At 53.2% G+C, this 230,686-nt stretch carries 232 protein-coding genes, 11 tRNA genes and 2 pseudogenes (1 of these 245 cut by a window edge); 120 read left to right on the forward strand and 125 right to left on the reverse strand.

All coding sequences use genetic code 11. The features are described 5' to 3' along the window. The first annotated feature begins 67 nt into the window (after window positions 1–67). On the forward strand, window positions 68–2,257 hold the full coding sequence (locus tag HBUT_RS01580; RefSeq protein ID WP_048061379.1) for a CDC48 family AAA ATPase: 2,190 nt from the start codon (window positions 68–70) through the stop codon (window positions 2,255–2,257). Window positions 2,258–2,287: 30 nt separating this feature from the next. Here HBUT_RS01580 and HBUT_RS01585 read toward each other — a convergent pair whose 3' ends face one another. The 7 genes from HBUT_RS01585 to HBUT_RS01610 form a co-directional block, all read right to left on the reverse strand. Then, entirely contained in the window at window positions 2,288–2,473 is a 186-nt protein-coding gene (locus HBUT_RS01585; RefSeq protein WP_048061380.1) for a hypothetical protein, read from the reverse strand. Between the two features lie 249 nt (window positions 2,474–2,722). Then, window positions 2,723–3,004 carry a hypothetical protein gene (locus HBUT_RS01590; RefSeq protein ID WP_011821491.1) on the reverse strand — a complete coding sequence of 94 codons (282 nt, stop codon included), beginning with the start codon at window positions 3,002–3,004 and terminating at the stop codon, window positions 2,723–2,725. A gap of 25 nt (window positions 3,005–3,029) precedes the next feature. Further along, complete coding sequence (locus tag HBUT_RS09430; protein ID WP_153801355.1) at window positions 3,030–3,215, reverse strand: hypothetical protein; 186 nt, start codon at window positions 3,213–3,215, stop codon at window positions 3,030–3,032. 85 nt (window positions 3,216–3,300) lie between these two features. Next, window positions 3,301–6,522 (reverse strand): carbamoyl-phosphate synthase (glutamine-hydrolyzing) large subunit, encoded by a 3,222-nt coding sequence (gene carB, locus HBUT_RS01595; RefSeq protein ID WP_011821492.1) that lies wholly within the window; start codon window positions 6,520–6,522, stop codon window positions 3,301–3,303. 33 nt (window positions 6,523–6,555) lie between these two features. Next, on the reverse strand, window positions 6,556–7,722 hold the full coding sequence (gene carA, locus HBUT_RS01600; protein ID WP_048061663.1) for a glutamine-hydrolyzing carbamoyl-phosphate synthase small subunit: 1,167 nt from the start codon (window positions 7,720–7,722) through the stop codon (window positions 6,556–6,558). Between the two features lie 20 nt (window positions 7,723–7,742). Continuing rightward, on the reverse strand, window positions 7,743–9,140 hold the full coding sequence (locus HBUT_RS01605) for a lyase family protein (protein WP_011821494.1): 1,398 nt from the start codon (window positions 9,138–9,140) through the stop codon (window positions 7,743–7,745). A gap of 80 nt (window positions 9,141–9,220) precedes the next feature. Next, on the reverse strand, window positions 9,221–10,411 hold the full coding sequence (locus HBUT_RS01610; protein ID WP_011821495.1) for an argininosuccinate synthase: 1,191 nt from the start codon (window positions 10,409–10,411) through the stop codon (window positions 9,221–9,223). Between the two features lie 143 nt (window positions 10,412–10,554). On the opposite strand from HBUT_RS01610, the gene HBUT_RS01615 reads away from it, so the two are divergent. Further along, window positions 10,555–11,271 carry an ACT domain-containing protein gene (locus HBUT_RS01615; RefSeq protein ID WP_011821496.1) on the forward strand — a complete coding sequence of 239 codons (717 nt, stop codon included), beginning with the start codon at window positions 10,555–10,557 and terminating at the stop codon, window positions 11,269–11,271. A gap of 226 nt (window positions 11,272–11,497) precedes the next feature. Here HBUT_RS01615 and HBUT_RS01620 read toward each other — a convergent pair whose 3' ends face one another. The 6 genes from HBUT_RS01620 to HBUT_RS01645 all read right to left on the reverse strand — a co-directional run bounded on the left by HBUT_RS01620 (window position 11,498) and on the right by HBUT_RS01645 (window position 20,470). After that, window positions 11,498–13,627, reverse strand: a complete 2,130-nt coding sequence (locus HBUT_RS01620) for an alpha-amylase family protein (protein WP_011821497.1) — start codon at window positions 13,625–13,627, stop codon at window positions 11,498–11,500. A gap of 925 nt (window positions 13,628–14,552) precedes the next feature. Beyond that, window positions 14,553–15,653: an ABC transporter ATP-binding protein gene (locus HBUT_RS01625; protein WP_011821498.1), complete on the reverse strand. Its 1,101-nt coding sequence runs from the start codon at window positions 15,651–15,653 to the stop codon at window positions 14,553–14,555. Window positions 15,654–15,659: 6 nt separating this feature from the next. Further along, window positions 15,660–16,481, reverse strand: coding sequence for a carbohydrate ABC transporter permease (locus tag HBUT_RS01630; RefSeq protein WP_011821499.1), 822 nt, complete (start codon window positions 16,479–16,481; stop codon window positions 15,660–15,662). Window positions 16,482–16,488: 7 nt separating this feature from the next. Continuing rightward, window positions 16,489–17,373 (reverse strand): carbohydrate ABC transporter permease, encoded by an 885-nt coding sequence (locus HBUT_RS01635; RefSeq protein ID WP_048061382.1) that lies wholly within the window; start codon window positions 17,371–17,373, stop codon window positions 16,489–16,491. Between the two features lie 68 nt (window positions 17,374–17,441). Beyond that, window positions 17,442–18,782, reverse strand: a complete 1,341-nt coding sequence (locus tag HBUT_RS01640) for an ABC transporter substrate-binding protein (protein ID WP_011821501.1) — start codon at window positions 18,780–18,782, stop codon at window positions 17,442–17,444. 536 nt (window positions 18,783–19,318) lie between these two features. Then, the gene (locus tag HBUT_RS01645) at window positions 19,319–20,470 is read right to left on the reverse strand and encodes an Ldh family oxidoreductase (protein ID WP_011821502.1); all 1,152 of its coding nucleotides are present in this window, start codon (window positions 20,468–20,470) and stop codon (window positions 19,319–19,321) included. 85 nt (window positions 20,471–20,555) lie between these two features. On the opposite strand from HBUT_RS01645, the gene HBUT_RS01650 reads away from it, so the two are divergent. From HBUT_RS01650 to HBUT_RS01685, 8 genes are all read left to right on the forward strand, one after another. Continuing rightward, window positions 20,556–20,978, forward strand: a complete 423-nt coding sequence (locus HBUT_RS01650; protein ID WP_011821503.1) for a hypothetical protein — start codon at window positions 20,556–20,558, stop codon at window positions 20,976–20,978. A 53-nt stretch (window positions 20,979–21,031) separates the two neighbouring features. After that, on the forward strand, window positions 21,032–21,712 hold the full coding sequence (gene hypB, locus HBUT_RS01655; protein ID WP_011821504.1) for a hydrogenase nickel incorporation protein HypB: 681 nt from the start codon (window positions 21,032–21,034) through the stop codon (window positions 21,710–21,712). Window positions 21,713–21,714: 2 nt separating this feature from the next. Then, window positions 21,715–22,149, forward strand: coding sequence for a hydrogenase maturation nickel metallochaperone HypA/HybF (locus tag HBUT_RS01660; protein ID WP_011821505.1), 435 nt, complete (start codon window positions 21,715–21,717; stop codon window positions 22,147–22,149). Between the two features lie 14 nt (window positions 22,150–22,163). Then, entirely contained in the window at window positions 22,164–22,580 is a 417-nt protein-coding gene (locus tag HBUT_RS01665) for a CopG family ribbon-helix-helix protein (RefSeq protein ID WP_228546775.1), read from the forward strand. Then, a complete protein-coding gene (locus HBUT_RS01670) occupies window positions 22,577–23,677 on the forward strand; it encodes an NAD(P)/FAD-dependent oxidoreductase (RefSeq protein WP_011821507.1) in 1,101 nt (366 codons plus the stop codon). The genes HBUT_RS01665 and HBUT_RS01670 overlap by 4 nt, the downstream gene beginning before the upstream one ends. Before the next feature lie 220 nt (window positions 23,678–23,897). Then, the gene (locus HBUT_RS01675) at window positions 23,898–24,077 is read left to right on the forward strand and encodes a hypothetical protein (protein ID WP_048061383.1); all 180 of its coding nucleotides are present in this window, start codon (window positions 23,898–23,900) and stop codon (window positions 24,075–24,077) included. A 657-nt stretch (window positions 24,078–24,734) separates the two neighbouring features. Continuing rightward, window positions 24,735–25,424 carry a helix-turn-helix domain-containing protein gene (locus tag HBUT_RS01680; RefSeq protein WP_011821508.1) on the forward strand — a complete coding sequence of 230 codons (690 nt, stop codon included), beginning with the start codon at window positions 24,735–24,737 and terminating at the stop codon, window positions 25,422–25,424. A gap of 35 nt (window positions 25,425–25,459) precedes the next feature. Next, complete coding sequence (locus tag HBUT_RS01685; protein WP_011821509.1) at window positions 25,460–26,152, forward strand: 16S rRNA methyltransferase; 693 nt, start codon at window positions 25,460–25,462, stop codon at window positions 26,150–26,152. A gap of 363 nt (window positions 26,153–26,515) precedes the next feature. On the opposite strand, the gene HBUT_RS01690 is transcribed toward HBUT_RS01685, so the two are convergent. The 7 genes from HBUT_RS01690 to HBUT_RS01720 all read right to left on the reverse strand — a co-directional run bounded on the left by HBUT_RS01690 (window position 26,516) and on the right by HBUT_RS01720 (window position 33,415). Further along, window positions 26,516–27,415, reverse strand: coding sequence for an MBL fold metallo-hydrolase (locus HBUT_RS01690; protein ID WP_011821510.1), 900 nt, complete (start codon window positions 27,413–27,415; stop codon window positions 26,516–26,518). 101 nt (window positions 27,416–27,516) lie between these two features. Continuing rightward, complete coding sequence (locus HBUT_RS01695; protein WP_011821511.1) at window positions 27,517–27,768, reverse strand: hypothetical protein; 252 nt, start codon at window positions 27,766–27,768, stop codon at window positions 27,517–27,519. A gap of 47 nt (window positions 27,769–27,815) precedes the next feature. Further along, entirely contained in the window at window positions 27,816–28,586 is a 771-nt protein-coding gene (locus tag HBUT_RS01700) for a glycerophosphodiester phosphodiesterase (RefSeq protein ID WP_011821512.1), read from the reverse strand. 208 nt (window positions 28,587–28,794) lie between these two features. Continuing rightward, window positions 28,795–29,310, reverse strand: a complete 516-nt coding sequence (locus HBUT_RS09760) for a hypothetical protein (protein WP_228546750.1) — start codon at window positions 29,308–29,310, stop codon at window positions 28,795–28,797. A gap of 659 nt (window positions 29,311–29,969) precedes the next feature. Continuing rightward, complete coding sequence (locus tag HBUT_RS01710) at window positions 29,970–30,527, reverse strand: PIN domain-containing protein (protein ID WP_011821514.1); 558 nt, start codon at window positions 30,525–30,527, stop codon at window positions 29,970–29,972. Window positions 30,528–30,611: 84 nt separating this feature from the next. Next, entirely contained in the window at window positions 30,612–32,195 is a 1,584-nt protein-coding gene (locus tag HBUT_RS01715) for an ABC transporter permease (protein ID WP_011821515.1), read from the reverse strand. After that, window positions 32,171–33,415, reverse strand: a complete 1,245-nt coding sequence (locus tag HBUT_RS01720; protein ID WP_011821516.1) for a thiamine ABC transporter substrate-binding protein — start codon at window positions 33,413–33,415, stop codon at window positions 32,171–32,173. The genes HBUT_RS01715 and HBUT_RS01720 overlap by 25 nt, the downstream gene beginning before the upstream one ends. 1,275 nt (window positions 33,416–34,690) lie before the next feature. On the opposite strand from HBUT_RS01720, the gene HBUT_RS01725 reads away from it, so the two are divergent. Continuing rightward, the gene (locus HBUT_RS01725; RefSeq protein WP_011821517.1) at window positions 34,691–35,848 is read left to right on the forward strand and encodes a radical SAM protein; all 1,158 of its coding nucleotides are present in this window, start codon (window positions 34,691–34,693) and stop codon (window positions 35,846–35,848) included. Here the strand turns inward: HBUT_RS01725 and proC are convergent. Beyond that, window positions 35,845–36,660: pseudogene (gene proC / locus HBUT_RS01730) on the reverse strand (pyrroline-5-carboxylate reductase); the annotation flags it as partial. The gene HBUT_RS01725 and the pseudogene proC sit on opposite strands and share 4 nt — an antisense overlap. A gap of 188 nt (window positions 36,661–36,848) precedes the next feature. Here proC and HBUT_RS09970 point away from each other — a divergent pair. Both HBUT_RS09970 and HBUT_RS08815 read left to right on the forward strand, forming a co-directional pair. Next, window positions 36,849–36,974, forward strand: coding sequence for a hypothetical protein (locus tag HBUT_RS09970; protein WP_267195210.1), 126 nt, complete (start codon window positions 36,849–36,851; stop codon window positions 36,972–36,974). A gap of 353 nt (window positions 36,975–37,327) precedes the next feature. After that, on the forward strand, window positions 37,328–37,798 hold the full coding sequence (locus HBUT_RS08815) for an archaellin/type IV pilin N-terminal domain-containing protein (protein WP_011821519.1): 471 nt from the start codon (window positions 37,328–37,330) through the stop codon (window positions 37,796–37,798). 85 nt (window positions 37,799–37,883) lie between these two features. Here the strand turns inward: HBUT_RS08815 and HBUT_RS01740 are convergent, their stop codons facing one another. From HBUT_RS01740 to HBUT_RS01770, 7 genes are all read right to left on the reverse strand, one after another. Next, the gene (locus HBUT_RS01740) at window positions 37,884–38,948 is read right to left on the reverse strand and encodes a TRM11 family SAM-dependent methyltransferase (RefSeq protein WP_011821520.1); all 1,065 of its coding nucleotides are present in this window, start codon (window positions 38,946–38,948) and stop codon (window positions 37,884–37,886) included. 27 nt (window positions 38,949–38,975) lie between these two features. Continuing rightward, entirely contained in the window at window positions 38,976–39,365 is a 390-nt protein-coding gene (locus HBUT_RS01745) for a type II toxin-antitoxin system VapC family toxin (protein WP_011821521.1), read from the reverse strand. Continuing rightward, window positions 39,356–39,580: an AbrB/MazE/SpoVT family DNA-binding domain-containing protein gene (locus HBUT_RS01750; RefSeq protein WP_011821522.1), complete on the reverse strand. Its 225-nt coding sequence runs from the start codon at window positions 39,578–39,580 to the stop codon at window positions 39,356–39,358. Before HBUT_RS01750 ends, HBUT_RS01745 begins: the two co-directional genes overlap by 10 nt. Window positions 39,581–39,797: 217 nt before the next feature. After that, on the reverse strand, window positions 39,798–40,472 hold the full coding sequence (locus HBUT_RS01755) for an energy-coupling factor ABC transporter ATP-binding protein (RefSeq protein WP_011821523.1): 675 nt from the start codon (window positions 40,470–40,472) through the stop codon (window positions 39,798–39,800). A gap of 6 nt (window positions 40,473–40,478) precedes the next feature. Then, window positions 40,479–41,111: an ABC transporter permease gene (locus tag HBUT_RS01760; protein ID WP_011821524.1), complete on the reverse strand. Its 633-nt coding sequence runs from the start codon at window positions 41,109–41,111 to the stop codon at window positions 40,479–40,481. Between the two features lie 19 nt (window positions 41,112–41,130). Beyond that, a complete protein-coding gene (locus HBUT_RS01765; RefSeq protein ID WP_011821525.1) occupies window positions 41,131–42,015 on the reverse strand; it encodes an ABC transporter substrate-binding protein in 885 nt (294 codons plus the stop codon). Between the two features lie 118 nt (window positions 42,016–42,133). Continuing rightward, window positions 42,134–43,198 (reverse strand): substrate-binding domain-containing protein, encoded by a 1,065-nt coding sequence (locus HBUT_RS01770; RefSeq protein WP_011821526.1) that lies wholly within the window; start codon window positions 43,196–43,198, stop codon window positions 42,134–42,136. A gap of 188 nt (window positions 43,199–43,386) precedes the next feature. Between HBUT_RS01770 and HBUT_RS01775 the strand changes: the two genes are divergently transcribed. The 3 genes from HBUT_RS01775 to HBUT_RS01780 all read left to right on the forward strand — a co-directional run bounded on the left by HBUT_RS01775 (window position 43,387) and on the right by HBUT_RS01780 (window position 44,452). Beyond that, window positions 43,387–43,677 (forward strand): RNA-binding domain-containing protein, encoded by a 291-nt coding sequence (locus tag HBUT_RS01775; RefSeq protein ID WP_011821527.1) that lies wholly within the window; start codon window positions 43,387–43,389, stop codon window positions 43,675–43,677. A gap of 2 nt (window positions 43,678–43,679) precedes the next feature. Continuing rightward, window positions 43,680–43,823 carry a hypothetical protein gene (locus tag HBUT_RS09765; protein WP_228546751.1) on the forward strand — a complete coding sequence of 48 codons (144 nt, stop codon included), beginning with the start codon at window positions 43,680–43,682 and terminating at the stop codon, window positions 43,821–43,823. A gap of 68 nt (window positions 43,824–43,891) precedes the next feature. After that, entirely contained in the window at window positions 43,892–44,452 is a 561-nt protein-coding gene (locus tag HBUT_RS01780; protein WP_011821528.1) for an AAA family ATPase, read from the forward strand. Here the strand turns inward: HBUT_RS01780 and HBUT_RS01785 are convergent. Further along, window positions 44,449–44,856 (reverse strand): hypothetical protein, encoded by a 408-nt coding sequence (locus HBUT_RS01785; protein WP_011821529.1) that lies wholly within the window; start codon window positions 44,854–44,856, stop codon window positions 44,449–44,451. The genes HBUT_RS01780 and HBUT_RS01785 overlap by 4 nt on opposite strands. 238 nt (window positions 44,857–45,094) lie before the next feature. Between HBUT_RS01785 and HBUT_RS01790 the strand changes: the two genes are divergently transcribed. From HBUT_RS01790 to HBUT_RS01815, 6 genes are all read left to right on the forward strand, one after another. Next, the gene (locus tag HBUT_RS01790) at window positions 45,095–45,838 is read left to right on the forward strand and encodes a hypothetical protein (RefSeq protein ID WP_011821530.1); all 744 of its coding nucleotides are present in this window, start codon (window positions 45,095–45,097) and stop codon (window positions 45,836–45,838) included. Then, on the forward strand, window positions 45,775–46,254 hold the full coding sequence (locus HBUT_RS09435; protein WP_153801356.1) for a hypothetical protein: 480 nt from the start codon (window positions 45,775–45,777) through the stop codon (window positions 46,252–46,254). Before HBUT_RS01790 ends, HBUT_RS09435 begins: the two co-directional genes overlap by 64 nt. Before the next feature lie 47 nt (window positions 46,255–46,301). Continuing rightward, a complete protein-coding gene (locus HBUT_RS01800) occupies window positions 46,302–46,844 on the forward strand; it encodes a hypothetical protein (RefSeq protein WP_048061389.1) in 543 nt (180 codons plus the stop codon). 264 nt (window positions 46,845–47,108) lie between these two features. After that, on the forward strand, window positions 47,109–47,903 hold the full coding sequence (locus HBUT_RS01805; protein WP_011821533.1) for a 4-phosphopantoate--beta-alanine ligase: 795 nt from the start codon (window positions 47,109–47,111) through the stop codon (window positions 47,901–47,903). A 304-nt stretch (window positions 47,904–48,207) separates the two neighbouring features. Next, window positions 48,208–49,089, forward strand: coding sequence for a carbon-nitrogen hydrolase family protein (locus HBUT_RS01810; protein ID WP_011821534.1), 882 nt, complete (start codon window positions 48,208–48,210; stop codon window positions 49,087–49,089). Continuing rightward, window positions 49,076–49,726 carry a class I SAM-dependent methyltransferase gene (locus tag HBUT_RS01815; protein WP_011821536.1) on the forward strand — a complete coding sequence of 217 codons (651 nt, stop codon included), beginning with the start codon at window positions 49,076–49,078 and terminating at the stop codon, window positions 49,724–49,726. The genes HBUT_RS01810 and HBUT_RS01815 overlap by 14 nt, the downstream gene beginning before the upstream one ends. Here the strand turns inward: HBUT_RS01815 and HBUT_RS01820 are convergent. Continuing rightward, entirely contained in the window at window positions 49,723–51,867 is a 2,145-nt protein-coding gene (locus HBUT_RS01820) for an ATP-binding protein (protein ID WP_011821537.1), read from the reverse strand. The genes HBUT_RS01815 and HBUT_RS01820 overlap by 4 nt on opposite strands. 159 nt (window positions 51,868–52,026) lie before the next feature. Here HBUT_RS01820 and HBUT_RS01825 point away from each other — a divergent pair, with 159 nt between their 5' ends. Continuing rightward, window positions 52,027–53,334, forward strand: coding sequence for a radical SAM protein (locus HBUT_RS01825; RefSeq protein WP_011821538.1), 1,308 nt, complete (start codon window positions 52,027–52,029; stop codon window positions 53,332–53,334). Here the strand turns inward: HBUT_RS01825 and HBUT_RS01830 are convergent. Together HBUT_RS01830 and HBUT_RS01835 are read right to left on the reverse strand one after the other, a co-directional pair. Next, window positions 53,331–54,161: a Rossmann-like domain-containing protein gene (locus tag HBUT_RS01830; protein WP_011821539.1), complete on the reverse strand. Its 831-nt coding sequence runs from the start codon at window positions 54,159–54,161 to the stop codon at window positions 53,331–53,333. The two genes, HBUT_RS01825 and HBUT_RS01830, sit on opposite strands and share 4 nt — an antisense overlap. Further along, window positions 54,118–55,011, reverse strand: a complete 894-nt coding sequence (locus HBUT_RS01835; RefSeq protein WP_011821540.1) for a mechanosensitive ion channel family protein — start codon at window positions 55,009–55,011, stop codon at window positions 54,118–54,120. Before HBUT_RS01835 ends, HBUT_RS01830 begins: the two co-directional genes overlap by 44 nt. 603 nt (window positions 55,012–55,614) lie before the next feature. Between HBUT_RS01835 and HBUT_RS01840 the strand changes: the two genes are divergently transcribed. Continuing rightward, complete coding sequence (locus HBUT_RS01840) at window positions 55,615–57,450, forward strand: aldehyde ferredoxin oxidoreductase family protein (RefSeq protein ID WP_011821541.1); 1,836 nt, start codon at window positions 55,615–55,617, stop codon at window positions 57,448–57,450. 69 nt (window positions 57,451–57,519) lie between these two features. On the opposite strand, the gene HBUT_RS01845 is transcribed toward HBUT_RS01840, so the two are convergent. Beyond that, complete coding sequence (locus HBUT_RS01845) at window positions 57,520–58,410, reverse strand: metallophosphoesterase (RefSeq protein WP_011821542.1); 891 nt, start codon at window positions 58,408–58,410, stop codon at window positions 57,520–57,522. Window positions 58,411–58,534: 124 nt separating this feature from the next. On the opposite strand from HBUT_RS01845, the gene HBUT_RS01850 reads away from it, so the two are divergent. Beyond that, the gene (locus HBUT_RS01850) at window positions 58,535–59,296 is read left to right on the forward strand and encodes a hypothetical protein (RefSeq protein WP_011821543.1); all 762 of its coding nucleotides are present in this window, start codon (window positions 58,535–58,537) and stop codon (window positions 59,294–59,296) included. Window positions 59,297–59,311: 15 nt separating this feature from the next. Then, the gene (locus HBUT_RS01855; protein ID WP_011821544.1) at window positions 59,312–60,799 is read left to right on the forward strand and encodes a hypothetical protein; all 1,488 of its coding nucleotides are present in this window, start codon (window positions 59,312–59,314) and stop codon (window positions 60,797–60,799) included. Here the strand turns inward: HBUT_RS01855 and HBUT_RS01860 are convergent. Continuing rightward, the gene (locus tag HBUT_RS01860; protein WP_011821545.1) at window positions 60,796–61,833 is read right to left on the reverse strand and encodes a single-stranded-DNA-specific exonuclease RecJ family protein; all 1,038 of its coding nucleotides are present in this window, start codon (window positions 61,831–61,833) and stop codon (window positions 60,796–60,798) included. The genes HBUT_RS01855 and HBUT_RS01860 overlap by 4 nt on opposite strands. 366 nt (window positions 61,834–62,199) lie before the next feature. On the opposite strand from HBUT_RS01860, the gene HBUT_RS01865 reads away from it, so the two are divergent. The 8 genes from HBUT_RS01865 to HBUT_RS01895 all read left to right on the forward strand — a co-directional run bounded on the left by HBUT_RS01865 (window position 62,200) and on the right by HBUT_RS01895 (window position 69,772). Beyond that, a complete protein-coding gene (locus HBUT_RS01865; protein WP_194840487.1) occupies window positions 62,200–62,895 on the forward strand; it encodes a DUF432 domain-containing protein in 696 nt (231 codons plus the stop codon). A gap of 6 nt (window positions 62,896–62,901) precedes the next feature. Beyond that, window positions 62,902–63,804, forward strand: a complete 903-nt coding sequence (locus tag HBUT_RS01870) for a mechanosensitive ion channel family protein (protein ID WP_011821547.1) — start codon at window positions 62,902–62,904, stop codon at window positions 63,802–63,804. A 240-nt stretch (window positions 63,805–64,044) separates the two neighbouring features. After that, window positions 64,045–64,392 carry a DUF5518 domain-containing protein gene (locus tag HBUT_RS01875; protein WP_011821548.1) on the forward strand — a complete coding sequence of 116 codons (348 nt, stop codon included), beginning with the start codon at window positions 64,045–64,047 and terminating at the stop codon, window positions 64,390–64,392. A 396-nt stretch (window positions 64,393–64,788) separates the two neighbouring features. Continuing rightward, complete coding sequence (locus HBUT_RS01880) at window positions 64,789–67,500, forward strand: P-loop NTPase family protein (protein WP_011821549.1); 2,712 nt, start codon at window positions 64,789–64,791, stop codon at window positions 67,498–67,500. 5 nt (window positions 67,501–67,505) lie between these two features. After that, window positions 67,506–67,637 carry a hypothetical protein gene (locus tag HBUT_RS09975; protein ID WP_267195211.1) on the forward strand — a complete coding sequence of 44 codons (132 nt, stop codon included), beginning with the start codon at window positions 67,506–67,508 and terminating at the stop codon, window positions 67,635–67,637. Between the two features lie 35 nt (window positions 67,638–67,672). Beyond that, window positions 67,673–68,629 carry a hypothetical protein gene (locus tag HBUT_RS01885; RefSeq protein ID WP_011821550.1) on the forward strand — a complete coding sequence of 319 codons (957 nt, stop codon included), beginning with the start codon at window positions 67,673–67,675 and terminating at the stop codon, window positions 68,627–68,629. A 66-nt stretch (window positions 68,630–68,695) separates the two neighbouring features. Further along, complete coding sequence (locus HBUT_RS01890; protein ID WP_011821551.1) at window positions 68,696–69,049, forward strand: hypothetical protein; 354 nt, start codon at window positions 68,696–68,698, stop codon at window positions 69,047–69,049. Window positions 69,050–69,070: 21 nt separating this feature from the next. After that, window positions 69,071–69,772 carry an RNA-binding protein gene (locus HBUT_RS01895; RefSeq protein ID WP_011821552.1) on the forward strand — a complete coding sequence of 234 codons (702 nt, stop codon included), beginning with the start codon at window positions 69,071–69,073 and terminating at the stop codon, window positions 69,770–69,772. A 117-nt stretch (window positions 69,773–69,889) separates the two neighbouring features. Here HBUT_RS01895 and HBUT_RS01900 read toward each other — a convergent pair whose 3' ends face one another. Then, window positions 69,890–70,678, reverse strand: coding sequence for a metal ABC transporter ATP-binding protein (locus tag HBUT_RS01900; protein ID WP_048061390.1), 789 nt, complete (start codon window positions 70,676–70,678; stop codon window positions 69,890–69,892). A 90-nt stretch (window positions 70,679–70,768) separates the two neighbouring features. On the opposite strand from HBUT_RS01900, the gene HBUT_RS01905 reads away from it, so the two are divergent. The 4 genes from HBUT_RS01905 to HBUT_RS08820 are packed head-to-tail and all read left to right on the forward strand — an operon-like array spanning window position 70,769 to window position 73,803. Continuing rightward, entirely contained in the window at window positions 70,769–71,674 is a 906-nt protein-coding gene (locus HBUT_RS01905; protein WP_011821554.1) for a metal ABC transporter substrate-binding protein, read from the forward strand. Between the two features lie 56 nt (window positions 71,675–71,730). Next, window positions 71,731–72,570, forward strand: a complete 840-nt coding sequence (locus HBUT_RS01910) for a metal ABC transporter permease (protein ID WP_228546776.1) — start codon at window positions 71,731–71,733, stop codon at window positions 72,568–72,570. Next, complete coding sequence (locus tag HBUT_RS01915) at window positions 72,570–72,983, forward strand: CopG family ribbon-helix-helix protein (protein ID WP_011821556.1); 414 nt, start codon at window positions 72,570–72,572, stop codon at window positions 72,981–72,983. The genes HBUT_RS01910 and HBUT_RS01915 overlap by 1 nt, the downstream gene beginning before the upstream one ends. Beyond that, on the forward strand, window positions 72,976–73,803 hold the full coding sequence (locus HBUT_RS08820) for a protein-tyrosine phosphatase family protein (RefSeq protein ID WP_011821557.1): 828 nt from the start codon (window positions 72,976–72,978) through the stop codon (window positions 73,801–73,803). Before HBUT_RS01915 ends, HBUT_RS08820 begins: the two co-directional genes overlap by 8 nt. On the opposite strand, the gene HBUT_RS01925 is transcribed toward HBUT_RS08820, so the two are convergent. Continuing rightward, window positions 73,800–75,881 (reverse strand): S16 family serine protease, encoded by a 2,082-nt coding sequence (locus tag HBUT_RS01925; protein ID WP_011821558.1) that lies wholly within the window; start codon window positions 75,879–75,881, stop codon window positions 73,800–73,802. The two genes, HBUT_RS08820 and HBUT_RS01925, sit on opposite strands and share 4 nt — an antisense overlap. A 233-nt stretch (window positions 75,882–76,114) precedes the next feature. Between HBUT_RS01925 and HBUT_RS01930 the strand changes: the two genes are divergently transcribed. Continuing rightward, window positions 76,115–76,192 (forward strand) — tRNA-Val (locus HBUT_RS01930). Window positions 76,193–76,476: 284 nt separating this feature from the next. Here HBUT_RS01930 and HBUT_RS09160 read toward each other — a convergent pair. The 5 genes from HBUT_RS09160 to HBUT_RS01955 form a co-directional block, all read right to left on the reverse strand. After that, window positions 76,477–76,872, reverse strand: coding sequence for a molybdopterin-guanine dinucleotide biosynthesis protein MobB (locus tag HBUT_RS09160; protein ID WP_083756262.1), 396 nt, complete (start codon window positions 76,870–76,872; stop codon window positions 76,477–76,479). Between the two features lie 101 nt (window positions 76,873–76,973). Next, complete coding sequence (gene nrfD, locus HBUT_RS01940) at window positions 76,974–78,203, reverse strand: NrfD/PsrC family molybdoenzyme membrane anchor subunit (RefSeq protein WP_011821560.1); 1,230 nt, start codon at window positions 78,201–78,203, stop codon at window positions 76,974–76,976. A gap of 7 nt (window positions 78,204–78,210) precedes the next feature. Beyond that, window positions 78,211–78,858 carry a 4Fe-4S dicluster domain-containing protein gene (locus tag HBUT_RS01945; protein ID WP_011821561.1) on the reverse strand — a complete coding sequence of 216 codons (648 nt, stop codon included), beginning with the start codon at window positions 78,856–78,858 and terminating at the stop codon, window positions 78,211–78,213. 25 nt (window positions 78,859–78,883) lie between these two features. Next, a complete protein-coding gene (locus HBUT_RS01950; RefSeq protein WP_011821562.1) occupies window positions 78,884–81,457 on the reverse strand; it encodes a molybdopterin-dependent oxidoreductase in 2,574 nt (857 codons plus the stop codon). A gap of 488 nt (window positions 81,458–81,945) precedes the next feature. Then, complete coding sequence (locus HBUT_RS01955; RefSeq protein ID WP_011821563.1) at window positions 81,946–82,401, reverse strand: Tfx family DNA-binding protein; 456 nt, start codon at window positions 82,399–82,401, stop codon at window positions 81,946–81,948. A gap of 83 nt (window positions 82,402–82,484) precedes the next feature. Here HBUT_RS01955 and modA point away from each other — a divergent pair, with 83 nt between their 5' ends. From modA to HBUT_RS01975, 4 genes are read left to right on the forward strand one after another with little or no spacing between them, the layout of a single operon-like run. Beyond that, window positions 82,485–83,339, forward strand: coding sequence for a molybdate ABC transporter substrate-binding protein (gene modA / locus HBUT_RS01960; protein ID WP_011821564.1), 855 nt, complete (start codon window positions 82,485–82,487; stop codon window positions 83,337–83,339). Next, window positions 83,315–84,088 (forward strand): molybdate ABC transporter permease subunit, encoded by a 774-nt coding sequence (locus HBUT_RS01965; protein ID WP_011821565.1) that lies wholly within the window; start codon window positions 83,315–83,317, stop codon window positions 84,086–84,088. Before modA ends, HBUT_RS01965 begins: the two co-directional genes overlap by 25 nt. Further along, on the forward strand, window positions 84,076–84,768 hold the full coding sequence (locus HBUT_RS01970) for an ABC transporter ATP-binding protein (RefSeq protein WP_011821566.1): 693 nt from the start codon (window positions 84,076–84,078) through the stop codon (window positions 84,766–84,768). Before HBUT_RS01965 ends, HBUT_RS01970 begins: the two co-directional genes overlap by 13 nt. Before the next feature lie 15 nt (window positions 84,769–84,783). Next, a complete protein-coding gene (locus HBUT_RS01975) occupies window positions 84,784–85,173 on the forward strand; it encodes an Mth938-like domain-containing protein (protein WP_011821567.1) in 390 nt (129 codons plus the stop codon). Window positions 85,174–85,638: 465 nt separating this feature from the next. On the opposite strand, the gene HBUT_RS01980 is transcribed toward HBUT_RS01975, so the two are convergent. The 3 genes from HBUT_RS01980 to HBUT_RS01990 form a co-directional block, all read right to left on the reverse strand. Further along, window positions 85,639–85,726: transfer RNA gene (locus HBUT_RS01980), tRNA-Leu, on the reverse strand. A gap of 79 nt (window positions 85,727–85,805) precedes the next feature. Then, a complete protein-coding gene (locus tag HBUT_RS01985; RefSeq protein ID WP_011821568.1) occupies window positions 85,806–86,102 on the reverse strand; it encodes an RNA polymerase in 297 nt (98 codons plus the stop codon). Window positions 86,103–86,197: 95 nt separating this feature from the next. After that, a complete protein-coding gene (locus HBUT_RS01990) occupies window positions 86,198–87,706 on the reverse strand; it encodes an AMP phosphorylase (protein ID WP_011821569.1) in 1,509 nt (502 codons plus the stop codon). Window positions 87,707–87,832: 126 nt separating this feature from the next. Here HBUT_RS01990 and HBUT_RS01995 point away from each other — a divergent pair, with 126 nt between their 5' ends. The 4 genes from HBUT_RS01995 (at window position 87,833) to HBUT_RS02010 (ending at window position 89,595) form a co-directional block, all read left to right on the forward strand. Beyond that, window positions 87,833–88,198, forward strand: coding sequence for a hypothetical protein (locus HBUT_RS01995; protein WP_011821570.1), 366 nt, complete (start codon window positions 87,833–87,835; stop codon window positions 88,196–88,198). Between the two features lie 128 nt (window positions 88,199–88,326). Next, window positions 88,327–89,253: a polyamine aminopropyltransferase gene (gene speE / locus HBUT_RS02000; RefSeq protein WP_420804941.1), complete on the forward strand. Its 927-nt coding sequence runs from the start codon at window positions 88,327–88,329 to the stop codon at window positions 89,251–89,253. Window positions 89,254–89,325: 72 nt separating this feature from the next. Beyond that, window positions 89,326–89,447: transfer RNA gene (locus HBUT_RS02005), tRNA-Ser, on the forward strand. A gap of 60 nt (window positions 89,448–89,507) precedes the next feature. Beyond that, window positions 89,508–89,595 (forward strand) — tRNA-Leu (locus tag HBUT_RS02010). 825 nt (window positions 89,596–90,420) lie between these two features. Here the strand turns inward: HBUT_RS02010 and HBUT_RS02015 are convergent. Together HBUT_RS02015 and HBUT_RS02020 are read right to left on the reverse strand one after the other, a co-directional pair. Beyond that, the gene (locus HBUT_RS02015) at window positions 90,421–91,830 is read right to left on the reverse strand and encodes an ATP-binding protein (RefSeq protein WP_194840489.1); all 1,410 of its coding nucleotides are present in this window, start codon (window positions 91,828–91,830) and stop codon (window positions 90,421–90,423) included. A gap of 162 nt (window positions 91,831–91,992) precedes the next feature. After that, window positions 91,993–92,070: transfer RNA gene (locus tag HBUT_RS02020), tRNA-Gly, on the reverse strand. 102 nt (window positions 92,071–92,172) lie between these two features. Between HBUT_RS02020 and thpR the strand changes: the two genes are divergently transcribed. Both thpR and HBUT_RS02030 read left to right on the forward strand, forming a co-directional pair. Further along, window positions 92,173–92,754: an RNA 2',3'-cyclic phosphodiesterase gene (thpR, locus tag HBUT_RS02025; RefSeq protein WP_011821573.1), complete on the forward strand. Its 582-nt coding sequence runs from the start codon at window positions 92,173–92,175 to the stop codon at window positions 92,752–92,754. Continuing rightward, window positions 92,744–93,037: a DUF504 domain-containing protein gene (locus tag HBUT_RS02030; RefSeq protein WP_011821574.1), complete on the forward strand. Its 294-nt coding sequence runs from the start codon at window positions 92,744–92,746 to the stop codon at window positions 93,035–93,037. The genes thpR and HBUT_RS02030 overlap by 11 nt, the downstream gene beginning before the upstream one ends. Here the strand turns inward: HBUT_RS02030 and HBUT_RS02035 are convergent. Further along, window positions 92,995–93,894: a hypothetical protein gene (locus HBUT_RS02035; RefSeq protein ID WP_011821575.1), complete on the reverse strand. Its 900-nt coding sequence runs from the start codon at window positions 93,892–93,894 to the stop codon at window positions 92,995–92,997. The genes HBUT_RS02030 and HBUT_RS02035 overlap by 43 nt on opposite strands. Before the next feature lie 67 nt (window positions 93,895–93,961). Between HBUT_RS02035 and HBUT_RS02040 the strand changes: the two genes are divergently transcribed. Continuing rightward, entirely contained in the window at window positions 93,962–94,630 is a 669-nt protein-coding gene (locus HBUT_RS02040) for an HAD-IB family phosphatase (RefSeq protein WP_011821576.1), read from the forward strand. Here the strand turns inward: HBUT_RS02040 and HBUT_RS02045 are convergent. Continuing rightward, window positions 94,627–95,112, reverse strand: a complete 486-nt coding sequence (locus HBUT_RS02045; protein ID WP_011821577.1) for a hypothetical protein — start codon at window positions 95,110–95,112, stop codon at window positions 94,627–94,629. The two genes, HBUT_RS02040 and HBUT_RS02045, sit on opposite strands and share 4 nt — an antisense overlap. 135 nt (window positions 95,113–95,247) lie before the next feature. On the opposite strand from HBUT_RS02045, the gene HBUT_RS02050 reads away from it, so the two are divergent. Next, a complete protein-coding gene (locus HBUT_RS02050; protein WP_011821578.1) occupies window positions 95,248–96,429 on the forward strand; it encodes an OBG GTPase family GTP-binding protein in 1,182 nt (393 codons plus the stop codon). 5 nt (window positions 96,430–96,434) lie between these two features. On the opposite strand, the gene HBUT_RS02055 is transcribed toward HBUT_RS02050, so the two are convergent. Further along, entirely contained in the window at window positions 96,435–96,950 is a 516-nt protein-coding gene (locus tag HBUT_RS02055) for an ASCH domain-containing protein (protein WP_420804942.1), read from the reverse strand. Beyond that, a complete protein-coding gene (gene amrA / locus HBUT_RS02060; protein WP_011821580.1) occupies window positions 96,947–97,633 on the reverse strand; it encodes an AmmeMemoRadiSam system protein A in 687 nt (228 codons plus the stop codon). Before amrA ends, HBUT_RS02055 begins: the two co-directional genes overlap by 4 nt. Before the next feature lie 125 nt (window positions 97,634–97,758). Between amrA and HBUT_RS02065 the strand changes: the two genes are divergently transcribed. Beyond that, window positions 97,759–99,030: an RsmB/NOP family class I SAM-dependent RNA methyltransferase gene (locus HBUT_RS02065; RefSeq protein WP_011821581.1), complete on the forward strand. Its 1,272-nt coding sequence runs from the start codon at window positions 97,759–97,761 to the stop codon at window positions 99,028–99,030. Here HBUT_RS02065 and tmk read toward each other — a convergent pair. Further along, window positions 99,013–99,684 carry a dTMP kinase gene (tmk, locus tag HBUT_RS02070; protein ID WP_011821582.1) on the reverse strand — a complete coding sequence of 224 codons (672 nt, stop codon included), beginning with the start codon at window positions 99,682–99,684 and terminating at the stop codon, window positions 99,013–99,015. The genes HBUT_RS02065 and tmk overlap by 18 nt on opposite strands. 64 nt (window positions 99,685–99,748) lie before the next feature. Here tmk and HBUT_RS02075 point away from each other — a divergent pair, with 64 nt between their 5' ends. The 3 genes from HBUT_RS02075 (at window position 99,749) to rpl12p (ending at window position 101,818) form a co-directional block, all read left to right on the forward strand. After that, complete coding sequence (locus tag HBUT_RS02075; RefSeq protein WP_011821583.1) at window positions 99,749–100,471, forward strand: flavodoxin family protein; 723 nt, start codon at window positions 99,749–99,751, stop codon at window positions 100,469–100,471. Further along, a complete protein-coding gene (locus HBUT_RS02080) occupies window positions 100,462–101,418 on the forward strand; it encodes an isoaspartyl peptidase/L-asparaginase (RefSeq protein ID WP_011821584.1) in 957 nt (318 codons plus the stop codon). The genes HBUT_RS02075 and HBUT_RS02080 overlap by 10 nt, the downstream gene beginning before the upstream one ends. A gap of 70 nt (window positions 101,419–101,488) precedes the next feature. After that, window positions 101,489–101,818: a 50S ribosomal protein P1 gene (rpl12p, locus tag HBUT_RS02085; RefSeq protein ID WP_048061685.1), complete on the forward strand. Its 330-nt coding sequence runs from the start codon at window positions 101,489–101,491 to the stop codon at window positions 101,816–101,818. Between the two features lie 49 nt (window positions 101,819–101,867). Here rpl12p and HBUT_RS02090 read toward each other — a convergent pair whose 3' ends face one another. The 4 genes and pseudogenes from HBUT_RS02090 to HBUT_RS02110 form a co-directional block, all read right to left on the reverse strand. Beyond that, window positions 101,868–102,686, reverse strand: a complete 819-nt coding sequence (locus HBUT_RS02090; RefSeq protein ID WP_011821586.1) for a hypothetical protein — start codon at window positions 102,684–102,686, stop codon at window positions 101,868–101,870. A 154-nt stretch (window positions 102,687–102,840) separates the two neighbouring features. Further along, window positions 102,841–104,199 carry a RuvB-like helicase gene (locus tag HBUT_RS02095; protein WP_011821587.1) on the reverse strand — a complete coding sequence of 453 codons (1,359 nt, stop codon included), beginning with the start codon at window positions 104,197–104,199 and terminating at the stop codon, window positions 102,841–102,843. 98 nt (window positions 104,200–104,297) lie between these two features. Then, window positions 104,298–105,740: pseudogene (locus HBUT_RS09770) on the reverse strand (SLC13 family permease). Window positions 105,741–106,127: 387 nt separating this feature from the next. Next, window positions 106,128–107,546: a phosphoadenosine phosphosulfate reductase domain-containing protein gene (locus tag HBUT_RS02110; RefSeq protein WP_011821588.1), complete on the reverse strand. Its 1,419-nt coding sequence runs from the start codon at window positions 107,544–107,546 to the stop codon at window positions 106,128–106,130. Between the two features lie 185 nt (window positions 107,547–107,731). Between HBUT_RS02110 and HBUT_RS02115 the strand changes: the two genes are divergently transcribed. Further along, complete coding sequence (locus tag HBUT_RS02115) at window positions 107,732–108,949, forward strand: phosphoadenosine phosphosulfate reductase family protein (RefSeq protein ID WP_011821589.1); 1,218 nt, start codon at window positions 107,732–107,734, stop codon at window positions 108,947–108,949. On the opposite strand, the gene HBUT_RS02120 is transcribed toward HBUT_RS02115, so the two are convergent. Then, window positions 108,914–110,677, reverse strand: coding sequence for an ABC transporter permease (locus tag HBUT_RS02120; protein WP_011821590.1), 1,764 nt, complete (start codon window positions 110,675–110,677; stop codon window positions 108,914–108,916). The genes HBUT_RS02115 and HBUT_RS02120 overlap by 36 nt on opposite strands. Window positions 110,678–110,685: 8 nt before the next feature. Further along, entirely contained in the window at window positions 110,686–112,062 is a 1,377-nt protein-coding gene (locus HBUT_RS02125) for an ABC transporter substrate-binding protein (protein WP_011821591.1), read from the reverse strand. A 91-nt stretch (window positions 112,063–112,153) separates the two neighbouring features. On the opposite strand from HBUT_RS02125, the gene HBUT_RS02130 reads away from it, so the two are divergent. Further along, window positions 112,154–112,924, forward strand: coding sequence for a hypothetical protein (locus HBUT_RS02130; protein WP_011821592.1), 771 nt, complete (start codon window positions 112,154–112,156; stop codon window positions 112,922–112,924). Here the strand turns inward: HBUT_RS02130 and HBUT_RS08825 are convergent. After that, complete coding sequence (locus HBUT_RS08825; RefSeq protein WP_011821593.1) at window positions 112,921–114,285, reverse strand: TldD/PmbA family protein; 1,365 nt, start codon at window positions 114,283–114,285, stop codon at window positions 112,921–112,923. The two genes, HBUT_RS02130 and HBUT_RS08825, sit on opposite strands and share 4 nt — an antisense overlap. A gap of 63 nt (window positions 114,286–114,348) precedes the next feature. Next, entirely contained in the window at window positions 114,349–115,767 is a 1,419-nt protein-coding gene (locus HBUT_RS02140; RefSeq protein ID WP_110138729.1) for a TldD/PmbA family protein, read from the reverse strand. A gap of 96 nt (window positions 115,768–115,863) precedes the next feature. On the opposite strand from HBUT_RS02140, the gene HBUT_RS08830 reads away from it, so the two are divergent. Then, window positions 115,864–117,297 carry a rhomboid family intramembrane serine protease gene (locus tag HBUT_RS08830; protein WP_011821595.1) on the forward strand — a complete coding sequence of 478 codons (1,434 nt, stop codon included), beginning with the start codon at window positions 115,864–115,866 and terminating at the stop codon, window positions 117,295–117,297. 74 nt (window positions 117,298–117,371) lie between these two features. On the opposite strand, the gene HBUT_RS02150 is transcribed toward HBUT_RS08830, so the two are convergent. Next, the gene (locus tag HBUT_RS02150; protein WP_011821596.1) at window positions 117,372–117,677 is read right to left on the reverse strand and encodes a transcriptional regulator; all 306 of its coding nucleotides are present in this window, start codon (window positions 117,675–117,677) and stop codon (window positions 117,372–117,374) included. 26 nt (window positions 117,678–117,703) lie between these two features. Next, window positions 117,704–118,531, reverse strand: coding sequence for a sugar phosphate isomerase/epimerase family protein (locus tag HBUT_RS02155; RefSeq protein ID WP_083756270.1), 828 nt, complete (start codon window positions 118,529–118,531; stop codon window positions 117,704–117,706). A gap of 88 nt (window positions 118,532–118,619) precedes the next feature. On the opposite strand from HBUT_RS02155, the gene HBUT_RS02160 reads away from it, so the two are divergent. Then, complete coding sequence (locus tag HBUT_RS02160) at window positions 118,620–119,525, forward strand: MDR/zinc-dependent alcohol dehydrogenase-like family protein (RefSeq protein WP_048061395.1); 906 nt, start codon at window positions 118,620–118,622, stop codon at window positions 119,523–119,525. On the opposite strand, the gene HBUT_RS02165 is transcribed toward HBUT_RS02160, so the two are convergent. Further along, window positions 119,522–120,727: an aminotransferase-like domain-containing protein gene (locus tag HBUT_RS02165; RefSeq protein ID WP_011821599.1), complete on the reverse strand. Its 1,206-nt coding sequence runs from the start codon at window positions 120,725–120,727 to the stop codon at window positions 119,522–119,524. The two genes, HBUT_RS02160 and HBUT_RS02165, sit on opposite strands and share 4 nt — an antisense overlap. A 123-nt stretch (window positions 120,728–120,850) precedes the next feature. Here HBUT_RS02165 and HBUT_RS02170 point away from each other — a divergent pair, with 123 nt between their 5' ends. Then, on the forward strand, window positions 120,851–121,597 hold the full coding sequence (locus tag HBUT_RS02170) for a PD-(D/E)XK nuclease family protein (RefSeq protein WP_011821600.1): 747 nt from the start codon (window positions 120,851–120,853) through the stop codon (window positions 121,595–121,597). On the opposite strand, the gene HBUT_RS02175 is transcribed toward HBUT_RS02170, so the two are convergent. Together HBUT_RS02175 and HBUT_RS02180 are read right to left on the reverse strand one after the other, a co-directional pair. Continuing rightward, the gene (locus HBUT_RS02175) at window positions 121,569–122,051 is read right to left on the reverse strand and encodes a hypothetical protein (RefSeq protein ID WP_011821601.1); all 483 of its coding nucleotides are present in this window, start codon (window positions 122,049–122,051) and stop codon (window positions 121,569–121,571) included. The two genes, HBUT_RS02170 and HBUT_RS02175, sit on opposite strands and share 29 nt — an antisense overlap. A 541-nt stretch (window positions 122,052–122,592) precedes the next feature. Continuing rightward, a complete protein-coding gene (locus tag HBUT_RS02180) occupies window positions 122,593–123,366 on the reverse strand; it encodes a KaiC domain-containing protein (RefSeq protein WP_011821602.1) in 774 nt (257 codons plus the stop codon). Window positions 123,367–123,484: 118 nt separating this feature from the next. On the opposite strand from HBUT_RS02180, the gene HBUT_RS02185 reads away from it, so the two are divergent. Both HBUT_RS02185 and HBUT_RS02190 read left to right on the forward strand, forming a co-directional pair. Continuing rightward, complete coding sequence (locus HBUT_RS02185) at window positions 123,485–124,000, forward strand: DUF2299 domain-containing protein (RefSeq protein ID WP_011821603.1); 516 nt, start codon at window positions 123,485–123,487, stop codon at window positions 123,998–124,000. Window positions 124,001–124,071: 71 nt separating this feature from the next. Continuing rightward, a complete protein-coding gene (locus HBUT_RS02190) occupies window positions 124,072–125,595 on the forward strand; it encodes a cation:proton antiporter domain-containing protein (RefSeq protein ID WP_228546778.1) in 1,524 nt (507 codons plus the stop codon). Window positions 125,596–125,901: 306 nt separating this feature from the next. Here HBUT_RS02190 and lig read toward each other — a convergent pair whose 3' ends face one another. The 6 genes from lig to HBUT_RS09440 all read right to left on the reverse strand — a co-directional run bounded on the left by lig (window position 125,902) and on the right by HBUT_RS09440 (window position 131,389). After that, window positions 125,902–127,728: a DNA ligase gene (lig, locus tag HBUT_RS02195; RefSeq protein WP_011821605.1), complete on the reverse strand. Its 1,827-nt coding sequence runs from the start codon at window positions 127,726–127,728 to the stop codon at window positions 125,902–125,904. 76 nt (window positions 127,729–127,804) lie between these two features. Continuing rightward, window positions 127,805–128,293 carry a hypothetical protein gene (locus HBUT_RS02200; RefSeq protein WP_011821606.1) on the reverse strand — a complete coding sequence of 163 codons (489 nt, stop codon included), beginning with the start codon at window positions 128,291–128,293 and terminating at the stop codon, window positions 127,805–127,807. A gap of 151 nt (window positions 128,294–128,444) precedes the next feature. Continuing rightward, on the reverse strand, window positions 128,445–128,699 hold the full coding sequence (locus tag HBUT_RS02205) for a hypothetical protein (protein WP_011821607.1): 255 nt from the start codon (window positions 128,697–128,699) through the stop codon (window positions 128,445–128,447). Between the two features lie 147 nt (window positions 128,700–128,846). Further along, window positions 128,847–129,515 (reverse strand): metallophosphoesterase, encoded by a 669-nt coding sequence (locus HBUT_RS02210; protein ID WP_011821608.1) that lies wholly within the window; start codon window positions 129,513–129,515, stop codon window positions 128,847–128,849. Between the two features lie 42 nt (window positions 129,516–129,557). Beyond that, window positions 129,558–131,249 carry a chloride channel protein gene (locus HBUT_RS02215; protein ID WP_011821609.1) on the reverse strand — a complete coding sequence of 564 codons (1,692 nt, stop codon included), beginning with the start codon at window positions 131,247–131,249 and terminating at the stop codon, window positions 129,558–129,560. Beyond that, window positions 131,246–131,389 (reverse strand): hypothetical protein, encoded by a 144-nt coding sequence (locus HBUT_RS09440; protein ID WP_153801360.1) that lies wholly within the window; start codon window positions 131,387–131,389, stop codon window positions 131,246–131,248. The genes HBUT_RS02215 and HBUT_RS09440 overlap by 4 nt, the downstream gene beginning before the upstream one ends. Window positions 131,390–131,447: 58 nt before the next feature. On the opposite strand from HBUT_RS09440, the gene HBUT_RS02220 reads away from it, so the two are divergent. Continuing rightward, window positions 131,448–132,017 carry a hypothetical protein gene (locus HBUT_RS02220; RefSeq protein ID WP_011821610.1) on the forward strand — a complete coding sequence of 190 codons (570 nt, stop codon included), beginning with the start codon at window positions 131,448–131,450 and terminating at the stop codon, window positions 132,015–132,017. On the opposite strand, the gene HBUT_RS02225 is transcribed toward HBUT_RS02220, so the two are convergent. The 16 genes from HBUT_RS02225 to HBUT_RS02300 all read right to left on the reverse strand — a co-directional run bounded on the left by HBUT_RS02225 (window position 132,014) and on the right by HBUT_RS02300 (window position 142,980). After that, entirely contained in the window at window positions 132,014–133,105 is a 1,092-nt protein-coding gene (locus tag HBUT_RS02225; protein ID WP_011821611.1) for an SPOUT family RNA methylase, read from the reverse strand. The genes HBUT_RS02220 and HBUT_RS02225 overlap by 4 nt on opposite strands. 116 nt (window positions 133,106–133,221) lie before the next feature. Further along, window positions 133,222–133,869 carry a 30S ribosomal protein S3ae gene (locus HBUT_RS02230; RefSeq protein WP_011821612.1) on the reverse strand — a complete coding sequence of 216 codons (648 nt, stop codon included), beginning with the start codon at window positions 133,867–133,869 and terminating at the stop codon, window positions 133,222–133,224. Continuing rightward, window positions 133,869–134,198 carry a KEOPS complex subunit Pcc1 gene (locus tag HBUT_RS02235; RefSeq protein ID WP_011821613.1) on the reverse strand — a complete coding sequence of 110 codons (330 nt, stop codon included), beginning with the start codon at window positions 134,196–134,198 and terminating at the stop codon, window positions 133,869–133,871. The genes HBUT_RS02230 and HBUT_RS02235 overlap by 1 nt, the downstream gene beginning before the upstream one ends. Next, complete coding sequence (locus HBUT_RS02240) at window positions 134,182–135,465, reverse strand: hypothetical protein (protein WP_011821614.1); 1,284 nt, start codon at window positions 135,463–135,465, stop codon at window positions 134,182–134,184. Before HBUT_RS02240 ends, HBUT_RS02235 begins: the two co-directional genes overlap by 17 nt. A gap of 73 nt (window positions 135,466–135,538) precedes the next feature. Continuing rightward, the gene (locus HBUT_RS02245) at window positions 135,539–136,024 is read right to left on the reverse strand and encodes a 30S ribosomal protein S15 (RefSeq protein ID WP_011821615.1); all 486 of its coding nucleotides are present in this window, start codon (window positions 136,022–136,024) and stop codon (window positions 135,539–135,541) included. 146 nt (window positions 136,025–136,170) lie between these two features. Beyond that, the gene (locus HBUT_RS02250) at window positions 136,171–136,743 is read right to left on the reverse strand and encodes an XTP/dITP diphosphatase (protein ID WP_011821616.1); all 573 of its coding nucleotides are present in this window, start codon (window positions 136,741–136,743) and stop codon (window positions 136,171–136,173) included. Beyond that, a complete protein-coding gene (locus HBUT_RS02255; protein ID WP_052287736.1) occupies window positions 136,728–137,408 on the reverse strand; it encodes a Kae1-associated kinase Bud32 in 681 nt (226 codons plus the stop codon). The genes HBUT_RS02250 and HBUT_RS02255 overlap by 16 nt, the downstream gene beginning before the upstream one ends. Next, the gene (kae1, locus tag HBUT_RS02260; RefSeq protein ID WP_011821618.1) at window positions 137,399–138,490 is read right to left on the reverse strand and encodes a KEOPS complex N(6)-L-threonylcarbamoyladenine synthase Kae1; all 1,092 of its coding nucleotides are present in this window, start codon (window positions 138,488–138,490) and stop codon (window positions 137,399–137,401) included. The genes HBUT_RS02255 and kae1 overlap by 10 nt, the downstream gene beginning before the upstream one ends. Beyond that, on the reverse strand, window positions 138,444–138,632 hold the full coding sequence (locus HBUT_RS02265; RefSeq protein ID WP_011821619.1) for a 30S ribosomal protein S27ae: 189 nt from the start codon (window positions 138,630–138,632) through the stop codon (window positions 138,444–138,446). The genes kae1 and HBUT_RS02265 overlap by 47 nt, the downstream gene beginning before the upstream one ends. Window positions 138,633–138,659: 27 nt before the next feature. Next, window positions 138,660–139,043: a 30S ribosomal protein S24e gene (locus tag HBUT_RS02270; protein ID WP_228546752.1), complete on the reverse strand. Its 384-nt coding sequence runs from the start codon at window positions 139,041–139,043 to the stop codon at window positions 138,660–138,662. Window positions 139,044–139,137: 94 nt separating this feature from the next. After that, entirely contained in the window at window positions 139,138–139,587 is a 450-nt protein-coding gene (locus tag HBUT_RS09165; RefSeq protein ID WP_228546779.1) for a GTP-dependent dephospho-CoA kinase family protein, read from the reverse strand. Window positions 139,588–139,663: 76 nt separating this feature from the next. Continuing rightward, complete coding sequence (gene spt4, locus HBUT_RS02280; protein WP_011821622.1) at window positions 139,664–139,876, reverse strand: transcription elongation factor subunit Spt4; 213 nt, start codon at window positions 139,874–139,876, stop codon at window positions 139,664–139,666. 21 nt (window positions 139,877–139,897) lie between these two features. Further along, window positions 139,898–140,464: a DNA-directed RNA polymerase gene (locus tag HBUT_RS02285; RefSeq protein WP_228546753.1), complete on the reverse strand. Its 567-nt coding sequence runs from the start codon at window positions 140,462–140,464 to the stop codon at window positions 139,898–139,900. 100 nt (window positions 140,465–140,564) lie between these two features. Continuing rightward, window positions 140,565–140,975, reverse strand: coding sequence for a type II toxin-antitoxin system VapC family toxin (locus HBUT_RS02290; protein ID WP_011821624.1), 411 nt, complete (start codon window positions 140,973–140,975; stop codon window positions 140,565–140,567). Then, entirely contained in the window at window positions 140,954–142,219 is a 1,266-nt protein-coding gene (locus HBUT_RS02295; protein ID WP_011821625.1) for a translation initiation factor IF-2 subunit gamma, read from the reverse strand. Before HBUT_RS02295 ends, HBUT_RS02290 begins: the two co-directional genes overlap by 22 nt. A gap of 107 nt (window positions 142,220–142,326) precedes the next feature. Beyond that, entirely contained in the window at window positions 142,327–142,980 is a 654-nt protein-coding gene (locus HBUT_RS02300; protein ID WP_011821626.1) for a 30S ribosomal protein S6e, read from the reverse strand. A gap of 209 nt (window positions 142,981–143,189) precedes the next feature. Here HBUT_RS02300 and infB point away from each other — a divergent pair, with 209 nt between their 5' ends. Then, a complete protein-coding gene (gene infB, locus HBUT_RS02305; protein ID WP_011821627.1) occupies window positions 143,190–145,028 on the forward strand; it encodes a translation initiation factor IF-2 in 1,839 nt (612 codons plus the stop codon). Continuing rightward, a complete protein-coding gene (locus HBUT_RS02310; protein ID WP_011821628.1) occupies window positions 145,025–146,365 on the forward strand; it encodes a hypothetical protein in 1,341 nt (446 codons plus the stop codon). Before infB ends, HBUT_RS02310 begins: the two co-directional genes overlap by 4 nt. On the opposite strand, the gene HBUT_RS08835 is transcribed toward HBUT_RS02310, so the two are convergent. Next, complete coding sequence (locus HBUT_RS08835) at window positions 146,335–147,201, reverse strand: N-glycosylase/DNA lyase (protein ID WP_011821629.1); 867 nt, start codon at window positions 147,199–147,201, stop codon at window positions 146,335–146,337. The two genes, HBUT_RS02310 and HBUT_RS08835, sit on opposite strands and share 31 nt — an antisense overlap. 220 nt (window positions 147,202–147,421) lie before the next feature. Here HBUT_RS08835 and HBUT_RS02320 point away from each other — a divergent pair, with 220 nt between their 5' ends. The 3 genes from HBUT_RS02320 (at window position 147,422) to HBUT_RS02330 (ending at window position 149,310) form a co-directional block, all read left to right on the forward strand. Further along, a complete protein-coding gene (locus tag HBUT_RS02320; protein WP_228546780.1) occupies window positions 147,422–148,411 on the forward strand; it encodes a DHH family phosphoesterase in 990 nt (329 codons plus the stop codon). Next, complete coding sequence (locus tag HBUT_RS02325; protein ID WP_011821631.1) at window positions 148,390–148,968, forward strand: DUF429 domain-containing protein; 579 nt, start codon at window positions 148,390–148,392, stop codon at window positions 148,966–148,968. The genes HBUT_RS02320 and HBUT_RS02325 overlap by 22 nt, the downstream gene beginning before the upstream one ends. Window positions 148,969–149,067: 99 nt before the next feature. Beyond that, window positions 149,068–149,310, forward strand: a complete 243-nt coding sequence (locus HBUT_RS02330; RefSeq protein ID WP_011821632.1) for a ferredoxin — start codon at window positions 149,068–149,070, stop codon at window positions 149,308–149,310. Between the two features lie 39 nt (window positions 149,311–149,349). Here HBUT_RS02330 and HBUT_RS02335 read toward each other — a convergent pair whose 3' ends face one another. Beyond that, a complete protein-coding gene (locus HBUT_RS02335; protein WP_011821633.1) occupies window positions 149,350–150,081 on the reverse strand; it encodes an ERCC4 domain-containing protein in 732 nt (243 codons plus the stop codon). A 76-nt stretch (window positions 150,082–150,157) separates the two neighbouring features. On the opposite strand from HBUT_RS02335, the gene HBUT_RS09320 reads away from it, so the two are divergent. The 3 genes from HBUT_RS09320 to HBUT_RS02350 all read left to right on the forward strand — a co-directional run bounded on the left by HBUT_RS09320 (window position 150,158) and on the right by HBUT_RS02350 (window position 153,222). Next, a complete protein-coding gene (locus HBUT_RS09320) occupies window positions 150,158–150,697 on the forward strand; it encodes an SLOG cluster 4 domain-containing protein (RefSeq protein ID WP_011821634.1) in 540 nt (179 codons plus the stop codon). A gap of 45 nt (window positions 150,698–150,742) precedes the next feature. Further along, complete coding sequence (locus HBUT_RS02345) at window positions 150,743–151,867, forward strand: M24 family metallopeptidase (protein ID WP_011821635.1); 1,125 nt, start codon at window positions 150,743–150,745, stop codon at window positions 151,865–151,867. Window positions 151,868–152,046: 179 nt separating this feature from the next. Further along, window positions 152,047–153,222 carry a DUF763 domain-containing protein gene (locus tag HBUT_RS02350; RefSeq protein WP_011821636.1) on the forward strand — a complete coding sequence of 392 codons (1,176 nt, stop codon included), beginning with the start codon at window positions 152,047–152,049 and terminating at the stop codon, window positions 153,220–153,222. Window positions 153,223–153,276: 54 nt separating this feature from the next. Here the strand turns inward: HBUT_RS02350 and HBUT_RS02355 are convergent, their stop codons facing one another. The 5 genes from HBUT_RS02355 to HBUT_RS02375 are packed head-to-tail and all read right to left on the reverse strand — an operon-like array spanning window position 153,277 to window position 156,609. Further along, entirely contained in the window at window positions 153,277–153,687 is a 411-nt protein-coding gene (locus HBUT_RS02355) for a 30S ribosomal protein S8e (protein WP_011821637.1), read from the reverse strand. A 45-nt stretch (window positions 153,688–153,732) separates the two neighbouring features. Continuing rightward, window positions 153,733–154,302 (reverse strand): inosine/xanthosine triphosphatase, encoded by a 570-nt coding sequence (yjjX, locus tag HBUT_RS02360; protein WP_011821638.1) that lies wholly within the window; start codon window positions 154,300–154,302, stop codon window positions 153,733–153,735. Window positions 154,303–154,355: 53 nt separating this feature from the next. Beyond that, window positions 154,356–155,693, reverse strand: a complete 1,338-nt coding sequence (locus HBUT_RS02365; RefSeq protein ID WP_011821639.1) for an RsmB/NOP family class I SAM-dependent RNA methyltransferase — start codon at window positions 155,691–155,693, stop codon at window positions 154,356–154,358. Window positions 155,694–155,699: 6 nt separating this feature from the next. Then, the gene (locus HBUT_RS02370; RefSeq protein WP_194840492.1) at window positions 155,700–155,969 is read right to left on the reverse strand and encodes a ketopantoate reductase family protein; all 270 of its coding nucleotides are present in this window, start codon (window positions 155,967–155,969) and stop codon (window positions 155,700–155,702) included. 22 nt (window positions 155,970–155,991) lie between these two features. After that, the gene (locus HBUT_RS02375) at window positions 155,992–156,609 is read right to left on the reverse strand and encodes a ketopantoate reductase family protein (RefSeq protein WP_011821640.1); all 618 of its coding nucleotides are present in this window, start codon (window positions 156,607–156,609) and stop codon (window positions 155,992–155,994) included. 127 nt (window positions 156,610–156,736) lie between these two features. Here HBUT_RS02375 and HBUT_RS02380 point away from each other — a divergent pair, with 127 nt between their 5' ends. From HBUT_RS02380 to HBUT_RS02390, 3 genes are all read left to right on the forward strand, one after another. Further along, complete coding sequence (locus tag HBUT_RS02380) at window positions 156,737–157,087, forward strand: H/ACA ribonucleoprotein complex subunit GAR1 (RefSeq protein WP_011821641.1); 351 nt, start codon at window positions 156,737–156,739, stop codon at window positions 157,085–157,087. A gap of 35 nt (window positions 157,088–157,122) precedes the next feature. Beyond that, a complete protein-coding gene (locus tag HBUT_RS02385) occupies window positions 157,123–157,977 on the forward strand; it encodes a transcription initiation factor IIB (protein ID WP_194840493.1) in 855 nt (284 codons plus the stop codon). A 239-nt stretch (window positions 157,978–158,216) separates the two neighbouring features. Beyond that, window positions 158,217–158,651, forward strand: a complete 435-nt coding sequence (locus HBUT_RS02390; RefSeq protein WP_011821643.1) for a helix-turn-helix transcriptional regulator — start codon at window positions 158,217–158,219, stop codon at window positions 158,649–158,651. On the opposite strand, the gene HBUT_RS02395 is transcribed toward HBUT_RS02390, so the two are convergent. Further along, complete coding sequence (locus HBUT_RS02395) at window positions 158,648–159,838, reverse strand: tRNA (guanine(10)-N(2))-dimethyltransferase (RefSeq protein WP_011821644.1); 1,191 nt, start codon at window positions 159,836–159,838, stop codon at window positions 158,648–158,650. The two genes, HBUT_RS02390 and HBUT_RS02395, sit on opposite strands and share 4 nt — an antisense overlap. Window positions 159,839–159,941: 103 nt before the next feature. Here HBUT_RS02395 and HBUT_RS02400 point away from each other — a divergent pair. Then, window positions 159,942–160,018, forward strand: a tRNA-Thr gene (locus HBUT_RS02400). A gap of 172 nt (window positions 160,019–160,190) precedes the next feature. Here the strand turns inward: HBUT_RS02400 and HBUT_RS08840 are convergent. The 3 genes from HBUT_RS08840 to HBUT_RS02415 all read right to left on the reverse strand — a co-directional run bounded on the left by HBUT_RS08840 (window position 160,191) and on the right by HBUT_RS02415 (window position 162,452). Next, window positions 160,191–161,207, reverse strand: a complete 1,017-nt coding sequence (locus HBUT_RS08840) for a molybdopterin-dependent oxidoreductase (protein ID WP_011821645.1) — start codon at window positions 161,205–161,207, stop codon at window positions 160,191–160,193. Between the two features lie 223 nt (window positions 161,208–161,430). Beyond that, window positions 161,431–161,724, reverse strand: a complete 294-nt coding sequence (locus HBUT_RS02410; protein ID WP_153801363.1) for a hypothetical protein — start codon at window positions 161,722–161,724, stop codon at window positions 161,431–161,433. Between the two features lie 38 nt (window positions 161,725–161,762). Continuing rightward, window positions 161,763–162,452 carry a glycosyltransferase family 2 protein gene (locus tag HBUT_RS02415; protein WP_011821646.1) on the reverse strand — a complete coding sequence of 230 codons (690 nt, stop codon included), beginning with the start codon at window positions 162,450–162,452 and terminating at the stop codon, window positions 161,763–161,765. A gap of 231 nt (window positions 162,453–162,683) precedes the next feature. On the opposite strand from HBUT_RS02415, the gene HBUT_RS02420 reads away from it, so the two are divergent. Continuing rightward, entirely contained in the window at window positions 162,684–162,953 is a 270-nt protein-coding gene (locus tag HBUT_RS02420; protein ID WP_011821647.1) for a 50S ribosomal protein L38e, read from the forward strand. A gap of 241 nt (window positions 162,954–163,194) precedes the next feature. On the opposite strand, the gene HBUT_RS09445 is transcribed toward HBUT_RS02420, so the two are convergent. From HBUT_RS09445 to HBUT_RS02435, 3 genes are all read right to left on the reverse strand, one after another. Then, window positions 163,195–163,360: transfer RNA gene (locus tag HBUT_RS09445), tRNA-Tyr, on the reverse strand. 68 nt (window positions 163,361–163,428) lie between these two features. Further along, a complete protein-coding gene (locus tag HBUT_RS02430; protein ID WP_153801364.1) occupies window positions 163,429–164,079 on the reverse strand; it encodes a hypothetical protein in 651 nt (216 codons plus the stop codon). Window positions 164,080–164,298: 219 nt separating this feature from the next. After that, window positions 164,299–164,670 (reverse strand): DNA-directed RNA polymerase subunit G, encoded by a 372-nt coding sequence (locus HBUT_RS02435; protein ID WP_011821649.1) that lies wholly within the window; start codon window positions 164,668–164,670, stop codon window positions 164,299–164,301. Window positions 164,671–164,777: 107 nt separating this feature from the next. On the opposite strand from HBUT_RS02435, the gene HBUT_RS02440 reads away from it, so the two are divergent. Both HBUT_RS02440 and tgtA read left to right on the forward strand, forming a co-directional pair. After that, window positions 164,778–165,236, forward strand: coding sequence for an Lsm family RNA-binding protein (locus HBUT_RS02440; RefSeq protein ID WP_011821650.1), 459 nt, complete (start codon window positions 164,778–164,780; stop codon window positions 165,234–165,236). Then, on the forward strand, window positions 165,233–166,816 hold the full coding sequence (gene tgtA / locus HBUT_RS02445; protein ID WP_011821651.1) for a tRNA guanosine(15) transglycosylase TgtA: 1,584 nt from the start codon (window positions 165,233–165,235) through the stop codon (window positions 166,814–166,816). Before HBUT_RS02440 ends, tgtA begins: the two co-directional genes overlap by 4 nt. Window positions 166,817–166,821: 5 nt before the next feature. On the opposite strand, the gene HBUT_RS02450 is transcribed toward tgtA, so the two are convergent. The 3 genes from HBUT_RS02450 to HBUT_RS02460 form a co-directional block, all read right to left on the reverse strand. Beyond that, complete coding sequence (locus HBUT_RS02450) at window positions 166,822–167,574, reverse strand: proteasome assembly chaperone family protein (RefSeq protein ID WP_011821652.1); 753 nt, start codon at window positions 167,572–167,574, stop codon at window positions 166,822–166,824. 22 nt (window positions 167,575–167,596) lie between these two features. Further along, on the reverse strand, window positions 167,597–168,076 hold the full coding sequence (locus HBUT_RS02455; RefSeq protein ID WP_011821653.1) for a PUA domain-containing protein: 480 nt from the start codon (window positions 168,074–168,076) through the stop codon (window positions 167,597–167,599). Between the two features lie 83 nt (window positions 168,077–168,159). Continuing rightward, window positions 168,160–168,510 carry a hypothetical protein gene (locus tag HBUT_RS02460; RefSeq protein WP_011821654.1) on the reverse strand — a complete coding sequence of 117 codons (351 nt, stop codon included), beginning with the start codon at window positions 168,508–168,510 and terminating at the stop codon, window positions 168,160–168,162. A 127-nt stretch (window positions 168,511–168,637) separates the two neighbouring features. Here HBUT_RS02460 and HBUT_RS02465 point away from each other — a divergent pair. Further along, a tRNA-Pro gene (locus HBUT_RS02465) sits at window positions 168,638–168,750 on the forward strand. A gap of 39 nt (window positions 168,751–168,789) precedes the next feature. On the opposite strand, the gene HBUT_RS02470 is transcribed toward HBUT_RS02465, so the two are convergent. Further along, window positions 168,790–170,073 carry an MBL fold metallo-hydrolase gene (locus HBUT_RS02470; protein WP_011821655.1) on the reverse strand — a complete coding sequence of 428 codons (1,284 nt, stop codon included), beginning with the start codon at window positions 170,071–170,073 and terminating at the stop codon, window positions 168,790–168,792. A 141-nt stretch (window positions 170,074–170,214) separates the two neighbouring features. On the opposite strand from HBUT_RS02470, the gene HBUT_RS02475 reads away from it, so the two are divergent. Continuing rightward, window positions 170,215–170,595 carry a nascent polypeptide-associated complex protein gene (locus tag HBUT_RS02475; protein ID WP_011821656.1) on the forward strand — a complete coding sequence of 127 codons (381 nt, stop codon included), beginning with the start codon at window positions 170,215–170,217 and terminating at the stop codon, window positions 170,593–170,595. Here the strand turns inward: HBUT_RS02475 and HBUT_RS02480 are convergent. Then, window positions 170,549–171,301: a helix-turn-helix domain-containing protein gene (locus HBUT_RS02480; protein ID WP_228546754.1), complete on the reverse strand. Its 753-nt coding sequence runs from the start codon at window positions 171,299–171,301 to the stop codon at window positions 170,549–170,551. The genes HBUT_RS02475 and HBUT_RS02480 overlap by 47 nt on opposite strands. 65 nt (window positions 171,302–171,366) lie before the next feature. Here HBUT_RS02480 and HBUT_RS02485 point away from each other — a divergent pair. Continuing rightward, a tRNA-Ser gene (locus HBUT_RS02485) sits at window positions 171,367–171,454 on the forward strand. Between the two features lie 407 nt (window positions 171,455–171,861). On the opposite strand, the gene HBUT_RS02490 is transcribed toward HBUT_RS02485, so the two are convergent. The 4 genes from HBUT_RS02490 to thsB form a co-directional block, all read right to left on the reverse strand. Then, on the reverse strand, window positions 171,862–172,212 hold the full coding sequence (locus HBUT_RS02490; RefSeq protein ID WP_048061400.1) for a hypothetical protein: 351 nt from the start codon (window positions 172,210–172,212) through the stop codon (window positions 171,862–171,864). Then, window positions 172,212–172,856 carry a translin family protein gene (locus tag HBUT_RS02495; RefSeq protein ID WP_228546755.1) on the reverse strand — a complete coding sequence of 215 codons (645 nt, stop codon included), beginning with the start codon at window positions 172,854–172,856 and terminating at the stop codon, window positions 172,212–172,214. The genes HBUT_RS02490 and HBUT_RS02495 overlap by 1 nt, the downstream gene beginning before the upstream one ends. Next, complete coding sequence (locus HBUT_RS02500) at window positions 172,853–173,455, reverse strand: adenylate kinase family protein (protein ID WP_011821660.1); 603 nt, start codon at window positions 173,453–173,455, stop codon at window positions 172,853–172,855. The genes HBUT_RS02495 and HBUT_RS02500 overlap by 4 nt, the downstream gene beginning before the upstream one ends. Window positions 173,456–173,606: 151 nt before the next feature. Next, window positions 173,607–175,313 carry a thermosome subunit beta gene (gene thsB, locus HBUT_RS02505; protein ID WP_011821661.1) on the reverse strand — a complete coding sequence of 569 codons (1,707 nt, stop codon included), beginning with the start codon at window positions 175,311–175,313 and terminating at the stop codon, window positions 173,607–173,609. 149 nt (window positions 175,314–175,462) lie between these two features. Here thsB and HBUT_RS09980 point away from each other — a divergent pair, with 149 nt between their 5' ends. From HBUT_RS09980 to HBUT_RS09780, 7 genes are all read left to right on the forward strand, one after another. Further along, entirely contained in the window at window positions 175,463–175,774 is a 312-nt protein-coding gene (locus tag HBUT_RS09980) for a 30S ribosomal protein S17e (protein ID WP_011821662.1), read from the forward strand. A gap of 146 nt (window positions 175,775–175,920) precedes the next feature. Continuing rightward, a complete protein-coding gene (locus HBUT_RS02515) occupies window positions 175,921–176,550 on the forward strand; it encodes a phosphoribosyltransferase (RefSeq protein WP_048061401.1) in 630 nt (209 codons plus the stop codon). Then, window positions 176,498–176,992, forward strand: coding sequence for a KEOPS complex subunit Cgi121 (gene cgi121, locus HBUT_RS02520; protein ID WP_048061402.1), 495 nt, complete (start codon window positions 176,498–176,500; stop codon window positions 176,990–176,992). The genes HBUT_RS02515 and cgi121 overlap by 53 nt, the downstream gene beginning before the upstream one ends. Before the next feature lie 390 nt (window positions 176,993–177,382). Next, complete coding sequence (locus HBUT_RS02525) at window positions 177,383–179,224, forward strand: ribosome biogenesis/translation initiation ATPase RLI (RefSeq protein WP_011821665.1); 1,842 nt, start codon at window positions 177,383–177,385, stop codon at window positions 179,222–179,224. 156 nt (window positions 179,225–179,380) lie between these two features. Continuing rightward, on the forward strand, window positions 179,381–180,010 hold the full coding sequence (locus HBUT_RS02530) for a hypothetical protein (RefSeq protein WP_011821666.1): 630 nt from the start codon (window positions 179,381–179,383) through the stop codon (window positions 180,008–180,010). Between the two features lie 759 nt (window positions 180,011–180,769). Next, complete coding sequence (gene fbp, locus HBUT_RS02535; RefSeq protein WP_011821667.1) at window positions 180,770–181,948, forward strand: fructose-1,6-bisphosphate aldolase/phosphatase; 1,179 nt, start codon at window positions 180,770–180,772, stop codon at window positions 181,946–181,948. A gap of 279 nt (window positions 181,949–182,227) precedes the next feature. Beyond that, window positions 182,228–182,380 (forward strand): carboxymuconolactone decarboxylase family protein, encoded by a 153-nt coding sequence (locus HBUT_RS09780; RefSeq protein WP_267195215.1) that lies wholly within the window; start codon window positions 182,228–182,230, stop codon window positions 182,378–182,380. A gap of 249 nt (window positions 182,381–182,629) precedes the next feature. On the opposite strand, the gene HBUT_RS02540 is transcribed toward HBUT_RS09780, so the two are convergent. Then, a complete protein-coding gene (locus tag HBUT_RS02540; RefSeq protein ID WP_048061403.1) occupies window positions 182,630–182,908 on the reverse strand; it encodes a hypothetical protein in 279 nt (92 codons plus the stop codon). A gap of 287 nt (window positions 182,909–183,195) precedes the next feature. Here HBUT_RS02540 and hisC point away from each other — a divergent pair, with 287 nt between their 5' ends. From hisC to HBUT_RS02555, 3 genes are all read left to right on the forward strand, one after another. Next, on the forward strand, window positions 183,196–184,293 hold the full coding sequence (hisC, locus tag HBUT_RS02545) for a histidinol-phosphate transaminase (protein ID WP_011821668.1): 1,098 nt from the start codon (window positions 183,196–183,198) through the stop codon (window positions 184,291–184,293). Between the two features lie 249 nt (window positions 184,294–184,542). After that, window positions 184,543–185,001, forward strand: coding sequence for a hypothetical protein (locus HBUT_RS02550; RefSeq protein ID WP_011821669.1), 459 nt, complete (start codon window positions 184,543–184,545; stop codon window positions 184,999–185,001). Between the two features lie 73 nt (window positions 185,002–185,074). Beyond that, complete coding sequence (locus HBUT_RS02555) at window positions 185,075–185,590, forward strand: YbhB/YbcL family Raf kinase inhibitor-like protein (RefSeq protein ID WP_011821670.1); 516 nt, start codon at window positions 185,075–185,077, stop codon at window positions 185,588–185,590. A gap of 348 nt (window positions 185,591–185,938) precedes the next feature. Here the strand turns inward: HBUT_RS02555 and HBUT_RS02560 are convergent, their stop codons facing one another. Beyond that, complete coding sequence (locus tag HBUT_RS02560) at window positions 185,939–186,682, reverse strand: phosphoribosyltransferase (RefSeq protein WP_011821671.1); 744 nt, start codon at window positions 186,680–186,682, stop codon at window positions 185,939–185,941. Window positions 186,683–187,026: 344 nt separating this feature from the next. On the opposite strand from HBUT_RS02560, the gene amrS reads away from it, so the two are divergent. Next, window positions 187,027–188,154 (forward strand): AmmeMemoRadiSam system radical SAM enzyme, encoded by a 1,128-nt coding sequence (gene amrS / locus HBUT_RS02565; RefSeq protein WP_011821672.1) that lies wholly within the window; start codon window positions 187,027–187,029, stop codon window positions 188,152–188,154. A 437-nt stretch (window positions 188,155–188,591) separates the two neighbouring features. Continuing rightward, window positions 188,592–189,170, forward strand: a complete 579-nt coding sequence (locus tag HBUT_RS02570; RefSeq protein WP_011821673.1) for a helix-turn-helix domain-containing protein — start codon at window positions 188,592–188,594, stop codon at window positions 189,168–189,170. Between the two features lie 828 nt (window positions 189,171–189,998). Here HBUT_RS02570 and HBUT_RS02575 read toward each other — a convergent pair. From HBUT_RS02575 to HBUT_RS02585, 3 genes are all read right to left on the reverse strand, one after another. Further along, window positions 189,999–191,471 (reverse strand): leucyl aminopeptidase, encoded by a 1,473-nt coding sequence (locus HBUT_RS02575; RefSeq protein WP_011821674.1) that lies wholly within the window; start codon window positions 191,469–191,471, stop codon window positions 189,999–190,001. Window positions 191,472–191,563: 92 nt separating this feature from the next. Further along, window positions 191,564–192,583 carry an FAD-dependent oxidoreductase gene (locus HBUT_RS02580; protein ID WP_011821675.1) on the reverse strand — a complete coding sequence of 340 codons (1,020 nt, stop codon included), beginning with the start codon at window positions 192,581–192,583 and terminating at the stop codon, window positions 191,564–191,566. A 219-nt stretch (window positions 192,584–192,802) separates the two neighbouring features. Next, on the reverse strand, window positions 192,803–193,975 hold the full coding sequence (locus HBUT_RS02585) for an inositol-3-phosphate synthase (RefSeq protein WP_011821676.1): 1,173 nt from the start codon (window positions 193,973–193,975) through the stop codon (window positions 192,803–192,805). 753 nt (window positions 193,976–194,728) lie between these two features. On the opposite strand from HBUT_RS02585, the gene HBUT_RS02590 reads away from it, so the two are divergent. Continuing rightward, the gene (locus HBUT_RS02590; protein ID WP_011821677.1) at window positions 194,729–195,190 is read left to right on the forward strand and encodes a hypothetical protein; all 462 of its coding nucleotides are present in this window, start codon (window positions 194,729–194,731) and stop codon (window positions 195,188–195,190) included. Here HBUT_RS02590 and HBUT_RS02595 read toward each other — a convergent pair. From HBUT_RS02595 to HBUT_RS02605, 3 genes are read right to left on the reverse strand one after another with little or no spacing between them, the layout of a single operon-like run. After that, the gene (locus tag HBUT_RS02595) at window positions 195,187–196,155 is read right to left on the reverse strand and encodes a ribose 1,5-bisphosphate isomerase (RefSeq protein WP_011821678.1); all 969 of its coding nucleotides are present in this window, start codon (window positions 196,153–196,155) and stop codon (window positions 195,187–195,189) included. The two genes, HBUT_RS02590 and HBUT_RS02595, sit on opposite strands and share 4 nt — an antisense overlap. A gap of 15 nt (window positions 196,156–196,170) precedes the next feature. Further along, window positions 196,171–197,145 carry an eIF2B alpha/beta/delta subunit family protein gene (locus HBUT_RS02600; protein WP_011821679.1) on the reverse strand — a complete coding sequence of 325 codons (975 nt, stop codon included), beginning with the start codon at window positions 197,143–197,145 and terminating at the stop codon, window positions 196,171–196,173. Between the two features lie 41 nt (window positions 197,146–197,186). Then, complete coding sequence (locus HBUT_RS02605; protein WP_011821680.1) at window positions 197,187–198,389, reverse strand: amidohydrolase family protein; 1,203 nt, start codon at window positions 198,387–198,389, stop codon at window positions 197,187–197,189. Window positions 198,390–198,487: 98 nt separating this feature from the next. On the opposite strand from HBUT_RS02605, the gene HBUT_RS02610 reads away from it, so the two are divergent. The 3 genes from HBUT_RS02610 (at window position 198,488) to HBUT_RS09450 (ending at window position 200,093) form a co-directional block, all read left to right on the forward strand. Further along, window positions 198,488–198,967 carry a MogA/MoaB family molybdenum cofactor biosynthesis protein gene (locus HBUT_RS02610; protein ID WP_011821681.1) on the forward strand — a complete coding sequence of 160 codons (480 nt, stop codon included), beginning with the start codon at window positions 198,488–198,490 and terminating at the stop codon, window positions 198,965–198,967. Between the two features lie 19 nt (window positions 198,968–198,986). Further along, complete coding sequence (locus tag HBUT_RS02615; RefSeq protein WP_011821682.1) at window positions 198,987–199,814, forward strand: SagB/ThcOx family dehydrogenase; 828 nt, start codon at window positions 198,987–198,989, stop codon at window positions 199,812–199,814. A gap of 111 nt (window positions 199,815–199,925) precedes the next feature. Continuing rightward, entirely contained in the window at window positions 199,926–200,093 is a 168-nt protein-coding gene (locus HBUT_RS09450; protein WP_153801365.1) for a hypothetical protein, read from the forward strand. Between the two features lie 21 nt (window positions 200,094–200,114). Here HBUT_RS09450 and rbcL read toward each other — a convergent pair whose 3' ends face one another. Beyond that, on the reverse strand, window positions 200,115–201,440 hold the full coding sequence (gene rbcL, locus HBUT_RS02620; protein WP_011821683.1) for a type III ribulose-bisphosphate carboxylase: 1,326 nt from the start codon (window positions 201,438–201,440) through the stop codon (window positions 200,115–200,117). An 83-nt stretch (window positions 201,441–201,523) separates the two neighbouring features. On the opposite strand from rbcL, the gene HBUT_RS02625 reads away from it, so the two are divergent. The 5 genes from HBUT_RS02625 to HBUT_RS02645 are packed head-to-tail and all read left to right on the forward strand — an operon-like array spanning window position 201,524 to window position 207,132. Then, entirely contained in the window at window positions 201,524–204,034 is a 2,511-nt protein-coding gene (locus HBUT_RS02625) for a C25 family cysteine peptidase (RefSeq protein WP_011821684.1), read from the forward strand. 38 nt (window positions 204,035–204,072) lie between these two features. Next, entirely contained in the window at window positions 204,073–204,816 is a 744-nt protein-coding gene (locus tag HBUT_RS02630; RefSeq protein ID WP_011821685.1) for a phosphoglycolate phosphatase, read from the forward strand. Window positions 204,817–204,821: 5 nt separating this feature from the next. Then, the gene (locus tag HBUT_RS02635; protein WP_011821686.1) at window positions 204,822–205,271 is read left to right on the forward strand and encodes a DUF120 domain-containing protein; all 450 of its coding nucleotides are present in this window, start codon (window positions 204,822–204,824) and stop codon (window positions 205,269–205,271) included. Continuing rightward, window positions 205,256–206,257: a LipS2 family lipoyl synthase gene (locus HBUT_RS02640; protein WP_011821687.1), complete on the forward strand. Its 1,002-nt coding sequence runs from the start codon at window positions 205,256–205,258 to the stop codon at window positions 206,255–206,257. Before HBUT_RS02635 ends, HBUT_RS02640 begins: the two co-directional genes overlap by 16 nt. Continuing rightward, a complete protein-coding gene (locus HBUT_RS02645) occupies window positions 206,230–207,132 on the forward strand; it encodes a LipS1 family lipoyl synthase (RefSeq protein WP_011821688.1) in 903 nt (300 codons plus the stop codon). Before HBUT_RS02640 ends, HBUT_RS02645 begins: the two co-directional genes overlap by 28 nt. Here the strand turns inward: HBUT_RS02645 and HBUT_RS02650 are convergent. Continuing rightward, entirely contained in the window at window positions 207,080–207,820 is a 741-nt protein-coding gene (locus HBUT_RS02650; protein ID WP_011821689.1) for a hypothetical protein, read from the reverse strand. The two genes, HBUT_RS02645 and HBUT_RS02650, sit on opposite strands and share 53 nt — an antisense overlap. Before the next feature lie 218 nt (window positions 207,821–208,038). On the opposite strand from HBUT_RS02650, the gene HBUT_RS02655 reads away from it, so the two are divergent. The 4 genes from HBUT_RS02655 (at window position 208,039) to HBUT_RS02670 (ending at window position 211,639) form a co-directional block, all read left to right on the forward strand. Beyond that, the gene (locus HBUT_RS02655) at window positions 208,039–208,758 is read left to right on the forward strand and encodes a precorrin-2 dehydrogenase/sirohydrochlorin ferrochelatase family protein (RefSeq protein ID WP_048061709.1); all 720 of its coding nucleotides are present in this window, start codon (window positions 208,039–208,041) and stop codon (window positions 208,756–208,758) included. A 228-nt stretch (window positions 208,759–208,986) separates the two neighbouring features. Next, entirely contained in the window at window positions 208,987–210,405 is a 1,419-nt protein-coding gene (locus HBUT_RS02660) for an RsmB/NOP family class I SAM-dependent RNA methyltransferase (protein ID WP_011821691.1), read from the forward strand. A 157-nt stretch (window positions 210,406–210,562) separates the two neighbouring features. Then, complete coding sequence (locus tag HBUT_RS02665; protein ID WP_011821692.1) at window positions 210,563–211,243, forward strand: hypothetical protein; 681 nt, start codon at window positions 210,563–210,565, stop codon at window positions 211,241–211,243. Window positions 211,244–211,315: 72 nt separating this feature from the next. After that, window positions 211,316–211,639: a hypothetical protein gene (locus HBUT_RS02670; protein ID WP_011821693.1), complete on the forward strand. Its 324-nt coding sequence runs from the start codon at window positions 211,316–211,318 to the stop codon at window positions 211,637–211,639. Here HBUT_RS02670 and HBUT_RS02675 read toward each other — a convergent pair. Further along, window positions 211,636–213,162 (reverse strand): TrkH family potassium uptake protein, encoded by a 1,527-nt coding sequence (locus HBUT_RS02675; RefSeq protein ID WP_011821694.1) that lies wholly within the window; start codon window positions 213,160–213,162, stop codon window positions 211,636–211,638. The genes HBUT_RS02670 and HBUT_RS02675 overlap by 4 nt on opposite strands. Window positions 213,163–213,263: 101 nt before the next feature. Here HBUT_RS02675 and HBUT_RS02680 point away from each other — a divergent pair, with 101 nt between their 5' ends. Then, window positions 213,264–215,261 carry a S9 family peptidase gene (locus tag HBUT_RS02680; RefSeq protein WP_011821695.1) on the forward strand — a complete coding sequence of 666 codons (1,998 nt, stop codon included), beginning with the start codon at window positions 213,264–213,266 and terminating at the stop codon, window positions 215,259–215,261. Between the two features lie 191 nt (window positions 215,262–215,452). Here HBUT_RS02680 and HBUT_RS02685 read toward each other — a convergent pair whose 3' ends face one another. Further along, window positions 215,453–215,950 carry an archease gene (locus tag HBUT_RS02685; protein WP_011821696.1) on the reverse strand — a complete coding sequence of 166 codons (498 nt, stop codon included), beginning with the start codon at window positions 215,948–215,950 and terminating at the stop codon, window positions 215,453–215,455. Window positions 215,951–216,393: 443 nt separating this feature from the next. Here HBUT_RS02685 and HBUT_RS02690 point away from each other — a divergent pair, with 443 nt between their 5' ends. The 4 genes from HBUT_RS02690 to HBUT_RS02705 all read left to right on the forward strand — a co-directional run bounded on the left by HBUT_RS02690 (window position 216,394) and on the right by HBUT_RS02705 (window position 220,482). Next, window positions 216,394–216,978: a flavin reductase family protein gene (locus tag HBUT_RS02690; protein WP_110138797.1), complete on the forward strand. Its 585-nt coding sequence runs from the start codon at window positions 216,394–216,396 to the stop codon at window positions 216,976–216,978. Window positions 216,979–217,080: 102 nt separating this feature from the next. Next, window positions 217,081–218,535 carry an RtcB family protein gene (locus tag HBUT_RS02695; protein ID WP_011821698.1) on the forward strand — a complete coding sequence of 485 codons (1,455 nt, stop codon included), beginning with the start codon at window positions 217,081–217,083 and terminating at the stop codon, window positions 218,533–218,535. A 311-nt stretch (window positions 218,536–218,846) separates the two neighbouring features. Next, entirely contained in the window at window positions 218,847–220,001 is a 1,155-nt protein-coding gene (locus tag HBUT_RS02700) for an NAD(P)/FAD-dependent oxidoreductase (protein ID WP_011821699.1), read from the forward strand. A 16-nt stretch (window positions 220,002–220,017) separates the two neighbouring features. Continuing rightward, window positions 220,018–220,482 (forward strand): helical membrane plugin domain-containing protein, encoded by a 465-nt coding sequence (locus tag HBUT_RS02705; protein WP_011821700.1) that lies wholly within the window; start codon window positions 220,018–220,020, stop codon window positions 220,480–220,482. Window positions 220,483–220,906: 424 nt separating this feature from the next. Here HBUT_RS02705 and HBUT_RS02710 read toward each other — a convergent pair whose 3' ends face one another. Genes HBUT_RS02710 through sufC form a run of 3 tightly spaced genes read right to left on the reverse strand, consistent with a single transcriptional unit; the run spans window position 220,907 to window position 224,321 of the window. Further along, window positions 220,907–222,088, reverse strand: a complete 1,182-nt coding sequence (locus HBUT_RS02710; protein ID WP_011821701.1) for a SufB/SufD family protein — start codon at window positions 222,086–222,088, stop codon at window positions 220,907–220,909. A 30-nt stretch (window positions 222,089–222,118) separates the two neighbouring features. Further along, window positions 222,119–223,549, reverse strand: coding sequence for a Fe-S cluster assembly protein SufB (gene sufB / locus HBUT_RS02715; protein ID WP_011821702.1), 1,431 nt, complete (start codon window positions 223,547–223,549; stop codon window positions 222,119–222,121). 16 nt (window positions 223,550–223,565) lie between these two features. Beyond that, the gene (gene sufC, locus HBUT_RS02720) at window positions 223,566–224,321 is read right to left on the reverse strand and encodes a Fe-S cluster assembly ATPase SufC (protein WP_011821703.1); all 756 of its coding nucleotides are present in this window, start codon (window positions 224,319–224,321) and stop codon (window positions 223,566–223,568) included. Window positions 224,322–224,764: 443 nt separating this feature from the next. Between sufC and HBUT_RS02725 the strand changes: the two genes are divergently transcribed. After that, window positions 224,765–226,057 carry a phosphoadenosine phosphosulfate reductase family protein gene (locus tag HBUT_RS02725; protein ID WP_011821704.1) on the forward strand — a complete coding sequence of 431 codons (1,293 nt, stop codon included), beginning with the start codon at window positions 224,765–224,767 and terminating at the stop codon, window positions 226,055–226,057. A 399-nt stretch (window positions 226,058–226,456) separates the two neighbouring features. Here the strand turns inward: HBUT_RS02725 and HBUT_RS02730 are convergent. Beyond that, window positions 226,457–226,535: transfer RNA gene (locus HBUT_RS02730), tRNA-Gly, on the reverse strand. A gap of 187 nt (window positions 226,536–226,722) precedes the next feature. On the opposite strand from HBUT_RS02730, the gene HBUT_RS02735 reads away from it, so the two are divergent. The 8 genes from HBUT_RS02735 to HBUT_RS02770 form a co-directional block, all read left to right on the forward strand. Beyond that, window positions 226,723–226,797 (forward strand) — tRNA-Phe (locus tag HBUT_RS02735). A gap of 228 nt (window positions 226,798–227,025) precedes the next feature. After that, complete coding sequence (locus tag HBUT_RS02740) at window positions 227,026–227,481, forward strand: 30S ribosomal protein S13 (protein WP_011821705.1); 456 nt, start codon at window positions 227,026–227,028, stop codon at window positions 227,479–227,481. Window positions 227,482–227,497: 16 nt separating this feature from the next. Continuing rightward, window positions 227,498–228,028 (forward strand): 30S ribosomal protein S4, encoded by a 531-nt coding sequence (locus HBUT_RS02745; RefSeq protein ID WP_011821706.1) that lies wholly within the window; start codon window positions 227,498–227,500, stop codon window positions 228,026–228,028. 16 nt (window positions 228,029–228,044) lie between these two features. Further along, window positions 228,045–228,446, forward strand: coding sequence for a 30S ribosomal protein S11 (locus HBUT_RS02750; protein WP_011821707.1), 402 nt, complete (start codon window positions 228,045–228,047; stop codon window positions 228,444–228,446). Window positions 228,447–228,596: 150 nt separating this feature from the next. Next, entirely contained in the window at window positions 228,597–229,442 is an 846-nt protein-coding gene (locus HBUT_RS02755; RefSeq protein ID WP_011821708.1) for a DNA-directed RNA polymerase subunit D, read from the forward strand. 11 nt (window positions 229,443–229,453) lie between these two features. Beyond that, window positions 229,454–229,825 carry a 50S ribosomal protein L18e gene (locus tag HBUT_RS02760; RefSeq protein ID WP_011821709.1) on the forward strand — a complete coding sequence of 124 codons (372 nt, stop codon included), beginning with the start codon at window positions 229,454–229,456 and terminating at the stop codon, window positions 229,823–229,825. A 34-nt stretch (window positions 229,826–229,859) separates the two neighbouring features. After that, entirely contained in the window at window positions 229,860–230,345 is a 486-nt protein-coding gene (locus tag HBUT_RS02765; RefSeq protein ID WP_011821710.1) for a 50S ribosomal protein L13, read from the forward strand. 53 nt (window positions 230,346–230,398) lie between these two features. Beyond that, window positions 230,399–230,686 carry the 5' portion of a 30S ribosomal protein S9 gene (locus HBUT_RS02770; protein WP_048061714.1) on the forward strand. 132 nt of this gene lie beyond the right edge of the window, so only the first 288 of its 420 coding nucleotides appear in the window; the start codon lies at window positions 230,399–230,401; its stop codon lies off the right edge, out of view.

Here is a 230,686-nt window from a genome sequence, read left to right on the forward strand (position 1 = left end):
GTGCTCACAAACTACCGGTCTGGCCTGTGGGAAAGGGGGAAGGGTGAGCCCGGAGGTAGGTTATACCGTGCCGGCGGAGGTTCGGTTGAGAGTTGCCGAGGCTCTTAGTAGGGATGTTGGCAGGAAGATTGCTCGCATCAGCCGCGAGGTCATGGCTAGGTTAGGTGTGGAGGTTGGTGACTATATTGAGATTGAAGGGCCTAGAGGTATTGCTGTTGCCCAGGTCTGGCCGCTGCACCCGGACGAGAGAGACCGGAACATTATTCGTATCGATGGCTACATGAGGGAGGCTATTGGCGCCAGTGTTGGCGACATGGTTACGGTGAGAAAGGCTGCAAATGTGCAGCCAGCCACGAGGGTAGTGTTGGCCCCTACGGAGCCGATACGCTTCGCAGCCGACTTCCCCGAATACGTGAAGGAGTACTTGCTGCGTAAGCCCCTGGCAAGGGGCGAGACTGTAGTCATCCCCGTATTTAGTACAGGCCTCAAGCTCGTAGTTGTCTCAACACAACCCAGCCAGTTCGTATACGTGACGAGGGATACTGAGATAGAGATAAGGGAGGAGCCGGTCAGGGAGGAGAGGATACACCGCGGCATCCCAAGGGTCACCTGGGAGGATATCGGCGACTTAGAGGAAGCCAAGGAGAAGATAAGGGAGATAGTAGAGCTACCAATGAAGCACCCAGAGCTATTCGAGCACCTTGGCATCGAGCCGCCGAAGGGTATACTGCTCTATGGCCCGCCGGGCGTGGGCAAGACCCTGCTGGCAAAGGCTCTGGCGAACGAAATAGGAGCATACTTCATCGCTATTAACGGTCCAGAGATCATGAGCAAGTACTATGGCGAGAGCGAGCAGAGGCTGAGAGAAATCTTCGAGGAGGCCGAGAAGAACGCTCCAAGCATCATCTTCATAGACGAGATAGACGCGATAGCCCCGAGACGTGAGGAGGTAACCGGCGAGGTAGAAAAGCGCGTTGTAGCCCAGCTGCTAACCCTCATGGACGGCCTAAAGGAGCGCGGCCGCGTAATAGTAATCGGCGCCACTAACAGACCCGACGCCATAGACCCAGCGCTACGCCGCCCAGGCCGCTTCGACAGGGAGATAGAGATACGGCCGCCGGACAAGAGGGCGCGTAAGGAGATACTCCAGGTACACGTACGTAACATGCCACTGGCAGACGACGTAGACCTAGACAAGATAGCTGAGATGACCCACGGCTACACCGGCGCCGACCTAGCAGCCCTAGCAAAGGAGGCTGCTATGAACGCGCTGAGGAGGTTCATCAAGAGCGGCAGGATAGACTTGAACAAGCCGATACCCGCCGAGGTGCTTAGGGAGTTAAAGGTAACCATGGCAGACTTCCTCGAGGCTATGAGGCACGTGCAGCCAAGCCTGATAAGGGAGATCTATATCGAGGTACCAGAGGTACACTGGGACGACATAGGCGGCCTAGACGATGTAAAGCAGCAGCTCCGTGAGGCTATTGAGTGGCCCTTGACACATCCCGAGCTGTTCGAACAGATGGGCGTAAGACCCCCGAAGGGTATACTGCTCTTTGGCCCACCTGGTACGGGTAAGACGCTCCTCGCTAAGGCTGCTGCGACGGAGAGTGGAGCCAACTTCATAGCGGTAAGAGGACCCGAAATACTCAGCAAATGGGTAGGCGAAAGCGAGAAGGCGATCAGACAGATATTCCGGCGGGCACGCCAGGTAGCTCCGGCAATAATCTTCTTCGACGAGATAGACGCTATCGCACCGGCACGCGGCATGAGGTACGACACGAGCGGCGTAACCGACCGCATCGTAAACCAGCTACTAACCGAGATGGATGGCATCGAGCCGCTCACAAACGTCGTCGTGATAGCTGCCACGAATAGGCCGGACATCCTCGATCCAGCACTGCTACGTCCAGGTAGGTTTGACAGACTAATCTACGTGCCACCGCCAGACAAGAAGTCAAGGCTCGAGATACTGAGGATACACACGAGGAGGATGCCGCTGGCAGAGGACGTAGACCTCGAGCTAATCGCCGAGAAGACCGAGGGCTATACTGGTGCCGACCTGGAGGCTGTATGCCGTGAGGCAGCAATGATAGCGCTCCGGGAGACATTCAAGAAGACTGGTAAGCCGCAAGCCGTGCTGGTCCGAATGGAGCACTTCGAGAAAGCACTGCAAGCAATACCTCCGAGTCTAACACCGGAGGATATAAGGCGCTATGAGAGGCTGGCAAAAGAGCTAAAGAGAATGGTTACCTAACCGTTGCATAGCAGTACCGGCATAATGTTGCTATGCTTGGAGGAGGCGTTCCGGCGAGAACCAGGCTAAGACCCTTTTCGGTTTTAGCGGTTTTATCGCCTCGACAACGTCTACCCACACCACCCCCGCTACGACTAGTTTGGTCCTCGCATCCACTATCTCCATAATGCTTTTCGTAGAACTGGTCTTCAACCCTTGTCGCCTAGGCTTGAACAACCTACCAGAACCACTACAGCTCACCCGGTAATACATCACCAAGACCGACTAAGACTGGGAGATTGGTTTCCATAACTCCAGGTCAACTCCCTATGACATAATCCCTCCAACTGCTCTCTTTGGGCCGGTTGAGACTAGGTGAGAGTTATGGAGGCTCTCTGATAGAGATTTGATAAGCCTGCTGCAGCCATCGTTCCCGCTTTAGTAGCTACTGTCTTCGTAGTCAACGTTTCTATGGATCCTTTCGGGCTAGGTTTCTTTTTGTGCAGCTTGGTCAAGGAGCTTTTTGAGCCACTCGTAGAGGTAGCCTGGGTCGCTTGGCAGTCCTTCTACTTGCCCGTATCCCTCAACGACTATGGTGGGCTCGGTTTCGGTGCTGCAGTCTCTTATCCTTACGACTATAATGTTTAGGCTGTACTCCTGCTCTATTATCTCCCTAAACTCCTCCAGCCAGCTTGCAGCTGTATAGCCTATGTGGTCATCGCAGTAGCGAACTGTTACAACGATGCAGTTGTCTCTGGCAGCCTCCATGAATGATGCCCCTCCCTTGTTGTAGCTATAACAGGGATGGTACTAAGATGCTGCGGCTTGCGTTACGGGGTAGACTAGCCTCGGCCCCACGCCTATCTCTCTGCCCATACCCTTGGCGTGAGCAGCTCGGGTCAAGTTCTACAGCACTGGCACCAGCCTCCTCAGCAGCTGCGAGCCTCGAGAACTCCTTGGTGCCTCCAGCGATGCTCACTACTACGGGGAGTCAGGCCCGGCTGCGGCCGGAGCACACCCATTCTCCTCTAAAATCATCAAGCCGGCAGCGCGTGTACTGGATGCTAGAATGGCTCCACGTTGGGGCCCCAGTACTCGCGTAGCTCGAGCGCCTCGAGATTCTCCAGGCCTACCCGGTTGATGGCCTCGGCGAGCATCCTGGCTAGCCGTGCGTCGAGCACCACGGGCACCCCAAGGTCTACCGCTAGGCGGCGCACCCTGTAGTCGCGCTGTGGCGCATAGTCCGTGGTCATTAGGAGGCCTACACCGCCCATCCTTACGAGGCGTAGTGCCTGCTCCAGCGGCAGCGGCTCAGCACCATCCACCTCCATGCCCTCTATGGTGTATACCGTGTAGCCCTTCTCCGTCATCAGCTTCGCTGCCTGGGATAGGTCGCTGCTGCCCCTGCCAGTCGGCGTGTATATGAGTACTATGCTGCCGGCCGGGGGTATCCTGTTGCCCTGGACGCTCAGCCAGCTCTTGAGCAGGGCTTCGTGGAGTGTGCGGCCGAGCGCTGCTACCTCGCCGGTGCTCCTCATCTCGGGGCCTAGGCCTGGATAGGCGCCCCGGAGCCTCTGCCAGCTCGGCTGGGGGCTCTTGACGCCCCACCACCCGGTGGGCCTCAGCAGCTTGAAGCCGTCGGCCCCGTTGAAGCCGTAGCTTATCCTTCCCCTGAGTGCTGCTTCGGCAGCTGCGCGCATGAGGTTGTAGCCGGTGACCTTGCTTGTGAAGGGCATTGATCGGCTTGCGCGGAGGTTTAGCTCGACCACGTAGACGCTACCATCCTTGACTAGGAACTGTATGTTGAATGGGCCCTTGATTTCTAGCACCTCGTTGAGGGTCTCTGCTATGCGTATCATCTCCCGCACAGCTGTCTCAGGCAGGCTGAACCAGGGGATAACCATTGTCGAGTCGCCGCTGTGCACACCGCCAGGCTCAACGTGCTCTATCACAGTGCCCACCGTGCGGCGGCTATCACCGACAGCGTCTATCTCCGCCTCTACAGCGTCCTCGAGGAACTTGGAGACAACCACTGGGTAGCGTGGCGACACCCTTGCGGCCTGCTCTATGTAGCTCTTCAGCTCCTCGGGGCTCCACGCGATCTTCATCGCTGAGCCACTTAGCACGTAGCTTGGACGCACCAGGACCGGGTAGCCCACGCTCTCCGCGAACTTTAGAACCTCCTCGATGCTCGAGGCTGCTGTCCAGCTCGGCTGCTTTATGCCCAGCTCCTCGAGGAGCTGGGAGAACCAAGCGCGGTTCTCGGCTCGGTCCACACTCCTGCCCGGTGTGCCGAGGAGTCTGACGCCGCGCTCCTCCAGCGGCTTGGCGAGATTGTTTGCTATCTGGCCGCCGAGGAAGGCTATCACGCCGACCGGCTTCTCGAACCAGTATATGTCGATGACCCTTTCGAGGGTTAGCTCCTCGAAGTACAGCTTGTCGCTTATATCCCAGTCTGTGGATACCGTCTCGGGGTTGTAGTTGACTATTACCACCTCGTAGCCGAGGCGGCGCGCCTCATCGGCGAAGCTTACTACGCCCCAGTCGAACTCGACCGAGACACCAATACGGAATACGCCAGCACCCAGCACAATGAGCCTGGGGCGGCCAGTTGTTATGGGCTCGTCATCCTCGTAGGCATTGTAGCTCATGTAGAGATAGTTTGTCGCTGCAGGCCACTCGGCTGCGAGCGTGTCGATCTGCCTGACGCGGGGCCTGTCGAGACCTATGCTTCTACGTGCCTTCTCTACCTTCTCAACAGTGGTGCCGGTGAGCAGTGCCACCTGCTCGTCGCTAAAGCCTAGCCGTTTAGCCTCAGCAAGCAGGTCGAGGAACTCGGAGCTCCAGGGCTTTGTGCGCCGCAGCTTCTCCGCGACCTCCACGATCTCGCGTATCTGGCTGAGGAAGTAGGGGTCTACACCGGTAGCCTCGTAGACCTGCTCGACGCTAGCTCCGAGCCTGAATGCTTTCGCAGCCCATATGGGCCAGTATGGCTCTCGGCGCCGCAGCTTGCCTAGAACCTCCTCTAGACTCTCAGGCTCCTCGTACCTCGGGCCTGCGACGACCCCCGGTTCTCCTATGTCGAGCATGCGTATAGCCTTCTGGAGCGCCTCGGCGAAGTTTCTACCTATCGCCATTACCTCGCCTATGCTCTTCATTTCGCTGCCAATACTCTTCTCCACGCCCTCGAACTTCTCCAGGTCCCATCGTGGCACCTTAACTACGACGTAGTCTAGGCTTGGCTCGAAGCAGGCGCACGTCCTCTCAGTGACACGGTTTAGTAGCTCGTCGAGCCGGTAGCCGAGTGCGAGCTTTGCAGCAATGTATGCTAGCGGGTAGCCCGTCGCCTTGCTCGCCAGGGCGCTGCTACGGCTCATACGCGGGTTAGTCTCTATCACATAGTACTCCCAGCTGTCACGGGGGTTGAGCGCCAGCTGCACGTTACCCTCTCCCACGAGGCCTATAGCTTCGGCAACACGCAGGCTTGCCTCGCGCAGCAGCTGGTACTCCTGGTCGGTGAGCGTCTGGCACGGAGCTATGACCACGGATTCTCCCGTGTGGACGCCCATTGGGTCGGCGTTCTCGAGGCATGCTACTGCAACCATGTTGCCATACTGGTCGCGTACAACCTCGTACTCTATCTCCTTCCAGTAGTGGAGGTACTTCTCGACGAGGACCTCGCCAGTGCCAGAGAACGCGAAGGCGCGAACAAGCCAGCGCTCCAGCTCCTCGCGGCTCCAGGCTACTAGGCTTCCGCCACCGCCGAGGTTGAAGCTGACGCGGACTATGACCGGGTATCCTATCTCGTTGGCAGCCCTAAGCGCCTCCTCGACGCTCGTGGCAGGGGTGCTGGGTGGAACCGGGAGGCCAGCCTTCATCATGGTTTCGCGGAACTTGCCGCGCGAGAGAGCCTTCTCAATACCCTCTATAGGGGTGCCCAGGACCCGGATCCCGTACCGGCTCAGGATACCACGGCGGTGCAGCTCCACGCCAAGGCTAAGCGCTGTCTGGCCACCGAAGCCTAGCAGTATCGCGTCCGGCCGCTCGCGCTCAATAACCTTCTCGACAAACCATGGCTGGAGAGGGCCAAGGTAGACATGGTCTGCGAGCTTGTAGCTCGTCTGAATGGTTGCAACGTTCGGGTTTACCAGTACCGTCTCTATACCCTCCTCGCGCAGGGCTTTCAGCGCCTGACTGCCACTATAGTCGAACTCTGCAGCCTCAGCTATCTTTATGGCGCCGCTGCCCAGCATCAGTACCTTCCTAACATCTATCCTCCTAGGCATTCCACAGCCACCCCTTGCCATGCACCATCAGGGCTAGACGGCTTGTCGAGACTTGGTCTCCTCGATGAGCTTGAGGAACAAGTCGAAAACCCATGTGGAGTCCCAGGGGCCCGGCCCGGCCTCAGGGTGGAACTGTGTAGCTACCACTAGCCCGTCACGCGAACGTACTCCTTCGAGTGTACCGTCATCGGGCTGGCGGAACCACGGTATGAGACCGGTTCCGTCAAGGCTATCCCAGTCAATAGCATAGCCGTGGTTGTGCGTGGTAACCATGCAGCGGCCAGTGCCAAGCTCGACGACCGGCTTGTTTACTCCGCGATGGCCGTAGGGGAGCTTGTAGGCGCGTGCACCGAGGCCTAGAGCTAGTAGCTGCATGCCGAGGCATATTGCTAGGACTGGCTTACCCGAGGTGGCAACCTCGGCTGCTGTCCTAGCCTGGCTTCGGAGGAGGGCGGGGTTCCCGGGCCCGTTACTCAGTACCACGGCGTCGTAGCCGTCTAGGAGCTGCCAGGCAGGAGTCGTACACGGGTAGCGGGTCACCTCGATGCCGCGCTCTAGGAGGCGCCGCAGTATGCCATACTTTACTCCACAGTCGAGCAATGCTACACGTGCTCTAACCCTACCCCTGGGCCTATGTACTATGGGCTTCCTAGGGCTGACCTCGAGAGCAAATATCCTCTCGTCGTAGGATTTCGATGATACCAGCTTCCGTGCAAGCTCATCCCAGCCCGGGGGCTCCTCGCCATCCCTGTAAACCGATATTATGCCCATTACAACGCCATACTCGCGTATCCGCTTCACAAGAAACCTTGTATCGACACGGTATATTCCTGGTACGCCCTCGCTCCTCAGCCACTCGTGGAGACTCATTACGGATGCGTAGTGGCTAGGCTGCGGCAGTTCTGCTACCACGAACCCTTCCACCTGTATGTGGTCCGACTCGTAGTCGACTGGGACGCCGTGGAGTTGCCTGTCTCTACTCGGAACACCATAGTTGCCTATCATCGGGTGTGTCTCCACGAGTATCTGACCACGGTAGCTTGGGTCGGTGAGGCTCTCAGGGTACCCGGTCATGGCCGTCGTAAATACAACTTCGCCGACACGGGTTGCCTCTGCGCCAAAGCCGCAGCCCTCAACAGCAACACCATCGGCTAGTAGCAGCCTTGCACGCAGACTCGTCTTACACCTAAGGAGGGGCATTCTATAGACTTTTATATCGCCTATTTGCACTCGTCAAGCACCTCTCTGGCTGTTTTTACGAGGTTTTCCCACGTGTTCACGAAGCTGGTTCTAATCGAGTGGAGGAGCTTCATGTCATGTTCTACTCGTTCACGCGGCTTAGCCATGTCTAGGTCAGCCCTGCACCCGGTGTGCCTCATGGAGGTTAGCTCTGATGGACTGGTTACGCCTAGCTTCTGGAAGAGCTCGCTGATCTTACCGTCTCGGAGCTTCATAGCGACTTCGCGGTAGGCTTCGCGGAGAGGCATGCCAGTCCTAAGCGCGAGGAGTTCGGCCAGCTCAGCGCCCCATGCAATGTAGCTTTCTGCAAGCTTGCTGAGTCTCTCCAGGTCGAACTCCATGCTGGAGAATAGGTCTGCGAGTATGCGGCTGGACTCCGCTGCGTCGCGCAGGATCGTGTAGAGGAGCGGGTTTGCCTCCTGCAGGTCGAGGTTATAGCCGTAGGGGAGCCCCTTCTGTATGGCTAGGAGGCCAGCTGCAAGGCCTGCTGCTCGGGCTGCACGCGCACGAAGCACTTCTAGGGTGACAGGGTTCCTCTTGTGCGGCATAATACTGCTGGTTGCAACGTGGCTCTCTGGTATGCGGACAGCTGATACGTACGGGGTGGAAAGTAGCACAAGGTTCTCCGCTATGCGTGAAGCCTCGACAAGCAGTGCTGTTGCTGCTAGCGCGGCGGCCGTAACGTCCAACCTGCTGCCAGTAGCGTAGAGGCTATTCCCGAGGACGCCACTAAACCCGGTGAGGCGGGCGAGCTCCTCGGGGTCTATTGGTGCTAGTGTCCCGGCTCCAGCGCTGGCGCCAAGGGGGCTTCTATCGACGAGACCGATGACGCTGTAGAGTAGTTTGTAGGCGGAGGCGAGCGCCTCCTCCCAGGCGAGAAGGAGACAGTCAAGGGTTGCAAGCTGGCTCGGCTGCTGATGCGTATGGAATAGAACGGGGGCACCGCGATGCTTCTCTGCTAGCTCGATGAGGCGGAGACGTGCCTGGAGAAGCCAGTATAGAGTGTCGATAATCTTATTGATCGTGTAGAGGCGGAGAGCGGCTGAGACGTGGTCGTTTCGGCTCCTGCCAATCCAAATGTAGGCTGATTCGCCCCCGGTTTTCTGTGCAAGCCAATCCTCAAGCGCTTCAAACACATCCTCGTATCCGGGCCCTAGCAGTTCACCAGGCTTCTTTTCGAGGGCCTCCAGGAGGACACGTAGTGTTAGGCATGCAGCCCTACGGGGGATTATCCCGCGGCGGTACAGGTGGAGCGTATGGGCGATAAGGATGTATACTACATAAGTGTATATTTCATTGTCGTGGCCTATGCTCGAGGTGTAGTCGTAGACTATTGCAGAGTCTCCGCTGAGGCCAACGGTCTCTCGGTACCTAAGCAATAACCCACCACCCTCGCGGCGTACCGTCCTATTATCAATCTTACTGAACCCGCAGACCACCAGCAGGCATTGCAGCCAGGTTAGCCCCAGAGGCTGCGCGCCTTGGCTGCAGCAAGACTGTGAAGGCTCCATATGGTTATGAAGCCGCGGGCCTCCTCGTCGCTCGGATACCAACCATGGTTGTAGTCTATGGCTTCGCGGCTGTAGCCACTGTATGGGCTCCAGCGGCCTACAACCATGAGGCTACCCTTGTACACCTTGACCCTGACTGTTCCTGTCACCCAGCGGTTTAGCTCGTCTATAGCCTTCTCAAGGGTGGCTCGCAGGGGCTCCACCCACAAGCCCTGGTATACGAGGTCGCTCCACTCCTGGTCTAGGATCCGCTTGAACCTTAGCTCCCTGGGCGTGTACACGGTCTTCTCGAGGTCCCTATGGGCCTCTATCAGTGTAAGCGCTGCCGGGGCCTCGTAGACCTCCCTGCTCTTGAGCCCGACTACGCGGTTCTCTATGTGGTCTATCCTGCCGTAGCCGTACGCGCCTACCAGCCTGTTGAGGAGCGATACTATCTTGGCTAGGTGCATCTTTTCCCCATTAATCGAGACCGGTATACCCTTCTCGAAGCCTATCTCGAGGTAGAGGGGCTGATCGGGAGCCTTCTCGGGCGCGACAGTCCACGCAAACGCGTCCTCCGGAGGCTCAGCCATGGGGTCGTCGAGTGGGCCTCCCTCGATGCTTCTACTCCACAAGTTCTCGTCGATGCTATAGGTCTTGTGGAGTCCTGGTGGCTGGAACCCGTTCCTCCTCAGTATCTCGGCCGCCTTGGCGCGGGTGAGTCTGAGCTCGCGAACCGGCGCAATAATCTTGATGTCATCGCCAAGATAGTATTTCAGCATAGTGTCAAACCTCACCTGGTCGTTACCCTTAGAGGTGCAGCCGTGGGCTACGGCATCAGCACTCTCCTTCCTAGCTATCTCCGCGACCTTCTCAGCTATGAGGGGGCGTGCAAGTGCCGTGCCGAGAGGATACTTGTCCTCGTAGAGGGCGTTAGCCTTTATAGCCATGGATATGTACTTCTCCGCGAACTCTTCCACAGCATTAACAGTGTAGTGCTTGGAGGCGCCAAGCTTGTAGGCTCTCTCCTCAACCTCCTCCAGGTCCTCCTCCTGGCCAACCGAGACAGTCACTGTGACAACTTCATGGCCTTGCTCGCGGAGAAGCACGAGTATAGCTGATGTGTCAAGGCCGCCCGAGTATGCGAGCACAACCTTCAATCCAGACGTACACCCTACAGCGCTGGAGGGCCCCGGTACCGGGAGTTAAGGGACATGCACCATTCATTGCGTATGAAGAAATATCTCTCTTGAATCTGTTTCACTCTGCACCAGGTGTTGCGGTTGAGAACGGTGGGCCATCCTTGACGGCTCAGAGCCTCTCGGAGATAGTGCGTAGGCTCGTAGACGCGGACCCCTGTGTCCGAGACTGCCTAGCTCGCGGGATAGTCAACTACTCCGAGCTGGCCCGCAGAATAAAGCCCCTGGTGGAAAGGGAGGCCAAGCGTGGTGCCAGCCTGGAAGCCGTGAAGGCGGCCCTTGTACGCTACGCGTCGAGGCTGCGGGAGCAGAACATTCAGACACCGCAGAGGCGGCTACTCGAGGTTCTAGCTAAGAGCGCTCTCGAGCTCCGTACAGGGGTAACAGTTGCAACAGTCAGGCTCCACGCGCTACCCCGGCTCGTCGAGGCCGCGGCAGCGCTCGTGGGACGTACAAGGCTGCTATTCCTCATGCAGAGCATCGCAAGTGTAACCATAACAGTGAGCAGCGAGTACTTCGACTACATAGAGCAGCGTGTTGGCCGCGAAAACTTCATCGAGGTCTACCCCGACCAGGCGGTACTAGTGATAGTCAGCCCGCCAGCAGTGGTCGAAACACCCGGGTTCACAGCATACATAACAAGTATCCTCGCACGGAACGGGATAAACATCAACCAGATAGAATCAGTCTACACCGACACTATACTAGTACTCAGCCTAGATGATGCACTAAGGGCTTTCCAGCTGCTACGCGAGGCAATAGAGGTTGCCAAGAGGAGTCTGAGAGAATACGAGAAAGGACAGGCAGCAAACACCGAATAACAATATTTATGTAAAAAACTACTTGCAATAGCATCATGCAGAACAGTCAAAAGCAGTGCCTTGGCAGTTTAGCTTGTCAGCGATACTATCTCCTCGCTCTCAGCCTTCCACAGTGCAATGTCGACGAACTTGCTGTAGTCCTGGAACATTAAGTTATTGTTCCCGTCTAGTGCCTTCCAGCTAGTGACGCCGTAGCAGTTCTCCGCTATTACTGGTAGAATCTTAGCTAGGCTTTGGGCTCTACGACTACTACCTCGTATTCTTCCAGCCTATCTATGCTGACTATTATCTTGCCGTTTTTCTCCTCTATGCTGTACTTTCTGTTTGCTAGTGGTGAGTAGGCCTTAACGCCTGCATGGTGGCTGACAAGGTCCTGGTCTACAATTATCCTGATACCAGTTACGGGTATTATCTCCCGGATGGGGTGTACGGCTTCGCTGCTACTATAGCCTGGGATGGGTTGCTTAGCGCCCCTAAGGCTTATCGCTTGTATCCTTTGGCCTGTAGTGTAGTTGAGTAAGTGTATGACTAGTCTCTCTCCTTGTTTCCACGGTTCCACGATAACGGTTTCGGGGGCTTCTGCCTCCAATGGCGGGTTGCCGCCGGCATAGCGGATGCTGTTGGCTATGAGTTTCTGGTAGTCGGGGTGCCCGGTGTGCCAATAGTGGGATCCGAGCCTCCAGGGATAGTATATGGCTTTACCGTTAACCACTATGCCGGGAAGGCTTGTGCTGTAGCCTAGTGGCGGCGTGGAACGGCCTAGGGTGTACTCGTGTCCATAGCGATATGCTGGTTCACCAATGTATGCTGGCACTTCTGCATCCCTAGCTGCTTCTACGGGTACTATGCTGCCGAGCTCCTTGCCTCTGGGAAGATCGTATCTTATGTCGCCAAGGGGTATTGGACCATCTATGCCCTCTAGGACTGGGTGCTTCCGGGCTGGTATGAGGTAGCTCCAGTCCCTGCTAACGGGCTCACCCGCCAGCCTGGCACCGAGAATGCTTTCTGCGAGAAGCCCGCCTGCTGGCAGGCAGTCGTCGTTGTAGAGACTTGTCTGGAATGTCGCGATCACCCCGCCCCCCGCCTCTACATGGTTCTCGAGCGCCCGGAGCAGCTCGTTACTCACGCATGCTGTGTCGGCAAGTACAACGACCTTGTACTTGCTTAGTGCTTCTCCTACCGCGTCCTGGTCGAGGAGGTATTCTACATGGATGTGGCTATGCTGTAGAGCATAGTAGAATCCGCGAACCTCATCCACGTAACGCTCAGGGCTCAGCCTTCCATAGTGGTCTCGGACTGTATTAGATACAATTATCGCTGCATACCTTACCGGCTCAGCACCGTCAAGGTACTCCTCGAGTAGTTCGTGTTCCCGAAAAACCTCCTCTATAGGCTTGAGGGACTCGGGCCTCTGGATGAGCTGGCTCGAGAAGACTAGCACCCAGGGATTGCCGCCAGCAATGAATGCTTCGCGGAGGCCTTGCCTCAGCAGTGGCGGTGGTGCTGGGTGTGGGGGGCGGAGGCTGTAGAAAGCGTTTCTCGACGCGAATATCGCTACACCCTCTCCTGCCATGGCCCTGGATAGCTTAACCATTTCAGCTATGAAGCCTGGGGGCTGGTGATCCGCCTCACTACACTCCGCGAAGACCGCGTCGAGGATGCCCCGTGCCATCTCTACTACGCGGTTAGCACGGCCAGCCCAGCCAGCAGGATGGCTATTATACATCACGACTGCATCCCTTCTCGCCGCCTTGGCCTCGGCTGCCAGCCTCGCGAGGGCACCGACTACGACACGGTACCTCCAGTCCCACAGCATCCTCCACCTATTATCGCTCCAGTCAGGCTCAACCGGCATATCGTAGCCATGTTCTCGGCGGAACCTCTTGCGGCACCAACGGCAGTAACAAGCCCTCTCCGGGTCGGGCTGGTAGCGGAAACTATCGAATAGGACGCCGTCAGCTCCCAGCTCCAGCGCCTCCCTTACCTCCAGCACTGCATGCTCCAGGAAGGGGCTGTTTGGACATAACTGCGGCCACTCGGGCTCCCAAACCCCGCTGGGGGCATGTTCGAGGAGCACTGGCTCGCCCCTAGCGTTTACCTGTGCCCAGTCTCTATGCCTAAGGTATAACAATTTGTTAGCGGTATGAGCAACCATTGCTACGACGCGTATGCCGCGACGGTGAGCCTCAGCAATGAGCTCTCTAAGGAAGTCGCCGGGCATGCCCGGCCGTGGGGGCCCCGCCCTACCGCCCCGGTAGTAGGTGTAGCCCCATGCATCCCTAGCAAAGACCACGATGAGGTTTGCATGCAGTTTCTCCGCAAGCACCGCAACGTCTCGGCCACGTATCCGTGACACATGGATACCCAGCCGATCCTCGAAATTGAACTGGAGAGCCCTGAGAGGTTTCATCCACCAAGTCTTATCCAAGGCTTTAGACCACGCGCCTCCAAGCAGGACAGGCCATTGCGGACCCCCATTTAGGTTGTGGGGCTACGGTGTTCCCAGTAACATGCAGCCTCTTTTCCGCTAGCAAGTGGACTCGCACCGGAGGAAGCACGGCTATGCCATGAAGTATAGTATTACTATCTTGCGCCTAGCAGCTTGGCAATCGTGTTTCTATCCAGCTTCGGCAAGCGCGTTTGCTAATTCGTGGGCAACGCTTGTCTTTAGAGCACCGAGGAGACGTAGGATGCACTTAGTTGCTGAGGCGTACTACCCGGTTATGGTTTTGTTGCGAGTGCTTACGAGCTAGCGAAGAGTCTCCGAGGAGCTATAGGCTTGTAGATGCGTTCCTGACGTTGCTGCTCGGTAGACACTCAGTTGCCTAGATTTACACGATACTGTTGAAGACGGTTTCCACGTATGAGTTTGACATGCTGGAGAACCCCTAGGAAGCTCATAGAACGCTTTTGTCGGAGAGACGCGTGGAGCTATCGTCTACGAGAGGGTCTGTGAGGGTCTAGATAAAGCCGCTGATGCCTACCAATATGGCGACCTTCATAGTGCATGGCTGGGATATGACAGGAGGCGCATACGATAATTGCTAGGCACCGTAGCGCCACTTGACATATACGTCTTGGTCAACCATGGAAGGGTTATCATATTGAGAGCAAGACTCTCCGAAGCATAGTGTCCCTCTACTCAGAACTTACCTAGGAGCTGGGAGAGCATTGAGCTGCTAAGCTGCTAGACCTACGGCGATAGCCCTCCAACGCGGTATGAGCTTGCCAGCACAAGCACCGGGGCGAATAGCATGAGAGAGTGAGCGAAGTGTAACAGCCTAGAATACAGCCTCGCCAGTCTCGCGGAATACGTGCAGCTTATTCAAGTCAAGGTATACGCGTAGCCTTTGACCGACGCGGTAGGGCCTGCTATCGCTAACCTTGACCACTAGTATGCGGCCCCTAACGTCTAGGTGTACTATGGTGTCTGAGCCGAGCAGCTCGACAAAGTCTACGCGACCCTCCACGGAGTGGAGCCCGGTCCTCACCGTGGACGCTATGTCCTCAGGATAGATGTGCTCCGGTCTAATACCAACAGTGACCCTTGACCCGCGGAGCTGCTTTACAAGCTCCACCGCCCAGCCCGGCACGGGTATTTCAAATCCATCAGCGTCGAGTACTAGGCCTTGCTCCTTCTCGACCACCCTAGCCTCTATGAAGTTCATCTGTGGACTACCAATGAAGCCTGCTACAAACATGTTTGCGGGCTTATTGTAGACCTCGTTGGGTGTACCAACCTGCATTATCTTCCCTTTATTCATGACGGCGATACGGTCACCCATTGTCATTGCTTCTACCTGGTCGTGCGTCACATAAATCGTGGTCACGCCTATCCGTCTCTGAAGCTTCTTTAGCTCACTCCTCATCTTAACTCTCAGCAACGCGTCAAGGTTGCTTAGCGGCTCATCCATGAGCAGCACCTCGGGCTCAACAACTATTGCTCGGGCAACTGCAACCCTCTGCCTCTGACCGCCGCTGAGCTGGGCTGGGTAGCGGTTCAGCAGCTCCTCTATCTGTAGCAGCTCCGCTGCCCACTTGACACGGCGCCTTATCTCCTCCTCTGGGTACTTCTTAATCCTCAACGGGAAGGCTATGTTGTCGAACACCTTCATATGGGGCCAGACGGCGTAGCTCTGAAACACCATGGATACGTTTCTCTCCCTCGGAGCCAGCGTCGTCACGTCGCGGCTCCCAAAGAGTATACGGCCCTCATCGGGTTTCTCGAGGCCAGCTATGAGGCGTAGCGTTGTTGTTTTTCCGCAGCCGCTGGGGCCGAGGAGTACCATAAACTCCCCGTCTTCCACGTCGAGATCCACGTGATCCACTGCTATCGTCCTGCCGAACCTCTTGGTTACACTGACTAGGTGTACATCCACCACAACACTTCACCTCAGCGTTATACCCCACATTGCGATTAGGTACCTCCTCGCGATGAATACAAACACCATTGCGGGGAGGACTATGAGGAAGCCCGCAGCGAACTTGATGAAATCAGGAGCTGCCATAGCTGATACGAGGATGAATGCTGGCAGCGTACGGTTCAGAGTGGTGAGTATGGAGGCTATGAACACCTCGTTCCAGGACATTATGAAGGTGAATATCGCTGCCGCAGCTAGGCCTGGGAGGGCTAGCGGTAATGTTATCCTTAGAAATACGCCGAGCCTATTTAGCCCAAAGACTAGCCCTGCCTCCTCAAGCTCTCGCGGCACCCCAGCGAATATGCTTGATGTCACTAGCACAACGAATGGTAGAGCCATGGCTGTGTGGGCTAGGGCTACGCCTAGCGGTGTATCGTATATGCCGAGTCTTATGTAGAGGGTTGCTAGCGGCACAGCTATCACTATTATCGGAAACATCCTCATACCGACTATTAGCAGTTTCAGCGCGTCCCGGCCGGGGAATACAAAGCGTGCAAATGCATAGCCCGCAGGGAGTCCCAGCAGGAAGCTGAGGACAATAGTTAGCACTGCTACCACTACACTGTTAAATGCCGCCTTGCTAGCGCCGAGAGCTAATAGATCCCGGACATGCTCTAATGTGAAGCGGATTGGTATAACCTTGTTAGGGTCGTAGTAGTCCTGGGGTGTACTAAACGCGTAAAGCACCGAGATAGCTATAGGTACTAGCACCCATGCAACCGCGAGGGCTGCAGCTGCCGCCACAAGTATGCCGTGAAGCGCATAGCGGACTGGGCTAGCCTCCTCCACCCCGGTGTCACCTCCCAGCCTCAAGATACCTTGCCTTGAAGAATCTGATGTAGAGGGCGCCAAGGCTGAGGGAGATAGCCGCTATTATTAATGCATAGAGTGCTGCCACACCAGTGTGATGCATTTGTGTATGTTCGTAGAAAGCTTCGCCTGCAAGGACTGGTATATCTCTGCCTGCCAATACCCACACGCTGCCAAACACTTGGAGTGCAAACAAAGTCCTAATGATGAGTGCTGCTTGTATGCTCGGCATCAGCATTGGGAGAACTATGTAGCGTAGCCTCTGCAGCGCATTAGCCCCGAAAACCTCGGCTGCCTCGAGGTACTCATGGCTTATCATCTGCAGTCCTGCTAGGAGTATCACGAAGACTATTGCGGTTGAGCGCCAAACCTCGGTTATAATTATCGCTAACAACTCCATGTCGCGGTTTTGCCAACCAAAGAACTGTATCGGCTCGCTTATAACGCCAAGGTTTAGCAGGAGCTTGTTCGCGAAACCATTGCCAGTGAGCATCGAGTACCAGATGAGACCTGCAGCTACATCGCTAATTGTGAGCGGAAGAATGGTAACATATATCGCTGCGTTCTTGCCACGAAACCGGAAGCTGTTGAAGAAGAATGCTAATAGCAGCGCGAGGACAAACTCGACCGGTATAACTATGCCAGTTATCAGGAGCGTGTAGAATAGCGCGTCGCGAAACTTCGAAAGCGGGCTGTTGAGGAGATAATCAACGTTCTCGGTGGTAAACCTGCCTTGCTCGTCAAAGAATGCTAGCTTAACACCTTGCACTAGGGGGTAGCCAACAAAGAACCCCATGTAGACTACAGTGGGTGCTATGAGTAGGTAGGGTAGGATGCGGTCCAGCTTCTCCGCGAGGAGCCGGTACCTCATGTAAAAAACCGAGTGGGACCGCTGCAAGACCCTCCCAGCCCCAGAGGATACTACTGGGCTCCCCCTTCTTAGCCGCTATCCGGTGGTGGCAGCGGCGCGCCGGTCTCCTCGAAGAGTTTGAGAAGCTCTGGCTTCAACTCCTTTGTTACTTCTGCCGGGTCCTTGCCCTGTAGTACTATCTGCTCGAAGGCTGTCAGGTAGATCTGCTTAAACTCGCCGCCCTTAGCACCTAGGCTCGGTATCATTGCTACTATCGCGTCCCGGGCGTTTAGCATTTTGTTAACACCCTCAGCTAGTATCTTTAGTGGGCCCTCTGGTACTGCGCCAGAAGCCTCCTGGACACTTGGGAAGAAGCCTACGTTCTCGAGTATCTCGACCTCCGTCTCTGGCCTCGTTAGATAGTCTATGAGCTTCCAGGCTGCATCCTGGTAAGGCGCACCCTTCGGTATTGCAAGACCGACTATCACCAGTATGAAGCCGCGGCCTTGCGGCCCACGAGGCACTGGCACTACAACGAACTGGTCTGGCTTAGTGGTAATGGCGTCCTTTATTCTTGCCGTGTGATCCCAGGCTATCCAAACCTCCTCTCTTAGCAGTGGGTCGGCCATGGCATCCCAGGTTGTGCTCGCTGGATTCACATACTGCCATAGCTGCTTGAGGTAATTCCACATCTCCACGGCCTCTGGGCTGTCAAAGTTCTCTACTTGTGCCCCGGTGAAGGCCGGGTAGAGGTAGCCATGGAGGAATCTTACGAATAGCCCGTTGGGGCCTGCTGGGAAGCCTAGCAGCTTCTTCCCAGTCTTCTCGTAGATATTCTTGGCCCAGGCGAGTAGGGCATCATAAGTCCACTTCTCGGTACCCTTGATCACGTCGTCAGGTGTTAGGCCCTCAGGCAGGTAGTCGAACGCCTTCTTGTTGACGACCATTACATAGGTTGCCGTGAGCCATGGCACGTAGGCCTTTATGCCATGGAGGTAGCTGTAGTCCTCAAGTATCTTGGGGAACGTCCTGCCCTCAAGCTGGGGGAACTTCCGGAGATCCTCTAGCCAGCCCTTGCTAGCAAACATGTCTAGGCCGCCGTGCAGATCCGCGATAACGCTTACTGTGACCTTGCCAGCCTTAATCTCGCTTTCAAGCTTCAGCACCAGGTCGCTATAGCTTATACCGACAAACTCCACGTCTATACCCGTCTCCTGCTTAAACTTTGGCAGCAACTGATCCTTCACGAAGGCCTGCTCCTTGGGCGGCACTAGCTGCGTCGAAGCCCACACTATCTTTTCAGGCTTTTCCGGTGGTGTTGGCTGTTCTGTGGTAGGCCTAGTAGCAAAGTAGACCGCAATACCTGCAAGGACAACTATGATTATTATGGCTGCTACTATGAGTGAGGTCTTAGCCTGGGCTCGTAACAAGACTATCCTCCACCATGTTAATTCCAATTAAACCAGTTATATTGCTTTCCCGTGAAACAAGCTAGAGATGCACACTATCTATACTGTGTAAACTAGGGACACAATGATAGAATGATGGTTAGGATGATAGTTAGGCTAGTAGCACTAGATACACGTTTTAGCCCGGATATTTTATCGAAGTAGTTATCGTTTGGTTATATCGCGCCTATGTTAGTCCCTGCATATGGTAGGCTATGACCAAATAGTCTCAGAGCCGGCGAGGTCTAGCCTGCAGCTGCCAGCTACCCCCGCCATAACGCTGTGCTGCAGCCAAAAACACGTTGCGGCTCTCCCGGTGCAAAAGCTCGAGCCTAGATCCCGGTCTTAGGCCTAGCTCCTCCTAGCCTCCGCCGGTATTGTTGCACAGCATCTCGTCAGTGAAAAACAACCGAGGGGCGAGATGCGCTACTCCTCACACAGCGGCTGTTGTGAAATGAGTTAGCCTTACTAGCTGCGTCCGCCACGTGCTGCAACCGGAAGGAGGTTGATTAACTTCTCTAGGCCGTCTCCTTTAGGACCTTTACTGTGAAGTCTAATCCAAGCTCCTCTGAGAGCTTCTTTAGGTCGTTGAAGACGTTGCGGTGTAGTGGTATCCCGATCTTCTTCCTAGTCTCCATTGTTAGCCAGGCTTTCTCGCCGGGTATCCATATTCTGTCCGCTTGTGGGTGCTTGGGCAGACTCTTGATCTCCTCTATCATCTTCTCGAACCTGTCGTAGAATTCTTCGAGTGACATGAATGCCTCGATGTTTATCGACATGAAGAAGTGGCCCACATTGGCTGGCTGCGGGTCGGTGGTGTTTCGGACATGTATTGCCCAGGCTGCGCCAGTTAGTACGCCCGCCAGCAGCTCTACTATTAGTGCCAGGCCGCTCCCCTTGTGGCCGCCCGTTTCCTCTGCTAGGCCTCCGAGGGGTAGTAGTGCTGCCCTACCTTTCCTTATCGCCTCAAGGATTGGTGCTGCGTCACCGGTCAGCTCCCTGCCGTCCTCCAGGCTGACAGCCCAGCCATGAGGCACGGACCTCCCGGTCTTAGCGTAGATCTCTACCTTCCCCACTGGCACTGTGCTCGTAGCGGCGTCAAAGAGGAATGGTGGCGGGTTCCTCCGGGGCGCAGCTACTGCTATCGGGTTTGTGCCCAGATACTTGGAGAGTGTGCCTACGTATGCTACGAGGGACCTAGCGTTTGTGAGTGACACCCCTATCATGCCATGTTCAACTGCCATGAGGGCATAGTAGCCGGCTATGCCGTAGTGGTGGCTCCTTCTGACACCCACAACACCAACACCATACCTTTTGGCCCTCTCGATAGCAATGTTCATGGCCTTGGTGCCTACCACCTGGCCTGGTCCATTGTCGCCATCGAGGAGGACTGCCGCACCCATATCCCGTACTATCCTTATGTCCGGGTTTACGTTTATTGAGCCAACCTTTATCCCGCCAACATACCTCCGGATCCTCTGTACGCCGTGGCTGCTGATGCCCATAAGGTCTGCTGCCACCAGGTTGTCAGCCACGATGTCGGCGTAGTCCCTGCGTAGCCCTAGGGCCTGGAAGACCTTTGAGACCCAGCTGCGGAGGCTCTCGTGGTCAACACGCACATACTCCTCTGGGGGTACAGGCTTCTCCTTCTCGTAGAACTTGGGGTGCAAAAAGCCCACCACACTAAGCCCAAATGTATCCGGGGTTAAAGCCTTGTGACACCAGTTGCTAGTGCCTCAGCCGGGAGCCAAACATATGACGGAGACTCTATCCTGCCCCGAGCTAGCTGAGGGCATTTACACCTACCAGCCTGGAGCTGGCTGGGTCCGAGGGCTTCGGGAAGGAGGAAAGGCTACCATTCTAGTCTTCGTCAACGTGTTCTGCCAGCATGCATGCAACGATATTGTTCAACGTATATTCTCCAAGCTAGCAGGCCTAGTTAACAGCGGGGCTGTCGGCCTAGTGCTGGTCGTATGTACAAGGTTTAGGAGGGTCTGCAGTGACTCCGATGCAAGGAGGCTATTCATGATTTACAACATTATTGCAAGTCCATCGGTGATAGCCTATGCATCAAACGGCATATTGCTAGGCTCTGCTAAAGGCTCGCTGCGTGTTGAGAGGGAGCTAGATTCTCTACTTGATAGGGTTGCTGCACACGCTGCTACCGGTGTTCTTTAGCATTTTTAACCTCGTTTATGAACACCGGTTCTCAGGGAGAGGTGCACCCGCATATGGTTAAAGCCGTCCGGTTCCTTGGAAAGGACATAATCAAGGAGAATGCACGGCTTGCAGAGAGGCTCCGGAAGCTCTACGACGAGGCTGGTGTAACTGTCTATGAGTTCCTCGGGGGTCCAGGCAGCGGAAAGACCAGTGTTATAGAGAGACTCGTGGAGAAGATGCTCGAGGAGTACCGGCCCGAGGAGATAGCCTACATAGGCGGCGATATAGCAACAACACTTGACACCGAGAGGATAGCCAGATACGGTGTAAGACACGTACAGATCAATACTGGTGGCACATGCCACCTAGAAGTCCCCCATGTTGAGGCGGCGATAAAGGCACTAGGGGGCTCCGAGGCTCTCCACAAGCTCCGCATAATGATAATAGAGAATGTTGGGAACCTCATATGCCCATTTAACTTCCCCCTCGGAGCCCATGCAAGAATAATGGTGGCCGATGTCACTGAGGGCGAGGACAAGTTTGTAAAGCATCCGCTCAGCACGAAGGTGAGCGATGTCATAGTAATAAACAAGGTTGACCTTGCACCCATAGTGGGTGTAAACCTCGAGAAGATGGTCAGCGATGCCCGCACCCTAAACCCCAAAGCGCCAATAGTGCTTGCCAGCGCGAAGACAGGGCAGGGCATTGACGAGCTATACCGTGTGCTCAAAAAGTTTATGGTGAGGAGCTAGCCTTGCACGAGACAAGTATTGCCCTCAGCATACTTGCAGCAGTGGAGGATGTTTTCCGTTCCACACCTGGCGCTCGTAGGGTCGAGAAGATACGGATACGCGTTGGGATGCTAAGCCTCGTGGATCCCGAGGCGCTAAGGTTTGCACTAAGCGTAGTATCCCGCGACACTCCTGCGGAGAACGCTGAGGTAGAGATTGAGACTGTGAGGCCCCGGTTTCGCTGTCCCCACTGCGGCTACGAGTGGGAGGTAGGTGACGAGGACGTCAAAAGGATAGCTGACGATCCTATGCTCGCCACGCTTGTCCACATACACCCCGACGTTGTAGTCAAGTACCTCCGGTGCCCGCGCTGTGGCAGCACCGATGTGGAGATAGTTGAGGGGAAGGGTGTAGTGCTGCACAGCGTAGTCATAGAGACAGACGAGGAAAAGGGGTAGGGGAGAACTCCTTGGTGGTCAAGACTGGTGTCTCGCTACCCGACGAACTCTACGAGAAGCTTGTCTCCCTAGCCCAGCGCGCGGGCTACCCGAGTATCTCAAAAGCTATACGGGACGCCGTAGAGTTATTCATAGCCTTCAACACCTGGTGGAGCAGCCAGGGCCCCGTAACCGGTGTCCTGCACCTCCTAGCCGAGGCCAAGCATGGCAGCGAAATCCAGGAGGCCCTGCAGGACGCCGAGGAGGTTGTCGAGGCTGTACTATATCGGAGGCTCGGAGCATCCTACATAGCCGTGATAGTGGTTGTTGAAGGGGAACCCGGCAGGATTAAAGACCTCTACAAGAAGCTCACACGGCTCCGTGGAGTACTAGCTGTCCAGCCCGCCCTCCTCCCTGCCCCAGCAGCTGCTACACGTGGTGTGCAAGGTTGACCCGCATCGTGGTAGTAGGTTCAGGATTTGCGGGGGTAGAAGCTGTTGCCAGCCTTTCGAGCCTCTGCGACCGCTACGAGTGCATCTGGGTTACTGCAAGGGCACAAATGGTATTCCTCCCGCTTCTCCCAGCACTGGCTGCTGGGCGGTATCGGGTCGAGGAGGTCTTCTGGAGCATAGAATCCTATGCCAGGCGGGCCGGGTTCGCCGTCATCGAGAAGCCCGTAGAGGTTCTCGGCGACGGTTGGCTCGTAGCAGGCGGCGAGAGGATAGACTACGACTACGCCATAGCCGGGCTCGGGGCTAGGCCTGCATTCTACGGCGTGCCCGGTGCCGCCGAGCACAGCATAACCCTCTACAGCGTCGAGGACGCAGAGACCATAAGAAAGCTCCTCGACAGGATAGATGGCCTAGTAATCGTTGGCGCTGGCCCCGTTGGTGTGGAACTCGCGGGAGAAGTCGCACTGTGGGCGAGGCGGGTAGGGAGCCCCCTAAAGATATGGCTCATAGACATGCTTAGCGAGCCCCTGGCACTACTAGGCAACCAGCGCGCTTCAGAACTTGCAAGAGAGCTACTTGAAAAGCTTGGCGTAGAGCTTGTACTAGGCCGCCGAGTCGTACGCGTAGCAGAAAACCACGTCGAACTCGAGGATGGCAGTAAGGTGGGCTGTCAAGGCTGTGCCATAGCCTGGACAGCAGGGATAGGGGGCCCAGATGTCAAGCTCGAAAAGGATACCGCCCTCGGGAAGGCAGGCTTCATACTTGTGGACGAGACACTGCGGGCAAAGGGGTATAGGAGGCTATACGTGGCAGGCGATGCTGCCAGCTACCAGGCCCAATGTCCTCCACTCAAGCTTGCACGTGAAGCAATCAGGATGGCACGCCATGCCGTATCAAACCTCAGAGCTGGGCTGAACGGAGGTAAACCCAAGCCCTACAAGCCGTTCATAACGACTTGCCGGCCACTTCTCGGAGTCTGCATTGGCAAGGCGGACTGCATACTCGCACTAGGCAAGAACATAGCGTTGAAGACTAGGTTGCCGGCATGGTACCACGAGAGGGTTAGGAGAGCCTACCAGTCAAGGCTAGTAGCATGAAACCAAGGCAAGAGGATAGACCAAACCATTGATTCATATTGGGAAGCCGCCTGAAACCTCCTCCGGAGCCAAATACAACTCAAGGTGTTGAGCTGGAACGTCTCATGCTTGATGAGAAGTCTCTGTATGTAACTGTACATGGAGGCCAAATCGAGTACAACGTGTTTAGCGACATTGTATGTGGTGCCAGTTTCCGGGTTGCTGCACCAGCGTTGCCTCGGTGCAAGGTAGCGAGACCGCTGGGGCGACTGAGGCTAGGGCTCTGAAGCTGATGAGGATTCTAGGCGACTGTGGCTGCGCGGGTGTCGAGGCTCGCCTCTACGTTGACACTAGCGTCTTCAGCGTTGAGACCAAGGTCAGCCCAGGGCCAAGGCCACAGCTCTCTCTGCTAGGCCTATAGGGCTCCATACAACGCTACCGGCTGAGCTCAGGAATCGGAACTAGACGCGGCTTCTATGTCGAGTCCGTTGAGGTGTACTTCTACATACAGAACGCTAAATAGTAGGGCATCGACACCAGCCGAGCCCTACCGTGCAAAGGGGCTGAGATCCTGTCCCCCGTGGGACTATAAGCTCTACGCATTCCTCATTCGGAGCCCCGACAATAGCTGCTGTGTGAAGACTAGGAGGCCACGGGTCTCCAGATAGCAGGGGAAGTGACTTGTTTCTGAGATTGCTCCAGAACTCCTTCTTGAGGCCTATGTGGAGTAGACACTGCTACGTGCTGTCGTGGTAATTCTTTTCGCGCGTGCACTGAGAGCATAGCTCTAGGTATATGCACATTCTACAAGTATTGGGTACAACTATTATATGGTGCACTAGCATTCATGTTATTCTGTGTATATGGGAGGTGTAAGGGGGTTAAATCATATAATTGTTTTCCGCCGCGTAGCTCTTTAATTAGCGGAAGAAGCATTTAATGCTCTGAATTAGACTCATCTAGTCAAGGGTGAAGCACGGCTTCAGGCCCGTAGCAGTATCGTGTAACTCTGCGATACCACGCAAAGATGCTTGCAACTGTGGGGTATGAGTGATGTGAGAATAGAGGAGGTGACACCTTGGATCTCCATGCCGAGCTAAACCCTTACATCTACGTGGCAGCGTTGGGTAATGATGAGAGTCACATTGTTAGGGGTGTATTAAGGCTACAGCCCATGGCTGTGCTTGTATTTGCTGAGTCTACGGGATCTAAGCCTCCACCTACTACGCTGAAGGCGCTGGAGACCATTAGGAAGCTGGCAGAGCTAGCTGGCGCAATCTTCATCTCAAGAAGCATAAGACTTTCCGTTCATGGTATTCCCAGCATGGTCTATGAGATACGTCGCTCTGTACTCGAGCTGGCTGACAGCTTATCCCTTCGTGGCGAGCATATAAAAGCAGTTTATGTTACTGCTTGCTGTGGCTCACCACACGTAAACACCGCGCTAGCCTATGCAGCGCTCATACTAGCCTATCACAATCCCTCACTGTCTGTCAGGATATACTTCTCAAAACCTGAAAACGAGGTTGTAGAAGATGCCGGCAACCTACTCCCTGCTGTACTCGACGCAACGGGACAGCATGTTCTCCGCGTACTAGTGGAGAAGACCCTTAAGGAGGGCTCGGCAGGCGTGAGCGAGATAGCCTACATACTCTCTATGTCTAAGTCTAAGGTGCACAAGAAGCTTCAACAACTCGTGGCTAGGGGGCTAGCTGAGAAGGTGGGTAATCGTTACCGGGCGACACGGTGGGGGATAGCTAACGGCTAGCCTGGAGCGTCTATAGCTATGAGGGTTGGTGATGTGTGGCTAGCCAGCGCTTGAAGCTTGTGCTCCTTGAGTCCCCTCTCGAGCTTGTACCCAGGGAGCTATGGAAGCATCCCGAGGTCGTGTCATCCTCTAGGAAGTATGGAGTTGAACCTAGCGAAATGCTTCTCGACAAGAGACTCCACTACCATGCTATGGCGGTGCTTCCCCAGAAGTGGAAGAGGGGCCGCCCAGACATAGTGTATATCACCCTCATGCTGCTTGTGGACTCGCTACTCAACCTTGAAGGCCGCCTAGAGCTATACATACACGTCTACGACGGCCGTGTCTTCGCAGTACACCCAGAGCTGCGGCCCCCAAGACACTTCGAAGGCTTTAAGAGGATTATGTCCCAGCTCCTCCGCTACAACCGTGTACCGCCAGGCTCAGACAAGCCACTCTTATGGCTCGAGGCTGGTAGTCTAAGAGAGTTCGTGGAGAAGCATGGCCGGATAATACTGTTATGGGAGCGGGGTACTCCAGCAACGCCGGCCCAGGTAGTGTCTGATGCTCTGGAGTCCGGGCTCCCCATCGGCATAGGCATGTTCCCCAGGGGCGACTTCAAGAGGAGCACACTGAGGAAGACGGTACGAGCCTATAGCCTCGCTTTTGGCCGGCCGCTCAAATCGTGGACCGTCGCCCACCTGGTGCTCTGTGCTGCTGAGAAGCTGCTAGGACTCATACACTCCTAGCCCCCTGGCGGGCAAAAGCTGCTACGTTTCTGCTGCATGTAGCTAGGACTTGAGGAAAAGACGGCTAGGCTTGAGGAGCACATAGTAGGGCTAGAGGAGCGGGCCGTTAAGCTAGAAAAACGGGATCAGCAGCATTGAGGGGGGCTTGACAAGTTAGAATGTAGGGTTGATAAGTTGGAGAATTGCATCGAGAAGCTGGAACGGCTGCGCTCTTGGTACTCGTCACTCGCCGACCCTATAGTTCAAGGGGAGAGCCCTTTACCCGGGCGGCCAACAATACCTCTACAATCCTGTCTGGGGATGTGGAGCCCTGGGGATGCACCTCCGCAGAGCCCCGTCTAGGGGCCGTGGTGACCGGACACCTCACCGAACCCCCTTCTCCCTCACAGCCTCCATTACGCCCTGTGCTGTGTGTAGCATGGCTTGTAGCGTGTAGGAGCTCTTGGATAGGTAGCTGTAGGCACGCCTGGCTAGCTGATCCCTGGCCAGCACTTTTTCCAGGAACTCCCGGAGTTCCGTGTCCTCGGCTACTGCCTCCTCGGCTAAAGCCAGCCAGAGCATTATCTGCTCGCGATGCGCCTCCAGAAGGGATGCCGGCCCAACACCAGTGTGGGTGAAGGCTAGTCTTGACGACTTGAGGGCGACCATCTTCTCGAGGCTCTCCATGTACTTGTCGGGGTGGAATGGCGGGGGGGTTGTCGGCACCAGCCCACCGGTTTCGGGCACGTAAATGCCTGCAGAGTCGCCGGTGAAGAGCACCCGGCTGCCACCTACCACTGCAAGTATGCTCTGGTGGTGGCTAGCGTGGCCCGGAGAATGCACAAAGACTAGCCTTGCGCCGTCCAACACTAGTTCCTCGCCATCACGTGTCTCGTGCACAGCCTCGCGGGGAACGGGAAGGAGTTCACCGTAGATCCTCGCAGTCTCCCCTAGAACTGCAAGGCTAGCCTCCCACAGTCTCGAAGGATCCCTTATGTGCCGGGCACCGCGCGGGTGAACCCAAACCCTCACCTCCACCCCTCGGGCCCGGAGACTGTGGACAAGATGACCCGTATTACCAGCATGGTCTATGTGTACGTGGGTGAGCACCACCTCAACACTTCTAGGGTGCAGCTCCAGTATCTTCCGAACAAGACACTCTACCGTTACGACAGGCCCTGGATCAACAACCACAAGCTTGTCGCCAATGCGCAGCACGTAGGTCGTTATAAACCTTAGCCCGAAGACGGAAGGAGTAGAGTCTACCATCAACAATTCAGTCATGCCCTGACACCCACCCATAGCTACTTCACGGAGGAACGCTAGTTAAGCACGGTGGAAGCCATCGGAAGCGATACGCTTGGTCGAGAGGCGGGAGGCTGAGGTTACTCTTCCTCGACGGGTACCGCGCCGAGTATGTCTTCGGCTATCTCGTCTACTTCGCTGCCAACTGCTTCCCGGAATCTTCTCGAGCGTAGAGCTACTATCTTGTTGTAGGCATCCTCAATACGCTCTGCAGGGATGTGTATTAGGTCTCCGTCGGCTGTCTCGAGGAAGACTGCAAACCTCTTCCTACGGTAGTCCACGACAACGTGGAGACATGGCGGCTTTTCGCACTCGTACGCCTCGCCGCTCACTGCAACTCGTCCCTCCGAGCCTCGCTCCGTGACGGGGCTAGCCCTAATTAGGCACCGCCTCGGGCTGCCTGACGTGCTCCATAGGTGGGGCCAAGTGGGTGACTAGCAGGCATTACCGCTTCAGCCATCGCTGGCCTCTGAACGAGAACTCTGGCACCCCATCGGGACGGCCAGTCCATTCTCTTCCTGCATCTTCCCGCAAGGGCTCGTAGCTCGCAGGGGTACTCCGTGACAATCACGTCTACCCCGTAGGCTTGGAGCCTCGCAGCTTCCCCTGACATGTTTACAGTCCAGGCCGTGACTAGGTAGCCGTGCGAGTGTAGCTCCTCCACAAACTCCTCATCAATGTACTCCGCCCTCACGGAAACCCCGTCAGCACCAGCTGCTTCTACGAGTTCTACAGGCCTAGCAGGCCTGCTATCGAGGCTTAGCAGCACACGTACCCCATCAGTTTTCAATAAGCCAACAAGACTATGCCATCTCGTGGCCACCATGACCAGGCTGGAACGGCTAAGGCCTTCTAGGAAGCCTGCAAGCTGGTGTGCAGCCCTAGCTGTCTTTAGGTCGAAGAGTATCGCCGACTCAGGGGGCACGAGAGAAACGAGATCCTCTAGCCCATAGGGGCCGCTCAAATGGATTGTTTCCAGGAGCCTTGCAAGCCTCTCCCTTAGAAGGCGGGGCCTAGTATCTGGTAGTATGTGGCTAGCTACGAGTCTTCCATTGTGGAGCGTAACATCAATCTCTACGCCATCCGCGCAGCGAAGATATGACCGGATCCAGCGCGGTGTATTGGCGCGATGCCCGAGCAGTAGGGGCATACATGCCAAGCCTGCCGCGCCTCCTCCTCGGGCAGAGGCTGTTCCGGCCCTGCGTAACCTCTAACTAGTTTTGAAGATTAATGCCTAGGCCTATCATTGCTATGATTACTGCACTGGCCGTGTGGCGGTCTACCCGTAGCCTCTTCCGCGACATGAGGTTCTCCTCCAAGCTACCTTGTCCCGCAGGCTGAAACACTAGTGAAGGTTTTTAGAGTTGTTTAAGTCCTTTTAGGGCTACCATATAGGCTGATGCAACGTGCTTATCCAGTCCATATTTCTTCGCTACTTCACCATGTTCCCTAGAGCTTGTCGTACCTTTTGGGTTTACGTGGATCACCTTTATACTGTAGAGTGGGGCTTTATAGGTTGTTACTTCTATAATCTTGTTCCTAAATATCGCCTTCCTGTAATTATAGTTTCTTGAGCCTCTATCGGTGTTGTTTCTTATCCAGTAGTATTTGAGGTGGCCGACTATCTTTGGGCTCTCTAAGGCTATGACCGAAACCCCGTGCTGGTACGCGTAATCTAAAAGCTTGTGTATGGCTTGGTGTACTTTTGTCCATGCTTGTTTTCTTCTATATCCACGGCTAGTTATTTCTCTAAACCAGAATGTCTTTACATCCCTTAGTCTACCATACTTATCAACTATGGCGAGGTTCAGCCTATCAACATTGACATCTACTCCACCAATGTGCTCTCCAATAGGATTTTCGTATCTCTTCATGACATCCAGGTATAGACTATATGGTGCCATGACTTGTAGACCGCAGTACAGATGCATACCATTAGTGTAGAAGTTGTATTCCCTTGATTACAATTCTAGCGGGATATCCTAGTTCACGTCTGTTTGCCCTTTTCTACGAGCGCCCCTAGTACCTTTGCAAATCCCTTAGGTGTTCTTAAAGCCAGAGTTATTCTTTCTGGCATCTTTTCATGGTTTAGCACTAGAATTTCAGCTTTGTCCGGTGATAGAAGCCTTATGTTTAGGTTTCCTCTCTTTTCTTTCTCGGCTTCGCTCTGGAATAGTAGCCACGGTTTTAAGCTCTATATCCTGTATATTTACTCCTAGCTTCCTTGCACTTTTGGGTGTCGAGTGCATTAGTGTCGCTATCCCGTCTATGTATCTACGGTTTGGCAGTATCTCATAGCATCTCTTGCGAGCATACCTGAGGAGACTAGCCTGCGGCAACTCAACCAGCACTTCGTTCTCCTTTACATCGTTTAGCAACCTATGTGCACATAGCTTAGAATACCAAGCAGTATACCAAACTAACCTGGCATTTTCTCCATTAACCGTAAATGGTATGTCTATGTGATATAGTCGGGTAGATTCATCAGCCCCTTCTAGGGGTATACACCCCCTGGAAAGCCCTATAAGTCTTCTCAAACATACGTGAATTTTGTGGGCTCCGATTCCCGAGAACCGCAAGGTACACCTGCGGTGAGGGGGTCAGAGCGTCGCCGTGATGAGCCTCGGGGCGGACACCCACCGCTCCGAGGTGAACGGTTTACCAGGGGGATACAATACCTCTTGGCTAATCTTATCATGTCACCATCAAGCGTTGCCAGGGGGAGACCTAGCCTCTTCGCAACAGACAGTACGAGGAGGTCGTAGTAGTACTTGAGGTCTGAGAGGGCAAACTCTATGTCTTCACGCTCTACCGGTACAACCTCGATAACCCCGGCTGCTAGCAGGCCCAGGACAAGCTGTGTAGCCCTTACTCTGTCATAGCGGCGCCGGAGACTCCAAACAAGCTCGTGTACAACTATGGCGGGCGCGACGAGCTTCTTTACAGCTGAGACTAGACTCTTAGCAGCAACGTGCAGCCTATCATCGGCTGCCAGGTAGGCATGCAACACACTTGTATCAACAACAGCAGACTCGACAATACCCAAGCCCCCAACACCTAGCACAGCAGAGCCGTGCCGTGCAAGCTCCATACACGTACGCTGCCCGCCGGGTACCCGTAACTAGCTTTTCCCAGAGCTTGTATCCGGTCTCCGGTCTAGCTGTATAGACTATGCCTATCTTGTGAGGCGCCTTGAGGCTGTATATGATGCTGCTATGGCTGTAAGGCTTAGCACCTCGAGCATGAGTGCTACCGCCGAGGCTTCGGGTAAGTAGCGGCCTGCACCGTAGAGCTTGTAGACTAGGACTGTGAGGCTCCACGTGCTCGGCACGGATACCACTATGCTTGCGCCAAACTCTCCGAGGCTCGCTGCCGCCGCTAGGCCCGCAGCCATCATGGCTGCTGGTAGTGCTGCTGCCAGCCAGTGACGGAGGAAGGCTAGGCCGCGGAGCCCCATGAGCAGCATCGTCTCTACAACCTCGCGGGGCATCCTTTCCCATGCAGTGGCGAGGCTCCGGCCTGCCAGGGGTAGTGCCGCCGCCGTGTGTGCAACAACTATGAGGACTCTCGAGGCTGCATCTACTCCCATGTGGGCTGCTAGCGGTTTAAAGTAGGCTATTGTCGCGGCGACACCATAGGCTACCGGTGCTACCGCGATCAGCGAGAGTGTGCCCACGGCTAGGGCACGGCTGGCCGAGGCAGCAACACCGAGCGCTAGGGAGATGAATATTGTAGCTGTGGCGTAGAGGAGGCTATTGCCTATTGCGCCGGCTAGGCCTGGCCCTCTACCAGCCAGCTCTGCCAGCAATGCCGAGTTGGCCCTAGAGGCCTCCAGGGCTAGGGCCGCCATGGGTGCGTATAGGTAGGCTATTACAGCTACAGGGTATGCCACGGCAAACACCTTGCCGGCGCCGCGAGGCTCTATGAGGCCAGCTCCGCGGGCTGCGAGGGGGAGAGCTGCAAGGCCCCTCGCCAGCCGGAGCACCGTGGCCGACAAGAGCGCGGCGAGGCCCAGCTCAGCGACCGCTAATAGTGCTGCTAGGCCGCGGAGGCTGGGAAACCCGTAGTAGAGCGTGTAGAGCCACGCCTCGAGCGTGTAGTAGCGGTAGGCTGCACCCTCAACGAGGAGGGGCCCGGCGCTCGCGAAGGAGTAGAGGAAGGCTACCGCCCAGGCATAGATTGCTGCACGGGCCGTCGCGGGTATGAGGAGCCGGAGCCAGAGCCGAGGGCCGTGGAGGCCTAGGAGGAGGCTTTGCTCCACCACGCTCTTCTCGACAGAGGCTGCAGCCGCAGCGGTGAGCGCCGCGGCGAGGCCTATGTTGAAGTAACTGTGCAGTGCTAGGACGCCCGTCCACCCCTGGGCCATGAAGTGTAGCTGTGGGAGGCTTCCGCCCAGCAGGCCGCCTGGCCCGTAGAGGCTCCTGAGTCCCAGAGCAACCACGACCACCGGGGACATGAACGGGGCCAAGCTAGCGACAACAGCAGCCCTCGCGGAGCGCGAGCGGTAGAACCCAGCGAGCACGCCTAGAGGCCATCCCGCGAGGATGGCTAGGCTGGCGCTGAGAGCTGCCTGGAGGAGGGTCCAGCCCAGCACCCAGGATAGCTTGAACGGTGGCTCCCAGCGTGGGGGCCAGGAGTAGGCTAGGGAGATGAAAATAGGGGCTGTATAGACGGCGACGGTTAGCCAGGCGGCTAGCGCTAGTAGCCACCATAGGCGGCCGAGGGGGTTCCAGGCTAGCCCCCAGCTATGCTGAGCCAATCCTTCAGCCACACCTCGAGGGACTCGTATATCTCGTCTGGCGGTAGAACACTGTTAGCCATGCCGTCCACGTCTTTGGCCGTAAGCGCGTACTTGTAGAAGCTCGGCAGGCTAACATCCACCGCTGGGAACATCCACTGGCTTGCCGGTATCTCGCGCTGCACCTCCTCGCTGAGCAGCCAGTCCACAAACTTCTTGGCAGCATCAAGCTCTGCACCACGTATAATCGCGACGCCCTCGACCTGCATCCAGCCGAGCCTCTTCCCACCCGCTGCTAGCACCGTGGCGTTAACCGAGGGCTCCTCAGCGCCACCCTCCTTGGCGCTGTACCAGGCGCTGTATGCAGGGTCGGTGCCATAGCTTACAACTATGGCTCTGGGACTGCCCTCCCTCAAGAACTCGTCGTACGCACTACCCCAGCTAGGCGCGATCATCATGCCATTCCCTACGAGCTGGCGCCATAGCTCCTTCCAGTCCCTCCCCTCAAGCCTCGATAGGGCCATAGTGTAGAGGAGGAAGTTAAGCCCCGTACTACTCTTGGTCGGGTCCTCGCCCACAATACGCGGTGCAAGCTTCACTAGCTCGTCGAGGGTTACACCGTCGCGGAGCATAGCTAGCTCCTCCTCGGTCAGCCGGGATGGGTCATAGACCAGTGCTATCAATCCATAGTCTATCGGCGTCGCACAATGATCCGGGTCAAGCGCATTGGCAACCTCCAGGGGAGCACTGGGCGACAGATAGCACACAACCGCGTTATGCTTCTTCAGCTCCTGCAGCAAGATGGGATCAATACCTATCACAACGTCTGCCGTCTCCACTCCCTGGTCCAGCTCGTTCAGCACCTGGGTAACCATCTGCCTAGCACCGTCAAACCGGTATATCACCACGTCTATCCCAGTCTCGTTCTCGAAGCGCTGGACAAGCTTGTCGAAAAGCTCCTCATCCTCACCCCACGCCATAAAATCATCATAAGTGTAGACAACAAGCTTAACCGGCTTAGGGGTTATAGCTTGTCGTATCGGGCGTGAGTTTACAGTGGTGCCCGGGGATGGCTCTTCCAGGGTGTTAGGGTAGCTGTTATTGGTGCTGGTAAGGTTGGTTTTGCTATTGCTCGTTCCCTCGCCAACGCCACTACGCTGATAGGACACGTAGACCGCGAGCGCAGCCACAAGGAGAATTGCCAGAACCCCCGCTAGGAAGTAGACCGCCCTACCCGTCACACCTAGCCACCCCAAGCTGGCAATAACAAAGTGATAGGGGGGTCAATAACCCTCTCCTAGGCAAGAAGTGGGCCAGAAGTACCTCCCTAACAACATCAACGAGTAACCAATACCACCTCCTTGACGCTGCACCTATGCCGCTCTTGCAGAGCAGTGTACGCATAAAACCAGTCTCATGATAATAAGGCCTACCAAGTCTAGCATCTAGCCTTCTCATTTGCCCCCATTGTAGGCATACTCTATGACCTCCTTCTGATTAGTGTAGTGAGCGTAGCGGCTAGACAGCAAGGCATGTACATACACTAACGTTATAGCGACACGATTATAATAGTTATTTCGTGATGGACAGCCCTGAAGGATAGAAGATGAACTACACTATGCTATGCTTCTCCAACACTCTGCAGCTGCCTTGCCTCTCCCGCCGAGATGGTGGAGGCGGGAGGCACTCGTCTACTTTAACGGAGCAGCAATGAATGTAGCTGCTAGCGTAACCCACATCACCGCCAAGAGGCTATGCCTCGTTCTATCAGCATGTCTATCCTTTCCTCAACCTCTGCTATCCGTCTCTCCAACTTTTCCTCAAGCCTCTCCATCCTCCCTGACCGCTATTTTTGCTATAGAGCACGTTTAGCACGGCTATCAGCAGCCCCCGACCACGATGCACTTCCGGTACTAGTGCTCTCGGATGAGCTTCTAGCGTTACTCCAGCTTCTCGCCTAGCTCCTAGCTCCCGGAGAAGCTGCCCGGTAAAACCCAACACCTAGAACCCTGCCCCGAAGAAGGGATCGCAATGCTACCGTATCTTGTTGAGGCTATCGTGGAGGCCGGTGGGATCCTGCAAGCCCTCCGAGGATGGTTTGACGCGTCTGCTGGCTGTGAGAATTAGCAATCAACCCTTCCTGGCTAGCTCACTTTGGGGTAGACCTCCTCTATGGTCATGGGCGGAAGACTGTATTAGTACTCCGTACGTGTGTCTACAGTTGGTGTCTACGGGTTTGCCTACGGTTGTTATTAGTGTGCGGGTAGGGAGGGAGGTTAGGGAGAAGCTTGAGAAGGCTGGGATCGGTATCGGCGAGGCTATTAGAGTGTACTTGGAGTAGCTGCCTGGAAAAATAGAGCCGAAAGAGCAATCAGTAAAGTGAGCCAGTTGCTTGCCTCTGTTAAGTCTACTGTGCTAGGGTTTGCTTCTAGGAGCATGAGGGAGGGCCATGAGGGTACTTCACAAGTCTTGCCTGGCTTCCAGGCTACTGGTTCGTGGCGAGGGCTGACCCGGTCTTGGGGCGCTGTCTGCTCTGCGGGCGCGAGGGGCTTGTAGCCTCCTCTATCGGCGTCTGCGCCGAGTGTCTGCGCCAGCATCCTGGGGAGGCCCTGGAGCTTGTTTGGAGCCGGAGGGCCCGGTGGAGGAGAGAGCTTGGGTTACCGCCCGAACCACCCAGGGACCCTAGTGGTGTTCCGTGCAGGCTATGCGTTAACGAGTGCAGGATACCACCTGGTGGCCGTGGCTACTGCGGCATCTGGGCCAACCGCGGCGGAAGGCTCGAGCCGATAACCGGCCGTGGCAGGTTGGCTGTCTACACTTACCTCGACCCCCACCCAACAAACTGTGTCGCTGAACCCGTCTGCCCAGCCAGCACGTCGAGGGGCTATCCACGGTACACGTTTACCCGGGGCGTTGAGAAGGGCTACTATAACCTAGCCGTGTTTATGGCTGGGTGCCCGCTCGACTGCATTTTCTGCCAGAACTGGGAGCACAAAACGATGATAGCCCACGGCAGGATAGCAGCTAGGTACGTGATGAGTGTGGAGAAGCTTGTAGAGGAGGCTCTCAACCCGAGGGTGACATGTGTCTGCTACTTCGGAGGGGACCCAACACCATACATGCCCATGCTGATAGAAGCCTCAAGGAGGATCCTTGAAGAGGCCAGAAAGAAGGGTCAATGGCCTAAAAGGATTTGCTGGGAGACCGACGGCCTGGCAAACCCCGCTGTCCTTCGGCAAGCCGCGAGGCTGAGCCTGGAGAGTGGCGGCATAGTGAAGATTGACTGGAAGGCCTGGACACCAAGCATATACGAGGCGCTAACCGGCGTGGACGGCGCCAAGGCTGTTGAGAGGTTGAAGGAGAATACTAGGATGCTAGCCGAGATGGCTGCTGAGAGGCCGGAACCACCGCTCCTCGTGGTCAGCATACTACTCGTACCGGGCTACGTTGATGCTAGGGAGGTCCGGGGTATAGCGGGCTACGTGGCAGGCCTCATGGAGGAGTATGGCGTGAACATACCCGTTGTCCTGCTAGCATTCCACCCCGACTACCTTGCCAGGGACCTGCCGCCAACCAGCCGCAGACACGCCGCCGAGGCGAGAAAAGCCGTGCTCGAGGCAGGCGTGAAAGAGGTCTACATCGGGAACATCTGGCTGCTGGGAGACTACTATTAGTCGCTGCCGCCCAGGCTATTATCCAGCATGGACGCTATCTCCCGCGCTATCTCGCCCGCCCTCAACGTAGCATCACGAACGGCATCGATCACAGCCGACTTGAACCCCCTGCTCTCGAGGGTCCGAATAGCAGCTATCGTAGTACCCGCCGGCGTTATAACCTCGTCCCTGAGAACGCCGGGGTGCACATCAGGGTTCTCGAGCAAGTACCTCGCGGTAGACTCGAGAAGCTCCGCCGCCACCCTCCGGGCAATACTCCTCGGAAGCCCAACAGCCAGCGCTGCCAGCACGAGCGCGTCGAGAAACTCTGCGACCAGCGCTGGCCCCGACCCGGCCACCGCCGTCCATGCATCAATGAACTCCTCCGGGACATCGTACACCGTGCCAAAGCAGGAAAGGGCCCTCCTCACGAGCCCGTAGTGCCTCGCGTTGGGCGGAGAGTAGAGGGCTGTGAGGCTCCTCCCAACCCGTATGTTCAAGTTGGGCATAGCGCGGTAGACCTCAGCACCCTTCAGCACCTTCTGTAGGAGCGAAACAGGCACACCAGCCATCACAGAGACGACCGGCTTGCCAGCAACAATACCCCCTATGTCACGGGCAACAATGGGGAAGTGGTAGGGCTTGACACTTATGAACACCAGGTCTGCACTCTCGACAGCACACCGGTTACAACTGGTAGCCTCCAACCCAGCCTCACGGAGCAACACAAGCCTCTCCTGGCTGCGAGCCGTCGCAACCACAGACGCGCCACAGCCACGCAGAGAACGAGCAATAGCAAAACCAACCTTACCAGCACCAATAACAGCTACCCTAACACCCTGGAAGACCCATCCCCGGGCACCACTGTAAACTCACGCCCGATACGACAAGCTATAACCCTAACGCTACCACACAATCAAAAATCATGAATTACGGAGGAGCCAGAAAGCAAGCCAACCAACAAAACACAACAACACATAGACGCACATGTCACACAAACCAATGGGGCTTCTAGGTTTTCGTGAGCCGCAGTGAGCGGTTTGCCAGGCCTGAGGAGAAGCACAAAGAGGCCAGGATGACCCCAGCAGTCATAGCTCACTGGTTCGGAGTGAACAGCAAGGCAGAGCAGAAAGCAGAGCTAAGCTAACACGGAGCCCCAGACCGGGCAGCCCCTACACCCAAATCCCATAGCCCCATACCGTGTGAGGCAGGCTAAGACACAAACCCCATACCCCTCCACGCATAAGCCCCAGGTTAACAGGGGGCTGTGACGAACCAGGGATTATGCCTACCCTTGTGGGGTGACGAGTCCAGCCGAGCCCTGAGCCCCAAACGATCCACTGTACAACTCAGAGCGTACAACTGTACCTAAGACACCGATTTTAGTTTAATACTTTATGAACAGCCAAAAGGTTTAAAACTATATTACAGCTAACATATCTTATCGGTACACGAGCAGATAAACCCAAGGTAAAATATGCATAGAGGGGTGCATCCTACATGAAAATACGCGCAATTAGCCCCGTAATAGCCACCGTAATCATCCTAGCAGTAACAGTAGCAATAGCAATAGCAGTCATCGGCTGGATTACCGGACTATTCGGCGCAACAACAAGCGGCACAGAGCAACTGATAATTTATCCGGATTCCAAGCTATATTGCTATACATCTAGTGCAACAGCTATTCTACATATAATGAACAAGGGTACAGCAGATTCAGTAATCGATAAGATTGAGATTGCAGGCCTTGGAACAACAGATAGCTTCACTGTGAATGGACAAACTGTGGACGAGTACACGCTAACACGCGGTTCAGATGCGACAATAGAAGCTACCATAAGTAGCACTTGTACTGCTGGAGCATCCTACCAAGTAATCGTCTATACGAAAAGCGGGTATATGGTAAGTACTGTGATAGTTGCAGAAACGGGTTCACAACCAAGTTCACAAGGTACATCAACGCAAGTATGAAGTACCGGAGTACATAGTACTGCACCCTTCCGCTGATTTTGCACAGAATCAACAATACATTTTTACTTCACATACAACACTATGATCAATGTTCCTTTCTTGCAAGTATTATTATTCTTGTTAGGCTTCCGTGTACTCTCATGTAGTGGTGTTCTAGTGGTTTTAGTCCTGCTTGTTCGGTGTATTGTAGGGCTTTTTGTTCGGCCCAGTGTGGTGCTGCGTATGCTAGGTAGGCTCCTGGTTTGAGTACTCTTGCTGCTTCGTGGAGGAATTGTTCTAGGAGTGTTTCTAGTTTTTTGCCTCTTGTGGATACGCTTCTTCCGTAGGGTGGGTCTGTTCCTATGCTCTGTATGCTGTTGTCGCGTAGGGGTAGCTGGGTTGCGTCCCATTGTGCTATGGTGATTATGTATTGACTGCCGGGGTATGCTTGGAGGTTTGTTTTGGCTCCGTTGGCTAGTTTGTCTGCTAGCTCGCCGCAGATGGCTGGTATTCCGAGGGTTTGGGCTTCTAGGGGGAAGCCTCCTGTTCCGCAGAAGGGGTCTAGGTAGGGGCCGGGTGGGGCTGCGCGGGAGAGGTTCAGGAAGAGCCTGGCTAGGCGTGGGTCTAGGCTGCCTGGATGGAAGAATGGTCTTTTCTGCGGCCTGTGGCTGTCTAGGAGCTTCCTGTCCTGTACTGCTTGCCGTAGGCCCGCGACTGCTGCGCCCTGGGTTGCTATGATGTGTAGTGTTTTCGTTGGGTTCCGGGGGTCCATGGCGACGCCGCAGCTTCTCACCGCGGCTGTTATCTTTTCGGCTATGAGCCTCGCGGTGTTGTCTGGTAGCGCTTTCTTGGCGTAGCCGCGTACCCGTGTAAACTCGACCCTTACACGGTCTCCTGGCTCTAGGCTGCTGCATAGGTCTGTTGCTAGCAGGGAGTCCACAATATCGTCCACCTTTGGCTCGGAGGCTGCCAGGACGAGCCCCGCTTCGTGTATGAGGCCTGCCCTCCACGGTACCCGTTCCACGCTGCTGCAGTTGCAGGTGAACACTGCGAGCTGGTCGAAGACCTCTACTATCCGGTACCGGTAGCCCTCAGCCTCCAGTATGCCCCGGAGCTCTGCGAGGGGGAGGGAGGCGTGGAGGCCGCTCAGCAGTGCATAGTAGAGCTTCACGGCTGCACCCTCGTCTCCCGGGAGCGCCTACTTGTACCAGAGTGTTTCGAGGCCCATCAGTTCGAAGTGTTTGTCGTTGCTTACAATCCTTGCATGTAGAGCCTTTGCGACTGCCGCTATTAGAGCGTCGGCCACGGGCACGTTGTAGCGTGCTAGGAGCTTACCCGCCTCCACGGCCTCTCTAGCGCCTATAGGATGAACCGTGAACAAGTCCTGGAACTGAGTAGCCCTAAGTAGTGCCGCGTCGATGCCGAGCCTCCTGCCGGCGACGCGCAGGTACTCCGCCAGGACTATTGATGGTATCACCGCCTTCTCGCGGAGTAGTCTGCGCAGGAAGACGCGTAGCGCGTCGCGGTCGCTGCTGCTTGGTGGGAATGTGTAGGCTATGAGGAACCTTGTGTCGAGCACTAGCGCCATTTCCGCCTCATCTCCTCGAGCTCCTCTATGAGCCTCTTATACTCCTCCTCTCCCACGGGCTCGCCTGGCTCCGGTATTTCGGGCTTCTCGATGACTATCCTGCCATCCTCGACGCGGAGCACTAGATAGTCATTCTCCCGTATCGCAAGCATGTCCCTAGCCTCCTTTGGCAGTGTAATCTGCCCCTTACGGCCAACTTTTACTAGGAAGTGCATGCCAATAGCCCAAGGTATGGTCGGACCCGCTTGCCAGCATATATATTTGATTTGGACACCATACCTCTAGGTTGAGCCTTCGAGCTTGCTCAACCACTACATGTTTATCCACGGCTATACGGCATACGGAAGGCTCGACCTGGACAGGGACGTGTAGATAGACGCGGCGAGACGAGAAGACCACGCTACCGCCTGGGGGTCCGGGAGTATGTATGTGCTAGCTGTTGTATGCCTCGTCTAGGCTCGCTGCTTCGCGCGTTACACCCTCTTCGACGTAGACTACTCGGCTTGCTATCTTTGAGAGCAGGTAGGTGTCGTGGGAGGCTATCGCTATGCCTGTCTCTTCCCCTGCTAGCTCCTCTAGGAGTTTCGCGAGTTTTCCACGCCGTGGGGGGTCTAGGTGTGCAAATGGCTCGTCGAGGAGCAGGTAGTGTGGCTTGACCGCTACCGCCCTGGCTAGCGCTACTAGCTGCGCCTGGCCCGCGGAGAGGCCCCTGGCTCTGCGGTGTAGGAGCCCAGCTATGCCGAGCAGTTCTGCTGCCCGGCGGGCCTCCCTCTCGGCTTCCTCGGGGCTTAGCCCACGGAGCCTCAGCCCGTAGGCAATGTTGTCTAGCACCGTGCCCCGGAGCATTATGGGCTTCTCATGCACGTAGACTACTACTCTCCGTGCATGCACAAGGCTGCCATCACGCCACGGGTCACGTCCTTCTACCAGTACTGTGCCACGCTGCGGCCTTAGTAGGAGGCCTGCCAGCTTGAGCAGGGTTGTCTTTCCCGCGCCGTTCGGCCCGACTACCGCGACTATTTCGCCCCTCTCAACGCGGATGCCTGCGCCGCGTAGAGCCCAGCGCCGCCCATCGTAGCTGTACCACGCGTTCTCAACGCGTATCAAGGCGTTTCACGCCCACAGCCTCTGCACAAGCCTGGCCACGAGTGAGACGAGGAGCGTTATTGCGAGGAGTACCGCGCCGAGCCTCATTGCGAACTCGTACTCTCCCATCGAGACGCCTAGCGCTATTGCTGTGGTCAGCGTCCTGGTGTATCCCTTAATGTTGCCGCCAACCATGAATGCCACGCCCAGCTCGCCTATAGCCCGGGAGAACCCCATTACCACCGATGCTACGAGACCCGGCAATGCTTCCCGTACAACCGTGATCATTGCCTGCCTACTTGTTGCGCCAAGGCTATATGCTAGCTCGCCGTATACCTCGAAGCCGTGCCTTAGCACGCGGTATGCAACACTTGTAACGAGGGGCGTTACGAGTACCGCCTCCCCGATTATTATTGCTTGGGGCGTATAGAGGAGGTCTAGAAATCCGAGGGGCCCGGAGCGGCTCAGCAGCATGTACAGTAGGAGGCCCACGAGAACAGTCGGAATACCCACAAGGGCCTCTAGGATGGGGGCGAGAGCCTGGAGTCTACGGCGGGACGCGATGAGATAAGCTAGTGGTATACTCCAAAGCGAGGCTAGGAGCGTCGCTGTTCCAGAGACGTATATGCTTCTAAAAACGATGTCTCCGAGCTCCCCCAACCCAGGGGAACCCCCCGGCTTAGCTCTCTGCGAGCTGCTGCCATATCCTGGCTAGCTCGTCCTCGTGGCCCTCTGCTGGGTAGAATAGTGGCTGGCCGTACTTCTCGACACCATAGCTTGCTATGAGGTCCTGGTGTGTAACTAGAAACTCTGCAAATTCTTCAGCAGCTTTCCTCTCCCCGCCCTGGCAGCTCTTGACCAGGTATACGCTGTAGATGTTTATGAGCTCCATGCTGTTACTGTAGAGTATTTCGAGGTTTGGTATACGTCCATCCTTCTTGAGCTTGAGGTAGGTGCCTATATCGCTTAGCGTGTAGGCTCCCAGCTCGTTAGCTCTCACGAGCGTGTCAGCCATACCAGCGCCAACCTCCAGGTACCATTTCTTCCCGTGAGGGTCTAGGCTAGCCATCCTCCAGATGCTCAGCTCCTTCACGTGTGTGCCCGAGTTGTCGCCTCGGCTCACAAACTTGGCCTTGCCTGCCTCTCCCGCCTCGTATATTCTCCGGAATGCATCTACAGCGTTAACTGCCCGCCTCACACCCGCAGGGTCATCAGCTGGGCCCACGATTATGAAGTAGTTGTAGGCGAATATCCTCCCATCCTCTATAACGCCCTTCTCTATGTACTCCTTTTCTAGGCTTGGCGCGTGGACAAACACTATACAAGCGTCGCCCTGCGCAGCTCTCCTTAGAGCTTCACCACTACCGACAGGTATGAAGTCTATTTCCACCTTCGGATGCGTCTTCCTGAACTCCTGCTCCAGGTACTCCAGCAGCCCCGTAGCATAGAGGCTCGTGGTTGTTGTCGCCCTAACCCTCACATTGCCCGTATCCTTGCCCGGGAGGAGCTGGTATGCCACAATAGCTGATGCGAGTAGGACAACTGCTAGCACTACAATAGCCATCGTGCGGCTGCGCACTACCACCATCCATTTTCTGCGGGCAGAGCCTGCAAATATTTATCCGTTACCTAGTACCGGATAACGACCTTTGCTAATAATAATTATTATGGCCCCGATGGGCTTAGAGCTCTAGGATGTCCCCGGTGTTGCTGGCTACGCGGTAGCCTGGAAGCGTGCTAAGGACTTCGTGAAACTCTTTGCTTGACAGGGCTTCAAGGAATTGTTCGACAGGCCTTGTTTTTAGCCTGGAACGGGGTATGAGGAAGTCGAACTGCTCCCAGCGTACCGGGGTAAAGCTTAGCCCGTGTAGTAGTGCTGCTGCCTGCAGCGCGAGACCCACGTCGGCCTCTCCACGCGCAACCACGCCGGCAACTTCCATGTGGGTGCGCGCCTCGACGCTGTAGCCTTTAACGATCTCTGGTATCTTCGCTGGGTCTATGCCGTGGCGTTTTGCTTCTCTTGCCAGGAGATCGTCGAGAACCAGCCTTGTTCCGGTGCCCTTCTGTCTGTTGACGAGCCTCAGCCTCCCCCTGATAATGCCTTCAAGTATTTCGTCTAGACTCATTTGCTCCCTAGAGACGAAGCCTAGAAGCCTCTCGTAGCCCTTGACTAGTACTGCTACACCCCTGGGCAAGGTATTCCGAAGATAGGGGATGTTGTAGCCCTCCCCCGTGTATATATGGATGCCAGCCACGTCGGCTTCTTCAAGGAGTACTGAGGCTACGCCACGGATTGATCCTAGCCAGTGCGCTTCGAATACAACACCTCTACCGCGGAGTATACCTAGAAGCCTCTCAACCGCAATGTCGTGACTGCCAGCGTAGACTCCCAGCTCTACCCTTTCACCAGCAGCTGCTAGTGACGGCTGAAACTCCTGGCCGGTAAGACTGCGGTAAGCCTCAACGAACCTTGCTATAAGCTCACGGCCAGCCTCGGTTAGTCTTGCACCACCACCACCGCGGCCCCCACGACGTGCCTCGACAAGTTTCACGCCAAGCGCATGCTCGGCCCTAGCTATGCACTCCCAGGCTCTAGAATAGGCTAGACCTACAGCCCTTGCAGCCCGCAGTATTGAGCCATACTTATCCACAGCTATCAGCAGAGAGACGAGCTGTTCATCGACAACAAACCCGTCACAGTACAGTTTAACCTCAAGCCTTGGAACGAGACTACAGCGCAAAGCCACGTCCACTAAGCCCTGAGGATAGTGTACATACCAGCACATAGTATTATTTCATGCTACTGGCCTAGCCTTGGGCATCCAGACACAGCGTCTTGTCTCCTCGCTCTCTAGTCTCCCGCCTAGCCTAGATTAAGGGGGATGTGCCCCGGTAAGCGTTAAGGGAGAGTGTAGAGCCGGAACAGGTGGTGTGCGTGGCTAAGGTTCGCGTGGAGGCTGAGGCTAGACCTACGGAGGACGTGGAGAAGGTTAAGCAAGCGATACTAAACGTGTTCATACCGGACCGTATATGGGTCGAGGATCTTGGCCGTGGCTACCGCCTCGTTGTTGCTGAGTCCTACTCGCTGCGTAGCCTTGTTAAGTTGTATGAGATGTTGAGGCAGGAGAGGATACTCGATGCTGCGAGGAGCTACATGATGCGGTGTGTTGAGCGCGGTGTGCTTGTGTTTAAGCTGAATAAGCAAGCACATATGTTGGCAGGGTAAGCATGGTCGACATGGACTCTGAAGCGCCACTGGGCCCAATAACATTCATCGTCGAGCATAGCAACCCGAGGGAGGTTGTTGACTGGCTAGCTCCCCCCACGCGTATGGGAAGGCCTATCTATGAGAAACCAATGCCCAGCGACTAGCAGCGTATTACGGGGCAAGCCTTCTAAGCCTCTCACCCAGCATAGCCGTAAACATGCCTGGGGGCACTGTGTCGGGGGCACATCGACTCATAATACTTGTCGCTGGCATGCCTGGCAGCGGCAAAAGCGTTCTCTCCTCGATCGCGAGGTCCATGGGGATACCCGTCTACGTTATGGGTGATATTGTACGGGAGGAGGCCCGCAGAAGGGGTATCGAGCCTACACCCGAAAACCTCAACCGGCTTGCTAGGCTCCTACGCGAAGAGCACGGCTCAACGGTTGTAGCTGAGAGGACGGCCTCAAAGATAGCCAGCGACGACCACTCCATAGTCCTCGTGGACGGTGTCCGCAGCCTCGACGAGGTGGCAGTCTTCGAGAAGCTCGGTAAAACCGTGATAGTCGCGGTGCACGCCTCTCCCCGGACTAGGTTTGAGAGGATCCGGAGGCGGGGACGGCCCGGGGATCCGACTACGTGGGAGGAGTTTCGCCAGCGCGACCTTACAGAGCTGGGGTTCGGACTCGGAAACGTGATAGCCCTCGCAGACTACATGCTCGTGAACGAGTTGAGCCTCGAGGAGTTCGAGGCGGAGGCTAAAAGGCTGCTCTCGAGGCTTACCGGGCAGGGCTAAGCGCTAGCCTCTACGCCGACACCAGCCTCGGCAATAGCTGGCTGCAGCTCAAAGCCTTCAGCCCTAATGCCGAGCAGACTAGCTATCCTTACAGCCTCACTGTAGACGAGTTCCTTCACAGCTGGCGAGAGCAACAGGTCGTCGAGGTACAGCCTACCATCGACACCCTCGTAGACGAGGCCCGCCCGGCGGTAGAACCCCAGCTCTGCTACTACGTCAGCTACGCGGAACCCTCTGGGCAGGTAACCCGTCTCCCTCAGCCGGTAGAGGTCGTCAAGCAGCCGCGGCAGGCTGGCAGGCTCCAGGGCTAGCCTCGCCAGCACCGCGACCCGGAGCACCTCAAGGGAGCGCAGGTATTCGCTGTACGTTACACTCCAGCTCCAAACATACTCTAGACAAGCCATACCCCTCGGCACCCAGATTATTACTCTAGCACCAGCCGCGTGTATCCGGGGGAGGGCGTAGTATCAACCAGGTATAACCAACGATAATACGATGCTACTGCACTAGGAGCGTGTACCCTCAGGATTAGCGCGTCCTCAGTGCTTGACACGGTTCACGTAGCGGCTCCAAAATACTCATCTTGTCTTGACCAAGCTATATAACTGAAATCATTTCAGTAATTGTTTTCCTGGTGATATAGTGACACGTTCCCTCCTAGTAGCTGCTGCAGCTGCCGTAGCTGTAGCAGCAATAATCCTGGCACCCGCATTATTCGATAAGGATAGCTATGGGGTAACGTTCGTCGTTGAGCCATCCGCATTAGAGCTTAATGGTAGACAACTCTTCGGCCACGTGCAGGTCGTGATATCAACCCCTAATGGTCCAATCACCAAGGACTACAATATCAGCGGGAGCAGGCAGCTAGTAATACACGTCTCTATCCCCGAGCGCGTCGTAGAGGAGTGGATGGAGTTCTACAAAGAGTTCGAGAACTACGCAGGAAAGACGGGGGTAAAGGCGCCGGGTAAGCCTCTGCCCACAGTCTCCCTAGTATTCTACCTCTATGACGACCAGGGGAACAGTTACACGGGAGCCTTCAGCTTCTCAACAGTAACATACCTAATGATGTTCAAGAAGACACCGCTAGATAAGGCAGTAGAGATGGCAAGTGAAAACCCGTTCCTAGCATTCACCAAGAAGCCAGTGGTTACACTGAGGAGCCCAGTCGAAATCGGCTTACGCAAGGTAGGAGATATGGCTCCACCCATTGTCAAGGAGATGTTGAAAGAGGCAGAGGAGAGGAGAGCCGACCTATCCAAGCCACTAGTAGCGACAGCTTATACCGCCTCGACGGGGCAGTGCACACCATACACACTGGTATGGTTCGAGGAGCTATACGACGCCGCGTACAATCCCCCGAAGGGTGGAGACAACGAATCATAAACGCCGACTCACAATGCCCCGAGGGACTCTGGTACTTCTTCGCCACAAGATTCTCCAAAGCCTACTACTATCCCGCAAGCACCTACACCGCCGAAGAAGCATTACAAGCAACAATAGCTCAGACCGGGATCCCAAGCAGAGTATACACCATGGACGACTTCCTCTACAGACTTGCACGGGCCGGTGCTCCTGCCTGCATCTCCGCAGAATGGAGAGATGCTATAACCCCAAGCTTCAAACTATACGATGTACCAGTCATAGGCGCGAGAGTAACATACTATGAAGATAAGCCAGTCCGAGTAGGACTTATATTTGCAGGCTTTGGTGGCACAACATACAGTAGTGGCACAACATACCGTGAAACTATAGTAAACCCGCAACAACACACATTGCAGAGCCCTATTAATGGAGAATAAAATCGCTCAGTATATATCCCGAGCAGAGGTACTGGCAAGGCTATATAATGGTTCCAACGATCTACTACCTTCAAGCGGATGGAGTTATAGTGGTATATGATGTTGACCGAGTCTATGACGGTGTTTGCTACTACTATCGTGTAGTGCCAGTAGTAACGTTTATCCCGCTCTACATGCAATATGTAATGGTAATTAACGATGTATATCCGCTGGGAATGCCATTGGATGAGCCTCCACCGGAAAGTTTCAATGATTTACTATGGAGTCCATATGCCGTTGAAGTACTAAGTAACTATTACACATCCGCTAATGTTGGCCAAATACTCTACGAGGATGTGACTGTTGGAGGTACAGTGTGGGGCGAGGTTGCTGGCGTTGGTACGAACCCACTGAAAACGTATGTTGATGTAGTGCTTAACGGCGTGTTTGGTGCTGTTGGTGAGGTTGGCACGCTTACATCCATATTCTACACCATTATCAGCAACTCGATATCGCATGCAGAGTTTAATGCCGGATTTGCAGCCATAGGAGTAGATATAGTTGTTGAAACAACAGCTTCAACATACAATCTTGCTTTATACAGTTTATAAGTCTACGCTGCTGGATGCTGCTACGTCGTCCTACATGCCGTTAATCGGCTACTATACTGTTGAGGTTGGCACGCCCTAAGCTCCTCCGCCGGGTGCGCAGTCGAAAAGAAGCTGTAGGAGCTCCCTGAACTCTTGTGAGGGCTTCTATACTGGGTTCACGTTTTTGAACCTTGAAAATCTTTCTTTATATCCCGGCTATATCTTTTGCACACGCTAGACTTTCTATGTGTGCTTCTGGTTTGCTATTCTTCTCGGGGCTGTGTGTTGGCTGGGGAGGACGGGTACGGGATTCCGCGTAGCCACCCGCGCTACTGGAGCCTCGTGATACGTGAGAAGCTTGTCGAGGCTTTCCGCGAGGGCATAGTTGTACCGCAGGGCCTCATAGCTCATGGTAGGGGTGAGTGCTTCGACTACCTGATAGGCGAGGAGACGCAGCCCTTCGCCCAGGAGGCTATAGAGGCTGCAGCTGCGGCGCTCCTCCTCGCGGAACACCCTGTGATATCTGTTAACGGGAACACGGCCGCCCTAGCGGCTGAGCACATGGTACGCCTCGCGGAGCTTCTCGGTGCGCCCCTGGAGGTGAACCTATTCTACCGCACCGAGGAGAGAGCGCGGAAGATAGCTGAGCTGCTAAGGAGGCATGGCGCGCGCCGCGTCCTAGGCGTCGAGGATGCCACTGCGAGGATTCCTGGGCTGCCGAGCCCGCGGGGGATGGTTAGCCCCAATGGCATCTACCGGGCCGACGTTGTCCTCGTAGCGCTCGAGGATGGCGACCGCACCGAGGCGCTCCGGAGGATGGGTAAAACCGTTATAGCAATCGACCTCAACCCGCTGAGCCGCACAGCGAGGACAGCAAACATAACCATTGTTGACAACATCGTCCGTGCCGCGCCGAGACTCGTAGAGGCCGTGGAGAAGCTAAGGAGCAGGCCGCGGAGCGAGCTTGAACAAATACTGGCAAGATACGACAACAACCGCGTACTCTCCAAGGCCCTCCAGCATATAGCCCAGAGGCTAATGAGGCTCGCGCAGATGGGCATAGCTATCGAAATAGGCTAATGGGGCTCTCAGCCTGGGAGGACTACATCACAGAGCCCCGGCTCCTCCATGCTGGGCTCTCAGGGGGCTGGAACTCAGCACCGATAGTGGCTGGACGCCACGTCTAATTTTGGGTATGTATGTTATTGTTTTGTTCTTAGCTATAACCGTGTTTCTGTGTAAAGTATTTCTCTTGTCGGTCGGAAACTATCAGAGGTGGAGCCCTAACCCATATCTCCAGGGCCCAATAGATTCCACGTTGAGGGGGTTCGGGGATTACCTTTAGTCCCTCTTAGCGAGGACGTAGAGTGGGGGTAGGGCCGGTGTGCCTATAACGGTCGCGCTTACCCATATGAAGCTCAGACCATTAGCCAAGAAGTCTAACCTGGAGAAGGCTAGGAAGCTCGTGAGAGAGGCTGCCCTTAAGGGTGCTAAGCTCGTCGTACTGCCATCGTTTGTGAATATCGGCCATTTCTTCCTCCACTATCCGAGGACGCGCAGCCGGGCTATCACCAGGAACCAGGCTGAGCGAATCCCGGGCAATACCTTCGAATACCTCTCCATGGTTGCACTAGAGAATGGAGTCTACATAATCGCCGGCCCCATCATTGAGAGGGCTGGGCCAAAGATATTTCTCACAACAATGGTTATATCGCCGAATGGGAGCTTGATAGCCAAGTACCGGAAGGTTGCAAGCAACGGTCTTGACGAGGAGCTAGGTATTAGCCCCGGCAAGCAGACAGTCGTGATAGACGATATTGGTAGGAGTATAGGGGTCATGGCTGAGGACGACATACTTTACCCTGAGATCGCGCGAAGCCTGCTCCTCGAGGGAGCCACAGCCCTCATCGTAACGCTCCGGCCGGGGGAGGACGTGAATAGGGTTAAGCTCGCCCTCATGGCCCGAAGTATAGAGAACAATGTGCCTATACTTGCTGTTGGCTCCGTGTTTGAGGCTGCTGAGAGAGTCGTAGAGATCCCGACTATGGTTGTTGATCCACAGAACGGTATTGTGGAAGAGGTTAACGAGCCCAACGACACCTACATACTGGTGGAGGTTATGGAGCAGCCATCCAATATCCAGGACATTGTGAGGACTAGCCTCATGGCTAAGGCGCTCGCGCCAATATACTGTAAGGCTGCCAAGGAGAGCCTCGTAGAGAATCTGGCTGGCCGTCTCAAGGCTGGTAGCAGTGGCGAAGACTGAGCCCAGCTTCGCCCTCTTTGAGCGGATGGCTGACCGATACGATACATGGTACGAGCGTAACAAGGTTATTGCGGAGAACGAGGCCCGGCTCGTGGAGGAGTTCCCAGCTAGGCCTCCAAGTGTTGAAGTAGGAGCTGGCACCGGCTACTTCGCCTCAAAGCTGGGCGTAGACGTAGCTGTAGAGCCCGCACTCTCCATGCTTACGAGGGCCTGGAGAAGGGGTGTTGAGGCTGTCCAGGCTGTGGGTGAAAACCTCCCGCTAAGGAGCGGCAGCTTCAACACCGTGTACATCATTGTTACGCTCTGCTTCCTAGATAGCCCAGAGCCCGTCGTGGAGGAGGCCGCCCGTATACTCACGCGTACTGGGAGGCTTGTATCCTGCATCGTGCCACGGGATAGTAGCTGGGGCCGCTACTACACCGAGCTAGGGAGGATGGGTCACCCACTCTACAGTGTAGCGAGATTCTACACTGTCGAGGAGATGAACGACCTCTTCGCAGGCGTGGGCCTAAACCCTGCGAAGATCATGGGCACATTATCGTTTAAGCCATGGGAGCCCCCGAGACCTGAAGAGCCAAGGCCCTGGAGGCCAGGAGCTGACCTGGGGTTTGTCTGTGTGGAGTACCGGTGGAGCTAGCTCCACCAACTATCAGGCTCCGAGGCTTCGCGGGCACCAACTGATAGTATGTCGTCAAGTATTGCTCTCAGCAGCACCGCCACCATGCGGACACAGCTGCCGCGATCGCTGCATGATGCTGCGCCCAGAGGCACCCTTACATCGCCATCGTAGCCCAGGCCATGCACCTCACCGTAGAGTGTTGAGGTTAGCTCGTTAAAGCTTGCCCAGACCTCCCCGTGGACTAGGAGCCGGAGAGCCTCCTCCACCACGTCGCCGGGCACGCTGACGCCAAGGATTTCGCCAAGGGCATCAGCTAGGTCTACGCTGCGTTCCCCAAGGAGCTTCGCTATCTTCTCCTCGACGCTCCTCCGGTACTCTTCGAGCAGCTTTAGATCCTCAAGGCTACCCGCCCATGCCTCTACTAGGCTTATGTCTCCACCACTATAGTCTAGCACGCGGTCCCTGAGCCTTATCATGAGGGGCGAGGGGGCTATCGGGCCAACCACGACAGCCTCGCCGGTGTTCAGGCCGGGAAGGTTCTCTAGGAGGTCCTGGCTTACCTGCTCGCTAGAGTCACGTATAGCCTCCTGGTCCCGGGGGTTTACGACGCGGAGTATTATCTGGCCCTGCAGCTGGCTCAACACATCCGGGTCTATCTTGCTTGGCCTCTGGCTTATCGCAACAAGGAACACGCCGAACTTGCGGCCCTCACTCGCAATCGTAGCCGCCACGTCGCGGCTACGGGTTTGCGCCTTGTTGCGGGGCGGCATGAAGCGGTGAGCCTCCTCCACGACGACTACAACGGGGTACGGATAGCTCTCCCCCTCCAAACCCCTAACATACCTCATCCTAGCATTGAATATCCGGAGTAAGATGTTGTATGCTAGGTGGTCCTGCACCTCCTCCCTCAGCCCTGCAAGGTTTACCACTGTCACAGTGCCGGGCTCGAGGAGGTAGCTCAGGGGCAGACTCTTAACGCCATAGACCCCTATGCGGCGCAGCTCCTCCAAATACCTCATGGCCCCGAAGGCTGGCTCCACGTCGCGGTTAAGGGCTAGCCATAGCCTGCGCAGAGCCCTTCCATACTCCTCCTTAGATGCATCAACCATTTGTAGCTCGGCGTCTATCTCACGTGCATCCCGGCCAGTGTGCTTCGCTGCCTGCTGGGCTATGAGCTGGTTGAAGCGGCGGGCGAATGCTTCGAGGCTTCTACCCTGCCCCCGGGCTAGTATCGCTGCGTCAGCTGCTGTCTGTACAATTCTTATGATGCCCTTTAGTCCTAGCCATCTCTTCTTGTCGCCTGTAGCCTCGGCTATGTAGTGGGAGAGCTTCTTCGCTGCGGATATAACGCTCCGTATCTTCGAGGCTTTGGGGGGTACGCGCGCAACACTCATCAGCTCCTCGGCCGTCATCTGTGCAACGCTAACCTTGTACTGTATGTCGCCCTCCTGATCCCTCCTACCCTTAACAATCCTAACCCTATCCGCGAACGCCGGGCCCAGCCGGGCTGCAGACCTCTTCATAGCAGTGTATTCTCCGTGAGGGTCGAGGACAACCACCGTGGCGCCCTTCTTGAGCAGCTCCTCTATGAGGATGACGCTAGCCCATGTTTTGCCTGCACCGGTGGCAGCTATTATGGCTACGTGCCTCTTAAGCCCCTCAACGTCGAGATATGCTGGCACCGTGGGCCTGGATATCAGCGTGCCTACGTGGAGCCTCCTCCTCTCCTCGACGGAGAAGAAGTCTTCGAGGAGACTGTCCGGCGCGAGGTAGACCCAGGACCCCACGGGCGGAGCCCTACGGGGGAGGTATATCCTGTTCCTCCACTTGTAGCCGAGGATCCTTGCAACAGCAACCACTGTATCGCTACCGCGGGGTATACTGAGGTTTCGGAGCACTGTCCAGGGATGCTCGGGGGTTACGCCGACAGCTAGTCTGCGTATGCTTCGTATCTGTGCGAGAACCTTCACCAGTACCGATGTGTCGGAGCCCGGCGGGGTTTCAGAGACCTCGACATAAACATAATCGTAGAGCGGCGGGATATTGTTCGGGTCGACTGTAAACACAAAGTAGTCTGGCCTTGAGTCCCCAGTGACCATACCTATGGGCTCTATGGGCCTCTCCTTCCCCTTCAACGGGGTCTCCTCCAATCCCGTCAAGATGCGCTATTTACCCGCCGCCTAGCCTGTGCACCCTGTCCCAGCCCAGTATCACCGATGGTATTACCATATGTTCTTTGGAGGGGGCTCCAGGCTAAGAAATACGTAGGCTATACTCTAAACACTAGAATATCTAGGGTGTGGGGCGACACGTGAGCTATGAGGAGCATAGAGGTTCACGAGGTACATATACCCCGTAGGGCACGTCTACTAGCCAAGACAGCCTCTCGCATGGCACTTTACGCTGCTGAGAGGTTCTTCAAAAGGCTCATAAAGAGGGGTGTTGATCCCGAGGAGCACGTGAAGACTATTCGCTCCGCATCGGGACACTATGCCCTCTACATACACATGCCCTTCTGCCACAGGCCGCTCTGCACCTTTTGCTGCTTTGTCCGCTACCCCTTCCACGAGAAGAGGCACCGGGAATACATCGACGCACTACTCCAGGAGATATCGTGGCTAGCCTCGACCGCCGAGGGAGCCCACATTGAGACACTCTATATTGGCGGGGGTACGCCCAGCATAGACGTCTACAGCCTTGCAAGGGTTATCGACGCTGTACGCGAAGCCTTTGGCGGCAAGGTGCAAGTGTCTACCGAGGCTAATCCCAGGGACCTAACCGACGAAGCGGTCTCCGTGCTGCGCAGCGCCGGCGTCTCAAGGCTGAGTATAGGGGTGCAAGCACTGGAGCAGAAGAGGCTCCTAGAGCTCGGCCGGCTAAACAATACCGTCGAGGACGTCTACCGCGCCGTGGACCTGGTTAAGGGCAAGTTTGAGACGGTAAACATCGACATTATATGGGGGATTAGGAGCGACACCCCGGCAGTTGTTGCGAGGGAGGCTGCCAGAGCTCTAAGCCTCCCAGTGGACCAGGTAACATTCTACCCCCTCATGCCCGCACCGGGGCTCCGGGAGCTGGAGAAGAAGAGACGGGAGGGACCCTGGCACCCCCTCGAGCACCGGCTCTACGGTGTAATTCTCGGAGAGGCTCTCAGCAGGGGTTTCAGACCCGCTACGCCCTGGTGCATGGATAGGGGGTCGAGACTTATAGACGAGTACGTGGTGGACTATGATAAGTTTCTGGCGCTGGGTATTAGCGGGATAGGCCGAGTCGGCAGCTACGTCTACGTGAACACCTTTAGCCTCGAGAAGTACTCTCGACTAGTCCGCGAGAGGGGGTTCCCCACCGTTATCGGCTCCATGGTCTCAACTAATAGCGACATGCTCTACTACTCGTTTACAGCCGCCTTCGGGCTCCGCTGGCCGCCGCCCAGGATAGACCTCTATGGGCTGCGTGGCTACCTCCTAGCATCCACCGGCTCCGCTGTGCTGAAGCTCCTTGGCGAGAGGAGGGGCAGCAACAAGATTACACAGCCTGGCAGCCTCTACCTGCTACACAGCATACAGAGAAGCATATACATGGCCGTCAACATGCTAAGAGAGTACGGCATGCAGGTACAGATCTAGCTCTGCCTCGCCGCAGCCCACTTTACTAGTCTAACACCCCAGCTGCGCTCCACCATGTAGGGGCCGCCTCCCTGCGCCACAGCCCTCCTCACATAACTACACACCGTACGGTCAATGTATATTCCTGCCACGATTGACGCTGACAGCCTCCAGGCTATCCTAGGGTGAAAGCTCGAGGAGGCACCGACAAGGACTATCTCAGCACTCCTTGCACTCTCGAGCAGCGGGAACAAGCTCGGGGGATCGATGAGCGCTGCACCAGAGACCACAAACATATCCGCATTTGCTGCCACATGCTCCAGCTCCAGGCCCCCAATAACTGGGAACCCGTCAATGGAGGCCTTCGCTACGAGCCTCCTCTCAAGCTCCGTGACGTATACCTTGTACCCCATCTTCCTCAGCTTCCTGGCTATCGGCGCCATATAGCCCACGAGGATTACAGTGCCGCTGCCGGACTTGACCAGGTCCAGAGCATCGAGGCCGAACTCTATGCCTGGCTCGGTAGTACACTCTATCCAGGCATTCGTAGCAGCATTAACAGCTGCCAGGGCTAGTGAGGCTGCGAGACTGTTCGCTGTTTTCTCCACTAGCCTCGCGAGCATCCGTGGCGTAGCATCCTCCAGGGCCTCCGCTAGGGGCTCATGACGCCGGCCGCTCCAGTAGGGTGCAGCAGCAACGCCACACCAACCGCCTTCGAGCTGGACATAGGCGTATTGGAACCCTATGAAGTAGTCTACAACCGGGAGCCCAGCCCAGCTGCGCAGCGAGGAGTCTAGCTCGCTCCTAAGCGCCCTCGCCAGTCTCAGCCAGTAATCCTTCTCCCCCAATCCTCCCGGACACCCCCAGGCTCGCCGCTCCAGCCTCTGGGAGACGGAGCCATACAACCCTCTGGGGGAACGGTATCTCCACACCTGCCTCATCAAGGGCCTTCTTGATCTTCTCCAGCAACTCCCAGCGGACGCGCAGCCACTTGGTGCTTGGAGTCCAAAATATAACCCTCAGCACCACGGCACTATCGCCCAGCTCCTCGACATAGACTACCGGCTTGGGCTCTGCTAGAACCCATGGATGATCCTCTAGTATCCTGAATATTGTCTCACGTGCAACATCTATGTCGCTGGAGTAGCTTATGCCCACCAGGTATTCAACCCTCCGGGCCTGGTGGCTGTAAAGGTTCTTTATCACGCTACGGAATATGCTCTCGTTGGGTATCCTCACCTTGAGCCCATCAAGCGTTGTTATCCTCGTGGAGAACAGAGTGATATCCTCCACAACCCCCATTATGCCAAGGTCAGGCAGCTCAACCATGTCCCCCGGCTTTAGCGGCTTGTCAAAGTAGAGGAATAGGCCGCTAAAGAAGTTCGAAGCCACGGTCTGGCTGGCAAAGCCCAGCGCAACACCTATCAAGCTGCCCGCAAACGCGAAACCTGTCACATCAAACCCAGCGACACCAAGGGCTATAACACCTGCCAGGGCGACCAAGAGGTAGTAAACCATCTTCGACGCTATATCCACGACAGTATGGGGAAACTGGCTAAACTCCAGCGTACGCCTAATCATCCTACGTATAAGCATGGAGACCGCTATACCAGCAACCATAACAACCGAGAAGACAACGATCTTGTAAATATAGCTGCCCACCGTCTCCAGCAGCGCCGCCAACGACTCAGCAGCCAACCCTACACCATCCCACAAAACACAATCAGCCCGCGAGATCCCAGTTTAACCCCCAGCCCACAACACGGAAGCAAGTAACGCTACAAACAGCCAGAGGCGAAGGAAGCCCAGGATACAGCTAGGCTAAAGAGGATAAGTACAGCTATGAGCACCTATCCAATGCTCATAAAACTTGTGTCTTCATTTACTTGATAATTTTTACATTAACGCTCTCCTCATACAAATTAGTCGTTGCAAGGATTCCGAGAGCAAGTATCAATAATCTTCATGTGGGGACTAGCCTTCAGCTCTGTTGCTTGCGACTTCCCAGTGTATACGGTTTGGTATTGTACAACTTTGATTTATCGTTGGGCTAGCAGTTGGTCTTCATGCAGGGTTTTAGTGAGGTTTATTCCGGGGTAAGGGTGATTGTTCTGTTGCTCGGGCGGGCGGGCGGCTCACCCGCCCGGACTCCGGGGCGTCACCCCGGTTGGGTGAGGGCGGGGTCCACAGGGGCGGCGCCCACCCTTCTACCCTCATTTATGCAGTTGAGTACTGTTTATACGATTTGGATTTTTACTAGTAGTATCCCCTAAACTGTTCCTGGAAGAGGTGCTTCCCGTTATGGCTAGCGAGAAGCTCTTCTCCTGGTTCAAGCGCATCTTGTGGGTTGACCTCTCAAGGGGCGAGTTTCGGGAGTGGCGCTATCCCGGCGAGATGGCTAGGATGTTTGTTGGAGGTAGGGGCTATGCGATCAAGATACTCTGGGACCACTTGCCGGAAGGTGCTGACCCCCTGGGTCCCGACAATTTGCTAATACTCGCTGTCGGACCTCTCACCGGGCTTCCTGGCCCCTCTACCGGGAAGATGGTCGTGGCTGCTAAAAGCCCGCTAACGGGCGGCTACGGCGACGGCAATATAGGTACCAGGGCTGCTGTCAACCTACGAGCCGCCGGCTGGGACGCAGTGGTCATTCGGGGCGTGGCCAGGAAGCCCTCTATACTCGTGATAGAGGATGATAAGGCCTGGCTAGAGCCCGCCGACGACCTATGGGGCCTCGATACGTTCCGGGCTGCTGACAAGCTCGAGGAGAGGTTTGGCAAGACCGCAGGCATACTGTTGATAGGGCCTGGCGGCGAGAACATGGTACGCTATGCAACCATCGTATCGCAGAAGGGCCGCTCCGGCGGTAGACCAGGCATGGGCGCTGTTATGGGCTCCAAGAAGCTGAAGGCGATAGTTGTAAGGGGCACGAAAAAGCCAGAGTTATTCCATCCGGAGGAGGAGCTAAGGATAGGCACAGAGGCCATTAAATTTGTCAAGAGTAGCCCGAACTACGAGTTCTGGATGAGGCAGGGCACGATGATGACAATCGAGTGGTCGCAGAATGCCAGCGTACTGCCAACCTACAACTTCCGCGAGGGCGTCTTCGACGGATGGGAGGGGATAAGCGGTAACTACATGGAGAAAGTAAAGGTTACCACGAAGAGCTGCCCACTATGCCCGATGAGCTGTGGCCATGTGGTAAAGGATGCTGAGGGCCAGCCCTCCGAGCTAGACTACGAGAATGTGGCAATGCTCGGCAGTAACATAGGAATATCCAGGCTCGAGGATGCTGCGCTGCTTAACAGGCTAGCAGACATGTACGGCATTGATACGATTAGCCTGGGGAACACTCTCGGCTACGCACTTGAGGCGGCGGAGAGAGGTAAGCTAGAACTAGACGCCACTTGGGGCGAAACGAGGAAGCTCGCAAAGCTTGTAGAGGACATAGCCTATCGCCGCGGCGTCGGCGACCTCCTCGCAGAGGGTGTGAAGCGAGTCTCCGAGAAGGTTGGCGAGACCTGGTATGCTATGCATGTCAAGGGCCTAGAAGTGAGCGCTTATGATTGTCACGCAGCCCCGGGCATGGCACTGAGCTATGCTACGAGCCCGATTGGGGCACACCATAAGGATGCCTGGGTCATATCGTGGGAGGTGCAGCACGGCAGGTTCAAGTATGGCAGGGAGAAGGTGCTAAGGGTTATCGAGCTGCAGAGAATACGCGGTGGCTTCTTCGAGACAGCAGTAACCTGCAGATTTCCCTTCGTAGAGCTGGGCCTCGCACTAGACTACTACGTGAAAATGTTCCAGGCCGCAACAGGGCTCAGCTACAGTCTCGAAGACCACTTCACCGTCGCCGACCGGATCTACACGCTGATAAGGCTGTTCTGGGTGCGCGAGCACGGTGGCTGGGGCATAGAGATGGACCTGCCGCCGGAGAGGTGGTTCCGCGAGCCCCTGACCAAGGGCCCGCTTAAGGGCGCCAAGCTAGACAAGGACAAGTTCATCGAGATGCTGAAGATATACTACAGGGAGAGGGGCTGGGCTGAGAACGGTGTACCATTGCCGGAGACGGTGAAAAAACTCGGTCTAGGCGAGGATGCTGTAAGGCTAGCAGAAAGATACTCATCAAAATAACCCATAGCCAAGGGAGCGAGCCCGATGAGGGTTCCCGGCCGCGTTTTTTCCCAGCTCATCCTCGCCCATCTATGGTTGCTCCGGGTAATGGTAGAATGTCACCGTGTCGGCCTCCAGCAGGGCTGCACCAGCCCTCATGCCGTGGTAGAGGCTCGAGAATACCGTGACCACCTTTCCCTCCAGCTGGTCTATCGTGTAGCTGCCGTGTAGGCCCTCGACAACGTTTTCCCGGCCCGTCAGTCTGACCGCGTCTACTACCTCATGGGCGCGTATGATCAGCCTCGCATTGTTGACTTTGAGGAAACTGGTCCAGGACCTCCACCCGTAGTAGTAGGTGCCGGGGCCACGTATGTTGGGGGAGAACCAGTCTATGGAGGGACTAGGATCGTTCCAGAGGAGCTGGAATACTAGTGGGTCAGCCGGGCCTAAGCCATCCCTTCTACAGTACAGCTCCCCCATCCTAGAAGCCAGCTCGCTCATACCTATGGGGTCTTCGGGCTCGCCAGTGCAGCGGCGGCAGGGCACACCACCATGGAGCATTATTATGTCGCCACGCCTAGCAATGTATGGTAGGCACGTGTAGAGCCTCCATATATCGTCGAGAATCTCATAGCCAAGCTTGTTTGCGACCTCGTCCCGAAAGCCGTAGTAGTAGTTCATGTCTGGGCTCTCATGGTTTCCTCGGAGTAGCACTAGTCTCCCGGGCTCCTCGACAAGCTTTGCCAATAGAAGCTCTAGGTTTTCTACACCACGGCTTCCACGGTCAACATAGTCCCCCAGGAATACTATGCGGTCAGCTCCCAGGGCATCCGCGAGGCGTAAAGCCCATTCTGTGGCCTCGGGGTAACCGTGGGTATCCCCTACAACCAGGACCTTCTCGTCCGCCCCTAGTTCGACGACTGGCCCCATGTGGGATAGTATGTCGAGAGCATCGCGGATTAGCTCCAGGAGCCTAGCCATACCAGGACACCCATCCCGGAAGTATGGGGGTGTGGTGGAAAACTAGACTAGCCCCTACTTGTATACGCGCGTGTTCGAGGGTGAATAATGCGGCAAGGGTAGGAGTGGCAGGTGCTGCTGTGCCTTGGTGGATCCGGCTGCTAGGGTTGTTAACTTGTTAAGGGTTATCTACGATATTCTCGGAGAGAGCGTAGGGTTTCCACGCCTAGCTCTTGGGGCTTCTGGCTCGCGGTTCTACCGTGTACGGGCCAGGATACGTGTACCTGTTGCTGGTATCGTTGCGAGACGCTTCATAGGCGGCAGTGTTGAAGGGTTTAACGTGATGGTTCTCCGCGGCGCTATACATGTTGAACCCCTGCTAGCTACGGGGTTCCCCACAATAGTGTCTATCGGTGCTAGGAGACTCTACAATGCCGCCTATAGCTCGATAGCTTTGATGGCTGATATGGAGGCCTACCGGAGGATACTCAGCGCTGCAGGGCTATGGGCTAGGGAGGTTAGGGAGTACGCGGAGGCTCTGGCTGAGGGTGTTAGGGAGTGGTTTGAATCACGGCAACCACCGAGCGGTAGGCTGCAGTCGGTGGAGTATGGTGTCCGGAGGGTTACTGAGAACGCCGTGTTTATTGGGCCACAGGGGTCCCGGACGTGTTCCAGGATGATCGTATCGGGCCATGTAAGCTTCCATGAGCCAACCGGTATACTACTACGCGTAGACTGTGATGGCGAGCTTGTGCTGGCTGTGCGGGAGGCTGCATCACCCGTAGAGCTTGAGGGCGACGTAGTGACGGTGCTTGAGGAGCTATATGACATGGTGAGGGAGGATCTGGAAGACATAGAGAAGCTCCGCGAGACAATACACGCAACTGCACGAAAACTGTCGGGCTAGAGGGTGTAAAGGGTCTTGGAGAGAAGTTTACAGCTGAGAAGCTTTGCAACACCAATAGCGCTATGGGAGGATGAGGTCCCCTCGGAAGCGCCACACCATGTGGCAGCTGCATCGATACTGTACTATGTGGAGCTGAGGAGGAGGCGCAGAGGCTTATTCTCAGGGCCTGAGAGAGTCTCAAGACTCTCAATAGTCTACTGGCCCTTCTTCATAACACGCCGTAGTGATGGAAGAGTTCTCCTCGTAGATCTCCTCGGCCTACATGTGTTCAGGTCGCGTTACCCCGTTCCAGCCAGGCTTTCGGAGGCTATTGCTCTTGCACAATCGATACCAGAAGTTGGCCCCCACAAGGCGCTAGACTTTATGAGGGATCTCTGGAGGCTTCTCGACAATGTATTTGAATATAAGACTGTAGAGGTTCCAGGCCTCGTTGAGGATGTCGAGTCTGTCGAGGATCTCGTCACTGTCTCCAGGGAGGCCACTGTTAGGCAGGACTGCATAATAGGCCCTCTACTCAACCCCTACGATGCCGAGAAGATGCTTGAAGTTCTTGACAAGGCTTGTATGGAGATTCTCCACACTTACAAGATGCTAGAACAGCTCCAGCAGATAGTTATGAGGGCTACACAGCTTGTAGTAGAGGCTCTCGACCGTGAAGCTGAGCACATAACGGGCGAGTATGGTAGGGCTATACAAGCCGTTCAGTCCAGGATAAACGCGAAGATGGCTAATGTTAAGCCGGAGCTGGAGGATATAGTTGGTAAGCTCTGGGACCGGTACTCGAGGCGCATGGCGGAGATAGCCACACGTATCGAGGAGCTGAAGAGGCGTGGGAGGGTTGAGGGAGAGAGGGCTAGGGAGGTCGCGAGGCTTGAGAAGGAGCTACAGAGGCTGAAGAGAAGGCTCGAGGAGGAGACCGAGACCGTTAGGAAACGTTACTCTAAGAGGATTGAGGGCGAGGAGAAGGAGATCCACAACCTGGTCCGGGAGCGCGAGAGAAAGCTGGCAGAGGTTAGGAAGCTAAAACATAAGGCTGTCACGTTCTCCGACGAGCTTCTAGAGGCTATAAACTCTCTACTAGATAGGGTTGCTGCCAGCCGCTCCACACTCTGCGGCGCCGGTATGATTCAACGCCAGGTCCTCGGCGAGGGACCAGCACTACTCCACGTCGCTATCGGTGTTGCAGAGTTGAGGAGGGGGAAGGGAGGCCGGAGGCTACTACTCGTACCCCCACTAGCTGCTCAGAGGGAACCCCTGTGGGGTAGAGAGCCCATCAGCTCGTGGAGGGCCAGCTCTCGGCTCGTGGCTAGGCTTGAGGAGGCAATCCATGCCATGAAGAGGTTCGGCGAGACAGTCGAGCCAGCAACGGAGGCATGTAGGGTGGATCCGAAGGAGTTTAAAAGGCTTGCAGCTCGCGGCCTCGAAGAACTGGTAAGCCACGGCGTCATAGCCGGGGATAGGGCCGAGGAGCTACTAGAGGCGCTTCAGGGGTACTGGTTCTAGAGGCTTAGGCTTAGCCTCCTAAGCTCCTCCTCCAGCTGCCTCATATCCACGCCACTGCGCAACTTCACTACCGCCAAGCCGCCATGCCCACCAATGTTTTCTGCTAGACCTTCCCGCATGAGGCCAGCCGCCACCCTGTATGCTCCACGCCCACGGCTACGGATTATGAGGAGAAGGGCGCCATCACCCCTCTCGACGAGCAGAGCCACCGGCTGGCGTAGAACCTTATACAGCTTAGATGCAAGCGCGCTTGCTCCACGGCCGCTCCACTTGCCGCGGGCATCCACGAGCTTTATGTAGCCTATCCTCCTAGCAGAGAACGCCAGCTCCCTGGCCTTATCCATTATCTCCCTATCGCTCTCCTCAGCTATTCTTATGACGCGCTCAACCATCTCCCTATCTATAGGCAAGTCTTGGGGCAGTGGACTCGCGAGCCACCGCACAAGCTTTCTCCATAGCTCAGCATCGCGTAGAACAGTGGAGGCCTTTGATATGCTTGCTGCAAGCTTTACTATCCTCGCCTCCGCTTCTGTTAGCGGCCTCCTACTCCTCTCAAGCACCCCGACAGCATTCATGAATGCTTGTAGTCTCGGTGTGAGCCTCTGAACTCCGAGACTGCGCAAGAGATGATACGTCAATATCGCTGTTGGCTTGTGGCCAAGGTAGATCTCTTCGCTTAGCTCGTAGAGCTTCTTCGACATGTAAAGAGTGGAGAAGTGGTGATCTATGTAGACTAGCCTTAGCCCCTTACACTGGGACAGCGCGTTTCGGAGTGATGAGTAGACACGCTCGGTTAAAGGTATATCAAGTACTGCTATGACATCGGGGCATCCATAAGCTTCTAAGTGCTGGGCCAGTGTGTCGGGAAAGCTTCGAGGTCCAGCAGGCGCGAGATGCATGTCATGTCTGCCGCGGAGAGGATACACTTTCCGGTAGTACTGCGCATAGTATATCATGGCAGCCGACGTGGCGCCATCCGCATCCCAGTCAGCAATTACTAGTACTGGTATGCGTACAGCAGTCTTAGCCGCCACGCGTAAACCCCAAACAGCTAGGCCCCAGGGAGCCCCCTATCAAGCCAGCCCCAGCTGCGAATCGGGGGCCCTTGGGACAGCACTTGACCCCACTCTGACCCTCTCATCAATACCGCATTGGGTTCAGCGCCTATGTTGCGGGCATCGGGCCCCCTCTACGCTACACATTACTATTCCATTGGGGCTTAACGTTTACGTCGAACACTACACAATGCGTCTTTGCTGATTCTGCAGAGAGCACCAAGATAGACATGCAAAAGGGTTTTCGGAGTCGATGAGGATATCAGAATATAACACTGCAGATGTAGCTATCCTAATTTGGCATTGATGGTGTCTGGCGAGATTTTTAACGAAGGGCTAGCCGCTATGCTTCAGAGTAGCCGTCGCGGTGGCATTGCATTGTTTGAGCTAAAGCCTGGCAGCACTCTAGAGTATGGGCTTGTACGTGCAAACTATACAGAGAATGGAGAGCTTGAAGTCTGTGATCCCTACGGCTGCACTAGGGCACGGATTCTCGGCTCTACAAGGGTTGGCTTGCAGCCAGTAGCCCCAGTACATAGGCCTTCGAGAATTTCGAACTGTATCTACCTAGAGTTTCCCGAGCCACTCGTAGTCCACAGTGGTACGCATATCTGGGCTGTCGTGCCGTTCGATCTAGCTGTCATGACTAGGAGCGTTGTAATAGGCTATGTAGCGCCTCTTCGAGTAAAATACACCCTTATTGGTGATATAGTTGATGGCAATATTTGTAGGTACTACCGTACACGTATAGCCAAGGAGCCAGCTGTCCTCAAACTAGAGCCAGGCGAAGCTGTAATGGAGATAATGTTTCGCGGCGAGGAAGCATCACTTTCAGGCGTAGGCTTCCACATTGCCGGCCTACAATTCTATAGCGATGGCAGCATTATATACTATCCAAGGCTCGAAGTAGTTGTTTCGGGGCAGAGAGCGGAGTCAAAGCTTTCGGGTAGACCAAACGTGGAGGATCTGAGACCGCTAGGTGCTAGAATGCACTTGCCACGCATCCCCATAACTCAGACGTTCGTAACCCCCCTCGGGTGACCATGCATGGGCCAACAGGATGGATTGATAGCTGGTCTAGAGGCATATGCCGGTAAGATACTTGCATCCATGGCGATAATAGTAGCAACAGTCTTCATAGCAGCAATGGCAAAGCATGTTATAAGAAGGAGTCTACAGCAACGGCTACCCCTCCACATCTACAAGACAATAGAAAACATAGTCTTCTACAGTATAGTTGCAGCAGGGGCCATATCTATACTAGGCCTATTCGGCGTCAGCCTCTCCGGCCTAATAGTTGCAGGCGGGTTCGCAGGCCTGGTCGTAGGTCTTGCCAGCCAGCAGACAATCTCAAACCTCGTTAGCGGTATCTTCCTACTAATAGAGCAGCCGCTCCGTGTGGGAGACCCAGTAAACATAGACAATGTTGGCGGCATCGTGGCAGACATAGGCATACTCTCGACGAGAATAAGAACTTGGGATGGCTACATTGTACGGATACCAAACTCAAAAGTGTTCGACGCAAAAATAGAAAACTACCAACGCACCAAAGCCAGGAGAGTCGAGTACGAGGTCGGGATAAGCTACCGGAGCGACATAGAGAAAGCCATTGAAGCCCTCAGAAAGATGATTGAGGAGCATCCCTACTGCCTCGTAAATCCCGGCCCACAAATATTCGTGGACCGCTATGCCGATTCAGCCGTAATCCTCAAGATTCGGTGTTGGACCCCGCCGCAGGTTTGGTTTAACACCAAGATAGAACTACAGACGATGACAAAGAAGGTACTGGAAGAAGCTGGTGTCGAGATACCATTCCCACAGCTAGATCTACACATAAAGGATTCAACAACGATACCAGTAGAGTTCTCGCCTATGGAGAGAGAAAAGGAACAAAACCAAGAGAGCATAAGAGAAGACAATAAAAACACAAGCATGGTAGGAGACTCCTAGTATTATATCAACAATATGGATGATGACCTTTCGGTCGCCCCGAAGCCAGTCTCGGTGTGGACATTTCCTCCCTCTGACCGGGGGGTTCCCACTTGTGGTCCAGCCAAGATCTATACCATTCACGGTTTACTCGCCACGGTTGCTCTTGCAAGAGTGTTCCAGCGAAAATACGCAAAAACTATAAGTTCACTAACGCTTAAACACTACAATGCAACTGTTCCAACAGAGGTGAATCGTGGGTTGGGTTTCGGGCTTGGAATAATCGTAACCTTCATTCTCAATATTCTGCTAGGCTGGATACCTGTCCTGGGTAACCTGCTTGCAGGTATTGCAGGCGGATACGCTGCAAAGAAGGGTGCAGGAGGCGGCTTCCTAGCAGGATTTCTTGGAGGCCTCCTCGGCGGAATAATCCTTGCCATAGTCGTAACATTGCTTGGCGGAATGTTTGCCGGCCTGGCTGGCGCTCTCGTAGGAGGATTAATAGGGCTCAAATTCGTCGCCGCGAGTCTAATAATCGCGTTGATCTGTGGTATTGGAGGGCTGATAGGAGGGGCTATAGCTGGGAAGAAGGCCGAAAACCAGCAGTAACATCGAGATTGCAATGTCTGGAGTACATGTAGATTTCAGGGCGTGTTCTATGGGTTTTCACGCTGCATCGCTTGCCCAGTTCCAAGGAATTGGAATAACGCCACAGCATGAACACTAGCTTGAGCCTAGCTAAGGCTTACCCAGGTTTATGGAAGACTCGCACATACTACTTACCGCAGGAGGCCTACAGGTGAAAGAATTTAATTCATGTCGTGCCGAGCTTAACACACTACATCATATATATCGATTTTGTGTCAGTACTCAAGACCCTCTTCATTGCTCTTGTTTGCTCTGAAGGCGCGGGGTCATCATTCTCCAGCGCTCTATGTGGATGTGTCTGAGGGTTTTTACTTGCTTGCAGCCCGGCTATGTAAGATTACATTTTGGGGTCTATTATTGACTGCTAATGGTCGCTGTTTTGAGAGTGGATGGTGCGACCTTAGCCCGGAACATGAGAGGATTAGGAGGGAGCTTGAGGGGCTTATCAAGTGCTATGTTGAGGGTTGCGCTGAGGAGTATTGGATGCCAGTGATTGTTGCACCTTACGGTTCTGGTAAGACTACATTGCTCCGCTATCTTGAAGAGTTTGCTAGGGGACTTGGTGTTGCTGCGCTCCGTGTAGAGCTTTCGGAGATTGTAGACTTTATCGTGGAGAGGTATGGGACCGTCCATGAGTCTGACCTGCCTCGGGTCATTGAGGAGTTTGCTGCTAGCAGGCTTGGCGAGTCAAGTGTCTACGTGCTGCTTATTGACGAGGTAGAGGAGAGCTATGACCTGCTACGCGGCGTTGTAACCTATGAGACGTCGCCCTTCCGCGGCGTGGCAGAGGCTATTAGGACTAGGGCTTCAAGAGCTTATGTTGTCCTTGCTCTCGGTCCATCATCTACACTTAAGGAGGCTGTATTCGGCCCTGTCGCTTGGCGTAGCCGTATCTACACGTTGCCGTTGCTGCCTAAGAGTGTTATCAAGCGCATGGTTGAGGTTGCTGTCAAGGATGATGCTGACGCCCAGGTTGTTGAACTGCTAGCTAACATGGTTTGGTGGGCTTCTAAGGGCCGTATAGCATGGGCGAAAATGCTCATAGACAACGTTGTGCCAAGGCTCTACGAGGCTCTCCTTGCTGGCCCAGAACATGTTGAGGCCCTGCTGCTTGGGGAGGAGGCTCTCGGCAGGGAGATTGTGGAGGGTGTGCCGCTCTTCGACCGCACAGGGTTCCGTGAGGTTAAGAGGCTGTTTGAGGATAAGGCTCTCACTCCCTTCCTAGCAGTGTTGCCCGGCCCTGTACCAAGCAGCCTACTCTCAAAGCTTACCGGCAGGGAGGTGCTGCCGGAGCCTAGCCTGGCCGTGGTGTTCTCTAGGACGGTTACGAGTGTTGACGAGCTTGTCGGCGAGGCCCAGGCGTGGATGGAGAGGTTTGCTAGGGCTCGTGGCTATGGAATGCAGAGTGTGGAGCACGCGTTAACAGCGCTTGAGCACGTCGTAGCCGCCTGGAGCCTTGACGGCTGGGTCGTGTTTGAGCCCCAGGCCCTAAGGGAGCTCTTCAGCCTAGCCGCTGACGTCGCCCGCGAGGTCTACGCGGATGACCCCCATGCTGCCCAGCTTCTTGAGTCGCTTAACCCTGACCTTCTCGCGCCAAGGGTCGAGAGGGGGAACGAGGTATATGTTGCGCTGAGGCCTTCGAGCATTGCGAGGCTCTACCCCTCGGCGGGCAGTAGCCCCCTAGTGGGCTGCGCACGTAAGGCTGGTGCGCGGCAGGTTGTAGAGGTTGTTGAGAGCCTCTCCCTCGACGAACTCGTAGACTATAGTGGCCGTGTCGCAACCCTCACCGGCGCCGACCGCGTACTGGAGCGCCGCGAGCTGCAGCTACTACTGCTGCCGGCTAGGCTCGCCCAGGCCTATGCCTCAGAGCTAGCATGCAGGATGGCCGGCGGGGAGAGGCTGCTGGTACTCCTACTATCCCCCAACGGGCGCGGCTCCGGCATCCCCGGAGGGCTCGAGGCCGCTGCGAGGCTCACCGGTTCAATAGTCGCGGAAGCTGGGCCTAGGCTCAGCATGTTCCTCTACAGCCTCCTCTACGGCTACGCCGTGGGCACCGAGGGCTGCAGCCCCGAGAGTCTAGCAGGGCCAGACCGCAGGGTGTTGAGGCTCTATGCGGAGCTACTACGCAGCCTCGTGCTCGACTCGCTAGCCGAGCCGACTGGGCCGGCGAGCAGGGTAGCCGCCTCCGCAAGGCTCCTCGAGGAGAGGTACCCAGCGCTGGCCAGCCCTGCAGCCTACACTGTCGCAGCCGGCGGCGGGGCAGCAGGACATGCCGAGGAGGTTCTCAAGCAGCTCACACAGCGGGTCTCCAGCATCGAGGCTGGGGCCATAGAACTGCTGGGGAGCAGGAGCTGGGACACGCCCGGACTCGAGGAGCCTCTGGATGCGCTGAGGGAGGCCCAGAAGCTCTACCAACTAACTGAGGAGGAGGGGCTCCTTGAGGCTCGCAACATAGCAGCAGGCTGCAAGGCCACGGGTATACCGAGGGTGCTAAGGGTGCTCCTGGGCTTCGAGGAGCCACCACCGCCCCCGAGCCTTGAGAGGGCCGGTGAGGTGATAGCGAGGCTTGCAGCTGCGGCCCGCGAGCTACCACGTGAGGGGCCGCTTGGGAGGCTGGCCGAGCTAGCCAATGAGGCCGAGGCTATCCTCCAGGCCCTGGAGGACGCCATCCAGAAGCTCCGTGGGGCTGCTGGGCTCCTGGAACCCCATGTAAGGGTGCTGGAGGCCGCTGTCTCGGCCCTAGCCGAGAAGGCTGCCGCGGTAGCGAGGCTCTACGCGGCTGTGAGTTCCAGCATCCAGAAGCTCCCAGACACACTGCGGTCCAGAGCTGAGGAGGCAGTGGCCGCAGATCTAAAGCAGCTCAACACGCTGGACGATGTCGCAGCATACATGGAGCGGGCTGTCCAGGCACTGGCGGAGCTTGTGGGGCTCGCTGAGAGACACGAGGCGTTGAGGCTTGAGAAGCTGCGTGGAGATCTCCTCTCCAGGCTAGACACGATTATTTCTAGCCTTGAGGGCGGCGCGCCTGCCAGACAGGAGAAGGCTGAGGGTGAGGCGCTGGCAGGGTGATAACCATGTACGCGGTTGAGCACCTGGTTGAGGAGTACCGTGTGAGCCTCGCAGACGCCGAGGCTAGGGCCGAGAAGCTAGCCTCAATGGGGAGGCTGCTGGACGCCATAGAGGGGCTCGCAGCCCCTGCTCCCTGAGGGCCAGCCGCAGCGACATAGTCTACGAACTCCGTATGGCCCGTGACTACCTCGCCGCGGGCAGCTACGAGGAGGCCGGGGCGAGGCTAGAAGCAGCTTGTAGGAGGGCTGTCGAGCAGCTAGCCGCGACGATAGCCTGGAACGGCCTCACCGCCGAAACCTGCCCGGCGCCACGGGCGGTGCAGCTGCTAAAGGCTATCCTGGAGGCTAGTGGGCCGCTGGCAATGATTATACACTCGATACTAGCAGCCGGCGTGGAGAAGGCAGACGATGTAGTACACAATGCTGAGAAGCTTGCTCCCCACTGGGGCTCAGTTGCTGAGAGGCTGGTAGACGTCTATCGGGCGGCGAAGCTGCTGGAGAAACGGGGGCTGATAAAGTGGCCTGATACGGTCGTGCTGGTCTCAAGGCTTGTCCGAAGCGAGAGCGTTGAGGAGGCCATTGCGAGGCTCGAGAGGGTCTCTAGGCGCGTATCAGAGATAGCTGGGCTCATGGACTCGATAGCCTCTAGCATGAGCGAGGTAACAGAGGCGACGCTAGCTTGTAAAGAGTACAGCGCGACGCTAGGCGAGCTACCCTACTGCAACTGGTTATCCACACTACTATCCGAGATAGTAGCAGCGCAGGATGCTGTAAAGGAGCTACCACAAATAGCTAGCGTGGAGAAGCTAGATGCGACAGCCGAGACGGTTAGGAAGGCATACGAGAGGCTCAACAACTCCCGGAGGATCGTAGAAAAGCTCCTAACAAGGCTCTCCCAGAGCCTAGACATGAAATTTGAGGGTGAAAGCCTGGTAGCAGCAGTAGAGGCGCTATTCCAGGCGCGAGCCAGGCTGGGCTTCACGGAGCTAGAGGAGGAGCTGATGATAAAGCTCGGCGAGGCTGATAGGCTGGACCTTGCCGAGCTAGCTAGCAGCAATCCAGCATACATCGACGCAGCACTGAACCTCTGCAAGCACGGAATAGCCTTCTGCGAGGTAAGACTGTACTAGCACACAGCAGCTGCCAGATAAATAACACACATTCCTAATCCCCCTACTAGTTTTGGGGATCACGTGTTGGCGGCTAGTGGGCTGAGACAACTACTCATATCCAGCGGACTCTGCAGCAAGGCCGTAGCTGTAGAGGAGACAAGTTCGTGCACCCTGCTCTTCTGCGAGTCCCGGGTAAACATGCTCATAGCCTTCTCGACCTATGATGACTGGGTCTACATTAAGGCTGTCCCAGAGCTTGCTGTGCAACCCCACATGTGGCATTGCAATGAGGTCTACTACACACCATACGGCCTCTACGCCTTTGCGAAAAGCCACAGGGAGCTTATAGAGAAGCTGAAGGCGAAGCAACACCTACTAGCTGCACAGCACAAGCTTGCAATCGAGAGGCTTAGCGCTATAGAGGAGGCAGGGTTCTGAGAGGAGGGAGGCGGGGTAGGCTTGTCTGATACACGTAACGATTACCGGATACTGGTAGCCGAGCATGCAGTTTCGCTTCTAGAGAATATTGTTCGTGCCCGCCGTATACCCATACCGGTTAATTGGCATGAAGTCGAAGCCCTTGTCTCCGAGCTACGCTCGCTGATTGTAAGGATAAAGTACAGCTTCATACCGCCAACAATGCTCGCGGGATCCGAGGAGGTTGAAAGGGTTAGGGAATACGCTGGAAAGCTGGCAAAAACGCTGCTCTCAAAGGAGCGCCTCGCTGGAGCAAAGCTAGACTCGAAGACAAGAATGGCTATTGCTGAAGCTCGCTACGCGCTACGCACCCTCTATGGTCTGGGGTATAGGCTCTCACTGGGCGATGAGAATGACGCGCTACACGCTGTTGATATTGAGTGTGTTGAGGTGCTTACTATAACAAAGCATCCAAGCGCAGAGAAGCTCTTCGTTACAAGGGCTCGCGGGGTACTAGGCTACACCATTGTAACCAACCTACCCGACGTGAGGAAGGGCGAACTGCGAGCCGCAGCAATACTACCCCCACGGGAGTTCTACGGCGAAATAAGCGAAGCCATGTATTGTAGCGGGCCACTAAACACCGATGTCTGCAAGCCTGGCCGAAGGCCCCCTGCAAACCTTATCGATAGGGGTAGTGTGGAGGCTGTAATCTACAACATAGTTGGGAGAAAGGCTAGGTAGGGCTTCGTGGAGAGGGCTTCGGCCAAGGATGCGGTCCTCACTCCACCCCGCCGCGTGGTCAGTGGGCGGTCCGGCCCGTGTCCGCTCCACATAGCCCTCTTCGGATAGCCCCATGGATTATATTAATATATGACTATCACTTATATGTATGTGGCGTGCGACTGGTATTGCCGCTTCACCATAGACCTTGCGGAGGATTTCTACGCGGAGCACTTCCGACGGCTTACCGTGGGCTACTATCCTCTTGTTGACCAGTACAATGTAGTCCGTGTAGTCTATTAGCAACATCGGGTCATGACTCGTGACCACTATGAGCTTGTCCTTGGCAAGTTTTGCTATGAGGCGGGCTAGCTCACACCTCCCCTGGGGGTCTACGGCGGAGAAGGGCTCATCCATAAGCAATATCGGTGGGTCGTGCACCAGTGCGCGTGCTATGAGTGTCCGCTGTCTCTGCCCGCCACTCATCTTGGATATCGGCTTCGACCAGGTCTCGCGTCCTAGCCCGACTTGTCTCAGCACAGCCTCTACCATAGTCTTGTCCTCTGCACTGGCTAGCAGGCGTGGCTTCTTACCGATTCTGAGGAGGTATTCGAACTCGATGAGCTCCCAGCTGGTTACCGGGAAGTGGGTAAGCGTGCGTGCCAGCTGGGGCACGTAGCCTGTAAGCCTACCTGCCGCTGCAGGGTTGCCCGTAACGTCCCTACCGCAGACGGTGACCCTACCTCGTAGCGGTTTTATGAGACCAAGTATCGTCCGGATTAGCGTGGTCTTCCCGGCACCGTTGGGGCCTAGCACCTGGACTAGTGCTGGACCCCGCAGCTCTAGATGGTCTACAACTAGCACCGGATCGCCGCCATAGCTTACGGCTACGTTGTCGAGTACTATGCTTGGCTCTCTACACTCCATCCTAGGGCTACCCCAGCTGTGCACAGTTAACTAGAAACCCTTATATAAGGTGTGCACAGTTGCGGATAGCCTCCGGGGCAGGTAGATGCCATGTCTAGACTTGTAGCCGCTATAGCGGCCACACTGGTACTCGTAGCTGCAAGCTTTACAGCATACACGATACTCAGCCGTGGCGGTAATTGGACTAGCAGTAAGAACCAGGGACTCATAGTTGTCGTGTCTTTTCCAAATCTCATAGACGATATTCGCCAGATAGTCTGTAGCGACGATACAGTCTATAGCCTGGCACCGCCGGGCGTGGATCCCCACAGTTACCAGCTAACACTGCGCGACTACGAGCTGCTCCGTAGGGCAAGCATAGTAGTCTCTACGGGGCATGCACCCTTCGAGACTGCACTAGCCGAGAAGGCATCTTCCGACAAGCTGATAGTTATACCGGACATTCTTCGCGAGCATGGGGGCCGTATACTAGTCAATCCTGATACTGGAAAGCTAAACCTCCACATACCAATATACAATCCGTACAACTACAGAATATTCATAGGGTACCTTGGTGAGAGGCTTGCAGAGCTTAGGCCTAGCTGCGCAGAAGTTTACCGGTCCAATGTGGCCAAGGTGTTGGAGAGGCTTAACAATATTACCACTGTAGCCCCACAGCTTAACGTTACCGCTGTGGGCTCTACGCCTTCCATCCAGTACGCCGTAGAGTGGCTTGGCATCCACGTGGTGAAACTACTAGTGAGGGAGCACGGTGTGGGCACGTCAACTGAAGACCTGGCCGAGGTTAAGAGGCTATTTGAGGCTGGTAAGGCTAAGCTGGCAGTGGTAATGGTTCTAGAGAACGGTAAGCCTGCAACCCCCGCCGATGAGAAGCTAGCCGAGCTTGCAGAAGAGTATGGCATACCTATCCTGCGTGTCCCCGCCCCCTACATGGCTGGTAGCGTGCTTGACAAGCTCGAGGCAGTCGTGGCTGAGGCTCGCAACCTAAAGGGCTAAGGAGGAGTGGAGGCGTGGCTGCAATGAACATCCCTGTTGTGTCTCAAGTTTTGGCTGTGCTTGCTGCCGCGGGGATGCTATGGCTCTTCGCATTGAGCGTTGGTTACACTGCTGCGCTCAGCATGGCTGCTGCTAGCCTAGCTTTCAGCGCTATGAGTGTTATTGTGGCTGCACGCCGCCTCTACTTCCTCGCTGGCGCCTCGCCGCACTCTGCACTACTAGCAGCAACTATCGCCATACCACTCGCCTACAGTGTTGGAGGAGACCCCTACCTCTATGCTGTCCCCCTCAGCGTACTGCTGGTTTACATCGCTGGCTACATTATATACCGTGGCGTGGACCCCGATATAGCAACGTCGATACTCGTAGCCCTCTCAGCTTCTGGTTCCGTCACCGCCGTCTACTATGTTAAGACAGCGTTCCCGGTTAGCTACGATGTCTCAGCCATAGTGTTTGGCGACCCGTTGCTAGTTACGAAACGCGAAACGTACATGGCTGTAGCAACTGCTGTCCTAGCTCTCGCACTGACTCTACTAACCTACGTCGAGAACGTCTACCTTGGCGTCGACCGGGATTCCGCAAGGATTACAGGGCTGAGGGTGTGGCTCTACGACCTCCTGTTCTTCACTCTTCTAGGCGTGGTTGTGGCGGTTATGGTTAAGGTTGTAGGCTTTATCCTCGAGCACGTATTCATGCTTCTGCCTGGCGCTGCTGCCTCAGTGTCGGCTGGTAGTGCCCGGAGAGCGCTACTACTATCACTAGTACTCTCCTTCACAGCTATGGGACTGGGTGCTGGGTTGAGCCTGGCAACTGGTTTATCCCCATCGGGTGCTTCGGGCTTTGCAATGCTCGGCCTCTATGTTGTAGCCGTACTGGCAGGCAGGGGTCGCCAATAATGCCTAGAAGGCGTAGGTTTGGGGTTTCGCTGCCGGAGAGGCTAGCAGAGAAGCTTGACGCGTTAACGAGGATAATGGGTGTTGACCGGTCTAAGCTTGTTGAGAGGGCTGTACAAATCCTCATAGAGGACTACGAGCACTATATCAGAGAGCATACCTGCTATGGCGTCATGATAGTCGTGCCCGGGGTTGATAACCAACACATCAGCGTCGGCAGGGTGTTCGAGAGCTTTAGGGACATAGTGTTAGCATCATCCCATTACCACGTAGACGGGAGGTGTGTTGAAGTCGCCGTTGTCCGGGGCCCCTCGAAGAAGATTGCTGAGCTACACACCGAGCTTGAAAGGCTTGGGTGTAGGGTTAGATACGTACCCCTAGCCGGGCTCCCCGAGGATGGTGTAAACAATGGCTAGCAGTGTGTGTGGATTTAGGCCGCGCTGGGTGCTGCTGGGGAGGCTCGCTGTCTCCGGCATGCCGTGCCAGGATGATGTCCCAAGGATAGCTTCTGTCTTCCGCACGGTTGTCTCGCTCTCGACCCCAATAGAGCATAGCAGCGGGCTTGCCTACGACCCCCGAAGCCTCCGGGGCCTCGTCGAGAGGCTCGTATGGCTCCCCGTGGGCGAGTATAACGCGCCGAGGCTTGGCGAGCTTGTAGAGGCTGTTGAGCGTGCTGTTGAGCCGGTACTTGTCCACTGCTACCGGGGCTGCGGCCGATCATCGGTCTACGCTGCTGCGTGGCTGGTGGCGCGCACCGGCGCCAGGCTCCCCGAGGCGCTGACCGGGGTTTCCTCGGCTACGGGCTGCAACGTGGAGACACGGCCCCAGCACGCAGTGCTCAGAGCCTTTGATACCCTCTACCAGCTAAGGGATAGGCCAGAGAGGCTCGGGGCCAGGGAGGAGTATGCATTGCTCCTCTACAGGGAGCTAAGGCCGAGACTAAACAGTACTAGCCCCTTCAGCCCCGAGCTCATGGAAGCTGCTGGCCTCCTCGAGGAGAGGACGGGCTACAACATCGCCGATATAGAGGCCCGGCTAGCCCGGGACAGCATAGAGCTACGGGTCACCTGCTGGGTCGAACGTGGCGCTCACCCTGCTGCCGCAAGGAGCTGGGGCTGCAGACTCTCCGAGAATGATGTCACGTCACTAGCTAGAATCCTTGGGAGGCTCGTGGGTGTGGATAAAATCCGCGTTAAGGTCGTTAGCTTGGAGCCGGAGCGTGTACCCTGGCTCTAGACTCTACTTGCAACAACTCCAAGCGCTATCCCTAGCGCTAGGAACACCAGAGCTACAAGCACCATGTTCAACGCCGGGACTAGGGGGACGCCTCCACCCGCAACCGCCACTCCGGTACCCGTAGCGTTGGCTGTAGTTGTTGCCTCCTGCTGCGTCCCAGCTATAGTGGTTGATGTATTTGCTGTGTTTTCTGCTCCACCTGCTACCACTGGCTGGCTAGACTGCACCGTTGCCGGATATGTACAGTTACAGCTACACGTAGCATTGGCTGGCTGTTGCGCGCCCTGCTCTGGCGGTGCCGCTGGCTTGGCGGCTAGTGTTGATAGTAGTATTGTGTAGCTTGCAGCCTCGACATAGAGCGCTAGTTTGGCCTGCATGTCGGCTAGCGTGCCTGCATATTCGCGATACATGAGGGGTATTAGTGGGGTTACACCCTGCCGCCTCAGCACCAGCGCTAGTAGCTGGTTTAGGCTCACCTCGGCAGCTGCCACAGCATTCTCAACGCTAACGCTGAATGCACTGTGTAGCAGCGCTGCCAGGTCTGCGAGGCTGCGGACTGTCAGCGAGAGGGCATGGAGCATATCAAGCACGGTGTTTGCCTCTTCCAGCACCGCGTATGCTTGTGATATAGTCTGCATTAGCTCTGACGTGTCTACACCGAGCGTCTCCAGGTACTCCGCGCCAGACCTAGCGAAGTAGAGGTAGGTGTGTATAGCCTCGGTAAGCTTCTCCACTGTAACTGGGCTCCCATAGCTCCTAGCCTCGCTGATTAGCTTTGCCCACTGGAGGGCTGTGAGGGCACGATAGTAGCCGTAGACGCTATAGTATAGCGCCTTTAGCGCGTATACCGGGGCTGTATACCTATCCGCTACAGCTACAGCCCTCACGTACTGCTGCGCACGCTCCACCGTATCATAGGCATCTTGCAGCCTCGAGTAGGCTGTTATCGCTATCTGGAGTGCAACATCCGTCAGATTACCGTTAACACTTGAAACCACTGTCTGATTGGCTTCCCCGAGAAGTGTCAAGCTGGCATTAACAAGCCTCTCTGCATCATTAACAAGTTCTCCAACAAGATTTCTTGACGCCAACGCCTTGCCTGCAAGGCAGGCATAGGTAGCGCTTATAGCTGCTCTAAACGCTGCCGAGGCCGCGCTATAGTATGAGCCGTTTCCGAGATATTGCCTGCTGAGCGCTAACAGTCTCGCCGCCTCCCCAGCCACGGCTTCCAGGTCCGATATCAGGCTCGGGGGTAGCCCCGCCAGCCCCCTAGCCAAGCTATTCCAGCACGTGAGGTTGCCCCCGGCGAGCGCTGCAAAGCGAGCAGCTGTATCGTTAAGACTCTCGGCGAGCCAACCTGGGTAGCTTAGCGACCACACCCAGACAGTATCCTTCGCAAGCTCTCTATCACCCGTGGCTGCCACGTAGGCGTCGAGTATTGTCAGTGTGGGCTCCACCTTGACGCCAAGTTGCTCACCGAGAGCCCTGACATCAACTAGACCACCAGTATTAAGATCATGGGCAAACGCTTGGCTTGCCGGGATAACGAACAGCTTCACACCCTTCTCGGCGACAGCCTCGAGCTTCTGCGGTATACCGCCAACCGGCCCAAGCGTGGCATCGGGGTCAACCATACCGGTCATCGAGAAGTTTGAAGGTATACTCTTGCCGCGGAGGGCAGCAAGCACCGCGACAGCCATAGCACCACTAGCACTAGGCCCACCAACGATCGGCGACTCAGCCCTCAAGTGTATGAAGTAGTCGTAGGAATGGTAGTCCACGCCGGCAAGCATAGAAGCCACGAGGACAGCCATGCGGGCGGCAGCTTGTGTGTCAAGCTCGGTCAGCGGATCAGCAGCAAAATACACCGTGCCGTTACCAGGCCATGCAACAGTCACAATAAGCTCCGACAGAACCCCAACATAGCGACCATCAACCATAGCAACAGCTGGTACAATAACATGAACACTACGCATCCAAACATACCCGCTAGACCCGCCAACTGCACCAGCAGCGACAGGCAGGGCGAGAGAAGCAGCTAAGAACGCCAGAACCATAGCGGCCAGGTACACTCTCATACCACAGACCCCCAAACCGGTACAGAGAAGAGCTAAGGGGATAAACGCATAGCTCCCCTCAGCCTCCGCCGTATATACGCTCACAGCCCCCGGCCCAAGGGCTCGCACCTAGCGAACGCTCATCACCAGCCGGACACCACGAGAAACACATAACCCCATGAACCGTAAAGAATTTACTCCACGCCACATAGAGTGAAGGATTACCGTGGAGCCCACAGCCCGGGAAAAGGGCTGGGCCCGTCGTCTAGCCTGGTTAGGACGCCGCCCTTACACGGCGGAGGTCCGGGGTTCAAATCCCCGCGGGCCCACCATGTACAACATAGTTCTCCTCCCTTCTCCATTTCGTCGTGCCCTCAGAGTCAAGAGCATTGGTTCATGTATTGCAGCTTTCCTAAATAAAGTGCTGTTGTATACGCTACCACCTCCAAGCAACGGGAAATAGTGTATCTAGGGCTTAGAGGTCGGCGCTCTGTCTTGGCTGGGCTATGGGCCCATTGTCTCCCAGTGTCTCTTAATACAGCACCTATCTGCAGTAATTAGGTTAATAATACTCTCCACTGCCTCTCCTACTGAGTTTAATGCTACAATGTTGCCCTCAGCTTCTGCTGATACCGCGGTCAGCTTCAATATACACTATACAACCACCCAATGCTCTAACATAGTCTGCAAGTTCTCTAAATCCCTCCACCACGATGACTTGAACTCCATGACTTAGGGCTAAATCTAGGGCGTATTCAAGCCCTATAGCTCTCCTTACCACAACCATGTACTCTTCAGGTGAGACCGCGATAACGGGTGATGCGCCAGCCTCAAGGTATCTACCGGTATCCTTTACGCGATAGTCCACGTGAGGTTGGTGGATATGTTTAATTGCAGCAACGTGATAGCCTTGCTCTGTTAAGTGTCTTGTAAGCGAGGTACCTAAGAGAGTCTTGCCGTGACCCCGACCTGCTGCAGTAATGAGAACTATGGACTTGCAGGCTGTTCGCAGTCTACTAGCACCTCCAGGAGTATGGGCTGGAGGCTTGAATAGTTAAAAATACAAGAGCTTGATTTGTGTAGCAGAGTTAAAAAAAATGTGGGGAACAGACTCTACCGGAATAATAGCAGCCTTCTAGGCTTCTCGTAGGGTTCTACAGCTAGTATTTGCAGGCCAAGCACATATAGCAGGAGCCATAGCCCTATTGCGCCTATGACTGAGGCCAGCTCTGCTCTGCTCGTTAGTAGCTCGTGCAGTGCTTCTTCTGCATAGTTCTCGCCTATAGAATGTAGTGCTAGTGCGTGGTAGTCTTCTAGTGCTTCAAGCCTTACTACCTGGCCAGCAGCGACAACACTATGTAGTAGCGTGAAGCCGCCCAGCACAGCTAGTACTGAGGCTAACAGTAGTGCTGCACCAGCCTTTCTCCACGTAGCTATGAGACCTAGTGATATAGGTACTATAACAGCTAGCAGTATTGAGAGCCAGAAGAGCCCCGCCAACTCACCGGACGTCAGTATTTCTGCCGTCTTTTCTGCGAGCCCCCATCCTGTCTGCTGTAGTAGCATCCACCCAGTAATGAATCCTACAGCGAGCGCCATACCTGCAAGCTCCTTAGACACTGATGGTATATTGTGACGCCACTCTTCAAGAGAGAGCTTCGAGGCAGCCCTCGCAACTACTCCCAAGCCTATTGCTATCCATGCAGCACCAAGCATGAATGCTAGCGCTATATTGAACACGCCCAGTGGAGCGGCGAACCAGCCTGGTATAGCGACGTTGTAGCCGAATGCTAGCGCAAGGTTGTACTCTAGCGCTAGGCTTGCTAGCAGCCCTCCCACTAGCAGCGCCTTGCCAAGCCCTGTGTAGAGGCTGTCTTCTCCCTTGTTAAACACGTAGACCATTGTCGCTAGTAGGAATGCCGCGTACACTATGTATAGTATGCCGTTCCAAGCTATCCTTGACTCTGGGTTGAAGCCAAGGTATATCCACAGACTGTGCTCTATGTGTAGTAGGTCAGCGAAGACTAGTGCAATGCCTGGAACTAGTAGTGCTAGGGCTAGCACTAGTAGCTTACGTATCTCATTCCTGGCCTCTCTTTGCCCGAGTATTGCAACTCTAATCGCCAAGGCATCGTATACGCCGCCGCTCGAGATGGCGAAGAAGACATAGCCTGTAACCATCAATCCCCACGGGGCTAGCGCGTGTAGTGGTGATGCCTCGCTTAGTGTCTGGCGGCTGTAAATGCCGTAGATGAATAGTACTGTAAGCAGGCCGCCGACAATTATGAAGGCTGCTCCAGCCGCTCCTAGCCTAGCACCACTAGCAACCCTACCATGGCTCATAGGTCGCTCACCTCCTCCTCATCACATGGGTTTTGGCTGGAGGAACGAAGAAGAGCTTGGGTTTAGTACCAAGCTCTGGAGCTAGTGCAACAGCATAACCTTCACTTACAAGCTTATGTACAATGCTGTTCGGGTCGTCTAAGTCACCGAAGAACCTTGCCTGGAAGGCACAAGCTTCGACACATGCTGGAACCCACTTACCATCACCTTCCTTAGCACGATGATAGCAGAACGTGCACTTGTCGGGATATCCCGGTGCTAGAGCTTCTGAATGCGGTGCTGGTCCTCTCATCTTGCCACGGTACACTGTTCTCGCAGCGTAGGGACACGCGATGACACATGCACGGCAGCCAATACACTTACTATGGTCGAGCATTACGACGCCTTCCTTAGTCTTGTAGGTTGCCCCGGTGGGGCAGACAGCGGCACATGGCGGGTTTTCACAGTGCATGCACTGTATGAAGTACGGTACATCGCCAAATGGCCCTCCACGGATCATTGCAGGCTTCGTCCTTGCGTAGAATATAGCGTTGCCCTCCGGAAGTTCAACATTTTCGCTAAACTGTCTAGCAATATTCTCTCTTATACATGCGATACTACACGCCATGCAGCCGGTACATCTATTGAGATCTATAACCATTGCAAGTCTAGCCATTCTAGCCACCCCCTAGCCAGCTAATTCATCCCGTGATCTTCTCTATTCTTACGACAAAATCATGCTGGGCAGCTCTATAACCCTCTTCGGGAACTACAGCCTCATCAGGATCGGCAAGGAGGTTATTATTGATGCCATAACCGCCTCCTTTGCTGAAGAGTTTAACTGTGATCTCTCTGCCCTCCCGTGTCTTTATCCTAGCTGTCCTTGGTATAACCATCTCATCTATGGCTGTTGCATGTGGAGCTGCGATAATGTATGGGTGTACATCCTCACTTACTATGACCTTTGCAATTATTTCGCCTCCGGCACCCTTAATCCTTACCAGGTCTCCTGTCCTCAGCCCAAGCTTCTCGGCTCTGCTTGGATGTATTAGGACACCGTACAAGTTCTTGTATTCTAGAGCATCTATTGAGAGCTTCGCGAATCTTATGAGCATGTTTATCGATGTTAGCGGGTCCTGATACTCTACCGGTATGAACTCATCTGGTGCCAGCTGGCCTTTCCTCATCCAGAGTGGCCGTATCCATATAGGGAATGGGTTCAGCGGCGACTCTTTTCCGACGAACCCTCTATACTTCTCTAGAAGTGCCACATTAACTATCTCGAGTTCACCGGTAACTGTTGATAGAGGCTCACCACCCCATGGATGATACTTTGGCTTCGTCCATAGCATTACATAACCCTTCTCCAGCAGCTCGTCGAAGTTTATGCCTAGTGCTTCAGCTTGCTTGCGCTGGACCTCAAGTGGGTCAACTTCCACGTTTGGTGGCAGTTTGCCGAGTCTCTTAGCGAGTTCTACAAGGATCCACCAAGTGGGTCTAGCATCTATGCCGGATGGTGGATCGACAGCCTTTATGCCTGTGGTTACAAGACTAACATAGCTCTTCTTAGCAGTTTGCAGCGACCAGGTTGTTGCCTCGAAGAAGAGCGGTATGGGGAGTACTATATCGGCATACATCACCGTCTCATTGAAGGTTGTGTCAGCTACCACTATGAGTTCAACACGCTTCTCATCCTTTAATGCTTCCAGGAACTTCCTGCCGCTTACCGTATGGGCTACGAGGTTCTCGAGATGTATGAATAGTAGACCTATTGGGTATGGCTTACCCGTCATTATTGTTTTGACGAGGAGCTGACTCCAGCACTTACCTATAATATTTTCAATACCGTTCTGGGCCCAGTAGTCGGGTATGGATAGCCCGGTGGGCTTCGTTTTCTCTATTCCTATGATGTCGAAGGGATGCTTAATCTTTGGTTTGCCAGCCGGATATGCTACGCCTCCGACGCTTCCAACACTACCTATAAGCACGTTTATGAGCATGTTCACTCTCTTCAGCATACCCTCGTTATAATATCTTGCACCTTTGTAGCCATGGTCTATGAAGGCCTTGGGTGCTGCTTCAGCTAGCTCTCTTGCAATTCTCCTTATAGTGTTGGCTGGTACACCTGTAATCTTTTCAGCCCATTCAGGTGTATAGTCTTTCACATGATCCTTCAGTAGGAGAAGGGCTGTCTTTACAGGCCTGCCATTGTAGGTACCTTCATACTCTAGCGCTGGCTGTTTAGCTTCTGTCTTCAGCTTGAACTCGCCGGTAGCCTCGTCGTATACTAGATACGTCTTCTTACCCTCCATCAACGGATTATCGGCGAGCTTGACAGGTTCTAGGGTGTCCGCGTAGAAGAGCATTGGCGCGTTAGTCCACTTGATTAGATAGTCTTTATTGTAGAGCTTTTCGGTAAGTATCACGTTGAGAATAGCGAGTGATATAGCTAAATCGGTTGCAGGAGGTATTATGTAGTATTCGTCGGCTATCGCTGTGAGCCGGCTCTTCCTCACATCGAATACCACAAGCTTTGCCTTATTGGCTCTACCTTCGGTGAACATCTTTGTCCATGCTGAGGCAACAATTCCTCCTACTGGGTTGCGGCCCATAACGATGATCATCTTGGCATTCTTATAGTCTGGCTGAAACGCGGAGGGCCCCTTTGGGCTGCCGAATATGAACTTGTGGCCGATATCCATGCCTGTGTGGCAAGTATCACAGTGCTGAGTAGCATTGGGAGTGCCAATAACGTTCTTGAAGAAGTCTCTTACATGACTACCTTCGTAACCCTGGTGGGATACCGCGACTATGCGGTGTACCTCACCCTTATCCATGAGTTCTTTTATTTTCTTAGCTATGATGTCAAGTGCTTCCTCCCACGTTATCTCCACGAATTGGCCACTACCACGAGGACCGACTCTCTTTAGGGGCCTAGGTATTCGCTCCGGCAAATATCGCAGCTCGAATATGGTTTGTGGCCTGCCACAGATAGCGAAGAACTCATCATGTGAAGGATCGGATGCATATACTATCTTCTCTATTACTTCCTCATCGCCAACTTTACGCACGTAAATCTTGAACGGGCAGCGTTGACCACAGATTAGACAACTGCTAACAACTACTTTAGATTTAGAAGGCTCGCTAGCAGCTGCTGCGAACTTTACACCACCTTTATCGATAACCGTCCGAGGCCTTGGCAGCGAAAGGGGTAGTGCTACTGATGCTCCTGCCACAGCAGCGATCTTTATAAAATCACGCCGTGATATCTTCACGACAATACATCCCTCCCGTGATGCTACACCATTCTCTGCCGTTATAGTAGTACTTATCGATATGTGGGTTATTTATGTAGTATCCCTGCTTTTTGAGGTATTTTCAACATAGTATCGTGTCTGTTAGTTTTTACCTATTTCTATGAATGAGATTCCATAGATCATTAAAAGAACATTATTGAACACATACTTATAAGTTTCTAATACATTATTTACATGAGTTTTCGTTTGGATCTTTTAGCATTTTGGTTTAATATTGTGATATTGCTTATGTTAAGCTTAAGCATGAAATATTAGTTCATTTAAAAATAATGACAATAATAGTGGTAATTATTGCTCTAGCCTCTCCGGGATCATCTAGCTGTTGTTTCCTATCGTCGACTACAGCCTACAACCTATGACTTGCTCTAGGTATTGCAATTGCTTTGGACGATATAATAATTAATTTAAATAATTAATTTACACACTATTCCTTATTCCTTGCAACATCAAACTTCTACAATTTTTCCTGCGAGATCTAGGAGGCTTTCTATTTCTCTTAGGCAGTAGACGCGTAGTCTTCCATCTCTAAAGATGAGTATAGCGAAATTGTCGAGGCCGTTGTCTCTAGTACATTTTTTTGACTCGTTCCTTACGAATACATAGATGCCAGCATAGTCGAGTCTGAGCTTAACCCCATTGGCATCAGCCTCCCTAATTACGTATGACGGAAGTTTAGCGAGATCGGTATCGGGGTTCACTACTATTACAGATGCTGCTGTAGCTAGCTCGTAGGCTGCAAGAGTTTTAGCTGCATTCTCAAGTAGTCTCCGTGCTCTCTTCTCAATAGACCATACGGCTTGTTTGCTCAGACCCAACATTCTTGCTATCTCGCCCAGCCCCAGCCCCTTATCTCTAAGTGCTAGCACCGTGATCTGTACCCGATTCAACAGCCCATAACTCAAGTACATGTCACCATATTTACTTCGAATAAGGGAATAGTTATTTATTTTTCCTACTCAAGTACACTATGCCTCGGAGATGTTGGTTGCGGAGGGCTCTCGCCCTAGCGGTGTTAGCACTATTGCTCCTAATAGCACTCTCAACCACCTACCTAGCGTATCAACAACACTATGAAAACGATGGAGGCGTTACTCTCCACGTGTATCTCTGTGCTGCAGGACGAGAGGCATGGGAGAAGGTTATTACTCTCTTCGAGGAGGAAACAGGTATTAAAGTAGATGTTGTCTATGGCAGTTCGGGCGAGCTTCTAGCTCGTATAGCTGCAGGCGCCCCAGCAGATGTCTATGCACCTGCTTCACCACGCTACATGATTGAAGCAGTTGAACGCGGCCTAGTAGATCCGTCCACGGTACGTCCCGTCGCGTTCCTCATTCCTGTCATAGCCGTTCCGGCAGGCAATCCAGCTAATGTTAGGAGTATCTATGATCTTGCAAGACCGGGGGTCAAGGTAGCTCTTGCAGACACTAGAGCTGCTGCAATAGGCGCACATAGCGTTGAGATTTTGAGACGTGCTGGTATCCTGGATGATGTTATGGATAACGTGGTCGCTTATGCTGATACTTTCACTAGGTTAGTATCCCTCGTTGTAACAGGAGCTGTCGATGCTACGATAGCATGGCACGCAATCAAGTACTGGTACCCGGATCGGGTTGAGACGATACCACTACCATCAAACCTCGTAAATGCATCCTGGATACCAATAGCTGTTACAACACATTCGAAAAATCCAGATACTGCTCTAAGATTTGTAGAATTTGTCACTACTGATCCACGCGCTAGAAAGGTGTTTCTCGAGCTTGGCTACATAGTAGACGTTAAAGAAGCCTTGGAACATGCAGAGGGGGTTGAAGCTGAATGGCTAATCAGCTCTACCTCCTAGCGCTTTTGCCACCAATAATGATTGCTTGCTTAATGATAGCCTCAGCTATAGCATGGAGTAGTCCTCAAGCCATACTTGAGGCATTAGCTAAGCCCAGTACTCAAAGAGCGGTTATGCTCAGTGTAGCATCTGCCGCTGTAGCATCGGCTATTGCCATTTCATCAGCTGCACCAACTGCCTATGTGCTGGCTAGATCGAATATACCTGGCAAGGCTTTGGTAGCCGCATTTCTAACAGCCCCTCTTGCCGCACCACCTGTTGCTACGGGCTTTCTTCTACTAGTCTTCTTTACTTCAAACCCTCTAGGCAGAATTGTTGACAGAATAATAGGTGTTGTCCTAGATGTACCAGGTATAATCATTGCACAAACGGCTGTAGTCTACCCGATAGCCCTTAGACTTCTCTGGGAGGTATTTGATGCTGTCAACCCGAACTACGAGGAGGTTGCAAGAACTCTCGGCTGTAGAACTCTATGCAGAATAACCAACATTCTAATCCCGCTCTCGTTCAGGGGCATCATTGCATCATATGGTGTTTGCTTTGCAAGGGCTATGGGCGAGTTTGGAGCTACAGTCATGCTGGCTGGGGCAACACGAGGCAAAACAGAGACCTTGCCAATAGCCATCTACCTATCCTTCGCTGAAGGCGAGCCTGGGGTTGCCGTAGCTCTTTCACTCATTTCGATAGCTGTCGCCGTGCTCTTTTTGACCATGTACTGGGTTCTTGGTGGCAGGGCATGGAGGCGGTGAAACTCGTTAACATATGGAAGAGGTATGATGGTAAAAGAGATTGGGTGCTATTAGGTGTAACATTCAGTACTCAAGAGGGCAAGTTCGTAGTCATTGTGGGGCCTAACGGGTCTGGCAAGACAACTCTTTTAAAGATAATTGTAGGCCTACTTGAACCAGCTAAGGGTGAAGTTTACATTAATGGACGCCTAGTTTACAGCAGTGACGCAGGTATTAATGTACCTCCTGAAGAGCGTGGAGTTGGCTACGTACCGCAAGATGTTGCCCTTTTCCCACACATGTCGGTCTATGATAATATTGCTTTTGGGCCCCGGATTCACGGCCTTCCCGAGCATGAGGTGAGAGAACGTGTCGAATGGGCTGCTAAAGCTTTAGGGGTTGAGAATTTACTAAATCTTTATCCCCAACAACTAAGTGGTGGCCAGGCACAGAGAGTAGCCATAGCTAGGGCTCTAGCATTGAAGCCTCATGTGCTTCTTCTCGACGAGCCATTCAGCCATATTGATCCATGGTCACGTGGTAGGCTGCGTAGGCTACTAAGACAACTAACACGCAAAACTGGCATGACGGTGGTGATGACAAGCCACGATCTCGAAGATGCTCGAGAAGCCGATGAAGCATATATACTCCACAATGGTGTTATCAAGCTATTTTATGCCGACTCAGCATCAGTAGACTAACGGGCTGTCTCCAAGTTGAAGCTGTGCCCTGCATCAACGGGGTTTGGCTACATAATCCTTGGAGGCCATAAATACGACCACGATATAGTTGTCTATCCTGATGGATCTACTACAAGGCGTGAGAAGACTCTCTCAAAACCTGAAGCAGACCTCTATAACCACACGCCACTCTCTAGGCGTGAGCTCGACTTCTATCTTTCGAAAGTCGATAGCGTCGACTGTGTAATAATTGGTACCGGGCAAAGAGGAGCTATGAAGGTTACACCAGAAGCTATGGAGAAACTAGCAGAACTTGAGAAACAAGGTGTTAGAGTGTTTATCGATATTACACCCAGGATTGTTGAGATGTGTCATGAACTCGAAAAATGTAGAAAGCCGCTAATTGTAATACATGTAACTTGCTGAACTAGATTTATCACTTATCTAGCCGCAGGGAGTTAGAACACCAAAACCTCTACGTGGGAGAATTGTCGCAGAGCAACTGCCCACCGGGATCGCGCTGACAGCCCAATACCTTGGTCGTGTTTGGGCCTGCCGTAGAGCCTCTCAAAGAACTGGTCAACGCTACGGGGCTTCTTGAGACACTCAAGCGACTCAAAGAGACGAACATGCCGAGTATCTACTGGTGCTGGTACCTGAACTGCTGCTCTACGGTCTGATAAGTTCCGTCAACACTAAACCTATACGACAATAGCGAATCTAGCATATTTACATACATACCATGATATGTTGACAGATCCACAAGTGGCGATACAATGCAGGATGTAGTCGACGCAAGTCTCTCAGCAGGCTTCACCACAAACATACTACGCCGGTGTGTACAACAAAATCCAGGAGCTTGTTTGCCGTAACTGGTTGAGGAGAGGAGGGTGGTGCGGGGGGTGGGATTTGAACCCACGCCGGCCTACGCCAGCGGGTCTTAAGCCCGCCCCCTTTGACCTGGCTCGGGCACCCCCGCACCGTTAAGAAGGTGTTGTGGTTAGTGGGAGGGTTATAATGGTTAATCGGCATTCTTGCTTCATGTCTCCTAGTGGAGTTTACTCTTCAGTGCCTTCGAGTTCTTGCTGTAGGAGTTCTTGTAGGACTTCGCGGTACTCTTCTCTCTCCTGCTCCCACTCCTCGAGCGTCTTGGCTGGGCGGCGTTTGGCCTCACTGACTTTTAGCGTTGTTATTGTGTGTTCTTCCTTTGGCGTTTCCCCCACTATGGTGTAGTCGGTTACCTGTTTAGCGCTTATTGTCTCCGTGTAACCACATCGAGTGCAGCGTAGGATTACGTTGTCTCCTTCACGACCTGCAGGTATCATGAGGCCACCGCAGCGGGGGCAGAACTTCATCCCGTTCATCCCCTAACCATGTGCTTTGTTGGGATGTGTTTGGGGCCACCGCACTGCTAGGCATGGGGTGTGTATATATTTTTCGTGGCTGCGTGCTATGGTAAGACTTTTACTACGACTCCCTCTATAAGTACTGCATTGTATTCATCTAGGAGTCTCACTGCCTCATGGAGCCTTGTATCGCTTGAAGCGTATATCGTTAGCAGGGGGTCTCCCTTCCTTACACGGTAGCCTGTCTTGACGTGTAGCTGTATGCCTGCGCCCTTGTCCTCGGGTGCTCCTGCCGCACGAGCTGCGAGCGATATTGCGCGGTTGTCTATCATTGTTACTATGCCGTCACGCGGAGCTTCAAGAGTGAACTGCTTGGGCGCCAACTTTATGTCTTCAGGCTTTATGTCGGGATCACCCTCCTGAACCTCTATTATCTCGCGGAACTTGCGGTATGCTGCACCGCTGCGAAGTATCTCGCATGCCAGACTGTAGCCCCGCCCGCGTGGCACTACGCCGCCGAGTTCAAAGACTAGGCCTGCTAGGCTGCAAGCCTTCTCCACCAGGCTTGACGCTCCATCACCCTTCATCAGTGTTTGTAGAGCTTCCCGTGCTTCTAGTGCTGGGCCAACACTGAAGCCTATGGGTTCGCCACCAAAGGTTATCGCAACTCTCATCGCTATGTTTAGCCTCCCAGCCTGGGCAAGGAACATAGATGCTAGTAGCTCAGCCTCACTCTCATCCTGCACCTTAGCGCCCCGGCCTGTAGGGAGGTCTATCACCAGTCTCGACACGCTCATAGCCAGCTTCTTCGCGAGTATACTGGCAACCATCTGGGTAGGGGGATCCACACCTATCCTGCGTTCAACCCTTACGAAGATGTCGTCAGCCGGTGCGAGGTTTAGCGCGCCACCCCAGACTATGAGGCCACGGGCTCTTAGCGCCATATCATGCAGTTCTTGTGGCTTGAACGCGACCTTAGCGAGGACCTCCATCGTGTCTGCCGTGCCTGCCGGACTCGTTATCGCCCTGCTACTAGTCTTTGGTATGAGTAGGCCTCGCGACGCAACTATGGGTACGACCAGGAGTGCAACCTTGCTGTTTCCGGGTACACCACCTATACTATGAACATCGTAAACTGGTTCGCCAAACTTTACAACCTCGCCAGTCTCCACCATGGCTCTTATGAGGTGCTCTAGCTCCTCGTCGGCTAGCTTGCTGTAGAGCTGGCTTACTAGGAACGAGGCTATCTGTGCATCGTCATAGTATCCTGCAACTATGTCTGCTATAAGCATCTTATACTCTGCAGCGGATAGCCTAGCTCCGGAGAGCCTTTTCTTAAACGCATCAAAGCTTGGCGGCACATCAATGGGGTGTACATCCACAGTATCGCAGTCACCAAGTCTCTCAACGAGGCCCTTGGTTAGTTGTGCAACACGCTCGGGGACCCGGGGATCAACAATAACTACTGCTCCGACACCTCTACCCCTGCAGACTACGCTGGCTCTCAGGCCGGCTACTACACCGAGATGCTCAGCATCACGGGGGTTTAGGATGACAGCATCGTGACCCGGATCTATTGATGCTGCCTCAACCTTTAAGCCCTTAACCGGCATATTCACCAGCCACGCCTTCCCCTTTAGCCTGGATTATCGGGGGACAGGTAGGTTTCGATTCTACACGCTACATATAAACCTACTCGCTAAGGGCTAGTTGGAGTAGATGCGTGGGTAGCAGCGTGTATGTGCAAGGTTGCTGTGATGCTTGTATTGGAGTTTCAGGGAGATGAGCTAGCTGTTAGAGGGTATTTCCACCCAGCTGGCTGTATGGGAGCACGGTACCCACATCTAGATGTTGATGTTCCCCGCTGGCATCTACTCTGGCTACTTGCTGCCAAGCGTGGTATACGGCTTAGATGCCGCAACGACCGCGGCGTATTGCTCCTCGAGGAGGAGCTTACAAGAGCAGCTGTTAGGGTTAGGGCTCTAAGCGGCAGAGTGTTGTGCGGCGCTGAGCGCGTCTACATTATGAGGCGCAGGAGCGGCGGCATATACATTGCGCCAGTTATGTTTGAGCCTCAGGCGCACGGGTTACCACACGGTGGCTAGCTGTTTCGGCCGGTGGCTCTATCCTCATCGGCTCCAGGAGCCCAGCATTATTACCGCTAGCTGAGGCTTATAGACCCCTAGCTACGGGCTAGACCACGGCAAGTCTTAACACTACATGCATGTATGTGGTGGGGTGTTTGGCTCAGCGGCTGCCCTGGAGGTTTGTAGCTGAGTGGACCAGTGAGGGCGAGATGGTTTTAAGGGAGGTAAAGCGCATCTACGCTGCTGGTGCTACGCGGTACCAGGAGTACATGATAGCAGAACTTGCCGGCATTGGCAAAGCATTAGTGCTCGACGGTAAGGTTCAAAGCAGTATTCTTGACGAGCACTGGTACCACGAGGCGCTCGTCCACCCCATACTACTAGCCCACCAGTGCCCAAGGAAGGTGCTGGTTATAGGGGGTGGCGAGGGAGCAACTGTTAGGGAGGTTCTAAGGCATAGCTGTGTCGAGCACGTAACAATGGTTGACATCGATGAGGAGCTTGTAGAGCTTGCAAAGAAGCACCTCGCCGAGTGGCACCAGGGAGCATTTAGCAGCGATAAGCTAGAACTGGTTATCGGTGATGGTCGCCGCTACGTCGAGAACTGCCACAGAAAGTACGACGCCATAATACTTGATCTGGTAGACCCCATGGAGGGTGGGCCCGCAGCACGCCTATACACGCTAGAGTTTTACCGTGCTGTCAAGGGCTGCCTGCGGCCTGGCGGTGCAGTAGTTACACAAGCTACTTCGCCAACACTGTCACCGAGAGTTTACGCTGTTATACGTAACACGTTAGCTAAAGTATTCACTATTGTGAGACCGTATGTCTCCTATGTGAGGAGCTATAATGGTCTATGGGGCTTTGTAGCTGCTTCCGACACCGTGGACCCAGCTAAGCTATCAGCTAAGGAGGTTGATGAGCTCATAGCAGCAAGGATAAGGGGACAGCTACGGTTCTACGATGGCGAGACACATGAGTGGATGTTTAGGCTACCACTACCGGTTAGACAAGTGCTAAGCGAAACCAGGGACTATGCAACCGACGAAAAACCCGTCTACGTCCCTGTCTAGGCGACCGAGACCCAATAAGGTTAAGCCTATAAACCCAGCATAGAGTACTAGCTATCATCATGGCGTGTGGGTGCCGGGGTGGCCGAGCGGTCCAAGGCGGTGGGCTCGAGACCCAGGTTTTCCGGCTTGGTAGGGGCTGGGAGACCCACTGCCCCGTAAGGGGCGCGCGGGTTCAAATCCCGCCCCCGGCGCCACCAAAACCATAAATACCCCACTCTATGCTCATTACACCAATAGTCATGGAGCTTCTGGCTGCGGGGGTGCCCGAGCCAGGTCAAAGGGGGCGGGCTTAGGACCCGCTGGCGTAGGCCTGCGTGGGTTCAAATCCCACCCCCCGCACCACTCCTTTCCAATCCGTTCCTCGTTGCTAATCCCCATTTCTTACAGCCTTAGCAAAGTTGTGCCAAACCCCAGGTACTCTTCCACTACAATGTAGTGATGCACGCGTTTCCCCGCTGCATAACGCGGATATACACGTGCAATGGTTACAATACCGTATTGCAAGATAGCTCTACACTTGTCGGAAATAGCGTAAAGCTAGCAGCTGCAACAAGGAATGTTGCAACATATAGCAGGGATCGAGCAACAGAAGCCAGGCCGTCCATGTGTATGCCTCATCTCACCGCCTTAGCCTTCTCCTCTATGACAAGCTTGATTGTTGGCTTGTACATGTAGTACTGGATTGCCATGATCACAGCAGCGAGCAGTAGCAGTATCGCTATTCACTCGTGGCTGAAGTACATGTAGCAAGGCGCTGCTGGCTGTTTGAGGCCGAGATAGCACCGACATACTGTCACACAAGCATGAATGTCGTGCAACTCGAAGAGATCGCCATGTAAATAGTATTGATGCACTAGCACGCCTATAGCTGCAAGCAGGAGTACCAATCCAATTCCTGTCACCATGCTGCTGCAACCATAAAGAGGGTGGAGGAACCACCATCTGTGGAGGGATCATAAAAACCATGCAGTAATACGAACCATACATCTATCATAATCATGTATTGGAGAAGGGAGAGGGTGGTGCAGCGCTTCAGTAAAGCTGGCGCCGCGCGAGTACCAGTATTGCAGTAGTTAGCAAGAGCAACAGCAGCCCACAAATCCCACCTTCGCATCAACCCCCTTTCTCTATCCCCATGGACTTAGCTTTGACCGTACATGACTAGTTTCAGCTACATGGCTTTTCGAGCCTTACCGTTATAGGGATGGGTGTTTCTGCCTGCTGCATCGAGACTATAGCTTCGCCCGGTTTCAGTCTTCCTATGATGTCTGCTAGGTCTCTGTCTCCTAGTAGTTGGGCTGCTACCGCTCTGTCGTTAGCTGATGATAGTCTGTGAACTATTATTGTATTGAAGTTGTGTAGACCGTACTCCTCTATCAGCCTGGGGCTCTGGGTTACAGCTACCAGCCCTAGACCATACTTTCTCGCTTCTGCTAGTAGCTCTGTAACCGTGGGGGTTAGGAGTATGTGCTGTGCCTCGTCCACGACTATTACTGTGTTCTCTATCTTGCCTCTTAGTGCTAGGCTGTAGAGCTGCTGTATGAGTAGGAGTGTGTAGAGTTTGCGTATGCGTGGCGACCTTATACTGCTCACGTCAAGGACTACCGGGTTCTCCCTCGTCTCGGCTAGAGGCTCGCCGCCATAGAGCCTTATTAGGTCTGCATAGTCACTCATGGCTAGGTGGCTTAGCCGCCTAATAACCGCAAGCCATATCTCCTTCTCGGCCTTGCTCGCCTCGTTGAGGCTCTGATACATCTCCTTCATGACATCGAGCAGCGCCTGCAGCGTATTCTCCGCCAGCCGTTCTGGGGCTCTGTCGAGAACATCTCCTGGAACCCTTCCAGCCAGCACATCGGTTAGGCTCTTAGCCGTGTGAAGCTTCGGGCGAGAACCTAGCGCAAGTACGGCTGCCAGCAGTGTTGACTGGAACTGGCTTAGCTCCAGCACCTTCTCTATACCAGCAATGGACTCCTCGAGCAGCAGTAGCTCCGACAACATAGCAACCCTTGGGAGTTTAGAGCCTCTCAGCACCGTATACCTAGCACCAACCCTCTCTAGAAGGCTAGGATACTCACCATGCCAGTCGACAATCACGACTCTCACACCTAGAAGCGAGGCACATGCAGCTATGCGGGCCGCCGTATGCGTCTTACCAGACCCCGTAGCACCCAGTATGGCTACATGCCTGTAGAGGTCCTCTATGGGCAGGTAGACGGGTTCCACCCCACTAAACCCTATGATAACACCTAGGCCTGGAGCATTAGTGTCCAGGAAGGCTCTACCCCCCACACTAGCGCTACGGGGCGGAGGCAGGAGAGGGCCATCACTACAGCTGCGGCTACGACTAAACACTATACCCGGGATGGACTCTACAACTCCGGCGTAGCTTCGTGGAACCTCGATACGCGAAGAGCACCTGCCGCGCCAACACTCAAACACATAGTAGCCGCCAACACCCGCCAACAACCCGTAAAGCCTCTCGATGCGACCAACAAGCTCTACAGTATAGGAGGACACGCAGAGCCTCGCATAACCCCCAGCTACACCTCGAAGAAGCCTAAACAGCCTACTAACCACAAGACCCCATGAGTAGCTCTCATGCATTATCCACGCAGCGGGGAGCCCGAACCTAAAAACGATACATCTAACCCCAGTAACACTGAAGCTTGAGTGAGTACGAGCAACTGTAGACATCACAGAACCACAAGAGGTTATGCTAGCAGACAAGTAGGTAGATTGTGGTGCGGCGGCCGGGATTTGAACCCGGGTGACCGGCTTGGGGGGCCGGCGTCCTAGTCCAGGCTAGACGACCGCCGCAGCCACCTGGGAGAGCGCTCCCCCATGAGCATATGTATCCAGCTTATATGGTGAGGGTTTATAGGGTTTTGCTACTTTTCATAGCTGTGCCGGAGGTGTAGGATGAGCTACGAGAGGATACGCGCCTTCATAGCTGTTGATATTGAAGATCCAAGCATCGTTGCCAAGCTTGTACAGATTAGGGATAGCTTCGTTGCAACTGGCGCTCCTATGAAGCCCGTGGAAGATCAGAATCTACACATAACACTCCGTTTTCTCGGTAACATACCATTAAGTCTTGTAGACGAGATTGAGAAAATAATCCGTGATGCTAAGCCCCGCAGGGTAGTAATAAGGATCCGTGGTGTTGGCGCGTTTCCCTCACCTGCTAGGCCCAGGGTAGTATGGGTTGGCGTCGAGGAGGGAGAGGGAGCTAAGGAGCTTGAGAGACTCTATAGAGAGATTGAGCGTGGACTTAGAAGACTTGGATTCAAACCTGAGAGGGAGGAGTTTGTCCCCCATGTAACACTTGCTAGGCTCAAGGGCTCAAGGAATATTGATAGGGTAGTAAAACTTCTCAACGAACTCGCAGACATCGAAGTTGGAGAGATCGTGCTAGAGTCCGTGCGGCTTAAGCAGAGCATATTGACGCCACGTGGGCCAATATACAAGACCCTTAGAGAGGTTAAGGCTGTTGAAGCGTAACCGAGGCGAGATATACTCCCTCATAGCAAGACTGTTCCATACTGGGTTTAAGGGTTACATTGTAGTTATAGAGCGTGGACGCGTCTCCGGAACTAGGCTCATAGGGTTCAATGAGGTTTCAAGGGTGGCAAGAGGCTTCATAGAGTTAAAAGATGGGACAGTAATACCTCTCCACCGTGTCATAGAGGTTCTCGACGAGAAAAAGCAGCCCGTATGGAGGAGGTGGCGTGAAGCTAAGAGTTACTCGGATGAGGACTCCTCTCCAGGTCCAAGCGCTCCCTGACTAGCTATTCTGCCTGTAAGTATCCTCGGCTTACACTCCTGCCATGCCGCTATGATGCTAGCAGCTCTATCAATAGCCTCTTCACTGCCGATAACTATTAGGGACCCCGTGTAGGGGTCAAGACCTGCAGCATAAGCGCCAGCACTTAGTGCTTCACGACGTGCACGCTTTACATCCTCGGGGGCAGCAAAGTCCCAGGGGCTCTCGTTGACTAACAGCTCCGAGAATTCTATCCTCCATCCTTCAGTTGAGAGCAGTAGCAGTGCCAGGGCAGCATCCTGTGCTAGCTCTAGGTATCTGTCAGCGGCTATGCAGACTTCTGCAAGGCTAGCTTGCCTGCACGGCACTACTACACCGATATGCAGCGGTAGTGCACCAGCGTAGACACGTGCCATGAATGCTGGCTGCTCTGTACCAACCGCTATACCACCTAGCAGTGATGCGGCAACAAGCGGGGCTTGTGGCCTACCTGTAGCGGATGCCACAGCCCTATTAGCTACTACCATGAGATCACGAGAGTCGGGTGCAACACCAAGAAGCTTTGATAAGCTTGCAACTGTTGCAGCGGCCGCTGCAGCCTCAGCACCAACCACTGCACCGCCGTCGTCTACAGAGATGCTGAGCGCGGCTTCCTCGCCAAGCATTTCAAGGAGCCCCGTAGCAGCATAGTATACGGCTCTACGTACCGTGTCGCTGCCACCGCTAACGCTTACAGAAAGACCTTCAAGCCCCAGAACCTCCACCCATACACGCACAACTGCAGAGTCAAGTGCGGCTCCAACAACACCAGCAAAGCTGCCGGGAAGGCCTACAGCTACGGGTGCAGAGGAGGACGAGAATGAAGCCCGGAGACTCATAGTGATATAGCCTCCAACCCTATAGCCTAGCGTTATAGATCCTTAAATCAATGCAGGTGCGGGCTTAATGGGCAGCGCTAGGGGATGCAGGGTACGCCTCGTAGCACTAGACGTTGACGGCGTAGTGGTACCTGTAAGGAGCAGCTGGGGTTACATCCATGAAGTTCTTGGAACAACAGAGGATAGCGAACTAAACTATAGCCTCTTCCGGAGCGGTCTCATAGGCTACTGGGAGTGGATGTATCTAGATACGCTTGCATGGGTGGAAGCAAAGCCGGGCATAACACGGTGGGAGCTAGAGGAAATATTCAACCAAATACCCATAAATAGTGATGCCAAAAAAGCCGTCGAGATATTGAGGAAGGCCGGGCTTGAGATAGCACTGGTAAGCGGTGGCGTAGATATCCTAGTATCACGGGTAGCTAGAGAACTGGGAATAAAGCACTGGATATCACCAGCATTAGTCTTCGATCCATGGGGCCGCTTGGTACCGGGTGGTGAGCCACGGCTAGAGGCAGACCGAAAGGACAAAGCCGTACTAAGACTAGCGAAAAAGCTAGGCTACACTATGAGGCAAGTTGCATTCGTCGGTGACAGCAAATGGGATCTGAGAGGCATGAGAGAAGCGTGCCTCGCGATAGCAGTAAACCCAGCGGATAGCGAGGTCATACGCGAAGCTGACTATGTGGCGAGAAACCTTGTCGAGGCTGCAGAGTTCATAGTGAAACACGCCTAACTGGAAACGATCTTCCTAACAATACCCTCAACAACCACGTTATCACGCTTAACGAGCAACGGCGAACTCATACCCACCACATATACAACAGTCTCGTTAGCCCTCAAGCGCGGCACAAGGCTTAGAAGATCGCCAATGACATTCTGACTTACAACATCATCCACAAGACTTACGGGAGTTATAAGAGCTGCTACTGCAGCCCCCTCCTCGTAGATTATAACGCCGATGAATCGAGAGGAATTACCCTCCACAAGCTCTACAGAATAGTGCTTTGCACCGACAATCTCAGCCAGCTTTGAAGCCATGTCACGGGCTTGCTTCTCCCCAAGGCTGACAGGAGCAAACACCTTCACCTCAACTACTGGCCCACTAAACCCTAGCAGTGCTGGCGCAAAGATGTATATAACCTCGGCTATTAGGAGGATTATGATGCCTGCCCCCATAGCGTAGACTATTATCTTGCCACGCCTACGCCTAGCCAAGACGCACACCAACAAAAACAAGGCACCCATGAATTAAAAGGGGTATCCCTCGAAGGAGCACTATTAAGATGGAGCCTAGAAGCTAAGAAGGGGTATACCTCTCCACCCACCCCCTACTCCTACGGGGATAGTGTCATGCCAGCAAATCTTACACCGGAAGCACAAGCGAAACTCGCAAAGTATAGCGAGGCCAAGACTATCGAGGAGAAGATTCGTGCCCTCGAGGAGTTCCTATCAGTAGCACCAAAACATAAAGGCGCGGAAAACCTGTTGCTCTGGGCTAAGCGGCGTCTTGCAGAGCTGAGGGAACAGCTGGAAGAGGAGAAGAGGAAAAGGAGGTCCAGAGGCGGTGGAGGCCCAAGAATATTCATTGAGAAGGAGGGAGCAGCCCAGGTAGCTATCATCGGACCGCCCAATACTGGCAAGAGCATGCTAGTCCACAAGCTCACTGGCGCGAGAACAAGAGTTGCAGACTATCCGTTCTCAACGGTTAACCCTGTCCCTGGCATGTTGCCCTATAAGGACATATACTTCCAGCTCATAGATACGCCCCCGCTGTCCGAGTCTGCACCACAGTACATACCTCGGATCGTGGGTATAGCCCGCAACGCTGACGCCATAATAATTGTTGTAGGCCTTGACGAGGATCCACTACAGCAGTACATCTACGTGCGGGACATCCTGGCCGAACACGGCGTGTTCATAGAGAAGCCGAAGGGCACTGTACGCATTGAGAAGGGTGGAGAGCACGGCATACAAGTTCTAGGCAATGGAAGGATAATTGACGGCACTGTTAAGGATGTAGAAGTCCTGCTTGCAAGGTATAGGATATACCGCGCCAAGGTATACATTGAGGGCGAAGTCACACTTGACGATATCGAGATGGCGATATTCCGCAGCACAGTCTACAAGCCAGCAATAGTCCTAGCAAACAAAGCTGATCTTCCAGGCGCTGCTGAGAAATACCGTAAACTCTACAGCTACCTAGCCTCGCGGAGAGAACGCAGCGTATGGCTCATACCAGTTTCAGCTAGAACCGGGCTAAACCTCGACAAGATAGGGGAGGCTCTCTTCAAACGCTTAGACATCATAAGGGTCTACACTAAGAAGCCCAACAGCGAGCCGACAAAAACACCAGTTATACTTCGCCGAGGCGCCACGGTTAGGGATCTAGCAGAACACATACACAGCGACTTCCTAGAGTACTTCCTCTACGCTAAGGTATGGGGCCCCTCAGCTAAATATCCCGGCGAGAGAGTGGGACTAGACCACGTACTAGAGGATGGCGACATCGTGGAAATACATACACGGAAGTAGGCTAGCTACTCTAGCCCAGCGAGCCTCCTAAGCCTCCTCACTATAAGCTCGTAGACCGGCTCACCTTCTCGGAGAAGCTTATAGCTCAACGGCGGGTTCCAGCCTGGGATTATGCGGCGTATCTCCTCCAGCACGACCCGCCTGGGATAGAGCACTGGATTTCTAACCTCAAGCGCCATCGCTTTCGATGCGCCCTTAATGTAGTGCCATGCATCCCCACCGACGCCTGCATCATCATGCTGCATAACCTTGCGCCATACTTCTTCAGCAGTTCCCTCAATAACTCTGCCCACAGTGAACTCGCCGATAATTGCTCTCACGTTGCCAGATGCGTAGACCACCATGACCGCGCCCTCGGGGATGCGACCAGCAATATTGCGGCGTAGTTCAAACTTTTTCTTCTCACGGAATATCTGATATGCGTAGACAGGCCTAATGGATATGAGGTATATCTCGGCACCCGCGGCAGTTATCGCTGGCTCTGCCTGTTGTAGCTTCCTCTGCCTAGCCAATACCGTCACCTCTCACGTTTACTACCATAGCGTTCGATTAGGCTCTCATACTCTCTGCGAAGATCCCTCTCCTCGACTTCGCCCATAGGCGTCTTTTCCCTCCATGCGCGGCTGGTGAAGCGATAGAATTCGGTATCACTATCGAGCCAACACGTTGGCGGCATACCAGCCTTAACGCATGTTTCTGCTAGGAACGTCTCCTCGTCCCATAGATACTCTACCGGAACCTCTGGGAGGAGTAGACCCTGCAGGAACCCTTTCTTAGCTACGAGGCCGTGGCGGCCAATGACTATGCTCTTCACCCTCTCCTCTGGAGTTGAAGGTAGAGGCTCTAGTGGGCCTAGAACGCTAACCTCGAATGTTACCCTTGGAAGCTCGTTGCGGTTCATAGGGGGGAAGCGTGGATCGTTAAATGCTGCCTCAACAGCGACATCGATTACTGTTTCGACTAGGCTCTTAACAGGGTATACGTAGCCTATACAGCCCCTAAGCTCCCTCGCCTCTGGCCCGTAGTATGTTGTTATCGTTACGAACGCTGCGCCTGGCCTCAGTAGCCCCTCGGGTGCATCGCTGGGTATCGGCATCCGCTTACCATGCTCGAAGTAGTATTCCACACTACGCCTTGCAAGTCTTACCAGGTATGCTCCCTCCTCGAATGTTAGCTCATCCGGTCTAACCTGCTCTCCAGACATACCCTTAGCCCCCTCTAGACTCTCTACATGGCCTAGAAGCCCTTAATACTATTAGCGTAGCTGTAGCTCGCCACCAACATTCGGAGCCATTGGATCAGCATCGCTGCATACTGAGGTGTCCATCTGTGGTGGAGCCCGTTGAGGCTGTATGTGCAAGGATTCTGGCGCGTATCGAGGCTAAACTCTACTCCCTCCGCTACATCGTCGAGAAGATGAAGCCTCGAGTGCCAAGGGGTCTCCTCAACGCGCTCTGCCTGGGTGTGCTGAGGAACTACAGGCTGCTCATACGCGCTCTCCGCTATTGCGGATACCGTGGAGACGTCCGCGGCAATGCCAGAGGCTGGCTTCCAATAGTCATCGCCTACGAGGCTATGTTCCGCCACGATTCTGTGCCAGCTGAGAAGCTTAGAAGCCTTGGGGTACTAGGTGGGGAAACCATAGATTGCTTGCGTGGCCTTGAGCCAAAGCATGTAGTCTCTGGTCTCCATGGGCTCGAGCGACTAGCAGTGCTCTACAGCATGCCGCTGTGGGTTGTCGAGGAGCTTGCAAAAGCAGAGCCACCAGGCGGCATAGAGGAGTTGCTGAAATCGTTCCAGGAGCCGACACCGATATGGATAAGGTTTAACAAGCGTAGGCTCAGTAGGGAGCAAGCCATCAAGATGCTGGAGGCTATTGGCATAAGCGTGAAGCCAGACCCCGTGCTCGACGACTCGCTAGAGGTTATACGGGTAGAGCCAGGAGCTATAGAGAGGCTTGATAACAGACTGTTCTACGTCCAGGATAGAGCTGCGATGCTGGCTTCACACCTCCTAGGGAAGTTCGAGGGTGCCGTGTACGATTTCTTCAGCGCACCCGGCAATAAGCTAGCACACACCTACTGGCGGAGCGGCCCAACCTACGCTGTAGCACTTGAGGTTTCAAGGCGGAGGCTACACGACGAGCAGAGGCTCCTGCAGCGCCAGGCAGTACTACTTGTTGACGCTGCCGAGGCTGATGCCACTAGGCCACCACTGAGGCCGGGCAGCGGGAGGGCTATAATAGTGGATCCAGACTGCACCAGCATGGGCAGGCTGGGTCATAGTCCAGAGACGAGGCTCTTCCTCGAGAGGGCTGGACGTAGGATCGTTGAAAGACTCGCGGAGCTGCAGGAAGCGGGGCTCAGGGCAGCACTTAGAACAGCTGCCAGGGGGGCCAAGGTCGTGTATATGACATGTACATTAACGCTCAGGGAGAACGAGGAGGTTGTTAGGAAGGTTGTTGAGGATGGGCTTGCAGAACTCGTGGAGGCTAAGCCCCTCATAGGCGTATGGAGCCCCTTCATGAGGAAGACACAGCGCGTATACCCCCACATGTCTAAGTGTACGGGTGGCTTTGCAGCACTACTCATCAGAGTCTAGAGCGCCTCTATGCTCGGAGTACTTTATTGCTGCGAGTACACGTACAGCAATCTCCCTTGACAGCTTATCGATAGGCTTCTCTACACCATTCCTAGATCCTTCAACCCATAGTACAACTGGCACCACGCGGCTAACCCGCTGGATGACGTGCCTGTAACTCTCTCTGAGCGCACGAAGAGCTGCAAGTGTTTCAGGTAGCTCGCGTACCCTGCCCCTAGAGGCAAGGCGCCGAAAAGCTATGAGAGGCTCTACATCAATGTATACAAGTATGTCTGGCCTCCATGCATACTTGTTAACGATATAAACCCAGTCAGCATCCACAGCGTAGGGAAAGAGTTCGCAAGTCTGATATGCTAGGCTTGAAATCCAGCTCCTATCACTTACAACGATGCAGCTCCTACCCTGCAGCCTTTCCTCAAGCGAGCGCTGCAGTAGGAGCCTATCAGCGGCAAAGAGCAACGCTAGTACATCCTGGTGGAAGGGACCGTGCCGGAGCATGTGCCGAATAACACCGCCCACAACATCCTTTGAGGGCTCCTCGACAAGCTCTACACAGTAGCCAAGAAGACGCAACTTTTCAGCCAGCAACCTGGCATGAGTTGTTGTTCCAGCCCCGTCTATACCCTCGAACACAACATATACGGGCCTAGCCAATGTTCGTGCCCTCGGACGCCTAAGTGGGGCTATCCACGCCCTTCCAGCTGGGGGCTGGTGCTGTATGGCTGGTATAAGGGTGCTGGGGATAAACGGCTCTGCTAGAAAGTACGGTAACAGCTTCAAGATGCTATGGATAGCACTTAAGGCTGCAGAGGACGAGGGCGCCGAGACCGAGATAATACACCTCTACGACTACAAGCTGATACTCTGCATGGCATGTTACTCGGACAACCTCTACGAGTGCTACTACCCGAAGAGATGCCCCCTAGGACTGGAGGACCAGTACCACGAGATAGCCGAGAAGATATTGTCGAGCCATGCTGTGATATTCTCGACACCAGTATACTGGTTTATGGCCTCTGCAGCTGTTAAGACCCTTGTAGAACGTATGACCGGCATGGAGAACATGCTATACCATATCGGTAAGAGCCTCCTCGACGGCAAGGTTGCAGGTATAATAGCTGTCGGCGAGGAAACTGGAGCCACCATGGCCCTATCCTGGCTTATGCTAACACTTAACATGATGGGGTTCCATATACCAGCCTGGGCTACCGTGTACTACCACGGGAAGGGAGACGCCATGGATAATGAGCAAGCTGTACTAGACGCCTATAATCTCGGCCGCAACGTAGCTAGGCTAGCAAAGATCCTTGCCGGCAAGGTTGACGGAGAGCCATGGTATAGCCTAGACTACCGGAGTAGAGCACGCCAGCTTGCCGAAGAAGCCAAAAAGACCGCTATGAATAACCGCGAAGCTGCACGGAGGGATAGGCCGTGGCTATAACCGTCTATGGCCCTGTAAGGCTTGGCGACCCCGCCATTATAACTCATGGCGGTGCTGGTAGCTGGAAGGCCCTTGAAAGGATAGACCCGGCAGTAGAGGCTACAAGATCAGCAGCCATGGCTGGCCTTAGAGCTGCTGCTAAGGGCGTCCTAGAAGCTCTTGTAGAGGCCATCGCATCGCTAGAGGATAGTGGTGTGCTTAATGCCGGGCTTGGAAGCGTATTAACCTACGACGGCCGCGTAGAGATGGATGCTGGGCTCATGCTGGACGATATGCGGGCCGGCGCAGTGGCTGTAGTATCATACCCTCGTAATCCTATAAGACTCGCTGCATACGTGGCGGAAAACCTTGACCACATAATAATTGCCGGTCCCGCCGCTGATAGGCTAGCAGAGAGGCTAGGTCTTGAGAAGCATCCAGGCCCGAGCCAGGCTGCCCTGGAGAGGTGGAGAAAGCTTAGGGAGCAGCTAGAACGAGGCGAGGGCCCTAGGTGGGCCCGGAAAATAGCCGAACTCTACGGCGATACTGTGGGCGCGGTAGTTCTCGTCTCGGGCCGACTCGCAGCCGGCACAAGCACCGGGGGTATCGCGTTAAAGCATCCAGGCCGCGTTGGTGACTCCCCCATTCCCGGTGCGGGGTTCTACGTTGAGCACGGTGTTGGTGGCTGTGCTGCAACCGGGATAGGCGAGACGATAATACTCAGCAGACCTTGCATACACGCCGTCAAGCTGCTAGCTGAGGGCATGCCCGTAGAGGAGGCTGCAAGGGCAGCTGTTGCCAGACACACAAGACTATTCGGCAGCGATAACCTCGGCATAATACTGCTAGACGCCAAGGGCAATGCCGCTGCCGCAATAAACACTGAGGGCATGCCCGTAGGCCTCGCAGGGGCTGAGCTAGCAGAACCTCTAGGAGTGATGCTCCGAAGAGGAGAGGAGAGAGCATAAAGATAAAGAAGCCCCTGTGTCTAGCCAGCGGCCGGGTAGGGAAGGAAGAGCTGAGTGGAGGCTGGCAGGCATGGAGTACATATATGCTAGCCTCGTGCTCTACGCAGCTGGCAAAGAGATAAACGAGGAGAACCTAAAGAAGATCCTGGAGGCCGCAGGCATACAGGTGGACGAGGCTCGTGTTAAGGCCGTTGTTGCAGCACTAAAGAACATCAACATAGACGAGGTCATAAAGTCTGCAACAGCAATGCCCGTAGCTCCGGCTGCCGCTCCGGCCCCGGCTGCACCCGCCGCTGCTGAGGAGAAGAAAGAGGAAGAGAAGGAGGAAGAGGAGAAGAAGAAGGAAGAGGTCAGCGAGGAGCAGCTCGCAGCTGGCCTCGAGAGCCTCTTCGGCTTCTAATAGGCTCGCTACAAGCCAGCCGGTACCCGAGGAGTGTTTTTACCCCCTCTCAGCTGCGGAGCCTCGCATTCCTCAGTACTTCAAGCATTTTCCTCCTAACACTATCCGCTAGCTTTCCGACAAGCCTTACATAGTTCACTCCTACAGGAGCTTCATCATTCTCCTCTAGCGCTGCAAGTGTGCTGCCGTAGACTCTTCCATATTGTTCCCTAAGTTCTCTACCGCCAAGTATAGACTCAACAAACACATCTGCAATATAGCTACAAGGCTTGACAACATCCCAGTACAGGTAGCCGGCGACAGCATGAGCGAAGTCTGAGCGCTTACCAGCATAGTAGTCCATCATAGCCTTGACGCCAGCATCAATAACGTAGATTGATGCTGTGAATACTGGTAGCCGTGCAGCTTGCTCCTCAACACTGAGGGAGCGAAGCCTCTCCACTATCTCGCCGTCGGTACGGTGAGAGTAGTTTAGAACCCAACTCGGCACAAGTAGTCCCGGTCCAATATCACCATACATCTTTGCTATTAGCCCCTTAATCTCCATGTTGAAGTATGTTGCCGCGCCAACCTCGGTACCACCCTCGGCCGTCATGAAGTCCTCTATATCTCTACACACCGGGTGCTGTGTAGTTCTCCTCGACCTAACCCGGGGCCTACACTTATCCTCCCAGATGAGCCACAGATGGCTAAGTCTGAGAACGCTGGTAGCATAGACGCCTGCGATATCGTCTAGCTCCCTGCTCTCTATCTGCTCAATCACACGAGAAAACATGTCCGCTGGAAGCCGGGCAACATCCTCTATGAAGCCTTGTAAAGTCCTAACATGTACTTGGCTTCCACTAGCACCGTGTGTATGGTATGACATGCCTAGTGCACACCTATGCCAACGTAGTTTAGCAAATCTTCCATCTGAATGGCGGGGTGGGTGTTCCAGAAGTATAAAGTGACGGCTAGGGGTTGCATAAAACTAGCCTTCCGCTCCGCTCAGCATAAGACACACAGGAAACCGGGGCTTAGCGCTACTTAAGGAACTCCTCTTCAAGTTCTCGGATGTACCTAATGCTCTCCCTCACGTCAACGAAGTATTCTGCAGCCTTTTTCACATCCTCAGCTGTAACCTTATTACGGCCCTCACGTTCAGCTATTATCCTTGCCGGCTCCATTAACTGTACCGCGTAGCGGAGGCTCCTCTCAACACCGAGCTTTGTTAGCTCCTCTAGCGCCTCCTCGGTTAACGGTATTTCCTCCTCATCAGCCCTTATACGTAGAATCTCACGTATCTCCTCCGCCTTGTATGGCCTAGTCTTAATGATTAGCAGTCTATCGAGGAGGTCTAGCGGTATGCCATGAGGTGACTCTATGTCTGTGCCACGTATCTTCGTAACACCACGGTTTGTTGCAAGTACGAGTATTGGTGCTAGCTCGCTCTCCATGGCCCTCGTTAGGAAGCTAAAGGCCTCTATGTCCAACATATGGGCGTCATCTATGAATAGTACGCCGGGCACAAGCTCTGCCCTACCCTCATTAATCATCTTCTTAACTTCCTCGTCCACACGCTGCCTAACCTCGCTAGGTATCTCCCTGGTAGCTGGCATGCCGAGTAGTGTTGCAAAAGCTGTACGCTGAGCAGCATAGGCGACATCTAGGTCATGAAGGGTTAGTGTATGAACTATCTCCTTCCTCTTCCTCACCGGGCCGTCGGGTATGTCCACGCAGCGGAAGTAGGATACGTCGTAGCGCTTACTCTCCTTCTCGCATGCCCTGCCAACCTTGTATACCTCGCCTGTCTCAGCATCAATCCATATTACGTCGCCTTTACGCACTCTTAGCTGTATGAGCTGGGCTGCAACTTCCTCTCCTACTCTTAGCGTCCTACTGTCATCCCTGGTTTCGAGCGTTATCTCGGCCTCGCTGGGCACTCTTACGTACGGGTTGAATGGATGCTTTACGTACGCTATACGTATCCTCGTTACCACACCCTCATAGACATCCTTGTGCACCTTTATCCTTACACCGATAGCCTTCCTAATAGCCTGCATTAGTACCTCAGTTTTCTTTAGCTCACTACTATAGATCTCGGAGCCAGACATTGCAACGAACGGTGTGTCCTCGCCGAGCTCCTTGGCGATACCCACTGCTATTGCCGTCTTACCGGTACCGCTAGGGCCCACTATGAGGACCCCGCGACCAGCCATTCTGCCCTCCTTGATCATTTGCACCACTATGCCCGCTGCTTCGCGTGCTTCAACCTGGCCAACCATACCGTCAGCAATGAACTTTGCACGACCCTTCTCGTCGAGGCCCAGACCGCGTATATGACTGTGCGAGCCTATCCTACGCATCTCCCTAGCCGGCTTAACCTCCCTAATGACAGCCATACCAATACCACCCGATATAAAGGCCGCGAAAGGGGCGCTTTACAAAAACCTTACCCTAAAGGGGCTCAGTCCGCGAAGCATCATCAGCGGCATAGAACTCAGACACTGGCGGTCTCCTCACAGCCCTGCCTAGAAACATGGAGTTGTATTGAAAAGAGATAAAGATTATGCGCGGGGAAAGACGCTAATAGAATATCCTTAAGCATGAGCAGTAGTAGCGGCAAGTATATCGCCGATAGAATGATTCCATACTTAGCAATCGTCCTTATCGTGATTAGACCGCCCGCAAAGACTATTGCGTTTGGCGGCGTTAAGACGGGCAGTGTGAGCGCTATGGAGGCTGATAGCGCTACTGCGACTGATACATACATGGGCGTCGAAGTTGATAGCCCTGCTGCGATACCTATTGAGAGCGCTATTGGTACTATAGCATTCGTGGTGGCAGTGTTTGACGATACTTGTGTTAGCGTCCATGTTAGCAGGACTAAGCCATAGAGGACTGCTGCTGTGGTTGCTCCGCCGAGCCCGCTCGTAATCTCCTCTCCAAACCAAATACCTGCCTTCGACTTGAAGAGTAGGCTACCCATTACTAGACCGCCAGCGAAGAGGAACAGTGTATCCCAGTCGAGCTTTGATAGCGCATCTTTCCAGTCGAAGAAGAACTTATAGCCGTTACGCACGCTGCGTGGCACTCCGAATAGCAGAACACCTGCCAGCACAGCTGGTATAGAGTCATCTGGCACAATCTTCTTTATAAAGCTTAGAGGCTTGATTAGCGCTGCTAAGCCACGGAGAATCCATAGCGAGACCACGATAATGAATGTGAATAGGAACCATTTCTCTTCTGGCTTGAGTTTCGGCGGTACTTCGCGGCCGAACTCCTTTGCAAGCTTCTACTGTAACGCGCTGTCCACTACTGCTGTGCCAAATACCATCTTGAAGAAGACCACCATTATTGCAAAGAACACTATCGATATTGGAACACCGAACTCCATCCGCTCAAAGAACGATATTGTTCCAATGTTTAGCTTTTCAAGGAATCCTACTGCTACGAGGTTTGGAGGTGTACCCACGAGCGTTGCCATACCACCAAGAGAGGCTGCAAACGCTAAACCTATTAGCGCAATTTCACGCTGGCTCTGCGATAGTATTGGGATTGATACAAGGCCTACCATGATCGGATAAATTAGAGCGGTAGCAGCAGTATTTGACATCCACCAGCTTAGAAACCACGCTACAGTACACATAGCCACATAGAGCCAAAACGCGTCGGAAACCCTCATACGCAGCGTTATTAACACTAGCCTCTTAGCAAAACCCGATGCCTCCATAGCATATGCTAGCATGAAGCCGCCCCAGAACACCCATATAATTCTATGGAAGAACGTCTGGAGAATGTCGCTTACACCAGCCTTGGCGCTTGAAAAACCGAAGGCACCTAGAGAGACGCCAACCATTATGCCGCCAACAAGACCTGAAACAAGTGCTGCAACACCATAGGGTACAGCGCTAGTGATCCACCACACAATAATCCAGAGCATAAGGCCCAATGCCGTGTTAGGAGCCCAGGGCGCCTCTGGGTTCACTAGCTCACCTGTAACTGGGCTCCTTAGCTCCTTAGTGGGGGTGCTAGGAGTAGTATTATAAAGAGTAACGGGCCGAGTATGAGGCCTGCGAGCCTCGTATTCATTTCCGCACTCCCTATTAGATTTTTTAGATCCATTTAGACCACAAAATCTAAAATATCTTCCCCACAATCTTAGGCGGAAAGAAGATGCTTAAAAGCGTTACTACCGGAACAACTATGAATGGGTTCAGCTGCCGCTGATTTTCTCACAGCCCCCCGCCCCTGGGGGCTCAACAACAGGGGTTCTCACCATCACCCTGGAGATAGGGTGTTACAGCCAACCTTCACTCTAGCGTCCACGCTAGCCACAAGGGGCTATGGGAGCTTCGTCACCGACAACACATGCAACAGTTGTCTTCGTTACTGCTGCCCTCTTATAGAGTCTTGACACTATAAACCTCCTATATATCGGGTTCTTGGAAAGCTTTATGTGTAGCTCGCTCGTAGTCATAGCATATATCTCCCAGTTTCGCAGAGCAGGACACATGTAGCAGCCTATCCTGTAAAAGCCATAGTAGTACATGGGGTTTAAGGGGAGCCCATTCATAATGATGTACAGCTGTACGTGCGCAGCACTCCACATACGCAATGGCGTAACAACTAACATGTCGCCAGTGTAGGCCCTCCGTACGGGTGGCCTGGCGCTACGCCTAGGCGATTCCGCGTCACGGTCACCAACTACTAAGAGCGTTTTGCCTTCAGCAAGCTTTACGGCCATCTCCTCTATAGACTTAACCTTGAGTATTGTACACCACCTATCACCATGACTTGGAAGCGGCGCACCTCTCATTAGCTCCTTGTCTATACCAGCATATGCTCTTACAACCTCTATGCCCAGCTTCTCTGCAACCTCTTCGACGTAGCGTACCGAATCGGGGAACTCCGTGCCAGTATCGCCGTATACAACTCTTACACGATCTTTTCCATACGCCTTTAGGGCTAAGAGTAGCGCTGCTGTACTATCCTTACCACCGCTCCAGGGGACTATGATTGTATCAAATTCGCCTAAGCTCCTTAGGAAGCGTATAGCTGCCCGCTCATATATCCCAATTACCTCCCTGTTAGCCTCAACGAGGCTATCCATGCTAACGCTTATTGGCTCTATGCCATCATTTATGCGTGATGCTCTCGGCTTAAACCCAGCATCGCCTATATCTAGCTCGACTACAGGGTTGGGACCATTGTATACTATGTGTGTCCCACCGGTAGTCCTAACAACGAGGGGGTTTTCGCCAATTAGCGTCCCGGATAGTCTTGAAACGAGGCGAGAGAAACGACCAACACCTATGAAGACTTCGTAGCTCGGTGCAGGGTCTTCAAGCTGGGGATCTATTGGTGACCCAACTGGCCCGAAGACATAAGCCCTCCTGGACTCATCCCAGGATGTCGCTACCCGGAACATTGTGCGCGCCTTTACAACCTCCATGTATAACTGCTCGAGCCTAGCATTTCGCACTCTTGCACGCGGTACAACGCGGAGCACAACATTTGGTGGAAGCCATTCGGCGAGATGACTAGCTACCTCCCTATCCTCCCTGCCAAGGAGCACTATATAGAACTTATCCGGCTCAATTATCTCCTCAAGAGCCGCTTCCGCGGCCGCAGGACTACGAGCGCCATGGAGCGTTTTAACATCTACGCCCCAGTCCCGGTAGAACCTCTCAACCATTGCTGAAACTGCAGCAGCATCCTTGCGGCTTCTAACTACTATCGTGAACATAGCTCCTGCCCTACCCTTACACGCGCGGTAAGGATGTAGACCCGCCCCACTCTCTTAATCATAACCTCCTGGGTGGTGTAGCTACACGCTACCGGGCAGGGCTGGGTTGATGAGGGGTTGAGTCGCCGACCCTGGGGGAATGGGGAGACCGCCCCCTGCACAGTCTCTGACCGCGGTGTGACGCCTTGACCGAACTTTACCCGCTCATTGAGGGAGGCCGTGTCGTAGGCGTTATCGGCAGTGGCGGCGATGCAACAAAGATTTGCGGGTTTAGCGGTGGATGCCGCTACTACCTCTGGTTAAGTGTCAACGAGGCTGTGGATGTTACCAGCCTACTTGCCCGCGGACGCGTTCTCGAGCTGAAAGGGCCTAGAGGGCGGAGTTTTGCACCTATAACTTCGTGGCTCGCTTCACCACCCTACGTGCATGCGCGTACCGTGCCGGATCTCGATGAGTATGCACGCTGGCTCGCTAGAAGTGTTGGGAGTGAGATTAGGGGGCGGAGGATACTCCTAGGGTTCAGTGGCGGCAAGGACTCGGTTGCGGCACTCATCACGCTCGTCAAGCTCATGGAGTATGTTAGCTTTAAGCTTCACGTCATGTATATTCATATCCCCTTCCTAGAGTCGCCCCGCAATGTGAGGTTTATAGAGCAGGTTTCGAGGAGGCTTGGCGTCGAGATAGAGGTGTTAGAGGCTCCACGGAGAGATATGAAGAGCCTACTAAAGTGGAAAGGCATGCCCCGTAGGGGGTTTAGGTTCTGCACAGTCTACAAGGCCAAGCCTATGAGGAAGCTCCGCAAGGAGGATCCCAAACTCATAGAGGTTATTGGCGATAGACTCACAGAGTCACCTAAGAGGTTTGAGAGGCTCTCCAAGGCTGCTATACACCGTGTTGTACTTGTCGGGAGAAAGTTTAGGCCAACCTACCTCTACACATTGTTGGACGTAGTAGATATCGTCAGGCGGCACGGACTCGTTCATCCAGACTACCTGGACGGTGTTCCAAGGGTTGCATGTAGCTTGTGCCCCTACAAGGCTCTCCACGAGTTTCGCCGGCTCCCCGAGCTGGAGGATCTAGACCTCATAGAGCAGGTTTGGGAAAAGATGTGGAAGAAGTGGTATTCATGGACAAGCTTTGATGTCTTTCGGAGCCAGCACCTCTGGAGATTTAGCGCTATTCTCGCTAAACCGCTCCTCTACGCTAAGGAGTTAGTTGCTGAAAAAGCTGGAGACGCTGACAGGTTGACTGGCGACTATGTTGAGAAGGCTTATCGGAGAGTCTGGGTGGAGCCAATCCCGAAGGCGCCAGAGCTTGAGGAGCCCTGGACTGCAGCCGAACTAGCGTTGAGGGCTTGGAAGAAGAAGCTACCGATAGCTGTTCCTGAGCAGGAGGAGGAATAAGCGATACACAGCCAACGCCAGCACTATCGATGCCGCGTAGAGGATTGACATTGCCGCTGATAGTGCTGGAGCATATTTCAGCCCCTCGAACCCCATATAGCTAGCAACAAGATACATGAGAGGAGCAGGATGTGTTGTACCGCTAGAGCCTCCTAGACCACCTATGGTTATTGATAGGCTTACTTCAGAGGCTATACTCACAGCTACGTAGGCAGCACCATAACTGCTGGCCTGGAGAGCTAGTGGCGCCACTATAGCTGCTAGCTTGCGGGCTACACCTGCTCCAAGGTTTGTTGCCACCTCCTCAAGTTCTAAGGGTATGCTGGCTATTGCCGTCTGGAACAGCTTGTATAATAGTGGAAGTCTCCTAGCAGCATAGCCTAGTACAAGGTATAGTTGGGGGGTAATAAGTGGGTCTAGGATCGTGCCTCGAAGGAGGTCATGGTATGCAAAGAATACAGCGTACGCAACAGCTATACCAGGTATAGCCAGCGGCGACATAAGTACTGCATCAAAGAGAGCTGTACTCCTTCCATAACCTCTAGCTACTGCATAGGCTGCCGTGACTGCTACAGGAGCCAGTAGTAAAAGGCTGATAACTGTATAGACAATACTGTTAGCTATCCCCCTCGCTATATCGGGGTTCTCAGCGAGCAGTCTTAGGCCGCCAAAGCCTGGCGAAGGGAGAAGTTCTGCAACCCACCTATCACTGAAACCATAGGCTACCGCGAGAAGCTTAAGCGCAGCTGGTAGCAGAGCAGCAGCAACAACACCCACGATGAATGGTAGGGCTCTTGTGTCAAGCATTGCTAGGGGGGCACGGTAGCGCATAGATCCCGCAGGCGCCGCCCTATAGGCAACAGCTATACTGGGATAAGCCGCTATGAAAGCTATGAGAGAGAGCAGTGTCAGTATAGCTATGTAGCCTATGGCAGAAAGCGAAAATGTACCGGTCACAGTGTCCATGAAGTAGCTGTAAGCCCTAAAGGCGAGCAAACTGCGTGCACTAGGGTCTTGCTGGAAAACATATGGACCAGCTACATCATCCAAGCTCAAGACAAAGATTAGCGAAATGCTTGCAGCTACAGCTGGTCTGGAGAGACGTGCCGTTAGTAGAGTATGCTGCAGCAGCGAAACACCATGCTGTACTGCCGCCTCATAAGCCTCACGTGCAACACCAATAGAGTATGTGTATATCAGAATAAGTGCTAGCGGCGCAAACACAGCTATTTGATATACTGCAACACCTGCAAGGCCGCGGAAGGTTATACAGAAACCAAACGGTCTGAGGATACTATTCACAAGGCCATAATCAGGGTTAAATATGCGCTGAACCACGTAAGCCTCAACAAACGGGTATGGAAGGAGGGCCACGAGAGCCAGGACTAGACTGATTCTCAAGGGACGGTATAGGAGTATACCCGTAGCAGCTAGCAAGCCAAGGAGTGTCGAGGCAAGCGATACAAGGCATGCAACCACGAGGCTATTGGGTATAACGCCTAGGTCTGCACCCCTGATAATGAATAATCTACAGTTAGGCTTGTCAGCCACAGTAATTGGCTCCTCAACCCCTACTACTGGCGCAATAGAGCCTGGCTCGCTAAGAGCTAGACTAAGCCCCTTAACCAGCTGGCTCGGCGAGAGAAGGAGAGCCAGAGGTATAATCACTATAAGAGCTATGAGTAGTAGTGCGGGTAACACGAAAAATAGACGCTGTGAGGGCTTCATACACGCTTCTACCCAGCGAGCTTCTCGAGCTCAGACAGTATAGACCTGTACTGTTCTAGGGCTACAGTTTTTACTGCGTTGTAGAACTTGTCTCTGTCCTCGGAGCTTCTAAGTTTGGAGTTTATCTTCTTTGCATACTCTAGAGTAAATACAACCTCCTCGCCACTCCATGGATCCTTTATCCTTAGCGGTGAGCCAAGCTTTGCCAGTATGTCTGCATAGCCGTTCTCGTCTATCTTGCCCTCTTCATAGAGCTGTGCTAATAGCTTACCAATACGTTTGAGCAGCTTGTTGGCGGCAGGGTCGGCTATTGTTGCCTCAAAGTAAGTTGTAACTGCCAGGTCTACCTCTGAGGCTAATGTGCGGTTGTACTCGAATATGTTGTTCCTCAACTCGCTGTAGATCCTTTCGACCCAGTCTATGCCGGAAACTGGCCTCACAGGTATGTAGTAAAATAGCCTTGCTAGTGCACGCTGACCCTCATCGCTTAGCAGCCAGAGTATGAATGCCTGCATCTGCTCTTTATGCTTACTAGCCTTCGCTACAGCCGCTATAGAGATATACAGTATGCCCTCACCCTCCGGCACTCTGAAGACCGCGCCCCTACCCTGCTTCTCAGCCTCAATACCATAACCTATGTATGCCGGTGCTACACCCACCAAACCCTCGGCTGCTTGATCACGGGCTAACTCGGAACTATCAACAATACCAGCCTCCATACCTATAACTGTGAGGAGTTGCCAGCCCCTCTCCCAGCCATACTTTTGCAGTATGCCATGCACTATTGTCCGTGCTGTACCACTCTTACTCGGCCTTGGGAAGGACACCATGTAGACCTCCTCAACCAGCGGCCGGAGGTATATTGGGTTCACGAGGTCGCCCCAGGTTCTGGGCTCCGGCAGACCGTACCTTTCAAGGAACACCTTGTTTACTATGAAGCCGTAGACTGCTTGGCCAACTGCAACCCAGCAAATCTCGCTGCTACTCGCCCTACCCAGGTACCTCTCGTCAAGCTCCCCTACGATGTCTAGGAGTTCATCCAACGTTAGTGGTGCTAGATGGCCCTCACTGCAGAGTCTATCGTAGACAGGCTTCTCGCCTATGAAGAATCCATCCACCTCTCCGCTCTCGGCAAGACTTGGCCACTGTGCATAGTCCAGCTTCCTAAACTCCACATCTGCTATACCGTACTCCCTCGCTATGCTACTGTTGAGAAATGCCTCACGAAGAGCTTGTTGCTCCTCGGGCGAAAGCCTGGTAACAATTACCAGCTTTACACCTTGGGCCCCCGTTTCTCCCCCCTGCATATAGAGAATAGCTACAGCTATAACTATCATTATGGCTATTATAGCTGCACTAGTTAGGAGGAGGCGCTGCGACACCATATACTTACCACCAGTGCACGAGCAAAGCAAAACCGGAATTATAAACGTATAGATAACACTCTAATGCTTGTATCGCGCGGGCAGAGCATAGGTGAAGGAAGAGGTGGAACCCTCACAGCCAGAACAGTGGATGAGGGACATACTAGAGTATACAGCCAGCATACTTCAGCGCAGCGGGTTCCAAGCACATCCCCTCACGAGGCTAGCACATGCAGCAGTCGCAGCCGCCCATATCACCGGGTTTGAACCACTCTACGACTACCCCGTCGAACTCTACTACGAGCTGCAAGAGGCTGCCGAGAAGAGCGCACTATACACGCCTAGATGGAGGCCAGCCTACCAGCTGCTCGAGGAGGAAGTAGAAGCGTTAGCTGCTTTCGAGGAGGCACTGGCTAGCAGCGACACCGTCTTCCACACCGAACCCATACTCGCGGCAGCAGCTTTAGGCTACGGCTGTAGAGCTGTAGTAAGCCGCGACTGGCTTGAAGCCGGGTTTACGCCAACGCCAGGTCAACAGATCGTGATTGTGCGCCGCGGAGAGAAGAGGGCTAGGATCCTGGTGCCACGTAGCCTCTACACGCTAGCCCTTGCGGGCCTTACGGTGTACGGTGTAACACCATACTCCAAGGCTCTGCTACCCGTACCAGATCCGGCTACGATTAGAAAAAGAGTGTTTATGACAAAGCTCCCCCTTGGGGAGGCCTCGAAAAGACTGGTAGAGATAGTTGATATGTATGTTAAGCCCGTGTGTAGGCGCGTTGACGAAAACCCCCTCTGGGCTTGTAGGAGCGACACCGTCTTACTGATAGAGTACCGTTTCTCCGGTCCTATTGTGCTTGATGTTAGGTATGTTTACTGCTAGGCCTTGACAGCTACTGTTATCCCTGACAGCCTTATCCACGGCGCATACCTGCCAAAGCCTGCCCGCTCTACAGTCTTGCCAAGCAATTCCACGTTATCCCTTAGCTCTCTGTAGAAGTTACCAGAGATCATTGCACCCCTAACCCATCCTTTAGGCTCTCCATTCTCAAAGTATATTGCTGGGTTGGCTAGCACGCTATACTCGCCTGTTTCACTGTTAGCTGTGTGCGCACCCTGCACTTGATATACGACCAACACCTTGCCCTCAAAGAGTTCTTCCATCAGTGCATCACCCGGCTCTACAACTACGTTGGTAAAGCCTGGTATAGGCATAGAACTGTAGCCTATCCTTACAGCATTGCCCGTTGAGGCATTGCCAGCTCTTCTACCCCAGTAGTTGTCGAACACGAAACCCTTCACGACACCCTTCTCAACCAACACCTTCCTCGAAGTGGCTACACCTTCGCCGTCAAATCTCCAGGTGTTGTCGCCACCCTTCAATGTACCGTCATCAATTATGGTTATTTTCTCGGAGAGTGCCTGCTCCCCCACCTTATCGCCATAGTAGCTTCTGCCCTGCACGTAAATGTCGCCACGTAGTGAGTAGAGAACAGTTACGCCCAACAACTCCTCGAACACGCTAGGGGCAAGTACCACCGTATACTTGCCGGTCTCAACACCTTTGGCAAGCTTGGTAGCCTGAAGCACACGGTCAACGACACGGCGGACTAGCACCTCCGCGCTAGGCATTGAGACCCTACTAACTTCGAAGTCGAATACTACTGGTGTGAGTACACCATTCTTCCTTGCGTTAACACCAACCAGCGTAGCTGCCACCGTACCTACATCAACGCGGTAGACGCCGTTAGTGTTTACTATTGCTCTCTCGATACGCTCAACACTGACGGACCCCCTTGCAACACTTACACCCTCATATTCTCCGGCAATGCTGAATATCTCGCGTACATGTTCTATAACCGTCTCAGCACTAGCAGCAGCCAGCTCCGGGCTGTACATGTTGCCTGGCTCCGGATAGGACTGACTAGGCTCGGGCAAGCCTTGCCACTCGGGATCCTCGGGTGCAACTTTTGCCTGCTTAACAGCTGCCCTTACAGCCCTACGCATATTCTCCAAATCCAACCCAGTAGTGTAGGCAAAGCCTATCTTCTTGCCAACAGCAACCCTAATACCGATACCAACATCGTCATTGGATTGAAGCCCTTCAATCTTGCCCGCGAGTATGCGCACTTGGTAGCCACGTGCATGAACTACATAGGCTTCCGCTTCTGTTGCACCCTCGCGTATAGCCCACCTAGACGCGAGCACAGCCACTTCAACGGGCTGTACACGTTGAGCCGACACACCCATACACCCCACATAGCACGGCTCAAACAGATGTGAACACAGAAAGGAATGCATGGAGGCCTACTCGCGACCTCCCACGGTCATCTTCTTAACGCGTGCGTGGGGGCCGCCGTCGGATACGTATACTAGCTGGCCCTTACCACAGCGACCATAGAACACCTTGAAGTCCTTCGCTACAGCATCAATGTTCATTAATGTTTCCAATGTGTTACCAGCTATGCTGAGGTTGCGCACTGGTTCGCCAACCTCACCGTTTACTATCTCGTACGCTTCCTCGATGCCCACCTGGAAACTTCCATCCATGTTTGTCTGGCCGCCAGAAGTTGCAACAACGTAGTAGCCAAATCTTATCCCCTCAAACACCTCTTCAACGCTATGGTCTCCTGGTAGGAGCACAGTATTCCTCATACGTACAAGTGGCGCATGTCGGAATGATTCTGCCCTAGCATTACCCGTGGGATTCTCATTCAACATTGCAGCATGGACACGATCCGTCATGACTTGCTTGTGTATCCCTCTCTCGACTATCACTGCACGCGCCGTCCTCACGCCCTCATCGTCGTATTTTATCGTGCCGAAACCATCCTCTATAGTTGGATCATCAACTATTGTCACTAGCTCCGAGGCCACTTTCTCTCCCTTCTTGCCCTGAAGCGCGCTACCCGCAACAACAAGATCGGCCTCAGCAAGGTGGCCAAATGCCTCGTGGACAAAGACACCAAGGGCTTCTGGTGCTAATACTACTGGGAAGTTGCCAGCCTTGGGCGTCTTGGCTTTGAACTGGTTTGTGAGCCTCTTGAGTAGCTGTTGGGCCAGCTGTTCCTGGCTAGTCTTCTCCCAGACATAGTACCCCTTTATCGTCCCCTGGGTTACATGAGCTGCAGCACGCACCCCGGCCTCGACACCGAATGCCGAGGCATAAACATATACTAGCTCTCTCTTCTCGCCCAGCACGCGGTCCTCGGTACTTGCATAGTAGCGCTCCTCGACCCTCTCTACGTAGACCACTCTGCGCGACTTTACCTGAGGCGCCGATGCAATAGCCTTGTCGAGCTCCAGCACATCGGATAGCTTGGCGTCAATTGGTACGTCAACAATACTCCTCTTAACCGGAGCCTCATAGTAGTCTTCAACCGCTTCAAACGTTAGGGGTTTGGATAGCTTCTCCCGGTGCGCTGAGGCCATGGAGTAGGCTTGCTCTAGGGCTCGCCTTAACGAATCTACTGTAACCCTGGTTGTAAACGCGAACCCCATCACACCGTTTACGAATACACGAACAGCCGCACCATAGTCTATGCCCGATGAAATCTTGACTGTGCCGTTCTCGACGTCTATTCTGGTGAACTGAATTCTCTCAACACGGATGTCGGCAAGATCTATGTGCCACCCGCTAGTGAATCCCAGCGCCTTTACGAGAATGTCGCGTATATCGTCTAGCAAACCTATCCAGACCCCTTTAACAGTGGTTGGGAGGACCATTAGTTTTGTCAGCGTTCCTGGGGGTATTTATAAGAGCCTCTTACATTAACACACTGCTACCCGCGAAAGCCTAAGAAGGTCATGGGCGTGATGTTGGTGCCGTGTGGAGCCTGGTGGTGTAGCCCTCTACGCGGCCGATTTACGAGAGAACTACCGCTAGCCGTTGAGGGGCCTGGCGGTCCCGCGCCAGAGACGCCCCTGGCAACATACGCTATTATAGCTATTAACGTACTCGTCTACCTCGTAACTTCCGCTCCGACAGGATTCTGGCAGACAACCGATGAATGGGTCTCCAGGCTAGGCTTTGTCCCAGCAGCACTCCTCGCTACACCCCCATCAGAGTTCCCCAGGATACTAACAGCGATGTTTACCCATGCAAACCTCATACACATATTCTTCAACATGTACTTCCTCTACCTCTTCGGCCGCGCCGTGGAGAAGACCCTCGGACACTGGAGGTACCTAGCACTATACCTTGTAAGCGGCATCGTAGCAGCTGTCTTCCACACAGTGTTCATGTACGTGGTGAATCCGGCTGGCCTAGCAATACCCAGCGTAGGCGCCAGCGGCGCTATAAGCGGGGTCCTCGGGGCATACATGCTGCTATATCCGGGTACAAGGCTCACCGCATGCTTCTTCCTTGGCTTCATACCGTTCTGCTTTGCACTACCAGCAGTCTACTACCTGCTCTTCTGGTTTGCAATGCAGGTCTACATGGGTTACACTCTTGCCGCAAGTGCTGTAGCATTCTTTGCCCACGCGGGAGGCTTCGTATCTGGCATGGCCATCTTGCCACTCGTAGCTAGTAGGACTAGGATACTGTTGCTACGCATGCAGGCTGCTACGAGGAGCTTGTTTGGCCTGATAGTATTCTACTCGCCCTTCTTCTATCGTGGCCGTGAGCTAAACCCTCTGGTCAAGAGTGTCCTGGCGATGCTTATACTTATGCTGCTAGCAGGCTCGGCATACGCTATAGTTGATGCAAGAACCGAGGACAGCTATGTTGCAAGCTACCAGGTTAGGGCTAAGCTTAAGCTCGGCGATGAAGCCTATAGCCTTGTAGACAGTTTCTTCATAAGAATCTACGGTGGAAAGGGTACGCTAATGCTAAAGGCTACCCTAACAAGCTACGGGACTGCAATTGCTGAGATCCTGGCACGCAACAATCTAGTCTATAACCCATCTCTAGCAAACCAAGAACTAGTACTAGACAAGGGGCTCATCGGCATCGATATACGCCAAATACTGGGCTACAACATTGTCTCGGTTAGTATACAACCAAAACATTTCCACGGAGTATACAACAAGGATGGCTACCTTGAAAAGGGCGAATTATACGCAAGTCTAGCGTATAGAAGGCTCATAGGCTCAATGATTATTGGAGAGCTAGCTGCTACTATAGGTCTTGCTGGAGCTGGAGCTGTAGGGCCAGCTATCCTCGCGCTGGCTATAGCTTCTCTAGCCATGCTGGCTACAAGCCTCTACACAGTGTTATTCCTTGATAGGGAGCTAGTGATAACCCCCGAGTAACACTAGCACAAAATACTGGAGTGATGAGGGCCGTGAACCCTTACCGCCGCCTAGGGCCGGGATGGGGAGGTGTTTCAAGGCTGACTCTTCTCTTGCTCCTCCTTCTTTAGCTCTTGTTCAAGTTTCTTGAGTTCCTCCTCTATCTCCTTCTCGATCTCCTCAATGGGTTTTGGCGGCGGTGTTGTTGCTAGCGTATAGCCTATCCAGGCCAAGATGCCCATGACTGCTGCTACAGCAATGAACACCGTCACTTTTACAAGCGTATAGTCTAGATCACTTTTCCCAAGCAGGTCAGGCTTAAAGAGTGCTATAGCATAGAACACTATGACGCCCAGGCTTACGAGGAGCATTCCAATACCTACAACCTGATCGCGACGCAAGGACCACAGCCCGTTCTGGTTAGCCTCTACGCCTGGTATTTAAGATAAAGCTGGGATATTACTGTGGTCGCTATCCTCGCCTTTACAGCGCAGAGCCTCGGCGACCCATTACAGTCCACTTCCGCTACATGATAGCGGGCAGTTACGATACTCTCAAGACTTGCTATGCCCTCCCAGTCTATGGTCCCGGTTCCCGGCAGTTCGTGCTTGTCCTCTCTGCCATCGTTATCGTGGATGTGTATGCATATAGGCTCTACGCCCTCCAGCTCCTCTCCTATCCTCTGTGGAGTGTAGCCGTTGATATTTGCATGACCTACATCAATGCAGACTGAAAGCCTTTGACTACCAACACTCCTCGCTAGGGAAGTTATTGCCGCTATGCTATTCCACGGCTTTCTACGCTCTGCATTCTCTATAGCAACTATGGAGAGGCCCTCGTGCTCCGAGTAGTCTGCCAGTAATGCAAAGAACTTCTTGTTCAGCCATACTACCCTCGACTCGCCAACGCGCTGGGCTGAAAATGGGTGAAATACAACTACATCGACACCGTAGCTGTAGGCCATGTCTAGAAGTATTCTTGCCTCCTCAACCGCGTACTCTATGTTCTTACCGAGCATTATGAGATAATATTCTTCCCAGGGCGCGTGTAGCGTTAGGGGTTTTACTCCAAGTCTACTAGCCTCTTGGAGGGCTGCACGGAAGTAGCTATATGCTGAAGGGTAGTCTATGTCAAACCTCTCTATGTTGTTATAGCTCACATCTACAGAGTCAAAGCCAGCCTCGTATAGTATGCGTATGCTTTCCGGCAGCATAGCCGGGATAGTCCGTGTAGAGGCTAGTACCAGCATTTCCATGGCACCGGGCTCTTTAAGTCGATGCCGCCAGTATTATAGTGCTACCAGTTAGCATAGACCTGGCCCTCCAGGAGGTGCAGCCAAGAGTTTGCCAACTGCCACGCTAGAGCCGGGCGTGCCCAGCATTGTGATTGATAGAGGCTCTGTTTCTGTGCAGCATGTCCAGCCACTAGTGCCCCGTGGATGGGTATTACTACGTGTCAAGCTTGCACGATGGTGTAGCATTGACGGCTTTGCGGCTTGGTGGCCCCTTTCGCGGCAACGCATAGCTGGCTGCTCAGGCGCGGGCGTAGTAGCAGAGCATGGTGTGGATGCCGACACTGATTTGCCAGGTAGGCAGGTCGTCCTAGGAGGTTATAGCCCCGAGTACCTACCACCTCTAAACGTTAATGGATGGCTTGCAGAGTACACCTCTGCCCCCTCTAGCCTACTCATACCCGTTGGTAGGCTTGAACCCCGGCTCGTCTTCTACCCCGACGCCGTTACCGCTTGCAGTGTAGCTGAAGAACTAGAGGCTGCTGGACGTAGTGTACTAGTCTACGGCGCTGGTTTCTATGGGCTCTCAGCTGCGCATCTAGCACTTGACGCTGGCCTAGACGTGGATATTGTTACAAATGTGAAGGAAGCAACCCGTATAGCTCGGGAAATGGGAGCAAGGGTCTATACCAGGCCGCCCTCGGGTAGACACTACGATGCTATAGTACTGGCAGCTGCTAGCGCCAATGCCATAGGTGTTGTTGAGACCTATTCTCCGAGCCTAATCGTGCTACACCCCCTACATACCATTGCCTATAATGTACCCGTATCCCGGAGGAGACGGAAGTACATAATCCTTGTGGGCTGGATAGACGGCGAGGCACATAGAGGGAGTTGTGGCTGGAGGCTCTTGGATAGGGTTTGGAGGCTCGTAGGGGAATACGTGAGAGTGGTTGAGGGCTTGGAAAAACCACCGGAGACAGCTCCATGGCTGGGTCTAGTGTATAGGCTCGGCTAGAGCATCTCCTTTATGGTCTTTGCTAGTCTCTTAATACCCTCTTCTATCTCTTCCGGCGATGGATAGCTGAAGTTTAGCCTCATTGTGTTCTTGCCGCCGCCGTTGGGGAAGAATGAGTCTCCAGGCACGAATACTACACCATTCTCTATCGCCTTATTTAGCAGCTTCCTAGCATTAATCTTCTCTGGCAGCCATACCCAGATGAAGAGGCCACCTATAGGCTTGGTCCACTTAACGCCTTCAGGCATGTACTGCTCAAGTGCCCTCAACATTGCATCACGCTTCTCCTTGTAGATCCTCTTTATCTTCGGTATGTTTCTGTCTATGATGCCCCGCTTTAGTATCTCGGCGGCAATGTACTGGGTTAGCGTGGGTGTATGTAGGTCCATGCCCTGCTTTACAAGCTCCATCTTGGCTACTATTGGCTCTGGGCCTATGGCCCAGCCAAGCCTTATGCCTGGAGCTAGTATCTTGCTGAGGGTGCTCAGATAGATGACCCTGCCAGACTCGTCCATAGCTTTTAGCGGCTTTACCTCGCGTTCCTCAAAGGTTATGTAGCTGTATGGGTCATCCTCTATCACTAGTATGTTGTACTGCTCTGCTAGCTCGAGGAGGTGCTTTCGCCTCTCCATGGGCATCGTTGTTCCTGCAGGATTGTGACATGTCGGAATAGTGTATATGTACTTGATTTTTATGCCCTCGCTTACCGCCTCCTTGAGCACCTCTTCCAACTTATCGGTTCTCATACCATCCTCGTCTATTGGCACGGTGAGGAAGCGTACACCACTGCTCCGGAAGGCCTGGATGGCGCCAAGGTATGTTGGTTCCTCGGTTACAATGTAATCTCCAGGGTTTGCAAGTGTCTTGCCAACAAGGTATAGGGATTGCTGGCTACCAACAGTGGCTATTATCCCCTCATTCTCTCTCACAGGTATGCCATTCATCTTAGAGAACTCTCTAACAGCTTCTAGGAAGTATGCTGAGCCCCTGGTGGGACCGTACTGTAGCGCCTTCTCTCCATGCTTGATTATTACCTCCATTGCTATCTGTGCTATCTCCTCTTTGGGGAAGGTATTGGGGTCAGGTAGGCCACCAGCGAAGCTTATAACACCACCACGCTCTACTACTTTAAGGAGTTCGCGTATGTCTGAAGCCCTGACACTCTTTGCATAATCGGAGAGGAACCTGTCATAATCGATCATTATACACCAGCCATTATTTTGGGTTGCGGAATAAAAGGTAATATGGATTACGTAGCCATACACTTCGCATATTAGCAGAACCTACTAGAAATATCCCAACTAAGCTATGCGGTGATGATAGAAGTGTGGGTCAGAGAGCTGGAGACCATACTGGAGGCTACGAGGCAGCTTCTAGAGGCCATAGCACAAGGCGAATACTGCTGCCTTCACCACGGCCTACCCTATGTCACCCCGGGACTCTTAGCTAACCAAGCATTCTGCGAGATGAGGCTAGAGCTTGGCTTCTTGAGCGGCGAGGTAGAAGCGCCCCGAAAACCAAGCGATGCCCGGGTGCTCGTTGAGGCAGTCCTCCAAGCCAGGAGACTATTACCACGCAAGCTTGTTGAAAGACTCGCTCTTAGCACACCCGTGGCAGCTCTTCTGCAAAACGTGCCGGTCATAGGTAGACCCCACGCCATACTACTCGCTCACGGCAGGGTTGAGGCCATAGTTATAGGCAAGATTACTAGTAGGCCATCACGCCTCTACCACAGCGACCGGGTAAAGCTATACGCTTATGCACAGCTCCTAGAAGCTGCAGGGTTTAGGCTTACACCAGGAACAAAGCTCGTCCTCGCAGCTGCACATAGTCCTAGAGAGCTAGCTGAAGCCCTCAAGGTACTCGAGAACGAGATAAAGCCGGCATCCCTCGGCAACAGCTACATCCACGTCCTAGCGCACGACCCTGCAGCGGAGGAGGAGCTTCTCGCTCCCCTACTCGCTTATTGGCGCGGCGAGAAACCTGCCCAGCCCAGGCCAGGGCCGTGGTGCTCAACATGCCCTTATCGCAGCAAGTGTCCCGCTAATATGGCTCACCAAGCTCTGAGATAACGATATCCAGTATACGGTTGAACGCTATAGAGTAGACTATCGAGTGGAGCCCAAATGTTATCAGGTTGAGAAACACGTCGATCAGTGTCGGCGAGAGCTTGCCTCTCAAGCTCCCACAATGTGAGGCAAGACTTAGAACCATGTAGAGCGCTATAGGGTAACCCAAGGGTAATAGAGCAGCAATAAACGATATCGGATCGATCCTGCCGAGACCACAGGACCCAGCCAAGCCACGTGCTATCTGATAGAGAGTATGCATGGATGCTAGGAGAACTGGAAGTGCAGCAACATATAAGGCTAGGAAAATCTTCTCCACATACTCCACTGGTATACCAATATTGAGGAAAAGGACTGGTATAAGAGTAACCAAGCCTGAGACGATACCTCCCGCAGCAACACCCAGCCTTGAAGCACCCAGCACCAGGCTCCTCTTCACAACAACATCACTAGCCAAGCAATACCCACCACGCTACCAAAACCAGAGCTTCCGGAAGCACACATAGGGTGGAAAGGGGTAAAACACTAGCCGCTCACCCTCCTCCAGCCCTAGGGGCTATGAGGAGATCATGGACATCTGCAGCCCCACGCTGAGCAGGGCTATGGAGGAAAAAGAGCTTGGGTGATGATGGAAGAGCCACCGAGCCACAAACACGTCTACAAGATCGGCCCCACATGCCCCAGCCACACTGCATCCTTCTACATCACATCCTAACATTATTCCTCTGGAAACTAGCGACTCTACAATTGCCTCATAGAGCTTGCAGAGTAGATTATGTAAACGTTCTTGCGCACAGCAACAGCTCGACATACAGATAGGATCACCACACGCCTTCCCATCCTCCAGTAGTCTCCTGCTTTGCTACGAGCAGCTAGTTCTCGAAAAAGACCACAAAACTCATAGAGGTGTATATGCCTTCATGGGGTATAGAGGCTAGGACATGACTATGAGTGTGACCCGTATATGGGTTGTACATCTAAAAATGAAGAAGGGATTTCTAGCTCTCTTCACTGCTAACTGTCTCCTCATAGACGCCACGTCTTGTTACGCGTAGGACTTTGTTTGCATAGATTATTATGCCCTTATCTGTTATCTCGAATGGATGCCTTCTCATACTGTGCTTTGTGCCCCTCATCTTCCAGATTATTAGGCTCCTCTTCAACTCACCGTCGATCTCGTCGAGGTCTAGCCTTATGATACCATCTGCTGCGTGCTCTACGCCCGGACCACCGAATCCTCTCTCGGTGACGGATACCTGGCTTACGAGGAAGCTTGTGGTGCCGAGGCCGCTTAGAACACGCTTGAGCATCATTACTACGCTCCTAGCTACGCTGGGTTTTGTTAGATAGAGCGTGGAGACGGAATCTATTACTACGCGCTGGGCGCCAGTATCCCTTATAGCCTCCTTTAGAACGTCGATGAGGAGACCCACATCCGTTGGATCGCGGACTACGTAGCGCTCTCTCTTTGCAGTCTCACCTATGCCGCCGGTAAACGCATCCACTATAGCGAAGGTACCCTCGCGCTCATATGGTCTTACATCCCAACCGAACTGGGCCATGTTGATTCTAACCTGTACTGGATGCTCCTCTAGTGCCACGTAGACACCTGGCTCACCCATCTGCAGGCCGTTCCATAGGTACTGCTGGCTCATAATGGTCTTGCCGGTGCCGGGCCCGCCGCTGAGCAATACCACGTTCCTCCTAGGTATACCACCATTTAGTATCTCGTCTAGGCCCGGTATACCAGTCTTCACACGCTCTATGGGCATATACTTGTCACCTCCTCCACTCACACTAACTCATACACCCAGCCCTAAATTTAGTGGGTGTGAAGGGGCAAGATTCAATAAAGAATCCCCGTTTAAGCATTGGCAGGGTTTTGAAGCCTTGCAGTCTACCGGTGAGCAGCTAAAGGATCGTATAGCGGGATGGCTAGCTGGTGCTGGCTTCATAGTAGTATCATTCCAGGGTCCACTGCCCTCGAATGCTGAGTGGGGCCTCCTGGTCTCGACACCACCGCCACTGCAGGTAAAGTTGAGGGTTATGGGTCTCCGTGGCGGTGCAGTAACGCTCGGTATTGGCGTCAATATCTCTGAGCACCATAGAAAGCTCATTGAGGGGCTTAGCATCGAGGAGAGGGTTAGGCTTACAGCTAGCATGCTCGAGAAGCTCCTAATGCTATGCCCCTACTGTAGGGTAGCGCTGCAGGGTAGTCTCGGCAGTCCGGTAGGAATCATAGCCGAGATATACATTGACGGTGCAGAAGCAACCAAGCAGAGAATCGTCGATGATGCAGCTAGGCTTGTAAACATATTCCTACTCATAAACTCGATACTGTGGAAGAGGTTTCCAGCCACAAGCCCAGAGAGGAGCGGCACAGCTACACCCTCATCATTTATGTAACCACTAAAAGGGCCAGGAGGTACGCCTAAGTAGCTTAACCTTCACCCCCCCTCCTAGGGGTTTTCGTCTTGATGGAGGTAACCGTAGCTGCTGTCTACGTTGGCTTTCTGCTGCTAGCAGCAAAGGTTGCAGAGGAGTTTATGGAGCGTATCGGCTTCCCCAGCTTCCTCGGAGCGATCCTAGCGGGAGTAATCCTCGGCGAGGGAGTACTTGGAATAGTTCCTTCCGAGGCTATGGAGAGAGCTGCCATCCTCTTCATGATAGGTATAAACTTTACACTTTTCCTAGCCGGCGTAGAGGAGCTTTCAAACCCTGCAATGCTTATGCCTACACGGCAAGAGCTTCTATACGGCATACTTCTACTCGGCCTGCCAACCCTTACAGCCTTCTCCCTACTCTACTACATTGGTCTCGAGGCTAGTACTGCTGTAGGTCTAGCACTAATACTCGCGATTGTTAGTGTTGGCCCACTCGTAAAGATACTGATGGCCAAGGGAGGGATTGGTAATAGGGAGATAAGTATCCTGCGAACAGCCCTTCTTAGCGAGCTTGGAGGCCTAGTAATCTTTAACGCTGTTGCAACACAAGGATTTAACCTTCTCCGCCTCCTAGAATCAGCTGTCTTTGTAGGCTTCATACTGTTTATTGGTAGACACTATCTCGATGATGTTCTCATGGCTGTTGAACGTTACGTTGCAGCTAGGGAGGCACCCTTTGCCATCGTGATAGCATTGATAGTCACTGCAAGCTATATAGCTGAAATAATGGGGTTTAACGCAGCTGTAACAGCATTGATCTTCGGTGCCTTCCTCTCAGAGTACATGATGCAGAGACCCCTTTACCTTGAAAGGATACGCGCATTAACCTATGGACTCTTGGAACCCCTCTTCTTCATAGGCATAGGACTCCAGGCGACACGGGTCGATATAGTCTCGCTAGCCTATGCATCAGCATTCTTCACGGCGGTATCAGCGCCAAAGCTCTACATTGCATGGCTTCAAGGGCTTCAGGGGCGAGAACTACTAGCCTTCCTAGCAAAGGGTGGTGTCGACGCCGCCTTGCTCTCAACAATGCTGCAGACGGGGAGAATTGGAGGCCAGCTATACACGGCAACACTGGTAGCTATACTCCTCTCAGCAGTATCAGCTTCAGCCTCGGCACGGATCACTGAGCGTGCTCCCGAGGTACCGAGGCTAAGAGTGAAGGATCTACCATTAGACCGTGACATAGTGAGAGAGGATACCTATGCAGACTATGCAGCCGAAATAGTGTCAAAGCGTGGTGCAGCAGTTGTAGTCGATGAGAATCTTCATCCGGTAGGTTACATCGTTGCCGAGGACTTTGTCGGCATAAGCTCAGAGCTGCTAAGCCACATACCGGTGAAATTCCTGCTACGCATGGAGGTTCCGGTTGTCAGAGCGGACACCACTGTAGCTGAACTACTCTCAGATCCCTCAATACTCCATGAACCAATAATAGCGGTTGTCAACGACAGAGGCGAGATTATAGGCACACTCAATGCCAGAAAGCTACTGCACGTCCTCCTACATCCCAAACACGGCAGACTGGAAGCAAAGGAGGGGGGAGAGACCTAGAAAGGGGCTCTGAAGCGCCGGCCCCACAGCATCCCCCGGCCATAGTGCCGGGGTCTGCAAGCTGTATGATAGTGTTAAGTATCGGGGTCCATCTTCATCGCCCCATGACTCCTCGCTAATTGTGGCTCGGCGAAACTCTGAACAGTCACCGCCCAGCACGAGGGGCTCCTACTTGCCGGGTAGTCCTCACAGCCACCCCACTACGGTAGCTAAGGAGGCTTAATTTAGCCTAGGGCTTACAATGTGTAACCTGAAAATACCGAAGATGACTAGCCGTGCAAGGCCGTAGTGCTAGCTTTCTCGTAGCTAGACTCCGGTTGGTGCCTCCTCCTCCTTTATCCTTCTCAGCTGTCTCTTATACATCTCGTAAAGCTCCTTTGTAGTGGTAGCATCCTCGGGGCCTTTGTCAGGCCTCCACCTTATGAAGCGCGGGAATCTTATTGATATACCCGCACCAGACTTGACCCAGCCATAACAGCATGTATGTATGGGGCTTAACGTTAGCTCTGCACCAATGATCTCTGCCACGAGCGTAGGCTCCACCCACACGTCCGGCTTCATTTGGCTATCAACTCTTGCTGGTTTCTTGTCGCTGATGTAGGGTTTCAGCATATCGTCTAGACGTTCGAGGTCCTCGTCTGTGAAGCCGCTGCCAACCTTGCATACGCTCTTGAACGTGTCTGTGTCGGGGTCATAGGCCGCCATGAGCAGTGCTCCGAACTTGCCGCCGCGTCTACCCTTGCCGTAGAATGCACCTATGACTACTAGGTCTACCGTGTCGCTCATCTCGGACTTGTAGTCCCTCTTATACTTGATCCATAGCCAGCCCCTGGCGCCTGCCTGGTAGATGCTACGATCATGAATCGCCTTCGCCATTACACCTTCAGCACCATCCTCGATTGCCTTGAGGAAGAAGCTCTCCAGCTCCTGGGGATCGCTAGTTACTATGCCCTCGGCGATTCTCCAGGTGTCACTCTGCTCTATGATCTTTTCGAGGACCTCGTGGCGTGCTGGTAGGGGCTTCAAGGTTAGGTCTTCGCCGTTAACGTATAGCGTGTCAAAGAGGAATACTGCTACAGGTATCTCAGAGAGGACTGCATGTACATCTTTCTTCCTCCTGCGGTGCATGAGGACCTGGAATGGCCGGAACTCACCAGTCTCTGGGTCAATCGCTACTATCTCGCCCTCTACGATAGCTTCCTCAGCCTTTATCCCCTTCTTAGCCATCTCAACAACATCTGGGTACATGTGGGTTATGTTTTCGAGACGACGGGAGAATATCCATATCTTATCGCCTTTCTTGTGTATTTGCGCCCTTTCACCGTCATACTTGTACTCTACTAGGGCACGGCCGCCGAGCTTCTTTATTATCTCGACAGGATCGTTGAGCCTCTCTGCGAGCATTGGCCTTATCGGGACTCCCACCTCCGGCTTTATGTTCTTGAGAGCGTCTATACCTTGTGTTGCAAGTATCTTAGCCACCATGCCTAGGTCTGCCCGGAGATTGTAAGCCCTCTCAACAACACTCCTCATCGCCGCACTGCCGCCGTAGACTACTGCTAAAGCCTCCATAATGGTGGCGTCGCCCACACCAAGCCTTAACCGTCCCTCAACAAATCTTGCAATGTACTTTGCCTCGCGCGGACTAGCCTCCGCGAGGAGACCCGCCAGCAGCTTGAGCTTGATATCTCTGCTACCCTCACCCTGAACCAGCGCTATTCTTGCAAGAGTGTCGTACACCTTCTCCACAGTTAGCGTGCTCTCGCCGCCAGAGGGCTTCTGCATGAAGGCTAGGAGGCCCACTGCCTTCTGCTTTTGCTGCTTCTCCCGTTTAATCATCTCAATAGCCTTACCGGTGTCCCCCAGCTTCTTTACAAGCTGCTCTATCTGCTTCTCGGATACGTGGAGGGCTATGGAGGCCGCCTTTATCAACATCTTCTCGCCAATGCCAAGCTCTGGTAGGCCCTTCCAGTCGGGCCACAGCTTGCCCTGGATGAAGTAGACAACCTTGTCTATAATCTCTGGCGGCGTCTTCTTGAAGAGTTCTACAAGATATAGTAGCATTTGGGTTCTAGCTGTAACCCTTTCAAGCTTCTCGAAGGTTTCCGCAAGCACTGAGAAGGGCATAGACATGCTCTACCATCCCGAGTTAGAATAAATTCCGGGTAAACCCGCTAATTAGCGTGGAGGCAAAACCGGGCCCTGCAGCCTAGCCAAGCCGGTACCGGTAAACCCTCTCAACAAGCTCTGGAGGCCGAAGGGGGCTCTTCTCTGGATCCCTACCCTCAATATCCACGACTATTCTCCGGTAGATGCTCCAAACCTCCTGGTAGCCCGGCTTCCCCTTTAGCCCGCAGTAGAGGAGCCTCACATTGACAGCTTCTACCCGGTGTCCCACATCAGGGTTTAGAGCCTCTACCACGACTAACTCAGCCTTAACGGGCTCTAGGCTGTCGAGGCTTGGCGGTTTACCGGGATACCTAGCATAGTAAACTTTGACCCTGCCTGACTCCACCACCTCTAGGATCTCGAGCCCCTCCAGACCATCTAGCTTCGAGTAGACATCAACCGATAACAATACACATCCATTCCCCGCTGGTATGACTAGAACCCTGCGAAAGGTCTCGTACCAGTACTCGGCAACCCCCATCTCAGCCTCAACAATCTCTGGCTGCTCAGCTGCCGGAGGCACGCTCAAGACGCCTACACCCATATCAGCCATGCCTAGCCCTGGAACAAGCTAAAGATAATATCAACACAGTAACAGCCCAGAGAAGCAACGAGCCCGCAGAGAAGTAAAACCATAGCCGTGACGCTAGCTGCGTGGTGGCTTGCTGCAGAAAGAGGAGCTACATTTGCCGACGACGCTGCTGTATAATCCACGGCGTTATCGGCTGCAGCTCTCTGCCACAGAATGGACAGCGGTAGTGGAGCCTCCTGGCATCGGCTGGACAGAAGTATGCCTCGTACTTGTCCTTACAGTAGGAGCACGCATATATTATGTCGAGTGTAACATCCAGCTTGCGCGCACAAATCCTACACTTTACCTCGACCCATCCGAGGTGTCCAACAGCATTAATCCCCTTGAGCCCTGCTGTTGACACTATCTACACCCCGGCCTGCCCAAGCACCGGGTGGAAGGTTATAACTGTAGTTGTGCCCATCCCTCAACCCGGCTGTGCTGTGAGGAGAGCGCTCTTCGCCGACCAGTACATGGGGATAGTGGCCGGGATTACCGAGCACAGCCACTTCTAGCCTAGCCTCTGCGTTCTAACAACAACAACCCCCATTTCCAGGTCTACGAGAGCTATTGCGTAGCGACCCTCTGCTAGCGAGCCTGGGTTAACGACTGTGACTCCCTCAACGCTAGCTACACCCCAAGCTTCGTGTATATGGCCTGTTGCAGCTAGCAGAGGCCTAGCCTCGGCTAGGGCTTTACGGACACTTTTACTACCAACGTATTCGCCGCCCCGAATCCTGTCTAAACCGCTAGCGTAAGGTGGTGAATGTGTAACAAGTACGAGGCGAGCATGACGCCCAGCGACGCTATTGAACGCCTTGCTGAGTACAGCTGCTACCTCATCCTCCCCCATCTCAAATGGCGTGGAGAAGGGCGTAGGAGTGGAGCCTCCAACACCCACAAACACCAAGCCGTTTACCTCGACGACGCGTCCGTGGACGTTAAATGTGTTACTAGGCCCAGTATAGTCAGCCAAGCTTCTTGCATCACAATTGCCTGGCACCCAGACCACTGGGGCTCCCTGTGCAGCAAGAATCTCCAGCACCCTAGCAGCCTCCTCGACCGAGCCACAACGGGCCAGGTCACCAGCCAGGACTACTATGTCACGCTCGATTGCTGCAAGCTTCTCCAGCTTCTTAAAGGCCGCATGCACATCGGATATTATGAGTAGGCGCAGCATAGCAGCCCAACCCCCTCTGGCGGTTAGCCACGAGCCCGGAGACTATGGTATGGATCTTATAGTCTCATATGCTCTGACAATATCCTTCTTGGTTATTATCCCGATAAGCTTCATGGACTCGTAGTTCTCTACAACAGGTAGCCTGCCGATACCGTAGCGTAGCATTTTCCTAAGCGCATCTGCTAGCGAGTCGTCGGGCAGAACTGCGATGACGCTTCTAGTCATAGCTTCTTTGACCTTTACTTTTCCGAGTTCACTATGCCGATAGCGTAGGACGTCACTCAGAGTTATCATGCCAACAACTCTACCGTCAACAACTACAGGGAATCCTGTATGGTGTGTCTCGGCTGTTAGCTCTATTACACGCTTCAATGGATCGTCGGGCCTCACCACGACAACGCTTCTCGTCATTATATCACGGACCTTGATCTGCCTTAGCAGCCTTTCACCCAGCTCTCGTAGGAAGTAGGGAGAGTCGGCACGCGTGTTAACCTGCTTCTCGTATATCGAGTCCTGGCCAGAGACGACATAGGAGAGTGTTACAGCTACGACCGATGGCACTATTAGCTCGTAGCCTCTTGTTATCTCGGAGACTATTATGATCGATGTAAAGGGCACCTTGCCAGCAGCAGCAAAGAACGCAGCCATGCCGACCACGGAGAACGATGCTATCGTGGCTGGATTGTCCGTGTATAGTTGCGCGAATGCAGCTCCGAGCATACCGCCTATGAAGAGTGAGGGGGCAAACACTCCTCCAGAGCCACCAGAAGCTATGCTAAACGCATTGGTGAGCATCTTGCCTATTATCGCAGCTACAATAACTGGTAAAGCTAGCTTGCCTAGCAATGCTCTTTCGAGAAACGGATAGCCTTGGCCTAGTGTATGGGGCAATAGCAGCCCTATAAACCCGGCTACAAGCCCGCCAAGAGCCGGCTTCAACATGACAGGTATTGGCAGCACCTTGAAGGCGTCACGTATTTCGTAGAAGAGCCTAACGTATACTTTTGCAACGAGACCTGCAACTATACCGAGAACCGCATAGAGGACTAGTTCGAGAGAGCTTTGGAGTCCGACCTCGGGAAGCCATAGGAGCCGCCCCGACCCGAGAATTGTAACCGAGGCCACGTAGGCTACTATGGATGCCACTCCCAGGGGAAGAATAGCTTCTACCTCCATGTCACGCTTATAGGGTACCTCTAGAGCGAACAGCATTGCACCTAGTGGAGCCCGGAAAACGGCACTAATTCCACCTGCAACACCTGCAAGGACTAATAGGCGACGCTCATTCCTCGTAAGATGGAGTATGTCTGCCAATACACTGCCGAATCCAGCCCCTATGAGCGCTATTGGACCCTCCTTCCCTGCACTCCCACCAAGGCCTATGAGGGCCGAGGATGCAGCAAGCTTAACCAGTGGCACCCGTGGCCTTATAAACGCGCCACGCCAATGGAACGCCTCCAGCACCGAGTCCGTGCCATGACCCTCTGCTTCAGGTGCAAACATGTATGTCAGCAAGCCGGAGGCTAGCCCGCCAAGGGCCACCAGTAACGGCAGTACCAGTGATGGCTCCGAAACCTCACCCTTTATGAGGTCTATACCACTATATTCCGCGAATAGCTCTGCTATAACCTCGATACCAACCGTTAAGAGTGTACCCGCAAGCCCTGAGACTACGCCGACAAGTGTACCTAGCATAACCCACTTTTCGAGTGAGGGTATACGAAGCCTCCTCATGTCTCTAGTCGAGCCTCCACCTCCGCCAGCTTGTTTGAAAGCTCCTTGCCGCGCCCTCTCTGGCCAGCCAGGTGTATGTACTCGTCTAGCGGGTAGCCCCCTCTTACGGTTTCACGGTGCTGCCTTTGCAGCACCTGCACAAATCAGCTTTAAATACCGATGATATTAACCGGGGCATTGTGAGGTGGAGGATGGGGCTTGGCATGGCGTAACATAATGTCGTCTGTCTTCTCAAAGGTTCTAGACCACGTGGTGGAGGCTTGCATCCGGGGAGAAGACGAGAAGGCATGTAAGGAGGCGCTTTTAGCTGCGGCAGACACGCTTTACACACCACTAAAACCCGTGGATACGGGTCTAGGCGTTGCCAGGATGATAGCCTCAAGGCTAGCAGCAATAGCGGCGAATGCCGTGCTACAGTTAGCTAGGAGTGAGAGTAAGGAGGCAACTATCCGAGCTGCATACGAGCTTTTGAAGGAGAGCCGCGATGACGATGTCAATGATCTTGTGAAGAAGCTGTTAAACGAGGCTGGAGCTAGTATCTATGAGCCAGCAGTTTCGCGTGAAGCCAGGGAGTCCCTCTTCAGCGACCTCAAAGCCTACTTCGAACCCGAACAGCCACAGCTCGTCCTCCGGCGCAGGAGGATACCAAAGAGGTCTGCCGACCCATTGCAGAGTCTTAGGAGGCTCTTGAGAGAGCTAGGACGGCAGGACCCCATACTAGCCAGGCAGCTATCCATGGAGCTGAAAAGGAGAGGTGTAAGCGTCTAAGATTCTTCCTCCTCAGAGGCAAAATAGTCATGGACAACACTTACGACAGCTATGACTGCCGCAGCAGCAGCGTATTCTGTCGAGAGGGTTACGCCCGGCGCAAAGTCTAGTACGAGGTTTGCAAAGCGGTATACACCCTCAGGTATGCCCTCCCTAGACCCAAACAACATGTTTACCCGACGGCCACTACGGAGAAGCTCGTAGAGGTCCTTGGCCCGCTTCGAGACCGGATCTCCCTCAGGCTCGAAGACTATTATGGGTTCGTTGAAGCGGCTCCTAACAAGCTGGTATAGATCCTGTACATAGACGGGGACCTTGTATACTTGTCTACCATAGCTCTTCACTTGCACCTGGTACCTAGACTCGATACCCTCGAAAACTCCTTCAAGGAATGTTTTGAGCTGGAGCGCATCAACAAGCCCTATAGGAGCTATGACGAGTTCTCCCACCTCGAAGTTCTGCACCTCTCTACCTATCCTCACACCCATCGTCTTGCAAGCATCGAGAGGGCCTAGGTAAGGCATCTGCACTATAGCTATGCGGCGCAGCAGCTTGTAGACGGGATACTTGCCTGGCCGCATCTTCTTCCACTCCTTGGAGCCGGGATAGAAGGCTATGAATGCCCGGTCAGCAATTATCTCAACAGCAACAACCTTGTCGGGAAACCTCAGGTTTACCCGTGCACCAGTAGCCCTCCTAACAGCATCGCCCACGACCACGTTTACGTCTATGCTTGTAAAGTTGTGGCGCCCACGCCTAACAGTCCGAACAGCAAAGGTTTCATTGCTAGAGATGTACTGCGGCGCTAGCTCCGCTGCAACCCTAGCAATCTCACGGGGATCCGCAGGCGCACACCCTTCAATGACGACGATCTTCTCTGCCTCTGGAATACGCTTCTCTAACTCCTCAGCCACCTTGTACTTGTCGCGGGAAGGCCTAACCAGAACCAGGCCCTTAAACCCACGCGGCGCAGGTATAACCTCTGCACCCGGATCAATCTCGGCTATATAGCTCGCTGCTACGCGCTCCATACCAAGCACAGTTTTTACAAGAATGTAGTCACACCGGCCGCCAGCGCCGCTAGACAATACCCAACCCACCCACAGCTAAGGCCTGGGAATTGTATGCCAGGGAAAGAACTCAGCATTGAATAGCTGAGGAATTTAGGAGTAGGCTTGTAATGGGAAAATGTTTGGACAGAGCGCTAGCGGACTTCGTACATTAGTGGTGATACTACTACTGCTGGCTGTGGTTTGCCGTCTGGTCCGGGTACCGTGAGTAGCTTTGACTTGTATATCTCGACCTTTCTTAGCGGATAGATCTTCTTTGCTGCCTCGAATATCTCGTTGGCTAACTGGCCGAAGAGCATTGCTTTTATGAGTTCGTCTAGTGTCATCTCGGCTGCCCGCTTGGTTATTATCTCACCCATTATCTTACGTATAGCCCTCTTCTGGCTTGTCTTACACCTGTAGGTTGTGAGTACTACACCGGTTATCCTCAGCCCATAGCCATCCTTGGTCTGCACGTTGAATATACCCTGTATCTTGCTACTCTTCCTCCTTATGAGGCTCTTCATGTAGTCCCTTGCCAGCTCGTGACCCTTAAACCTCGTGTAGGCTTTCAAGTTCTCCTCATCGACATCTACAATCTGGAAGAAGAGGTGGACATGTACTAGCGAGAAGTCGCCGGTTATGTCGTATAGCGTCGTCTCCATAACCCTGCCTATCAGCTTTCTTGGATCGTCAGCTGGCGTGGTACCCAACACTACGTTACCAAACACGGGCGGTGCTATAACCTCATACCACTTCTTGAGCCTCCACTTGTCGCGGATGCTAACCGCCCTACGACTCATTACCCGGTACCCCCGAGCCTGCCGTGTTGCTGGCCCGGCTCCTTTAAAGTCTTAGCAGTAGCTTCAAGTGTTTTGAGGAGGGCGTAGAGAAACTCCAGCATCTCGTCCACAGTGCTCCTTATGGAGCCAAGTTTCCTAGGGTTGTCAACATCAGCCTCTACGGTTATATGAAGCCCCTCATCGTCATAGGATTCGTTTATTCTCATCCAGCTTGGCGCCGTCTCGTCATCCGGCTTAAGTGCTTCTATAGCAGCTTCCGCAACACTCCTCTCAACACCATGTATCGTTAATGTTACCCTTATCCGGGCTTTGCTAGCAGCTTGCTGCATTAACCCACCCCCATACACTAGCCTCTATGGGTGCTATACAACCCGACTCTACGAGTTGCACTAGTTGCTGGTAGCCTAGACGGCTCGCAACCTCCTCAAGGCTTACAAGTAGCTTGTCTCCACTCCGTTTTGCTGGTATCTGCTCTGGTGCTAGGTAGCCCAGCTTGCGGAGCACACGATCAGCCAGAAGTACTGGCGTGTTCTCGCTGAATACTGCTAGCTGTAGCTTGCCAGCGCGCCTTGTCTCGTAGGTACTTGTACTAGATAGTACTTGCTCAGCCACTTGCACCACTATGCTGAAGTCCTTGAGGTAGCGTGTATAGGCTGCGGCTGCTGCAAGCCTCTCCTCAACACCCAGTGATAGGAGGCTGTAGAGGCCTACCCGCTCGGCATAGTCTGCCAGCACTAAGCTAGCCTCCCGCAGGTCTGGAAGCGGCGCGGTATAGCTCGTATAGATGAAGCCTATGACCTCTGAAGCTCTCCTTGGAACCCTGCTAGCCTTCTTCAGTATTTCGTACAGCTTCTCGCCCAGCACTGTCAACGGGTGCTCCGGCGCCTCCGACACCCTCTTCCCTAAGAGTTGTGCTAGCCGCGGATCGCTCTTCAGAAACTCCACCGCTGCATCACGGTTGCCTGTTAGCCCGGGAAGGTAGGGGTCTAGGGTTAACGCTAATGCCTCCTCGGTAGGCTCCAGCGCCCAGCGGAAAAGCCGAAGGGTAAACATCTCCTCAACACGGTTCTCAAGCTTCAGCAAGTCAAGCAGCGCGTTTTCGAACCCGGTAAACGACGCCTTCTTGCCCCGATCCAGCTCTCTCCAGTAGCCTGCTATAACACCATAAATCATAAACGGCCCTACTATCGTTACCTCGCTCAGCACTGCCGCCGTAAGCGCTGCCACACTAGAGTCGTTGACTACCGCTACGGGTATGGGTAGGATTCCCTGAGGCTGCTCCCCATAACCTATGAGGGCTGATGGCCTCCTCGCTGTAACCTCCTCAGCTACGCTAGCGGGATAGCCTATCAGTAAGCTTGGCTCGACGAGTTCGCCCGGAGGTTTGACTGTAAACCTAACAGCGTATGCGAGGTTATTGCGCTGTAGAACATTAACCACTATCGCAGCCGCTAACGCAGCATCAATGGAGGGGAATACGTAGAGCCTGACAAATCCATACTCCTTTAGTGCTGCACCGAGCTGACTGGCAACAGGGCGGAGGAGGCGGGCCTCCTTTTCGCTTATAATTTTGGCAAAGGCCTCATCGAGGCTCACACTAAGCCCCCGCTAAACCCGTGCAAATCCGTGAAGAATTAAAATATCTAGATCCGTAGAGGGGTTCGGAAGGCTAACTTGCAGGCTTCTCCTCCCTGTAGAGGCCGCCTGCCACGAGCAGCTTAGCCTGCTGCGGATCGTACTTCCAGTCCCTTGGCAACTTGCCGACGCGTTTGTAGTACTCTGCTAGCCTCCGAATCTTCGACTCTAGGTCTAGGAGGCCCTTCTTCGCATGAGTGTCCTTAGGGTGCTCCTCAAGGTGACGTCGGAGGTTAACAGCTTTCTCTATGAGACGGAAGAGGTCCTCAGGGACAACCATCTTTATGCCGCGCTCTTCTAGAACCTCGGTTATCGACTTACCGAGGATAGGCTTAACCAACGGTATGCCAAATTGGTCTCTGAGAATTATTCCTATCATGCTGGGACCATAGCCCTTCCTTGCCAGGTCTACGATTATCTCCTCAATCTCCTCGGGGTCGTACTGTATCCACTTGGGCACGGTGGGTGTTGCAGGTCTTGTAGAGTGCGACCTACCCTTCTTCCTCCTCTTACCAGCCACAAGACACCACCCCGTTCCCGGCGAGTGGGAGCTAGGCCCCAGCCCATCTAGGGGCTGGGGAGCCCCCTACTCCCGGGGGCTCCAGGTCTCGTTGCGCGGCTATGCCCGGTAGGGGGCTATAAGTAGTGCTATCGCTCGCAGCACTGCTATCGTGGCGGCCCGTATTGCCGTAGCCATCTGCACAGCTCTCTGGCTGCCTTTCCGCGGTGCGAGAACTTGTTCTTCTCCTGGGTTTCCATCTCGGCAAAGGTCTTAGACGAGCCTTCGGGTATGAATACTGGATCGTATCCGAAGCCCCTATCTCCGCGCGGCTTCTCAGCGATTACTCCGTGGACTGTACCGGTGAATACTTCCACGCCTCCACTATGAGCTAGGGCTATGACGGATTTGAAGTATGCTCTTCGGTTTTCAACATCCTCCAGGAGTTTAAGCAGCCCCCTAATACCTATGGTTTTGAAGACGTAGGATGAGTAGGGTCCGGGGAACCCGCCGAGAGCTTCCACAAAGAGTCCCGCATCTTCTACTATTACTGGACGCTGTAAAGCCAAGTATGCTTGAATGGCTGCATAGGCGGCAACATCTTCGAGCCTATTGGACTGTACTTCTAGTTTTGATGCCGCTGCTGGCTCTACTCGGTAGCCGCAGCTCTGGAGTACCTCGTTTATCTCTTCAATCTTGTGCTTGTTTGTGGTCGCGATGAGGATTACTCTTGCCTCCATGCTGTCCTCCTCTCCGCCCTATAGCGGCCCATGAGCCTTATCTCCCTCACAAGCTCCATAATCCTTTCCGTCTTATCGGCACCCCGCACACTGCGGTAGCCCTCAAGGAAGGCTTCAAGCATTTCCTCGACGGCTTCAGGGTGTGTCGATTCTAGGCTGCGCATGTAGAGGTGCACGTCCACAGCTTGTTCACGTTCGCTGCTCTTTAGCGAGGCCAGCCCAAAGTCTATGAGGAATATGTTATCGCCAGCTACAAGTACGTTACTCGTTGTAAGATCTCCGTGGCTTATACCTGCCTCGTGCAGTTTTGCAGCGTAGGTCCCGAATAGTCTTGCGAGGCTTCTCGCCCTGGGGTCGCCCGCCTCTATAAGGTCAGCCAGCTTCACACCATTGATATACTCCATTACTATGATGCTGCAGAGAGGATCCACATAGTATAGCTTTGGCACGGGAACCCCTGCTTCGAGAGCTGCAAGCATTGCACGAGCCTCGGTCACCGTGCGTCTCCACCGGAGTCTAGTATCTAGTGCTGCGTGACGGTAACGCTTTGGAAGGCGAAGCTTTAGCACCGCTCTTTCTCCGAGCCAGTCTATGAGGTAGAGGTAGGCCTCAGCACCCCGAGCAATGGGCTCTCCTAGCGTCTCGACTAGCTGTTCTACCTCCACGGGATCTCCACCACATCTAGTCTCCATCGCTGCTTCACCACCGACTCCTCGACATCAACCGTTATCCCTGCAAGATAGTTGAGAAGACCTGTCCAGGCTATCATTGCACCGTTATCACCAGCTAGCTGTGGTGGCGGCCAATCCGCTACAGCACCGTGGTATGATGCCATGCTTCTAACCTTGTTGCGAAGTATTGGGCTTGCTGCTACACCGCCCGTTAACATCACCGATTTCTTCCTCGTGTGAGCCAGCGCCCTTTCAGTAACCTCGACAACACTACCATAGGCTACCTCGCGTAGGCCTAGACATACCGCAGCCTTCTCATCCTCGCTACCAGCCTTAGTCCATAGCCGTAGAGCCGCTGTTAGGAGCCCCGAGAACGAGACATCCATACCCTTGACAACGTATGGCAGATCCGCTGGCTTCGAGGCTGCTTCTGCACAGCGGTCGACAATGTGTAGACCCGAGACAATATATGGTGGCGCTATTCCGGCGTCCCTAGCAAAGGTGTCTAGGAGGTTCCCAAGTGCTATGTCGAGGGTCTCCCCGAACACCCTATACCTGGCCTTGGCATAAGCAGCCACGACGGTATTTCCGCCGGATACATAGAGGACTACTGGGTCGCCGAGCCCGGTGTAGAGTCTCGCAATCTCTATGTGCGCCACGGCATGGTTTACTGGCACCAGCGGCTTGCCATAGTATGCCGCTAGCCCTCGAGCAATAGTGGCACCAACCCTTAGCGCTGGCCCAAGACCAGGACCCAGCGCGACAGCCACAGCATCAATATCCCGTATCGATAGGCCGACGGTGCGGAGCGCATCGAGTATAACTTCTGACGCTACACGGGCGTGATGGCTAGCAGCCTCCCGGGGATGAATACCACCCTTTGGCGGATGGTAAGTATCACGCACGCTAACGAGAATATAGGGAGGCTTCGTCGAGGCTATACCCACACCAAAAGTGTGTGCTGTAGATTCTATCCCTAAAACGTATATCTCCTCGTCCCAGCCCCCAACACGGTATAGTTGGCGTGGATCACCTCTTGGCTTCCCTAACGAACTCGGTGTGTCCACACTTACCACAATGCCACCTCGGCACCGGCCACTTGTGGAACGCCATGAAGCTACCGCAGCGTGGACATATCTTGTTCTTCCTCTTTATTGTGCCAGTGTTGTAGTCGTACTCGTAAAGTCTGTGCACATAGAGCTTAAGCTCCTTCGACATGGGGCTCCACCCCTCACATTAGTGTCCTTACTCCTCCATCTCCTCAGGAAGCTTGTTCCGCTCAATTATGTGCTTAGGCTCGAACTGCAACGCGCGCTCGGGCGTGTCGTAAACATGTATCTCGACCTTACTCCTACCAACACCATACTCGGATAGAACCTTCCTAATATACACTCTCTTCGCATCCACACCAAGCGCTTCAGCAACCTTTATGCGCAGCTTCATCCTGCTAGGCGTAGACTTGCCTACATGGAGTATAACCGCGTCTATCTCACGCCTCTTTATGAGCGGGTTATACCAGTCCCGTACTATGTAGAACTCATAACCTTCGCCAAGGTCTACGTTGAGCTTCTTAGCGTTCTTTGGCCTTAACATTTCAAGCACGTCAGCCGGCACTCCCGACTCCGCCATAGCATCCACCCGGGGCCAGCTGAGAGCCGAGTGTCCCTCTTAAACTCCCGCGCGGTATCAGCTAGCCAAGGATTATAATGCTTATGCCTCCTCCCTAGCAGGGCTCGAAAAACTCCAAAACACGCATGGCCAACAACTTCGCTTCCCGGTTGACAGCTGCAGCAACAACACCCTTACCCGGCAGGCCATAGAGAACAACAGAACCCACATCACCGTAGAGGAGGGCTGGCAATGCCAACAAATCCTCCTCGCCATCAACTCTAACTACTGTATGGCCCTGGCGTAGCGCTTTACGGATAACCTCAACAGCCCCAGGCTCTACAGTCGATCTCTCATTACGAGTTCTCAGGATGGCATAGCCCTCAGGAATTGACGGACACGTCTTATCTCTCCTTGCCTCCACACAATCGAACACCATTACCCACGGTTTGACTCCATGTCGGATAAGTGTTTCCGAAACCCTATCACCCACAGCTACAACTCTACGATGTCTGGCGTAAGCAGCAACAGCCGAATCGTTTGGCAACAATTTGGCGGCAGGCATACGCTGAGCTAGGAGGGAGCGTAGGCCCTGGGGAAGACAGAGACGGCTATGGAAAAGATGGTACACTTTCGCCTCTTCACCTCACTTTAAGCGCATACCTTCCAGGCCTTGTTATCTCGAGCTTCTTAGCTATCAAAGACTTCTCAGGGTCAAGAATTATGACTACACCTTCCCAATCCTCAGTGAGGTCCGTAGAGCCACAAACAGAGCAGCGTGTAGCCTCACGGGGTACAAGGCTCTTACACCGTCTACAAGCCTTGAATGGTGGCACCTTTACCCGCCTACCCAAGATCTATCACCCCTTTGAGGTCTACTTAGCCTCGATCCTCTTACGCTTATGCCACTCAGTCTTGCCGAGGTATGGTTGCCTCATGGTTAACTGTATTCTCGGCCTGCCAATAGGCTCCGACGGCATCGATACTGAGATAACTCTTGTCCTCACTATATCGCCTACCTCGACTATGCGTCTCGTGCGCTCGCCTATGAACGCACGACGCTGTGGATCGAATATTACATGTTCATCCATTACCTGGCTTATATGAGCTATGCCCTCGACGGGACCTAGGCTTATCCTCGCAAATGACTGCTGGATAGACACAACTACACCCTCAACAACCTCCTTGACTATGGGCTTGAAGGCCAAGACACTATACTCTGAGTCGTGGTAAGTTGCTCCATCACCCGGTATTACTCTACCCTCCTCGCTAACCTTAACATCAAATATTGCAACTATAACACCCATCTCGGGGTGTACGTAGCCTACATACTTCTCCGTTAGAACCTTTAGTGCTGCCTCCTCCAGCGACATACCGAAGAGGCTGGGGGGTATTCTGACAACATCCCTTACACGATAGATGGCGTACAAGGTGTCACCCACACCAGCACCACATAGTCGTAGTGTATGCTCTAGGATTACCCGGCGAAAGCATGCTCTGGGGAAATATTAAAGTATGCCCGTCATGCAATAAGGAGGGGCCCTAGCCCTCAAGCATAAGGCCGTGTCTTGACCTGCGATAGTATATGTTCGGTAGGCCCTTTTCGCGGAGCCTTCTCCTAAGCTCTCCGTCAGCCGTCGCAACAATAGCCACGGGGTCTGAGAGCGCTAGCTCCAGTATGGCGTCATCAGCACTGACATCAGTTGTCTCGACTATTTTGCAGCCGCGAAGCTCTATTGCATGAAGGGCTAGCCTAGCAGCCCTTCTCTGACGTAGACTCTGGCCGCTAGATGCTAGCCGTTGTAGCTCATCTACAACAGGCCTGGGGACTATGCATTCGGGCTTAGCGTCGAGAAGTTCTTCAACTTGGCCGAAAACATCAACACCGTCATAGAGGAGCATGAGCATGCTCGTATCGAAAATAACCCTTCTCAGTCTCGTACTACACCCCATCCAACCAACCTCCAGCGGCCAAAGATTTGCCGAGATAGCGCTACCCTTGCGCCCTCCCACGCTACTACCGGCCTCCTAAGCCTGACCTCCATCTCGTCACTGGTAACTCTCGTGATTACGCCGAGTGTTATTGCCGTGCCGACTGTCAGCATTACTATCTCCTTAGCCCTTGGAGGTGGAACCTTGACAAACTCTCTCGTACCTACAGCTCTTTCAAGCATGTGGTATTCAAGTCTCAACGTATCCCTTACTGGCGGTAGATGACCAGGCTTACCGAGAACATTACCCACAAGGTTGTCAGCCTTAGCAACTGCCGGATCAAGCTTTGTACCAACCGCCACTAGGCCTCCAGGCTTTGCCTCCTCAACCTCGAGCTCTCCAAACCTTAGGCTTACAACCTCCGTTACTATTGGCTCGTAACGCACCCTACCGCGCTCCTCTACACGAACACCAGGTGCTATCTCTACCTCGTCTCCAACCCTTAGCACTCCCTGCATTAGTGAGCCGCCAACAACCCCTCCCTTCAGCTCCTCGACTGTTGTGCCTGGTTTGTTTACGTCGAAGCTACGCACGATAAACATTAGTGGTGGCTTTGACGGATCCCTCTTTGGTGTCGGTATAAACTTCTCAATGGCCATTGCCACAGCATCTATGTTTACCTTGTGGAGGGCACTTACGGGTATAATCGGGGCATTCTCCGCGAAGGTTCCCTTGACGAACTCTTTTATCTCCCTATAGTTGTCCCGCGCCCTCTCTGGAGTGACTACATCGACTTTGTTCTGGACTATGACTATGTTATGCACACCAACAATGTCGAGCGCCATTAGGTGCTCATAGGTCTGTGGCTGTGGACACCTCTCATTAGCAGCTATTACCAGTAGCGCCCCATCCATTAGCGCCGCACCGGAGAGCATCGTAGCCATTAGTATCTCGTGTCCCGGTGCATCAACGTAGGATACCTTGCGTAGGAGCTTGGGCACAGTACCCTCGGGACATAGCTCTGGGAACGGCTGATAGGCCTCGACACCCTCCGCGCCTTCACAATACCATACTTCGCCTTCTGCATAGCCCAGCTTTATTGTCATGCCGCGCTTGAGTTCCTCACTATGCTTTGCCGTCCACACGCCAGTCAGTGCTTGGACCAGCGTTGTCTTGCCATGATCTACATGGCCTGCCGTTCCAATGTTTACTTCTGGCTGACGGCGACGCTGCGCCTCTATCTCCTCCCTATCAAACCTTGCCATTACAGCTCCCCCCGCTAGCTACCCCTAACAACCCCTAAAACAATGTGCGCCCCTCCTGGAGAAACTACCGAAAACTAGCTGCTAAGAGGTAGCTGTTTTAGCAAACGCTACTCCTTCTTGGGGTATACAATCACAGTGTTTATCTGTACAATGTCGTGTGTTATCGTGTTGCCCCTAACAGTCTTCCTCCGACGCTCGCCCTTCTCCCTGGGGTGGAAGCCTGGCGGGCCGGAGAGTAGCACACGCTTCTTCACAGGACCTGGTATTGATGGTAGCATTGGGAAACCGCTATTGTCGCTCCCGCCTCTGATTAGCAGCTTGTAGCCGGGTAAGCCTACGAGACCTCCGTCGAAGGTGTCTCCTATCTTTAGCCCTATGAGCTGGTCTGCAGCTGGGCTCGTAATTGTTATCTGCCAGGCCTTTGCTCTAAAGACCTCGCCCTCGGCCTCCTCAGCGCCCACCTTGTCGCCTAGCCACTCCAAGCTGACGTGCACTGTGTCCTCGGGTACGTTTGCGTCGGCTGTGGCCTTGCACGTGTAGTTGAACTTTCTGTCCTCCTTGCGTATCCTAACCGTGACAATGCCATGTACAGCGTTAAGTTTCTCTAGTAGCTTGGGGTTAAGCTTGCACACTGGAAGCTTGCGCTGATTCTTTTCATCGTCCCCATACTCTATTGACTCGTCTCCCTTAACCTTCACCTTGTAGACCGGTAAGTCGGCCTTTGCCTCCGGATCCGATATTACTATCTTGAACTCGGGCATTCCAGCCTACACCCCGCCTGGGTTCATCCCCGGGCCCAGCTGGTTGGGCCCAGCATCCCCCTCCCAGCACCGTGGGAGGGGCCGTGGAGCGCTAGCCGTGGGCACCCACTAATTAATTCTCGGCTCTACCTTACTGCCCCGGCTTCCTAGCCATGCCCGTTATAGGGGGCTACTCGTCCTTTACGCCTTGTGGGGGGTGAGAGTATAGCATGGCAGAGCAGAAGACAAGCGGCAGGAGGCTTAGACAGCCCATTGTGGTAGTGCTAGGCCATGTAGACCATGGTAAGACCACGTTGCTAGACAAGATACGCGGCACAACCGTTGCCGCAAAAGAGCCGGGACTCATAACCCAGCATGTTGGCGCTAGCTTCGTACCCGCAAGCGTTATTGAGAAGCTAGCTGAGCCGTTGAAGAAGATTATACCATTCAAGCTCATCATACCAGGCCTACTCTTCATAGATACCCCTGGCCACGAACTATTTGCCAACCTCCGCCGCCGTGGCGGCAGCGTAGCAGACTTCGCCATACTAGTCGTAGATATTAATGAGGGCTTCCAGCCGCAAACCTACGAGTCCATAGAGATTCTCCGGCAGCGCCGCGTACCATTCGTTGTTGCTGCGAACAAGATAGACAAGATACCGGGGTGGAGGGCTAACCCGGACACACCATTCCTCATATCACTCCAAAAGCAGGCGCAGAGGGTGAGGGAAGAGCTGGAGAGGAGACTCTGGGACAATATTATCTCAAAGCTCTACGAGCTGGGCTTTCAAGCTGACAGGTTTGACAGGATTAGGGACTTTACCAGGACCGTCGCTGTGATACCCATCTCTGCCAAGACAGGCGAAGGTATAGCAGAACTGCTAGCCGTGCTTGCAGGCCTTACACAGCGCTACCTGCAGCATCGTCTACGCTTTGCTGAGGGTCCCGCTAAGGGTGTCATCCTCGAGATTCGTGAGCAGCCAGGCCTGGGTACTGCAGCAGACGTCGTGATATACGACGGCGTGCTCCGGAAAGGCGACATAATCGTAACCGGTGGACTTAACGGCCCGGTAATAACACATGTAAGGGCGCTATTGATGCCTAAACCGCTCCAGGAGATTAGGGTTGCCAAGCGCGAGCTAGAGCCCGTAGAGGAGGTCTACGCGGCTGCAGGTGTTAGGATTGTTGCGCCAGGTCTTGAGGAGGCGATTGCAGGTGCACCCGTCTTCGTTGCTAGGGACGAGGGGGAAGCTAAGCAGCTAGCAGAGAAGGTTAGGAGGGAGATAGAAGCTCTGAGGATTAAAACTGAAGCTGAGGGCGTAATTGTCAAGGCCGATACGCTTGGCAGCCTTGAAGCGATGATAGAGGCTCTGAGGAAACGTGACATACCCATACGCTACGCCGATGTAGGCCCCGTAGCTAAGCGCGACGTGATCGAAGCAGTTGCCAGCAGGGAACTCAACAAGTTCTATGGCGTCATACTAGCATTTAACGTGAAGGTACTACCAGAGGCTGAGGAGGAGGCTAAAAAGCACGGCATAACAATCTTCACCAACAACGTGATCTACCGGCTGCTAGAGGACTTTGAGAAATGGTATAAGGAGCAGGTAGAGGCTGAGCGGAGGAAGGAGCTTGAAAAGCTTGTGAGACCAGGCAAGATAAGACTCCTGCCAGGCTATGTGTTTAGGAGGAGTAATCCTGCAATAGTCGGTGTCGAGGTCCTGGGCGGTGTGATAAAGCCCGGCTACCCCTTGATGAGGGAGGATGGAAAGAGAATCGGCACCATTCACCAGATACAGGACAAGGGCAAGGTTATACATGAGGCTCGTGCTGGCATGGCAGTTGCTATATCGATACGTGGCCACGTGATGGTCGGTAGACATATCGACGAGGGAGATGTACTTTATACGGATATACCGGAGCAACACGCAGTACTGTGGCTAACGAAGTTTAAGAGCGAGCTAACAGATGACGAGATGGTGGTGTTGAAGGAGATAATCAAGATTAAAAGGAAGCAAAATCCCGCCTATGCTGTCGTCCTGGGTAAGCCTCAGGGAGCCAAGCCTTGAGATGCACAGATGGAGAAACTCCTTTTTACGAAGCACTTCCCGGCACTAGGCAGGTAATAGAGCTAGCTAAGCTTTACCGGGAAAGGCTGGATGAGAAGGGGCTTAACCCCAAGCTACACCTGGTACCCTCAATGTGTTGGCGCGACAAGGGCTCCCACGTAGAGGCTTGTGGATATAGTATTGAGGCATTAGCAGCCATACCCCTAGAGGAGGGGGAGGCTGCAGGCAAGCCAGTACTTCTCACCCACACTGATGACTTAGCCAGACTGGAGCCGGGAACCGTAGCCCTCATACCCCTACCCCTTAAGCTCAGTAAGATCCTTGAAGTACTCGCCAGAGCTGCATGGAGAGGTATCGCCGCCATAATCTTCTACTCCAAGGAGCTGATAAGACCACCCACTTTACGTCTAACGACTCTTCCCACGCCTCTCACGGTTTCTCTCTCAATTTCTGCTGCCAAGAGACTGGCCTCGTGTAGCTGGGTTAGGGTTGCTGTCTCCGCAGAACTGTACGAGTGCTCTACACCACTTCTACGAGCTGGAGAGCCGAGGGCACCAAGACTGCTTGCACCACTGGGATATCCCCATGGCTCCGGCATTGCGAACGCTGCACGGCTGGCTGTGGAGTTAGCTACGAGGTTTGCAGAAAAGAGAGGCGACACTAGCTCCGTAGTGCTCTACTCCCCGAGGCTTGCTGGCACAATACCCTTTATCGGTTCGACTGCAAACATTGTCTCGACTGAAACGAGTATGTTTGGCAGCTTGCTCGTAAGCATTGAGGGCTACGGAGACGTTATGGATTCTAGTAGCGTGCTCGATAAGCCCCTCTCTGAGGCCTATACACTGCTCCAGCAGGACATCCTGGCCGCGAGAGTCGGCAGCATCGAGGATAGCTTCCTAGCCGCTTGGCACGAGCGCCGCAGCACCGACATAGACGGGCTCGCTAGACGCCTCAACAGTATCCTTGACAACTCAAGTACCCGGCTAAGGGCTTTGCACACACTTCTTCGAAGGATCTACATGGAGCTTGCTTTGACTCCCTTGACCAGGCTCAAGAGCATAGTGTATCGCACTGCAAGGCTTATAGAGAAGCAGCAAGTGAACGGACTACTCCCCATCACAGCACTTCTCCGCCGCGCCATAGTGCCTGGCCTCGGTGTTGTATGGGGGCTCGGCCTAGCACACATAGCCTACCGGACTAACAGATCCGGCTGGGCGATTGATGTTGACTCTGGACAGCTTATTCAAGCTTTCCAAGCTAGTGTAAGGCTCCTCGAGCATCGCGACGCCATGTTAGCTGAGCGGTTTTACAGGGCTGTGTTGGGCGGAAACCTGTAGACAATCTCAGATGCTATCTTGCGGGCAGAGGGCCAGCTTATGGAGCCCCCACTGTAGGATACAAGTCTCCTTGCATACTCGTCGCGAGCATACTCGAGTCCTCTACGCAAGTTCTTCTCCATCTCTGCAGCCGGCAACCATATCACGGCATCAAGCCTCATTGCTGGTATGCTAGAAATCTTCGCTATTTCGCTCCAAGCCTCTATAGCTGCATCTGGCCGTGACACTATGGTTGATATGTCTGCATCAGCTATACCGGATGTTACTGTTATTAATGCTACACGCCTATCAACAGGTAACGGTATTCTCTCTAGCCCCCTAACCTCCACGTTCAAGGCTTTGAAGAGATAGTAGGCCATCTTGCCTGCAAACACTATCGTCTTCTCATGCCTTCTCGCCCTAAGCTGTCTAGCTAGCATTTCAACCAACAAGCCTACATCGCTGTAGCGTAGCGGATCACTTGCAACATCCTCAAGGAGAGGAGCTGCACGACGTATCCTCAAGAGCTTCTGCTCTACAAGCCTACGATTGCCACGGCTCTCTGAGAGGAATCCTCTGAAGGCGGAGACTATTTCCTGTGCCGTTCGAGGGAGCCCGGCTTTAGAGAAGTAGCTTGCAAATTCTAGCCAGTACTCCTCCCCCTTCAACGTGAGCCGATAGCTTATGAGGGCATTAGCTACAATAACTGCTAGAGCCTCCACACCATATTTTTCAGCTAACATGCTGATAGCCTTGTACTGGGGATCACGCCTCTCAATAACATCGAGGGCGTGTGGGCTAACAACTGCTAGTGCCTCGCCCACCCGTCTAACCCTTAGACCGTTAATGCTGTACACTGCCCTGTAACCCCATCCTGGGACAGCGGGATGCTAGCAGGTATAAGGGGGAACCAGCGCTAATACCCCTACCCTCCGCTCTCCAACTATGTATGGGCCGTTGAGGAGAAACACCGGAGGGAACCCAGCTAGTAGGCCCTCGCGGGTTATGACCGGGGTCGGCGTCGCTGAGGCCCCCTACTTTAGCTAATGGATGCTTGGTGGTGAGTACGTATTGAAGGTGCATATCGTAACACACACGGATCTTGATGGCGTGGCATCAGCCGCGATATATCTTAGGCTTTCGGGGCTAAAGCTAGGGGTGGACGCATCCCTCACGTTCACTGAACCCCACAAGCTCCACAAGACGCTCCAGAGCATAGAAAGTGTCAATCGAATAGTAATAATGGATCTGGGCCCTAACACTTCAACGATAGAGAAGATTGCTGACACGCTCGCCGGCTTCACATCGAAGGGTGTAGCTGTAGAGTGGTATGACCATCACCGCTGGCAGGAGGAGTGGATTGCAAGACTTAGAGAGCTGGGGGTACGCGTGCACATAGACACTACCACATGCGCTGCTGGTGTAGTTGCACGGTACGCGCCAAAAGAGCTTGGGATTGATGTTGACGATTATGCTGAGAAACTGGCGGCAATAACCTGTGCCGCTGACCTCTGGCGCTGGGATGAACCAATGGCTACGAGGCTTTACCGCGTAGTAGACAGGTATCGTGGAGCACGAGGTGACCAGTGGCGCCGTAGACTTGTCGAGGGGTTTGTCTCGGGCTCCCTCTGGTGGCCCGAACTTGATGGAGCTCTTAGCGATTATCTCCGCCTAGAGTTTAGCGGGTTTAACTACGCCCTCCGGAACACTGTTGTACGCGACATTAATGGCTGCCGTGTCGTGGCAGTGCTGAAGAGGCCTGGGCCGCCGAGTGCAAGTATTCTCGGCAACATTCTACTCTCAAGGTTCTCGGCAGACATAGCTGTCATAGTGAGGGCCAGGGGGAGCAAGGGTATAAGCTTCCGCTCATCAAGAATTAACGTTAGAGAGATAGCCATTAGGCTAGGAGGTGGCGGACATCCCAAGGCTGCTGGGGCTCCCCTTAGTTTGAGCCTCCCGGAGAGACTCATAGCACTCTTCTACCCTAAGGTCAAGCTTAAGGCTGTCATGAGGAGTGTTGAGGCTGTGTTAAGGGAGCTTGGGGGATGCGAGAAGCTACGACTGTAGCCGGAATAGATCTAGCTGCATCGCCGCACCGGCCTACCGGTGTGGCTATAGCTTGGCGCACCACCGACAAGTGGCGCCTTACCAGCGTCACGACTGCATCCTATACAGATAGCCAGCTGATAGACCTCCTAGCTGGAAGCGGCGTCCAGATAGTCGTGGTTGACGCTCCCCTAACCTTGCCAGAGACTGGCGGTTTCCGCCGTGTTGAGAAATTGTTTCTCCGTATTGGTGCACGCCTCCTGCCCCTAACAATAGGATCAATGCGCAAGCTAGCAGCTAGAGCTGCGAGGCTTGCTAAGACGCTGAGGGACCTTGACATGGAGGTCTACGAGACTCATCCAGCCAGCGTTCTCAGAATAGCTGGCTGCAATAGTGTGGAAGAGCTACTCCGCGTCATAGGAATTGATGCTGGCCAGCCACTCCCAGCTAGTAGACATGCTTTGGATGCCGTTGTAGCTGTTACTGTAGCTGTGTGCATCGTTGAGGGGTGTGCCGAGAGCGTTGCTGCAGAGGACGGAGAGATTTTTTACATTCGGAGAAAAATATGCGAAAGGTAAGAACTACACTACACACGTTCAAGTTTTCTACCGCCCCGTTCTAGTAGAGAATTTCTTTTTATACCCGCACAAACTGTGGTATAGAAACGGTGAAAAGGCATGGCCAAGCTACGTGTAAGAATCGACAGAGACCAGTGCATTGCTGACATGGTTTGTGTGAGCCTATGTCCAGACGTCTTCGAGATAAATGAAGAGGACGGCAAGAGCCAGATTAAGGCTCAGTGGCGCATTGACCCGAACAACCCAGCTGAGGGCGAGGTAACTGAGGAGCTCAAGGATTGTGTAACCTCTGCTGCTGAGTCTTGTCCAGTAAGCATCATACATGTAGAGGAGGTGAGCTAACACCTACTCTCAACGCATAGAACCGCCTACTCCCTGTTTTTAGTTCTTGTCAACTTCTCCGCTAACACTGTTCCACTCAGTGTTGAATATCAAGTATATCTCGCGGGCTCTCTTTTCACCGATACCCCTCACCGACATTAGCTCCTGCACACTAGCGTTTGCTATGCGGCGAAGCGTCCCAAACCTTTCGAGAAGTCTGCGGGCCAGTGTTGGGCCTACAAGGCCTTCAGCAACGTAGAGTATACGCTCGGCTAGGCTCATTGGCTTCTTCTCTACACGCAGCCTCACAACGCGTTTCTCCTCGGTCCTACCAAGGCTCCTCGCTTTAGCCGCCAACCATGCAATTGTTGCTTGCTTGTTGTGTGTCGGGATTACGGGTATGCCCCAGTCGAGTACGAGTTCATCTATAACCCTTAACACCGCTGCTATGTTCCACCTTGTCCTCTTTTCAACTAGGCCTAGCCAGCCTTCGAGAACAATGACTGGTTTTATGCCCTCCCTGGCTGCAGCTTCTCTCAGCCTCTTAGCTTGGTCCCAGACACGGTTATCCCTAATACTGTTGGCGAAGTCTATAACAGTCTTCCTCTCGACGAGCAGTGCCTTAGACGGGTCTGTTGCAAGGAGGTAGTAGTCGCCTGCCTCCAACTCTTGAACCGCAACGCGCAGTCCACGGCTCCGCAGTCCCTCAACTATATCCTGGTTCTTTGAAGCCTCACGACTATCAACTATTACGTCGACGGGTACTAGCAACTTCCCGGAGAGTATGGGCAAGGCTTTCCTCCCTAGCTCCTCGCGGGGAGAGCTATTCGTATCAGGTGCCGTGCTATAGGCTGCACGGGTTGAGACCGTGACTGTGCAGGTCGGGTTTGCAGCATATAGTGGTGAGCCTAAACCAGTGCATATAGAGGCTGTGAATGATATTATGGAGGGCCTATTCTCAGAGTGCGAACCGGATACTGTGACAATTCTGCTCGGAGGATATCGCGGCTTAATGAGGCTTATAGCTGATGCCGCAATGAAGCATGGTGTTGGAAGACTCGTGTTCATCATACCACCAGAATATGAGGCTATGAGCTATCCGGAGGGTTCGGTGGTTATCCGTACCGGGCTCGGTGTAAGGGAGAGAAGTAGCATACTCGTCCGTAGTTCTGACGTGCTCGTAGTTGTTGGCGGCGGCATTGGCACCCTCTTCGAGGTTATGCTGGCCTGTAGCTATGGCATACCGGTACTAATGCTTAGAGGGACTGGGCTTGAGAGTGACCGATTCGCTAACTGCTACAGCGACGGTATTCTCGATTCCAGGCTCGGACGCTGCATAGACTACTACAACGACCCGAAGCTCCTTGGTGCTGAGGCCTGCCGAGTTGCGAGGAGGAAGGCTAAGTAGTCTCTCCACCAACAGTGTATAAGCGGCTCCAGCGGGTGTATAACCTTGTACCGTTCCAGGCTTAGGAAGCTCGAAGGCCTGGCAGAGGAGAAGAATGTCTGCGGAGCACTAATAGTCTCAGCCTCTAACGTGTTCTACTTCACCGGGTTTAAGGGCGGTTTCCTCCTCTATAGCAGGAATGTAGGGTTTAGGCTGCTCGTACCAGCCCTGGAGTATCTACGCGCCTATGACACTGTACGAGAGAATGCGCTTGATGACCTGGTCACTGTTGTAGCTTACAAGCCATACGGCTTACCAGGCGAACTAAAACTAGACATTGAAGGCGAAGAGATTGTTGAGGGTAAGGCTATAGACGCTATTGCGAAATTTGTTGGCAAGGGGTGTATATTACTAACTGATGCTGATTCGAAACAGTTCATCTCGGAGCTTGAGGCTAAGGAGTTGAAACTTCAAGATGCTTCTAAAGACATAGCTCTAATGAGGGCGCTGAAGGAGCCCTGGGAGATTGAGCGCATGACGGAGGCGGCAAGAATTGCTGAGGCAGCTCTCAACGAGGCACTTGCAAACCTCGAGCCCGGGGTTACGGAGCTTGAAATAGCCGCAATCATAGAACGGGAGATACGGGTAAGAGGGGCTGAGGACCACTCCTTCCCACCAATAGTAGCGTTTGGAAAGAACACGGTCTACCCTCACGCCATACCCTCTGCTAGGCGAAGACTCGAGGATGGCCAACCAGTGCTCATAGACCTCGGAGCGGTGTATAAGGGGTACTGCAGCGACATGACTAGAACGGTTGACTTTGGCGGTGTTGGCGACGAGTTTACAGCCGCGCTGAGAACTGTTATAGATGCTGTTGAAGCTGCAATAGACGCTATAGAGCCCGGTAAGAAGATAGGAGAGGTAGATGCTGCTGCTAGGAGAATTCTTGAGAAGCACGGCTATGCCAAGTACTTTATACATAGCCTGGGCCACGGAGTTGGAATAGACGTACATGAATACCCGCGAGTATCAAGCGACAACAATGACGAACTAAAGCCAGGCATGGTGATAACAATAGAGCCAGGAGTGTATATACCCGGTAAGTTCGGAGTTAGAGTCGAAGAGATGGTGCTAGTGACAGAGCGGGGTCCAAGACTGCTAACAAGGTTCCCACGAGAGCTATGGGTCTAGAGAATATGGTAGACATGCTACACCCTATATTCCTCCCATTACCTATTAGTCTTTCTCATCAAAACAAGAACCAGCCATGTAGCTAATTCATGACATTTTGCAGGTTTAGCCGATAGGATGTAGAATCCTAATACGACTGCTCCTACCCTTCACAACATAACTATGTGGGGCTGCTGGAAGTGGCATATGCTGGTGTTGCTGATTTACCACTACATACGGGGCATGTACCTGCATGGCTAGCCGCATACATGAAGAAGCTTGCCAGGGCTATAATGGAGGCTGTTGTGGAGTTTTATGGCCCCCGTAGGCTCGTGGAGTATTTTGCTGATCCAGTCTGGTTTCAAGCTTTCAACAATGCTATAGGCATGGACTGGGATAGTAGTGGTTCGACAACAGTAACTATTGGTATTGTGCGGCAGGTTGTAGAGGAGACCCCCCACCTGGGCATCGGCGTTGCCGGTGGTAAAGGTAGGAGGGCGAGAGAAACACCGAAAGATTTAGAGATTATTGGAGAGAGGCTGGGGCTTCCCTCGAGAATTGTAGAAGAGCTTAAGTATGTGTCAAGGCTCGCTGCTAAGACCGATTCTGCCGTATTACAGGATGGCTATACGCTTTACCACCACTCTGTTATAGTGTCTGAGGATGGCGCTTGGGTTGTCATACAGCAGGGTATGAATGTCGAGGCTAAGATGGCGCGTCGTTACCACTGGCGTAGCCCACTGCCACGGACGCCAACTCTCGAACCACACTCTGCTATTGCTTCTCAGCGCCGCGAAGACTTTGTAGTTGATCTAACAAGCAGAAAGAGTCTTGAGGCTCGAAGACTAATAGTTGACTTGGCTAGCGAGAATCCCTCCAGACTTGCTAGTAGTATACGTGAGGCTTACGCGCTTGCTAAAGGCATTGTGCCATTAACAATGTGGAGCAATGTTAGGGATGAAGCGCGCAGAGTTATTGAGCAGTACAGACGCTACTATAGGCCTCAGCTAAAACCGCCCAAGAACATAGAGGCTGTGCTTAGGAGAGTCTGGGAGTTGTCTCCCAGGAGCTTTGAGGAGCTTGTAATGATTGAAGGGGTTGGTCCAGCCACGCTTAGAAGCCTAGCCCTCGTCGCAGAAATCATATATGGTGTCCCAATTAGCCATCACGACCCGGCATCGTCCCCTATAGATCCGTTCCGCTACGCCTACATAGCTGGAGGTAAGGATGGCGTACCATTTCCCTTCCGTAGAGACTATGCCGAGAAGGTGCTGGAGTTTCTTGAGGCTGTAATTCGAGAGGCTAGACTCGACGAGAAGTCCAAGCGCCGGGCACTGGCAAGAATACAGAGGCTTGCAAGTCTACTACCTAAATAGAGACATCCCTTGCACCGTCAAGGTCGAGTAAAACCAGGTAAGCGTCTTACCCGCCTAGCCTGCTGGCCTCTCGCTACGCTTCTCTATCAGTACAGCATTTATGACTCCGTCCTGGCCGGGCCTCGATGTTACCACAGCCTTACCAAGCTCCGTCTCTATGATTGTACCCTTAACTATTATGTTTGCACGCGCATAGTGCGGGTTTGCTGGTGTCTCAACAACTCTTAGAATGCGAACTTTACGCGCTGTATTAGTCTCCGGATCGATGACATTTGCATACGCAGCTCTCTTCAGCCTTATCTTATAGTTTCCACCGCGAACCCTTATGTGGACCCTTACGTCGCGGTTATCTAGCCTTGTGAATGTTGGATATCTGCCCATCCAGTACTTCCTCTTAACCTTCTGGTGCGGACGCTTCTTGCCGCCCGTAGGCTTCTTTAGGTCGTTACCATGGTAAACGCCCATCTAGCCTTCGCCCCCTAGTGGTTATTGGCGCAGCTGCCTGGCTGCCTATAAGTTCTCTCCGCCGCTGAGCAGCTCGGTATAATGTGGCAGCTCGGTGTATAGGTCCGGGTTGAGCCTGGGCACGAGAGCCATTAATACAGCTAGGTATGTGAGGTCTGTACGCGTTACTAGACCGCGAGTGAGGTAGCCTATTATGCCTAGCCTCTCCCCGATGTCCCTGCGGCCTGTGACCCTGGTAGCTATTTCGCCTAGCTCGACTCGCCTTCTAAGCTCGGGGAGCCAGCTGCGCGGTATTGGGAATGCTGGGCTAAACCCTATGCTTACCCCGCCATTGGAGTCTACAACCACTGCTACTTGCAACTCTAGGGGCTCAACATATTCCACGAGGCCAGCCTCGACTCCTACTCCATAGTCCGCCGAGAGCCTCTTCTGTGCCTCAAGGGCGCGACTTATCGCACCACGAAGTACCTCGTCCAGTCCAATAGGCTGAACAGGCACTCCACTCTCAACAGCAACACCCTCAACAACAGCTTCACATAGCAACCTTAGGGCACGGCGGACAGCATTAACTTTCACCGGGTTTGTTGAGCCAACAGCTACTCTGCAAACCCCCACACTAAAACACCAGGTTGGAACATGGGGAACTACGGGTAATTATCGCTTCAGCATCACTCCTTCCTTTCTAGCAGCGCATAGAAGAACCCTGTTGTCCCGTGTCGGTGGGGCCAAGCCCTCATAGTGCCTGGGAGAAGCGGGGATGGATCATATGGGCCGGTAAGGGGCACAATCTCGATACCCTTCACCGTCTCTAGTAACCATTTTATGTTCTCCTCGCCCTCCTCGGGTAGAACGCTGCAAACCGTATAAAGGAGGAGGCCGCCAGGCTTTAGCAGCTTAACAGCTTCAAGTAGTAAGCGGCGCTGGAGCCCCACATGCCTTACTATGGCTTCCCTTGTGAGCCTCCACCTGGCCTCGGGATGCTTTGCCAAAGCACCAGTACTAGTGCAAGGTGGGTCAAGGAGAACTCTATCAACTCTGTCCCTGACATAGCGGGATGCAAAGATCGCATCACTTCTAACTGGGTATATTGAAGGCCACGTGCCAGTGCGCGTTGCCAGCTCTATTAGCCGCTCAAGCCTATCTATAAAGACGTCTATCGCTACTATCCTCGCTCCGAGCGCTGATAGCTCGGCTAGATGTGTTGTCTTGCCTCCAGGAGCAGCACACATATCGACTATTAGCTCGCCGGGCTTTGCACCTAGTAGGTAGCCAGCAGCAGCACTAGCCTCGTCCTGCGGCACGACCTTGCCCTCAAGTAGGGGTTTAAACCGGCTATAGTTGAGGGAGCCCTTGTAGGATACGTGGTATGGTATGCGTGTACTAGGCCACGCATCTACTCCTGCATACTGAAGCTCCTCAATAATCTCCTCAACACTGGCCTTTAACCTATTGACGCGAAAGCCTAACGTGGGCCTATCCGTGTTTACAGCTTTTGCAAACTCTTCAACCTCACCGGGAGGTAACAGCTTCTGAAGCTCCTCTACTAGTATCCGGGGAAGAAGGAGTCGATACTCTAGCTCTTCGAGCTTCGTGGATGGACTCCAGGGCTCCTTCTCTAGGCTCTTGTAGAGCCTTACTACCAGTTCCCCCATCCCCGGGTACTCTGACTCAATAATCCTCGCAAGGTTTTCTATGAGAGACTCACTAAACACTCTGTCGCCCACCGTATCGAATTGGGAGACCATGACTGCTAGTCGTAGAGCCTGCATGACTGGTGTGGGATAGTCAATTCTGCCTATGCGTTCAGCTATTATCTTATCCACGATGCCGAGTAGCCTAAACATCCTATAGGTTATCGCTGTAAATACACGGTCGTACTTTGTGCCCAGTATGTGGTAGCGTGCAAAAACCCTCCTCTTTGCAGCTTGAAATGGCTTAATCCTGTCGCCAAGCACTAGGGCTTCAAGATAGGCTCTCGCTATCCTCACCGTAACCCTTAGCGGCATCCCAAGCTAGCCCCTTAATACTTCTTCCAGCCCTTTAACAGCAAGGTATACCGCCATGTTATAGGGAGTGTAGAGCCCCCGGACAACAGCCTCGCGGATAATATAGCCATTTATGTAGTCTACCTCGGTCGCAACTCTAGCCTCTATATCCTGTAACATTTTAGGTCTACAACCCCGCACAGATACGAGTTCCTTTGCAGCTTCAACTGGTCTTCGTAGAAGTTGTATGCCAAGCTTCTCAGCTACAAGCTCAACCTCGCCTGCAAGGGACTCCACTAGCTGCATAGCATAGCTAGACCTAGCGAGCCTTGATACTGCAACCACCTAGTAAGGCTGATACAGGCTGCACCGAGGCTGCCACTGACAACGCATCCCAGGCAACTGATCCGATTTTCTCGGAGCCATAAAGCCTAGCATCTAGCCTGTATACCTTTGCGATGTCCATCACAACACGACCTGCATCGTTAAGCCCTGCAAAGACTGCAAATCCGTTACCACTCCATTCAACTGTTGAACTAGTTATCTTCCACACACAAGTGCCGAGGTGTAGAAACCCCGCAATAGGAAATCCAGCACTCTCTGCCTCCTCGAGAGCCAAGGGTGAAGGTTGCAGCAAAACGATTCCAAGAGCATCGCTTGAAAGAAGCTGGCTAGCCACTTTCAGCCCTTCCCGGAGCCCATTAAGGCGAAATGCCAGGAATGCTAGCTTATACTGTGGCTGAGCGAGACTGACATGCGCTGCTGAAACCCTTGCATAGGCCTCGCCATGTCCAACAACTCTAATACCATTAGCTGCTATTGCAGCAACCGCCTCATCGTGGCTACAGAAGAGGATGGGCTTGTAGCCGGAGGCTGCTAGCCCAGCTGCAAGGAATAATCCCGTACTACCACATCCCACCACGGCGATTTGAATCAATGCAGGCCAACACCCTATGCTGGGATCTTGAGCCTCCCCGCTTATACGCTGGACTACACTGCAATACCATGTGTATAGGAGTAATAATAGGAGCACCCCGCCACCCCCCTAGCTAGGGATCCATGCTTTGAGAAGGTTGGGCACCGTGCTACATACAACACCGAACGGATACATAGTGGTGAAGCTAGAGGAACAGCAGCCACCGCCACTCAATGTTAGGGTGTATGACAGGGATCTAAGGCCCATAGGCGTGCTACTCGACATCATAGGCCCTGTAAAGGAGCCCTATGCCGTGGTTAAGCCCGCGAGTAGGGAGATCAAGCTGGCTAGTGGCGAAGTGGTATACTATAAGCCGCCTAGGCCACAGAAGAGAGGCAGGAGGCCGCGCAAAACGAGAACTCCAAGACAACACCGTGGTAGACAGGCTGGCCGGAGGGGTGGCGGGGGTGGTAGGGGGAGGGGAGGTAGGAGGAGATGAGTATACCTCTACCCAAGGGTCTGGAATATTGTCCCGTGTGTAAGGCGCCCCTAAAGCTCTACGCTAAACGTGATGGGAGTAAGCTAGTCTGCACCAACTGTGGCTACGTGATAGACGATGCACCACTAGACACTGGACCCGAGTGGAGGAGCTATACTGAAGAGGATAGGCTGCTTAGGAGCAGGGTTGGCGCACCTTTAACCGAGCGGGTACACGATAAAGGCTTGACAACATATGTCCAGCGGAACCGCCGAGACCCACGTGCAATGAAGATTGTGCAGCTACAAACACAGCTTAGAACCCACGGCCAAAAGAAGATGATTAAGCTCCTGCAGGACCTCAATCACTTTGTCGCAAAGCTTAATCTCCCACCACGCGTCGCCGAGACCATGGCTAAGCTCGTGAAGAAGCTATACCTTATGGGCGTTATCAAGAAGAATAATGAGCATGTCTACCTTGCAGCTGCAGCAGTCATAGCTTCAAGGATAGAGGGGCACTCACTAACAATGCGCGATGTTGCCGAGACTCTCGGACTGAGCAGGCAGGAGATTTGGAAGGCTTACAGGAAGATAGTGACAAAGCTCAAGGTGAGAGTTGCAACTCCACCCAGACCACAAATGTACGTATCAAAGATAGCGTCAAAGCTCAAGCTTTCTGGCGAGGTTGAGGCATTAGCTACCCGATTCACAATAATGCTAACCAAGACCGGTATTGCGCAGGGCAAGCCGCCGGAAGCTCTGGCAGCTGCAGCCGTCTACGTGGCATCCATACTACTCGACGAGAAAAGGAACCAGCAGAGAGTCGCACAAGCAATAGGAGTTACGGATGCAACAATAAGGAACAGGTATAGAGATATCGTAGACAACTTCTACATTGAGGTTAGGCTTTAGCTAGACTTCTTTCTCCCTTTCTTCCAAACCTGTCTAGCCACCACCACATATTTCATACTGGCTGCCCACTTTACCGCCTTCAACGGTTTACGGTAGTGTGAACCCGCAAATCTATGCCGGATAAAAATATAGGGGCTCCAAACCCTATTATTACAGTTCGGTGGCTACAGCTACTGTATGTACAGTCGCCGCCTACAGAACAAAGCTAGCTTTAGCGTAGGGGAAGGGGAGGCCAGGCCTTGAGTACGGCAATAGAGCCCTCGATAGAGGATGTTGGATACCGTGGTCTTGACGAGCTTGAAGCGCGTGCCCTCGAGATCATAAAGTCTAGAGGCAATGAAGGCATCTACCAACATGAGCTGTGGAAAGCATTAGGCCTTGATAGTCGTGAAGGGTCAAGGCTGACATTGAGGCTCCTAAAGAAGGGACTTATTGTGCGCGAACCTGCCGTGCATAGAGGTAGAAGGACTTACAAGTTATACCTGGCTAAGCAGGTTAAGCAGCAGGTTCGGCTAGAGGTGAGGATAGGTAATGCTCTGGAAATACCATGCTTTACCTGTAAGAACCTTGAAAAATGCCATAGTGGCGGCTTCTTCGACCCGATAAACTGCCCTATGTTTGGTGCCTGGCTCAACACTAAGATTAGGATGTTGAGGAGGGCGATGCAGAGCTAACGCCTAGTTTCTAGGAGCATCTTTACCACAGCCCAGTGGGGTGCATTAGTTTTAAAGCCGCGTGGATCGAAATGCGTTCTGGTTGCATTGTAGCCTCGGTTACGGAGTTCCTCGACTACTGTGTTCATCTTAGGCATGTTCATGCGTAGTATACTGCATAGCTTGTCGAGCCTATAATAGGGCTTTACTATGTCACACTCCTTGAGGAGTTGTTCTAGAAGTTTTACAACCCTATCAGGTTCTGCTAGTATGTCCCACATCTTCTCAGCTTCTCTCAACATCTCCTCTATGAATGACTCGTCGCAGAGCTTCCCGATATATAGTGGGCCTACTATGCCTAACTGTGCTTGGCAGTAGGGGCAGCGTTCTAACGGATTGCTAGCTAGGCTAGTGTAGCCACAGCTGTAGCAATATGCACCGTAGCCTAGCTGTTCCAGTGACTTATCTGCCCGGCCTGCCCCCCGCCATAGCTCGGCATAGATTCGGACATAGTAGTCTACATAGTAGGCTAGAAGTATGCGGACACCATACTCGTGTGCTGCTGCGCGCCTTATAATGTAGCCTGCTAGTATACGTACTGCCTGCTCTTTTTCCCATGCAAGTCTTCCAGGCCTTACATCATAGCGTCGGCGTAGAGCTCTAGGATGCGTTCCAGAGAGGGGGGCTGTATCTGTCGCTGTTACAGCGAGTACGCCTCGGGGTCTTAGGGCTTGTATAGCAGTGTCTAGGAATGGCGCGGGACTACCGAAAGGATCTATATCTATTATCGTTGGCTTCACCCCCATCCTCGGAAGCCGCGCCATAAACTCGTTTGCATCCGCCTTTTCCACACGAACTCTCTCGGAGACCTTATTCCGCTCAGCATTAACTCTCGAGAGGTATACGGCGTCGGAATCTATGTCTGAGGCAAACACTATTGCCCCAGCCTCAACAGCATAGCGTACCGCCCTAACACCACTACCAGCAAGTGGCTCTACAACAACGAGCTTATCGAGTCCACGTAGCCTAGCATATGTACGCGCAAACACCACCGCTATGTCACGATTGAACGCCATCCTCGGATTATAGAAGACTGGCGCCCACGCAGGCTCGTAGACACCATTGGGTCTACGATAGACATCCATGTCAGGTACAACGATTTCCACGCCGCCTTCACGTACGACTCTCACTGGGAATCCTACATCCATACCAGCTATACCCCTAACATCCCTGGCAGAGGTGGGGGTGCAAAAACAATGAAACCGTAAAGAATATACCCACACACCATTAGATGCACAGCCTACACTGGAAGCCGCCGTAGCTCAGCCTGGCGGAGCGCCGCCCTGGTAAGGCGGAGGTCCCGGGTTCAAATCCCGGCGGCGGCTCCACCTGCGGGCCTTCCCTTCTCCACGATCCACGGCCATATATTAGGCAGGAAGCTCTTATACCATGCAATAATTGCAATGTTCTACTTCTGGTACACCTTCATCGCTGCTCTTACACATGCTTGGTACATTCTCTGCAGGGCAGCTGTCTGGACATCTTCTCGTTCTCCTCGCATTAATGCTCTGTTACGTCTATGAGTTCCAGGTTGCGTATCTTGAACCGCTCCTCTAACGCTACTAGGCCGCGTTCGTGATAGCCTTTAGCCTCCCAGTAGCCGTCAGTGTAGCCTTCGAGTAGGTGTATCTCGGTGAGCCACTTGGTGTGCTTCCAGCCATACAGCCTGGGGAGTACTAGCCTGGCTGGCGCGCCACGGTCTCTGTCAAGCTGCTTCCCCTCCAGGCCTATCGCTATGTAGCCGTACTCGAGAGCTTCCTGGAGCGGGACGATAGAGGCGTATCCTCCAGCGCTGCGGGCTAGAAGCCAGCCCCCGGACGGCACCTCAGCCCCAGCCAAGCGGAGAACCTCGCGCAACGGGGCGGCTAGCCAACGCTTCCCCCTGACGCTCCAGCCGGTGACGCAGTGCATATCTAGCACGAGCCACTCAGCAGTCTCCCCAAGGATTCCCTGGTCTATCACCGTGATGCCCCGGGGCGTGTAGACCCGTATCGTAGCGTTGCTGGGCACTGCCTCAGGAGGACCCTCAGCTGCATAGGTGACGAAACGTGGTATAGCCTTTTGACCGGCGGGTTCACCATCGCCAGGCTCGAGCACCGGCCGGGAAAGGTAGACGGGTGGCTCCACTGCTTCACCTATCCTCAGCACTGCACCCTTCTCCAGACGCTCTCTAACACCATCGTCTACACGAGCCATGAGGCTCACAGGGAGCACAGCTGTAGCTGTTAGCACGACGCCTCGAGCCTCTACGACTCGGGCCTCGCCTCCGCCTCGCAGTGGAGCACTGTGTACTGTGAACCTTCTGCGGGCAAGCGGCTCCACGCTGTAACCCGTGGCTTCGAGGGCCTCCTTGAGGCCGAGACCATGGTCTAGGAGCCGGAGGAGCCCCTCTATCGCCGCGTGGGCCTCGCCTCGGGCGCCCACCTTACCCGTCACTGTACAGTCTGCAACTACTATGGGCTCTGGCGCTGCTAATCGATTCAAGTAGACCCTGCATCCATGAACCTCGGCTGGCAAGCCAGGGTCCCCCCAACGCCCCCAGGGAGGGGGCCAGGCTTCAAGCCTCACTACATTTATGACATGTCCCTCGGATAACATCATCAACTCCTCTGTGAAGCCGTGGATATGTGATGCTTGTACCACTGTCATACCCTCGGCTAGTCTGAGAGTATTCCATTCGACCTGGTACCGCGCAGTGTCGCGGAGCCGGGAAACATCGAGGCATTAAGGAGTACATAGCCTACCGCTTTACTCTTATACAGCTGCTTTGCTCGCTAACTACGAGGCGTGAATCTGCCAGATATATTCTCCTACACGCCCATACGGTGTAGCCTCGTAAGGCTTGAAGTGAACCAGCAACGAAAAGTATGGCTGCAGGTAGTGCAAGCGCCATGGAGTATGGCGGGTACTTGTTTAGTCTTGCTGCGCTAGCGTATGCAGCTAACTCTAGCGCTAAGGCCACAAGCGCTATGGGCTTTGCAGTGTAGGGGGCTGCTAAGAGGGCTAGGGGTGGCGCATAAATCAACATGACCATTACTGCTAGAGCTGCGGCTCTCTCAGCTCGTGGATAATCTAGGAGTATCTTGCCGAGAAGTAAAAGTAGTCCCTAACACTCTTCACCGCATCTACTGCTACCATCTCGCGGGCATCAAAGATCTTTAGTTCTACATTCTTTGCTGCCGCGAGACTAGCAAAAGCCACATCTTCTGTAACCCTTTGCTTGACCACTCTATGGCCTCCGAGCTCGGCATAGAGCTGTCTCCTTATGGCCCAGCAGCATCCATAAATCCATGGCTTGCTTTTTCTATGGTGCCCAGCTAACCCTTGTATGATCGCTGTTACTACTGTTTCGAAGCCTATACAGAGCCGGGATTTTCCACAGTTGAAAAGGGGTACGAAGCTCACTATAACCCTACTATTTGGGTTGCAAAGAACTCTCTGCACTACTGATAATATACAACCCGTGTTTATTAGCTCCACATCAGAGTCTAGGAAGAACAATATGTCGCCACGCGCAATATTTGCACCAACCCATAACGCGTAGCTCTTGGGAAGCCAATCTCTTGGCGTAGAGTCTATCCGCACGTAACGTACATGCGCCGCTGTAGGGTGCTGCCGCACTATTTCCACTACGTTCGCAGTGCTAGCATCATCCACTACTATCAGTTCCAGCTTATATCTTTCAACATACCCCTTTAGAGCATCTAGGAGCTTCCTAAGCCCTTCACGGTTATTACGTACAACAACTATGACCGAAATCAAACACTTAGCCTCCACCCTCCCCGAACAGTTCAGTTTAAACGTACCATGCGCAATACTACGCCTAACTCCGAACAGGATATGATGCCACAGCAGCGCCAGAAGGAGCGTGAATAGCAGCGCCACGACTTCTAGGCCTTGAAGAGCTGCTATGGACATCACCTAGGTACTAGGCTATAATGCACTGAGTTTATAGCCAGGCTTTCACTAAGCGGCTGGCCGGGTGCTAAGCCTATGCCCGTGGAGGTAAAGAGCGAAGAGGAATTCCTAAAGGTGCTTGAACGGGCACGTGAGTGCAGGGTTAAACTTGGATACAGGCGTAAGGAGACGGAAGAGGGAACGAGAAGGATTAGAGTCCTAAAGGTTAAGGCACGAACGCCAAAGTATCTCTACACACTGGTATTCGAAGACATTGACAAGGGTATCGAGTTCATAAAAACAATTAAGGATAAGTGTCAAAATCTCGTCATATTCGACGAAGAGGTAAGAAACAAGCTCGCATAACTCCTCGCGTCAAAACTCAGCAACAGCGTAGCAGCACAGCTTCTTTCAACCATATACTTCCACTCTTCGCATAGTAATCGAATACCAGTACGTAGAACACTATCAACACAAAATAGAGATTATATCTCCTTAGTGTTTCTCGTAGAAATCCGCACATAGGTATGTATAGATTGCTGGAAGAACTGACAGCGAAAAGCCAGAACATGTGTGATGGATGGGGCGGCGGGCACCCGGGGGAGGGTGGTCCCGCCGCGGGGATTCGAACCCCGGACCGCCCGGTTTCTGCTGCGGCCCCCGCTGCTATGCCGACGCGCCCTCATCCGCTCCCCATTGCGGGGTTGTCGGGCGCGCGGGGGGCCTACCCGCCCCACCTACAGCCGGGCGCTCTGCCGCTGAGCTACGGCGGGATCCAGCGGTGGACCGCCATGTATTATTGGATACCTCATCTACTTAGCTGGCTATAAACCTTTCTGTTTTATATATCTATTGTGCAAGGTGGCAACTTCGTATCAGAACTAGTAGTCACGACTATGCATTGCTTCGCGTAGCTACAGATGTGCTCGATGACTGCATCAGTTAGGTCTAGAGGCTCGACTAGAACTAGAAGACTGGGCTTCGATTTTTCTACGGCTGCGAGCGCGTGCTCTACCTTCTCGACTACTGATATAACGTTCCCAAGCTCTATTAGCTCTGCGTTAGCCAGCTTTAGTTCTCCTATCACTCCTTTAAAGTCTATGACTAGTGTCTTTGTTGTTGAGCTGGAGGCTATTCTCTTGACTGTTCTCTCAGCTACAGCTATGGAGGCTACTTCTACAGCACATATCCTTGTCCCATTACTACACGGCCTTACTATCATGGCCTCAGTATAGTCGCGAATTAAGCTTGTAAGCTCACTGTAACCCACATCCCTACCATAAACGTATAGTCTCGCCATATCTGGCTCAGCCGCGACTAGCTTCACCTTGACATGTCGAGATAGGCTCCGGAGAATCTCCTCAAGCTTTACGGTATCGGCTCTCATTACCTCAGTCCGTGTAAGCCTCGGAAATACAATCTCTACACAGATACCACCACCACTACGGAACTTGAGAGAGGCAACAATCACTACCACTGCAACAGCTCCCATAAGGAGAGTAAGCAGCTGGGATTCATTCACTGCGTTAACTAAGCTGGAGCCCAGCCCCAGCCCATACAGCATACTTGCCACTGCGAGAAATAGTAGCAGAACCGCGACAACGAAACCCTGCCCCATGCTGCTTGTGGTGCTCGTAGCTAGCCCACTTGCTAACTATCCCGGATCAACCTGTAGGCGGAGCCCACCGGAACTAATCCCACACCGGGAATGTTAGCTCCTCGGTGCAACCTTAACGTATACCTTCTCTACAGGTGCCAGGTCTAACTCTTTGCGAGACCTTATAATGAAGAGTAGTCCCCCCATGGATATTAGTGCCGCGTAGGTCTCCCCATCCCTCTTGATAGACACAACTGTACCCCTACCAACAAAGTCAACGCCGTCTCGATATTCTGGCACACTACGGGATAACTCGACCAGAACATTATCACCTTCTTTGAAGACTATTAGCTCACTATGAGTGTCCATTTCAACCTCGTACTCGCCATTATTGCTCTTTATCCTAGTTACGTAGAGCTTTGGTATTAGCTCGGGCTCGACAGATACCACCGTTCCTTCAAAGGCTACAATGGCTTCTCCAGCCACAGCTCGGTTCCCCCCAGCTGTAATGCACCAGGTTTCTGTAGATCTGCCCTAAACACTACCTATTATATAGCACTCCAGCCACCCCTACCACCTCCGGTGTAGTTGTAGTGGCGTCGATAATGTCTCCGACACCAACGCGCAGGTTTCTAGCTGAGCTACAAAACCTGGTAGGTAAACGCGTCGAAGTAGTATTGGTTAACGGGCAGAGGTATCGTGGAACCCTGCTGGGCTTCGATCATCCAGAACTGAACCTCGTACTCGGAGACGTTGAAGCCGAAAGGGAGAAAGTACCACGGCTATTCCTAATGGGCCGTGTAATAGCCGAGATAAGAGCCTATGAGCTAATGCTCTTTGATGCCAGAGAGTTTGCAGACTATATAGTCAGAAAGCTTGGACTACGTCCTGACGCTGTAAGAGTCTACGAGGATGCCGGCGTAGTAGTAGTCTATAATAGTATAAGAGTCACAGCAAACGGCGTAGAAGGGGCTGGCACTCTCGCCGCAAAGATTAGCTACCTTCTGAAGGAGTATCTTGAGGCTAAGAGGAGGGGCGAGAAGCCCGCTTGAAGCGCGAGATAGGAGTTTTTGAAATCCGCGAAAAAGACCTAGCGGGAAGAATAGCTAGACTCTATACTCCACACGGCGTACTCGAAACTCCTGCACTACTGCCAGTGATAGACCCGGTTAGGCAAGAGGTACCACTGGTCGAGATCAAGAGGCTCGGCTTTAACGCCGTGATAACAAACGCCTATCTACTCTGGAAACGGCTTGGCGAGCAAGCGGCAGAGAAGGGCGTACATGGAGTCTTAGGCTTTGAAGGCATAGTAATGACTGACTCTGGTGCCTACCAGCTACTCGAATACGGCCATGTGGAGGTTGAGCCAAGAGAAATAGTTGAGTACGAGAAGAAGATAGGTAGCGATATTGCTGTAATCCTGGACGTACCAACGGGGAATACGAGGGATAGGAAACAAGCCGAAGAGAGTGTTAGGGAGACACTTAGACGCGCCGAGGAGGCGCAAAGCTACATAGATCCCGATAAGAGAATATGGACCCTACCCATCCAGGGCGGCCCCTTCATAGACCTTGTCCGCGAAAGCGCGGAGAAAGCCAGGAAGCTCAAGGACTACAAGCTATACGCCCTTGGGAGCCCAACGGTTCTCCTCGAGAGGTATGAATACAGTACGCTACTAGACATGGTATTTACAGCAAGGTTTAGTCTACCAGTTACAAGGCCGCTACACCTCTTCGGAGCAGGACACCCAATGATAATACCTTTCGCAGTCGCGCTGGGCGTAGACATGTTCGACTCAGCATCTTACATCCTCTACGCGAGGGATAACCGGTACATGACCCTAACAAAGACCTATCGGCTAGAAAACCTAGAGTATTTCCCCTGCAGCTGCCCTGTGTGCAGTAGGTATACACCACAAGAGTTGAGAGAAATGCCGCGCGATGAGAGGGTAAAGTTGCTCGCCTTACACAACCTATACGTACTCCGACAAGCAATAAACGAGGTTAAGACGGCAATCCGTGAGGGCAGGCTGTGGGAGCTGCTGGAGGAAAGGAGTAGAGCCCACCCATCCCTAGCAACAGCCTTCGCAAAATTCAGACAGTACATCGAGAAGATAGAGCAGCTAGCACCACGTGTAAAGACAGGGTTTGTAAGAGGCCTACTCCTTTACGGTTCTGAAAGCCTCTACAACCCTAGAGTAGTAGCCTATAGGCGCAGCATAAGAATAAACTACAAGCCGCGCATAAGGGGAGAGCTAAAGCTAATACCTGTATCACCGTTCGAGAAGCCATTCACGTCATCAAAGCTGTACCGCAGTATCAAAAAAGGCAGACGAGACATCCACGTGGTAGGATACATGTTGTACCTCGGCCCTATACCAGAGGAGCTGGCTGAGACCTATCCTGGCTCACAGTTTGAGGTAAACCTAACACCATACTGGGAGGTTGTTGAAGAAACCGCAAGGAGCATAGCAGAGTACGTGGAGGCAAACAAGGCCAACTATACAAGCATAGAGATATACTACTGTCAGGGCGATGGGCTCAAGTGGAGTAGGCCCGTTGCGGAGAAAACAACGGAGCTACTAAGGAAAAGAGGTGTAGAAGTTAAGCTGGCTGAGCTTGGAGAGTGCTAAACAGCTTACATGTAGGCACGCTCGCTGCTCGGTGGAATAAGCGCCTCTTTCTGCTGCTGCTCCATCAACACTATCATTTCCTCAATCTTGCGAGCCTCTTCTAGCAATTCATCAACACCTATGGAGAAGCCGTAGAGCTTGTTGATGACCTCAATAGCAGCCGCTGCCGCACGAGGGTCGGGGCGAGCCGTCTCTGTGTAGGGTAGCAGAGCTACAGCAGGATAGCCATAAACCTCGGCGTATAGTAGGAGGAGCGCTAGAGGACCAATAACGTAGAGGCCCTTATCCATCTTGGGGGCATCAAGACTTCTAGAATATGCTGCTGTTGCTACCCACCTAAACTTCTCATCGCCCTGCTTATACCTTGCATCAAATCCTCCTATGAGTACTGCCTCTGGGATATTCCTCTCCACCAGGAACCTTACTATAGCTTCAGCAAATCTTGCACGCTCATACACAACCGGTATATCATGGTTTACAAGAAGCAAAATACGGAAATCGTCACGAGGCATACACGAGTATAGGGTAAAGGGCGCAACTATACCGCTAGACCCTGGAGTTACAGCCTCCGGCATGTACTTTGTAAGCACAAAACCGGCCTTGCTACAGTTCGCCTTCTCAGCCAAGTGGAGTGTTGCTATATATCCTACAGCACCATATCCCTTAAATCCAGACACAAATAGACTTGCTCCCTCTAAGAGTGCCTCATCGTAAGCTATCCTTATCCCCTTATACTCAAACCTAGCCCTAAACGCCAAGCCCGCATAACCCTAAGCTCAGCTAGGAATTATCCCCCTTAACAGTTTTCCTAAGCCTAATAGCCTCACCCCAACACTCGTTCTCAAGTATTTCCGTCGGCGATAATCTTAGTCTGCCGACACCTACAAGCTCGCCACTAGAGTTTAACACGATAACCTCATCGCCGGGCCGGAGATCATGATCAATAGTTTCTATAATTCTACAATTAATGCTCTTGGAGGGAGGTGTTTCAACACGAAGCCTTGCGCGGAGACGAGGCTCGGGAAGAGCTAGCAACCTCTTGGCGCCTAATAGCGAGAGAGAGTACAAGTAATCATGTGCACGGAGGACAGCCAGCAGCCCCTCCTCGCCGTAAATCTCCCTTATACGGCGCGTTGCAGGGGAAACACCTACAACCACATTATCCGGGATTAATAGGTCGCCTGCAGGAAAGCCAAACTGATAGTCTGCGATTGCTCTAAGCCTAACAACCTCTTCGGGCCGTGCACGCCTAATGATCAAGGCCCTAACAGCCCCCGATGCAGGTGAAAAAGAGGCGACTCTATGTAAATAACGGCACGCCTACTATGACCGAGCAAGCAATACTACTTTTTCACAACACCTATTGTGAGGCCAATGACGAAGCCTAGTAGTGTTGGACCGATAGCCATGAACCCGAATACTTGTGCCAGCTTGTAAATAACATCCTTTACCTCACCTAGCACCTTGAGCCTCTCAAGTGCATCCTCAATGCTTCCCGCAGTACCCCATAAACCGAGAATAGCGCCAACAAGGAATACACCTATAAGGCCTAGAACATAACGTGCTATCTTGGCTGTAAAGTAGCCAGCTATAAGGCCTAGTATGAACTGTATCGCCATAATCGTTAGCAGCTGCGGGTTCTCACGAGTGAGCTCATATATGTTAATAATAGTTGTATTTATCTCTTCTACCATAATTGCACCCACAGTTAGTCCTGGAAATTCTCCCTCTAAAAAGCTAGCTGGAAACCAAAAGCGCGAGGTAGCAAATACTATAAACCTCCACTCGTAGATTAAACCACAATAACAACGTGGATGAGGTGGGCCCGTCGTCTAGCTTGGTAGGATGCGGGGTACACAGCTCCCGCCAGGGCGCGGGGCTGTGCCCGACTCGGGACCCCGTGGTCCCGGGTTCAAATCCCGGCGGGCCCACCACTACTCAACCCATCCCAGACAAATACCGTGTTTTTCTGCCTAGACTTCTAGCGTATACTCCCTATTGTTTTCGGCTACGATAACTTCTTCTGGAATGCCAGTACTGCGTAGTAGCTCTGCATATTTTACAGCTACATCGGCTTCGCTGTGGACTACTACTATGTAGCGTGGCTTTGTCGTCCTTACGACATCTAAGAGACCGTTGCGGTCGGCATGACTGCTAAAATCTAGCCATTCAACTCTAGCTCTTACGGGTTCCTCTGTATCTGGCATTAGACCCTCTTCGAGAATGCGTCTACCGTTGGAGCCTGGTGCCTGGAAGCTGACTAGTATGATTGCGTTTCGCGGATTTGACCCAAGCCTCTTTAGGTAGTATAGGCTTGGGCCTCCCTTGAGCATGCCTGCCGAGGCTATTATTACTGCTGGCTCACGCCACGCCTTGTTTCGATCGCGCCAGCCCCGCACAATGTTAAACTCCTCGTAGGCTTTCCTCAGCAGGTTAACGTTGTTTATGTACTCGGGATTTTCGAGGAATATCTCAGTTATCTGCCTAATCATACCATCGACGTAGACAGGCACACCCGGATCGTGCTCGGCTAGTATCATCATTATCTCTTGGCCACGCGCAATGCTGAAGGCCGGGATTAGCACTGTACCCTTCCTGTCGATCGTCTCCTCGATTATTGAGAGTAGCCTCTTCTCAGCGTTGGCTCTTGGTGGATGAAGGCTGCTACCGTAGGTCGCCTCTGTTACCAGTATGTCGAGGCTGCCGATTATGTGATGGTTTGCTGGCTTCATAAGCTTGGTCTCTATCGTATTTATGTCGCCTGTGAAGCCCATCCTTGTACCGTCAATATCTAGTACTGTAAATGTGCTACCTGGGACGTGTCCTGCCGAGTAAAAGGTTGCCTCAACACCATCTATGTCTATGCGTTGGCCATAGTGAATCTTTTCTCCAGCCTCGAGCAACAGCTTTACCTCATAGTGCTCGTATGGTGAATAGTATCCGTTGAGCTTTAGGAAGTCCTCAAGCATTAGCTTTGCCATTTCGAGTGTTGGCTTTGTAGCATAGACTCTTGGTCTACCAGAGATAAAGTACATTGGTGCTGTGCCTATGTGGTCCAGATGTGCATGACTAAGTATCATCGCCTTAACATACTTTGGTGGGTATGTTGCCGCAAATACCGGCCTGTCTTCCTCATCAAAGTTTACGCCAGCATCTAGCAGTATACCATCACGCTCCTCCGGCCTAACCCTAACTAGCACTGAGAGTCTGCCTACCTCTCCTCCACCACCCAATATGCGGAGAGCTATCTTAGCCACGACATAGACTCACCTCTGCAACCTACGTCGCGTAGTGCACATATTGCATGAATGGTGGCTGTCCCGCTCTAAACTCCAAAACCAAACAACCTATTATATACTGTTAAGCCCTCATTGAATTGACCGGGGAGGATAGGGGCCTTGTTTAGACTAAACCCGGCCGATATACGTAGGCAGTTTAAGAGGTTGGGCATTAAGGCTGATGTAGATGTCGTTGAAGCTGAGGAAGTCATAGTTAGGAAGACTGATGGCAAAACCCTGGTGCTTGCTAACCCGCAAGTGTTGCTTGTGAAGATGCAGGGCGGCATGGTTATGCTGCAAGCTGTCTCTAATAGCGTCGAGGAAGTTGAGGCGATAGGTGAAAAGGCCCCAGAGATTAGCGAAGAGGATGTAAGGCTTGTCGCTGAACAAGCAGGCGTCAGCCTTGAGGAGGCTAGGAGAGCACTTGAGGAGGTTGGTGGCGATATAGCAGCTGCTATCCTACTCCTTGAGGAGAGGAAGAAAGCTTCTGGAGCCTCTTAACCAGCTCCTCTACAGAGCTGCACATGCTAAGCACCACCGGTACATTCTCGCTCTCAGCTATCCAGATCGCAAGCGGGTCAAGCCTCTTTGGGCCATGGAGTACTATTGCTGCAGGCTTTATTGTTGAAACCCTAAGTGCTATCATCGGGCTACGTCCCGTGGTAACTTTTGTGAACACGACAACACGCTGTGTCGTAGAGCCTAGCAAGTATAGGAACTCATTACCGGAAAGCATCATTATCGCGCGCACACTATCGATTACGGTATAGCCGTAGAGTAGCTCCTGGGGGATGTAGGAGTTAACGGGTACACCCTGCACTGCATTTATAACAGCATCTAATGGTATACCGGCCTCGAAGTCTCTCATGTCTATGACTGCGCCAAGATAGTGGAGCTGTAGTATCCTGGCAAGCCGTCGTGTAACCGGGCTTCCCCGTTCACTATCAATCTCAAGGAGCGCCTCAACAAACCTCTTAACGAACAACGAACCGGGCTGGCGACGCCCCTTCTCATAGTCGCTAATAACGCTTGATGTGACACCCATGTGTCGTGCAACTTCCACCTGGCTAGCTGCAAATATTTCACGCCACTTACGCAGCGCCAGGCCAGGCTTATCACTCATAACAATATCGCCAGCAATGTGTTGCGCAATACGCCTCAGAACAATCCTCGAAGGCCACAAAACATCATCAACGCTCGACAGCAAACCACCACGCCACGGAGAAAAGATTTAAACCGACCACCTAATCTATCTTCACACTCATGGCAGGTGCCGGGGTCGCCTAGCCTGGTAGGGCGCCGGCCTGCTAAGCCGGTGGGGGTCCACCCCGCGCGGGTTCAAATCCCGCCCCCGGCGCCACACCTCCTAACCATATCTCCCACTAAGTTATAGCTCAACTCGCCCCATTCTTCATCATCTAATGGTGTACGACACCTTGGTTTAACAAGGCTGAAGACGAGTTTTAGTCTTAAACGATCATTTCCGTGCTGGGCTTAGCTTGCTGTACTGTGATGCTTGCGCCAGAGTACCTAACCTGATACCCAGTACTAGGTACATACTACTGAGATGTAGGGAACCAATACTATGAGAGGGAAGTAACAGCAAATGCTCAAACTCATAGATGAAAGGGTAGAGATTGTCGTAGGACCTAGTCCGGGTCCAAATGCATACACGACATTACAACAAGCAGAAGTGAAGATGGCTTTGATAATTGGTCTAGCTGTGCGTAGTGTCTTGAGATGAGTTCTACAAGAGCTGAAATCTGGTTAGCCTTCCTCTTCTCCAAGGATGTGTTTACAGTCTAGCCTAGATACTTTATCAATATCAATAACCATGTATGGCTCCCCGTCAAGTTCTCTGAATTCCTCAATGCCTATCTCTTTGAGCCTCTCTAGACAGTCTTCGCAGTTGAGGATCTCCGACACTATGTCCATGAACTTGAGGAAGCCTGTCTCCTCAGCCTCGTGGCGACGCCACAACCCGTAGAGTGATACAAGGAGCTTCTCCTGCCCCGCAGCCCGGGCCATACCTAGAACCATCTCTCCGCGATCCCGGAGATACCTGCATAGCGTTAGGAGAAACGCCTCTACCGGATCCATTCGCTGCCAGCCGGTCATTATGATGCACCGTAGCCCGTTCTAGCCCTCACACTGAGGAGGAGGGATTTCGTGTCATCTATTAGGCGACGCGCCACATCAACCTTGTGTCTGACTCCAGGTAGCAGGGCATCAGGATACTCTAGTGCACGCATTTCATAGTACATAGCCTCCATGAGGTCTAGTACTTTCTCTGCTTCGTTGAGTCTTCCGAGCCTCATGTAGTCTAGTGCTAGCCTCCTAAGCTCCCCAAGCACATCCCCCACACCCTGGAGGTACGGTACCTCGGGTACACTAAGCTCCCTATGGCTAGGTATGACCCCCTCAACGACTACCGAGTAGAATACCTTGGCCTCGACATACTCGGACAATACATTGTACACAAAGCCGCTCTCAGCCAGGAAACTGTCAGACTTAGCCATCTCCCTAAACCTTGAAACTATCGAGTCCATCTCCTCAATATACTTCCTAGCTTCCTCGACTCGGCCCCGGTGCAGAGCGTTAATCGCCCAGCCGGAGAGTTTGATCACATCCCGGCCAAGCTTTATCAGCGAGTCCCTCAGCTCCTCACGTCTAGAAAGCACTGTATTGATTTCTGATAGTATAGCCCTAAACTTCTCAGCCAGTCTCTGCGGGTCAAAGTTTGCAAGCTCCGGCACACTCACCGGCTACCCACCTCTCCTCCTAGTTCCTCTAGACTGGAAATAAGCCTGCTAAGCTCTTCCTCACGGAGCACACTTAGCCAGTCGATACAGCACCTTGTTTTCCTCAACCTAATGGCTTCAAGCACCTCCAACGCCAGCTTATCTGGCGTTGTATTAGAGGTTACAACCTCGAATACCGGGATGCCCTTGTCTAGTAGGCTACGTGCCTCTGAAGCTATAACCCCTACAAGCTCCGCCTCAACATTCTCAATTATCTTTCTTGCTGGCCAACCTCTACGCTTAAGCCTTTCAAGGAGTATGAGCGGGTTACACCTAACAACAACAATAAACTCTACATGCTCTCTTCCCAGCTCCTCGAAAGGCTCTAGCCAGTGAGTCTCAACAATATAGCCTCTGAGCCCTGTAAGCAGCTTCAGCAAACCCTCATAGTCTATTACGAAGCTCCTACGCTGAGCATCATACTCAACCCATAACCCATTATACAATACAAGCCATGAGATAGTTGTGAATCTTAGCTTGAGGAGTCTAGCAAGCCTGGACCCTAAAACACTCTTACCAGCGCCAGGTGTGCCAGCGATAACGAGTAGCCCACGCTCCAACTCTGCTACTACACCGTTAAAGAGTCCTAAGCCTCTCCTACAGCTTAAAAACAGAAAAGCAGAGCCTCGCCAAGGAAAGACAAGGTATGTAGAAGCTAATGAGAATGAGGGGCTAGAGCTGACCTTACACCTGGTTAAAAAGGCTGGGTGGTTACTCCTCCTTCTCCTCCTTCTCCTCTTCCTCGCCCTTCTTCTTCTCTTCCTCCTTCTCCTCGCGGCGTGCAGCCGCTATGATGTCGTCAATCCTTAGCACCATTGTTGCAGCCTCGGTACCGGCCTTGATCGCGTTAGCCTTCACGCTTACCGGCTCAATGACACCGAGCTTCTTCATGTCATCAACATCGCCCTTGAAGACGTTTACACCTACCCACTTGCCCTCAGCCTTTGCATGGGCAGCACGTAGCTTCATGATTATCTCTACAGGTTCTAGGCCAGCGTTCTCTGCTAGAGCCATTGGTAGGCCCTCGAGAGCCCTCGCGAAGGCTTCTACTGCTAGCTGCTCCTTACCACCAATCTTTGGTGCTATCTCGCGCAGGTACTTAGCAACCTCTACCTCAACCGCGCCACCACCAGCAACAATCTTGCCATCCCTAATCGCATCAGCTACAGCATGTAGAGCGTCGTTGATGCTCCTTTCAGCCTCGTCTACAAGCCTCTCGAGACCACCGCGGATGAGTATGGTTACTGCTCTTGGGTTCGGACAGCCCTCGATGAATACCATCTTGTCCTCGCCGACCTTCCTCTCCTCGACGAGCTTGGCGAAGCCTAGGTCCTCGGGTGTTAAGTCATCAATGTTGCTCACGATCTTGGCGCCGGTCGCCCTTGCAATCTTCTCTATGTCGCTCCTCTTTACCCTTCTTACTGCCATGATGCCCTTCTTTGCTAGGAAGTGCTGGGCAACCTCGTCAATACCCTTCTGGGTTATAACTACGATACCAGCCTTACCCTCCATACCGTCCTTGCGTATCCTCTCCATGGCAACGTTATAGATCTTGTTTACCATCTCTTCTAGTATCTTCTCCTCCTCTTCTAGGAACTTCTTGAGGAATGCTGGATCGTTGATCCTTATCTCTGCATCGATTTCTGGCTTCTCGACCTCTAGTGGAGCATCGAGGAGTACAATGTAGGCGTTCTCGACCTTCTTGGGCATGCCTGGGTGTACAACCTCCTTGTCCAGGACGATGCCGTAGATTAGCTTGGTGTCGCGTAGGCTACCACCATGCTTCTTGATTATCTGTATCGCATCTAGGTCTATGTACCATTTGTCGCCCCTCTTCTCAGCAACCTGCCTTACAGCCTTGACGACTATCTCTGCTAGATGCTCGCGTGCACCGTGGACTGCCTTGCTTGTGAGGCTTGTCATTGCTATCTTCTTGAGGGTCTCCTCGTCGTTTATGTCTATGGGTTCAGCTATCTCGTGGAGCTTCTTTACCGCCTCCTCGGCTGCCTTCTTGTAGCCACTCACAATGATTGTTGGGTGTACGTTCTTGTCTAGTAGCTCCTCGGCGTAACGTAGTAGCTCACCAGCGAATATTACTGCTGTCTTTGTACCGTCACCTACCTCCTCGTCCTGACCCTTGGCAATCTGCACTACGAGCTTCGCTGTTGGGTGCTGTACGTCCATCTTGTCTAGGATTGTTGCACCGTCGTTGGTTATCGTTATGTCGCCAAGGCTGTCCACTAGCATCTTGTCCATGCCCTTGGGACCGTAGGTTGTCCTTAGCGTCTCGGCGATAGCGCGTACGATCATTATGTTTGTTCTTAGTGCTTCACGGCCGTAGGTCCTCTGGGTGCCCTCCTTGAGTATTAGTACTGGTACACCAGTAGGCTCAAGGGCAGCAACCTGGCGTGCAGACATAGCTTACACCCCTATGCGCTCACTATCCTATGTCCGGGATAGATTGCCTTCGGGGTGCTTCTATATAAGTGTTACTGTCAAGGCTTGCTTGGAGGGTCAGAAATATGTGCCTCTACACTCTGCAGCCCTAGCCCACTGGGGGGCACTGCATGGGCAAGGTCAGGATAGGCCTTGTAAAGCGTACAGCTAGGAAGCTCGTAGAAATGTATCCCGACATCTTCACAGAGGATTTTGAACATAATAAGCGTATAGTATCACAGCTTATAGAGACTCCGTCGAAGAAGCTTAGGAACCAAATAGCAGGCTACGTTACAAGGCTCATTAGGCTGTACAAGCGTACCGGTGAGCTACAATACCTCATAGAGCAGCAGCATGCGGAGGAGTTTAGAGCAGCCCTCTTCCAACAACAGCAAGAACAGCCCAGCGGGCAAGCAGAACAGCAGAGCCAACAAACACAATAGATAGTCAATATCCTTGACAGCACTTGTTGCATGGGAACGCCTGCAAGCTGTTAGAGTATTTGCACTTCTTAGGCCCTTGTTTGCTACACATTGCAATATAATGACTGATAGAATTACCTCTTAGCCTAGCATGTATGTGAGGTGGCATGGAGGGTTTGACGGGTATACCACATCCACAGCCGACGAGGTTTAAGCCTGTATCATGGCGTGAAGTTGAGGAGGGCTGCGCCCACATAGCCGAGAAGATTCTCGCTACGAACCTTAATGTAGATGTGATCGTCGGCATCCTGCGGGGCGGCTGGATACCGGCAAGACTCCTCTCTGACTACCTAGGCGTAGACACTATGGGCGCACTCGAGGTAAAGTTCTACCGGGGTGTTGGCGAGACAGCAGAGAAACCTGTTATAACACAGCCGCTCATAGTGAATGTTAGGGATAAGGTTGTACTTGTAGTTGACGATGTCTCCGATACCGGTAAGACGCTTACCGTGGCAGTGAACTTCCTAATGCACTATGGCCCGAGAAAGATAGTAACTGCTACACTCTATGTTAAACCGTGGTCCATGTATAGGCCAGACTTCTACCACAGCGAGACTGATGCATGGATAATATTCCCCTGGGATAAGGCTGAAACTGTTGTAGAGCTTGTAGCAAAACGTGGACTCAGCATAGAAGAGGTCTCAAAAATTACGGGTGAAAGCATTGACTTCATTAGAAGAATCTTTGAGACAAGGAATAAGGCTTCAACAACTAGTTCCAGGGCTGGGCAGGATTAGCCTCCTACTACTCTGCACGAGGACAGATGAGGAGCTAGAGAAGCTTGCAGACAGCCTTGAAGCTGATCGCAAATGTATAGTGGGCATTATACCCGTATCGCTGGCCTCAAGACATTCTCTTAAAGAGGTATTAGCCGCGACCATCGCCGTCTACGCCGCCTACGCTAGGGGCAAGAACATTGCGCGAAAGCCCGGCATAGACGTACTCCTATATCTTGCAGGAGAGAGAAATATCTCAAAGGTGCTTCAAAACTATCCATTACGCTACGGCGAGCCAACAGTTCTTGCAGTAGCCTGCAAGAATCCGGAAAGCTTGGATCTGCTTGCCAGGAAAGCTAAGCCAGCTACCAGCTGCAGCTTACGCAGAGAAACCGAACCGTTAATGCTTGCAAAAATAGCCGTCTTTCCTGTCGAGGCCAAAGTCTACAAGCTCCAGGCCTAGCCCCGGCCGCAGATACACCAAGGCTCTGGCAGGATACAAGATAAATCTCCCTCCGGAACCCATTAACATAATAGATATAGACGCCGAGCCCGGCAGAGGAGCCTGGACACATTGGCCTCTGGTGACAGGCTATGAAGTGGATACTTCTGGAAGAAGAGGAGGAATGGTGGGAAGAGGAAGAGGAGGAAGAGTGGTGGGAGGAAGAGGAGGAAGAAGAGGAGTGGGAGGAAGAAGAGTGGTAGGCTCGGCCAACCTTGCTTTCTTCATAGCCGTTTTTAGCTGGTAGCTCTGTGCCGTCACCACTCCTCACAGCCGTGAGCGAGTATACCTGGAGCCCTTGAATATATCCTTCCAGAGTAGCCGCGGCTGGGTCTACCCGGGTGTCGCCTAGTGGCAAGAATAGCTGTTATCGACTATGAACTCTGCAAGCCCAGTAAGTGCCACCGCGAGTGCATAGCATTCTGCCCTGTAAACCTGACAGGCGGCAAGGCGATAGAGTTCGACGAGGCTAGGAGGAAGCCGGTGATCTACGAGGAGACTTGCGTTGGCTGCGGTATATGTGTTAAGAAGTGCCCGTTTAAGGCTATAAGCATTGTTAACCTTCCCGACGAGCTTGAGAAAAGCGTCATCCACCGCTATGGTAGGAACGGGTTTAAGCTCTATGGGCTCCCCGTACCACGTGAGGGTAGGATACTTGGCATCATAGGTAAGAATGGTACTGGCAAGTCTACAGCACTACGCATCCTCTCGGGCGAGCTTAGGCCAAACCTCGGCCAGGTGGATGGAACCACACCCTCCTGGGATGAGGTTATCCGGAGGTTTAGAGGGACAGAGCTTCAAAACTACTTTAAGAAGCTAGCCGAGGGCTCAATAAAGGCAGCCCACAAGATACAGTATATAGACCTTGTACCCCGTCGGGTTAAGGGTACCGTGCGACAGCTACTAGAAAAGGCCGACGAGAGAGGGATATGGCGGGAGCTGGTAAAAGAGCTTGGACTCGAGAAGGTTCTGGACCGAGATATTAGGCAGCTTAGTGGTGGAGAGCTACAACGCTTCATGGTTGCAGCCGTGCTGAGCAAGGATGCAACCCTCTACCTCTTCGACGAGCCAAGCAGCTATCTTGATGTTAGGGAGAGGGTTAGGGTTGCCAGGACAATAAGGAGCTACGCGCCGAACAACAGCTATCTAGTCGTCGTAGAACACGACATCGCCATGCTCGACTACCTCTCAGATTACGTCGTAATCATGTATGGTGAACCCGGCGTATACGGCATAGCCTCAAAACCCTACGGCGTCCGAGCCGGCATAAACCACTTCCTAAGGGGCTACCTTCCAGCCGAAAACATGAGAATTAGAAGCGAACCAATAAGATACACCATAACAGCCACACCGAGCGAGACCACACTCAGCTTGAAAACATACATCTCCTGGTCCAAGCTAACAGTAAGCCTCAACGGCTTCCAGCTAAGGGTTGAGGAGGGAGAGCTACACGAGGGAGAAGTGCTAGGCGTAGTAGGACCAAACGGTATAGGTAAAACAACCTTTGTACGTGTACTGGCAGGAGAGCTCAAACCAACGGAGGGTAGTGTTTCAAAGCCTGCCGGAACCCTAAAGGTTAGCTACAAGCCACAGTATGTTAGCCCAAGCCTATTCGGCGAGGATAAAACCGTTGAGGAAGTGCTCGCCGAGGCCAACAAGTCTGTGCTAGCACCCGGCTCCTGGCTCAACGTGGAGATACTTAGAAGGATGAGACTCGACCGCCTCCTCGATCGCCGTGTAGGCGAGCTAAGCGGTGGAGAGCTTCAGAAGCTAGCAGTAGCAGTCGCACTAGCAAGAGAAGCTGACATCTACCTCCTTGACGAACCCTCAGCATACCTCGACGTGGAGGAGAGGCTAGCAGTAGCAAAGATCATTAAGAGGCTAACCGAAGCACGCGGTGCAGCAGCAATAGTTGTGGAGCACGACATAGCGGTACAAGACTACATTGCAAGCCGGATAATGGTGTTCACCGGTACTCCCGGCGTTGAAGGTCATGCACACCAACCAGCCTCGCTCTTCGATGGCATGAACACCTTTCTGAAAGAGCTAGGCATAACGATAAGGAAGGATCCTGAAACAGGTAGGCCGAGGATAAACAAGGAGGGAAGCTTCCTTGACAGGCTGCAGAAGAGATTAGGCAAGTACTACTACATACCTAGGCCAGGCGAGGAAGAGAAAGAGGGAGAGGAATGACCTAACATAATGCCTGACAGGAGGCAAGCCACACCTGACAGGCAACAAGTGTAGGGGCTACCTGGGCTATCAGCAAAGAGCTACACCTGACAGGCGAGCGTTGCGCGGGAGCTGGAATAGCGTGCTCCTAGGCCAGATAGCTGTCGGAGAAACGCCTTGGCCCCAAAGCTGCCGCTTGAGAGAAGGGCTGTCCGGCTTCAGGCAGCAAACAAGGTGCTTCTACCCCTTCTCTCCGGCGTGAAACGATTTTCCCGGCTCTGGCGTGCTTACAATCCACTACTTGCCGGGGTAAGCCGGGTAGACCAAACCCGCGACTATACAGTCACAATCCTGACCGTACACTTGCCAGCCAGTAACCCGCTAGTAGTAGCACTCTACACTAGCGCACAGGAAAGCAGACCAATAACGCCGAGCCAGCTAGGGCAGAGGATTGCAAGGCTACGAGCACAACTAGCGAAGCTGCGCGGCCGCGTATTCAACGCTGCCGACATAGTATACGCCATACTTGCACCTAGAGGCTTCACATCAGGAGCAATCAAGCTAGCTAGGAGGCTCGGAGTAAACACTGCAAGGAAGCCTGAAGAAGTTATACAGATACTTGCAAAATACCTCACAACGAGGCTGAACAGGCTATACCTACGACTCAAAGGCAAACTCATCTGGGGCGAGCTACCACTACTCATATATGCCCTGCAGGAACTAGCAGCTGCACTAGGAACCAAGCACAGAGTCATAGAGCCAGCACAAGCCCTCCAACTCGCAGAAAAAGGCGGATTCCTAACCTGAACCTCGGAGAGAACTACCCAATTCTCTAGAACCAGAGATTCAACTTTACCTCTTTTGAGTGACATCCTTCACTCTTCAACCCAAAGAAGCTAAAGAATATCAGAAGGTTACCTCGATCCTACTTCAAGTCCTAGCCTCTACTCCCGCTATCCTATAACTCGTAGACCAACAACTATAGCTCAACTATGAGATGACCGGGTCAACTTGTATAGCCAGCTTAGCGGAAGGTAGTGTCTACCACAAGGACTTTCCGCGGACTAGTATTGGTTCGTCTTCCTAGAAACATTCCTTGTGTAGATCTTACAGATGCTGTAAGCGGTCTTGTAGTATCCCGATATTATATCGACTGTATCACCATGGAGAGCCACTCCTATCAACTAACGCTCAGGTAAATACTTGGAGCGAAGTATACTATAGGTCTAACATGTTTAGGTTGCTGCTAAGCTATAATCACACCATAGCCTTTATAATACTCTTGGGAAGCCTGACAGGATGCTTAGCAGCGGATATCGTCTAGTTACCAGTTTAAAGCCATATGTTGCTATGACTGCCAGAATAACTCTAAGCATTCTTTCCTTACTTATAACATATAGGATATATAGGAGCGGGGATACTCAGTCAGCTTCTTCGCCATCTGCTTCTTGCCTCCCAGTATTACAGATTGTTTCAAGGGCTCCTCCTGTCAGGTTGTACTATCTTGCTGTGTGGGTGAGACTTAAGGCTCTCCCATACATAGCTTAGTATGTATGGTGGTGTTTTGTGGGCGAGGAGCGTCGTGTAACTATAAGTGTTATCAAGGCTGATATAGGCAGCATTGCCGGTCACCATAAGGTACACCCTGACACTATTGCTGCTGCCACTCGCGTCCTCGCTGAGGCTAAGCGTAAGGGAACCATTATAGACTTCTACGTAACCCATGTGGGCGACGATCTACAGCTAATCATGACACATAGAAAGGGTGTTGATAGTCCTGAAATCCATGGCCTGGCGTGGGAGGCTTTCAAGAAGGCTGCGGAGGTAGCTAAGGAGCTAGGCCTTTATGCTGCTGGCCAGGACCTGCTAAGTGACGCCTTTTCAGGCAATGTTAGGGGGCTAGGTCCCGGCGTTGCCGAGATGGAGTTTGTTGAGAGGCCAAGTGAACCAATAGTGGTGTTCATGGCTGATAAGACCGAGCCTGGCGCTTTCAACCTTCCGCTATACAGAATATTTGCTGATCCATTCAATACTGCTGGCCTCGTAATAGACCCCAGGATGCATGATGGCTTTAAGTTCGAGGTCCTCGACGTTTTAGAGGGCAAGTATGTAGTGCTAAATGCGCCCGAGGAGCTCTACGACCTACTAGCACTCATAGGTACACCTAGCCGTTATGTGATAAAGAGGATCTACAGGAAGAGAGACAACGAGATAGCAGCTGTGGTCAGTGTTGAAAGGCTTAACTTGATAGCAGGAAGGTACGTGGGTAAGGACGATCCAGTAGCAATCGTTAGGGCGCAGAGCGGTTTCCCGGCTGTCGGCGAGATACTGGAGCCTTTCAGCTTTCCACACCTAGTTGCGGGCTGGATGAGGGGTAGCCACTGGGGCCCACTAATGCCTGTAAGCCTGCGCGACGCCAAGTGTACAAGGTTCGATGGTCCGCCGAGAATCGTAGCGCTAGGCTTCCAGGTAACCAAGGGCAAGCTCATAGGTCCTGTAGACCTATTCGACGACCCGGCATTCGACGAGGCTAGGAGGCTCGCACAGCAGATAGCAGACTACATGAGACGCCACGGCCCATTCATGCCGCACAGGCTAGGCCCAGAGGAGATGGAATACACGACATTGCCACAAGTACTGGAGAAGCTTAAGAACAGATTTGCCGAGGCTAAGGACTACGAGAAGTACATCAAGCCCAAGATTAAGAAAAGCGAACTACTCACGGGCGAGGAGACCCACGACTAACCCTAGGGTTTTTGCATACATAACTTTCGTATTCTTCGAACAGAAAATACATAATCCATCTTGTCCAACTCTACACGTTCCGGTGCAGGCCTTGTCCTCCGAGAGCAACTATGTAGCTCAACTCCTTAGAGAGATGGAGCGACACATACGTAATGAAGCCGTTAAAGCCCCCGAGCTATCTAAAAGATTCTTTGATCTTTTCGAAGCCATAAAGAAGCCTGGTGCTCTCGACACAAAAACAAGGAGCTAATAGCTGTAGCTGCTAGGTGCAAATACTGCATAGTACTCCATGTACGTGAAGCTCTACGTTCTGGCGCAAAACCTGAAGAGGTACGTGAGGCGGGCTGGGTTGCTGTGCTAATGTGCGGCGGCCCCTGCTTTGCGTACCTCAAAGTGTTAGAGGAGGCTCTGGACAGCCTAGCCAAGAGCTAGCTTGCTTCAGCAGCAATGGAGAAGACCACCATAACCTGCATTTCTTCGGAGTTCATTGACGTCCAATATGTGCCCGTAGAACCAGCGTACGCATAAGGGACCGTCTACGTACATAGATTTCTTCGAACCAGTCAGGGTGCTTCCCAGTAATATCAAAAGGAGCCGAGAATGCGTGCTCTTCATCTACATGGCGTTGATAACGCTTGACCAGCTGAGAGTGGTAGACTGTAAAACAGCAGGCACAAATCTCTAGATAGCATACTCACTTGCGAGCATGTTGACTTCGCAGTCGTAGAACTCCTCGGCTAGACGGAGTATAGACTCGAGTGTTGGCTTCCTTCTCACCTTGTAGATGAGCCTGCGGAGGGAGGGGTTGGAGTTTAAGAGCATTCTTACTATTTTTTCAAAGACTCCACGCCCATCACTGTTAAGCCAGCCCATTTTGTCAAAGTAATTGTGGTACTCTTCAAGTAGTATTCTTAACAAGTCGCAGGCTTCGCGGGGATATCCATCTCTGCAGCAGCTCAAGAGAGGATTTCACCTCCCACCCCTTGGTGTGGTGTGTCGGTTCCTGCCGGACTCATCACCTTAACCATCATCAGCGGGTGGGACGGTGCGGGGCCGCAGTAACAATCTACACTCCTCATCCGCCCTTATAGGGTGTTGCTCTGCTACTAGAATATCTCTTAGCACATGAGTTGCGAGCTAAGTGCTATTTATCATCCGTACTAGGTGTTAGCTAGTGATGCTATAGTGTTGTCAGCTATATAAACATAAAATTGATGCAACTCTATGCATAATAGCTGGTGTAACTTGTGACCGTTAGGATTAAACAGTGGCTTGAAAATGTTGGCGGTGGAGGGAAAAGCTACCGAGACTATAGTGGTGTTATAGCTAGGCTTGATCTCAACGAGCCCCCATTCCCGCCTTCGACACGAGTAATAGAAGCTGTAAAGGCTGAAGTTTTTAATGTCAATCGCTACCCGGAGCCAGGACTCATACGTAGGCTTGTAGAGCGCCTTGCTGAGTATAGCGATGTAGACGTTGACAACTTGGTCATTGGGACGGGTGCAGATTTGATTCTTCAGCAAACGTTTAATACTGTTGTTGAGCCTGGTTCCCTCGTGGTATATCCATATCCAGCATTCTTTGTCTATGACAAGATTATAGGTTTGCTTGGCGGTAAACCAGCTCGTATAGACCTCGTAGATGATGGTGATGTCTGGAAGCTCCCGCTAGAAAAGCTTGTCTCAGCGCTAGAGAGTAATGATGTACGTCTAGTCGTCATAGATAATCCGAATAATCCAACAGGCTCCCTACTCCTAGCCGATACTGCTGCGGCAAGGAGGATTCTTGATGCGGCCTCGGCTATTGGCGCCCTTGTAGTCATAGACGAGGCTTACTATGAGTTCTCCGGGGTTACATTTGCAAAGCTTGTGGATAGCTATGATAACCTCGTCGTAGTACGGACTATGAGCAAGGCCTTTGCCTTAGCTGGTATGAGGATAGGCTATGCGATAGCATCCCGTAAGATAGCTGGGATTCTCAGAAAACTGCTTCCGCCATTCCCTCCGAGACTTAGCATAGTAGCAGCACTAGCAGCCCTCGATGACATAGGGTATAGTAGGAAGCTAGTCGAGTGGGTTAAGCATGAGAGGGAATGGTTAAGGATCGAGCTAGCATCTATACCAGGTGTAAAGGTGTATCGTAGCACTACAAATTTCCTACTAGTACAGACTCCCGTGGAGAATGTTGTGGCAAAGCTGTCGGAGAAGGGTGTGGCTGTGCGCTCGGTACCGCTAGGCTCCGAGTGGATGAGGATCTCCGTCGGCTTACATGAGGAGAACCAGGCGGCGCTAGAGGCTCTCCGTGGTCTTGTTGTAGGAGATACAAGGCAAGCCAGTCAAGCTTGAAGTTTTTATTGTGGGTTCAATACGGACTCACACTGCTAACCACAACATTCGTAGTTATTAGCTTTCCAGAAAACGTTTTTGTAGTACAGTTTGCATCGACGGATGTTGTAGCTGCGCTAGCTGTGGCTTGCGATGTAATCAATCATCGCGGGCTCTCTGCTTCTACGTTAGGTCGTGTGAGAATGCTGTGCTGATAGGCCAGTTTAAGGGGGGTAACTGAGCACTCTATATGATTGGGGTCCGGAAAAGGTGCAGCCGCACATAGGGCAGCAAAAGGCAGAAGCTATACCCGAAACTGGATGGGTTGCGGCACTGAAAAGAATTCTAAATAGCCTCCAGGCTATTGTTTCAAGGGAGTTTTCAAGGCTTAGACGCGCAGGCACATGTAGCAGAGACTTCCTAGACTTTATAGATAGTCTTGAGGAGCGTGCAGCTAAAGAGATGGCTAACTATGGACTCCAGAAACTTAGTATTAGGGGTCCACCTCCTAAGGAGGATATCGTGCTCGGATGGTTTGCAATCGATAACATTGTAATCGAGCTAGGGCTCCGGGGAATCAACAAGTGTGGAGTCCTTGAAGAACTAACAGCGGGTAAGCCTCCGAGGGTCTATGCGAGAGTCTATGCTGAGGGACGTGTAGCATTCATACTTGAGGCAAGCCTTGAGGAGGAGCACATGGATACAGTGGAAGCCGGCTACATAATCTAGACACGGGCTAGGCTTGTTTAGCGTTACATCTAAATCTAAAGCTTGCGGTATGAGAGTGTACGGTGTGGACTAGATGATATTGTTTCGTAGAAAACATAGAGACTACCTAGTGCGTGTCGGCGCAGAGTTTAGCCTATTGTCTCCTGCCTTCGGCGATGGGGAGAGGATACCGGTAAAGTATACCTGCGATGGTGACGATGTCTCGCCTCCGCTTGAGTGGAGCGGGCAGCCAGGCTCGGCTGCAAGCTACCTACTCATAGTCTATGATCCCGACGCGCCGCTAGGCACGTTCATACACTGGGTGCTCTACGATATACCCGGCCAAGTAACAGCTCTGCCTGAAGGAGTGCCCAGGGATCCCGTAATTGAGGGTCTAGGTATTCAGGGACGGAACGATTTCGGGGGCATCGGCTACGGTGGACCCTGTCCTCCATCTGGCGATAAGCCGCACCGATACATCTTCGCGCTCCATGCACTTAGTGTAGAAAGTCTTGAATTAAAACCAGGTGCGACGGCTGCGGAGGTTCTTGAGCGTGCACGACAATACGTTGTAGGTTATGCGGTACTTGTCGGAACGTATTCCAGATAGGCTCTATGTTCCTTCTTTGCCGGTTGTGGAGGAGCCCAATCTACATATGGTATGGTTCTGGGATAGTGATATACAAGTTGATTTAGGCTCCGAGCTGGAACAGCAGAGGAGGTGTCTTCTGTCCAGTAACCAGTAGATGGGGCTAGAGCATTCGTGTGCTTTCAAAAAGCTAGGAGTCTAGATGACAAGCTATCTCCAGCGGTTGCGGTTACGAGTTGTGTATTACATTTCCTTCTAACGCTACTGCTAGCTGGCTTGGAAACTAATGCAAGATAGTAGTCGAACAGTGCAAGCAGGGATGTAGCATCAGCAAGGCTCCTTCACTAGCGTCTAGAGTGAAGTGTATGGCTAACTGCTACCCTGTCTTTGGCACTCTAGCCCAACCCTATAATAGTATTGGGCCTCATCATCGCTTACATCGTGCCATTCCAGGTAGGCGTCAGCTACGGCGAAGTAGGGGCCGCTACGTAGGTTGGCAACAGCTACCAGTTCAGTATACTTTGAAACCATTAGCGAGCCATCAATGCTGCCGGTTGGTGCAGCGGCAATTACTCTAGAGGCGCCGAGCTTACGCAAAAACTGTACGCCAACAGCCATAGTATAGCCAGTAGCGATCCCATCGTCCACGAGTAATACCGTCATGCCGTTGAGGCTTGGGTAGTTTGTTGATCCTCGTATACGCCTAGTGCGCTCCTCTATATAGTTACTCAGCTTTCGGGCAATGATTTTGACATCCTCCTTGCTGTAGCCTAGCCTCCCGGCAACATCCTCGTCGTAGAGCAATGTGCCGTCGAGAGCTACAGCGCCGAAGCCGGCCTCGCTTGTCCAAGGGAAAGTTATCTTCTTCACGACTATAGCGTCAAAGGCTACCCCGAGTTTGCATGCAGTAGTTGCCGCGACGGGTACCCCTCCAGCAGCAAGTCCAAAGACGTAGTCTGTCCTTACCCCGATAGCATGGATAAACTCTGCTAGCACCTCGCCAGCATGGATGCGATCCCGGAATACTGGCTGTTTCCAGCTAAGCTCTGAGCAGTAGACGACACGGTCTCCGCTGGGCTCGTAGGCTCTTGGTGTGCAAGTCTCTCCGGCCAAGGCTAGGGATACACCTTATAGAGAGTAGTCAGCTAGCCCTGATATATGGGGTGGATGAGGTAGTAGGGACGTACCGACCGGCCCCAGGGATGTGGATAGGTGGAGCGACCCTGACACCCTCCGAGCTTCGTGGCAACTATCCTTGAAGTTGGTGTTAATGGTCTTCGCAATGCTTGTCTATAGTCGTGGTGTGATGTTTCTGCATCTAGTGCTTCCTAATAGCGTTCTATGTCTCCTGTCTACGGTTACGCATATCTCAGCAATTGTGCCAAGCTGCATGGATACTGATACTATAATATTAGTGGTTAAGTCTACACAACAATATAGGGATGGGTGAGCAGGTTATGGAAATAAGCGTTAACAGGCATGGGAAAGGCGATGAAGAGCTACTCCATAAACCCCATGTAAGGGAAGCAATGCTATGGGAACCCCTAAGGGATAGACCTGGCTATGTACGCTGCAGCCTCTGTGCTCGCCGTTGCATCATAGCTCCGGGCCGCTACGGCGTCTGCGGGGTAAGGAAGAATATTAACGGGAAGCTTTACACGCTCGTCTACGGCTTGCTAACAGCAATGAATATTGATCCTATTGAGAAGAAGCCGCTCTACCACTTCGAGCCCGGCAGTGGAGTACTATCAATAAGCACTGTCGGCTGCAACTTCTTCTGCCAGTTCTGCCAGAACTGGGAGATAAGCCAGTCAAGGCTAGAGCGGGGCCTCTACGGTCACTACGTGCCGCCAGATGAGGTTGTGAGGAAAGCCCTAGATTTCGGGGCAGAGGGCATAGCCTACACCTATAACGAGCCAACAATATTCTTCGAGTACATGTACGACGTGGCTAGGCTTGCAAAGAAGCATAACCTCTACAACGTAATGGTTACCAATGGCTACATTACACCCGAGGCCATAAGGATGATAGGCCCCTACATGGACGGAGCGACCGTCGACTTTAAGGGCAGTGGAAACCCAGAGTTCTACCGCAAGTTCATGGCTGTACCCGACCCATCCCCAATCTACGACGCATTGCTGGAGATGAAGAAGCAAGGATGGTGGATAGAGATAACAAACCTGGTAGTCCCCAAGTATGGCGATAGGGAGGAGGATCTTCGGAGGCTTGCGAGATGGATAGTCGAGAATCTCGGGCCAGACATACCATTCCACCTGCTACGATTCCACCCAGACTACAGACTACTCAACCTACCACCAACACCGGTTGAGACCCTAGAAAAGTTGGCAAAGATAGCCAAGGAGGAGGGCTTACACTACGTCTACATAGGCAACGTGTGGGGTCATCCCCTAGAGAACACGTATTGCCCCAAGTGCAATTATGCCGTGGTAGAGAGAAGAGGCTTCACCATAATAGCATGGCGTCTCACAAAGGACAATCAGTGCCCAAAGTGCGGTCACCGAATAGCGATACGAGGAAAATTCCATGGTGGTGGAGGTGTAATACTACCACTAATGGTGTACTAGCTCATTGCTAGGCAAGTTGTTGTTCCGGCCTACAACATAGGTGGCACACCTAGATGAAAGCCTCCTGGAGCAACATTAGGGAATACCATATAGCTCCACTTTACTTCGCAATGACTCTCTTAACTCAGCTATACTACACATCTACTATTTTTCACCTCTATTGAATCGTTATGAACAGTGTATGGCGGAGGCGGGTGGAGTATGGTAGTTCTAGCATGTGGCTTGTGCATGTCTAAATAGGATCCTATACGCTTATGATTCTAAAGCTCTAAAGGTCTCATGTCCGGCTCGAAGCTATACGACTAGTCCCGGCTCAGTCTTTAGCGTCTGTTTAAACTGTGAGCTTCTAAATCAATAGCAGCACGTCAAAGGTTTATATATTTCAACTTGTGCGGTATTAATTTAGATAGAGTTGGGAGCAGTTAGGGTGATGTATAGTGGTCGAGCAGGAGACTCCCATCAAGATGCGCGAAGTAAAGATTCCCGTTGAGGTTCCAGTAAGGCCAGTGTCGAAGAGGGAGATTAAGCAGCTAGAAGCAGTACTAATCATAGGCACATTGTTCAGACCCGATGTGCTTCAAGCAGCACTGAGCAAAGAGGAGTTCCTAACATGGGTTGATAGCCTTGCTGTTGCAGCAGCTGCGCTAGCAATGGAGAAGGCTGGCTACACGGTCTCCCAGATAGCTGAGGAGCTAGGTCGCACTGAGGCAACTATAAGGCGGCACTTGAAGGGCGAGACCAAAGCTGGCAAGCTGGTTCGCGAGACCTATGATATGCTCATCAGGGGTGAGCTAAAGCTAGCAGTACCAATAGTCAGCCCGGAGGCCGAGGAGGAGCTAAAGAAGCTAGATGAGCAGGTAAAACAGCTCGAGGAGGAGCTAGGTAAGCTCCGTGCCGAGAACACCGAGTTGAGGGAGAGACTCCAGAGGCTCGAGGAGGCAAAGAAGAAGGCAGCCGAGCAGTTAGGCAAAGCTATCGAGGCGCTCCAAGAGGCAAAAAGGGCGCTAGAGGCCTAACCCCTTATTTGCCTCCAGGTAGCGAATTTTTCACCTTCGCCCTGGTACTCCACGAGTTCCACTAGCTCCCTTAGCAAGCAGCTCCTCGTCAATATCCTCTACCCAGAGCCCCCGCGGGCTTCAGTATCTTCTCCACATGACTGAGTTCGGGAGCGGACAGCTGCAGTTGCAACAATGTATGCGATAGGATCAGCCGGTGCTATCAGGGGGCGGAGGGCCACCTCCAGCTAGCAGCTCAATATGGGAACCAAGAACACGCACGAAAACCTTGTGGGCTTTTACGGGTTTCTCGCCAGCAGCTTAACCAATGGCCCGGCTGGCAGGCATGTTGGAACAGTAATGTAGGTCCTTGAAGGTCTACATGAGCCAGAATACCAGCTACAACCTCAAGGTTTCACTTGAGTCATTTAAGTCGTGAACAAGCATGGTCTAGCTATAAACGCGCTCCGATACTAGTGGCTAAAGAGTACAATGCTTTCAGCAACTGTCTCAAAGTCTAGGCTCGGATAGGGCTTGTTAACAAGCCGCAAAGAGCACAATAAGCTGGCGTCAATACCCTGCTCCTTAACTAGCTGTACATGTATACATATGCAGTGAGCTCGCTTGTAACACTTGTTAGTGGTATTTCAATGCCTATCTCTACATAGGCAATAAAGGGGTCAGTATTGTATCCGAGGGCAAATTCAATGCCATAACAGACTTTGTAAATTGTATAAGATTATCGCTATTATACACTTGCTCTCAAGCTAAAATAAAATGATAACTGTAGGTGAACATTTTGTATTGATGGCAAATGGGTTGAAGTTGTTTTATGTTAGATTATATCAATTATATCAAGAGTCTTAGGAATTCGACTAGTGTTCTTACGCCCCATCCGGTGGCGCCCTTCTCGTAGTATGGTTTCCAGGGCCCCTTCTCCTGAACCCAGGCTGTGCCAGCGATGTCCAAATGTGCCCATGGTCTGTCGCCGACGAACTTTTCGAGGAACTTTGCAGCCGTTATTGCGCCTGCTGGCCGGCCCCCAACGTTGTTTGTGTCGGCTACATGGCTTTCGAGTTGTTTGGCGTAGACAGGCCATAGCGGCATTTTCCATACGGGCTCGCCTGCGATCCATGCTGCTCTTTCGACCATTGAGGCTAGCTGGTCGTTGTTGCTGAATAGTGCTGCTGCGTGGTTGCCTAGGGCTACTACTGCTGCACCGGTTAGTGTTGCGAAGTCGAACATGTAGTCTGGCTTATACTTCTCTGCAGCATAGGCGAGTGCGTCAGCCATTATGAGTCTGCCCTCGGCATCGGTGTTGCCTATCTCCACGGTGGTGCCGTTGTACATTCTTATAACATCGAGTGGTTTGTAAGCACGGCCGCTTGGTAGGTTCTCCACGGCTGGTACGAGGGCTACCATGTTTACTGGCAGTCTAAGCAGAGCAGCTGCAACCACGGCACCTATAGCGGCAGCACCACCGCTCTTATCAAACTTCATCTCCTGCATAGCCTGTGGCGGTTTGAGATCTAAGCCGCCAGCATCGAAGACTACCGCCTTGCCCACAACGGCTATCCTCTTGCCACCACTGTTGTACTCTAGTATTATGAGGCGTGGCTCTACATTGCTGCCAGAGCCAACAGCTAGTATGCCACCCATGCCAAGGCTCTCCAAGTCTGACCTATATAGAACCCTTATAGTGAGGCCCAGCCGGGATGCAAGCTCTCTAGCCTTCTCCTCAAGCTTCTCTGGGCTCAGCCTATTGGCTGGCGCATTTGCTATATCCCTAGCTACCCTTACAGCCTCCGCTATAGCCTTAGCAGTCTCAACAGCTTTCTCGTCGCCGGGCTCTAGCCTTACCTCCTCGAGGATGTGCGGCTTCTCCTCCCTCTCCCGTAGGCTGTATACGTAGTTTGCCATGTCCGCTGCCACGAGGGCTTGTTCAACACTCCAAACAGTATCCCTGCCGGCTGTCTCAGCAGCCTTCTCTAGCAACTCCTCGTGCACTACGACACCGAGCCTCTTTATGCTCTTCTTGCTCCTTGCAAGCTTGACTGCAGAGGCGACGGCAACCCTTAATCTCTCAGCATCGCCGAACCACTCGTTACCCCCGGCACCGGCAAGTATAACCCTCTTAACAGTAGCACTAGACTCGTAGATCAGAATCGTCTCCTCAAGCTTCCCTTTAAAGTCGCCGAGTTCAATAACGGTCCGCACGGTATCGCCAAAGCCCTTAAGCCATTCTAGCTGCTTCTCGCCAGCAACATAGGCTATAGCATCCACGCCATTACGGGCGTTGCCAACGCGGAGAAGGGTCGACAAGGGGTCTAGCACCAGGTATCTGGAAGAATCACCCTAATTCTTTAAAAATAGAACTACGGGCTATGCCGGAGATTGGATTGTGAGGAGCGGGACTAACTCCTCCAGCCTATCTCCCTGTTGAGATACTTCTCTATCGCTTTGGCAGCGTCTAGGCCTCCCTTCATCGCAATGCCTATCAGACTAGCACCGTGTTCAACGTCGCCAGCAGCGAACACTGGCTCTCTAGTGGTCCTCTTGTACTCGTCAACATCTATTGTGCCGTCCGGCCTAAGCTTTATGCCCAGCTGCTCTACATTGCATGGTGGTGTTGGTTTGAGCCCTATGGCTTCAAGGACGAGGTCCGCCTCTATTGTGAAATACTCACCAGTACCCACGGGCTTGGGCCTCTTGGAGCCGGGTTGCTCAACAAGCTTCATCCTTTCAAACTTGACTGCGGCAACACGCTTACCACTTGGATCTGGTATGTACTCTACCGGTGAGGCTAGCTCAATGATCTTCGCACCAGCTTCTTCGGCTTCCCTGAACCCCCTTTCACCCGCGGGAGCGTATTGGCGTATACGTCTATACACCATGTAGACCTCCTTAGCTCCAAGCCACTTTGAGACATGAACAGCGTCTACAGCTGTGAGGCCGCCACCTATAACAACGACCCTTTCGCCTATCGGCGGCTTCTCACTCTTATACCCGTACTTCCACATGTGGTAGTCTACGATCCACTCCATAGCCGGATATATGCCTTCAAGATTTGCGCCCGGGATGTTTAGTCTGGCACTCTCCCAGGTGCCAGTCGCTATCAGTACCGCGTCATAGTTGTTTATTAGCTCCTCGAGCGAGACATCTCTACACACCGTGATGTTCTGCCTAAACTCTACGCCTAGCTCATGCAGCTCTTTAATACCTTCACGCACCTTAGCCTTGTTAATATGTATCTCAAGGACGCCAAATATTAGGAAACCACCAGGCTCGGGATTCCTATCGAATACAGTAACGTTGAAGCCCCTACAACGTAGGTAACCGGCAGCGTAGAGGCCGGCCGGGCCAGCACCGATAATTGCTATCCTCTCGCTGCGTGGCTCTGCTTGGCCAGGCTTGCAGCCTACGATGAATCTCAACGTAGGGCACCGTATGCATTGTATATGGTGAATCGTTTAAGAAGAATTCGTATACGGGTGGAATATCGGTAGAATAGTACAAATGTACAAATAGCTATACCAATGTTTTATCTTGAAGAAACTGTTGGATATGGGATATTGTGGCGTGTGCTCTGGGCTCTAGGAGAAAAATCAAGCTAGTAATGACAGTAAAACCTTGAAGAGGGTTTCAGTTATAGCTTAGGCCCTTATTATGCCAGTCTTCTTGAGGTAGTCTATGAGGGCGTAGTAGGCCCTTATCCTGGACATGTTCTTAGAGCCGCGTGGTCCTGGATCCTTCATGTAGAATGCGTTTACCTCGTATGCTGTGCCGTAGATGCCTCGTTCTGTTAGTGTCTTGCCTATCCTTGCTAGGTCCACTAGGAGGCCTGCTAGTGCGGGGCTATCGTTTATCCTCATGTTGACTACTAGCTCGTCCTCGAGGCCGTTGAATGTCTTCCACCATATGTGCATTGAGACGAACTTCTTGTCGCCAAGTGGTTCTAGGTATCCTGTGGGCTTGATGAAGTGTGGTGCGTCATAGCCTAGTATGTCTTTCACAATGCTGCTCTTGGTTTCCTCCTTCATCTTGTTCCTCTCAGGTATTGTTAGTGCTAGGAAGTCGGTGTTGCCGCCGATATTGAACTGGGCTATTGAGTGTACGTAGCGGTTGCGCTCGGCAAGGTGTTCTAGTAGGTCGGCTGTTAGCGGTGTTGCACCAGTAGCTCCGTCATCACCTAGCACTATGCTCTTAGCCTCCTCGTACAGCTTCACGATGGCATCATCGCGTGCCAGCGGGCTCGGTATAACGTTGACTAGGGCTACGGATCTGCCAGTGTCCTTCGCGTATAGGTACGCTGCATAGGCATAGGCGTGGCTTGCACTTAGCCTGTCCCTGTCATCTCTCTCTACAGCTTTGACTAGGTCCTCAACCTTGTGGAATGGCTTAGCGGGCTCTGTAGTGGCAACAATCATGACGACGTCTGGCTGTAGCTTCTTCCACTCCTCGACTAGGGCCTCTATTGCTGCCCTCACGGAGCCTAGTTCGTCCTCCAGACCCTTAGCCTTGAATGGTAGGCCGCGTAGACTGCCTAGGTGTATGCCGCGCCTAACCGTTATAGACTTCAATGTCTCTGGTACTGGTAGGATATCACCCACAGCCTTCTTGGCAACTTCGTAGACGGTCTTGCCAACTTTTTCCTCGTCAACATCGTAGCTACCAACAAGCTCTATATCCTTGATATCGTATACCAGCTGGTACTTTGCCAGTGGTACACCGTAGGGCTCCAGTTCGCCCCTCTTTATCCTTTCAATACCGACTGCGAAGTGTGTAGCCACGAGGCCCTGGCCGACTAGTATCACGCGTACAGCCATTCTCACCACCCCCTATGCCCTTGAAACTATGAAGCTTGTTTTGGTGGGATAGACTAATGTATAGGGTGGGTATGTTGTCTAGATGGAGCTGGCCTAGAACTCCCTAGAGTTGGTTAGGGAGTTCACTTAGGCCAACTTGAGGCTCCGAGACACACCCTTATACGTGGAGCCTCAATTTAAACCCTCTCCTAATGCTAGCCTAGTAGACACTATAACTCGTGTTCAAGTATTATGAATGATGGTTTGGAGACGTTGATTGTGGCATAGAGAGATACGATACAGTGGTTTGGGTGTACAACAATGGCAGGAATGGATATGGCTTACGCGGTATGTGTCATCGGTGCTGCCTAGTGCCAGTGGTAGGGGTTTGTGTAGTCTTGATGCTGCTGTTGCGAATGCTAGCAAGGCTCAAGGCTTCTTTGTCAGCTCAAGGGCAGCAGCGAGGATACGGTCAATGTGCTAAGTGTGGTCCCCTCCTAAGCTTGCAGCCAAGGTGTCTGCAAAGCCTTGCCCGAAGTCCTCTAGGCCCTCACGAGCTGCCAATGTAGGTGTAGAACCCAGCATAGGGTGACATGTCTACCTGCAGTCCAGGTTTCTATGCTCTGCTCTCGTTGATACGTACTAGTAGCAATGTAGGGTCCTGGAGCTGTTGGTAATATATACCGTGTATCTTTGCACAAATCTGCTCCACGACCGTCACGCTCTTATCGGTGCCTGTCACTTGCCAAACTAGTAAAGGTCGGGTGGGCCGATATGGAGTTTGAGGAGAAGCTTGTCGAGACTGGGATTCCCGGTCACAGCTCGTCCAAGGACTGGGCTAAGAGGATTCAGAGCTTCCTCCGAGAGAAGGGTATAAGCTTTGAAGCTGAGGGCGAGAACATAAGAATCCATGTGGACGGTGTGACCGTGGAGGTTACAGAGGCACCGAGCGGCGAGAACTATGCAGTAGTGATAACGTTGCCTCTTCCGGCGTCTTCCAGTGAGGCTGATGAGCAGACCCGTGGCACAATAGACGCTGGGTTCAAGCTTGCAGGGCTGCTAGACGCTGAGGAGTTGGGCTATGAACTCGACACAAGTATACCTGGCTATCCGAGCCTAAGGATAGTCGTGGAATACAAGGATCCAAATAAGCTAGCCGACAAGCTCATCGATGCCCTCGAAAAATACGGTGTTGAAGGGGGATCTAGTGGCGAAGCTTTCGAGGTTGAGGGCTAGCCTGAATCCTCCTCCACGCCCGGTAGTCGGGACTCTGAGGGTTTTCTATGGAATAGCTCCCAGAGCATTAGCGCAGCCGACTTTGGCGGGATGATGCCTCTTTCGGTAACAATCATGTCTATATAGTCTGGCGGTGTAGCGTCAAATGCTGGATTTCTAACCTTAACACCGGGAATGTGTGCTGGCAGTACCTCCTCAGCAGGTCTTTCCTCAATCTCTACCGGCTGGCCGACGACTGTATAGGGGCTAAACTTGTAGGTCTCTGTTGCAACGATGAAGGGTATTCTGAATAGTCTTGCTGCGAGGGCTATCTGGCTTGTACCAATCTTATTTATCACGGCTCCGTTGGCGGTAACTGTGTCTGCGCCAACGATCACCTTGGTTATTCGTTTAGACTCCATCACTTGTAGAACAGCAGCATCTGGTATAAGAGTGACAGGTATGCCCTCCATGGCTAAATCCATGGAGGTTATGTGGCCCTGGTATCTTGGCCTAGTCTCGGTTGCATAGACCTCGAAGCGCTTACCCTGCCTCCACGCGGTTATGAGTATCGACTCTACGGCCTTGCTATTGCAGTGTGTCAGTATTCTGTCGCCAGTCTTTATGAGTCTTGCCCCTATCTCTCCTATCTTCTTAAGGGCTTGCTCCGAGTATTCTATGAAGCTTCTAGCAGCTTCTATAACAGCCTTCCTTACCTCCTCAACGCTTGTATAACGTCTTTCTTCAAGGACTCTTAGGACATAATTAACAGCATTAGGTAGGCTCACAGCTGTGGGCCTAGTGGATATGAGTAGCTCGCCGGTAGCACGCATATAGTTTACAAACTCGTCCACACTGCCTCCCTGAAACCTCTCGGCAGCAATCATTAATGCCCGAGCTGCAGCCTTCGCTATCCTGCCCGCCCCACGTATCTTCATAGTCTTAATGTCCTCGGCTATGCTTGTGACCTCCTCCGGAAACTCCACGTAGGTCACCTCCTCTTAGGATGGTTTTGCACCTATCTTCTTTAGCTCCTCCCTAGCCTTGGTGAATAGTTTTTCGAGGCTCTCAAGCCTTGGCGGCCACTCTCCAAATTCCTCCTTGACTAGCAGGGGTACAGCCTCCGGCGCTATGAGCCCCTTCTCAGTGGCAAGTGCATCTATGAGGTGTGGAGGTACGAACTCGAAGAGTGGCGCGTAGCCTTTAATGCCTAGCTTCTTGTGGCTCTCCGGTACTATCTCCTCTTGCAATGCTGGCGACTCCACCATTAGCCCATAGACGGTTTCGGGGTAGAACTTGTATGTTCCCGCTACGACAATCACTCTAACCCTTGACTCGTTGGCTGCAAGTGCCAGTAGCCCTGCACCGGTCCTCGCTATGATGCTTCCATCGGCTGTTACTGCGTCAGCGCCTATCAATGCCTTTGTTGCCTCACGCGCCATAAACCTCATTGCAGAGTCCACGATGAGTGTTACGTCTATCTCCAGTTTTGTGAGCGCCTTGGCCATCTCGATGCCGTCTAACACGGGCCGCGACTCTGCTACTATGACGCGTATAGTCTTGCCCATTGCCACAGCCTTCTCTATGGTCCTCAGCACGCTCCTGCTATAGCTGTGCGTCAATACAGTATCTCCGTTTTCTAGCCTCCGGGCGGCGATCTCTGCTGCAGCCTCGGTCTCTTCTATCATTCTCCTCAGCAGCTTCTCAACATTTTCCTCGACAAGCTCTTTAAGCCTTGGTATGTTATCATATTCTCCATGGGCGATAACAGTCAGTAGCTCGCGAGAAGCATTGATGAGGGGTGCTGAGAAGGGCCTCGCAGCGAGGCTAGCCTCGAGATAGTCTAGTGCCTCTAGTAGCCCCCACACATCTTTAGCGCTTGATATGAGCTGGCGGAACTTCTTTAGGACTTCCTCAGTAGCCTCAGTGGCTCCAAGCATGTTGATGCCTAGGGAGGGGCTTTCCGGTTTAGACAAGGCCCTATAACACCTAGGCTATACACCTTACAATACCCCCTTCAAAAACTATCCTCCTCGGCGTGGACTATTCTCCCGGCAATGATCGTGTAGACAGGTTTGCCGCCAGCTAGCAGTGCAAGGGCAGGGTTTCTTGTGAGGAGGCTCTGGGACAGTCCTCTTACGCGGTAGACCACGAGATCTCCTGGCGAGCCATGCTCTATCTTGCCGGTTGCTGTGAAGGATAGTATGTTTGCTGAGCCCTCGCTAGCAGCTGAAAAGACGTCGGCGGCGCCGACCCTGCTATCCCAGTATACGTAGCGCTGGAGGAGCAACTCTACTGTAGCGGCTAGGCGGAGATCAAGGAAGGAGTCCACAAGGCCTAGGCCTAAGCCGACACGTATACCAGCATCCAACGCCTCTCTCAGTGGGAAGTGGCCGCCAGCCCCATGCAGCATGTCATGCACCGGGTTGTGGACTATTGCTGAGCCCCTGGAAGCTATGTAGCCCAACTCCCAGCTTGAAACCCAGCCACCACCAACAATAACCGTATCCTTGCCTAGCACGCCTAGCTTCTCTAGCCTCTCAACGGGGAAGAGCCCCCACTTCTTCTTAGACTCATACACATCCCTCTTACTAGTTGAAGCATGTATAAATAGAGGTATGCTCTTACTGCGTGCCAGTCTTACAAGCTCTTGTAGCTCTTTGTCATCGACAAGCCTTGATGCAAAAACTTCAATGCCAATAGACATTAAGTCTCCATAGTTCCCTAGCTGGTTGCATTGCTTGTCAAGCTCGGAGGCAAGTCTCTCTACATGGCTCCAGTTGGGGATGTAGGCTATGTTTGTCTGCACCCTCAATCCATGCTCTAGAAGCGTTTTGGCAGCTGGGAGCGGGTCCACGGTAGCTATGGCGGCTCCACACATCCCGAGACTCGGAAGCTCTGTTGCTAGCCTTTCTGCAGTTTGTATTAGTCTTTCCCCGCTGAGCCTAGCAGCTTCGAGTAGTGCATCATCAAGTTCTCCGTGCATCACGCTGCTGTAATCGGTGCCCAACGGAGCTAGAACCATGTTAGCAACATACATGCAGGGTGCGACTACAAGCTCTTCTTTACAGTCAACCTCAACAACATCACGGCCCTTTACAGCCGAGGGAGCAGTCATTAACCCGTCTACCACGGCTATGTCGGCTGGGCCCTCAATGCCGCAACGGGCACAGCGCAGCAGTAGGCAGCGCCTTAGCACGATAGCCTCCGGAGCCTTCACGGCTCTCTGCCCCAGGCGAGTCATTGACGACTACTGGTGACAGCCGGGGTAACAGCTACATCTACCCAACGCCTATGCCGTGAGATGGGGTGGGTCTATTGCTTCGCTGGGCTATAGTCGTTACCAGCGACAAGGTGAAGGCTAACCCCGAGCTTGACCAGATAACCCCGATGGCGAGAGAACTCATTGCCGCGAGGGGCCACGATATCGTCTATACTGCTATCGCTGGAAATGATAAAGTCGAGATACTCCATGCTATTGCCGAAGCTCTTGCGAGAGGGGCCGATGTGGTACTGGTAACCGGTGGCACGGGACCCAACCCGAGGGATGTATCAGCGGATATTGTCTATTCCCTATGTGAGCGAGCACTACCTGGTATTGGTGAGGAGTTTAGGAGGAGAAGCATCGAGAAGGGAGTCGTAAACGCTATGCTAAGCCGTGCAGGTGCCTGTGGATTCGCGGGTAGAGTGCTAGCCGTCAGTCCAGGCAACCCTGATGCTGCAAGACTCATGTTGGAGTTACTATTCGAAATAGCTGGGCATGTTGTTGAACAGCTTAGAGGGGCTAAGCACAGCTAGGACTAGTGGATAGGGCGACATGCATGAAGTAGGTATGCTCTGCAAGCTCCTCAAAATCCTGGCCTCGAGACTGTCGAGGGCTGAGCAGAAGCTCCTGGAGAGAGGGCTACGGGAGGCAGCACGCAAAGGAGATGTCGCTGCACTCTACCATTACTCAACGCTGATAGGGAGAACAGTATATATGGAGAAGCCGTCCCCGTCATGGCCAGGCTTCTTCAAGGAGTACACGGGTTGCCAGCGGCTAGCCAGGCTGCCACCACCGGTCAGCACGGGCGGGCTCGATGTCCTCGAGGCTATAAGGAGGCGGAGAAGTAGACGCAGCTACTCTCCGAAACCGCCAAGCCTTGAACACGTTGCAACGCTACTCTACTACGCGGTTGGGGTTACAGGGTGGAATGCCGAGTGGCCGCTACGTAGCTACCCCTCAGCCGGCGGTCTCCAGCCCCTTGAGGCGTATCTCGTTGCAGGTAGTGTGGAGGATCTCGAGAGCGGTATATATCACTACAATCCTCGCAGCCATAACCTCTGCATGCTGCGTCCTGGCAACTACATGACGAGACTAGCCGACATAAGCCTTGGCCAGGAACATGTCGGCGAGGCGCCAGCTGCAATCATACTCACTGCAGTCTATACCCGAACAGCAAGCAAGTATGGTGCAAGGGCATATCGATATATCCACGTAGACGCAGGTGCAGCTGTGCAGAATGTTTACCTTGCAGCTGAAGCTCTTGGACTTGCAACAGTTGTTGTCGGGGCCTTCCACGACGAAGAGCTGTGCAGTTTCCTCGGCATAGATTGTTACGAGGAGATACCCATAGCTGTAATGCCGTTCGGGTATCCTGGCTAACTAGTGGGAGTGTGGAACAGAGAGAACAGAAAATGTTTAGTTACCTCTCAAAAGGTTAGCTTTATAAGTAACAACACGAAATTGTTCCAATTATACTGTTGGGTGAGCGGTATGAGCTTCAGGCTACGCCGACTACTCCGCAGGCTAAAGGGAGGCAAGGTAGCTAGAAACGCCGATGTATCAGCAACATTCATGGCTGAGGCTAGCAGGAAGCAGAGAGGGTATGAGCTGGAGCTGCCACTAACAGTTGCAGCACTCTATAACACGGCAACAAGATAGATGTGAACGCGAAAATCGTGGCTAAACGGGTCTGACATAACCCCATTTTTCTAGTGCACGTGCCAGCTCACGGTGCTCCCTGGCATACTCGTCTAACGATATGCCCTTCATGGCTGCTTCTACTGCCTGCCTCACAGCTCTAGCACCAGCTTCTGGGCCATCGGGGTGGCCTAGAACTCCACCGCCAACCTGCATTATTATGTCCTTGCCCATAACCCTTATGACTTCCGGTAGTGTTCCTGGGTGTAGGCCTCCACTAGCAACTGGGAAGACGGGCTTAATATTGCTCCACGGCTGTTCTAGGTGGAAGAGGTCGCCCTCCTTGGGCCGGTAGTACTGCTCTCTAACAATCCTTGTATGCTCTAGAACCTCCCTAGTCTTTGCATCCATTTTGCCCACGCCGGGTGTCCCCACATGTACATGATCTACACCAGCCATCCTGGCTAGCTTGGCTACTAGGAACATTGAGACGCCATGCTTTGGGTTTCTCGTGAACGCTGCATGGAACGCGCGGTGGCCATGTATGGCCAGGTCGTATTCCTCTGCCAGCTCCCTCGCGTGTTGGAGGGCTGCCCAGCCAGCTGTGAGAAAGTCTATCATTATGAACTTGTTCCCATAGTCTGCCACAAGCTTTATACGCTTCTCCATCTCCCTTATTGGCGCTGTAACGTTTGCTAGGTAGCCTTTGCGCTCTCCTGTCTCTTTCTCGGCCCTATCAATAGCCTTCATTACCTCTTTAAGCCTAGCTTCAAACCTGCAGAAGGGCTGGCTTGCAAAGTTTTCATCGTCCTTAACTAGGTCTATGCCGCCGATAAGGATCTCATAGGCTACCCTGCCGTACTCCTCCGGGGTGTAACCGAGCTTTGGTTTTGGCACGGTTGCAAGTATCGGTCTATCCTTGATGCCGAGTATTTCGCGTACACCCTGGATGCCCTTATTCGGTCCTGGGAAGGTCTCAAGATAGCTTGGTGGGAAGTAGACGTCCTCGACACGGAGACCAGCAATAGCCTTCATGCCGAAGATGTTGCCTAGAATGCTGCTAGCAAAGTTTGGTATGCTGCCTTCCTCGAAAAGCTCGACAGGATATGCAACCCATACCAGCCAGCTTCCATCGCCAAGGTCATGGAATCGGTAAGCCTTAGCCTTTAGCTTCTCAAACCAGCTAGGCTTAACGCTCAATGTTGTCCAGGTACCCACGCTGCTTTCGGCAGCTATACGGCCAGCTGCATCCTTTATTGAAATGCCCTGGGCTGGTGTAACACGGAAAACGGCTATGACCTCGTCCTTGCCGGGCTTATAGCTTTCGTCGACAAACTCGAGGTAGATGCTGTCAAAGTGCTCGTGCATAGGGCTGTACACCTAGGAGGCCTAATCTCTAGAGTCGCTATAGCTCCAGGCTTATATATAATGGTGTCGCTGCAGCTGGACATGTGGTTGGAGAGTGGTTTGGAGGCTGTATAGGCGTGAGAATATTCATGTTCGTGGGGTTACTCCTAGCAATTGTAGCGGCAGTTGTACAGCCCATAGCTGCTCACGCCACGCCAGGAAATAACACTGCACGGATAGTTCTCGAGGGAGTTGTAGGCCCTAACGGCTATGCAGCAGTCTACGCAGAGTTATCCTATAAGGCTTGTAGAGTATCGGGGGTTGAGGGTGCTGCTAAGCCGGCCTTGGCAGCCAAGCCTGTTCTCTTTGCGTTTGCGCCGGATCCAGCCCTATGGCAAGCCTTGAACAACATAGCTGTAGCCTTACCAGCACAAGTGCAATCTACCATAGCTGTCGAGCCGGCTTACGACGGTGTTGAGGTTCTAGCAGTTGTACCCGGTAAGCCAGGCTCAAAGGTTAGTGTTGAATTGTCATGCCTGGGCTCCGGGATCAAAACCGATGAGGACGATGGGCCTGGAATGATTATAATTGTGCCTGATGATACTCTCGTTGAGATGTATGCAGAGGACATAGCTAAGCTGCATCGGGAGATGGGACTCAATGTACGCATAGTAACGACGAGCTATATTTATGAGAACTATCCCGAGGCTGAGCTGCCAAGTGACGTGTGTAGGCCTGGAGAGACGGCACCAGAATACAATGAGAGCCTTGCTGCAAAGATAATCTCGTTCCTTAGAGAAGCTGTTGATGCTGGTGTAAACTACGTACTTATTATTGGCGGTGCTGCTGAGGTGCCACCAGTCTATGTTTGTAGTCCTATTCTCTCAGAGCTTGTTAGCCCACGGGAGGCAGCCATACCTTCAGACTACTACTACTCAGACCCAGACTACGATAACTATCTCGAACTAGCTGTTGGCAGGATACCGTTTACCGATGCTCTAAGCCTCTCCATGTACGTTAACAGTTTGAAGCGGTGGGTAGAGGGCGGTAGCTGGCAGAACAACATGTTGCTAGCCGGCGGCGCCCCCTTCGCCACCTCGCTCATGATCGGGGAATCGGCAGCCGAGCAAGCATACACCATACTCTCCCAGCTTGAGAACACTGCCAGAAACATCCTTGGAATCAGTTTTGGCAACTACCTCGGCCAAAGCTTCACCAGCTACATAGGGCTTTACGGTCTCTACTACCTCGTAGCCCATGGTACTGGTAGTGCTATGCTCGACTACGTGCCTGGCGGCCTCTGGAACTACGACTTCGAGCTAAAGCTCTCCCAGGCAGAAATCCTTGGTGGCAAGCCAGCAGTATACCTCACACCAGCTTGCAGAGTCGGTTACTGGGACTACGACCTGACACAACCTCCATTCATTCCGCCAAGCATAGGTGTAAAACTTGTCTCTCGTGGTGCGGCAGTAGCATTCATAGGCTACTCTAGAATAGCTATTGAAGCTATAACCGGTATCAAGGGCGACAAGGGCCTAGTAAGAGTAGAGCTCTCGGGCGCTGATGCGCCACTCCTACTCTTCATGCAGCATTTACCTAATGCGCCAACACTCGGCGAGGCGTGGCGTCGTGCTGTGAACTCCTACCTACTAACGCCAGGTAGCCACTACGTAGCATTCATGGTTGAAGGCGAGGAGGAGATAGGCCATCTCGTGTCGAGGGAGGCAGTGTACCTTGGTGATCCAGCAGCGCCGAATCCCTGGTACCAGGCCAGTAACACTACCAGCACCGGTTGGGAGGCTCCACAGCTCCAGCCTCCCACGGGGGCTGTGGAGGTTGGTGTGGGCTTCGTAGCGATGCCAATAGCCAAGTACTCTGAGGGTGATATATGGGCGTTCAACCCAGCAGCTAACGAGACAGTCGAGCTAAGACTTGAGGGCAGCTGTCCAGCCTCGGTATCGGCGCTTGCGCTTTACCGGGTAGAAGGCTACGTATTCATAGACATGCAGGAACTAAATGTTACTACAACTAGTGGGGATGGCTACTGCGTAGTCATGGTTAACATTAAACGAGACAGTCCAGGTCTGGTCAGGCTTGTAACACTCTACAATGATGGTATAGGTGTATATTACTTCATAGCGGCGGGCAGCTACCTGGAGAACGATACCCTCCAAATACGCGGGCTAGACATATTAGAGACGATCGGTGATGAACCACTCATAGTAGAGGCTAACGGTACAGTTGTATCGGTACTGCCTGGCGGTGCTACAAGCATGGCTATAGCGCTGGAGGAACTACCGGCAGGCGCATATATTGTACAGGTAAGGCCGGTACATCGTTACGACCTAATTTACGGTGGTGACATAATTGCCAGAGAAATGGCTAAGATAGCGAAACTGTTCCAGGTAGAGGTCAGCGCTAACCCTAGAGGCTCCGAGGCCAATTCTGGTGGGGTGCAGGACAGCAAGCTAGCAGGTGATGAGTCTCCCTTAGTAGATGTTAGCCAGGATCTACACCGTGGCAATGAGGTATACCCAGTGTTCTATGCGGCAATAGCTGTCTCGGCAGTAATGCCGACAGCTATACTGCTAGTCTGGAGGAGGCAAAGACTATAGACTCTGCCACTCCTTTGCCCAGCAAGGGTTTTCCTGCATTGGCGGAAGCGGTGCGCATAGAGCTGCCAGCTAGGGTTTGCGGGTTAGCCCTAGACATTGATGGAACTCTCACTGAGAAGAAAAGGCTTGGCGAATTCAACATAAGCCTAGAAGCTGTTGAAGCTGTCCGCAGGGCTGAAGCAGCAGGTATACCGGTCATGCTTGTTACTGGCAACTCTGTATACGTTGTTGCAGGTGTAGCAAGATATATTGGTGCAAGTGGTCCCCACGTTGCTGAAAATGGCTGTATAGTGTACGATAATGGTACGATATACCGGGTTTGCCGGGATACTGCTCGGCGTGCTGCTAGACTTATAGAGGAGGAGCTAGCAGGAGTGCTAAAGCCGAGCTGGCAAAACCCCTGCAGGCTACACGACTACGCCTTCATACCAAAACTTCTTGAGCCTGGCGAGGCTCTTGAAGCTGTGAAGAGGGTACTCAGCTCTCGCGGTATAAACGTAAAGGTGGGGTTTAGCGGTTACGCTATACACCTACGTCCAGTGGATGCCAGTAAAGGTCGTGGGCTAAAACTAGCCCTAAAGCTTAGGGGTCTTGAGCCAGACTGTGTTGTAGCTGTTGGAGACTCGGTAATCGATCTTGAGATGAAGGATGCCGGTGTGATCCTAGCAGCTGTCGGGAATGCTGATGAGAAACTCAAGAAGAATGCAGATATTGTTCTCCCAGGAGAGAGTGGTAGGAGTGTTAAAGCGCTCATAGATGCTATACTTTCAAACCGGGGGTAGAGGTATTGGAGAACGGAGCTGTGCAACAGTTACAGCTGCTCGGAAAGAGGGTTAAGGGCTTTGGTGTTGGAGGTCGCTATGTGGCGCATCCCTACTACTCTGGCAGATTTCGCGAACTACTTGGCTGCACACCATTCCCCGGCACGTTGAACTTTGATGCTAACTTGGATTGGCGCGAATTAGCATCAATGTGTGAGCCCCAGGTCATACCAGGGACGGTATGGGATGGTGTTAGGCTTGGCGCAGTCTATGTGTGGAAGGCGAAGATAATGACTCGCCATGGCTATGTGGACTGTGCCGTGATCAGGCCACTGCTTAGCGGTCACCCCCCGACAGTATTGGAGATTGTTGCATGTGAAAAGCTAGAGCCTATACTCGAGAATAACCCGGATAAAACAGTGATAGTGACAATTGCTTGCAAGCGGGGCGATGCGCTACGGTGGAGGAGATACTAGTCCGAGCCTCTATAGGCACCCTTGCAGCTCTAGGTCTTGCAGGGATACGAGTAGCTGCAAAACCTACAACCGCCTACTTACTCCAGTATAGTCCCTACGGCTGCCTCGCCGGGTGCAAGTTCTGTACACAGTCTCTACGCTCGCCAGCAAGTAAGGATATGCTTTCAAGAGTAAAATGGCCAGTAGTTAGGCTCACTGAGCTACTGGCAGCATGGCGGAAGGCAGGTAGGCCATTTACGAGAATCTGTATTCAGACCGTTGTAAAGCCATGGTTTGGTTGCGAAGCTGCAAGAATTCTCGAGGCCATACGAACCATAGACCAAGAGACCCCTGCCTCTATAGCCTCAACACCTGTATCTACAAGGCTCCTATTGTACTGGAAGAGTCTAGGTGTGGACTATCTCGGCGTAGGCCTTGATGCTGTTACTCCAACGGTATTTAGGCGTGCTGGCAAACCATTCACATGGACAAGCTACATGGACTTTATTGAGAGAGGTATAGCTGTCTACGGTCGCGGTCACGTATATGTACACTTGATAGTTGGGCTCGGCGAAAAGCCTACAGAGATTATAAGGCTCATGGAGAAGCTCTACGCCATGGGTGCTCGTGTAGCGCTATTCAACTACACGGCTGTAACAAGCTGGAAGACAAGCAGCGTAAGAATCGAGGACTACCGGCTGCTCCAGCTAGCCCGTGAAATCCTTGAAGAAGGCCTAGATCCCTGGGACTACATCGAGGAGAGGAATGGCAGCCTCGTGCTCCGCGAGTGCCCCCCAGTAAACCTTGTAAAAGCTGTATTGACGAGCGGTTGTCCAGGCTGCAATAGACCATTCTACAACGAGAGTCCCCGCGGCCCGATCTACAACTATCCAAGCCCAGCGCTAGCTGTAAGGGATAGGGAGGCACTGAAGCACCAACTGCTAGGCAGAGCTAGAGGGCTGGAGAGGTGTATCGAAGGGTGGGTATCGCAGTCTTCAGGCTCATAGCAAGGTTCTCAGAGGTAAGCCTCACCGGGCCCCACTGTGCCCTCAACTGCCACCACTGTAGAGGCAAGTACTTGAGGCACATGCTTAAACCGCTACCCGGCTCCAATGGGCTCTACAGGCTGTTAGAGCAGCTCCGCCAGAAGGGTGTTAGGGGAGTACTCCTTAGCGGTGGGCTAACGAGGGAAGGCCTGCTACCTATAACCGAGAATGTTGTCGAGCAGATTTGGGTGGCGAAACGCAGACTCGGCATGGTCTTTAACCTTCACCCGGGCTTTGAGAGAAGACTAGATCTCCTAGAACAGCTTGTAGGTGCTGTAGACACGCTTGACTACGAGTTCAGTCTCAGCAGGGAGATTGTTAAGGGTGTTAGGAGGCTCCCCATAAAGCCTCGCGACACGGCAAAAATACTTGAAACACTACTAGAGATAGGTTTTGATGTTGTACCTCATATATTCCTATGGCATCCCTGGGGGAGCTCACAGCTTCTCCGGGAGGAACTCCGTGTTGCGGACGAACTGGGTGCTAGGATGGTAACCCTACTAGTTTACATACCACCTCCTGGCGATCCAAAGCCGGACCCTGCGCGGCTTGTAGAGTTGCTAAGGCTTGCTAGAAGCTGGTGGCCTAGAGAGCTAAGCCTCGGCTGCATGAGGCCCTATGATGTGAAGAGGGTGTTGGATAGAGCTGCTATCGAGGAGGGCCTCGTTGACCGTATAGCTAATCCACACCAGGAGGTGTTACGTAGCTACCTCGACAGCGTTAGAGCCTACGATGCTTGCTGCAGCCTTCCCGAGCATGTGCTTGGGGAATTCCGTATTGAACCTAGCCAGCTCCTAGCCCCTCCACGGAGTCTAGTACGAATAACACTGGTATAGCCAGTAATACGAGCCCCTCGCTACTAGTAAGTTCGGAGAGAATCCCGGCTTCATCCAGCAGTTTAAGGTAGTCTATGTATGCTATGACCGGCTCGCTACCCTTACCACTTATCCTCCAATACCTCTTAGTATCAGCTCGTATAGCTTCGAGTCTCTCAGCAGACAATCTCTCTATATCATGTGTAGAGCCTATGTAGTCCGCAGCCTTGGATGTTATAGGTACGAGGAAGTCAAGTACACTATATCCAGCTATTCTCATATGTAGCTTTGCATCCTTCTGAGAAAGCTTGGGGCCATAAACAGTCTCAACAACTATGCCTACGCTCTTGGTCTCTTCATAAACCGTTCTCGAAGCCAGTATGGGTGAGGCATAATAGAGCGACAATAGTATGGAATCGGCTACTTCGACGCTGAGGCCAGCCCCTACAAGCACGTCACGAACCCTTGCAGCGGCTTCCTCAGCAGCCTTACTTGGGTAATCCAGCAAGTGAAACGGGTTACCCTCAAGCCACTTGTCGATAATGCCTTCTAACCTGCTAGCAAGATATCTCGAAACACCTACATCCCTGTAGCGGAACCTCCTGGCAAGCCACTGTACATAGTGTTCAGCATCGTCTGACTGTGAGACGGCAAACACTCCCCTGAGATTCTTAACAAGAAATATGTAGCGTGCAAGCCTGGACACCATGCATTCAGCCCCGCTAATATCCAGGCCATTCGTGTGAAAGCCCGGGTTTAACAAAGTCCAACCTCAACAATTCACGCCCCGATGTTACGTTGTGCAGACCCAACGTGATCCACATGATATCAATGCTGGGTTTTTGATGTGGGCCAAAACTGGCTCTAGGTATAAAGCATGGAGAAAGTGGTGCTAGCCTCGGGTAGACGCCTAGGGGTTAGGCATTGGTGCGTGTACCACTCTGGATAGAGATGAACGGTCTTAGAGTGCTAGTTGTCGGCGGTGGTGGCGTCGGCTCGAGAAGGGCAGCATGGTTTTTAAAGGCTGGCGCAGAGGTTCGCGTTCTAAGTCTTGAATTTCGCGATGAACTTGTAGCAGAAGCAGCGAGAAATCCAAAGCTTAGCCTTATAAAGCTTGACGCATCTGATGAGAAGCAAGTTGAGGAACATGTTAAGTGGGCAGACATAGTTGTAATTGCAACTGATAACCCAGTGGTAAATGAGATTGCCTGGCGGCTAGCTAGGAGGCACAGGAAGCTAGTGAATGATGCTACAAACGCTGATAGGACAATGATTGTTGTGCCTTACATAGGCGAGGTCTATAATGGTGGTCTAAAGATAGCTGTAACGAGTGAGGGTTTGACAGGAGTTGCGGCTCGGCATGCACGCGACAAGATAATTGAATGTTTAGAGTCTGATACCGAGCTGAGAACACTCTTTGAGGTTATGTGGAGGGTTAAGAAGGTCCTTAAGAGTCTTGTAGCTGAAGCCAAGAAACGTATACCAGTCTACTTTGAAGTTGAGGACGAGTTGATGAGGCATAGAGACGTCTTGAAACGTGGTGATTTAGAGGCAGCCGCCTCAATCGCAGCGGAGGTGCTTGCAAAAGTAGCTGGTAGAAGTGTTGGTGAGATACGTGAGGCATTGCTGTCACTACGCCAGCGATAAGGCAGGATAAATAAACCGCAAGTTGTGAATGCTAGAAACATGGCACCCGGGGAGCCTGCTCCGGGCCAGCTTGAGGGCCCCGCGTCACGGGGCTCGATGGGCCCGGAGTCTCCCGCCCCATCGCTCCACCATTGTCAGCTTCTACAACTCGTTGTAGCCAGCAGATACCCACATAATAGGGGGTGCATCTACTAGCCATCTAACCTATACGTTAGGGGGCTAAGGGAAATGGCTGCCAGCGCAGAGGAACTCGCAAAGATGGTGTGGGAACACATAGAAGCTGAGCGCAGCAATAAGCCTAAGCTCTCAGTGCCAGCTAAGGGGCTCAGAATACTTGTTGAAGCTGTTAAGCTCGCAGAGGAGTTTAAACCTAGTCAGCACGCCAAAAGAGTAGTATTTCACAAGCATGGTGTGCTTGGAACGGGCTTAGATAGGCTTCTAACATCAATATTCTATGATACGATGAAACGTATGGGTCTGCTTGACCGTGTCGCAGCAGAACTAGCCAACGTGCCTACGGTACTCATACTTGATCCTTGGCTGCGTGCAGCTCTCCGTTTAGCAGTAGACATAGTGTTATTCCACCGGCCCGACAAGAACACGTTGCACAGGCTACGCTGGATTGTGGCAGACTTTATCTCAGCCAAGACACATCCTTACGTAGGAATGTTCTACTGGCAGACATTCGACAAACTCCTCGAATATCGCCCAAAGCCTAAAACTGTCGAAGAGGCACTTGAATGGAAATACCTACTACCAGCCTGGCTCATCCGGAGGATGCGCAGCCTCCTAGGCGAGGAGGAGTCCGAGAAATTATTCGAAGCGCTCAACAAGAGGCCGCTGATAAGCATCCGCGTAAACACGCTGAAGACCACTGTTGAGGAGGTCGTAGAGGAATTAAAGAGAGAAGGTAAAAACCCAATCGTCAGCACGAGGGTGCCGGTTATAGTAAAGTTTGAGGGTCCATACGACTTTGACCGGAGCCGACTCTATCGTGAAGGCAAGTTTGTTATACAAGAGGAGGCTAGTGCCGCAGCATCGATTATACTTGATCCAAAGCCTGGCATGACCGTGGTGGATTTAGCTGCAGCACCGGGTGGCAAGACGAGCCATATAGCTGAGCTAATGAAGAACCATGGTAGAATATATGCATTCGACATTGACCGGGTCAGAATAAAACGTATGAGGATGATCCTGCGCAGAATGGGAATAACCATAGTACGCATCTTTGAGAAAGATGCAAGGGAGGCGCCAAGAATTCTAGGAGAAGAGATAGCCGACCGGGTACTTCTTGATGCCCCATGTACAAGCACTGGTACTATAGCGAAGAATCCCGAGCTTAGATGGAGAGTTAGGGAGGAGGGTCTCGAAGAGATAGTTAAGCTGCAAAGGGAGATGTTGGAAGCAGCAGCGAAGCTAGTAAAGCCCGGCGGAAGACTACTCTATACAACATGCAGTCTTCTACCCGAGGAGAACGAGGATAACATAAAGTGGTTCCTCAAGAGACACTCTGAGTTCAAACTAGTACCGCTCAATGGGCCATATGATCCTTCGCCACTTCTCCATGGCACTATGAGGGCTTGGCCACATCGTCACGATACAATAGGATTCTTCTATGCATTGTTAGAGAAGAAGGAGAGGAGATGATATTCAGCCGAGGCCCCGTTTACTCCTCACGATCCTATAGGGCCTCGGCCAACTCGGCACTCATCACCCAAACCGATTATTATCCCATACCTGGGTTTAAGCACTAGCCAGGCTTTATTGTGTAGTTCGCTTAAACACCGGGGTATGGGATAGTGTTTTGCAGGGGTTTGTGGCAGCTATAGTCTCTAGGGGCTGGCTAGATCCCCTCCTCGATATTGCACGGGAATTTTATAGCAAGCCTGTAGACTACATTGTGTATGCTCAGCGTGGTAGAGAGTGGTGGTTTACGGTTAGCTCGTCTACCCTTTTGCGGCCAGAGCATGTTACTGTTTTGGCTTCTACAAGTCTTGGCGCGTTTGTAGCATCGTCTTGTTGGGCCTCGGGGATAGTCAGTATATACTTCAAGAATGGGTTGCCGGGCCTTGTGCATGTATGTAGCCTCTACAAGCTCTCGCGCGAAGCTCTACTAACAGCTAATCCTCCAGAGCCGTCGAGGAGAATACCGGCCGGTATACTGATGGGGCTTATTGCTAGGCTTGTAGGTGATGGTGCTAGCTTGGAGCGTATAGCTGCGATAATAGCTGAGCGGCTTGGTGGCGGTGCTAGCCTGGTAGCAGCACTAGTCTATACTGCACGTGATCGAGTGGCACCGGTCATAGTTGCGTCATCAGCTGGCTCCAAGCGGATATGCGTATCCTATAATGGTGGTAGTGCTGTGATAAGCCTAGGCCGGGATGGTCCTGGAACATGTCTAGCAGATACTGTGGTGACATTGAAGCCCATAAGTGGTGTTGCGAGAGTCGAAGCAAGGAGTATTGAGGAGGTGCTATATCGCTAACAGACTCGGTGTTACTGCCTCCGCTCTGTCTAATGCGTATCCAGCCGCCAACATATACGACGGGGTTTAGCCGTGGATGCACGCAGTAGACTCATATCAATTCTCAAGGTGATAGTTTCACGCGATGTCGTATCTCCTGGCGACGTGGTTGTCGAGACAAAGCTCCCTAGATACCTCGTTCTAGCAGCCTTTCAGTGTCTAGAAGCTCTAGGCATAGTTGAACCAGTGTTCACCAAGGGGAGCTATAAGCTCTACACGGCCCGCAGCCATGCCAAGAAGCTCCTAGAAGCACTCCTAGCAGGAGCTGAGGACCCCATACTCGCCTTGGCGAATGATGCAAATACCGTACAGGTATCGGAGCCGTCTCCAGCAACGGTAGTTTCCGGGGGCAGTTAACGCCTTAGCATTTTTGCTAGCGAGGCTAGGGCGAAGAGAAAGCCAGCCACCTCTAGCCTCCCCAGAGTCATTATAACTATGAGTACTAGTTTTACCGGGATAGAGGCAGCTGCGCTCGTTATTCCGACGCTGAGCCCTACGTTTGCGAGCGCGCTAGCAGTCTCAAATGCAGCATCCACGAAACTCCTTGTTGGAAGTAGCGCGGACAGAGCCAGCGCGCCAGCAAACTCGGTTAGCGTTAGAAGTGCTGCTACAGATATCACGTTCTGTAGCTCGCTAATCGTTACCGGCCTGCCACCCACGCTCCTCGCTATGACCCTCCTACCACCGTAAATTACCTCGCTCACGCTCCAAAGTATAGACTTGACTATGACCATAAGACGGTACTGTTTGAGGCCGCTGCTAGTTGAGAAGATGGAGCCACCTATCAGCATAATCGGTATGAGCAGTGCTTTGAAGTCCGGCGGAGCAGATGACAAGTCGTCTATACCGAAACCTGTGCCCGTAAGCGCGGATACTACGTGAAATATAGCGTCGCGTAAAAACCCCTTTGGACTCCAGCCAGCAGTATAGAGCATTACGGCAGCAGCCGTGCTTGCTAGAAATGCAACTGCTAGGAGCGACTGTATCTCCCCGCTAAACCTCCTGGGAATACCCTTCAGTATCGCATACAAGTCGGCAAAGTTCATGGCTCCTGTGAGCATTATTACTACCGTTACGGACTCTATGAGCAGAGAGTCATAGAAGCCAATGCTAGTGGTATGAGTGCTAAAGCCGCCAGTTGCAATACCGGTCATTGAGTGGTATACAGCGTCAGAGGGCGTCATACCTGCGAGGTAGAGTCCTATAGCACCCATAATGGTGAGCATGAGGTAGAGTTCCATTAGGGCGCGTAGGCTTCTCGCAATGCTCGGCTCAAGCCTCTCAAAACGTCCCTCGGCAAAACCTACTAGGTGTGCTGGTAGGCCGCCGAGCCGGACCATTGTGAAGAACATGACTACTATGCCGAATCCGCCAAACCATTCTGTTACCGCTCTCCACCATAGTATGCTTGCGGGGAGTTCTTCTATGGAGGGTATGTAGACGCCGTAGTCAGGGTTAACCTGGCCAGTAAATATCGTTAGGCCCGTCGCGGTGAACCCGCTCACAGACTCAAACCACGCATCAATAAATGGTATACCTAGCGACACGTAGACCGGTAGGGCGGATATAATCGGTGTTGTAACCCACGAGTAGGCAACGAGGACTATTGCCTCCTCCCGTGTTATACTCCTGGAGGGCTCCATGAAGTTTATCCATGCATAGCCCACAGCTATGAATATGGATCCCCAAGCGAGGAGCTGTAGGGAGTAGTTGTGGTCGCCCTCAAACAAGCCAAAGATGCCTGCAAGCACGTGGGATAGCCCGGCAACGATGAAGGGTAGGGACGTGTAGCGGAGCAGCGGGTTAACCCTCAGCGGAAGGTGTCTCTGACGCCTAGCAACAGCCTCAAGCCTTGCTGACGTCTCTTCCCTTCCTGCCACGTAGCAACCCCTAGCGAGAGCCCAGCACGGTACCCACACATAGCTATCTCTACAATCTTTAACCCTCCCGTACATAAACCTGGAAAGCGGACGAGCAGGCCTTGACGGCCCGCGTCTTAACCCCGGAAACACTGCGCAACATAGTCCTAGTTTCAAACCCCGCCATAACCCCTGATGGTGGTAAGATTCTCTACACGGTTGCAAGGATAAACATTGACGCTGATACCTATGAGTCTAGCATAAGCCTCCTAGATGTTGCCACCGGGTTTGAAGAGCCCCTACAGCAAGGCCCAAGCGACTCCTGTCCCATCCCGGCTCCCAACGGCAGGCACTACGTCTTTATCCGGAGGGTCGAGAGGGATAGGAAGCAGCGTGGCCAGCCAGGTCTCGAGCTAAGATTTGCGAGCATAGACAGGCCTGGAGCTAGCAGGCTCATAGCAAGAGTGCATGGCCTCGTCTCAGTCTCATGGAGTCCAGACTCCTTACGCCTCGCTGCGGCGATACCTGTCGGCCTACCCGACGAAGACGTAAAGGTTGTCGAGACACTGCCTGTATGGTTTAACGGTAAAGGTTTCATCTACAAGACACAAGTTAAGCCCTTCATTGTTGACGTCTACTCAGGCTACATGGAGGAGATAAAACTCGACGACGTGAAGTGGATGCAGGTAGCAGACATTGCCTGGAGTCCCGACGGCCGCAAAATAGCCGTTACAGTGTCCAGGGTTATGGAGAAGCCGTACCTACGAGACCTCTACGTATACTACCTTGATGAGGATCGCGCTGAGCTCGTAGCCGAAAAGCTCAGCGGGTTCGGCGAGATCGTCTGGAGCCCAGACTCCCGCTACATAGCCTACCTAGGCCACCGCAGGGAGAGGGGGTTCGCAACTCACAACAAGATACTTGTCTTCGATACCGAGGACCGGGGCAGCGAACCCGAGTGCCTTACTTGCAGTCTTGACCGGAACGCTGTGAATACTGCTAACAGCGACGTGAGATTTTCCAGCTGCCTAAAGAAGCTGCAGTGGACACGCAAGGGCATACTATTCGTGGCAAGCGATCATGGAAGAGCGCCGCTGTATAGTGTAGAACCCGGCTCCGAGCCAACAATAGTGATTGACCCCGGCGAAGGCGTTGTGGATGAGTTCTCCGCAACCCCCGACGGCGCAAGGATAGCCTATACCAGGATGACCGCTACAGAGCCAAGGGAAGTCTACGTAAGTGATGGCGGTAATGCGAGGAGGCTTACCAGGCACAACGACACCTGGCTCTCAAGATACAAGCTGTCGAAGCCCGAGAAGTTCGTCTTCAAGGCGAGCGATGGTGTTGAGGTTGAGGGCTGGATACTAAGGCCCCCAGAGGGCGTTGAGGAGAAGGGATGGGTACTATACATCCACGGCGGTCCCAAAACAATGTTCGGCTACGGCTTCATGCATGAATTCCACGTGCTAGCAGGTAGAGGCTACACTGTTGTCTACACAAACCCACGTGGCAGTGATGGCTACAGCGAGGAGTTCGCCGACATACGCTGCAGGTACGGCGAGAGAGACTACCAGGACCTCATGGAGGCAGTAGAATATGTCATAGAGAGGTATAGACTGCCCCGCGACAAGGCGGCAGTAATGGGCGGAAGCTACGGAGGCTTCATGACCAACTGGATTATAGGCCACACAGACCTCTTCAAGGCAGCAGTAACCATGAGAAGCATATCAAACTGGATAAGCATGTACGGCACCACAGACATAGGCTGGTACTTCGTCGAGGACCAGATATGCTGCACCCCATGGAGGAACTTCGAGCACTGCTGGGAGAAGAGCCCACTAAAGTACGCTGACCGGGTAAAGACCCCCACACTAATCATACACTCGAACGAAGACTATCGCTGCTGGCTAGACCAAGCACTACAGCTGTACACGGCACTCAAGTTGCACGGCGTCGAGACAAGGCTAGCAATATTTCCCAACGAAAACCACGATCTCTCAAGGAGCGGAAAGCCCAAACACCGTGTCAAGAGGCTACAGCTAATACTAGAATGGTTAGACGAGCACCTAGCGGGCAAGAAGGAGGAAGAAAAAGCGGGCCGGGAAGCCGGAAACGCCTAGCCGTTTTCCTCAATATCATTCTCATTGTTTTCGTTGGCAGTAGGGCGGAAAAGTTGTGGATCCCGCCGCAGCTGGGTGGCCGCCTCTCATAGACCCCCAGGCTGTTTGCGGGGGCCTCCGGCGGTGGGCGGCCGTAGTACTCCTATTCGGCTAGCTGCTGGCCGGGTAAATGTCTTAGCTCTCATCGAGGACTAGATGTCTACAACGAACTGTACCCGCCAGCATCCATCCTCCTTAACTATTTCCATCATTGCGTAGGTCATCGCCTTGACTATCGTTCTCTTGGGGTGCTTTGATGAGTTCATTTTTTCGCCCCAAGCTCTAGCCTTAAGGTAGTATTCGTCCTCGCTCCTCTTCTCTATTTTCTCCACCTTGAACTTGGAGAACACCATGCTTTCGCTATCGGTGTAGTATAGTAGGTCTTCTATCCAGCGGTAGAGCAGTTGGTAAATATCGACGCCGGTATCCTCTATTACCCTCTCCTCCTTAGGCTCAACCTTGCTCGTATCAGTTATCACCTCGTAGACGCCGATGGCAGCTTGCTCAAATGCCTCCTCGAGCGTACGGCCCTTAGCAACTATTATCACGTCGGCAGGATGTGGTGCGTGGGCATAGCCGGGACAGTTCAGCCTGGCAAGGGTTTCACGCAACTCAGCCAGGATGTCCTCGTATACCTGGCCCTCAGCCATAGCTTCCACCAATAACAAGCACAAGTTTCACTTAGGTAATAATGCTAGCTCTGAGCAACGATAGAGCTGTAGTTAATCTTGTGGCTGTCCTGTGAGTACACCTGGGAGGAGCCCTACTCCCTGGACGTCAGCTTGTCGGCAACAGCTCCACGGCTACGAGGGAACAAATGTGGTTATGCATACAGGTCTCCCGGGATCATAGGGTCTTGTATGATAGAATGATGCTGCGAGGCCCTCTAGATGATTGTGTCGGATAAATGGGTAGGGCTTCATGCTTTGTCAAGTCCTACAAGGGCGATATTATGCTATGCCCGTGTGCAATATCAGCGTTTTTTGCGGGGAGTTGATTACTCGACAATTGGTGGCTCACGCCTCAGCTGAGGGTAGGCTAAAGCCCTCCAATCTCGAGTATACTGGTGACACGGTGTTAGTCTTTGCCAGGTGTGCCGGGCGGCTATGTTGAGGCAGGTGATAAGTGGTACTACATCCTCCACCCGCGTCCCGCCTACATACTTGTAACAGAGTATGGTGGCCGAGTAAACTTCATGGCTGCTTCCTGGGTTATGCCGTTGAGTGAGGATCCGCCAAGGATAGTGGCAGCTCTTGACAAAGCATCATTCACGATGGAGCTTATACTTAGCTCAAAGGCTTTCACGGTTAACGTATTAACGATCGATCATGTAGACTTCATATACGCTGCCGGCACCACCAGCGGTAGGAGGGTGGATAAGCTAGCAGTCCTCGGGGCCGAGATCTCAAGAGATACCGTTACCGGGGTTCCGAGGCTCTCAAAGCCCAGGCCCATAGGCGTTATAGAGGCAAGCGTCTACCGCGTCTACAGCGACGTGGCAGAGGACGTCCATCTAATCGTGGCGGATGTCGTTGCAGCATACGCCGATCCGGAGTTCTTCAACGAGAAGTATGGCTGGGATCTCAGGAAGGCACGTATAGCAATACATGCAGCTGGCCGAGCCTTCACGATACCTGGCGGGCTTTACATTGCTAAGAAGCTTGCGGCGAAACATTAGTAAACCCGAAACAGCTTCGGAGTCCTTTGGGTTGTGTGAAGTTATAACCCTTTAGATGCTCCAAGCTTACAATCGGGCACGCCGCATAGAGGGTGTCCGGGCTTGAGCGCCAGGATTCCACTCCGTAAAATCAGCGAGTTCGAATGGGAAATACCCAAGGGCGCTAAGCCCTGCATGAAGGTCCCATCCATAATCTTTGCAGACGAGTTTCTGCTCGAAAAAATGAAGGGTGACCTAACACTGGTCCAGGCAGCCAATGTGGCATGTCTCGGCGGCATACAGAAGTACAGCATTGTGATGCCCGACGGACACCAGGGCTACGGTTTCCCCATAGGCGGCGTAGCAGCCATGGCCGTTGACGAGGACGGTGTCATAAGCCCTGGCGGCGTGGGCTACGACATCAACTGTGGTGTACGCCTCATAAGGACTAACCTAGACATAAAGGATGTCAAGCCTAAGCTACGCGAGCTAATAGACGAGCTATTCCGCAACATACCAAGCGGCCTTGGTAGTAGCGGCAAGATCAGGCTGAGCATCCAGGAGCTAAACAAGGTGCTAGATGAGGGTGTCGAGTGGGCCGTACAGAGGGGCTACGGCTGGGCTGAGGACCCAGACCACATAGAGGAGAGGGGTAGCTGGACAGCTGCAGACTCCAGCAAGGTTAGCGACCGTGCCAAGAGGCGGGGCGCAGAGCAACTAGGTACGCTCGGCAGCGGCAACCACTTCCTAGAGGTGCAAGTGGTAGACAAGATCTACGACCCGAAGCTAGCCGAAGCCATGGGCATAACTCATGAAGGCCAGGTAATGGTGATGGTCCACACAGGCAGCAGAGGCCTGGGTCACCAGGTCGCGAGCGACTACCTAATGATAATGGAGCGCGCCATGAGAAAGTATGGTATAAGGCCGCCAGACCGTGAGCTGGCAAGCGTACCATTCAACAGCAGGGAGGGTCAAGACTACTTCAAGGCAATGGCTGCAGCGGCCAACTTTGCCTGGACAAACAGGCAGCTAATCACCTACTGGGCCAGGGAGAGCTTCAAGAAGGTCTTCCACCGCGACCCCGACCAGCTAGACATGGTTATAGTCTACGACGTAGCCCACAACATAGCCAAGCTAGAAGAACACGACGTAGACGGCAAGAGGAAGCAGCTAATAGTACACCGTAAAGGCGCCACTCGTGCCTTCCCACCGGGACACCCACAGATACCCAAGGACTACCAGGCCATAGGCCAGCCAGTACTCATTCCGGGCAGCATGGGTACAGCAAGCTACGTACTGGTAGGCGTCCCAACAGGTGCAAGGGCATGGTACACAGCGCCACACGGAGCTGGCAGATGGCTGAGCAGAGCAGCAGCTAAGAGAATGAAGAGCTACACCCAAGTAGTAAGAGAGCTAGAAGCTAAAGGTATACTCATAAGGGCAAGTGATCGTGCCACCGTAGTTGAGGAAATGCCGCAGGCATACAAGGACGTAGATAGGGTAGCCCTAGTGGCACATCGCGTAGGCATAGCCAAGATGGTAGTCAGACTACGTCCACTAGCAGTAACGAAGGGTTAGCCTCTCCACACTACCCGAAAACCCCACCAAAACATACTCCCGGTACTACTGATGCATACTAGAAGAGCTAGACTGTAGGACTCTAATGCTCACTCCACGCAGCTTTTTGCTAGGAAAGTTGTAATACATGTCTTCGCATAATACAAACTTACCGTTTCCGTTCTTGTTTATATGGGAGGAATCCTCCCCACGTCATACCTTCAAGGTGCTTTTAAAGTGCAAAAATCACAGTAATGTCCAGGAACATTTTTAAAGGCAAAAAGGCAAAGATATAGTAGAGTATGACAAAATAAATGTATGCGTGAGCTGCCATGGCTAAGAAGATAGTTATACTCGGAGGCGGCGCTGGTGGTGTTATTGCTGCCAGGAGACTGAGGGAGGTTCTGAAGCCCGAGGAGGCCGAGATAACGTTAATAGATAAGAGTGAGTTCCATGAGTTTCGGCCATCCTATCTCTGGGTCATGACTGGGATAAGGGAGCCTGATGACATAAGGAGGCCCTTGAGAACCCTTGAGAAATACAAGATAAACTTCGTACAGGATGAAGTGACCGAGATAGATCCGGCAAACAGAACAGTGAAGGGCAAGAAGGGGTCCTATGAGTATGACTATCTCATAGTGGCATTGGGAGCCGCTCTGAAGGAGGAGATAGAAGCACCTGGGGTATGTGCACCCTGGAGCATGGAAGGGGCTCTTCGCTGCAAATCGATACTGTCGGAGCTAAGATCCCCTAGCGTGAAGATCGTAATAGGGCCTGCCTCATGGCCTTACCGCTGTCCCCCAGCGCCCTTCGAGGTTGCGTTCCTGCTGAAGTACCTTATGGAGCAGCGTGGAGTCAAAGCTGACATCAAGGTCTTCCACATGTGGAGCAAACCCATGGAGCCTTTCGGCCCGCTAATGTCCTCTATGTTCAGCCAGATGCTCAACGAATACGGCATAGAGTTTGTGGGCGGTGCCCAGTTCCAGGAGGTTGATGGTAGCTCCAAGAAGGTGAGGCTCTCCACAGGCGAACTAGAGTATGATATGGCTGTCGTGATACCACCTCACGCGCCACCGGAGCCTGTGGCAAAGTCTGAGCTGGCAGACCAGCGGACAGGCTGGATGAAGGTAGAGCTGCCGCACATGAGGAACCCCAAGTACAAGGAAGTGTTTGGCATAGGCGACGTAGTGAGTCCGACAATAGGGTTGAGCATGGCGGGTGTCTTCGCCCACTTCCAGGCAGAGCATGTGGCGAGCCAGATAGCCGATGAGATAAAGGGCGTCTACATGGGGGAGCACTACAACATGAGCGGTATCTGTGTAATGGACCTAGGCTATATAGGTGCTGCAGTCTACTGTGACTTCTCCAAGAAGCTCATGGAGAGAGCGCCTTATCCCGACTGTAGGATGCTAGGAGGCTCCAGGGCCTTCCGCGTAGTCAAGGCGGCTTTTGAGAGGATGTGGTTCAGCAGCCTATTTGGCTACTAAGTGGAGGTGTCAAGTCATGAGTGCCCAGACGAATGAGGCGGTTTTAAAGGTTCTAGATAAACTGTCTCAGCTCAATCCAGAGGAACTCGAGAGACTAGTGGACAGCCTCATCGAAGCCAAGGAAGCCCTAGCCCAAATGGCCAGAATAGCAGCTAAGCTTAAGGAGACAGGCGTCCTAGACGTCATAGAGACATTCCTCGACAGCAGTGCTGAGCAGTTTAACGCAATGACTAGACCGGACATAATGAGCATGGTAGCAAACATGATGATGGCGGCCTGGATCCTAGGCCAGATACCACACGGGATGCTGGTAGAACTAGGCAACAAGGTCTCCACCTGCACAGCAGCAGCTAAGGAGGAGTTCGACAAGACTAACAAGAAGCTAGGCCTAATGGAGATGCTGAACATCATGAGGAGCCCAGAATTCGCAGCAGCACTAAAGGCTATGCAGAAGATGCTAGCCTGCCTTAAGAGCAAATAATATAATAGAGAGTTTAGAGCTTCCGGTATGATATATCATTTGCTTTTTATCTCATCCTATCTGGGTAATTTTTCTCCAGTTCTGCAATCAAAATTGTAGACGCGTAGAGCAAGCTACAAGCTTTCCAATGTCTGCGTGGCGTTATGTGCTAGTGTGTACAAGGGCTGCTAGTTGATTAGACTTGTGAACTATTTCCTGGATTAGAGGTTTGGCTATCCCTCGCCCACCTCGTAGCCTCTACAAGGCTCAGCTGGTCCATCAGTTAGAGGCTGTAGCCATCCACATTCACGATGCGAAAGATTTTAGTATTGACATGTCCCTAGGTTCATGCATGGTTTCCTCTTGGTGGTAGGGTGTTTTACGCTTCCAGGCCAGGCTTGATATAAAGTGTAATTTCGAGGTCTTTGATGTGGGCGTCATAGAGCTAGGATAGGCGGAGTAGTATTTCTCCAACTATCTTCTCAGCCTTCTCTGCAAGTTTTTCGAGGTGTTGTGCTGTCGTACGGAGTCTTTCTGCGAGTAGTAGCTCTAAGGCCTCGGTCTCGCTTAGCCCGCGGCTCTGTAGGTAGAATAGTTGTTCGCTTGAAATTCGGTACTGGGCTGCATGGTGACTTGCATGTTCTACATCCCCGGTATCTATCTCCATGAGAGGCATTGTGTAGCCCTGGGCGTGCTGGCCTAGTATTAGTACCTCGGCGTCAAAGCTTGCACTACTACCCCGTGCTGTCTCGCGGATGCTTGCTACTCCTCGTGCTGCAACAATGCTCTTGTCGAGTGCGAAGCTGTATAGCCTTACGCTGCTTCTGCTCCGGGGGCCCTGGTGTATTATGTCCGCTATGTAGTCTAGCTTCTGGCTTCCAGCTGCTACTCCAGCGCCGCGGTGTACTAGACTAGCGCTTTTTGCTAATAGGATCTTCTCCTCTATACGATGCATGGCTGAGCCTAAGGCTATGGTGGCTGAGTGAAGCTGTGTGCCTTCCAGGACTAGGCGGCGCACAAGAAGCGCATGTACTGCAGCCTCCGGAGGCCTAACCACGGTTAGCAGTTCTAGGCTCGAGCCCTCGCCTGCAACAATCTCTACCGCGGTTGAGCCACTCCCGGCTGGCAGTATGTCGAGCTGCAGCGCAGCCTCTATACCAGGCTCAACAGCTACTACGAGGTGGCTACTACCCCAGACGCCGCCAGGCCCACAGACTGCTACACGGTAGACTCCAGGATCCCGTACCTCGAGCACATAGGCCTCCTTTAGGAATGCATAGTGGGCGGCAGTAAGCCGCGTCTCATTAACCTGCAGCATTGAGGCAAAGATCCTGGCTAGCTCCCGGGGCGCCTCTTCTAGCCTATACACCCGTAGACCATTGGCTGGGGAGCTTGCAGTGCATGAGCCTACAGCTGCATCATAGCCTTCCGGCAAGCGTCTCTGCTCAGACGCTGTATCCTCGCCCCGACGGACTGCTGCGAGCTGCTTCTCAAACAGCATCCAGTCGGTATAGTACTTGATAGTAGGTGAGTCTGCTAGGTGTTGCCAGGGTAGCTTGTCAAGCAGCTCTCGGGCTCGACGCTTCACTGCGTCTAGGCTTCTCTCCACCTGTCCTACACTAGCCATGAATGCTCCCTCCAATCCGATGTTTACGTGTTAGCCTAGGGCGCCGTACTCGCTAAACTCGAGTTCGATTACCTTGGAGAGTATGCCGAATAGTTCCATGGGCAGGGTCCGGAGCACGCTCTGGATGAAGCCGAGCACTATCATGGCCTTAGCCTCGCCCTCGCTTAGGCCGCGGCTAGCCATGTAGAATAGCTGGTCTTCACCTAGCCTGCCTACGCTAGCTTCGTGTGTAACCTCAGCAGTAGGCTCGTTGACCTCGTTTCGGGGGTAGGTGTAGGCTTTGCTACGCTCATCAAGTATCAGGCTATCACACTGCACGTGGCTCACACTGCGGTAAGCGCCGCGGTTTACCCGGACCAGGCCCCGGTAAATGGAGAGGCCGCCATTGCTGGATATGCTCTTCGAGATTATGATGCTTCGTGTATCGGGAGCGGCATGTATCACCTTGCCCCCTGTATCCTTTATGTAGGGGCCATTGGCTATGGCTACTGAGACGTTGCGTGTTGAGGCTCCACGGCCGCGGAGTATGGTTGTTGGGTATGTGTAGGTTATCTTGCTCCCAATGCTCCCCTCTAACCACTCTACATGTGCACCCTCTTCGGCTATGGCGCGCTTATTGTTGAAATTTATGACATTCCTACTCCAGTTCTGCACGGTGTAGAAGTGCACTCGGGCGCCACGGTGAGCATAGATCTCAACCATGCCGTCGTGGAAGCTAAACTTCTTGAGCATCGGGGCGGCACAGCCTTCTATGAACTCTATGTAGCTGTTCTCGCCCGCTATGAGGAGTGTGTGCTCGAACTGGCCCTCCAGCTCGCTGCCTATGAAGAAGAAGGCCTCGATGGGCTGTGTGAGCCTGATACCAGGCGGTACGTAGACGAAAGCGCCGCCGCTCCACAATGCGTGGTGTAGTGCGGCAAACTTGTGGTCGGAGGCGGGAAAGACACGGCCAAAGTATTGTTTAACCAGGTCGGGGTAGCGTTGCACAGCCTCCTCCATTGGGAGCAGTATAACGCCCTTCTCCTGGAGCTCCTTCTTTGTCAAGTTGAGCACGGTTTCGCTGTCGAAGACAGCTGTGAGTCCCGATAGCATCCGCTTCACCGCTTCTTGGAGCCCCAGCTTCGTGTAGTACTCCTTTATCCAGCCTGGGAGATCCTCCCAGCTCTCCGCCTTCTCCGCCTTAGGCTTCACATAGGCCGCTATCTCCTCCAGGTCTATCTCCTCGATGCCAACAACCCAACGGGGCATGGGTAGTTTGTAGAATAGCTCTAGGGCGCGAAGCCGGAGACGACGCATCCAGTCAGGCTCCTTCTTGACCCGTGATATTTCCTCTACAAGGCTTCTCTCAATACGGCCCCGTATCTCTATCTCCTTCGGGTAGGGCTTCTGGAAGCCCAGCAGCTCCTCAACACTACGAGCCTCAAGCAACTCCCTCATGGGTGCGGGACGCACACCAGCCATGACATGCCACCCCTTTTTACGCCTTGTCCTCCATGTAGGCTCGATAGCCTTCCTGTTCAATCCTCCTAGCCAGCTCTGGGCCGCCCTCGTCTACCACTCGGCCATTGACGAGTACCACTACGTGGCTAGGCTCGACAAACTGGAGAATCCTCGCATAGTGTGTTATCACGAGCACACCCGTCCCCTGCTCTACGAGTTCGCGGATAGCCTCTGCTATGACGCGGACACCGTCCACGTCAAGGCCGCTGTCCGGCTCGTCGAGGATAACGTAGCGGGGGCGGAGTAGGAGGAGCTGGAGCATCTCAGCTCTCTTCCGCTCGCCACCGCTAAAGCCCACGTTAACCTCTCTCTGCAGCATCTCGGAGCGGAGTCCCAGCCTCTCAGCTAGCTCCCGAGCCTGCTTGTGTAGTTCGGGCCGTGGCATGCCTATAAGTCGCTCCTCGATGCCGAAACGCCGGTTATACGCAGCTGCGATGAAGCTGATTAGCCTGACACCAGGTATCTCGACAGGATTCTGGAAGCCAAGCATTAAGCCACGCCGAGCCCTCTCATGTGGAGGAAGGCTGGTGACGGGCTCACCGTCCAGTAGCACCTCTCCACTCTCAACACGATAGCGTGGATGCCCCATCAGTGTATAGGCTAGCGTAGTTTTACCACTACCATTAGGGCCCATAAGCGCTATTATACTACCCTGAGGAACCTTGATATTTACCCCACGGAGGACGATTTTCCCTTCGGGACCCGCCACCAGATTCCTGGCCTCGAGCGCCAAACAACAACCCTGTCTTTATCAGGCGTTAAATACCGGTTATAAAGATGGCGACAGACCAAACTAGGCAGAAAACCAGCTAAAAGCTGGTTTAAGGTGGTGAAGGATGGAAGGAGAGACAAACGATGCTCTGGCTAGCGGCCGGATTCAACCCTGAGATCAGCGGCTTGGAAGACCCATGAGTATTTAAGCTAATGTTTTGCTGTTGAAACGTGTTACGTGAAACCTGCCTCGCAGAGCAGACTGTCAGCTGTTCTCTGACAAGATGCTTCTTAATGCAGAAATGATGGAACTTGTTGTGGAGAAAGGGAAGCGAGGCTAGGTTGTGCTTGCATGTGCCTCTTGGTTCTAGGCTCAAAATTAAAGTTTGCATCTTGGACGCTGAGTGCTTGCCGAGATCAGCAATATAGGGTGTGCCACACACAAGCTAAAACTTGGGGTCCGCTATGGAGAGGTATCCAGTGCTGACAGCTGATGGTAAAGTGGAGGGCTACGTGATCTCTTCAGTGGAGTTTAGTGTTATCTTCGATTCACAAGGGAACGGGCGCTCTTTTATGTGGGTTGACACCGAGAGAGCAATTGAAGTAACGCCATTCATTGACAAGGGAGTTCTAAGAATTGGAAATACAGTAATCGAGTACGCGAGGCTTGTCGAGGACATACCGTGGCCTCTAGTCTACGTCGCCAAGGACTTCGAGCGCTACGTTGAATGGGTGGCCGAGAGATATGGCAGCATGCTAAGGGGCAAGAGTATCGTGGTGAACTACAGCGGCGGCAAAGACAGCACCTCGGTCATGGCCGTGATGGCCGCCCTTAGGGAAAAGGTGGACTTTGAGCTTAGAGCCATATACAGCTATGTCCCGTACCTTGAGCCTCCACGCAACATAGACTTCGTTGAACGTGCCTCCAAGGTTCTGGGTGTCGAGGTTGATATTGTCGAGGCTAACCGGGAGCTTATGAAGAAGAGGCTGCTGGAGGACGGCATGCCATACAGGGGCAAGAGGTGGTGCACCTACATGAAGCTTAGGCCAATAAAGGATGCCAAGAAGCTGCGCCGCCAGGATGTCACAGCTGACGGCGATAGGCTGACCGAGGCTCTGAAGAGATTTGCAAGGCTTTACCAAATGTCGCCGCAGAAGCCGAAACTCTACGATGGAGGGGGGAGGATAAGGCCGATATACGTGTGGACGCTGCTAGACATCGCGGCAAACGTACGTAGGCTGGGCCTGGTGCATCCCGACTACTACGAAGGCCTGCCTAGGGTAGCATGCATGGTGTGTCCCTACAAGGCCCTCCATGAGTTCTCGGAGGAGCAGCTAGACCTCCTAGAAGATCCCGGACTCGTGGAGTCTGCTATTAGGAGGAGCTACGAGAAGTATTACGCCAGCATGGGCATAGAGTGGGAGGAGTTCCGTAGCCAGCACCTGTGGCGCCACCACCCCATAGTTGCCAAGAAGCTTCTCGAAGCCAAGAAGGAGCTTGAAAAAATAGCTGAGAAGGAGGGCCTAGAGACCGTTACCAAGGATAAGGTTGACGGAATGTTCAAGAGCCTATGGACGAACCCTCTGCCCGAGGCTCCAGAAATAGACCCAGAAGAGTCGGTCAAGGTTATAGGCAGCGTGGTCGAGAAGGCCTACAAGCAAGCCCTGCAGTTGTCGAGAGAAGCAACAAAGATAGTCATGGCCGAGCGCGGGCTGACAATCGACGAGCCGATAGGCTGTGCATGCGGCAGCGTGTAGCAACACGGTCAAAGCCGCTACCTCCCTCTCAAGCCTCGGCTTCCCAACTAGCTTGGCCGGATACCTGACCCGCTCCCCTACCGTTCACCCACTAATCCACCCTAAGTGGTAAGGTGGGCAAGGTAACCTTCCAGCTAGTCGCACCATAAGGTGATGAACAACTAACACCAAGGGTGTTCATAACAGCTTGTTTTCATGATTCTCGGCCGCGAAACGTAGGATGCATAGCCTCGTTTCATGGTCTATCTTGCCAAGGTCTTGCCGGAAATACCATTTCACAAGAGAAGCCTTGCTTGATAATCCTAGTGGAATTCGCACACACTTATGTTTCGCATCCACGCGTGGCACATGAAAGAATATGAATGCTAAGAGAATTCGAAAGGAGAGGATGTGTGGAATTGGTGCGGCGGCCGGGATTTGAACCCGGGATCACCGGCTTGGAAGGCCGGCGTCCTAGTCCAGGCTAGACGACCGCCGCAACCGTGTTAGACGCTGAGTTTTAGGGTCCGGGTGTATTATTGGTTACTTGGCTGTGCTGACAAGAGGGTCTCCTTGACCGCCCTGCTGGGCGGGGTGAGGAGAGCCGGAAAAACTGAGCCGCATATACCTGGTCTGATTGTTGGTTAATGCTTAAGAGCCCCCTCCCGTAAGCTGTCTGTAATGGTGCCGCCGTAGCTCAGCGGGAGAGCGCCCGGCTGAAGACCGGGCGGTCCGGGGTTCGAATCCCCGCGGCGGCACCAGCCCCATTCTCCGGTCCACTTCTCCTCCCTGTCTGCGGTGGCTTCTTAGCTAGGAGATTGGTGGTGTTTCTGCCGGGCTGCTGGTGATGAGGACTTGCCCTTCGCGAGCCTTGCGGGGGCTGTGACGGCTACCGTGGCGGCTGAGGCAGCCTTAGACTTATAGAGGGGGGCTGGTGTTTCGGGCTGGCTGGGTGCTGGTATAGGGATGGCTATCTGCTGGGGGTGGTTGTGCTGAGCGAGCAGCAGTACCGTTACATTGTCCGGATACTCGGTACTGACATTCCGGGCGATCTGAAGGTACCCTATGGCCTAGCGCTGGTTAAGGGTATTGGTGTAAACCTAGCTTATGCTCTCTGCAGGCTTCTAGGTATTGATCCAAATAAGAGGATCGGATTTCTCACCGATGCCGAGATAGAGAAGATCGAGAAGGCAATGGCTAACCCATTAGCGATTGGTATCCCGGTATGGATGCTCAACAGGAGGAAGGACTACGAGACCGGTAAGGATCTACATCTAGTGGGTGCTGACCTCATATATTACGTCAAGCGTGACATTGAGAGGGAGAAGAGGATAAGGAGCTGGAGGGGTATACGTCACGCTCTCGGCCTCAAGGTGCGTGGCCAGAGGACAGCCACAACTGGCCGTATTGGTATGACCATTGGTGTGAGGAAGGGCAAGAAGTAATCTCGGGGTGTGAGCCGTGGGTGACCCGAAGAAGCCCCGTAAGAAGTGGATGGGTCCCAAGCACCCCTGGATTAAGGAGAGGCTTGTACGTGAGCTAGAACTGGTTGGTAGGTACGGGCTGCGTAACAAGCGTGAGCTATGGAAGCTTGAGACTCTTGCTCGCTACTTCCGTCACCGTGCGCGTTCGCTGCTAGCTCTCCCACCCGAGGTACGTGAAAAGGAAGAAAAGGCACTGCTGGCAAGGCTTAATGAGCTAGGTGTGCTGCCGGAGAATGCAACGCTTGACGACGTACTGAACCTAACAGCAGAGCACTTCCTCGAGAGGAGGCTACAAACAATAGTCTACAAGAAGGGCCTAGCCAGGACAATCTACGAGGCACGTCAGCTCATAGTGCATGGTCATATAGCTATTGCTGGTCGGAAGATACGTAGCCCAGGCTACCTGGTTAAGAAGGACGAGGAGGACCTGGTCGACTACGCGCCCACAAGCCCATATGCAAAGCGTAGACTTGAAGAGCAGGTGCAGCAGGAGGAGGCAGCTAGCTGAAGAGGGGTGATACACGGTGGTGTTCTCGGCTCGCGAGATTAAGTGGGGTGTAGCCCACATATACTCGAGCTACAACAACACGATAATACACATCACAGACCTCACCGGCGCCGAGACCGTAGCTAGGACTAGTGGCGGCATGGTCGTGAAGGCTGACCGCGAGAAGCCAAGCCCCTACGCCGCAATGCTAGCTGCCAGTCGTGCAGCACAGCAGGCCATGGATAGGGGTATAATGGCGCTTCACATCAAGGTTAGAGCCCCTGGAGGCCACGGCCCCAAGACGCCAGGCCCGGGTGCACAGGCAGCAATACGTGCTCTAGCAAGAGCAGGCTTCATAATAGGCCGCATTGAGGACGTGACGCCACTGCCCCACGACACAACGAGAAGGCCTGGCGGTAGGAGGGGTCGCCGCGTCTAGCCAGGCGACATTTTACCGCCAGCCGTATCCTGGCTTCTCGCGGAACTCTTTGCTCCGCCTACCCGGTTTTGTCACGGCCTCCCCTCTGTGGGGCTGCATGCAGGAATATAACTTGGCTTGGGCTGACTTGCTGCGCTAGGGAGCTGCGTCTTGGCGAGGCTGTGCATACTAGATAAGGATAGGCTGACGATTCGACTCTACGTTGAGGGGTTCGGGCTCCCACTAGTAAATGCTATACGCAGGGCAGCCTATTCCGATGTGCCGGTAATGGCTGTAGATGTTGTCGAGGTGTTTGAAAACAACACCGTGCTCTACGATGAGATTATAGCTCACCGCTTAGGCCTAATACCCCTAACCAGCAAGGAGGCGCTACAGAAGTACAAGAGGCCTGAGGAGTGCGAGAAAGCTGAGCTGGGCGACCCCAGCTGTTACGTGGTTCTACGCCTCGAAGTTGAGACAGGGCCGCGAGAGGAGCGCATAGTGTACAGCGGCGACCTCGAGACCAGTGACCCCGATGTACGCCCTGTCTACGATAATATGCCGATAGTGGTTATGGCCCCTGATCAGAGGCTGAGGCTGCAGGCATACGCGAGACTGGGTTATGGCCGAGAGCATGCCAAGTGGATGCCAGTTAGCGTTGCTGCCCACCGTTACCTCCCAATACTAGAGTTTAACCTCGACGAGATGAGCGATGAGTGCATCCGCTGTATAGAGTCGGGCTATCCCGAGCTAGCGGCAAAGATAAGGGAGATGCGCAGCGGCAGCATAGCTGTGGTCGAGGACGTGAACACGTCTGGGCTATACTGGTGTGTACAGAGAAGATGTGGTGGCAAAGGCGTAAAGCTAGTCTACGACGATAAACGATTCATACTGAAGATAGAGTCTACCGGCGCCCTCCCACCAGAGGATATTGTGCGGGAGGCTGCTAGAGCTATTGTGAGGAAGGCTGAAAACCTACTCTCCCAGCTAGCTGAGCTACGCCGGGAGCAAGGTTAGGGTGAGCAGCGGTGCAGACCACGAAGAGGACGGGGCCAACAAACATACTCGTAAGAATGACGATACGTAAGCTACGCAGTGCAGCCCACAGAAACAAGGCGCCAATATGGAGGTATGTAGCGGAGCTTATCGAAAGGCCCCGAAGGCTGAGAATAGTAGTCAATGTGAGTAAGATTAACCGCTACACAGAGCCCGGAGACGTCGTTGTCGTACCAGGCAAGGTTCTCGGTGCCGGCAGCATAGACCATCCTGTAACTGTGGCAGCTCTAGGTTTTAGCGAGGAGGCAGCCCGGAAGATAGTCTCTGCTGGCGGCAGGATAATGCACATACTACAGCTCATCGAGGAGAATCCGCGCGGCAGCAAGGTCAAAATTATAATCTAGCCTCCCGTCATGGTGTGGGCTGGGGTGTACGGTTATGGGCACGGTTAAGGTTGTAGCGCCAAAGCCTCCGGAGAGGGTCCTCTACGTGGATGCTACTGACCAGGTATTAGGTAGGATGGCTGCTGAGGTAGCTAAGAAGCTCCTAGAGGGCTACCGCGTCTACATTGTGAACGCTGAGAAAGCTGTGATAAGCGGCGATCCTCTAATGGTGTTCCGCGGCTACAGGATCTGGTGGGAGATCAAGGTACACGTTAACCCCTACAAGTGGGGCCCGCACAGGCCAAGGAGCCCAATAGCAATAGTCAAGAAGGCCGTCTATGGTATGCTGCCGAAGAACAAGCAGAAGGGTCGCGAGGCTATGAGGAGGCTCAAGGTATACATTGGTGTGCCGGAGGAGTTGAAGAACAAGCAGTTTATACGGTTCGGTTTCGCGGATGCACGTAGACTGGGTCACAAGTTTATACGTGTAGGCGAGCTAGCTCAGAGGCTTGGATGGAAGGGGGTGCGGTCTAGGAGTTGAGCGCGGAGGCTCAGCAGGTGGCGGTGCAGCAGCCTAGGCTGCTTGGTGCATATGTGCAGGTTGAGAAGCCTGTGAAGATAGTCATAGCTGTGGGTAAGAGGAAGACCAGTATAGCTAGGGCGGTCGTCAAGCCGGGCAAAGGGCGTGTATGGGTTAACGGTGTGCCGATAGAGCTGTGGCCCATAGAGATGGCCCGCTGGAAGATGATGGAGCCGCTCCTACTAGCTGGCAAGGACATAGTCAACAGTGTTGATATAAAGGTTAGTGTGTACGGAGGCGGCGTCATGAGCCAGGCTGACGCTGTAAGAATGGCTATTGCAAGAGGCCTCGTAGCCTACACG

The organism is Hyperthermus butylicus DSM 5456, from assembly GCF_000015145.1.
GTDB lineage: Archaea > Thermoproteota > Thermoprotei_A > Sulfolobales > Pyrodictiaceae > Hyperthermus > Hyperthermus butylicus.

What these genes read in the sequence shown, in the direction of transcription:
- HBUT_RS01590 (WP_011821491.1), bottom strand. Translation starts at nt 3,004, where the DNA reads ATGGAGGCTGCCAGAGACAACTGCATCGTTGTAACAGTTCGCTACTGC.
- carB (WP_011821492.1), bottom strand. Translation starts at nt 6,522, where the DNA reads ATGCCTAGGAGGATAGATGTTAGGAAGGTACTGATGCTGGGCAGCGGC.
- carA (WP_048061663.1), bottom strand. Translation starts at nt 7,722, where the DNA reads ATGCCCCTCCTTAGGTGTAAGACGAGTCTGCGTGCAAGGCTGCTACTA.
- HBUT_RS01635 (WP_048061382.1), bottom strand. Translation starts at nt 17,373, where the DNA reads ATGAGGTACCGGCTCCTCGCGGAGAAGCTGGACCGCATCCTACCCTAC.
- HBUT_RS01650 (WP_011821503.1), top strand. Translation starts at nt 20,556, where the DNA reads ATGACGGAGACTCTATCCTGCCCCGAGCTAGCTGAGGGCATTTACACC.
- hypB (WP_011821504.1), top strand. Translation starts at nt 21,032, where the DNA reads ATGGTTAAAGCCGTCCGGTTCCTTGGAAAGGACATAATCAAGGAGAAT.
- HBUT_RS01690 (WP_011821510.1), bottom strand. Translation starts at nt 27,415, where the DNA reads ATGACTGAATTGTTGATGGTAGACTCTACTCCTTCCGTCTTCGGGCTA.
- HBUT_RS01700 (WP_011821512.1), bottom strand. Translation starts at nt 28,586, where the DNA reads ATGCCCCTACTGCTCGGGCATCGCGCCAATACACCGCGCTGGATCCGG.
- HBUT_RS09760 (WP_228546750.1), bottom strand. Translation starts at nt 29,310, where the DNA reads ATGAAGAGATACGAAAATCCTATTGGAGAGCACATTGGTGGAGTAGAT.
- HBUT_RS01710 (WP_011821514.1), bottom strand. Translation starts at nt 30,527, where the DNA reads ATGGAGCTTGCACGGCACGGCTCTGCTGTGCTAGGTGTTGGGGGCTTG.
- HBUT_RS08815 (WP_011821519.1), top strand. Translation starts at nt 37,328, where the DNA reads ATGAAAATACGCGCAATTAGCCCCGTAATAGCCACCGTAATCATCCTA.
- HBUT_RS01745 (WP_011821521.1), bottom strand. Translation starts at nt 39,365, where the DNA reads ATGGCGCTAGTGCTCGACACAAGGTTCCTCATAGCCTACACATTCCCA.
- HBUT_RS01750 (WP_011821522.1), bottom strand. Translation starts at nt 39,580, where the DNA reads ATGCACTTCCTAGTAAAAGTTGGCCGTAAGGGGCAGATTACACTGCCA.
- HBUT_RS01765 (WP_011821525.1), bottom strand. Translation starts at nt 42,015, where the DNA reads ATGGCTATTGTAGTGCTAGCAGTTGTCCTACTCGCATCAGCTATTGTG.
- HBUT_RS09765 (WP_228546751.1), top strand. Translation starts at nt 43,680, where the DNA reads ATGGTCGACATGGACTCTGAAGCGCCACTGGGCCCAATAACATTCATC.
- HBUT_RS01785 (WP_011821529.1), bottom strand. Translation starts at nt 44,856, where the DNA reads ATGGCTTGTCTAGAGTATGTTTGGAGCTGGAGTGTAACGTACAGCGAA.
- HBUT_RS09435 (WP_153801356.1), top strand. Translation starts at nt 45,775, where the DNA reads ATGGTTCGAGGAGCTATACGACGCCGCGTACAATCCCCCGAAGGGTGG.
- HBUT_RS01800 (WP_048061389.1), top strand. Translation starts at nt 46,302, where the DNA reads ATGGTTCCAACGATCTACTACCTTCAAGCGGATGGAGTTATAGTGGTA.
- HBUT_RS01825 (WP_011821538.1), top strand. Translation starts at nt 52,027, where the DNA reads ATGAGGAGCATAGAGGTTCACGAGGTACATATACCCCGTAGGGCACGT.
- HBUT_RS01840 (WP_011821541.1), top strand. Translation starts at nt 55,615, where the DNA reads ATGGCTAGCGAGAAGCTCTTCTCCTGGTTCAAGCGCATCTTGTGGGTT.
- HBUT_RS01845 (WP_011821542.1), bottom strand. Translation starts at nt 58,410, where the DNA reads ATGGCTAGGCTCCTGGAGCTAATCCGCGATGCTCTCGACATACTATCC.
- HBUT_RS01865 (WP_194840487.1), top strand. Translation starts at nt 62,200, where the DNA reads ATGCTTCAGAGTAGCCGTCGCGGTGGCATTGCATTGTTTGAGCTAAAG.
- HBUT_RS01870 (WP_011821547.1), top strand. Translation starts at nt 62,902, where the DNA reads ATGGGCCAACAGGATGGATTGATAGCTGGTCTAGAGGCATATGCCGGT.
- HBUT_RS09975 (WP_267195211.1), top strand. Translation starts at nt 67,506, where the DNA reads ATGTACGCGGTTGAGCACCTGGTTGAGGAGTACCGTGTGAGCCTCGCA.
- HBUT_RS01885 (WP_011821550.1), top strand. Translation starts at nt 67,673, where the DNA reads ATGGCCCGTGACTACCTCGCCGCGGGCAGCTACGAGGAGGCCGGGGCG.
- HBUT_RS01900 (WP_048061390.1), bottom strand. Translation starts at nt 70,678, where the DNA reads ATGGAGTGTAGAGAGCCAAGCATAGTACTCGACAACGTAGCCGTAAGC.
- HBUT_RS01905 (WP_011821554.1), top strand. Translation starts at nt 70,769, where the DNA reads ATGTCTAGACTTGTAGCCGCTATAGCGGCCACACTGGTACTCGTAGCT.
- HBUT_RS01915 (WP_011821556.1), top strand. Translation starts at nt 72,570, where the DNA reads ATGCCTAGAAGGCGTAGGTTTGGGGTTTCGCTGCCGGAGAGGCTAGCA.
- HBUT_RS08820 (WP_011821557.1), top strand. Translation starts at nt 72,976, where the DNA reads ATGGCTAGCAGTGTGTGTGGATTTAGGCCGCGCTGGGTGCTGCTGGGG.
- HBUT_RS01925 (WP_011821558.1), bottom strand. Translation starts at nt 75,881, where the DNA reads ATGAGAGTGTACCTGGCCGCTATGGTTCTGGCGTTCTTAGCTGCTTCT.
- nrfD (WP_011821560.1), bottom strand. Translation starts at nt 78,203, where the DNA reads ATGAGCCATGGTAGGGTTGCTAGTGGTGCTAGGCTAGGAGCGGCTGGA.
- HBUT_RS01945 (WP_011821561.1), bottom strand. Translation starts at nt 78,858, where the DNA reads ATGGCTAGACTTGCAATGGTTATAGATCTCAATAGATGTACCGGCTGC.
- HBUT_RS01965 (WP_011821565.1), top strand. Translation starts at nt 83,315, where the DNA reads ATGGCTAATCAGCTCTACCTCCTAGCGCTTTTGCCACCAATAATGATT.
- HBUT_RS01970 (WP_011821566.1), top strand. Translation starts at nt 84,076, where the DNA reads ATGGAGGCGGTGAAACTCGTTAACATATGGAAGAGGTATGATGGTAAA.
- HBUT_RS01985 (WP_011821568.1), bottom strand. Translation starts at nt 86,102, where the DNA reads ATGAAGTTCTGCCCCCGCTGCGGTGGCCTCATGATACCTGCAGGTCGT.
- HBUT_RS01990 (WP_011821569.1), bottom strand. Translation starts at nt 87,706, where the DNA reads ATGCCGGTTAAGGGCTTAAAGGTTGAGGCAGCATCAATAGATCCGGGT.
- HBUT_RS01995 (WP_011821570.1), top strand. Translation starts at nt 87,833, where the DNA reads ATGTGCAAGGTTGCTGTGATGCTTGTATTGGAGTTTCAGGGAGATGAG.
- thpR (WP_011821573.1), top strand. Translation starts at nt 92,173, where the DNA reads ATGAGCTACGAGAGGATACGCGCCTTCATAGCTGTTGATATTGAAGAT.
- HBUT_RS02035 (WP_011821575.1), bottom strand. Translation starts at nt 93,894, where the DNA reads ATGAGTCTCCGGGCTTCATTCTCGTCCTCCTCTGCACCCGTAGCTGTA.
- HBUT_RS02040 (WP_011821576.1), top strand. Translation starts at nt 93,962, where the DNA reads ATGGGCAGCGCTAGGGGATGCAGGGTACGCCTCGTAGCACTAGACGTT.
- HBUT_RS02050 (WP_011821578.1), top strand. Translation starts at nt 95,248, where the DNA reads ATGCCAGCAAATCTTACACCGGAAGCACAAGCGAAACTCGCAAAGTAT.
- amrA (WP_011821580.1), bottom strand. Translation starts at nt 97,633, where the DNA reads ATGTCTGGAGAGCAGGTTAGACCGGATGAGCTAACATTCGAGGAGGGA.
- HBUT_RS02075 (WP_011821583.1), top strand. Translation starts at nt 99,749, where the DNA reads ATGGCTGGTATAAGGGTGCTGGGGATAAACGGCTCTGCTAGAAAGTAC.
- rpl12p (WP_048061685.1), top strand. Translation starts at nt 101,489, where the DNA reads ATGGAGTACATATATGCTAGCCTCGTGCTCTACGCAGCTGGCAAAGAG.
- HBUT_RS02090 (WP_011821586.1), bottom strand. Translation starts at nt 102,686, where the DNA reads ATGTCATACCATACACACGGTGCTAGTGGAAGCCAAGTACATGTTAGG.
- HBUT_RS02095 (WP_011821587.1), bottom strand. Translation starts at nt 104,199, where the DNA reads ATGGCTGTCATTAGGGAGGTTAAGCCGGCTAGGGAGATGCGTAGGATA.
- HBUT_RS02110 (WP_011821588.1), bottom strand. Translation starts at nt 107,546, where the DNA reads ATGTTCACGATAGTAGTTAGAAGCCGCAAGGATGCTGCTGCAGTTTCA.
- HBUT_RS02120 (WP_011821590.1), bottom strand. Translation starts at nt 110,677, where the DNA reads ATGAAGCCCTCACAGCGTCTATTTTTCGTGTTACCCGCACTACTACTC.
- HBUT_RS02125 (WP_011821591.1), bottom strand. Translation starts at nt 112,062, where the DNA reads ATGGTGTCGCAGCGCCTCCTCCTAACTAGTGCAGCTATAATAGCCATA.
- HBUT_RS02140 (WP_110138729.1), bottom strand. Translation starts at nt 115,767, where the DNA reads ATGGTCCTCCCAACCACTGTTAAAGGGGTCTGGATAGGTTTGCTAGAC.
- HBUT_RS02155 (WP_083756270.1), bottom strand. Translation starts at nt 118,531, where the DNA reads ATGGAAATGCTGGTACTAGCCTCTACACGGACTATCCCGGCTATGCTG.
- HBUT_RS02165 (WP_011821599.1), bottom strand. Translation starts at nt 120,727, where the DNA reads ATGATCGATTATGACAGGTTCCTCTCCGATTATGCAAAGAGTGTCAGG.
- HBUT_RS02180 (WP_011821602.1), bottom strand. Translation starts at nt 123,366, where the DNA reads ATGCCCATAGAGCGTGTGAAGACTGGTATACCGGGCCTAGACGAGATA.
- HBUT_RS02190 (WP_228546778.1), top strand. Translation starts at nt 124,072, where the DNA reads ATGGAGGTAACCGTAGCTGCTGTCTACGTTGGCTTTCTGCTGCTAGCA.
- lig (WP_011821605.1), bottom strand. Translation starts at nt 127,728, where the DNA reads ATGTCTATGCCCTTCTCAGTGCTTGCGGAAACCTTCGAGAAGCTTGAA.
- HBUT_RS02210 (WP_011821608.1), bottom strand. Translation starts at nt 129,515, where the DNA reads ATGCTGCGCCTACTCATAATATCCGATGTGCATGCGGCCTTTAAGAAG.
- HBUT_RS02215 (WP_011821609.1), bottom strand. Translation starts at nt 131,249, where the DNA reads ATGAGGAGGCTTCGTATACCCTCACTCGAAAAGTGGGTTATGCTAGGT.
- HBUT_RS02230 (WP_011821612.1), bottom strand. Translation starts at nt 133,869, where the DNA reads ATGAGTCGTAGGGCGGTTAGCATCCGCGACAAGTGGAGGCTCAAGAAG.
- HBUT_RS02235 (WP_011821613.1), bottom strand. Translation starts at nt 134,198, where the DNA reads ATGCAGCAAGCTGCTAGCAAAGCCCGGATAAGGGTAACATTAACGATA.
- HBUT_RS02250 (WP_011821616.1), bottom strand. Translation starts at nt 136,743, where the DNA reads ATGGAGGCAAGAGTAATCCTCATCGCGACCACAAACAAGCACAAGATT.
- HBUT_RS02265 (WP_011821619.1), bottom strand. Translation starts at nt 138,632, where the DNA reads ATGTCGAAGGAGCTTAAGCTCTATGTGCACAGACTTTACGAGTACGAC.
- HBUT_RS02270 (WP_228546752.1), bottom strand. Translation starts at nt 139,043, where the DNA reads ATGGCGGAGTCGGGAGTGCCGGCTGACGTGCTTGAAATGTTAAGGCCA.
- HBUT_RS09165 (WP_228546779.1), bottom strand. Translation starts at nt 139,587, where the DNA reads ATGCCTGCCGCCAAATTGTTGCCAAACGATTCGGCTGTTGCTGCTTAC.
- HBUT_RS02290 (WP_011821624.1), bottom strand. Translation starts at nt 140,975, where the DNA reads ATGGGGTGTAGTACGAGACTGAGAAGGGTTATTTTCGATACGAGCATG.
- HBUT_RS02295 (WP_011821625.1), bottom strand. Translation starts at nt 142,219, where the DNA reads ATGGCAAGGTTTGATAGGGAGGAGATAGAGGCGCAGCGTCGCCGTCAG.
- HBUT_RS02300 (WP_011821626.1), bottom strand. Translation starts at nt 142,980, where the DNA reads ATGCCCGAGTTCAAGATAGTAATATCGGATCCGGAGGCAAAGGCCGAC.
- infB (WP_011821627.1), top strand. Translation starts at nt 143,190, where the DNA reads ATGGCAGAGCAGAAGACAAGCGGCAGGAGGCTTAGACAGCCCATTGTG.
- HBUT_RS02325 (WP_011821631.1), top strand. Translation starts at nt 148,390, where the DNA reads ATGCGAGAAGCTACGACTGTAGCCGGAATAGATCTAGCTGCATCGCCG.
- HBUT_RS02330 (WP_011821632.1), top strand. Translation starts at nt 149,068, where the DNA reads ATGGCCAAGCTACGTGTAAGAATCGACAGAGACCAGTGCATTGCTGAC.
- HBUT_RS02355 (WP_011821637.1), bottom strand. Translation starts at nt 153,687, where the DNA reads ATGGGCGTTTACCATGGTAACGACCTAAAGAAGCCTACGGGCGGCAAG.
- HBUT_RS02365 (WP_011821639.1), bottom strand. Translation starts at nt 155,693, where the DNA reads ATGCCGCTAAGGGTTACGGTGAGGATAGCGAGAGCCTATCTTGAAGCC.
- HBUT_RS02395 (WP_011821644.1), bottom strand. Translation starts at nt 159,838, where the DNA reads ATGGATGTAGGATTCCCAGTGAGAGTCGTACGTGAAGGCGGCGTGGAA.
- HBUT_RS02410 (WP_153801363.1), bottom strand. Translation starts at nt 161,724, where the DNA reads ATGGTCATGTTGATTTATGCGCCACCCCTAGCCCTCTTAGCAGCCCCC.
- HBUT_RS02420 (WP_011821647.1), top strand. Translation starts at nt 162,684, where the DNA reads ATGCCCGTGGAGGTAAAGAGCGAAGAGGAATTCCTAAAGGTGCTTGAA.
- HBUT_RS02430 (WP_153801364.1), bottom strand. Translation starts at nt 164,079, where the DNA reads ATGGGAGCTGTTGCAGTGGTAGTGATTGTTGCCTCTCTCAAGTTCCGT.
- HBUT_RS02460 (WP_011821654.1), bottom strand. Translation starts at nt 168,510, where the DNA reads ATGGTAGAAGAGATAAATACAACTATTATTAACATATATGAGCTCACT.
- HBUT_RS02490 (WP_048061400.1), bottom strand. Translation starts at nt 172,212, where the DNA reads ATGACCGGCTGGCAGCGAATGGATCCGGTAGAGGCGTTTCTCCTAACG.
- thsB (WP_011821661.1), bottom strand. Translation starts at nt 175,313, where the DNA reads ATGTCTGCACGCCAGGTTGCTGCCCTTGAGCCTACTGGTGTACCAGTA.
- HBUT_RS09980 (WP_011821662.1), top strand. Translation starts at nt 175,463, where the DNA reads ATGGGCAAGGTCAGGATAGGCCTTGTAAAGCGTACAGCTAGGAAGCTC.
- HBUT_RS02515 (WP_048061401.1), top strand. Translation starts at nt 175,921, where the DNA reads ATGGAGGGTTTGACGGGTATACCACATCCACAGCCGACGAGGTTTAAG.
- HBUT_RS02555 (WP_011821670.1), top strand. Translation starts at nt 185,075, where the DNA reads ATGATATTGTTTCGTAGAAAACATAGAGACTACCTAGTGCGTGTCGGC.
- amrS (WP_011821672.1), top strand. Translation starts at nt 187,027, where the DNA reads ATGGAAATAAGCGTTAACAGGCATGGGAAAGGCGATGAAGAGCTACTC.
- HBUT_RS02585 (WP_011821676.1), bottom strand. Translation starts at nt 193,975, where the DNA reads ATGGCTGTACGCGTGATACTAGTCGGCCAGGGCCTCGTGGCTACACAC.
- HBUT_RS02590 (WP_011821677.1), top strand. Translation starts at nt 194,729, where the DNA reads ATGGAGTTTGAGGAGAAGCTTGTCGAGACTGGGATTCCCGGTCACAGC.
- HBUT_RS02615 (WP_011821682.1), top strand. Translation starts at nt 198,987, where the DNA reads ATGCATGAAGTAGGTATGCTCTGCAAGCTCCTCAAAATCCTGGCCTCG.
- HBUT_RS09450 (WP_153801365.1), top strand. Translation starts at nt 199,926, where the DNA reads ATGAGCTTCAGGCTACGCCGACTACTCCGCAGGCTAAAGGGAGGCAAG.
- rbcL (WP_011821683.1), bottom strand. Translation starts at nt 201,440, where the DNA reads ATGCACGAGCACTTTGACAGCATCTACCTCGAGTTTGTCGACGAAAGC.
- HBUT_RS02650 (WP_011821689.1), bottom strand. Translation starts at nt 207,820, where the DNA reads ATGGTGTCCAGGCTTGCACGCTACATATTTCTTGTTAAGAATCTCAGG.
- HBUT_RS02660 (WP_011821691.1), top strand. Translation starts at nt 208,987, where the DNA reads ATGGCTGCCAGCGCAGAGGAACTCGCAAAGATGGTGTGGGAACACATA.
- HBUT_RS02685 (WP_011821696.1), bottom strand. Translation starts at nt 215,950, where the DNA reads ATGGCTGAGGGCCAGGTATACGAGGACATCCTGGCTGAGTTGCGTGAA.
- HBUT_RS02700 (WP_011821699.1), top strand. Translation starts at nt 218,847, where the DNA reads ATGGCTAAGAAGATAGTTATACTCGGAGGCGGCGCTGGTGGTGTTATT.
- HBUT_RS02705 (WP_011821700.1), top strand. Translation starts at nt 220,018, where the DNA reads ATGAGTGCCCAGACGAATGAGGCGGTTTTAAAGGTTCTAGATAAACTG.
- HBUT_RS02710 (WP_011821701.1), bottom strand. Translation starts at nt 222,088, where the DNA reads ATGGCTAGTGTAGGACAGGTGGAGAGAAGCCTAGACGCAGTGAAGCGT.
- sufB (WP_011821702.1), bottom strand. Translation starts at nt 223,549, where the DNA reads ATGGCTGGTGTGCGTCCCGCACCCATGAGGGAGTTGCTTGAGGCTCGT.
- HBUT_RS02725 (WP_011821704.1), top strand. Translation starts at nt 224,765, where the DNA reads ATGGAGAGGTATCCAGTGCTGACAGCTGATGGTAAAGTGGAGGGCTAC.
- HBUT_RS02765 (WP_011821710.1), top strand. Translation starts at nt 229,860, where the DNA reads ATGGGCACGGTTAAGGTTGTAGCGCCAAAGCCTCCGGAGAGGGTCCTC.